General features: G+C 68.9%; 186 protein-coding genes, 3 tRNA genes and 1 riboswitch. Of the genes, 100 read left to right on the top strand and 89 right to left on the bottom strand.

Features of this window, described 5'->3' with window-relative positions:
• Positions 1 to 396: 396 nt before the first annotated feature.
• From ACIN94_RS19340 to ACIN94_RS19330, 3 genes are all read right to left on the bottom strand, one after another.
• Complete coding sequence (locus ACIN94_RS19340; protein ID WP_400707768.1) at positions 397 to 813, bottom strand: hypothetical protein; 417 nt, start codon at positions 811 to 813, stop codon at positions 397 to 399.
• 770 nt (positions 814 to 1,583) lie between these two features.
• Complete coding sequence (locus ACIN94_RS19335) at positions 1,584 to 1,829, bottom strand: tyrosine-type recombinase/integrase (RefSeq protein ID WP_400707765.1); 246 nt, start codon at positions 1,827 to 1,829, stop codon at positions 1,584 to 1,586.
• Between the two features lie 136 nt (positions 1,830 to 1,965).
• Complete coding sequence (locus ACIN94_RS19330) at positions 1,966 to 2,091, bottom strand: hypothetical protein (protein WP_400707762.1); 126 nt, start codon at positions 2,089 to 2,091, stop codon at positions 1,966 to 1,968.
• 652 nt (positions 2,092 to 2,743) lie between these two features.
• Between ACIN94_RS19330 and ACIN94_RS19325 the strand changes: the two genes are divergently transcribed.
• Both ACIN94_RS19325 and ACIN94_RS19320 read left to right on the top strand, forming a co-directional pair.
• Positions 2,744 to 3,877, top strand: a complete 1,134-nt coding sequence (locus ACIN94_RS19325) for a sensor histidine kinase (RefSeq protein ID WP_400707759.1) — start codon at positions 2,744 to 2,746, stop codon at positions 3,875 to 3,877.
• Entirely contained in the window at positions 3,874 to 4,530 is a 657-nt protein-coding gene (locus ACIN94_RS19320; RefSeq protein WP_400707756.1) for a response regulator, read from the top strand. The genes ACIN94_RS19325 and ACIN94_RS19320 overlap by 4 nt, the downstream gene beginning before the upstream one ends.
• Here ACIN94_RS19320 and ACIN94_RS19315 read toward each other — a convergent pair.
• A complete protein-coding gene (locus tag ACIN94_RS19315) occupies positions 4,527 to 5,198 on the bottom strand; it encodes a DUF2306 domain-containing protein (RefSeq protein WP_400707753.1) in 672 nt (223 codons plus the stop codon). The genes ACIN94_RS19320 and ACIN94_RS19315 overlap by 4 nt on opposite strands.
• A gap of 171 nt (positions 5,199 to 5,369) precedes the next feature.
• Here ACIN94_RS19315 and ACIN94_RS19310 point away from each other — a divergent pair, with 171 nt between their 5' ends.
• Positions 5,370 to 6,356, top strand: coding sequence for an NAD(P)-dependent alcohol dehydrogenase (locus ACIN94_RS19310; RefSeq protein WP_400707750.1), 987 nt, complete (start codon positions 5,370 to 5,372; stop codon positions 6,354 to 6,356).
• A 228-nt stretch (positions 6,357 to 6,584) separates the two neighbouring features.
• Here the strand turns inward: ACIN94_RS19310 and ACIN94_RS19305 are convergent, their stop codons facing one another.
• Both ACIN94_RS19305 and ACIN94_RS19300 read right to left on the bottom strand, forming a co-directional pair.
• Positions 6,585 to 7,577 carry a CU044_5270 family protein gene (locus tag ACIN94_RS19305; RefSeq protein ID WP_400707747.1) on the bottom strand — a complete coding sequence of 331 codons (993 nt, stop codon included), beginning with the start codon at positions 7,575 to 7,577 and terminating at the stop codon, positions 6,585 to 6,587.
• Positions 7,574 to 8,140, bottom strand: a complete 567-nt coding sequence (locus ACIN94_RS19300) for an RNA polymerase sigma factor (RefSeq protein WP_400707744.1) — start codon at positions 8,138 to 8,140, stop codon at positions 7,574 to 7,576. The genes ACIN94_RS19305 and ACIN94_RS19300 overlap by 4 nt, the downstream gene beginning before the upstream one ends.
• 732 nt (positions 8,141 to 8,872) lie before the next feature.
• Between ACIN94_RS19300 and ACIN94_RS19295 the strand changes: the two genes are divergently transcribed.
• From ACIN94_RS19295 to ACIN94_RS19280, 4 genes are all read left to right on the top strand, one after another.
• A complete protein-coding gene (locus ACIN94_RS19295) occupies positions 8,873 to 12,778 on the top strand; it encodes a metallophosphoesterase (RefSeq protein WP_400707741.1) in 3,906 nt (1,301 codons plus the stop codon).
• A gap of 67 nt (positions 12,779 to 12,845) precedes the next feature.
• Positions 12,846 to 13,985, top strand: coding sequence for a HupE/UreJ family protein (locus tag ACIN94_RS19290; protein ID WP_400707739.1), 1,140 nt, complete (start codon positions 12,846 to 12,848; stop codon positions 13,983 to 13,985).
• A gap of 677 nt (positions 13,986 to 14,662) precedes the next feature.
• Positions 14,663 to 14,756 (top strand) — tRNA-Sec (locus tag ACIN94_RS19285).
• Positions 14,757 to 14,783: 27 nt separating this feature from the next.
• Entirely contained in the window at positions 14,784 to 15,131 is a 348-nt protein-coding gene (locus ACIN94_RS19280) for a SelB C-terminal domain-containing protein (protein ID WP_400707736.1), read from the top strand.
• 87 nt (positions 15,132 to 15,218) lie between these two features.
• Here the strand turns inward: ACIN94_RS19280 and ACIN94_RS19275 are convergent, their stop codons facing one another.
• The 8 genes from ACIN94_RS19275 to ACIN94_RS19240 form a co-directional block, all read right to left on the bottom strand.
• On the bottom strand, positions 15,219 to 15,722 hold the full coding sequence (locus tag ACIN94_RS19275) for a hypothetical protein (protein ID WP_400707733.1): 504 nt from the start codon (positions 15,720 to 15,722) through the stop codon (positions 15,219 to 15,221).
• A gap of 33 nt (positions 15,723 to 15,755) precedes the next feature.
• Positions 15,756 to 16,286 carry a MauE/DoxX family redox-associated membrane protein gene (locus ACIN94_RS19270; protein WP_400707730.1) on the bottom strand — a complete coding sequence of 177 codons (531 nt, stop codon included), beginning with the start codon at positions 16,284 to 16,286 and terminating at the stop codon, positions 15,756 to 15,758.
• Positions 16,287 to 16,769, bottom strand: coding sequence for a hypothetical protein (locus ACIN94_RS19265; protein WP_400707727.1), 483 nt, complete (start codon positions 16,767 to 16,769; stop codon positions 16,287 to 16,289).
• Positions 16,770 to 16,841: 72 nt separating this feature from the next.
• The gene (locus ACIN94_RS19260; protein WP_400707724.1) at positions 16,842 to 17,000 is read right to left on the bottom strand and encodes a hypothetical protein; all 159 of its coding nucleotides are present in this window, start codon (positions 16,998 to 17,000) and stop codon (positions 16,842 to 16,844) included.
• 7 nt (positions 17,001 to 17,007) lie between these two features.
• A complete protein-coding gene (locus ACIN94_RS19255; RefSeq protein ID WP_400707721.1) occupies positions 17,008 to 17,502 on the bottom strand; it encodes a hypothetical protein in 495 nt (164 codons plus the stop codon).
• A complete protein-coding gene (locus tag ACIN94_RS19250) occupies positions 17,499 to 18,005 on the bottom strand; it encodes a hypothetical protein (RefSeq protein WP_400707718.1) in 507 nt (168 codons plus the stop codon). Before ACIN94_RS19250 ends, ACIN94_RS19255 begins: the two co-directional genes overlap by 4 nt.
• 4 nt (positions 18,006 to 18,009) lie before the next feature.
• A complete protein-coding gene (locus ACIN94_RS19245; protein ID WP_400707715.1) occupies positions 18,010 to 18,690 on the bottom strand; it encodes a hypothetical protein in 681 nt (226 codons plus the stop codon).
• A gap of 415 nt (positions 18,691 to 19,105) precedes the next feature.
• Positions 19,106 to 19,567, bottom strand: coding sequence for a hypothetical protein (locus tag ACIN94_RS19240; RefSeq protein ID WP_400707712.1), 462 nt, complete (start codon positions 19,565 to 19,567; stop codon positions 19,106 to 19,108).
• 344 nt (positions 19,568 to 19,911) lie between these two features.
• Here ACIN94_RS19240 and ACIN94_RS19235 point away from each other — a divergent pair, with 344 nt between their 5' ends.
• Both ACIN94_RS19235 and ACIN94_RS19230 read left to right on the top strand, forming a co-directional pair.
• Positions 19,912 to 22,155: a glycoside hydrolase family 6 protein gene (locus tag ACIN94_RS19235; protein ID WP_400707709.1), complete on the top strand. Its 2,244-nt coding sequence runs from the start codon at positions 19,912 to 19,914 to the stop codon at positions 22,153 to 22,155.
• Positions 22,156 to 22,513: 358 nt separating this feature from the next.
• Positions 22,514 to 22,840 carry a hypothetical protein gene (locus ACIN94_RS19230; protein WP_400707706.1) on the top strand — a complete coding sequence of 109 codons (327 nt, stop codon included), beginning with the start codon at positions 22,514 to 22,516 and terminating at the stop codon, positions 22,838 to 22,840.
• Between the two features lie 22 nt (positions 22,841 to 22,862).
• Here ACIN94_RS19230 and ACIN94_RS19225 read toward each other — a convergent pair whose 3' ends face one another.
• The gene (locus ACIN94_RS19225; RefSeq protein ID WP_400707703.1) at positions 22,863 to 23,996 is read right to left on the bottom strand and encodes a zinc ribbon domain-containing protein; all 1,134 of its coding nucleotides are present in this window, start codon (positions 23,994 to 23,996) and stop codon (positions 22,863 to 22,865) included.
• A 72-nt stretch (positions 23,997 to 24,068) separates the two neighbouring features.
• Between ACIN94_RS19225 and ACIN94_RS19220 the strand changes: the two genes are divergently transcribed.
• The 4 genes from ACIN94_RS19220 (at position 24,069) to ACIN94_RS19205 (ending at position 26,739) form a co-directional block, all read left to right on the top strand.
• Positions 24,069 to 24,527 carry a rhodanese-like domain-containing protein gene (locus ACIN94_RS19220; protein WP_400707700.1) on the top strand — a complete coding sequence of 153 codons (459 nt, stop codon included), beginning with the start codon at positions 24,069 to 24,071 and terminating at the stop codon, positions 24,525 to 24,527.
• A gap of 28 nt (positions 24,528 to 24,555) precedes the next feature.
• Positions 24,556 to 24,867 (top strand): hypothetical protein, encoded by a 312-nt coding sequence (locus ACIN94_RS19215; RefSeq protein WP_400707697.1) that lies wholly within the window; start codon positions 24,556 to 24,558, stop codon positions 24,865 to 24,867.
• Between the two features lie 87 nt (positions 24,868 to 24,954).
• A complete protein-coding gene (locus ACIN94_RS19210) occupies positions 24,955 to 25,476 on the top strand; it encodes a hypothetical protein (RefSeq protein WP_400707694.1) in 522 nt (173 codons plus the stop codon).
• Between the two features lie 405 nt (positions 25,477 to 25,881).
• On the top strand, positions 25,882 to 26,739 hold the full coding sequence (locus ACIN94_RS19205; protein ID WP_400707691.1) for an SAM-dependent methyltransferase: 858 nt from the start codon (positions 25,882 to 25,884) through the stop codon (positions 26,737 to 26,739).
• A 46-nt stretch (positions 26,740 to 26,785) separates the two neighbouring features.
• Here the strand turns inward: ACIN94_RS19205 and ACIN94_RS19200 are convergent, their stop codons facing one another.
• The gene (locus ACIN94_RS19200) at positions 26,786 to 28,063 is read right to left on the bottom strand and encodes an RNA-guided endonuclease InsQ/TnpB family protein (protein ID WP_400707688.1); all 1,278 of its coding nucleotides are present in this window, start codon (positions 28,061 to 28,063) and stop codon (positions 26,786 to 26,788) included.
• 32 nt (positions 28,064 to 28,095) lie between these two features.
• Here ACIN94_RS19200 and tnpA (ACIN94_RS19195) point away from each other — a divergent pair, with 32 nt between their 5' ends.
• From tnpA (ACIN94_RS19195) to ACIN94_RS19155, 9 genes are all read left to right on the top strand, one after another.
• Positions 28,096 to 28,530 carry an IS200/IS605 family transposase gene (gene tnpA / locus ACIN94_RS19195; protein WP_400707685.1) on the top strand — a complete coding sequence of 145 codons (435 nt, stop codon included), beginning with the start codon at positions 28,096 to 28,098 and terminating at the stop codon, positions 28,528 to 28,530.
• A gap of 134 nt (positions 28,531 to 28,664) precedes the next feature.
• Positions 28,665 to 29,405 (top strand): Mut7-C RNAse domain-containing protein, encoded by a 741-nt coding sequence (locus tag ACIN94_RS19190; protein ID WP_400707682.1) that lies wholly within the window; start codon positions 28,665 to 28,667, stop codon positions 29,403 to 29,405.
• Positions 29,406 to 29,843: 438 nt separating this feature from the next.
• Entirely contained in the window at positions 29,844 to 31,493 is a 1,650-nt protein-coding gene (locus ACIN94_RS19185) for a TIGR04028 family ABC transporter substrate-binding protein (RefSeq protein WP_400707678.1), read from the top strand.
• Positions 31,490 to 32,434, top strand: a complete 945-nt coding sequence (locus tag ACIN94_RS19180) for an ABC transporter permease (RefSeq protein ID WP_400707675.1) — start codon at positions 31,490 to 31,492, stop codon at positions 32,432 to 32,434. Before ACIN94_RS19185 ends, ACIN94_RS19180 begins: the two co-directional genes overlap by 4 nt.
• Positions 32,431 to 33,240 (top strand): ABC transporter permease, encoded by an 810-nt coding sequence (locus ACIN94_RS19175; protein WP_400707672.1) that lies wholly within the window; start codon positions 32,431 to 32,433, stop codon positions 33,238 to 33,240. The genes ACIN94_RS19180 and ACIN94_RS19175 overlap by 4 nt, the downstream gene beginning before the upstream one ends.
• The gene (locus tag ACIN94_RS19170) at positions 33,237 to 34,841 is read left to right on the top strand and encodes a dipeptide ABC transporter ATP-binding protein (protein ID WP_400707669.1); all 1,605 of its coding nucleotides are present in this window, start codon (positions 33,237 to 33,239) and stop codon (positions 34,839 to 34,841) included. Before ACIN94_RS19175 ends, ACIN94_RS19170 begins: the two co-directional genes overlap by 4 nt.
• On the top strand, positions 34,838 to 35,899 hold the full coding sequence (locus ACIN94_RS19165) for a putative FMN-dependent luciferase-like monooxygenase (protein WP_400707666.1): 1,062 nt from the start codon (positions 34,838 to 34,840) through the stop codon (positions 35,897 to 35,899). Before ACIN94_RS19170 ends, ACIN94_RS19165 begins: the two co-directional genes overlap by 4 nt.
• Complete coding sequence (locus tag ACIN94_RS19160) at positions 35,896 to 36,498, top strand: CMD domain protein (protein WP_400707663.1); 603 nt, start codon at positions 35,896 to 35,898, stop codon at positions 36,496 to 36,498. Before ACIN94_RS19165 ends, ACIN94_RS19160 begins: the two co-directional genes overlap by 4 nt.
• Positions 36,499 to 36,550: 52 nt before the next feature.
• Positions 36,551 to 37,180, top strand: a complete 630-nt coding sequence (locus tag ACIN94_RS19155) for an alkylhydroperoxidase domain protein (RefSeq protein ID WP_400707661.1) — start codon at positions 36,551 to 36,553, stop codon at positions 37,178 to 37,180.
• A gap of 130 nt (positions 37,181 to 37,310) precedes the next feature.
• Here ACIN94_RS19155 and ACIN94_RS19150 read toward each other — a convergent pair whose 3' ends face one another.
• The 4 genes from ACIN94_RS19150 to ACIN94_RS19135 form a co-directional block, all read right to left on the bottom strand.
• Positions 37,311 to 38,549 carry an AMP-binding protein gene (locus ACIN94_RS19150; RefSeq protein WP_400707658.1) on the bottom strand — a complete coding sequence of 413 codons (1,239 nt, stop codon included), beginning with the start codon at positions 38,547 to 38,549 and terminating at the stop codon, positions 37,311 to 37,313.
• Between the two features lie 136 nt (positions 38,550 to 38,685).
• Entirely contained in the window at positions 38,686 to 39,192 is a 507-nt protein-coding gene (locus ACIN94_RS19145; protein ID WP_400707771.1) for a LuxR C-terminal-related transcriptional regulator, read from the bottom strand.
• Complete coding sequence (locus ACIN94_RS19140; RefSeq protein ID WP_400707655.1) at positions 39,114 to 39,668, bottom strand: hypothetical protein; 555 nt, start codon at positions 39,666 to 39,668, stop codon at positions 39,114 to 39,116. Before ACIN94_RS19140 ends, ACIN94_RS19145 begins: the two co-directional genes overlap by 79 nt.
• Before the next feature lie 558 nt (positions 39,669 to 40,226).
• On the bottom strand, positions 40,227 to 41,150 hold the full coding sequence (locus ACIN94_RS19135; protein ID WP_400707652.1) for a UbiA family prenyltransferase: 924 nt from the start codon (positions 41,148 to 41,150) through the stop codon (positions 40,227 to 40,229).
• A gap of 234 nt (positions 41,151 to 41,384) precedes the next feature.
• Between ACIN94_RS19135 and ACIN94_RS19130 the strand changes: the two genes are divergently transcribed.
• On the top strand, positions 41,385 to 42,197 hold the full coding sequence (locus ACIN94_RS19130; RefSeq protein WP_400707649.1) for a BTAD domain-containing putative transcriptional regulator: 813 nt from the start codon (positions 41,385 to 41,387) through the stop codon (positions 42,195 to 42,197).
• A 250-nt stretch (positions 42,198 to 42,447) separates the two neighbouring features.
• Here ACIN94_RS19130 and ACIN94_RS19125 read toward each other — a convergent pair whose 3' ends face one another.
• The 11 genes from ACIN94_RS19125 to ACIN94_RS19075 form a co-directional block, all read right to left on the bottom strand.
• Positions 42,448 to 43,494 (bottom strand): FAD-dependent oxidoreductase, encoded by a 1,047-nt coding sequence (locus tag ACIN94_RS19125; RefSeq protein ID WP_400707646.1) that lies wholly within the window; start codon positions 43,492 to 43,494, stop codon positions 42,448 to 42,450.
• A 13-nt stretch (positions 43,495 to 43,507) separates the two neighbouring features.
• Complete coding sequence (locus ACIN94_RS19120; protein ID WP_400707643.1) at positions 43,508 to 44,794, bottom strand: MFS transporter; 1,287 nt, start codon at positions 44,792 to 44,794, stop codon at positions 43,508 to 43,510.
• Complete coding sequence (locus tag ACIN94_RS19115; RefSeq protein WP_400707640.1) at positions 44,791 to 46,029, bottom strand: acetyl-CoA carboxylase biotin carboxylase subunit family protein; 1,239 nt, start codon at positions 46,027 to 46,029, stop codon at positions 44,791 to 44,793. Before ACIN94_RS19115 ends, ACIN94_RS19120 begins: the two co-directional genes overlap by 4 nt.
• 2 nt (positions 46,030 to 46,031) lie before the next feature.
• Positions 46,032 to 47,387, bottom strand: a complete 1,356-nt coding sequence (locus ACIN94_RS19110; RefSeq protein ID WP_400707637.1) for a cation:proton antiporter — start codon at positions 47,385 to 47,387, stop codon at positions 46,032 to 46,034.
• A 4-nt stretch (positions 47,388 to 47,391) separates the two neighbouring features.
• Positions 47,392 to 49,992, bottom strand: coding sequence for an ABC transporter substrate-binding protein (locus tag ACIN94_RS19105; protein WP_400707634.1), 2,601 nt, complete (start codon positions 49,990 to 49,992; stop codon positions 47,392 to 47,394).
• The gene (locus ACIN94_RS19100) at positions 49,989 to 51,248 is read right to left on the bottom strand and encodes an ATP-grasp domain-containing protein (protein WP_400707631.1); all 1,260 of its coding nucleotides are present in this window, start codon (positions 51,246 to 51,248) and stop codon (positions 49,989 to 49,991) included. The genes ACIN94_RS19105 and ACIN94_RS19100 overlap by 4 nt, the downstream gene beginning before the upstream one ends.
• Positions 51,245 to 52,780: a class I tRNA ligase family protein gene (locus ACIN94_RS19095; RefSeq protein ID WP_400707628.1), complete on the bottom strand. Its 1,536-nt coding sequence runs from the start codon at positions 52,778 to 52,780 to the stop codon at positions 51,245 to 51,247. The genes ACIN94_RS19100 and ACIN94_RS19095 overlap by 4 nt, the downstream gene beginning before the upstream one ends.
• Positions 52,777 to 53,154, bottom strand: coding sequence for a cupin domain-containing protein (locus ACIN94_RS19090; protein WP_400707625.1), 378 nt, complete (start codon positions 53,152 to 53,154; stop codon positions 52,777 to 52,779). The genes ACIN94_RS19095 and ACIN94_RS19090 overlap by 4 nt, the downstream gene beginning before the upstream one ends.
• Before the next feature lie 95 nt (positions 53,155 to 53,249).
• Entirely contained in the window at positions 53,250 to 54,548 is a 1,299-nt protein-coding gene (locus ACIN94_RS19085; protein WP_400707622.1) for a lysine N(6)-hydroxylase/L-ornithine N(5)-oxygenase family protein, read from the bottom strand.
• A 61-nt stretch (positions 54,549 to 54,609) separates the two neighbouring features.
• Positions 54,610 to 54,744, bottom strand: a complete 135-nt coding sequence (locus ACIN94_RS19080; RefSeq protein WP_400707619.1) for a hypothetical protein — start codon at positions 54,742 to 54,744, stop codon at positions 54,610 to 54,612.
• 110 nt (positions 54,745 to 54,854) lie between these two features.
• Positions 54,855 to 55,232: a hypothetical protein gene (locus tag ACIN94_RS19075; protein WP_400707616.1), complete on the bottom strand. Its 378-nt coding sequence runs from the start codon at positions 55,230 to 55,232 to the stop codon at positions 54,855 to 54,857.
• A 288-nt stretch (positions 55,233 to 55,520) separates the two neighbouring features.
• On the opposite strand from ACIN94_RS19075, the gene ACIN94_RS19070 reads away from it, so the two are divergent.
• Entirely contained in the window at positions 55,521 to 56,516 is a 996-nt protein-coding gene (locus ACIN94_RS19070; protein ID WP_400707613.1) for a LuxR C-terminal-related transcriptional regulator, read from the top strand.
• 24 nt (positions 56,517 to 56,540) lie between these two features.
• Here the strand turns inward: ACIN94_RS19070 and ACIN94_RS19065 are convergent, their stop codons facing one another.
• Genes ACIN94_RS19065 through ACIN94_RS19055 form a run of 3 tightly spaced genes read right to left on the bottom strand, consistent with a single transcriptional unit; the run spans position 56,541 to position 59,081 of the window.
• Complete coding sequence (locus ACIN94_RS19065) at positions 56,541 to 57,905, bottom strand: FtsX-like permease family protein (protein WP_400707610.1); 1,365 nt, start codon at positions 57,903 to 57,905, stop codon at positions 56,541 to 56,543.
• Positions 57,902 to 58,564: an ABC transporter ATP-binding protein gene (locus tag ACIN94_RS19060; RefSeq protein ID WP_400707607.1), complete on the bottom strand. Its 663-nt coding sequence runs from the start codon at positions 58,562 to 58,564 to the stop codon at positions 57,902 to 57,904. Before ACIN94_RS19060 ends, ACIN94_RS19065 begins: the two co-directional genes overlap by 4 nt.
• Positions 58,557 to 59,081: a PadR family transcriptional regulator gene (locus ACIN94_RS19055; protein ID WP_400707604.1), complete on the bottom strand. Its 525-nt coding sequence runs from the start codon at positions 59,079 to 59,081 to the stop codon at positions 58,557 to 58,559. The genes ACIN94_RS19060 and ACIN94_RS19055 overlap by 8 nt, the downstream gene beginning before the upstream one ends.
• A gap of 231 nt (positions 59,082 to 59,312) precedes the next feature.
• On the opposite strand from ACIN94_RS19055, the gene ACIN94_RS19050 reads away from it, so the two are divergent.
• Positions 59,313 to 60,731: a S28 family serine protease gene (locus ACIN94_RS19050; RefSeq protein ID WP_400707601.1), complete on the top strand. Its 1,419-nt coding sequence runs from the start codon at positions 59,313 to 59,315 to the stop codon at positions 60,729 to 60,731.
• A 63-nt stretch (positions 60,732 to 60,794) separates the two neighbouring features.
• Here the strand turns inward: ACIN94_RS19050 and ACIN94_RS19045 are convergent, their stop codons facing one another.
• Positions 60,795 to 61,169, bottom strand: coding sequence for a cyclic nucleotide-binding/CBS domain-containing protein (locus ACIN94_RS19045; protein WP_400707598.1), 375 nt, complete (start codon positions 61,167 to 61,169; stop codon positions 60,795 to 60,797).
• Between the two features lie 341 nt (positions 61,170 to 61,510).
• Between ACIN94_RS19045 and ACIN94_RS19040 the strand changes: the two genes are divergently transcribed.
• Positions 61,511 to 62,017 (top strand): OsmC family protein, encoded by a 507-nt coding sequence (locus ACIN94_RS19040; RefSeq protein ID WP_400707595.1) that lies wholly within the window; start codon positions 61,511 to 61,513, stop codon positions 62,015 to 62,017.
• A 47-nt stretch (positions 62,018 to 62,064) separates the two neighbouring features.
• On the opposite strand, the gene ACIN94_RS19035 is transcribed toward ACIN94_RS19040, so the two are convergent.
• From ACIN94_RS19035 to ACIN94_RS19020, 4 genes are all read right to left on the bottom strand, one after another.
• Positions 62,065 to 63,837, bottom strand: a complete 1,773-nt coding sequence (locus ACIN94_RS19035; protein ID WP_400707592.1) for a pyridoxal phosphate-dependent decarboxylase family protein — start codon at positions 63,835 to 63,837, stop codon at positions 62,065 to 62,067.
• The gene (locus ACIN94_RS19030) at positions 63,837 to 64,922 is read right to left on the bottom strand and encodes a cupin domain-containing protein (protein WP_400707589.1); all 1,086 of its coding nucleotides are present in this window, start codon (positions 64,920 to 64,922) and stop codon (positions 63,837 to 63,839) included. The genes ACIN94_RS19035 and ACIN94_RS19030 overlap by 1 nt, the downstream gene beginning before the upstream one ends.
• Before the next feature lie 18 nt (positions 64,923 to 64,940).
• The gene (locus tag ACIN94_RS19025; protein WP_400707586.1) at positions 64,941 to 66,065 is read right to left on the bottom strand and encodes an aminotransferase class I/II-fold pyridoxal phosphate-dependent enzyme; all 1,125 of its coding nucleotides are present in this window, start codon (positions 66,063 to 66,065) and stop codon (positions 64,941 to 64,943) included.
• Between the two features lie 144 nt (positions 66,066 to 66,209).
• On the bottom strand, positions 66,210 to 66,740 hold the full coding sequence (locus ACIN94_RS19020; RefSeq protein WP_400707583.1) for an EF-hand domain-containing protein: 531 nt from the start codon (positions 66,738 to 66,740) through the stop codon (positions 66,210 to 66,212).
• Positions 66,741 to 67,035: 295 nt separating this feature from the next.
• On the opposite strand from ACIN94_RS19020, the gene ACIN94_RS19015 reads away from it, so the two are divergent.
• Positions 67,036 to 68,088: a LacI family DNA-binding transcriptional regulator gene (locus ACIN94_RS19015; protein ID WP_400707580.1), complete on the top strand. Its 1,053-nt coding sequence runs from the start codon at positions 67,036 to 67,038 to the stop codon at positions 68,086 to 68,088.
• 86 nt (positions 68,089 to 68,174) lie between these two features.
• Here the strand turns inward: ACIN94_RS19015 and ACIN94_RS19010 are convergent, their stop codons facing one another.
• The 6 genes from ACIN94_RS19010 to ACIN94_RS18985 form a co-directional block, all read right to left on the bottom strand.
• The gene (locus tag ACIN94_RS19010) at positions 68,175 to 69,206 is read right to left on the bottom strand and encodes an SGNH/GDSL hydrolase family protein (RefSeq protein WP_400707577.1); all 1,032 of its coding nucleotides are present in this window, start codon (positions 69,204 to 69,206) and stop codon (positions 68,175 to 68,177) included.
• Positions 69,207 to 69,359: 153 nt separating this feature from the next.
• Positions 69,360 to 70,142: an ABC transporter ATP-binding protein gene (locus ACIN94_RS19005; RefSeq protein WP_400707574.1), complete on the bottom strand. Its 783-nt coding sequence runs from the start codon at positions 70,140 to 70,142 to the stop codon at positions 69,360 to 69,362.
• Complete coding sequence (locus ACIN94_RS19000) at positions 70,139 to 70,951, bottom strand: ATP-binding cassette domain-containing protein (protein WP_400707571.1); 813 nt, start codon at positions 70,949 to 70,951, stop codon at positions 70,139 to 70,141. The genes ACIN94_RS19005 and ACIN94_RS19000 overlap by 4 nt, the downstream gene beginning before the upstream one ends.
• On the bottom strand, positions 70,948 to 71,805 hold the full coding sequence (locus tag ACIN94_RS18995; protein ID WP_400707568.1) for an ABC transporter permease: 858 nt from the start codon (positions 71,803 to 71,805) through the stop codon (positions 70,948 to 70,950). Before ACIN94_RS18995 ends, ACIN94_RS19000 begins: the two co-directional genes overlap by 4 nt.
• On the bottom strand, positions 71,802 to 72,767 hold the full coding sequence (locus ACIN94_RS18990) for an ABC transporter permease (RefSeq protein ID WP_400707565.1): 966 nt from the start codon (positions 72,765 to 72,767) through the stop codon (positions 71,802 to 71,804). The genes ACIN94_RS18995 and ACIN94_RS18990 overlap by 4 nt, the downstream gene beginning before the upstream one ends.
• 109 nt (positions 72,768 to 72,876) lie before the next feature.
• Complete coding sequence (locus ACIN94_RS18985) at positions 72,877 to 74,409, bottom strand: ABC transporter substrate-binding protein (RefSeq protein WP_400707562.1); 1,533 nt, start codon at positions 74,407 to 74,409, stop codon at positions 72,877 to 72,879.
• A gap of 351 nt (positions 74,410 to 74,760) precedes the next feature.
• Between ACIN94_RS18985 and ACIN94_RS18980 the strand changes: the two genes are divergently transcribed.
• Both ACIN94_RS18980 and nhaA read left to right on the top strand, forming a co-directional pair.
• Complete coding sequence (locus ACIN94_RS18980; protein ID WP_400707559.1) at positions 74,761 to 75,975, top strand: cytochrome P450; 1,215 nt, start codon at positions 74,761 to 74,763, stop codon at positions 75,973 to 75,975.
• Positions 75,976 to 76,008: 33 nt separating this feature from the next.
• Positions 76,009 to 77,904 carry a Na+/H+ antiporter NhaA gene (gene nhaA, locus ACIN94_RS18975; protein WP_400707556.1) on the top strand — a complete coding sequence of 632 codons (1,896 nt, stop codon included), beginning with the start codon at positions 76,009 to 76,011 and terminating at the stop codon, positions 77,902 to 77,904.
• A gap of 85 nt (positions 77,905 to 77,989) precedes the next feature.
• Here nhaA and ACIN94_RS18970 read toward each other — a convergent pair whose 3' ends face one another.
• A complete protein-coding gene (locus ACIN94_RS18970) occupies positions 77,990 to 78,826 on the bottom strand; it encodes an LLM class F420-dependent oxidoreductase (protein WP_400707553.1) in 837 nt (278 codons plus the stop codon).
• A gap of 233 nt (positions 78,827 to 79,059) precedes the next feature.
• On the opposite strand from ACIN94_RS18970, the gene ACIN94_RS18965 reads away from it, so the two are divergent.
• From ACIN94_RS18965 to ACIN94_RS18945, 5 genes are all read left to right on the top strand, one after another.
• On the top strand, positions 79,060 to 80,253 hold the full coding sequence (locus ACIN94_RS18965) for a hypothetical protein (RefSeq protein ID WP_400707550.1): 1,194 nt from the start codon (positions 79,060 to 79,062) through the stop codon (positions 80,251 to 80,253).
• Between the two features lie 35 nt (positions 80,254 to 80,288).
• Positions 80,289 to 80,993 (top strand): hypothetical protein, encoded by a 705-nt coding sequence (locus ACIN94_RS18960; RefSeq protein ID WP_400707547.1) that lies wholly within the window; start codon positions 80,289 to 80,291, stop codon positions 80,991 to 80,993.
• Positions 80,994 to 81,087: 94 nt separating this feature from the next.
• Entirely contained in the window at positions 81,088 to 81,324 is a 237-nt protein-coding gene (locus ACIN94_RS18955) for a hypothetical protein (protein WP_400707544.1), read from the top strand.
• Positions 81,325 to 81,449: 125 nt separating this feature from the next.
• Positions 81,450 to 81,722 (top strand): hypothetical protein, encoded by a 273-nt coding sequence (locus tag ACIN94_RS18950; RefSeq protein ID WP_400707541.1) that lies wholly within the window; start codon positions 81,450 to 81,452, stop codon positions 81,720 to 81,722.
• A gap of 399 nt (positions 81,723 to 82,121) precedes the next feature.
• Positions 82,122 to 82,412, top strand: a complete 291-nt coding sequence (locus tag ACIN94_RS18945) for an isoamylase early set domain-containing protein (protein ID WP_400707538.1) — start codon at positions 82,122 to 82,124, stop codon at positions 82,410 to 82,412.
• Between the two features lie 216 nt (positions 82,413 to 82,628).
• Here the strand turns inward: ACIN94_RS18945 and ACIN94_RS18940 are convergent, their stop codons facing one another.
• A complete protein-coding gene (locus tag ACIN94_RS18940; protein WP_400707535.1) occupies positions 82,629 to 83,183 on the bottom strand; it encodes a TetR/AcrR family transcriptional regulator in 555 nt (184 codons plus the stop codon).
• Between the two features lie 20 nt (positions 83,184 to 83,203).
• Positions 83,204 to 83,782: a sugar O-acetyltransferase gene (locus ACIN94_RS18935; protein WP_400707532.1), complete on the bottom strand. Its 579-nt coding sequence runs from the start codon at positions 83,780 to 83,782 to the stop codon at positions 83,204 to 83,206.
• 134 nt (positions 83,783 to 83,916) lie between these two features.
• Between ACIN94_RS18935 and ACIN94_RS18930 the strand changes: the two genes are divergently transcribed.
• The 4 genes from ACIN94_RS18930 (at position 83,917) to ACIN94_RS18915 (ending at position 85,817) form a co-directional block, all read left to right on the top strand.
• Entirely contained in the window at positions 83,917 to 84,258 is a 342-nt protein-coding gene (locus ACIN94_RS18930; protein WP_400707529.1) for an ArsR/SmtB family transcription factor, read from the top strand.
• Positions 84,259 to 84,506: 248 nt separating this feature from the next.
• Positions 84,507 to 84,857, top strand: a complete 351-nt coding sequence (locus ACIN94_RS18925; protein ID WP_400707526.1) for an STAS domain-containing protein — start codon at positions 84,507 to 84,509, stop codon at positions 84,855 to 84,857.
• Between the two features lie 153 nt (positions 84,858 to 85,010).
• The gene (locus ACIN94_RS18920; protein ID WP_400707523.1) at positions 85,011 to 85,283 is read left to right on the top strand and encodes a hypothetical protein; all 273 of its coding nucleotides are present in this window, start codon (positions 85,011 to 85,013) and stop codon (positions 85,281 to 85,283) included.
• 51 nt (positions 85,284 to 85,334) lie between these two features.
• A complete protein-coding gene (locus tag ACIN94_RS18915; RefSeq protein WP_400707520.1) occupies positions 85,335 to 85,817 on the top strand; it encodes a GNAT family N-acetyltransferase in 483 nt (160 codons plus the stop codon).
• Between the two features lie 24 nt (positions 85,818 to 85,841).
• On the opposite strand, the gene ACIN94_RS18910 is transcribed toward ACIN94_RS18915, so the two are convergent.
• From ACIN94_RS18910 to ACIN94_RS18900, 3 genes are all read right to left on the bottom strand, one after another.
• Positions 85,842 to 86,054, bottom strand: coding sequence for a hypothetical protein (locus ACIN94_RS18910; protein ID WP_400707517.1), 213 nt, complete (start codon positions 86,052 to 86,054; stop codon positions 85,842 to 85,844).
• Between the two features lie 86 nt (positions 86,055 to 86,140).
• Positions 86,141 to 86,548 carry an ATP-binding protein gene (locus ACIN94_RS18905; protein ID WP_400707514.1) on the bottom strand — a complete coding sequence of 136 codons (408 nt, stop codon included), beginning with the start codon at positions 86,546 to 86,548 and terminating at the stop codon, positions 86,141 to 86,143.
• Positions 86,545 to 86,802 (bottom strand): hypothetical protein, encoded by a 258-nt coding sequence (locus tag ACIN94_RS18900; protein ID WP_400707511.1) that lies wholly within the window; start codon positions 86,800 to 86,802, stop codon positions 86,545 to 86,547. The genes ACIN94_RS18905 and ACIN94_RS18900 overlap by 4 nt, the downstream gene beginning before the upstream one ends.
• A gap of 220 nt (positions 86,803 to 87,022) precedes the next feature.
• On the opposite strand from ACIN94_RS18900, the gene ACIN94_RS18895 reads away from it, so the two are divergent.
• Together ACIN94_RS18895 and ACIN94_RS18890 are read left to right on the top strand one after the other, a co-directional pair.
• Positions 87,023 to 87,886 (top strand): helix-turn-helix domain-containing protein, encoded by an 864-nt coding sequence (locus ACIN94_RS18895; RefSeq protein ID WP_400707508.1) that lies wholly within the window; start codon positions 87,023 to 87,025, stop codon positions 87,884 to 87,886.
• 39 nt (positions 87,887 to 87,925) lie between these two features.
• Positions 87,926 to 88,219 (top strand): DUF397 domain-containing protein, encoded by a 294-nt coding sequence (locus tag ACIN94_RS18890; protein WP_400707505.1) that lies wholly within the window; start codon positions 87,926 to 87,928, stop codon positions 88,217 to 88,219.
• Between the two features lie 258 nt (positions 88,220 to 88,477).
• Here the strand turns inward: ACIN94_RS18890 and ACIN94_RS18885 are convergent, their stop codons facing one another.
• Both ACIN94_RS18885 and ACIN94_RS18880 read right to left on the bottom strand, forming a co-directional pair.
• Positions 88,478 to 89,569 carry a sensor histidine kinase gene (locus ACIN94_RS18885; protein WP_400707502.1) on the bottom strand — a complete coding sequence of 364 codons (1,092 nt, stop codon included), beginning with the start codon at positions 89,567 to 89,569 and terminating at the stop codon, positions 88,478 to 88,480.
• 296 nt (positions 89,570 to 89,865) lie between these two features.
• Positions 89,866 to 91,143: an RNA-guided endonuclease InsQ/TnpB family protein gene (locus ACIN94_RS18880; protein ID WP_400707499.1), complete on the bottom strand. Its 1,278-nt coding sequence runs from the start codon at positions 91,141 to 91,143 to the stop codon at positions 89,866 to 89,868.
• Positions 91,144 to 91,175: 32 nt separating this feature from the next.
• Between ACIN94_RS18880 and tnpA (ACIN94_RS18875) the strand changes: the two genes are divergently transcribed.
• Positions 91,176 to 91,610 (top strand): IS200/IS605 family transposase, encoded by a 435-nt coding sequence (tnpA, locus tag ACIN94_RS18875; RefSeq protein WP_400707496.1) that lies wholly within the window; start codon positions 91,176 to 91,178, stop codon positions 91,608 to 91,610.
• Between the two features lie 305 nt (positions 91,611 to 91,915).
• Here the strand turns inward: tnpA (ACIN94_RS18875) and ACIN94_RS18870 are convergent, their stop codons facing one another.
• The 4 genes from ACIN94_RS18870 to ACIN94_RS18855 are packed head-to-tail and all read right to left on the bottom strand — an operon-like array spanning position 91,916 to position 99,715.
• The gene (locus ACIN94_RS18870; protein ID WP_400707493.1) at positions 91,916 to 95,134 is read right to left on the bottom strand and encodes a type I restriction endonuclease subunit R; all 3,219 of its coding nucleotides are present in this window, start codon (positions 95,132 to 95,134) and stop codon (positions 91,916 to 91,918) included.
• The gene (locus ACIN94_RS18865; RefSeq protein WP_400707490.1) at positions 95,131 to 96,348 is read right to left on the bottom strand and encodes a hypothetical protein; all 1,218 of its coding nucleotides are present in this window, start codon (positions 96,346 to 96,348) and stop codon (positions 95,131 to 95,133) included. The genes ACIN94_RS18870 and ACIN94_RS18865 overlap by 4 nt, the downstream gene beginning before the upstream one ends.
• Positions 96,341 to 97,975 (bottom strand): type I restriction-modification system subunit M, encoded by a 1,635-nt coding sequence (locus ACIN94_RS18860; protein WP_400707487.1) that lies wholly within the window; start codon positions 97,973 to 97,975, stop codon positions 96,341 to 96,343. Before ACIN94_RS18860 ends, ACIN94_RS18865 begins: the two co-directional genes overlap by 8 nt.
• Positions 97,976 to 98,014: 39 nt before the next feature.
• Positions 98,015 to 99,715 carry a hypothetical protein gene (locus tag ACIN94_RS18855; RefSeq protein ID WP_400707484.1) on the bottom strand — a complete coding sequence of 567 codons (1,701 nt, stop codon included), beginning with the start codon at positions 99,713 to 99,715 and terminating at the stop codon, positions 98,015 to 98,017.
• Between the two features lie 649 nt (positions 99,716 to 100,364).
• Here ACIN94_RS18855 and ACIN94_RS18850 point away from each other — a divergent pair.
• Positions 100,365 to 101,591, top strand: a complete 1,227-nt coding sequence (locus ACIN94_RS18850; protein ID WP_400707481.1) for a DNA sulfur modification protein DndB — start codon at positions 100,365 to 100,367, stop codon at positions 101,589 to 101,591.
• A 235-nt stretch (positions 101,592 to 101,826) separates the two neighbouring features.
• Entirely contained in the window at positions 101,827 to 103,518 is a 1,692-nt protein-coding gene (locus tag ACIN94_RS18845; protein ID WP_400707478.1) for a DUF6119 family protein, read from the top strand.
• A gap of 24 nt (positions 103,519 to 103,542) precedes the next feature.
• Here ACIN94_RS18845 and ACIN94_RS18840 read toward each other — a convergent pair whose 3' ends face one another.
• Together ACIN94_RS18840 and ACIN94_RS18835 are read right to left on the bottom strand one after the other, a co-directional pair.
• A complete protein-coding gene (locus ACIN94_RS18840; RefSeq protein WP_400707475.1) occupies positions 103,543 to 104,874 on the bottom strand; it encodes a hypothetical protein in 1,332 nt (443 codons plus the stop codon).
• Positions 104,855 to 105,742: a phosphotransferase enzyme family protein gene (locus ACIN94_RS18835; protein ID WP_400707472.1), complete on the bottom strand. Its 888-nt coding sequence runs from the start codon at positions 105,740 to 105,742 to the stop codon at positions 104,855 to 104,857. Before ACIN94_RS18835 ends, ACIN94_RS18840 begins: the two co-directional genes overlap by 20 nt.
• A 511-nt stretch (positions 105,743 to 106,253) precedes the next feature.
• Here ACIN94_RS18835 and ACIN94_RS18830 point away from each other — a divergent pair.
• The 5 genes from ACIN94_RS18830 (at position 106,254) to ACIN94_RS18810 (ending at position 110,590) form a co-directional block, all read left to right on the top strand.
• A complete protein-coding gene (locus ACIN94_RS18830; RefSeq protein ID WP_400707469.1) occupies positions 106,254 to 106,442 on the top strand; it encodes a hypothetical protein in 189 nt (62 codons plus the stop codon).
• Between the two features lie 124 nt (positions 106,443 to 106,566).
• The gene (locus ACIN94_RS18825) at positions 106,567 to 107,874 is read left to right on the top strand and encodes an extracellular solute-binding protein (RefSeq protein ID WP_400707466.1); all 1,308 of its coding nucleotides are present in this window, start codon (positions 106,567 to 106,569) and stop codon (positions 107,872 to 107,874) included.
• A complete protein-coding gene (locus ACIN94_RS18820; protein ID WP_400707463.1) occupies positions 107,853 to 108,821 on the top strand; it encodes a carbohydrate ABC transporter permease in 969 nt (322 codons plus the stop codon). The genes ACIN94_RS18825 and ACIN94_RS18820 overlap by 22 nt, the downstream gene beginning before the upstream one ends.
• Complete coding sequence (locus ACIN94_RS18815; protein ID WP_400707460.1) at positions 108,818 to 109,648, top strand: carbohydrate ABC transporter permease; 831 nt, start codon at positions 108,818 to 108,820, stop codon at positions 109,646 to 109,648. Before ACIN94_RS18820 ends, ACIN94_RS18815 begins: the two co-directional genes overlap by 4 nt.
• Before the next feature lie 54 nt (positions 109,649 to 109,702).
• Positions 109,703 to 110,590 (top strand): MurR/RpiR family transcriptional regulator, encoded by an 888-nt coding sequence (locus tag ACIN94_RS18810; RefSeq protein ID WP_400707457.1) that lies wholly within the window; start codon positions 109,703 to 109,705, stop codon positions 110,588 to 110,590.
• 81 nt (positions 110,591 to 110,671) lie between these two features.
• Here the strand turns inward: ACIN94_RS18810 and map are convergent, their stop codons facing one another.
• Positions 110,672 to 111,439 carry a type I methionyl aminopeptidase gene (map, locus tag ACIN94_RS18805; protein WP_400707454.1) on the bottom strand — a complete coding sequence of 256 codons (768 nt, stop codon included), beginning with the start codon at positions 111,437 to 111,439 and terminating at the stop codon, positions 110,672 to 110,674.
• 62 nt (positions 111,440 to 111,501) lie between these two features.
• Here map and ACIN94_RS18800 point away from each other — a divergent pair, with 62 nt between their 5' ends.
• On the top strand, positions 111,502 to 111,777 hold the full coding sequence (locus ACIN94_RS18800) for a helix-turn-helix domain-containing protein (protein WP_400707451.1): 276 nt from the start codon (positions 111,502 to 111,504) through the stop codon (positions 111,775 to 111,777).
• A 229-nt stretch (positions 111,778 to 112,006) separates the two neighbouring features.
• Here ACIN94_RS18800 and ACIN94_RS18795 read toward each other — a convergent pair whose 3' ends face one another.
• The gene (locus tag ACIN94_RS18795; RefSeq protein WP_400707448.1) at positions 112,007 to 112,375 is read right to left on the bottom strand and encodes a hypothetical protein; all 369 of its coding nucleotides are present in this window, start codon (positions 112,373 to 112,375) and stop codon (positions 112,007 to 112,009) included.
• 54 nt (positions 112,376 to 112,429) lie between these two features.
• Complete coding sequence (locus ACIN94_RS18790; RefSeq protein ID WP_400707445.1) at positions 112,430 to 112,759, bottom strand: type II toxin-antitoxin system Phd/YefM family antitoxin; 330 nt, start codon at positions 112,757 to 112,759, stop codon at positions 112,430 to 112,432.
• 696 nt (positions 112,760 to 113,455) lie between these two features.
• On the opposite strand from ACIN94_RS18790, the gene ACIN94_RS18785 reads away from it, so the two are divergent.
• The 6 genes from ACIN94_RS18785 (at position 113,456) to ACIN94_RS18760 (ending at position 119,726) form a co-directional block, all read left to right on the top strand.
• On the top strand, positions 113,456 to 114,523 hold the full coding sequence (locus tag ACIN94_RS18785; protein ID WP_400707442.1) for a lytic polysaccharide monooxygenase: 1,068 nt from the start codon (positions 113,456 to 113,458) through the stop codon (positions 114,521 to 114,523).
• Positions 114,524 to 114,635: 112 nt separating this feature from the next.
• The gene (locus ACIN94_RS18780) at positions 114,636 to 115,070 is read left to right on the top strand and encodes a cellulose binding domain-containing protein (protein ID WP_400707439.1); all 435 of its coding nucleotides are present in this window, start codon (positions 114,636 to 114,638) and stop codon (positions 115,068 to 115,070) included.
• Between the two features lie 309 nt (positions 115,071 to 115,379).
• Positions 115,380 to 115,901 carry a toxin-antitoxin system HicB family antitoxin gene (locus tag ACIN94_RS18775; RefSeq protein WP_400707436.1) on the top strand — a complete coding sequence of 174 codons (522 nt, stop codon included), beginning with the start codon at positions 115,380 to 115,382 and terminating at the stop codon, positions 115,899 to 115,901.
• Positions 115,902 to 115,958: 57 nt separating this feature from the next.
• Entirely contained in the window at positions 115,959 to 116,801 is an 843-nt protein-coding gene (locus ACIN94_RS18770) for a DUF4097 family beta strand repeat-containing protein (protein WP_400707433.1), read from the top strand.
• 132 nt (positions 116,802 to 116,933) lie between these two features.
• Positions 116,934 to 117,125, top strand: coding sequence for a hypothetical protein (locus ACIN94_RS18765; protein ID WP_400707430.1), 192 nt, complete (start codon positions 116,934 to 116,936; stop codon positions 117,123 to 117,125).
• A 228-nt stretch (positions 117,126 to 117,353) separates the two neighbouring features.
• Positions 117,354 to 119,726, top strand: a complete 2,373-nt coding sequence (locus tag ACIN94_RS18760; RefSeq protein ID WP_400707427.1) for a Tex family protein — start codon at positions 117,354 to 117,356, stop codon at positions 119,724 to 119,726.
• Here the strand turns inward: ACIN94_RS18760 and ACIN94_RS18755 are convergent.
• Positions 119,723 to 120,490: a DUF998 domain-containing protein gene (locus tag ACIN94_RS18755; RefSeq protein ID WP_400707424.1), complete on the bottom strand. Its 768-nt coding sequence runs from the start codon at positions 120,488 to 120,490 to the stop codon at positions 119,723 to 119,725. The genes ACIN94_RS18760 and ACIN94_RS18755 overlap by 4 nt on opposite strands.
• 319 nt (positions 120,491 to 120,809) lie before the next feature.
• Here ACIN94_RS18755 and ACIN94_RS18750 point away from each other — a divergent pair, with 319 nt between their 5' ends.
• On the top strand, positions 120,810 to 122,567 hold the full coding sequence (locus ACIN94_RS18750) for a bifunctional metallophosphatase/5'-nucleotidase (protein WP_400707421.1): 1,758 nt from the start codon (positions 120,810 to 120,812) through the stop codon (positions 122,565 to 122,567).
• A 115-nt stretch (positions 122,568 to 122,682) separates the two neighbouring features.
• On the opposite strand, the gene ACIN94_RS18745 is transcribed toward ACIN94_RS18750, so the two are convergent.
• The gene (locus ACIN94_RS18745) at positions 122,683 to 123,585 is read right to left on the bottom strand and encodes a phosphotransferase enzyme family protein (protein ID WP_400707418.1); all 903 of its coding nucleotides are present in this window, start codon (positions 123,583 to 123,585) and stop codon (positions 122,683 to 122,685) included.
• A complete protein-coding gene (locus ACIN94_RS18740; RefSeq protein ID WP_400707415.1) occupies positions 123,585 to 125,018 on the bottom strand; it encodes a helix-turn-helix domain-containing protein in 1,434 nt (477 codons plus the stop codon). Before ACIN94_RS18740 ends, ACIN94_RS18745 begins: the two co-directional genes overlap by 1 nt.
• A gap of 228 nt (positions 125,019 to 125,246) precedes the next feature.
• Between ACIN94_RS18740 and ACIN94_RS18735 the strand changes: the two genes are divergently transcribed.
• The 4 genes from ACIN94_RS18735 to ACIN94_RS18720 all read left to right on the top strand — a co-directional run bounded on the left by ACIN94_RS18735 (position 125,247) and on the right by ACIN94_RS18720 (position 127,866).
• Positions 125,247 to 125,531, top strand: a complete 285-nt coding sequence (locus tag ACIN94_RS18735) for a hypothetical protein (protein ID WP_400707412.1) — start codon at positions 125,247 to 125,249, stop codon at positions 125,529 to 125,531.
• A gap of 258 nt (positions 125,532 to 125,789) precedes the next feature.
• Positions 125,790 to 126,041: a type II toxin-antitoxin system Phd/YefM family antitoxin gene (locus tag ACIN94_RS18730; protein ID WP_400707409.1), complete on the top strand. Its 252-nt coding sequence runs from the start codon at positions 125,790 to 125,792 to the stop codon at positions 126,039 to 126,041.
• Entirely contained in the window at positions 126,041 to 126,463 is a 423-nt protein-coding gene (locus ACIN94_RS18725) for a type II toxin-antitoxin system VapC family toxin (RefSeq protein ID WP_400707406.1), read from the top strand. The genes ACIN94_RS18730 and ACIN94_RS18725 overlap by 1 nt, the downstream gene beginning before the upstream one ends.
• A 170-nt stretch (positions 126,464 to 126,633) precedes the next feature.
• Positions 126,634 to 127,866, top strand: a complete 1,233-nt coding sequence (locus ACIN94_RS18720; RefSeq protein ID WP_400707403.1) for a hypothetical protein — start codon at positions 126,634 to 126,636, stop codon at positions 127,864 to 127,866.
• A 12-nt stretch (positions 127,867 to 127,878) separates the two neighbouring features.
• Here ACIN94_RS18720 and ACIN94_RS18715 read toward each other — a convergent pair whose 3' ends face one another.
• Positions 127,879 to 129,246, bottom strand: coding sequence for an APC family permease (locus ACIN94_RS18715; protein WP_400707400.1), 1,368 nt, complete (start codon positions 129,244 to 129,246; stop codon positions 127,879 to 127,881).
• Between the two features lie 134 nt (positions 129,247 to 129,380).
• Between ACIN94_RS18715 and ACIN94_RS18710 the strand changes: the two genes are divergently transcribed.
• Complete coding sequence (locus tag ACIN94_RS18710) at positions 129,381 to 129,767, top strand: hypothetical protein (protein WP_400707397.1); 387 nt, start codon at positions 129,381 to 129,383, stop codon at positions 129,765 to 129,767.
• 177 nt (positions 129,768 to 129,944) lie between these two features.
• Here ACIN94_RS18710 and ACIN94_RS18705 read toward each other — a convergent pair whose 3' ends face one another.
• Entirely contained in the window at positions 129,945 to 131,054 is a 1,110-nt protein-coding gene (locus ACIN94_RS18705) for a glycosyltransferase family 4 protein (RefSeq protein ID WP_400707394.1), read from the bottom strand.
• A 103-nt stretch (positions 131,055 to 131,157) separates the two neighbouring features.
• On the opposite strand from ACIN94_RS18705, the gene ACIN94_RS18700 reads away from it, so the two are divergent.
• The 3 genes from ACIN94_RS18700 to ACIN94_RS18690 are packed head-to-tail and all read left to right on the top strand — an operon-like array spanning position 131,158 to position 136,470.
• Entirely contained in the window at positions 131,158 to 131,949 is a 792-nt protein-coding gene (locus ACIN94_RS18700; protein WP_400707391.1) for a PIG-L family deacetylase, read from the top strand.
• Positions 131,950 to 131,983: 34 nt separating this feature from the next.
• On the top strand, positions 131,984 to 133,045 hold the full coding sequence (locus ACIN94_RS18695; protein WP_400707388.1) for a YbhN family protein: 1,062 nt from the start codon (positions 131,984 to 131,986) through the stop codon (positions 133,043 to 133,045).
• A gap of 41 nt (positions 133,046 to 133,086) precedes the next feature.
• Positions 133,087 to 136,470 carry a BTAD domain-containing putative transcriptional regulator gene (locus tag ACIN94_RS18690; RefSeq protein ID WP_400707386.1) on the top strand — a complete coding sequence of 1,128 codons (3,384 nt, stop codon included), beginning with the start codon at positions 133,087 to 133,089 and terminating at the stop codon, positions 136,468 to 136,470.
• On the opposite strand, the gene ACIN94_RS18685 is transcribed toward ACIN94_RS18690, so the two are convergent.
• A complete protein-coding gene (locus ACIN94_RS18685; RefSeq protein WP_400707384.1) occupies positions 136,467 to 136,757 on the bottom strand; it encodes a hypothetical protein in 291 nt (96 codons plus the stop codon). The genes ACIN94_RS18690 and ACIN94_RS18685 overlap by 4 nt on opposite strands.
• A gap of 147 nt (positions 136,758 to 136,904) precedes the next feature.
• Here ACIN94_RS18685 and ACIN94_RS18680 point away from each other — a divergent pair, with 147 nt between their 5' ends.
• Complete coding sequence (locus ACIN94_RS18680; protein WP_400707382.1) at positions 136,905 to 137,432, top strand: DedA family protein; 528 nt, start codon at positions 136,905 to 136,907, stop codon at positions 137,430 to 137,432.
• 211 nt (positions 137,433 to 137,643) lie between these two features.
• Positions 137,644 to 138,546: a D-alanyl-D-alanine carboxypeptidase family protein gene (locus ACIN94_RS18675; protein ID WP_400707380.1), complete on the top strand. Its 903-nt coding sequence runs from the start codon at positions 137,644 to 137,646 to the stop codon at positions 138,544 to 138,546.
• Here the strand turns inward: ACIN94_RS18675 and ACIN94_RS18670 are convergent.
• Positions 138,525 to 139,340 (bottom strand): TrmH family RNA methyltransferase, encoded by an 816-nt coding sequence (locus ACIN94_RS18670; RefSeq protein ID WP_400707377.1) that lies wholly within the window; start codon positions 139,338 to 139,340, stop codon positions 138,525 to 138,527. The genes ACIN94_RS18675 and ACIN94_RS18670 overlap by 22 nt on opposite strands.
• Positions 139,333 to 140,106: a DUF4184 family protein gene (locus ACIN94_RS18665; protein WP_400707374.1), complete on the bottom strand. Its 774-nt coding sequence runs from the start codon at positions 140,104 to 140,106 to the stop codon at positions 139,333 to 139,335. Before ACIN94_RS18665 ends, ACIN94_RS18670 begins: the two co-directional genes overlap by 8 nt.
• 146 nt (positions 140,107 to 140,252) lie before the next feature.
• Between ACIN94_RS18665 and ACIN94_RS18660 the strand changes: the two genes are divergently transcribed.
• From ACIN94_RS18660 to ACIN94_RS18575, 18 genes are all read left to right on the top strand, one after another.
• Positions 140,253 to 140,888 (top strand): cation transporter, encoded by a 636-nt coding sequence (locus tag ACIN94_RS18660; protein WP_400707371.1) that lies wholly within the window; start codon positions 140,253 to 140,255, stop codon positions 140,886 to 140,888.
• Positions 140,889 to 141,166: 278 nt separating this feature from the next.
• Positions 141,167 to 142,834, top strand: coding sequence for a substrate-binding and VWA domain-containing protein (locus ACIN94_RS18655; RefSeq protein ID WP_400707368.1), 1,668 nt, complete (start codon positions 141,167 to 141,169; stop codon positions 142,832 to 142,834).
• A gap of 188 nt (positions 142,835 to 143,022) precedes the next feature.
• The gene (locus ACIN94_RS18650) at positions 143,023 to 144,726 is read left to right on the top strand and encodes an RNA polymerase sigma factor (RefSeq protein ID WP_400707365.1); all 1,704 of its coding nucleotides are present in this window, start codon (positions 143,023 to 143,025) and stop codon (positions 144,724 to 144,726) included.
• 530 nt (positions 144,727 to 145,256) lie between these two features.
• Positions 145,257 to 146,357, top strand: a complete 1,101-nt coding sequence (locus ACIN94_RS18645) for a GNAT family N-acetyltransferase (protein ID WP_400707362.1) — start codon at positions 145,257 to 145,259, stop codon at positions 146,355 to 146,357.
• Positions 146,358 to 146,528: 171 nt separating this feature from the next.
• On the top strand, positions 146,529 to 147,359 hold the full coding sequence (locus tag ACIN94_RS18640) for a glycosyltransferase family 2 protein (RefSeq protein WP_400707359.1): 831 nt from the start codon (positions 146,529 to 146,531) through the stop codon (positions 147,357 to 147,359).
• Positions 147,360 to 147,361: 2 nt separating this feature from the next.
• Entirely contained in the window at positions 147,362 to 148,303 is a 942-nt protein-coding gene (locus ACIN94_RS18635; protein WP_400707356.1) for a glycosyltransferase family 2 protein, read from the top strand.
• The gene (locus ACIN94_RS18630) at positions 148,300 to 149,124 is read left to right on the top strand and encodes a polysaccharide deacetylase family protein (RefSeq protein WP_400707353.1); all 825 of its coding nucleotides are present in this window, start codon (positions 148,300 to 148,302) and stop codon (positions 149,122 to 149,124) included. The genes ACIN94_RS18635 and ACIN94_RS18630 overlap by 4 nt, the downstream gene beginning before the upstream one ends.
• Complete coding sequence (locus tag ACIN94_RS18625; protein ID WP_400707350.1) at positions 149,117 to 150,535, top strand: lipopolysaccharide biosynthesis protein; 1,419 nt, start codon at positions 149,117 to 149,119, stop codon at positions 150,533 to 150,535. The genes ACIN94_RS18630 and ACIN94_RS18625 overlap by 8 nt, the downstream gene beginning before the upstream one ends.
• A 92-nt stretch (positions 150,536 to 150,627) precedes the next feature.
• Positions 150,628 to 151,539 carry a glycosyltransferase family 2 protein gene (locus ACIN94_RS18620; RefSeq protein WP_400707347.1) on the top strand — a complete coding sequence of 304 codons (912 nt, stop codon included), beginning with the start codon at positions 150,628 to 150,630 and terminating at the stop codon, positions 151,537 to 151,539.
• A gap of 325 nt (positions 151,540 to 151,864) precedes the next feature.
• Entirely contained in the window at positions 151,865 to 152,965 is a 1,101-nt protein-coding gene (locus tag ACIN94_RS18615) for a glycoside hydrolase family 26 protein (protein ID WP_400707344.1), read from the top strand.
• A 274-nt stretch (positions 152,966 to 153,239) separates the two neighbouring features.
• Positions 153,240 to 156,284, top strand: coding sequence for a glycosyltransferase (locus ACIN94_RS18610; RefSeq protein WP_400707341.1), 3,045 nt, complete (start codon positions 153,240 to 153,242; stop codon positions 156,282 to 156,284).
• Positions 156,281 to 156,685 (top strand): hypothetical protein, encoded by a 405-nt coding sequence (locus ACIN94_RS18605; protein WP_400707338.1) that lies wholly within the window; start codon positions 156,281 to 156,283, stop codon positions 156,683 to 156,685. The genes ACIN94_RS18610 and ACIN94_RS18605 overlap by 4 nt, the downstream gene beginning before the upstream one ends.
• A gap of 119 nt (positions 156,686 to 156,804) precedes the next feature.
• Positions 156,805 to 158,592, top strand: a complete 1,788-nt coding sequence (locus ACIN94_RS18600) for a protein kinase (protein ID WP_400707335.1) — start codon at positions 156,805 to 156,807, stop codon at positions 158,590 to 158,592.
• 20 nt (positions 158,593 to 158,612) lie between these two features.
• A complete protein-coding gene (locus ACIN94_RS18595; RefSeq protein ID WP_400707332.1) occupies positions 158,613 to 160,001 on the top strand; it encodes a hypothetical protein in 1,389 nt (462 codons plus the stop codon).
• Positions 160,002 to 160,059: 58 nt separating this feature from the next.
• Positions 160,060 to 161,046: a DUF2510 domain-containing protein gene (locus tag ACIN94_RS18590; RefSeq protein ID WP_400707329.1), complete on the top strand. Its 987-nt coding sequence runs from the start codon at positions 160,060 to 160,062 to the stop codon at positions 161,044 to 161,046.
• Positions 161,047 to 161,068: 22 nt separating this feature from the next.
• Positions 161,069 to 161,671, top strand: a complete 603-nt coding sequence (gene orn / locus ACIN94_RS18585; protein ID WP_400707326.1) for an oligoribonuclease — start codon at positions 161,069 to 161,071, stop codon at positions 161,669 to 161,671.
• 75 nt (positions 161,672 to 161,746) lie between these two features.
• Positions 161,747 to 161,822 (top strand) — tRNA-His (locus tag ACIN94_RS18580).
• Positions 161,823 to 161,977: 155 nt separating this feature from the next.
• On the top strand, positions 161,978 to 162,232 hold the full coding sequence (locus ACIN94_RS18575) for a LuxR C-terminal-related transcriptional regulator (protein WP_400707323.1): 255 nt from the start codon (positions 161,978 to 161,980) through the stop codon (positions 162,230 to 162,232).
• Here the strand turns inward: ACIN94_RS18575 and lat are convergent.
• Entirely contained in the window at positions 162,229 to 163,527 is a 1,299-nt protein-coding gene (lat, locus tag ACIN94_RS18570; protein ID WP_400707320.1) for an L-lysine 6-transaminase, read from the bottom strand. The genes ACIN94_RS18575 and lat overlap by 4 nt on opposite strands.
• A gap of 231 nt (positions 163,528 to 163,758) precedes the next feature.
• Between lat and ACIN94_RS18565 the strand changes: the two genes are divergently transcribed.
• On the top strand, positions 163,759 to 164,958 hold the full coding sequence (locus ACIN94_RS18565; protein WP_400707317.1) for a M20 family metallopeptidase: 1,200 nt from the start codon (positions 163,759 to 163,761) through the stop codon (positions 164,956 to 164,958).
• Between the two features lie 118 nt (positions 164,959 to 165,076).
• Here ACIN94_RS18565 and ACIN94_RS18560 read toward each other — a convergent pair whose 3' ends face one another.
• Positions 165,077 to 165,754: a hemolysin III family protein gene (locus ACIN94_RS18560; protein ID WP_400707315.1), complete on the bottom strand. Its 678-nt coding sequence runs from the start codon at positions 165,752 to 165,754 to the stop codon at positions 165,077 to 165,079.
• 145 nt (positions 165,755 to 165,899) lie between these two features.
• On the opposite strand from ACIN94_RS18560, the gene ACIN94_RS18555 reads away from it, so the two are divergent.
• Both ACIN94_RS18555 and ACIN94_RS18550 read left to right on the top strand, forming a co-directional pair.
• Complete coding sequence (locus ACIN94_RS18555; RefSeq protein WP_400707312.1) at positions 165,900 to 166,748, top strand: spermidine synthase; 849 nt, start codon at positions 165,900 to 165,902, stop codon at positions 166,746 to 166,748.
• A gap of 141 nt (positions 166,749 to 166,889) precedes the next feature.
• Complete coding sequence (locus tag ACIN94_RS18550) at positions 166,890 to 167,876, top strand: pirin family protein (protein ID WP_400707309.1); 987 nt, start codon at positions 166,890 to 166,892, stop codon at positions 167,874 to 167,876.
• Between the two features lie 76 nt (positions 167,877 to 167,952).
• Here ACIN94_RS18550 and ACIN94_RS18545 read toward each other — a convergent pair whose 3' ends face one another.
• Both ACIN94_RS18545 and ACIN94_RS18540 read right to left on the bottom strand, forming a co-directional pair.
• Positions 167,953 to 168,531: a superoxide dismutase family protein gene (locus tag ACIN94_RS18545; protein WP_400707306.1), complete on the bottom strand. Its 579-nt coding sequence runs from the start codon at positions 168,529 to 168,531 to the stop codon at positions 167,953 to 167,955.
• 126 nt (positions 168,532 to 168,657) lie between these two features.
• Positions 168,658 to 168,948 carry a 4a-hydroxytetrahydrobiopterin dehydratase gene (locus tag ACIN94_RS18540; protein ID WP_400707303.1) on the bottom strand — a complete coding sequence of 97 codons (291 nt, stop codon included), beginning with the start codon at positions 168,946 to 168,948 and terminating at the stop codon, positions 168,658 to 168,660.
• 158 nt (positions 168,949 to 169,106) lie between these two features.
• On the opposite strand from ACIN94_RS18540, the gene ACIN94_RS18535 reads away from it, so the two are divergent.
• From ACIN94_RS18535 to ACIN94_RS18515, 5 genes are all read left to right on the top strand, one after another.
• Positions 169,107 to 170,318, top strand: a complete 1,212-nt coding sequence (locus ACIN94_RS18535; protein ID WP_400707300.1) for a DUF4032 domain-containing protein — start codon at positions 169,107 to 169,109, stop codon at positions 170,316 to 170,318.
• Between the two features lie 186 nt (positions 170,319 to 170,504).
• Entirely contained in the window at positions 170,505 to 170,852 is a 348-nt protein-coding gene (locus tag ACIN94_RS18530; protein ID WP_400707298.1) for a roadblock/LC7 domain-containing protein, read from the top strand.
• A 12-nt stretch (positions 170,853 to 170,864) separates the two neighbouring features.
• Positions 170,865 to 171,701: a DUF4388 domain-containing protein gene (locus ACIN94_RS18525; protein ID WP_400707295.1), complete on the top strand. Its 837-nt coding sequence runs from the start codon at positions 170,865 to 170,867 to the stop codon at positions 171,699 to 171,701.
• 58 nt (positions 171,702 to 171,759) lie between these two features.
• On the top strand, positions 171,760 to 172,140 hold the full coding sequence (locus ACIN94_RS18520) for a roadblock/LC7 domain-containing protein (RefSeq protein ID WP_400707292.1): 381 nt from the start codon (positions 171,760 to 171,762) through the stop codon (positions 172,138 to 172,140).
• A gap of 13 nt (positions 172,141 to 172,153) precedes the next feature.
• Positions 172,154 to 172,525, top strand: coding sequence for a hypothetical protein (locus ACIN94_RS18515; protein WP_400707289.1), 372 nt, complete (start codon positions 172,154 to 172,156; stop codon positions 172,523 to 172,525).
• A gap of 67 nt (positions 172,526 to 172,592) precedes the next feature.
• Here the strand turns inward: ACIN94_RS18515 and ACIN94_RS18510 are convergent, their stop codons facing one another.
• The 10 genes from ACIN94_RS18510 to ACIN94_RS18465 all read right to left on the bottom strand — a co-directional run bounded on the left by ACIN94_RS18510 (position 172,593) and on the right by ACIN94_RS18465 (position 183,799).
• Complete coding sequence (locus ACIN94_RS18510) at positions 172,593 to 173,294, bottom strand: hypothetical protein (protein WP_400707286.1); 702 nt, start codon at positions 173,292 to 173,294, stop codon at positions 172,593 to 172,595.
• 219 nt (positions 173,295 to 173,513) lie between these two features.
• Positions 173,514 to 173,663: riboswitch (cyclic di-AMP (ydaO/yuaA leader) on the bottom strand.
• Positions 173,664 to 174,130: 467 nt separating this feature from the next.
• Positions 174,131 to 174,925 carry a DUF4253 domain-containing protein gene (locus ACIN94_RS18505; RefSeq protein WP_400707283.1) on the bottom strand — a complete coding sequence of 265 codons (795 nt, stop codon included), beginning with the start codon at positions 174,923 to 174,925 and terminating at the stop codon, positions 174,131 to 174,133.
• Positions 174,926 to 175,120: 195 nt separating this feature from the next.
• Positions 175,121 to 175,645, bottom strand: coding sequence for an SPW repeat protein (locus tag ACIN94_RS18500; protein ID WP_400707280.1), 525 nt, complete (start codon positions 175,643 to 175,645; stop codon positions 175,121 to 175,123).
• A 285-nt stretch (positions 175,646 to 175,930) separates the two neighbouring features.
• Complete coding sequence (locus ACIN94_RS18495; RefSeq protein WP_400707277.1) at positions 175,931 to 176,806, bottom strand: hypothetical protein; 876 nt, start codon at positions 176,804 to 176,806, stop codon at positions 175,931 to 175,933.
• Positions 176,807 to 176,910: 104 nt separating this feature from the next.
• A complete protein-coding gene (locus ACIN94_RS18490) occupies positions 176,911 to 178,767 on the bottom strand; it encodes an ABC transporter ATP-binding protein (protein WP_400707274.1) in 1,857 nt (618 codons plus the stop codon).
• A gap of 14 nt (positions 178,768 to 178,781) precedes the next feature.
• Positions 178,782 to 179,291: a hypothetical protein gene (locus ACIN94_RS18485; RefSeq protein WP_400707271.1), complete on the bottom strand. Its 510-nt coding sequence runs from the start codon at positions 179,289 to 179,291 to the stop codon at positions 178,782 to 178,784.
• A gap of 59 nt (positions 179,292 to 179,350) precedes the next feature.
• Positions 179,351 to 179,881, bottom strand: a complete 531-nt coding sequence (locus ACIN94_RS18480) for a MauE/DoxX family redox-associated membrane protein (protein WP_400707268.1) — start codon at positions 179,879 to 179,881, stop codon at positions 179,351 to 179,353.
• A 115-nt stretch (positions 179,882 to 179,996) separates the two neighbouring features.
• Complete coding sequence (locus ACIN94_RS18475) at positions 179,997 to 180,185, bottom strand: hypothetical protein (protein ID WP_400707265.1); 189 nt, start codon at positions 180,183 to 180,185, stop codon at positions 179,997 to 179,999.
• A gap of 78 nt (positions 180,186 to 180,263) precedes the next feature.
• Positions 180,264 to 183,302 carry a BTAD domain-containing putative transcriptional regulator gene (locus tag ACIN94_RS18470; protein WP_400707262.1) on the bottom strand — a complete coding sequence of 1,013 codons (3,039 nt, stop codon included), beginning with the start codon at positions 183,300 to 183,302 and terminating at the stop codon, positions 180,264 to 180,266.
• Positions 183,303 to 183,337: 35 nt separating this feature from the next.
• Entirely contained in the window at positions 183,338 to 183,799 is a 462-nt protein-coding gene (locus ACIN94_RS18465) for a S26 family signal peptidase (protein ID WP_400707259.1), read from the bottom strand.
• A 220-nt stretch (positions 183,800 to 184,019) separates the two neighbouring features.
• Between ACIN94_RS18465 and ACIN94_RS18460 the strand changes: the two genes are divergently transcribed.
• Positions 184,020 to 184,616 (top strand): hypothetical protein, encoded by a 597-nt coding sequence (locus ACIN94_RS18460; RefSeq protein WP_400707256.1) that lies wholly within the window; start codon positions 184,020 to 184,022, stop codon positions 184,614 to 184,616.
• Positions 184,617 to 184,646: 30 nt separating this feature from the next.
• Here the strand turns inward: ACIN94_RS18460 and ACIN94_RS18455 are convergent, their stop codons facing one another.
• Positions 184,647 to 185,282: a DUF4142 domain-containing protein gene (locus ACIN94_RS18455; RefSeq protein WP_400707253.1), complete on the bottom strand. Its 636-nt coding sequence runs from the start codon at positions 185,280 to 185,282 to the stop codon at positions 184,647 to 184,649.
• Positions 185,283 to 185,515: 233 nt separating this feature from the next.
• On the opposite strand from ACIN94_RS18455, the gene ACIN94_RS18450 reads away from it, so the two are divergent.
• The 3 genes from ACIN94_RS18450 (at position 185,516) to ACIN94_RS18440 (ending at position 188,793) form a co-directional block, all read left to right on the top strand.
• Positions 185,516 to 185,863: an MmcQ/YjbR family DNA-binding protein gene (locus ACIN94_RS18450; protein ID WP_400707250.1), complete on the top strand. Its 348-nt coding sequence runs from the start codon at positions 185,516 to 185,518 to the stop codon at positions 185,861 to 185,863.
• A 135-nt stretch (positions 185,864 to 185,998) separates the two neighbouring features.
• Positions 185,999 to 186,430, top strand: coding sequence for an Hsp20/alpha crystallin family protein (locus ACIN94_RS18445; protein WP_400707247.1), 432 nt, complete (start codon positions 185,999 to 186,001; stop codon positions 186,428 to 186,430).
• Positions 186,431 to 186,864: 434 nt separating this feature from the next.
• The gene (locus tag ACIN94_RS18440) at positions 186,865 to 188,793 is read left to right on the top strand and encodes a Xaa-Pro dipeptidyl-peptidase (RefSeq protein WP_400707244.1); all 1,929 of its coding nucleotides are present in this window, start codon (positions 186,865 to 186,867) and stop codon (positions 188,791 to 188,793) included.
• Between the two features lie 456 nt (positions 188,794 to 189,249).
• On the opposite strand, the gene ACIN94_RS18435 is transcribed toward ACIN94_RS18440, so the two are convergent.
• Both ACIN94_RS18435 and ACIN94_RS18430 read right to left on the bottom strand, forming a co-directional pair.
• A complete protein-coding gene (locus ACIN94_RS18435) occupies positions 189,250 to 189,921 on the bottom strand; it encodes a carboxymuconolactone decarboxylase family protein (RefSeq protein ID WP_400707241.1) in 672 nt (223 codons plus the stop codon).
• Entirely contained in the window at positions 189,918 to 190,817 is a 900-nt protein-coding gene (locus ACIN94_RS18430) for an SDR family NAD(P)-dependent oxidoreductase (protein ID WP_400707238.1), read from the bottom strand. Before ACIN94_RS18430 ends, ACIN94_RS18435 begins: the two co-directional genes overlap by 4 nt.
• Positions 190,818 to 190,900: 83 nt before the next feature.
• Between ACIN94_RS18430 and ACIN94_RS18425 the strand changes: the two genes are divergently transcribed.
• Entirely contained in the window at positions 190,901 to 191,563 is a 663-nt protein-coding gene (locus ACIN94_RS18425; protein ID WP_400707235.1) for a TetR family transcriptional regulator, read from the top strand.
• Between the two features lie 450 nt (positions 191,564 to 192,013).
• On the opposite strand, the gene ACIN94_RS18420 is transcribed toward ACIN94_RS18425, so the two are convergent.
• Positions 192,014 to 192,090 (bottom strand) — tRNA-Lys (locus tag ACIN94_RS18420).
• Between the two features lie 101 nt (positions 192,091 to 192,191).
• Between ACIN94_RS18420 and ACIN94_RS18415 the strand changes: the two genes are divergently transcribed.
• Complete coding sequence (locus ACIN94_RS18415; RefSeq protein ID WP_400707232.1) at positions 192,192 to 193,043, top strand: AAA family ATPase; 852 nt, start codon at positions 192,192 to 192,194, stop codon at positions 193,041 to 193,043.
• A 100-nt stretch (positions 193,044 to 193,143) separates the two neighbouring features.
• Positions 193,144 to 194,508, top strand: a complete 1,365-nt coding sequence (locus ACIN94_RS18410; protein ID WP_400707229.1) for a VWA domain-containing protein — start codon at positions 193,144 to 193,146, stop codon at positions 194,506 to 194,508.
• Positions 194,509 to 194,642: 134 nt separating this feature from the next.
• Here ACIN94_RS18410 and ACIN94_RS18405 read toward each other — a convergent pair whose 3' ends face one another.
• A complete protein-coding gene (locus ACIN94_RS18405) occupies positions 194,643 to 195,140 on the bottom strand; it encodes a MarR family transcriptional regulator (RefSeq protein WP_400707226.1) in 498 nt (165 codons plus the stop codon).
• Positions 195,141 to 195,241: 101 nt separating this feature from the next.
• On the opposite strand from ACIN94_RS18405, the gene ACIN94_RS18400 reads away from it, so the two are divergent.
• A complete protein-coding gene (locus ACIN94_RS18400) occupies positions 195,242 to 195,898 on the top strand; it encodes an SDR family oxidoreductase (RefSeq protein ID WP_400707223.1) in 657 nt (218 codons plus the stop codon).
• Positions 195,899 to 195,989: the final 91 nt, after the last annotated feature.

Genomic DNA, 195,989 nt, shown 5'->3' with positions numbered 1-195,989 from the left:
GCAGCAGAAACCCATTCCGCAGACACTTACCGCTTAACCTGCAGAAACAGGATCACGCGGAGATCAACTCATACACCACTTCGCTGGACGTGACCCCCCACATGCAACCATAGGCCGCCGAGAGCCCCTGTCTGTCGGTGGTCGCGGGATATACGCGGGATGAAAGGGGCCACGTTTCCGCACGTCGAGGCCGGGGTTTCGGGACGTCTGCGGGATGAGCCCCCAGCGCACGACGAAGGGCCCCGGAGTGATCCGAGACCCTTCGTTGTTCACCTGATCATGTCGGTTCATGCGGCGAGGGCGTCCATGATCCGCTGGCTCAGCAGATCCGTGGCCAACTCGACGGCTACCTCCACCCCAGCCCCTCTGGGAGCACCCGGCCTGGTCAGGAGAGGTTCAGCCACAATGCACGTTGTTGAGCGAGGTGCTCGTCCCGGCCACTACTGATCCGCTCACGTTAATACACTGGCCAGGAGCTGAGACGTACACCGGGCCAGCGTAGTACTGGAAATAGTCGGCATTGACCTCGTACCCCGTGCCGTTGGCTCTCGATATCGAAACGCCCTTCCAGGTCGTGGTGCCGTAGTTGGAACCGTAACCGTAGGCCAAGGCGCAGTTCTTTCCGGCGCTGGAGCTGTAGTACACCTCCAGCGTGCCTGTGCGGGTCCCGGTCTTGGGGATGGCGTAGACGCCGACCCGGGAGTAGCTGCTGCCGCAGGGTCCGGCCGCGCTGGCCGGGGCGGCGCCCACCACCAGCGTGGTGGAGGCCAGGGCCGCGCCCGCCAGGAGGGTCGCCAGCTTACGTGTGCGCACGAATATCCTTTCGATTGCCATAAGTATGATCATGCATACCACCGGCCGACGGTCACCACCCACGAGTCGTACTCGATGTGACGGTTCCCACATATTTCCGCCCCGCGGCGCTCCGGTCCGTTTCTTTGGGAGCCACCCGAGCGGACGATCGTGAACTGAGCCGTACGGACCTGAACAGCGGGGCGACCTCCGACCAGCGCAGCGAACGATCCTGAACGGTCCTGGAGATCGTTTGGGGACCTACGGATCAGAAGGTCAGGCCGTGCCCGTCGCGCGCCCGTCAGGAAGTAAAAAATGGTGAATCGCGGGGGACTTAAGGCGACCGCCATAAAGCCACTGACCTGCTGCTTAGCAGCTCAGAGCGGCGCGGCCCGAAATCTTCCAAACTGGCTACGACAGTCGGTGACGGCCAGGTAACCAGAGCCCGCTCTCTTTCAAGAGTCGTTTCGCAGCGTGCTGAGTAGCTTGGGACCCTCGCTGTCCGAGAGCGATCTCCCGGAGCAGGTCGGCGCAGAGCGCAATCTCGTCAGGAACCATCCATGTCAGGGTCCGTGAGAGCCAGTAGTCCGACCGCTGTATCAGGCCACACTGAACGACCATCCGCAGCGCCTCGGCAAGGTCCGGATCATCCGGACCAAGCAGGGGTCCGGCCTCGCTCTCCACCTCAACTCGCGGCCTCTCCAAGAGCGGCAAGAGCCACAACCTCGATCTCTCGAATGGGGTGTCCGTCCCGGCCTCGATCGTCTCGACGGTCCAAGCCCCGCTAACGATTACCAGCCAGAGGCCGTCCGGCTTGACGGCCAGTTCACGTGTGTGTAGCGCTTGGCCGTGGTGAGCTGGGAATGGCCGAGGATCACCTGAACCACCCGGATGTCCACACCTTGCTCCAGGAGCAGCGTCGCGGCCATGTGGCGAGCATCGTGAACACGGGCGTCCTTATCGATCTCGGCGAGCTTCAGGAGTCCCTTCCACTCGTCCCAGCCGTCTTTGGCATCGATGGGGCTCCCATCCGGCATGCCCCACACGAGATCCCAGTCCTGCCACTTCTCCCCCGCCTCTCCCCCGCCGCCTCCCGTCCGGCTCTCTGCGCCTCTCTATGGAGCTTCAGGAGGGCGATCAAGGGCAGCGCCGCATCGCCGTCCAGGTGACGGCCTACTGACCGCCGTTCCTCTTCCGGTCGTGCCGCAGCGCGAGCCGCACCGCGAAGTAGACGACCGCAAACAGTAGGGCTACCTCAAACACGATCAGGAACAGCTCTGCCAGCCCGAGCCCGAACATTGACCACCCCTCAAAAAAGGAACCGAGCGCAGTATGCGCCAATGGTGCGCCGCAGTCGAGCAAATGCCTCCGGCAAGGGGCCTCGGCTCCGGGATGATGGCCCGCGCGTGAGCCGAGGCCGTAGCTGGCTGAGTGGAAGCCTGCTCATCCCGCCCACCACGACCCAGGCACGGCCTCAGCCTGGCACCCCTGAAGATCGCTAAGAGCTCCTAACGCTCTGTGGGCGGACGCCCAGGCCCCGGACGAGCTTGCGGTACTTGTCGTGGTCGTAGCCGCGGTCACCGAGGACGACATCGGGGCGCGTCGGAGCATCATGATCTCGATGTTCTTGGACGCTTGACCACGGCCTAGGAGCACCAGCCAGCCGAACATCCGGATCATGAGCAGGTAGAAGAGACGGAGAGGCACAAGAACCGATCTTGCCTGAGCCACCGTCTCAGGTCGATCCGCAGGTCAAGCTCCCTGCGACGACTTTTGAAGCAGTACAGGCTGAACGGCTACCGCGGCATCCTGGGCTTCGTCACCTTCCTCCTCCAACGAACCGGTTAATCCACTTTTGAGACGTCGTCCGCGACGACTACCAATCCGGTGAGCGAAATGTCTCCTACTTTGGGCTGATTGTTGGTGGTGGGGGCTCTCGTACCATGACTTCGTGCACGGCCTTATTCGCTCCGTGTGGTACGAGCCCCGTTCCCCCAACGCACCGCGGCGGGTGTGGCGAGACTGGGTGCTCGTGGGGGTGTTGCTGCCGGTCGCGCTACTCGAAGGAGTGGTACGGCCGGACATGCCCTCACGGGTCATTTCGGTGAGCCTCGCGGTCGGGCTGGTGCCCACCTTGTTGTGGCGCCGCACCCAGCCGCTGCTGATGGTCGTGATCGCGTTCGGCGTGTCGGGTGTGGCCCAGGTGCTGGCGGGTGGCGACTCGCCCGAGTCCAACACCATGATCTATCTGCTTCTCCTGCCCTATGCGCTGTTCCGGTGGGGGTCCGGGCGAGAGGCGATCATCGGGTTGACGATCATTCTCGTCAAAGCCGCGTTCTCCGTGGTTGTGGACTATCCCGGTCCCGCCGACACCGCCGCCGCCTTCGCCGTCGTGTTCTCGGTGATCGCCGTGGGAGCGGCGTTCCGGTACCGGACGAGGGCGCGGACGCGGGAGCTTGACCAGGTCAAACTGCTCGAACGTGAGCAACTGGCCCGAGATCTGCATGACACCGTCGCCCATCACGTCTCGGCGATGGCGATCCGGGCGCAGGCAGGGTTGGCGACGGCGGCGTCGCGGCCGGACGCCGCCACCGAGGCGTTGCAGGTGATCGAGGCCGAGGCGGCCCAGGCGCTCGCCGAGATGCGCGCCATGGTTCACGTCCTCCGCCGGAACGCGCCCGCGGACCTGGCGCCTGGGCGGAGCATCGCCGATCTCTCCCAGCTCGAAAGCCCGGGACAATCCGGCCCGTCCGTCCAGGTGGAGATCGAGGGCGACACCGTCGGCCTCTCCCCTTCCGTCGAGGCCGCGATCTACCGCCTCGCCCAGGAGTCGGTCACCAACGCCCGGCGCCACGCGCGGCACGCCACCCGCGTCCTGGTTCGGGTCAGCGCCGACGACACGTCGGTCCGTCTGTACGTGAGCGATGACGGCGATCCCGTTCGCCCCGCAGGGACACCCGGTTACGGGATCACCGGCATGATCGAACGGGCTGATCTCCTCGGGGGGACCTGTGTGGCAGGCCCCAATCCCGACCGGGGATGGAGTGTCACCGCTGTGCTGCCGCGTACCGGAGTGGCCAGGTGAGCATCCGGGTGCTGGTCGCCGATGACCAGGAGATCGTCCGTACCGGACTGGTGATGATCCTCAACGCGCAGCCGGGGATCGAGGTGGTCGGCGAGGCCGCCGACGGGCGGCGAGCGGTCGAACTCGCCCGGCGGCTTCGGCCGGATGTGTGCCTTTTCGACATCCGGATGCCCGTGCTCAACGGCATCGAGGCCACCCGGATGCTCGCCGGGCCCACTGTCGACGACCCACTCGCCGTCGTGGTCATCACCACCTTCGACCTCGACGAGTACGTCTACGCGGCACTGCGCGCGGGAGCCCGGGGGTTCCTGCTGAAGAACGCCGGCGCCGAGCTGCTCTCCCAGGCCGTTCACGCCGCGGCGGCCGGTGACGCCCTCATCGCTCCGAGCGTCACCGCCCGCCTGCTCACCGCCTTCGCGCACGCCGGGCCCGCCGCGCCGCCGGTCCGTCCCATCGAGGCGCTCACCGAGCGTGAGGAGCAGATTCTCGCCACGGTGGCCCGGGGGCGTACCAACAGTGAGATCGCTGACGAACTTCACATCTCACTCAGCACCGTCAAGACCCATATCGCCAGCCTGATGGCCAAGCTTGGCGCCCGGAACCGGGTGGAAATCGCCATGTGGGCGTACGAGACCCATCGGGTCAGGAACTAGGGTCTGCGGATGATCCACTCGGCCACGGCGAGGTTGATGATCCATCCGGCGGCCACGAGCAGGGCTCTGGGGATCTCGCCGAGGGGGCCAACGAGGAGCATCCAGGGGAGTTGGGTGAACGCCTGGGTGCCTGCGGCCATGCCGATCGCGTAGGCGCGGATCATCCAGGCGCGGTGGCGGCGGAAATCTCTCCGCCGGATGGCGGTGAAGCCGAGAACGAGGGAGGCCGCCATCGCCGTGCCGAACACGAGCCGGAACACCGCGAGGAGATCGCCGTCGCCATCCGGGCGAGGATAGAACACGGTCATCCACAGGCCGGAGAGTGCGGCGACAAGTCCGCATACAACGAGAATCCGTCCTGCCATGCGGTGCCAGCCCGGCCTCCGACGACGGAACCTCTTCGCGAACTGGAAGGCGCCCACAATGCCGTAGAGCGACGCTCCGATGATGTGTAACACCACGGGTAGCGGTGTCGCGAAGAATCGCGCGTTAGCTGGGGTGACCGCCGCACCACCTGCCAATTCCCCCAAACGCAGCGCACCGGCGACCACCGGAATCACGCTGAGCATGATCAGGCCGGTGGGCCCCATCCATCCGGGGACTTTGGCGTCCCGTCCGCCGGGCTGTACTTTCTGGGGCTTGGTGCCCCTCACACTGCTTTCGGTCATGAGGGGATCGTGACTTCTTCGCCCATGTCTGCTCATCACACGAACGGCCCGATTCAGGTCAGCCGATCGTCCAGCGATCAGGCGTACTTTCGGCTGATTCGGTGGTCTGGCCGCGTTTCTTAGCCTTTTGACTACCTCCGCACCCGCATTGACTCGCATAAGGAGATGGCGATGAAGGCGTTCGTCTCACGCTCGTACGGGCCACCCGATGTCCTGACGCTTACCGAAATCCCCGTCCCCGTTCCTCGCGACGACGAGGTCCTGGTCCGGGTACGTGCCGGCTCCGTCAATCCGTACGACTGGCATAACATGCGCGGCGAGCCGTACCTGGCCCGCCTGATGCCCGGCGGCCTCGCGCTCCGCACCCCCAAGGTCACCATCCTGGGCGCCGACATCTCCGGCCAGGTCGAATCCGTCGGCAGAAACGTCACGGAATTCCGCCCCGGCGACGACGTCTTCGCCGTCATCAGCGGTGGCGGCTTCGCCGAATATGTCTGCGTCCGCGAATCCGACCTCGCCCCGAAGCCGGAGAACCTCTCGTACGAGGAGGCCGCCGCGGTTCCCATGGCCGCCAACACCGCCCTCCTCGCCCTGCGCGACGAGGGTCATATCCTGCCCGGCCAGCGTGTTCTCATCAACGGCGCGTCCGGTGGGGTCGGCACGTTCGCCGTGCAACTCGCCCGCGCCCTCGGCACCGAGGTCACCGGCGTCTGCAGCGCCCGGAACGTGGACCTGGTCCACTCCCTTGGCGCGACCAAGGTCATCGACTACACCACCCAGGACTTCACCCGCGAGACCCAGCGCTACGACCTGTTCCTGGACATCGCCGGAAGCCGACCGGTCTCCGTCTCCCGCCGCATCCTGCGCCCCAAGGGGGCCTACGTGGTGGTCGGCGGCCTGCCCGGTCGCTGGATACAACCCATGGGCCATGTGCTCTCCGCCCTGGCGGTATCCCGCTTCGTCGGCCAGCGGATATCGGTGGCAGACGCCCTCAAGTGCCCCAGCCCCAAACAGAACCTGCAGACGTTGAGCGCATTCCTGAACGACAAACGAGTGATCCCGATCATCGACCGTCACTACCCCTTCGAAGAAATCCCCAGGGCAATCGGCTACCTGGAGGAGGGCCACGCCCCCGGCAAGGTCGTCATCTCCGTCTGAGCGGCGCCCTCACCGGAGGCGTCCCACACGTGACACGCCACGGCCTACAGCCGGTACGGAGCCGACGAGGGCCCGGTCAAGGCGACACGGGGTGTCAGGTACAGCTCCCCTTCTTGGTGAGGCGTCCGCCGGTGACCTTGTTGTCGCAGGCGATGGTGTTGCCGCCCACGGTGTCGTTGATGCCGGGCGCGAGCACCACCCCTCGGTAGAACCTGCTGCGACCCTGGTTTACGGGATGTCCCCTGCGTGGTCCACGATCCCGTCGGCTAGGCGAGCGATCGAGTAGACCGCTTCCCCTTTCGAGAACGTGCGGCCGTCCGGCATCCGCTTCCCATTCAGGTAGAACCCGCGCACCCCAAGGAACGCGTACGTGTTCGGGTCGACGATGATCTCGCGACGGAATCCCTGGTCATCCATGTAGATCCCGCTCCCCTCTCGGCCCGCCAGATCGTGCACCTTCTCCTCCATCCCGACGCCGTCCAGGCGCGAGATGATGGTGTAGAGGGCGGCGCGCAGGCGGGGCGGCGGCGTGACCTCCTGGAGGAGCCCGTGGACTTGGTGGAACACCGCGATCGCCTCCAACCGCGGAGAGCCGCTCGTCGTGTTGTCCTTTTTCAGGCGTTCGAGCAAGGCGGACGGCTCCAGGGGAAGCGAGCGCAGGTAAGCGAGGCCGTGCTGTCGTGGCTTACGGTCCAGTTGACTGACGACTGCTGTGATCAGCGTGCCATCTTCAGCACGTCGTGCCGCCTTCTTGCCGTCGCCCCGAGTCCACGTTTCCATCGTGTACCGCGAGCCGCTCTTCCCTCCGCCGGTGGGCGGCACCTTCGACTCGGGCGTTACCTTCGGTGAGGAGTAGATGTCGTTCTTGGCGTAGATCCACTGGTCGGCGCGGGGATAGATGTCCTCGGTTCCAACCGCTGCCGCGGTCGCTCGCTTGGCCAGTATCTCCGCGTTCGCGACGGGCAGCCACGCCGGAGCACTGGTGGTTCCCTTCCCATGGCCGTCCGTGCCGAGGTTCTGCACGACTGTGACGCCCGCGGTGATCGCGAGGCCGAGGGTGCCAGCGGTCGCCACACGCAGCACCGTACGGGGTACCACCCTGCGGCCCTTTGGCGGGGGGGCCATCGCGGCCAGTAAGCGCCGCCGCGCACCGTGAAGATCGTGCTCTTCGCTCTGCCGCACCTGTGAGCGCAGGTCTCGGACGATGTCCAGGTCGTTCACAGTGTCTCCTCGATCAAGTCGGTCGGATTGGTGCCGCCAAGGGCATTGGCGATCTTGCGGCGGGCGCGGGACAGTCGAGAGCGGACGGTCCCGATGGGCACGTCCAGCGCTCGCGCGGTCTCCTCGTAGCTGAGGTCGCCCCAGGCGATCAGCAGCAGGACGTCGCGCTCGCCCCGGCCGAGCTTGGCCAGGGCGGCGGCGAGCCGTTCGCGGGTGGCCGAGGCGGCGACCCTGGCGACCACCCGGTCGTCGAAGGCCGCAGCCACCGGGTCCTCCCCGGTGCGGGCGAGGGCCCGGTAGCCGCGCACCTCGGCCCTGTGGTGACTACCGATGATGTTGGTGGCGATGCCGTACAGCCACGGCAGGGCGTCAGAACGGTCGAGGGCATACCTGTGCCGTTTCGCGAACGCTCTGGTGAACGCCTCGGCCACCACGTCCTCGGCGTGGTCTGGGCCAAGGCGCCGAACGACGTAGCGGTGCAGCACGGCGGCATGCCGGTCGAACAGCTCGGCGAAACGCTCGGGATCTCGTAGGGACGCATCGATGATCGTCGAGTCGTCCACAGGGATCGGCCTCCCGAACCCTGCCGTACCGCCCTCCGAGAGTGCCTCAATTGATTTCACGTCTGTATTTATCCGGATGACGAAAACAGGTTCCCTCCCCGCACCACCCACGGAGACCGCGCACACCAGTTCCGCGAGCCACACGACCACGCGGGCGACGAACGAGCCCGGGCACCAGCCTCAGACAGTCCGGCCGGTGTCGCCGCCGACCGGCCCAGCAACATCGCCAGTTCGCTGCGGACCTGGCGCATGTGCACGCGCATCGCGTCCTGAGCGGCCACGGCGTCGTCCTGCTCGATCGCGTCGAGCGCAAGGGAGTGCCAGAGCGCGCGGTGGTGCCAATCCGACGGGCGCAGGTTCGAACCCTGCAGGGCGCGCAACCAAGACCAGGTCATCTAGTCGCCGACCTGGTCTTTTTCATGTCACCGGCCCAAGCCACTCATGCAGAGGAGTGTGGCCGGCCGATGTCAATGTTCCGTACACACCTTTTGGTTGATGTGATCTAGTTGTTCCTGTCTTGTGACAGATGGGAAGAATGAGGCGATAGTTTCGTTTTCCCTTCAGTCCCTCAATGCGCACCGTTCACTCGGGAGATCCACTGTGACCGCTCGAGACCACGCCGCTTTATCGGCGCTTTATCGAACGTGATTGAAGGGACAGCACCTGATGCAGCCATTAGCAGCGAGAAAGCTGCTGGGAGGCGCGAGGAGTCGAGGACGTCTCGCCGCGGTCATGATGGTCGCGACGCTGCTCGTCAGCGGCATCGTGACGGCGGCGCACGCCGACCCGGACTCGGGGAAAGCGGATCGGGGACGTCCCAGCCCGACGCCGACCAGTTCCCCCTCCCCTCCTGCCCTCAGCCCGGCCGGCGGTTCGTACCTCGAGGGCACGGTCAAGGTCGCGGCGGTCCCGACCGCGGCCGGTGACAGTGTCACGGAGCTCGCCATCGACGGTGTCGCGCTCAAGGCCACCCGGACGGTGGGCGTCTCCAAGCTCCGTTTCGACGTCGGCTCGAACTCGACGGAGGCGCGGTACCACAACTACGTGCTCGTCAACGGTGCGTACCGGAGCGACATCGGCGACCACGTGAACGAGCAGGCGACCATCGAGATCCCGAACGAGCACCTCGTCAAGGGCGAGAACACCATCGAGATCTTCGCCGGGGCGATCCAGACCTCATGCGGACTCAACTACGACGACTTCGTCCTGTCCGACGTGAGCCTGGAACTGCTTGGTGAGGTCGCGGACGGAGAGGACAACCCCTACACCCTCTCGTTCGGCGACGGCAACTGCGGCTCGAACACCTCGCTGCTCAAGCAGGCCAAGCTCATATTTTTCGTTCAGGGCGACCCGCAGGGCACCACGGGTCTCACCTCGGACGTGGACACCACGACACTGGCCAACGGCGAGCACGCCATCACCGCCAAGACCGCGGCCGGGGCCACGGTCAAGAACGGCGTGACCGTGAACAACGCTCCGGCCGGAGCGCCCCGGCTGCTGCCCACGGACGGCACGCTGGTGGCAGGCACCAAGCCGGTCTTCGCGACCGTACCCGCCGCCGGCGGAGGCGACGTCGGATCCCTCACGATCGACGGCGCCGAACCCCCCACGAAGGCCACGCTGGGCAACGGTGCGGCGAAGTTCAGCTTCGACGTGGGCGCGGACTCGATCGACGACAAGTACGACAACTTCCTGCTCGTCAACGGAAAACGCATCGACCTGGGCGGCTCCTGGGCCAGTCAGCGCGTGACCATCGCGGTCCCGGCCCGATTCCTGGTGCCCGGCGAGAACACGATCAAGGTCGTGACCGGGGACTACAAAGCGTCCTGCGGCATCGACCGCGACGACTTCGCCATCGCGAACCTCGGCCTCGCCCTCGACGGCGCCACCGTGACCGGCCACGACATCAAGCCGTCCTACGACATGGGCGACGGCACCTGCGGCAGCAACCAGACCGCCCTCCGCGAGGTCGACCTGCGCTACACGATCGACGCCCCGCCGGTGCACGTCATCCAGACGCTCGGCTCGGGTGACGCTACCCTCAGCTTCAACGTGGGCAGCAACTCGATCGAGGCGCGCTACCAGAACTACCTGCTCGTCAACGGGCAGAAGGTCGTGCTCGACGGCGACTTCGTGAGCCAGCGCGTCGACTTCACCTTCCCGAACGAGTATCTCGTCCCCGGCTGGAACACGATCGACTTCGTGACCGGCAGCTATCCGACGTCGTGTGGTGCCAACCGCGACGACTTCGCGATCTCGAACATCACCCTCACCCCGGTACGGGGCACGGCAGCCGGCCAGATGCTCAAGGGCTCGTACAGCATGGGCGACGGCAACTGCGGCGACAACGTGAACCTGCTGACCGAGATCGACCTCGAATTCCTCATGGACGCACCCGCCGGCGGTCTGCGGGCGGACCTCGACACCACCGCCATCAAGGACGGCAAGCACACCATCGCCGCGGCCTCGACCACGGGGGAGACCGCCACCCATACTCTGATCAGTGACAACTCGGCGCCCAAGGTCGCCACGAGCGTCCCGGCCGCGGGTGAGAAGATCACCGCCTCGGTCGTGCTGGATGTCAGGCTTGAGGACGCCTCCGGCGTGGTGTCCGGGCCGGACATCAAGCTCGACGGCCAGCCGATCGCGCTGGGCGCCCAGGTGGGCCCGGGCCTGCGTCCCGGTGCGCACACCCTGTCCGTGACCGGCACCGACGGGCTCGACAACACCGCCACCCGTGAGATCGCGTTCGAGTCCGCGGGCATCCCGGACGTCCCCTCCGAGCTGACACCGGCGTTGGGGACCGTCGACGTGTCGGGATCCGTCACGCTCTCGGCGAAGGTGGCCGAGCCCGGTGGCGGCCAGGTGAAGGCGACGTTCTCCGAAGCCGAGATCCTGACGCCGAACCAGGTGTACCAGGGCGTGGCCCAGTCCGTCCCCACGGCCCTTCGGGTCCCAGGGGAGAAGAAGGTCAAGGCCGAAGGACTCGAGCCCGCCGACGGGGCGACGCTCGACGCGCCCGCCGGCCGGGACGTCACCTACCAGCGGTTCGACATTCAGGTGAAGGGCCACGTGGACGCCCCAGTCCTGCGCTGGGAGGGCGTCATCGACCCCGAGCGCCTGGTGTCGCTGCGGGCGTGGAACACCAAGACCCGAGCGTGGGATCTCCTGACGAGCTCCCGTGGCGCCGCCGAGGGCAACACCGTGCTCACCGCCGTCGTCGGCGGGGAGTACGTCGACGTCCAACAGGTCCACGTGATGGTGACGGGTGAGGATCCGTTCGCCGACGATATCGACCCCGGTGACCCGAACGGCTTCGCCGACCCCTCCACGTACGACTTCTCGATCGTCCACTTCACCGACACGCAGTACCTCTCCGAGGGTGCGGTGGAGCAGGAGACCGCCGAGGAGCGCGCGGTGTGGGAGTCCGCCTACGCCGGCATCGTCAACTGGATCAAGGACAACAAGGACCCGCGCAAGATCTCCTACGTCGCGCACACCGGCGACATCATCGAGAACAACATCCGCAAGCCCGCGGACGAGGCCATGCAGAAGCAGGTCGTCGGCGAGTTCGAGCTGTCCTCCAAGCAGCAGCGCGTGCTGGACGAGGCGAACATCCCGAATGGCGTGATCGCCGGTAACCACGACAACCAGTCGGGTACCGAGAACGGGCCGGAGGCGATCTACAACAAGTACTACGGCCCCGGCCGGTACCAGACGTCGTCGCAGGGCTGGCAGCACGCGGAGTACGGCGGGCCGTGGAAGGAAGGTGACAACCAGAACCACTACGACCTGTTCTCCGCCGGCGGGCTGGACTTCGTCGTGGTCGGCCTGTCGTACGGTGTCACGCGGGAGGAGGCCGAGTGGGCCGACTCCATCTTCAAGAGGTTCCCCAACCGCAACGGCATCCTGCTCTCGCACGACTACCTCGTGCCGAGCACCAACCCCGACGGACGCGGCGCGGGATTCTCGGCGCCCGACGGCTCGATGCTGTACAAGACGGTGGTCGAGAAGAACCCGAACGTCTTCCTCATCCTCGCCGGGCACGAGCACGGCGTGGCCACGAACGTGAAGCCGAAGGTGGGCCAAGTCGGCAAGGGCGTCGTCGAGCTGCTGGCGGACTACCAGTTCTACACGGTGTCGGCCGACCGTCTCGGGCTCACAGAGGTCGGCGGGTACAACCCGAACGACCAGCTCCAGTTCGGCGCGAGCTTCTTCCGGCTGCTGCAGTTCAACGTCCAGCGGGCGGAGCTGACCGTCGACACCTACTCCCCGTTGCTCAACGACTTCGGCGCCGGCGAGTTCGACCCGCTGCGCCGTTACGACGGGCGCGAGGACAACATGGTGCTACCGGTCGATCTCACCTCCCGTACGACGAGCTTCAAGACCGACTCGCTGACGATCTACAAGCCCACCCGGGTCATCGGCACGAGCACGGTCACGTCGGGTCAGGTCGCCTCGGTGGTCTGGGACCGCCTCAAGGGCGACACGGCCTACGCCTGGTTCGTCACGGCACACTCCGCCGGCGGCGGCGTGACCGCCTCCGAACCGAGCGTCTTCGTCACCAAGGACGAGCACGACCGTCCCGGCAAGTGGGGACCGGACTCACCTCTGTACCGCTGGTTCCAGCGCAAGTAACCGATCCGTAGCCGCCGCCCCGGACCTGGTCCGGGGCGGCGCTCACCCGCATCCTGGAGAACACGACATGTTCCGCAGGCGCTGGCTGTCCGCCGTCGTCCTCGCTCTCGTCCACGTCCTCGGCGGCGTGCTGGCCGATCTGGCGCTTCCCGCTCCGGCGGCCGCGCACGACGCGACCACGAAGGCCCACGCCGTGGTGACCGGAACGGGCGCGCACGTCAGGGCGGTGCTCGACCTGGAATACGACCTCCTCATGAAGTCGGCCTGGCTCTACGCGGAGGCGTATGAGGCGAAGGAGCGGACCGAGCAGCTCCACCAACTCAGGATCAACCATGCCGCCGTCACCGACTACGTCACGCGCCGCTTCGCCGTGGCGTACGGCGACACGCCGTGCACGCCCACGCCTGTGGGCGACGCGGACGTGCGCGACCGCGACAGGGTGGCCTTCGCGGTGCTGACCCTCGGCTACGCCTGCGAGGGCGACGGCACGGGCCGACACGTGATCTCGAGCGCCCTCTTCCCCGACGCCGAGAGCTTCGTGCACAGCACGGAGACGATCGTCGGATACACGCTCGACGGCAAGACGGGCTCCGCGGTCCTGACCGCCGGCAACCCGACGCTACGGATCGGCGAGCGCCGGGCCTCGCACCAGGTCGGGGAGTTCTTCCTGCTCGGTGCCGAGCACCTGCTGTTCGGCCTCGACCACATCTTCTTCCTGCTCGCCCTGCTCATCGGCGCCCGACGCCTCCGCGACGTCGTCGTCATGGCCTCCGCCTTCACGGCCGCCCACAGCATCACGTTCCTCCTGGCGGCGATGGGGATCGTGGACGTCCCCGCGGAGATCGTCGAGCCGGTCATCGCAGTGTCGATCATCGCCGTGGCCCTTGCCAACCTCCTCGGTCGAGAGGAGGCCAGATGGGGCAAGTGGCGGCTGCCGGTCGTCTTCGCCTTCGGGCTGATCCACGGGCTGGGCTTCGCGAGCGCGCTGGACATCGACGAGAGCGGGTCGTGGGAACTGCTCCTGTCGCTCCTGAGCTTCAACATCGGCATCGAGGCGACCCAGCTCATGATCATCGCGGTGCTCTTCCCGCTGCTGGTGCTGGTACGCCGGACGTCCGCGGCCCGCTGGGTAACGGTCGCGATGTCGGCCCCCATCGTGGCGGTCAGCCTGTATTGGTTCTTCGATCGCATCCCGCTGCCGCTCTGACGGGAGCCGATCACACGGCGGCCAGGTGATCGCGTCGAGCGCCCGCGGGGACGCCGCGCGTCCTCACGTCGCGGTCCGCGCCTTGATCAAGGGAACAGGCGGCGCAATGTGGCGTTGCTGAGCTCCTTGGAGGGAACAAAGGCCCGACTGAAGCCATGGCCTACGTCGGCCGTGTGAACAAGCATCTCGTCACCCGAACTCATTGACATTTCCTGACCCCTCGGTCACCAATCGGTGCCCGAACCCGCCTACAGACGGTGCCCCGAAACCGGATCACCCCGCCGCCATCGCCCCAGGACAATCCAGGCAGACCAAGAGCCTGGGACGACGGCGACGGGAAGACCAGGGAGGGAAGAAACGTGCGGGCTCGCACACATGAAGATCCGGAACATACGCGGAATGCGCGCCGGAACTCCAGATCACGAAAGCTTTGATCGCGCAGGTAGTGACATGTCGCCTGCCTGAGATTCGCTCAGTCCGAGCTGCCCCAGGTCGACTGCGCTCACGACGCCCGGCACATGAGCCTGAAAAGGCTCAGTACTCAAGGACGCCGTGGGCGGCCACGATGCGGCCGAAGCGTTCGGCCGTACCCTGGTGATGCGCTCGGCCAACTGCAGCGTCGTGGCAAGCCCGTCCTCCGACCTGCCATGGTGTTCACGGGGTCTATGATCCACTTTGGAGGCGTTTAGGAGTCTGGTGGCCCTCCTGGTCTTCAAAACCAGTGGCGTCGAGCATCTCGGCGCGGCGGGTTCGATTCCCGTCCGCCTCCGCTGATCAGTGCATTCAGGATGGTCGTGAGTGGATCGACGCAGTTCTGTGCCGCGGACGGATGTCATGCTGGCCGACCCTCGGCTGGCCGCCGCGCAGGAGGTACTCGACCGTAGCCTCGTCAAGGCGCTGGCGGCGGCGCTCCGCTCGGGCGCGGTGATGTCGATCGCGAAGAACGTCATCCTCCTGCCCGGCGTGCTGGACAGGGCCGCGGACGTTCTCGCCCGGTTGCCCTCGCCCTTCACCGTCAGCGACGCGCGGGTCGCCCTGGCCACCAGCCGCCGCGTCGTCCTCCCCCTCCTGGAGTGCCTCGACGCCGAGGGAATCACCCGGCGGGTCGACAACGACCTGCGCGTATGCCGCCCCCAGGGCCGGTAGCGCCCCAGATCAGATACCTGGCATCGCTGCCCCCACCCCGCATGGGGATATCGACGACTACATCGCCCGAGCCCGCCTCCAAAGCATCTAGGACGGGACGGCGTCCAGCTGGGTGCGCGCGGTCTCCGCGAACAGTTGGAGCTCCGCGTCAGAGCCGGTGCCGGCGAGCACGATGAACCTGTCCTTCGACATCGCCGCCACCTCCACCTCGCCGTCGTGGCGCGCGACGTTCTTGGGCCCGCCCACCGAGGCGACGCTGCCGACCGCTCCGCATTCCGCGTAGAAGGACTTGAACGCGTCCATGGCGTCCACCCCGCTCACCACGACCTGCGTCATCGTGGTCCCATCCGCCGCCGTGAAGGAACGCCACCAGGTCGCGGCCTCCATCGGCACGATGACCCGCTTCCCGCAGGGCACCAGGCTCGCGTCCAGATCTCGCCAGATCCCGTGCGAGGTGCCCGCGATCGTCCACGTACGGCCGTCCTTCAGCTGGCCCGGTTCCAGGAGGAGCGAGGGCGGATCGGCTTTCACCGGTGCTGCGCCGCAGGCGGCGCAGAGCAGCACGATGAGCGTCACGATCGTGCGGTTCACGTCTGATCCTCTCTCCGGCTTTCGTCACATGGATTACCGCCCGTGGGCCGCGGAGGTTCCCTGAAGATCGGCCACCTTGCCGGCGACGATCAGGAAGCCCGCCACAAAGGTGGCGAGCCCGGAGGCGAGCAGCCGGGCGCCCGTCTCAGCCGGTACGGGCGGCCATCCTGCGACGAGCGGTGCCGTAGCCAGTGCCAGCAGTACGGCACGGCCGACCTTCACAGCCGAGGCCGGGCTGGTCTCATCCAGACATCCGCACGGCACCCTGCCCCTACGCCGCAGCAGTACAGCCAGATAGGCGGCCAGTGCCAGGTACCAGAGCGCCACGGCTGCGGCGGCGAACCGCAACAGCCGGGCTTCCCCGGCCAGCCAACCGGCCAGTACGGCGGCGCCGGCCAGTCCCTCGGCGGGGCCGACCAGCGGCGCGAGCCGTACCAGGAAGACAGGGAGCAGGTCGTGTGCTTTGATCACCGCCGTCAGGCTGCCGCGGCGCACCGCGGCAACCACCAGCAGCACGGCGCCCGCCAGGGCGAAGCAGGCAGGCAGAGTGTCGAAGATCGTCATCTATGTCCATAGGAGCGCGAGCGACAGCAGGAACCCGGTGGCGCACAGGCGTCCCACCCATGCCGTCGAGGCCAGCAGCTCCGTGTCCCACTGGCGCGGGTCGCCGCTGAGCGCGCGAGAGAGCGGCATGAGCGCCCTGCCCACGCCGAAGCCCAGCCCGGCCAGCAGGCCCGGTCCGAGTCCTCCGGCCAGCACGACAACCAGGACGAGCAGCTGAGGTAGCGCGGTCGGGGTGAAGGTACGCACACCCGTGCCCATCTCGAAGCCGAACTGCAGCGGCCCGGAGAAGTCGGAGCGAGGGATGACGTCCTGCGGCACGAGCCGGCGGTTCTGCGGCAGCGACAGCGGCCGTCCGGCCAGCTCGAAGAGCATGATGACAACGGTGATCGGGGCGAGCACCCACAGCCGCACCGCTTCCGTGATGATCGAGGCCAGCCCGCCGAGCGCCCCTGTGAGGAGGCCGGCCAGCAGCGCGCCGATCATGAGTCCGATGGTGAAAACTGGTAACTTGCCTCGCCAGACCGACGAGGTCAGCAGGTCCGCTGAGTTGAGGCTTCAAACGGAGCCGGACAGCGAGAACCCGGCTGTCACCCCCATCAGCGTCCAGGCGAGCAGGGTGAACGACGGAGTCCAGAACTGGTGGGCGGCCATCACCAGGGCCGTGCTCAGCGCGATGCCGAGCGCGACCCGGGTGGCGGCGAAGCTGTTGTTCATCCAGTGCTCAGGGGTTGGACCAGGAGCAGATGTAGAAGTACGTACCGCCGCAGGTGGCGACGTTTCCGTCGGCGCAGCGGTAAGGGGTGCCGCTGTGCGTCCAACGCCAGGCGTTCCGGTCGGTCAGGCTGCCCGCTCCGCACGCCTTGATGGCGTAGCTGTTGTAGCAGGTGCCGGAAGAACGCAAGAACCAGCCGTCGGCGCCGCAGTAGCTCCTGGAGTAGGTGCCGCCCACGCAGATCTTGGTGTTGTTATTGTAACCGGCCGTGCTACCGTAACCGGCGCAGTCCTTGTACTCATCCCCTACCGCTGCCTGGGCGCTGTTGTTCCTGCCCGGCAGTGCGGACAGCACGTTCAGGGCCAGGGCGCCGCCCAGCACACCTGCGGTCTTGAAGATGGTTCTGCGGGAGGGCATCGACCACGTCAGGTGGCGCCTGCCGCTGTCCGGCTCGTCTTCCACGGAGGGCACCTCGGCCCAGTAGCGGTCGGCATCGACTGTCATGCGCTTAACCTCTCTGAGGGGCTGACGGCGAGAAAGGCGTCGAGGTCGTCATCGGAACCGACGACCCTGCGCCATTCCTCCGTCCCGTTGGCGGAGTACTTGACCAGCGTCGGGGTCGCGCCGACGGCGACCGTGCCGACAAGGGTGGCGTCGATGACGGGCAGGACCTGGCCGGCCGCCACCCATTCGGCGCAACGGTCGGCGGGGGCCAGCAGCACGGCGTGCCCGGACAGGTCTGGCCCGGCCACGGCGGCGAGGCGGTGGGCACGGTCCCGGCAGTTGGAGCAGTGCTCCGACACGACCAGAACGAAGGTCGGCAGACCATCGTCGGAGCCGAACCTGGCCACCGACCTGACGGCCGGCGCCGCCGGTGCGGCCGCCTGCGCGCGCAGCAGCTTGCCCTGCAGCTCGCGGACCATGTTCAGCAGCGCGGCGAAGGCGAAGAACAGCAGCACCGTCCCCAGGAAGGACAGCACCGCCAGCGAGTCCAGGAACGCCCTCATCGGCCTAGCTCAGCCTGCACGAGATGGACTCCACGACGCCGATGAAGCGCGCGTCGTCCGGGCGGGCGGCGACCACGGTCGTCGCGGTGGTGTCGTTGACCATTAAGGCTGAGCGGGTCTGCACGGCGCCAGTCGCGTCGTGCTCGTCGACGCGCCACATCGAGCCGCCACGCATCCGCTTGCCCGCGGAGCGCGGGATCGCCTCCGAGGCTTCCGCGACCGGCTTGACCTGGACATTGCAGACCTGGTCGATGGTGTTGACTGCCAGCAGGTTGCCGAGCGCCAGACCCGATCCCGCCCGGGGCAGCATGGTCAACCCTTCCGGTGTGTCCTGGATGTCGAACTTAGCCAGGATGTCCATGAAGGCTTCGAACGGGACGCCCGTGCCGGAGAAGAAGGTGGAGATCTCGTTGTGCGGTCCCACCCACACCATGTTGGTTCCGCCGCTCTCCGAGTCCTGGAGCGACATGATCCGGCCGCCGTTCCATTGGGCCTCACGCACGGTGTAACGGGACCAGTCGCCCATCTGCTTGGAGACGAGTTCGGCGGATCCTGCCGGTGTGACCTGGAACCGCATGCCACCGGTGGGGCCGTGTGCCCAGATGAGATAGGCCCAGCCGCCGATGAAGGGCTGAGGGGTTCCGTCGACTGTGAGATTCTGTCCGTTGGGTGCACGCACTTTCATGGGGTTACCTTCCACAATGAGGGGGAGAAGGGTACGCCGAGTAGTCCGCGTGGGCTTTGCACTGGGAAAGAGAGGTTTATGCGTGCCCGGCGCTTTCGCCGGACTTCATCAAGATCGAATGGAATATCTCACGCGATCTACAGAACGTCAAGATCTTGTCAGACCCATGGATCGAGCTGCATACTGATCAAGAACCGGCTCAAATCCATGCAGTACCAGTCGGACCTGCTGGACGGGTTCATCGCCGAGACCGGACTCGGGATCTTCGATCCGGGGTAACCCCCGGCTTTCTTGTTCAGTACCACGCTCGAACGGCACGTCGCAGCCCAGAGTCCGGCCTTGAACTGCCACAACGAGAACATCGCCTGACCACTGAACCGCCGATCAAGTTCCACGAACGTCGGGACACCCTCCTTCAATCACACGAGGGCAGACGCCATATCTTCAACAGGGCTCGCGGCACTTTGGCCAGGCACCCGCCCGTGTCGCCGCGATATGACCAGGAGCCGTGACTACGCTTGCGCCAAACGTGCGGCCCATCCTGATAGCTGATCGGGTTGCCCTTGACGCCAATGAAGCCGACCGCCCAATACACGTCCTTCCCGGCGCCGGCTCCCTTTATCTTGCCGTAGTAGACGTTCTTCGGCCCGTCCACCTTGTTGCGACTGACCGCCGGGTGATATTCCCTGTAGTACTGCTTCCAGAAGGCGTCAGCGAGACCGTGCCGGATCTTTTCGGTGAGCTTGAGGTTGACGGCCGTTCCCCCAGCTTGCGATGCAAGCGAAGACGGCACAGCGCTCGCCGCCGTCGGGAAAAAGGCGGTGACTGTAATCGCGGCCATTGCGGCGACCGAAAACCCGCCTGCCCACCTAGTCATGCGTGCTCACTCCCTGGCTGCTCCTGGCCGACTGGGAAGGCGTACCGGCCACCCCAGGGCACCGGACGAAGCGGCCTATACCTCCTCGAATGACGCCCGTGTCGACGGATGGAGCCAGCGCCTTCCTCCCCGGCAACCTCTCTTTAAACAGTAGGTGTGCCGATTCGCCAGGGGAGGAAGCTGACGGAATTTGAGTCTTCTCTGTTATTGACAGCGCCACTCGCCATAACCGCTCCTTTCAAGAAGGGAGATGGATCACGCGATGGCGGCAAGTGGGCGATCGCTCGCCTGGTAGCGCCGGGATTGCCCGGTTAGGATCACGCCATAGAGCGGATTGGGGGACCATGACGAGCAGTGCGGAGGGCCACCGCCTGCAGGCTGGGGACCCACGGCAGGTCGGGCCGTTCCACATCCTCAGCAGGCTCGGGCAGGGCGGCATGGGCACCGTGTTTCTCGGCCGGGACGCGGAGGGCCGCGAGGTCGCAGTCAAGGTGATCCATCCGCAGTGGGCGACCGATCCCGATTTCCGGCGCCGCTTTAAACGTGAGGTGGCCGCCGCACAGCGCGTCGCGCGCTTCTGCACCGCCGCGGTCCTCGATGCCGATATGGACGGCGACGTCGCCTACCTGGCCACCGAGTATGTCCTCGGCCCCACGTTGCAGGAGGTCGTGCGGACCCAGGGGCCGCTCTCCGGGTCGAGCCTGGAGGCGGTCGCGGTGAGCGTCGCCGTCGCGCTGCAGGCGATCCATAGCGCGGGGGTGATCCACCGGGACCTCAAGCCGGCGAACGTGCTGCTGTCGTCCGTCGGTCCCAAGGTCATCGACTTCGGCATCGCCCAGGTTGCCGAGAACACCGCCGATATCAGCAACATCATCATGGGGACGCCGGCCTTCATGTCACCTGAGCAGGCGACCGGTGAGCGCCTGACCTCGGCGTCGGACATCTTCGCCTGGGGCGCTCTGGTGACGTATGCCGGGTCAGGCCGGGCACCGTTCAGTGGCGAATCCATCCCCAACATCCTCTATCGCGTGCTTCATGACGCGCCTGATATTTCGGGCCTCGAACCCGGACTGCGCGCGATTGTCGCACGGGCGCTGGCGAAGGATCCCGCCCAGCGTCCAACGGCGCAGCAGCTCCTCGACGTGCTCACTGGCCGTGCCCTGATCGGCGACGTACCGGGCATGCCGCGGTCAGGTACGGCGCCGTTGGCTGTGGCACCGTCGGGTACAGCAGGACCGGACGCTGTCCCCCCTGCCGGGAGTGCGCCTGGCGGCGTCCCAGCAGGAGAGGCCCTGGCCGAAGGGGCCACGTGTGACGGAGCGGGCGGCATGGCCTCGACCCGCATGGGCTCGCCGGACGTCTCGGCCCGAAGCCGCCGGCCCCGGTTCCTCGCGGGGGTGGTCACCGCCGCCGCAGCGGTCGTCACGGCCGGGGTCGTCATCGCCGTTCAGATCGCATCAGCGGGAAGCAAGCCGCAGGCGCCCGCCGCATTAGTGAGCGGAACCCCGGACCCCACCACGGACACCCCGGGGAATGCCGGATCCGATGACAGCCCGTTACACGGTTCGGCCGTGCGGCTCCACGTGAGCCCGGATGGTGATGCGGCACGCCAGGCGTCCGTTTGGGAGGTGTCGGGGCGAACCGGTGATGCGGCGCTGATGCGGACACTGGCCGAGATTCCCCAAGCCGTGTGGCTGAGCGGGATGACCGCCTCGCAGGCTGCCCGCGCCACGAGTGCGACGCTGAACGCGGCGACGGAGCAGGGTGCGGTACCGGTCTTCGTCACGGACAACATCCCGTTGCGCGCGTGCAACGCGAACGGCGCGGCGAATTCCGAGGAGTACCTCGCCTGGATCGACGGGATCGCGCGGACGGTCGGCGACCGTAAGGCGGTGTTCGTGCTGGAACCCAACAGCCTGGCAGAGCTCCCGAGCTCGGAGGACTGCGCCCTCGGCGATGAGAAAGACCAGCGGGCCAGGATCGACGCCCTCGCTTCGGCCGTCGACCGCCTTGGCGCGCTGCCGCACACCGCCGTGTATCTCGACGGCAGTCTGGACGGCTGGCCACCTCTCGATGTCAGCGCGGCGCGGCTGATCGAGGCGGGAGTCGGCAAGGCCGACGGCTTCTTCCTCAACGCGGCGGGCTACCAGACGACCGATCGGCTCATCGCGTACGGCACTCGGCTCGCCAAATGCGTCAAGGTCATGTCCTCGAAACGCGAGCGGAGCTGCCCTGACAAGGAGATCGACGCCATCCCCGACAGCGTCGCCGGACTCCCCCACTTCGTGATCGACACGAGCAGGAACGGCAAGGGCGACTGGAATCCGCCATCGGGCAAGTACAAGGACCCGCAGATCTGGTGCAATCCTCCCGGACGCGGTGTCGGCGTCCGACCGACCACCCGGACCGGCAGCGGGCTCGCCGACGCCTACCTGTGGCTCCGACCTCCTGGCATGTCGGACGATCAGTGCACCCGCGGCACGACCGGATCTACGGATCCGGTCTACGGGATCGTCACCCCCCAGGGCGGCGCCTGGTGGCCGGAGCTCGCCCTCCAGCGCGTCAAGGATGCCGTCCCGCCTCTTTGAAGTCCGCTTCCCCATCGCCGCGACAGCCGGGCGGGCTTGCCGCCCAGCGGTTTGAAAGCATGATCGAACCAATAGCCGAGGATCCGCTTTACACCGGCGGGAACACCCCGGCCTCGCCCATGACTGATCAGGGTGGGCGCCTTTAAAAAACGCTTCACCAGCCCCAAAACGGCAATCTTTCCGCAGCTCAAGCAAGCCTCTTGCGCAGAAGCGTCGACCCAGCGGAAAGAATTACCCCTCACGAGTTACGTACCCATGTACACAACCGATACGGTTCCGCGTTACACGATCAGGGAAGCGTTTAGGGCGTGTTGGACTATATGCACGAATAACGTCGATGACGAGAAGGAGTCTTCTCGTGAGTGACCTTTCACGGTTCACCGAGAAGCAGCAGCGGCTCGTGCCCGGTAGCGCCCTCTCACGCCCTCGGCAGGCTGCCTTCGCCGCGGCCGGCGTCGTTGTGTTGAGCCTGACCGCGGCCGAGTTCCCGACACAGCCAACAGTGATCACAGCCGCCGCGGCAGCCACGGAGCTAAAAGGTGCTGGAAGCTGCGCGAACATCGACATGGTCTACCAGGACAAATCCGCGTTCCCCGACACACCTCAGGGACGCGTGGCCTACATATTGCAGTCAAGCACCATCGACCAAGCGGTCTTGTGTCTCTTGACCTGCTCCCCGCCCTGAGGGACGGGGATTCCCGTGCCGCTTACGCGGCAGCTCGCGGCGCGCCGCGAGCTATGGAACGGGGTGCTTGACGCTTCACCGACCCGGGCAACCCCGAGTCTCCACGCCCTGAGACGACCGGCCCGGCCGCCTGCCCTCTGGCCTTGATGCACTTTGCGGCGTTCACGTCAGCGTGCTCGGTATACCCGCAGGTGGTGCAACGGAAGAGGGCTTGGCTCTCGCGACTCTTCGCGTCCACCTTCCCGCAGGCTGGAGCCGAGCACGTCTGGGACGTGTAGGCGGCAGGGACCTTACCGATGACGCTGCCGGTATAGCGGGCCTTGGACCGCAACGCGACTTCCAGCCCATACCAGCCCTTATCCAAGATCGCCTTATTGAGGCCAGACTTTTGAGCGACCCGCGAACCCGGCTCCTCGATCGTGCCGGACGCCGAGGCGGTCATGCCACGCACGCCCAGATCCTCCAAGACGATGTGCCCGTAGTCGCGGGTGAGCCGGTCGTCGTCCGGGCCCGCGGTCACGGGCGTCTCGATGTACTGGGCCTGTCCACCGTCACGGTGTGGCTGGACGACCAGCCGGCGTGCGACGGCGTTGGCGACCGCCGCGCCGTGGTCCTTGCGGACGAGGTGCGTGCACACGTCAAGGCCGGCTGCGCTGCCGGCGCCGGTGATCACGTCGTGCTCGTCGATGTAGAGGGCGTTCGCGTCGACCCGGACCTGGGGGTAGCGGCGGCTCAGCAGGTCGGCGTAGCGCCAGTGGGTGGTGGCCCGGCGGCCGTCGAGCAGGCCGGCGGCCGCCAGCGCGAACGCGCCGGAGCAGATGGAGACGACGCGCGCCCCTCGCTGGTGCGCCAGCCGCAGGGCCGCCGTCACCTCCGGTGACGGATCGCCCGTCACGTCGGAGACACCGGGGACGATGACCGTGTGTGCCGCCGAGAAGACCTCCAGGCCGTGCGGGGTGTCCAGGAACGCGCCGCCGACGACGCGCACCGGACCCGGTCCCTGAGCGCACACCGTCAGCTCGTACCAGGAGACGTCGAGTTCCGGACGGGGCAGGCCAAACACCTCGGTGACGATGCCGAGTTCGAAGGCGGACATGCCGTCGTAGGCCAGCACGGAGACGGACCGGGCCGGGCGGGTGGTCTGCAGGGCGCGCATGGCGTTAACTTAGCGAACGGCGTCGTTCACGACACTGTCCCGGAGGGTTTCCGCCCCGCCAGGATCGTGGGCATGTCCTCTGTGCTCTCCATTCCGCCGGCCGCGCCGGTGCAGGCCGTCGCCCACTTCGCGGCACGGCTGTCCTTCGAGACCGATGTCAGTGATGTACACGCCGACCTGGAGACCCGCACTCCGGGTCTCGTCGTGGTCGACTCCCGCAACGCGCAGGCCTGGGAGCAGGGCCGCCTGCCCGGCGCCGTCCACCTGCCGACCGCGGAGATCGCCGCACGGGCCTCGGGGCTGATCGCGCCGGGTACGGTCGTCGTCACTTATTGCTGGGGGCCCGGCTGTAACGGCGCGACCCGGGCCGCGCTGGAGTTCGCCACGCTCGGCTACCGGGTCAAGGAGATGATCGGGGGCTACGAGTACTGGGTACGGGAGGGGTTCCCGGTGGAGACGGCTGCCGGTCGTCACGCCCGTCCGGCCGACGACCTGACCACTCCGTCGTCCGGCCTCGCGTGTGACTGCTGAGATGAGCCGCGTTGTTCAGAATCCACCCGTGACCGTGAAGCCCGCGACCCTGCGGGGGTGGAGGGATTTCCGGCTCTTGTGGGGTGGGCAGAGCGTCAGCCTGCTGGGTGACCAGATCTTCTTGATCGCCCTCCCCTTGGCCGCCCTGCAGGAACTGGATGCCGGCACCATGCAGGTGGCGATGCTCGCGGCGGTGGCCAAGGCCCCCTTCCTGCTGATCGGCCTGCCCGCCGGGGTCTGGGTGAGGCGGATGGGCCTGCGCCGCAGCAGGTCGGCGCCGACCTGCTGCGGGGCATGGCCGTGCTGTCCCTGCCACTCGCGGCGCTCGCCGATGCCCTGACGCTTCCGCATCTCCTGCTGGTCGCCCTGGTCACCGGCGGTCGTACCCGTTACCAGGGATCGTCCTCACCCTCCAGGAGAAACCGGCATGCGTCGCTCCGTGCGCAACCTCCTCGGTCTCGCCGCCGTCACCGCCACCATCGGCATCGGCATCCCGGCCGCCACGACCACCGCCAGTGCCTCCACCGCCGGTGTGAGCTCCGCCTCCGCCGACAACAACCCCGACTGGGGCCCCTACTCGTCTACCAACAGCCTGGCCAAGGCCAGCGGCTACATCGACGTCGTCTTCAACGACGAGACGTCCGACAGCGTCCGAATCACCGGCAAGTTGTGGGGCTTCGACCGCACCTACAACCCGAGCGGCAGGTGCGCGTACGTGAGGTTCCGCATCGAGTACTGGAACCACGATGAGGGCGACTGGTCCTCCAGCCTCAAGTCGTACAAGTACTGCGGGGCCGGCGGCTACAAGCAGTTCGACTTCTCACGTCAGGACGTGGGCAAGGCCCAGGTCCAGGTCTGCCAGATCGGCCAGTACAGCAGGAGGCCGACCAGGTGCGGCTCCTGGTACCCGCTCGCCGAGGAGCGTCTCGCCGGCTTCAAGCCCAGCTGATCCCGCTCACACCGACGCGTGGGACATCGTCGACCAGGATCGCTCCGCGGCCGTCGATCCACGTCCGTGACGGGGGAAAGACGGGTCAGGGCAGCAGTGAGGCCACGTGGCGGCCCGCTGCTGCCGAGGCCGGGAAGCCCGACGAGGTCCTCCGACAGACCGCGGCCCATCGCCGACCCTGCGCAAGGTTCCCAGCGTCGTATGGATCAAGCAGGCCCGACAGAGACCAGAACGACCAGACCGGGGAGGCGACAGCCTAGCGATAACTACCTCGGTGTTCCTTTTGATGTGAAACATGCCGTTCGAATTTCTCCCTAAAGGTGTCCGAAAACATTACATATTCATATAGATGCCATTAAGATCATCGCTGATTGGTCAGCACTCGACCGAGCGGGAGGAACGACTGTGTCCGAAGAGCGTGCGCCGGAGGGCATCGAGGTCGGCAAGCCGAGCATCGCGCGTGTCTACGACTTCATGCTGGGCGGTAAGGACAACTTCGCGTCCGACCGCAAGGTGGCCGAGATGGCCCTCCAGATCGCACCGGACGCTCCCGAGGCGGCACGGGCCAACCGCGAGTTCCTGCGCCGGGTCGTACACCACCTGGCCGCCGAGGCCGGGATCCGGCAGTTCGTCGACATCGGATCCGGCCTTCCCACCCAGGGCAACGTGCACGAGATCGCGCAGGAGGTGGATCCGGAAGCGCGGGTCGTCTACGTCGACAACGACCCGATCGTCCTCGTGCATGGCCGCGCGCTGCTGGCCAAGAACGACACCACCACGGTCGTCCAGGCCGACATCCGCCGGCCCCAGGAGATCGTGGACCATCCGGATCTGCGGCGGCTCGTCGACTTCTCGCAGCCCGTCGCCCTGCTGCTGTTTTCGATCCTGCACCACCTGAACGACGACGAGGACCCCGAGGGCATCGCCGCCGGGCTCAGGGACGTGCTGGCTCCGGGCAGCTATGTCGCCGTCTCACACTTCCACAACCCCGGTGCCGCCCGGCCTGAGGCCGCCGAGCAGGCCGCTTCGGCCGAGAAACTGTTCAACGAGAACCTCGGCACCGGCCGCTGGCGTACCCGCGAGGAGATCCTCGCCTACTTCGGGACCTTCGAGGTCCTCGAGCCCGGCCTGGTGCCGCTGGCCGAGTGGCGGCCGGATTCCGACGATCACGCCGAGCGGGGGATCACCTACTACACGTACGTCGGGGGGGTCGCCCGGAAACCGGAGTCGGCCGAGGCGCCCGGAGCGATGGTGGCGTTTTGACCTCCTCCCCGGCCTGAAGGCCGGGGATTCTCCCGTCGCGTCGCGGTTAAGCGGCGCGCGGGGGTTGACGCTTCACAGACCGGGTAACCCCGAGGTCTCCACGTCCTGACACCGCTGATCCGTCGGCGTTGTTGATGTTTATCGCGGCGTTGGTGTCGGCGTGGCCGACCCACCCACACGCGGGATTGGTACAGGCGAACACGGTTCCGTTGCGGCTGGCCGGGTCGCGGTGGTCGCATCGGTGGCAGGTCTGTGAGGTGCCCGCGGCGGGGACCTTGATGACCTGTCCGCCCCGGTCGGTGGTCTTGTATTCGAGCAGGGTGACGGTCCGACCCCACGCCTCGCCGCTGATCGACCGGTTCAGGCCCGCCTTTTGGGCGACGTTCTTGCCCGGGGCTTCGATCGTGCCCTTGGCGGATGTGACCATGTTGAGGATGGAGAGTTTCTCCACCTTGATCAGAGCGAACGTGTCGGCGAGTTCGGTGGTGGTCTGATGCTGCCAGTCGACGGCCCTGCGCTTGGCTCTCGCGCGCAGCCGGGCGATCTGATCGTAGGTACGCTGCTCCCGCCCCGAGGGGCGGGTCTTCTTCGGCCGGGCCGCACGCCGGCGAGCCGACGTCTTCTCCAACCGGCGCAGGTGCTCGCGCTCGCCGTGGGTCAGCCAGGAGCCGTGCTCGCGCATCGTCCCGTCCGACAGGGCCAGGGCGACGTTGACGCCCCGGTCGATCCCGACCTGCGGGCCCTGATGCGCGCAGGCGGGCGCGACCAGGGTTTCGGTGCGGAACACCAGGTGCCAGCCGTCGGCTTCCTTGATCAGGCGCCCGCCGGTCACTTTCCCCGCAGGAGAGTTCTTCCCGACGCCGGGCAGCTCCTGGGTCCACCGGAACCGGACCCGGCCCACCATCGGCAGGGTGACCGCGCCCCACCTGGCCGACAGGCGGACGATCCGCATGTTCCGGACCTGCGGCACGTCCACCGCCAAGCGGGGCCGCCTCTTCTTGGACTTGAAGGTGGGCCGCTGGGCGGGGTGATCGGGGTTGAAGAAATTCTCCCACGCCTGCCGATACGTTTTCAGGACGGCTTGGGCGGCCTGGGCGGGCAGCACCGCCAGGAACGGGAGGTCCGCGCGGGCTTGGCGGATCGCCCGGTCGGCCTGGGCCAGGGTCGGCCTTCTGCCGGGGAAATGCGTCCAATAGGCGTGCAGGCAGTTCCACACGGTGATCGCGGCGGACGCCTGCTCGTCCAGGAGCGCGGACTGGGTGCAGGTCAGCTCCAGGCGGGCTTTATGCCCGCGCTGCTGCTTGACCGCCCCCTGCCCGCTCATGACCGTAATCCTATCTGATCTAGGATTGGGTTATGGCTGAATGCAGCGATATAAGGGCCGGTAGGCACTGTGTTTTCCTGCTCCACGCCCACTTGGTTTTCGTGACCAAGTTCCGGCATCGGGTGTTCACCGACCCCCACCTGACCCGCATGGAAGAAATCATGAGGGACGTGTGCGCCGACTTCGAGACCGAGCTGGCCGAGTTCAACGGCGGAGTCAACCACGTCCACCTGCTGGTCAACTTCCCGCCCAAGGTCGCCCTGTCCAAGCTGGTCAACTCGCTGAAGGGTGTGGCGTCCCGGCGGATGCGACGAGAGTTCCCCGAGCTGGCCGCCCACTACTACCGGGGCAACAAGCTGTGGTCGGGCTCCTACTTCGCCGGGAGCGTCGGCGGCGCACCGTTGTCGATCGTGCGCCAGTACATCGAGCAGCAAAACCGCCCGGTCCAGAGCACGCTCGCGCCCTAGCGGGCACTCACGCGCGGGCCTTCACCCCCGGGCTGAAGCCCGGAGCACTAGCCCGCATTCCGGTAGCCGGCGTCCCAGGCGTTCACCGTGTAGGTGACACGGCAGGGACCGGAGCCGGATGGCATGCTGGCAGCGTGGTCGAATCCGACATCCGTCTGCGTATCGCCGCCGAGCTGCTGCTGTTCCTGCCCGCGCGCCGGCGACGCGAGTGGCGGCGGGTGGCACCCGACGGGACGTCGACGCTGGGGCACGTCGTGCAGTCGCTCGGCATTCCGCTGCCGGAGGTGGGGTCCCTGACCATCGAGGGCACGGAGGTCGCCCCGTCCTACCAGCCCGCCGCCGGCGACGTGGTCCACGTTCACGCCGTGCCCCGCCCCCAGCGAGTGCCGCTCGGACCGGGACGGCTCGCCCCCCGGTTCCTGCTCGACGTCCATCTCGGCACCCTCGCGCGACGGCTCCGGCTGCTGGGCGTGGACGCGAGTTACCACAACGACATGGACGACCCCTCGCTGGTCGCCGAGGCGAACAGGGAACACCGCGTGCTGCTGACCCGGGACCGCGGGCTGCTGTGCCGCCGGGCGCTCTGGCTCGGTGCCTACGTACGGGGCACCAGCCCGCAGGATCAGCTCCGTGACCTGCTGGAGCGATTCGCGCCGCCGCTGCGGCCGTGGACCCGCTGCACGGCCTGCAACGGGGAGTTGGTGCCCGTCGACAAGCACGAGATCGACCGGCTGCTGGAGGCCGGGACCCGGCGTTCCTACGACGTCTACGGCCGATGCCCGGAGTGCGGCCAGATCTACTGGCGTGGCGCGCACAGCGAGCATCTGGAGGAGATCGTGCGGTCAGCGGTGCGCGCGGTCGATTCCCAGCTGTAGGTTCCGGGTCCGAGGCGTCGGTCGTCATCGTCACAGGAAAGTGCTCGCGGAGGTGATCCGCCGGTGGTCAGATGCTTCACGCTGCCACGTCTCATTATGTGAACAGCCGTATTTCATGCTTTACAGGTAGGTTATTATTGTTTTTGTGACCGACAGTACCAACCACCGTGTGGCGGACCGCAGCACGTCCCCCCTCCCGGCACGACACGGCATCCGCAGGCGCCGTCATATCGCGAGCTGTCAGGGTTCGTTCTGTAGCTAGGGCTCCGCGGACCCCGGCATCCGGCAGGCCGTCGGCCGGCCACTGCCGCCCCCTCCTCCTCCATCTCCTCTCCTCGCGCTCCCCGCGTCGCCGGCTGCCGCCGTGGGGCACTGCCGCACGGCTGGTCTCACCTACCAGGCGACCCTCGCCTCCCCTACACGAAAGGCATTACCCCCATGTCACAATCCAGACTGCGGTCCACCGCACTGGTGAGCACCGCCATGCTCGCTGTCGTGGGGCTCCTCGGTGCCTGCGGCGGAGAAGGCGGAGAGAACGCGTCCAGCGACGCGAAGGCCGCCGGCGGGCCGGCCTACGGGGGCACACTGACCTACCTTGAGCACCAGGCGCCGACCTGCCTCTACCTGCCCGCCGCAGGCTTCTATCCGAACGGCGGCGTGCTCAACCAGCTCACCGACAAGCTCACCTGGCAGAACCCCAAGACGCTGGAGATAGAGCCGTGGATCGCCAGCTCCTGGGAGGTCAACGCCGACTCCACCGAGTACACCTTCCATCTCCGTGAAGGCGTGACCTTCGCCGACGGCACCCCGCTCGACGCAACGGTCGTCGCCGCGAACTTCGACGTTTACGGCCTCGGCAACGAGAAGCTGAAGCTCCCGCCGGCCGAGTTCGTGAACAACTACGAGCGCAGCGAGGTCATCGACCCGCACACCGTGAAGTTCTTCTTCAAGCAGCCGTCGCCCGGCTTCCTGCAGGGCACCTCGGTCATCGGCGCGGGCATCGTGGCCACGTCGACGATCTCGCGCCCCTACGAGGAGCAGTGCCAGCTCAAGAACATCGTCGGCTCCGGGCCGTTCACCGTGGCCGGCCAGGTCGTCGACAAGGAGATCGAGCTGGTCGCCCGCAAGGACTACGACTGGGCGCCGAAGTCCTCCGCACACCAGGGGCGCGCCTATCTCGACAAGGTCAAGATCATCGTGACGCCGGAGGACAACGTGCGCGTCGGCGCGCTGATCTCCGGGCAGGCCGACTACGTGCGCTACGTACAGGCGTACGACGAGGCGACGGTCAAGAACGCCGGTTTCACCATCTACGCCGAGCCGACCCGGGGCGTCAACAACGGCCTGTACCTGCGGCCGGCCAACAGCATCCTGAGCGACGTCAACGTCCGCAGAGCGCTGCAGGCGGGCACCAACGCCAAGGAGGTCGTGGACACCCTCTTCACCGACGGCTATCCGGTCGCGACCTCGGTGCTCAGCCATCTGGCGCAGGGCTACGTCGACCTGTCCAAGGAGCTCGCCTACGACCCGGACAGGTCCAACGCGCTGCTCGACCAGGCCGGTTGGGCGCGCGGCGCCGACGGCATCCGAGAGAAGGGCGGGCGGAAGCTGGAGTTGGGCGTCTTCGTCTCCGGCCCGCAGCCGCTGTCGAAGCAGACCCTCGAACTGGTCGCCCAGCAGTGGACCAAGATCGGTGCGAAGCTGGAGATCCGGCCCGCCGACTCCGGCACGCAGGCGGTGGACATCAAGAACGCGGAGAAGACGCCCATCACGCACTCGATGGTCGGCCGCGCCGACCAGGACGTGATCAAGAGCCACTTCCACACCAAGAACCGGGACGTCATCCTCTCCAACGACCCAAAGCTTGATCGCCTTCTGGAGGAGCAGTCCGCGCTCACCGACCGGACGGCGCGCAACGCGAAGGTCGCCGAGATCCAGCGGTACGTGGTGGGCCAGGGCTACGCGATCCCGCTGTTCGAGGAGCCGCAGGTGTACGGCGCCGCGCCGTACGTGCGGGGGGTCACCTTCGAGGCGGTCGCCCGGCCGAGTTTCTACTCGGTCTGGCTGTCGGACCGGAGAAACCGATGACCAGATACCTCGTCCTGCGGATCGGCCAGGCCGTCCTCGTGCTGTGGGCCGCCTTCAGCGCCGGTTACGTGCTGCTGCGGCTGCTGCCGGGTGACGCGGTCCTGATCAAGTTCCAGAATCCGGAGCTGGGCCTGTCACCCGAGCAGATCGCCGAGATCCGCGCCTACTACGGGAGCGACGAGCCGGCGCTCGTCGGCTACCTGCACACCATGCTCGGCTTCTTGCGGGGGAGCTTCGGCTACTCGATCGACACCGGCACCCCGGTGATCGAGCGGCTGGCCGAGGCACTGCCGGAGACGGCCCGGCTGGCCGGCGCCGGATTCACGTTGGCCGTGCTGACCGCCGTACTGATCACGTTCGCCGCGAGCCACACCCGGTCCGCCTGGATCCGCGGCGCGCTGCTGTCCGTGCCGTCGCTGTTCATCTCGGTCCCCACCTTCTGGCTCGGCATCCTCCTGATCCAGGTGTTCTCGTTCCAGCTCAAGCTGGTTCCGGTCATCGGGGGCGGCCCGGTGCAGCAGCTCATCCTGCCGGTGCTGACCCTCGCCATCCCGATCTCGGCGCCGATCGCCCAGGTGCTGGCCCGCAGCCTCGACCAGGTCCACACCCAGCCGTTCGTGTCGGTCGTCGCCGCCAAGGGGGCGTCGCGCCGGTGGATCCTGTGGCGGCACGTCGCCCGCAACGCGCTGCTGCCGACGCTGACGATCGCCGGTCTGACCCTCGGTGAGCTCATCGCCGGGTCGGTCGTCACCGAGACGGTCTTCGGCCGCAACGGCGTCGGCCGTCTCACCGAGCAGGCGGTCAGCGCGCAGGACACGTCGGTGATGCTCGCCATCGTGGTGCTCGCGACCACCGTCTTCGTGCTGGTCAACCTGGTGGTCGACCTGCTCTACCCGGTGCTGGACCCGCGGCTCAAGGCGAAGGTGGGGGCGACCGCATGAGGGCCGGATTCCGCCGCCCGGACGTGGGCCTGATCCTCGCCTGGCTCACGATCGCCGTCGTCGTGGTCTGGGCCGTCGTGCCCGGCCTCTTCACCGCGCACGACCCGCTCGTGGGCATCCCCGCGGAGAAACTGCAGGGCCCGAGCCCGGCCCACCTCTTCGGCACGGACACGGTGGGGCGCGACCTCTTCGCCCGCGTCGTGCACGGCGCGATCCACTCGCTGTCCGGGGCATCCGTCGCGGTCGCGGTGGGTCTCTCGCTGGGCACGCTGCTCGGCCTGCTCGCCGGGTCGGTGGACGGCGTGCTCGACGAGGTCATCATGCGGGTGATCGACGTACTGCTCTCGGTGCCCTGGCTGCTCCTGGCGCTTGCGATGATCATCCTGCTGGGCCCGGGCACCGTCAACGTCGCGATCGCGGTGGGCGTCGGCTCCGTCGCGACCTTCGCCCGGCTGTCCCGATCGGAGGTCGTCCGGGTCCGGCGTACCGACTATGTCGAGGCCGCGTTCGGCAGCGGGGGCGGGTTCACCACCGTCCTGCGGCGCCACGTGCTCCCCAACTCGCTCGGCCCCCTCATCGCACTCGCCGCCCTGCAGTTCGGCGCCGCGATCCTGGCCATCTCCACCCTCGGCTTTCTCGGGTACGGCGCCAAGCCGCCCACACCGGAGTGGGGTCTGCTCATCTCGGAGGGGCGCAACTACCTGGCGACCTCCTGGTGGCTGACCTCGTTGCCGGGCGTCGTCGTCGTGGCAGTGGTGCTCGCCGCCAGCCGGATCAGCCGGTCGATCGTGAAGGAGAACTCATGAGCCTGCTCACCGTACGCGATCTCGCAGTCTCCTATCGGACCGGCCCGCACACCCACCGGGCGGTCGGAGGTGTCTCGTTCACCGTCGAACCCGGCGAGGTGGTCGCGGTCGTCGGCGAGTCCGGATCCGGCAAGACGACCACCGCGCACGCGATCATCGGGCTGCTGCCGCCGAACGGGTCCATCGACAACGGCCAGATCCTGCTGGGCGACACGGACATCGCCGGCTGGTCGTCACGGCGGCTGGAGTCGGTACGCGGTGTCCAGATCGGCCTGATCCCGCAGGACCCGTCGAACTCGCTGAACCCGGTCAAGACCATCGGCGCGCAGATAGGCGAGGCCCTGCGCATTCATCGGCGCGGCGACCGGCGGGCGGTCGCGCGCCGCGTCATCGAACTGCTCGACCGGGTCGGGCTGTCCGATCCGGAGCTGCGCGCCCGGCAGTTCCCGCACGAACTCTCCGGTGGCATGCGCCAGCGGGTGCTCATCGCCGGCGCGATCGCGCTCGAACCGCGGCTCATCATCGCCGACGAGCCGACGAGCGCGCTGGACGTCACCGTGCAGCGGCGCATCCTCGACCTCATCGACGGGCTCCGCGCCGAGTTCGGTACGGCGGTGCTCTTCGTGACCCACGACCTCGGCGTCGCCGCGGACCGGTCGGACCGCCTCATCGTCATGAAAGAGGGGCGGATCGAGGAGCAGGGCACCACGCAGGCCGTACTGGCGGCCCCGAACGCCGGTTACACCAGGCAGTTGCTGGGCGACGCCCCCGCGCTGTCGGTACGGGAGTTCCGGGTCCCGGACCCGCCGGCCTCCGCACCGGACAACGCGATCGTCGTCCGCGACCTGGTCAAGGAGTTCCCCACCGGCCGGCAGCCCTTCCGCGCCGTCGACGGCGTGTCGTTCGAGGTACGGCGCGGCTCGACACACGCGCTCGTCGGCGAGTCCGGATCCGGCAAGACGACCACGGCCCGTATGGTCGTGCGGTTCACCGACCCCACCTCCGGATCGGTGACCATCGGCGGGACCGAGACGGCCGGCCTGCGCGGCGCCGCGCTGCGCCGGCTCCGCCGTCGCGTCCAGCTCGTCTACCAGAACCCGGCCGGTTCGCTCGATCCTCGGCAGCCGGTCGCCGAGATCGTGGAGGAACCGCTGCGCAACTTCCGGCTCGGCGACCGGGCGGCGCGCCGGATCCGCGTGCGCGACCTCCTCGACCAGGTCGCCCTGCCGGCGACCGTGCTGACCCGCAGGCCGCGCGAACTGTCCGGCGGCCAGCGGCAGCGCGTCGCCATCGCCCGCGCACTCGCCGTCGATCCGGAGGTGGTCGTGCTCGACGAGGCGGTCTCCGCGCTCGACGTGACCGTACAGGCGCAGATCCTCGACCTGCTCCAGGACCTGCAACGCGACCTGGGACTCACCTATCTGTTCATCTCGCACGACCTCCTGGTGGTGCGGCAGATCTCTCACACCCTCTCCGTCATGAACAAGGGACGCATAGTGGAATTCGGCACCACCCAGCAGGTCTTTACCAGCCCCCAGCACGGATACACCCGCGAGCTGCTGGCAGCCATCCCGGGCGTGGCCGCGGAGCCGGTCCGATGATCGGCCGCCGGCTCGGGTTCTTCACCCGGCTGCTCGACGACGCGCCTGCGGGCGAGCGGTACCGGCTCGCCATCGAGCAGATCAGGCACGCGGAGGCGGTCGGGTTCGACACCGCGTGGGTGGCCCAGCACCACTTCGACAGGGCCGAGGGAGGGCTGCCGTCACCGCTGGTGTTCCTCGGCCACGTGGCGGCGCTGACCAGCCGTATCCGCCTCGGCACCGGCATCATCACGCTGCCCCTGGAGCAGCCGGTGCGCGTCGCCGAGGACGCCGCGGTGCTCGACCTGCTCTCCGGCGGACGGTTGGAGGTGGGGGTGGGCAGCGGCGGCACACCGTCGTCGTTCGCCGCGTTCGGGCAGGACAGCGCGCGCCGTTCGGCCGTCTACGCCGAGCATCTCGCGGTGCTCGTGGAGGCCTGGTCGGGACGCGCGCTCAGCGGCAACCCGATCTACCCGGAGGCGCCGCGGCTGCTCGGCGCCATCTGGGAGGCGACCTTCTCGGTGAGCGGCGGAGCACGTGCCGGCCGGGCCGGTAACGGCCTCATGCTCTCGCGCACCCAGCCGCGCGACGAGGACGCTCCGCACGCCACCCTCGCGCAGATCCAGCGGCCCATTGTGGACGCGTACTACGAGAACCTGCCGCCCGGTGCGACGCCGCGTGTCGCGGCCTCGCGGACGGTCTTCGTGGCCGACAGCCGCGCGGAGGCGCTGCGGTACGCCGAGATCGGGCTGACCCGCGCGGCCGAGCACTTCCGGGTGGCCGGTTTCCCGGTGCCCGACGGAGGGCTCGACGGGCTCATCACCGCGTTCGACGTCCACGTGGGAACGCCGGAGGACGTCATCGGCAGCCTGGGCGCCGACCCGACGCTCGACCGGGTGACCGATCTGATCTTCCAGGTGCACTCGGTCGACCCGCCGCATCCGCTCATCCTGCGCTCCATCGAGCTGCTCGCGACCGAGGTCGCCCCCACGCTCGGCTGGGCGCCGCAGTCCACCGCCCTCACCTCAGCAGAGCCGCGATCCACCGCCCTCACCCCGACAGAACTGAGCAGGACATGAGCACCGACGTCATCGATCACCTGGCCGGCATCGAACCGGCCTCCCGCCTCGATCGCCTGCGCGACCAGCGGCCGGAAGCCCGCCGGAACGCCCAGCTCAGCTACCTCGCGCTCTTCGCCCCGGACTCCCCCGGCGCGGTCACCCTGGCCGAGCGCCACGCGGTCGCGGCCTTCGTGACCGGGCTGTACCAGGACGCCGGGGTCGCGCGGTTCTACGCCGACCGGCTCGCCGAGACCTCCGTACCGCTGCGGGCGGCGATCGCGGACGAGATCGAGGCGGCGAAGACCACCGGCCCCTACGGCTCCTATCCCGCCGAGGGCCCGCTGGCCGTGGAGAGCGTCGAGGGACTCCGCTACCGGGTGCGCGACCGCGGTGCGCTGGGCGGCGACCGGCTCGCCGCCGCCCTGGAGCACGCGCACCTGCTAACCTTCCGCCCGCGCGAGTCGAGCCCCGACGCCCTCCGGGCGCTTGTCGACGCCGGCTGGACCACCCCCGGCATCGTGACGCTCTCGCAGCTCGTCGCCTTCCTCAACTTCCAGGTGCGCGTGATCGCGGGCCTGCGCCTGCTCGACGCCACTCAGAACGGACTCCCGTCATGACCGACCTCAGTTTTCACCGGCTGCCCGAAACCACCCGGAAAGGACGCCTGTCATGACCGATGCCGTGCTCAACCATCCCGATCTCGACCGCCCGCTCGCCTTCACTCAGGACCAGCTCGGCTGGGTGCCGTGGCTTGAGCCGCTCGCTGAGGAGGAGCTCACCGAGCCGCACTGGGACGCGCTCGTCGACAGAGGCCGCGCCAAGTCTCCGTACTTCCTGCTGCTCGCCCACGACCCGCAGATCCTCAAGGCGCGCACCAGGACCGACAACGACATCTTCTACAACCCGGATGCCGGACTCCCCCGCGAGGAGCGCGAACTCGCGGCGGCCGCGACCTCGCGTCACAACGGATGCGTCTTCTGCGCCTCCGTGCACGCGCGGTTCGCCTCGCACTACTCCAAGCGCCGGGACGATGTGCAGCGCCTTCTGGACGACGGGGTCGACGCCCCTCAGGACGAGCGCTGGCGCGCCATCGTCGACTCCTCGGTGGCCCTCACGGCAACCCCCGGCGCGCTCGCCGCCGAACACCTCGACGCGCTCCGCGCAGCCGGCCTCGACGACCTGGCGATCAGCGACGCGCTCCACGCGGCCGCGTTCTTCAACTGGGCCAACCGGCTCATGCTCTCGCTGGGGGAACCCACCACGCCCGCGCCGCGGGCTGGCCGAAAGGCAGATCAGTAACCGATTCACATCTGGACCACCTCGTTTAAGCGGTACCCGGCCTCCTCGCCGGATACGATCTCGGCCCCGGATCACCGGGTCGCGGGGTGGCACGGCCCAGCGCCAGGAGCCGGCCCGGATCGGCCTCGGTTCAGGGCGTCCTGGCCGGGGCTGAGTCAAGGCGTTCCAGGACGCCGTCCTCGGTCAGCCGCACGCGGTGTCCCGTGGCGAACATGCGGCTGCCGTCCGCGGCGAAGGGGTCGGGGAGGAAACGGTTCACCGTCGCCGCCGGATCGTCCAGGTAGCCTCGGGCGACCCCCGGCCCTCCGACGTAGAGGGTGCCGGCGCCGCCCACGGCGAGCGGCCGGATGTCGTCGTCCAGGACATACAGCCGGCATCCGGGAAACGGTGCCCCGATCAGCGTCCGCGCCGGGCCGGTCCCGCCGGTGCGCGAGGTGGACGCCGCGTACGCGATCCCGGTCTCCAGGGACCCGTAGAAGCGCGAGGAGTGCCGCCATGGGCCGCGCCGGGTCGCGGAACCGTCCGGCGGCACGACCACCTCGGCCCCGCCGCACAGGGTGGAGAGGACGTCGGCGTTGACGAACGCGTTGGAGAGGGGGCCCGACACCGCGACGCGATCGCTCGCGTGGATCGGTGACGCGCCGTCCAGCAGGGCGTTCAGCTGGCGGTGTTCCAGCACCACGCCCCGCGATCCACGGTCCACCGGGTGGTAGAGCACGCACGCCGCGTCCGCCGCGAGCGCCCTGGGCCCGGGTGTCCAGGGATCGGCGTCCCCCCGGTCCTCGGTGGGCGTGGCGTCCGGCCAGGTCACGATGCGCGCGTCGAGGTGGGTCAGCACCTCCGCCCGGTCCGCGACGACCACCCGTGCCCCGCTGTCGGCGATCATCAGGTTCCGCCGGCCCTCGTCGTCGGCGCTGTCGATGGGCAGGTAGGCGGCACCGGTGAGAGCGATACCGAGCAGCGCCGTGAGAGCGGGGGCACCCAGCGGGAAACAGAGCGCGACGCGGTCCTCCCTCCGGACGCCGAGCGCGACCAGCCGGTCGGCGAGCCGCCGCGCGTCCTCCATCAGCCGACCGTAGGTGAGACGGCCACCGCCACCGCTCAGCGCGACGGCGTCCGGGCGCGCGGCCGCGGCGTCGATGATCCGGGCCGTCCAGCCGGGCGGCTCGTCGCCGGCGTCGCCCGGCTTCTCCAGCGGCCTCATGTCCTTCCACAGCTCGGCCACCTGGACCAGGCAATCCCCGCGCGTGCTGACGAACCCGATCGGCGACCAGCCGCCGGGCACGGCGTCGCCCAGGGGCCATATGCCGTACTGCCCGCGGACGTTGATCACGACCTGGAAGTACCGATGCGGCGGTCCCGTCGTCATTGGCCCTCCAGAGTCATCCCGTCAAGCGCCGTCAGACCGGCATCACCACTCACCCTCTCCCCGAGAGGTTATCGGGTGGTTATGCGGGGCATCCGGACCCGCGGCCTCCCCTGCCGGAGGCGGAGACGTCCGGCGGTCAGTGCGGATGCCGGCCGTTCCGGCCCGAGTCGATCACCGGGTTGATGAGCCGGGAGGCCATCGCCTTGCGGACCGAGTCCACCCGCGAGACGGCACCGAGCTTGGCGTAGATATTGGACAGGTGCCGTTTCACCGTGGCCTCGGTGATGCCGAGCCGGGTCGCGATCTGGGAGTTGGAGTAGGCGTCGGCGGTCAACCGCAGCACCTCCATCTCCCGCGCCGACAGCGGCCGGTCTCCTTCGGTCTGCTCACCGTGTCCCAGGGTCTCCCGTGACACCGACAGCAGGACGTTACGCGGGCTCTGATGTACGGCGTGCAGGGCCGCGATCAGCTGGTCCCGGGCGATGTTCTTGACCAGATAGGCCGCGGCCCCGCAGTCGAGCAGTTCCTGCACGATCCTGGCGTTCTGGTGCATGGTCAAGACGATCACTGTCGCCTCGGGGCAGGTCTGCCGTAGCCTGCTGACGACTGCCCGGGCACCCGGCCCCGGCATCTCGACGTCCACGATGACGATGTCCGGCCGCAGGACCGGTACCAGCTCAAGGATCTTGTCGCCGTCGGCCTGGAACTGCAACGTTCCAGGCCGATGGCGATCGTCTTCTCCTGGTCGGAGCCCTCGACCCGCCCGGCGAGCCGGTGGGCGAGTATCGGGAAGGCCGCCTCGAACATCAGTGCCGCCGCGAGGAGCGACTGCGTCGGGTGCATGCCCTGCTGCGCGCGGGTCACGCCGATCTCCATGCTGAAGGGCAGTGACCCGGTGTCGCCGTCGGAGGGAGTTCCGCCACAGCGGGACACGACGTCGTCGACGACCAGGCTCGCCTGATGGACAAGCTGTTCGACCACCGTCTCCTCGCTCAGCGCGATGCTTCCAGCGGAGCGGAGACACGACCGGTAGGACGCCACCACCTCCGCGAGGACGGCCTCCCTGTCATGGCCGGTCAGCCACTCGTCAATACGCTCGCCGCCACCGCGCAGTGTCATCCCACACCTCGACACCAGGAGTAATTTCGCTCGCTTGCTAAAAGCGATTTCCTCGAACGTCATACACTGCTTAAAAGGCAGATGTTACGAACTTCCCCGAGATCGGGCAAGTGATCGCCCCAGATGTTCAAAGTGATTTCCGAATCAGCAGCCGCACGGGAAGCATCCGCCTCCAGATGATCAAAAACCATCCGATTGATCCGGGGCCGCCGCCGGGCTCGCCGCCGGATCAGCGGACGTCGCGAACCCTCTGGACCGGCCCACCGCCGGCCGAAATCGGCGCGCCGGCCGAGAGATGTCTCCGGCCATTCCGATGCCCTTTTTCGCGGCCGAGGTGAAAGTGCCCGGAGAACGGGCGAGAATAGGCGCCGCGAGTTGCCATCCGGTCATTATCCCGACCCGAGTCATCAACATTGTCAGAAAGTTTCCTTCACGGGATCACTGTCCGGGTCCGCGGTGCCGGCGTCATTCGGATGGAGGAGTCCGTCACCGCCCCGCACGAGAAGACGTTCATGGCGGTGCCGGTCGCGACCGGCACCGCCATGAACGTCTCCGGGACTAGCGGAGCACGAGCTGCAACAGGATGGTCAGGTGTGCCGCGTACTGGGTGATCATGAATATCCGGTACGGCCGGCGCCGCGCCGCACGGTCGCCCTCGCTCCACCGGCCGAGCGCGACGGCGGCGAGGACGAGGCTTCCGGCGAGGACCAGGCCGGCGACGGGCAGGAGGCCGGGCGCGAGGGTCAGCGCCGCGGTGAGGAAGGCCGTGCCCACCACCGTCGCGGCGGTGGCGATGGCGAGCCTGGCCCCGCGCTCGCCCCACAGCAGCGGCAGCGTGTGGCGCCCCGCGGCCCGGTCCCCGGCGACGTCGGACAGATCCTTGGCGAGTCCGCCGATGCCCATCCAGGCCGACATGGCGACCGCGAGTACCAGCACGGTCTCGGTGAGGGAACCGCCGGCGACGTTGATTCCCGCCAGGTAGGTGAGGAGTCCCGCCCCCACGACGGTCACCTGCACCCCGGCCACGGTGTTCTTCAGGGGAGCGGGGCCTGTCGAGTAGGCCCAGCTGAGCACGGAAAGCAGGAGCGCGAGGAGGAAGAACCGCTCCGACACCACCGCGGACAGCGACAGCCCGGCGGCGCCGAGCAGGGTGGCGAGCCGCCCCCCGGTGAGCGCGTCGAGGTCGCCCCGGGCGATCGGGCGGGTGGACCCGTTCGACTGGTCCTCGACGACGTCGGCGGCCCCGTTGAGCAGGTAGGTCGACCAGGTCAGCAGGAGCCAGGCGGCCGCCCCCGCCGCCATCGCCCCCCAGGAGACGTCCGCCAGCGCGCCGGCTCCGACGAGCGCACCGGTGAGCAGCCGGAGCTGGAAGATCACCTGTACCGCGGGCCGGGCCTCGGACCAGGCCAGTCGCACCGCCTGACCGTTGATCGCGCCTGTCGGCCGGACCGTTGCGTTGAGCTTGTACATCGATTCCGTCATTGGGGTGCCTTAATGTGAGCGATCTCGACTCACTCATCGTTTACAGGCGATCGCCCCACGTATATAGCGCAAGGTGTGCACCCCACTACAACTAAAGTCGCAGTCCCCCTTGCACCTTGCGGGCAACGCCCTTGATCAGGCGGTCAGGGGGTTCGTAGCGTTCCAGGCAGACCCCGAAAACCGGGTCCGGAGTGCCTTCCCGGCCCTCCGGGTCCCCTCGAAAGGACGGTTCCGATGCTCGCGGATTCCACGCCGGCGATGACGGTCCGTTGTCTGGGCAACTTCCGTCTGGAGATCAACGGCGAGCCGGTGGCCCACTGGCGCGCGGGCAAGGCCAGAGCGCTCTTTCAGTATCTCCTGATCAACCGTGGCCGGCTGGTCCACCGCAACCGGCTCCACGAGGTGCTCTGGCCCGACGGCGGCGACCGGAGCTCCAACTCGCTCAAGGTGGCGGTCCACGCGGTCCGCCGTGTCCTGGGAGCATGCGACAAGAGCGACGGATTCCGGCTGGTCCACCAGGACCACGGATACATGCTGCAGGCGCAGAACACCTGGGTGGATCTGGAGGAGTTCGAGCGGGCCTTCGAGCAGGGCCGCGAGGCCTGGGCGGCCAAGGACCATCAGCGTGCCCTGGAATGGTTCCAGACCGCCGCCGACCTCTACACGGGCGACTTCCTGGCCGGCGAGACCGGTGACTGGATCAACGAGCAGCGCCAGTGGGCGCAGGGCGTCGCGCTCCGGGCACTGGCGGTGCTGCGTGCCGACTCCCTGGAGCGCGAGGACTGGCCGGCGGCCCTGCACTGGTGCCGTCAGACCATCTCCCTCGACCCCTGTCACGAGGACACCTACCGGACGTTGATGATGATCCACGGTGAGCTGGGCGAGCTGGCCAGGGCCAGGGACTGGTACGAGCTGTGCCGCCGACGCCTCAGCAGGGACCTCGACACCGAGCCCACGGAGCACACCGAGCGGGTTCTCGCCTCCCTGACCCGCCGTGCGAACCGGCGCCTCGCCCCCGCTCTGGCCGGGGCGCCCTCGGCCTTCTGAGTCCCCCGCGCGGTAAGGGGCCCTTTCCCGCGGGCACCACCGCCGGCGATCGGACCGTCCGATCGCCGGCCCTTTTTCCCGCTTCTGAAATTCCTGGAACCGTCCACAGTCAGGATTCCTGTCAGAATCAAATGTCTCGCACGGGAAGCCGGTGCAACAAATGCCGTCGGCCTCCCGCGGAAACGAGTTCCCGACATGCCCGCCGGAATTCACCCGGCCACCGTAAGGCGGGTCGTCACCGGGGAGCTGGTCACCGCAACGTCCTGACCAGGCTCCGCGCCGCGGTCCGGCTGGCCGCCAGCACCGTCTTTCCCGCACCGCCGCTCCCTCCGGTGAAGGTGTAGATTCCCTGCGCCAGCGGGCGGAGCGAGAGGGCGCCCGTGGCGTGGTAGCACTCGACCGCCGCGACTGCGGCGACCTCCCCGCCGGGCGGGCTGTAGCCGATCCTGGCCTTGGCGACGTCGAGGATGCGGGTGCTGAGCGCGGGGTCGGCCGATACCGCGCCCGGCGGGACGTCCCACCGGTCGGTGGGCAGGCCGAGCAGGACGCGCGCGTCGGCGTACGGCCTGCCGTACAGACCCGTGGTCTCGTCGACGAAGGCGCTCGGGCCGCCCGGCTGGGACGGCGCGAGCACGTACTGGATGGCCTTGTTCCGCAGGCCGCCGTCCGGCAGGCCGGTCCGCTTGAGCAGTGTCCGCGTCCAGGCGCCCGCCGCCACGACGACCACATCGAACCTCATCGGGGAACCACCGACCGGGTGGACCACGCCCTCACGGGTGACCGTCTCGATCCGGCCGTCGACGACGCGTACTCCCGAGCGGGCGAGCTCGACCAGGAGCCTGTCGCGGAGCCCGTTCGGTGAGACGTAGCCGGCGTGCTTCTCCACGACGGCGACGCTCCCCTCCGGCAGGTCGCGGAACACGCCCCGGGCGGTGAGCTGCCCGGCGTCGAGCAGCTCGACCGAGCCCGGAACGCGCTGCCGTACGGCGTCCACCAGGTCGGCGGTCTCGCGCCCCAGCCCCGGCATCAGGTAGACCGAGCCGGTCTCCCGGTAGGAGGCCCAGGCGCGCAGCACCGGGTCCGCCTGGAGCTCGGCCAGGCTGGCGGAGGCCTCCATGCACAGGTCGGGGTCGGGCTCGAAGGCCCGGGTCAGCCCCCCGGAGACCGCACTGGCGTCGGCCCTGCGGTACGGCTCCCCGGTGAACAGCTGGATGCCGGTCCCCCGGATGGACTCGCACAGGCGCCACGCCAGGGTGACTCCGGCGATCCCTCCTCCGATGACGGCGATCCTCGGCATCGCGCACCCCCGCTCAACCGGCCGAGGCGACCGCGGGCTGCGGCTCCTCGGCCCCGGTGGGAGGAGTGCGCATGCCGACGAGTCCGGCGACGGTCGCCACCGCGGCGACCAGGGCGGCCCACAGCCACACCGAGCGGCCGACCTGGAACCACACCAGTGTGCCGAGGACCGGGCCGAGCGCGGTGCCGAGCCCGAAGACACTCTGCATCGCGCCGATGTAGCGTCCGCGCAGTCTTTCGGGACCGGCCATGGCCGGGTAGGCGAAGACGGTCGGCCCGCCGATGATCTCCGACAGGGTCCAGACCAGCGTGCCGACCATGAACCAGACAGGGAGCGGGCCGATGGCGTAGATCCCGTACCCGACGGCGACGAGGCCGAGGCCGAGCAGCGCGGTGAGCCGGATCGGCCACCGCTGCACGACCTTCGTCATCGCCAGCTCACAGGTGATGACGATGAACCCGTTGAGCGAGACGGCGGCGCCGTACCACCACAGGCTCACACCCGCCGCCGCGATGTCCAGCGGGAGCGTGGCCGTGTACTGGCAGTACACGATGGAGGTGAGCAGCACCGCGAGCAGGTAGACGCTGTAGCGGCGGTCGGCGAGGACCGCGAGGTATCCCGACCGGCCCGGCGACGCCGTCCCGGTCTCGGCCGCCGGCTCGGCCTGGGGGCGGGCGACGCGCCGGGGCAGCGCGAGCGAGGCGATCACGGCGAAGGTGAGGGCCGCGGCGGCCTCACCCCAGAAGAGCGCGTTGTAGGAGATCGACAACAGCGCCGCGCCGATCAACGGGGCGGCGGTCATGCCGAGGTTGAGCCCGAGCCGGTACATCGCCGTGATCATCACGAGGCGGTGCTTGGGCGTCAGCTCGGTGAGGAGGACCTGCGCGGCCGGCCGGTAGAACTGGCCGACCGTGCTGACCAGGAAGATCGCGGTCAGCAGGAGCGGGTAGGTGGGCAGGTAGAGGATGGAGACGATCAGGGCGGCCGAGCCCGTCATGCTGATCAGCGTGGCCGTGCGCGGCCCGAGCCGGTCGGAGAGCGACCCGCCGAGGAGCGAGCCCGCGACCGCGCCGGCGCCGTAGATGCCGAGCGCGAGCCCCGCCTGGGTCGGGGAGAATCCGCGGTTGGTCAGGAAGAGGACGAGATAGATCTGGATGAACGCGGCGAGCTTGTTGACGAACACGCCGAGCAGCAGCGCCTTGGCGGCGCGGGGTGTCTCCCGCAGGGTGACGAAGACACCGTCGTCGCCCTTGCCGGGCGGGGGCTCCACGGTCTCTCCGTTCTCGATGACGGCGGTCATGCGGTTACCTTCACCTTCAGGTTGGCCTCGGCCGCGTCCAGGGCGGCGTGGCACTCGTCAACGGTCGGGGACACCGCGGTGGCGTAGGCGATACGCCCCCACAGGGTGCCCTTGGGCGGGGGCGAGACGGTCGCCCCCGGGGTGACGACCGGGACCGCCCGGTCGACGGCCGCGGGGAGTCCGGTCTCGTCGAACTCGATCGACTCGATCGTCGTGTCGTCCTCGTCGACGTAGAAGAAGCGCACGCCGGCGACGAGTCCGCGTGAGGGCGTCACCTCGGGCGTCCGCCCGCAGGCCACCGCCGCGGCGGCCAGACCCGGGTCGATCCCGGTGGTGAGGGATCCGAGGTAGGGGATCATGTCCCCGCCGAGGCGCCCGTTCACCTCGATGACGCGCAGGCCCCTGGAGGAGAGCTTGATCTCGGTGTGGGTGAACCCGTCGGTGAACCCGAGGGCGGTGTGCGTGTCCTGCAGGACCCGGCAGAACTCCGGGTCCCGCAGGAGCGGGTCCAGTGCGTCGACGGAGTGTCCCACCTCCTCGCAGTACGGCTCGTAGCCGAGGATCTTGCGGGCGAGGAAGAGCGGCGTCACCACGCCGCCCTGGACGACGGCGTCGACGCTCACCTCGGGACCGTCGGCGTACTCCTCCACCAGGACGGGGACGTCGAACGTCGCACCGTCGGGGACGGTCAGGTCGCGGACGGAACCGAACGCCCCGGCGAGTTCCTCCGGGTCCTCCACCTTGATCACGCCCAGGCTGCCGCCGAGGCCGCGGGGCTTGAGAATGGCCGGGTAGCCGGTCTCCCCGGCGGCCTTCAGCGCCTCCTCCACCGTGCTGACGGCCAGCGGCCTGGGCTGCGGCACGCCGAGCGCGTCGAGCGCGACCCGGGTCAGGTGCTTGTCGCGGCAGCGGCGCACCATCGCGGTGTCCCCGCCGGGCAGGCCCAGGGCCTCGGCGACGTGCGCGGCGGCCAGGATCCTGGCCTCGTCCCAGCACAGCACGCCGTGAACGGGCTCGCGCGCGGCCAGGTCGAGCGCGGCGGCGACCATCCCGGGGCCGTCCGTGGTGTTCTCCACCAGGGTCCAGCCGGTGATGTGTTCGCGCTCCCAGCCGGGGTCGGCGGTCGCGAAGAGGTGGATCCGGTACTCGGCGCCGATCGAACGCAGCAGGTACTCGCGGTAGTGCCGCATCCCTGTCGCGATCACCAGGAGCAGGGGCCGGTGGTCTGTCGTCATGGTCATGTCTCCTTGGCGGTTGTCACGAGTTCCCCGCCGGGGGTCGTCTGCAGGGCGTCGAAGAACTTCTCGCGGACGGCCTCGTCGTCGTTGGGGGCGATGCGGGAGGCCGCGAGGCGGAGCAGGGGCGGCGCCATCATCGAGGTCACGACCGCGACCAGGACGATGACCGTGTAGGACGCGGTGGTGAGCACGCCGAGCCGGAGCCCGACCATGGCGATGATCACCTCGATGACGCCCCGGGAGTTGAGGCCGGCGCCCAGGGCGAGCGCCTCCCACCGGCTGCGCCGCGCGATGCGGGCGCCGAGATAGGCTCCGGCGAACTTGCCCGCGACGGCGACGGCGAGGACCACGATCCCCGCGACGAGGACGGCCGGGTTGGCCAGTTCGGTCAGGTCCATCCGCAGGCCCGCCGTCGCGAAGAAGATCGGTGCCAGTACGGCGGCGACGAACGTCTGCAGCGGGGCGAGCTTGGCGACCTTCAGGTCGGGGGACGATCCGATGAGCGCCCCGCAGACGAAGGCGCCGAGGATGGCCTCGAACCCCAGCGCGTGGGTCGCCGCGGCCGAGAGCAGGAACATCACCGTCACCGCGGCGATCGTGGTGCGGCTCCCCTCGGCGCGGTCGGCCAGGCGCAGCACCGCGGCGACCGTCCGGCGGCCCAGCACCAGGGCCACCAGGACAAACGCGGCGAGCAGCGCGACCGCGGTCGCCGCCGCCTGGCCGGTGCGGGCTCCGGCGGTGGCGAGCACGGAGACCACCGACAGCAGGAACCAGCCCACCACGTCGTCGATCACGGCGGTGCTCAGGATGAGCTGGCCGATGTCCCGGTGGAGCAGGCGCATCTCCATGAGGATCTTGGCGATCACCGGGATGGCGCTGACGCACAGCGCGATGCCGAGGAAGAGGGCGAAGACCAGGGGGTCGACGCCGTCGGCGATCATCTCGTGGGGGGCCAGGAACCCGATCCCGACTCCGAGGGCGAGCGGGACGACCAGCCCCGCGCCGCTGATCCAGGCCGCCGTCCTGCCCTGCCGCCGGATGAAGCCGGCATCGACGTGCATGCCGGTCAGGCCGACCAGGAGCAGGACGCCGAGCTGGCCGACGGCGTCGATCAGGTGGAACCGGGCCGGGTCCTGGGGCAGCAGCCAGGCGGAGACGTCCGGCGCGACGTTCGCCAGCAGCGACGGCCCGACCAGGATGCCCGCGCACAGCTCGCCGAGGAGCGCCGGCAGCCCGAACCGGGCGGCGAGCCGCCCGAGGACGGTCGCCAGGCCGAGGAGCAGGCCGAGCTGGAGGAGGAAGGTCAGGAGGTGGGGGGCGGGGATGACGGCGACGGGTGCCGCGGCGAGCGCCATGGAGTCACTCGCTGTTCTCGACGTAGTACCAGTTCTCCGGGCTGATCATCCCGAAGGGGTTGATCGGCTCGAAGCCCCGGAGGTTGTTCGCCACCTCGAACAGCCGCAGCGAGAAGTTCGGGATGAAGATGACGGGGACCTGCTCGGCGATGTAGTCCTGGTATTCGTAGAACGCGCTCAGGTCGTCGGTGGTGACCGACCGGGCGATCAGCTCGTCGGCCTTCGGGTCGGTGTAGTGGCCGAAGTTGCCTCCGGCGTCGGTCTTGAACAGGATCTCCCCGCTCGGGAAGTGGTAGACCCAGCCGCCACCCCAGGTGCTCAGCTCCCACAGGCAGGGGCTGTCGGGCCCGGCGACGCAGGGGGCGTCCTCGGCGACCAGGACCGAGCCGTAGACCGCCTGCAGCCGCATCTCAATGCCGGCCAGGGCGGCACCGTCCCGGAACTGCTCCATCAGCTGGGTGAGCGCCGGGCGCCCCTCGGCGTACCTGAGGGAGAAGCTGAGCCTGGTGCCCGCGGGGATTCCCGCGCCCGCCTGGCCGGGGCCCTCGCCGGGATTGACGCACACCGCGGGGAAGACGCTGGTGTCCCAGCCGTTGTCGGCCAGCAGTTCGCGGGCCCGGCCGGGGTCGAAGGGCAGGACCGGCGCGCCCTGCAGGGCGGGCGAGATCAGGTCACTGGCCGGGTAGCGCGGCACCGGGCCGTCCTGCCGGTAGGCGTACCCGTGGTAGATCTCGCGGGCCGCCCGGTCCTGGTCGAGCGTGTGCTGCATCGCCTGCCGGATGTAGGTCTGGGCGAGCATCTTGCCGGCCACGGTCGGGTTGTTGTAGTTGAGCGGGATGTAGCGGATGCAGAAGGCCGCCTGCGGGACCAGCGTGTGGTGCTCGGCGAGCGGGTTGGGTCCGCCCCTGGTGGGGTCGTCGGTCGGCTCGGTGCTGAAGCTGAGCGGCAGGTAGCCGACCTGGATGTCGTCCGGGCTGGCGAGGAGCCTCTCGTACTCCTCTCCGTCCGACATGAACGGGATCTGGCGGAACTCGTCCAGGTGCGGCTTGTTCGGGCCGGAGTAGTGCTCGTTGGGCACGAAGGTGACGACGCCCTCCATGGTGTAGCTCTTCAGCCGCCACGGGCCGCTGACCACGCTCCACACCGGGCTGTCCGCCCAGCGGACGCGGTCGGAGTTCTCCTCCTCCAGCAGGGCGCCGTTCTCGGCCATCAGGAAGTCGTAGACCGCCTCGACGTCGGCGAGGTCTCCGGAGGCGTTGGCCGGCCCGTCGGCGGTGCGGTCCCAGGCCCTGGGCATCGGGGTGATGGTGCTGAGCTGGTTCATCAGCACCCACCGCTTGGAGTAGACCTTGTCGAAGGTGAAGCTGACCTTGTTCTCGGCGACCTTTCCGTAGGAGACCAGGTTGTCGGGGAAGTAGCCGGGGACGTACTCGCCGTAGCGCTCACCCTTGACGGCCATCATGTTCACCCAGAACAGGACGTTGTCCGCGCAGACGGTCTCGCCGTTGGACCACTTCCACGGCTTGATGGTGATCGTGACCGTCCGCCCGTCCTCGCTCCACTCCGGCGGCTCGCCGATGCTGAGGTCGTAGTCGACCTCCGGCGTGCCGTGGGTGCCGAAGAAGTACAGCGGCCGGTACATCAGGATCTGGAACTCGAGCAGGTTGCGGGTGCCGAAACGCTCGGGCGGGGTGAACGGGAAGATGATGGACGGGGGGAAGCCGGGCGCGCAGGCCCAGGTGACGGTCCCGCCCTTGACGGGGGTCTCACCGCGCGGGCGGGCGGCGTCGACGGTGTTCGCGGTCATGGGCGTTCCTGACGCTCGTCGCTGTTCGACGGTGTTCGCGGTCATGGGCGTTCCTGACGCTCGTCGCTGTTCGACGGTGTTCGCGGTCATCGGTGTTCCTGACGCTCGTCGGTGTTCGGGGGAAGCTCCTCCAGCAGGGAGACGCCGGCGTCGGCGTGCTCGCCGTACCGCTCCCACTCCTCGTGCAGCCGGACCCGCCCGTCGGAGAGCGTCTCCGGGGTGCTGTTGCAGCGGCCCGAGACGATGGCCCCGGTGTCGAGGACCATGCAGGAAGCGCGGGTCCACCAGCCGGAGCCCGGCGACCGGGAGACCGAAGAGCCTCTCGGCCTCCCGGTGCGAGCGGATGTCGGTGCGGAAGCCGGTGCCGGCGAGGAGATACCGGCCGGCGAGCAGGTAGTCGCCCTCCCCCTCGTTGACGTGGACCGCCTGGTGGGTCTCGTAGCCGCGGGCGCGGAACCACTCCAGGTAGGCCGGCCCCTCGGCGGCCCGTTCGGCGTGCCGGAAGCGGACCGAGAGCACCTTCCCGCCGATGACCGTGGCGCCGTTGGCGGCGAAGACCATGTCCGGGCAGCCGGGCAGCGGCTCGATGAACTCCACCTGGTGGCCGAGGTTCTGGAAGGTGTGCAGCAGCCCTTCCCACTGGAGCCGGGCGAGGGAGCCGTCCACCGGCTTGCCGGGGTCCATCCAGGGGTTGATGGAGTAGACGACGTCGAAGTTGGTGGGCGGGCACATCAGGTAGCGGCGGGTCCGCGCGACCCGCTCCACGCGGGTCCCGGGGGCCACGGTCAGCTGGGTCACGGACGGTCTCCGATCGGGGTGAGGTCGACGTGGATCCGGTCGGCGAGGTCGTTCATGACCTGCCTGGCGTCCTCCAGCGAGTCGCCGGTGGTGCCGAGGAAGCCGAGGATGCTGTTCCCCTCGGGCGGGCGGCGGACGACGTCACCGGGCTGGGCGGTGATCTTGAGGAAGAAGACCCGGTCCGACTCGCTCACCTCGGCGGGCACGTCGATCCGCTCGATCCGTCCCGCGTCGCAGAGCAGGCACATGGCGGTGACGTGGACGCCGGTCGGCGCGTAGTGCCGGACATCAGGCCGTACGCCGCGCGCCACGTCCATGACCGCGCGGATCGGGCAGTGTCCGGCGGTGATCCTGGCGATGAGGTCCAGGCCGCCGCCGCCGGGGCGGATCGCGATCTCCAGCAGGTACGGCTCGCCGCGGTGGAAGCGGACCTCTGCGTGCATCACGCTGCGGCGCAGCCCCTGGGCGTGGGCCCCGGCCGTGACGACCCGGTGGACGGCGGCGACCTGCTCCGGGCTGAGCGAGGTCGGCGCGTGGTGGACGTCGTCGTCGAAGGTGCCGCCCTCGGCCGTGATCCGGTCCACGATCGAACCGAGGTAGACCTCGCCGTCCCAGGCGACGGCCTCGATCAGGAACTCCTCTCCGTCGAGGAAGGCCTCGATCATCAGGCCGTGCGGGCCGAGGTCGATCCCGTCGGCCTCCATGGCGAACCAGGACATGCCGGCGATGCCCTCGACGGCCTGCGGGAACGTCCTCCGCAGTTCCTCCTCGTCGTCGATGCGGAACACGAAGTTGCTGGCGGCGCCGAGCGTGGGCTTGAGGATGACCGGATAGCCGAAGTCCTCGGCCGCCCGGTGCGCCTCCTCGACGTCCGTCACCAGGCGGAAGTCCGGGTGCGGAGCGCCGTGCCTGCGGTGTGCCTCGCGCATCAGCAGCTTGTTGCGGCTGGTCCGGGCCGCCTCCGGGCCGACGGTCGGCAGGCCGAGCGCCTCGGCGACGGAGGCGACCGCGGTCACGGCCGACTCGGAGAAGGTGATGACCCCGTCGAAGCGCTCCTGCTCGTGCCAGGCCTTGGCCTCGGTGATGAGGTCGTCGATCCGCTGGGAGCCGGCGACCCGGTAGCGGTCCTCCGGCCAGAAGTCCGGCGTGCCGATCCCGTTGAGGACGTAGAGCTCGGCGCCGAGGTCGGCGACCTGCCGGTAACGGGACTGGTAGTAGGTGGCGTTCTGACGTGCCTCCAGGGCGAGAAGTCTCATCGGGCACTCCCGGGCAGTCGCGGCAGGTGGAAGGCGGTGATCGTCTCGGCGCCGGTCTCCAGGGTGAGTTCCACCCCTCGCTCACCGGCCTCGGCGGCGACGTCGATCAGGATGGGAGCCGCGCAGGCCAGCAGGGTGCGGACCTCCAGCAGCAGGTCGCCCGGCTCGGCGTGCTCGGTCTCCAGCAGCCGGCCGAGCTGCGTGATGATCCCGTCCGCCGCCCTGGTCAGGCTGAACGACGGCAGGTCGTAGCAGAGCCGGAACCGCTCGACGACGACGGCCGCCCGCCTGCGGCCGTCGTCGGTGACCTTCAGCTCCTCTCCCGGGTCGGTTACCAGCTCGTCGATCCGGGTGGCCAGCGCGTTCCACGGGACGCGCAGGCGCTGGTCGACGACCTTCGCGAGCCCCTCCCTGGTGAAGTTGGCGCGCTGGTCCTCGGGGCAGGTGAGGGCGAGGTAGAAGCGGACCAGGTCACGCGGGACCTCGGCGACGAGGTCGGCGCCGCGGATGAGGTGGCCCCGGCTGGTGGAGAACTTCTCGTTCTCCAGCTCGTAGAACTCGTTGCAGATGTTGGCGTCCGGGGTGATGTAGCGGCCGCCGTGGGCGAGCAGCATCACCAGGTCGACCATCCCCCAGAAGTAGACGTTGTCGAATCCGTGGAAGTAGACGAGGTGGTTGCCGCTCCCCGCCCTCCAGAGCCCGTCGACCGGGCCCGCCGGCTCGCCCGCCGCCTTCCAGGTGCTGTAGATGGAGGCGGGCATGGCCTCGATCCACGGGTAGAGGATCTGGCCGGGGGTCTCGGCGAACGGGGCGTCGATCCCCCAGCCCGGCGACGGCACGGTGATCGGGATCTCGGGGAGCGGCCGGGCGAGGATCTCCCGGATGAGCTGCGCGCTGTGCCGCCTCCAGCCCCGCTCGCGGGCCGCGTAGTAGGCCGTGAGCTCCTGCCGGTAGTTCTCCATGGGCAGGACCAGGACGGTCACCTCCCGCGAGGTCACCGGGTCGCCGGGGTCGAGGACCGAGCGGGGGGCCGCCAGGTCGTCGAAGTGGTTGGGGTGTCCGCAGCCCTCGCAGGATCCGCCGCAGCTCTCGGTCAGGCAGGCGGGGCACTCGCCCTTGACCAGACCGTCGAACAGGTACGTTCCCGCCTTCTCGGCGTACGGCATGCGCACGGTCCGGGTCTCGAACCGTCCCTCCCGGTGGAGGGCGGTCACGAAGTCGAGCACCGTCCGGCGGTAGACGTCGTCAACGGGCGGCAGCGGCGCGAGGGAGAGGCCCATGGCCTCCACCGACCGCTGGATCCGCGCGGTCGACTCCCGGCAGAGCTCTCCGGGGGTCGTGCCGTTCTTGCGCGCGGTCGAGATCATGTAGGACTGGCTGTCGTCGGTGCAGGTCGCGTAGGTCACCGGCCGGTCGTCGGCGCGCAGGTAGCGGGCGTAAACGTCGCCGGCGAGGTACGGCCCGGCCATGTGGCCGACGTGCAGGTCCCCGTTGGGTGTCGGGGTCGCGGCGATGACGATCGTCTGCGTCATCTCTCCTCCTGGAGGGTGCCCTCGTGCCGGCTGGTGAAGGCACGGGTCATGTCGGGGTCCCACCAGATGCCGTACATCTCGAAGTCGGCGGTGCCGTCGTTGATGACCTGGTGGTCGGTGCCGGGCGGGAAGTAGGCGACGTCGCCGGCGACGAAGGCGGACCGGTCGCCCTCGCTCTCCAGGACGGCCTCTCCCGACATGGCGATGAAGATCTCGTACTCGTGGTGGGCGTGCCGGGTGGAGGAGGTGCCCGGCTGGATGACGCACCAGGCTCCCTCGAAGGGGGCGTTCAGCGTCTTCCAGGGCAGCAGCCTCTTGGCCAGCAGGCCGTTGTCGGGCCTGAGCTGGGCGGGGTCAAAGGTGTGGAGGTCCACGGGGAGTCTCCTCGGAGAGGTTTCGGCGGGGGTCCGCGGGGTCGGGGTGCTCACCCGATCCGGGAGCGGGGTTCTGCGCGGCCGGGAAGCGAGGGTCAGGAGGCGACGGGCAGGATGAACGGGGAGATCAGCTCGGCGGCGGCCTGGCGGCTCCGGATGTCTCCGACGATCTCCTCGGCCCGGATGGCGAGCACGCTGAGCAGCGAGTCGGCGATGCCGTGCGTGTCCTCGTTGACGCCCTGCAGGTAGCAGGCGGCGCTCGACCCCAGGGGCAGGTCGAGCCGGTAGACGCGGTCGACGCTGATCTCCTCGACGCCGGCCCGGGTGGCCATGTCGCGGATCAGCGCGGGCATCCGGCGGTCGAACCCGGTGCCGAGCAGCAGGATGTCGCAGGGCAGTTCGTCACGGCGCCCGCTCTTGCGGTCGGTGAGGGTGAGGACGATCTCGTCGCCGACGAGCCTGGCGCCGGTGATCTCCGCCATGGTGATCACCTGGAGCCGTTCCTCGCCCGTGAGACGTTCGAGGTAGATCTGCCGGTAGAGGGTCTCCAGCAGTCCTGGGGACAGTCCCGCGTAGTTGCTGCGGTGCATCTCGGAGAGAAGCTGGCGGCGGGCTTCGGGTCGCGCGCCGTAGAACTCGTCGATGAAGGAGGAGTAGAAGAGCTCGTTGGTGAACTTGCTGCTCTCGTAGCTGTTGAGGCCGATGGAGCGCATGACCATCGTGCAGTGGGCCTCGGGCATGCTCTGGTGGGTGGCCCAGAGCATCTCGGCCGCGCTCTGCGCGCCTCCGATCACCACGACCCGGTGCGGGGCGTCGTGGTCGAACCGGCTGATCCCCCGCGTGTACTCGGTGCTGTGGGTGATCCGCTCGCGCGGCAGCGCGCCGAACACCTCGGGGATGTGCGCGTCGCGGCCGGCGCCGACCACCAGGGTGCGGGCGGTGACGGTGGAGCCGTCACCGAGCTCGACAAGCCACTCCTCCACCTCGCCGTCGGGAGACAGGACCGGTTCGATCCGCACGCACCGCCGGCCGTACTCGATCCGCACCCGCGACAGCGACTGCGCCACCCACAGCAGGTATTCCGATATCTCCATCCGGTAGGGGGTGAAACTGCCGAGGTTGACGAATTCGTTGAGCCTTCCGGCCGAATGGAGATAATTGACGAAGGAGAATCTGCTACGCGGGTTCCGCAGGGTCACAAGGTCCTTCAGAAAGGAGACCTGACTCTGCGTCCACGGCAGCAGCATTCCCCGCTGCCACGCCACGTTCTCGTGCTGTTCGAGCAGCAGCGTCCTGTCCGCCAGCTCGGGCGAGAGTTCCTCCAGGGCCACCGCGAGGGCGAGGTTGGACGGCCCTGCTCCAATCGCCAGTACTTCGACTTCCTGATGGTTCACTGTGGTCGCCTCCCGGGCGAATCGCCGGGCGTGCCGCCCGGGGCGGATATACCGCGTTCGGTCACTGCCAGCCGGCGCCGGGCTCGGTGGCGGGCAGGTCGCCCGCCACGACGTGAGCCGTGGACGTGGTCGTGAACACGGACGTGTGGGGCATACCACCGAGCGCGCGGACGATGGGACGATTAATGGCGTTCATCGTTCTCCTCCTTTCACCGAAACCGCATCGGCTTCATTTCCAACCGTGGCCCAGACCGTTTTCCAGAGATTCTCAGCGCTTTCTCCGGCACTTCGGATTCTTACCGGGAATCAGTTCCTCGATAAGCCTCTGCGGCTGTCAGCGGCTTGCAATGGCAGGACGCTGCCAGGCACCCCGGGGAGATGGGGGACCCGGCCGGTGCCGCATCCGTCCAGGGACCAGCCCGCGAGCCGGGGGGTCGCGGCGATGCAGCGCCTGCACAACCGGTCCGCGGCGGACGCGGCCTCGTCCGGCGTGGGCTGGAGGATGAAGAAGCAGAGGTCGATGCCGGCGGGGCTCGCCTCGCTGTAGACGTGTTCGATCCCGTCAGCGGGAGCCGCCAGAGCCAGGACGAGGTCGTGAAGTTCACGGGCCCGCATCAACGGCGCGGGCGGCGGGCGGCAGTCATCGGCCCCTGGGGCCCGCAGGCGGGCGGTGATGAGATGCATGAATCGACGGTGGCCACCCGGCGCCGGATTCACCAGGGATCGCCGCTGGCAGACACCTGCATTGCAGGAGGCTGCCAGGGCAGCACGCCGCCCCGCCCCGGCCATCCGGAGGGCGGAAGGCTCAGCCGATACTCCGAGGACATTTCCGCCCGATGGTTAAAATCCGGTTATTCCGTACTCGCATAACCTTGTAATGACTCAACCCCTCTACCTTCATGGTGCGACCACCGAGAGATCGGCTCACCTCGGCCGGTCGCGTCACGCTCACGCTTGACGCCAGGAGGGGTCGTGCTCTCACTGCTTGGCCTCGGGGCCACCGAGGAAACCGTCTACCGCACCATTCTGGAGAACCCCTCACACGGGGTGTCCGAACTGAGCGAGAAGCTGGACTGGCCGATTCACCGGGTCCGCGACGCGCTCGACGAACTGGCGAGGCTGTCGCTGCTCCGGCCCTCCTGGGAGGAGCCCGGCGTACTCCGCCTGGTGCGCCCCGAGGTCGGGCTGTCCGCGCTGCTCGCCCGGGAGGAGGCGGCGCTGCTGAACCGGCAGCAGGAGGTCGAGCGGAGCCGGACGGTCGTCGCCCAGATGATCGAGACCTACGCGGACCTGAACCCCGCCCGGCCCAGCGAGGGCACCGAGACCCTGCTCGGCATCGACGCCGTCCGTACCCGGATCGAGGAGCTGGCCCTGCGCTGCCAGCACGAGCTACGGGGGCTCGAACCCCAGGGCTCCCAGACGCCGGCGAACATCGAGGCGAGTAAGCCGCTCGACCGGGCACTGCTTGAAAACGGCGTGCGGGTCCGCGTCGTCTACCTCGACAGCATCCGGAACGACCCGCCCACCATGGATTACGCGGCCTGGCTCACCGGGCTCGGCGGCCAGGTGCGCACGACCCCAACCATCCCGACCCGGATGATCATCTTTGACCGGGAGGCCGCGCTGGTCCCGATCGACCCGGACGACAGCAGCGTCGGCGCTGTCCTGCTCCGCGGCGCGGGCGTCGTCACCGCGCTGGCGGCGCTGTTCGAGCAGGTCTGGGAGGGGGCCGGCGCGTTCGGCACGGAGCCTCGGCGCGACGAGCAGGGGCTGAGCGGCCAGGAACGCGAGGTGCTGCGCCTGCTGTCGATGGGCCACACCGACGAGACCGTCGCCCGCAAGCTCGACGTCTCCGTGCGCACCCTGCGCCGCATCACCGCCGAGCTGATGGAGCGTCTCGACGCCCGCAGCCGGTTCCAGGCCGGCTGCCTCGCCGCCACCCGGGGCTGGATCCCCGCCCAGCCCTGAACCATCCGGAACCAGAGCGTCCGTTCACTCCTCCCGAAGTTCCTCCGGCCGCAGTGCCCCGCGCAGGATCGGCCGGGCGGCCCGCGCCACCAGCATCGCGGCCAGCACTCCGATCCCCGCCATGAGTGCCGCCCGGGCGGCGGCGACGGCGAGCGCCTCCGGCACCTCGCCGTAGATGTCCGCCAGCATCGAGACGACCACTCCCACCCCGGCGACGGCGGCCACGATGCACACCGGCAGCGCCGCGATGAGCGCCTGCCGGGTGAGGACCCGGCCCAGCGCGGGACCGGGTGTACCCGAGGCTGCCAGGGCCGCGAACGAGCGCCGGTGGTCCAGCAGGTCCTCCGCCTGGTGCACCACGAGGGCGGCGGCCGAGGTGACCAGCGCGACCAGCAGGGCGAGGTCCACGAGCAGATAGGTCACGGCGTGGGAGGGATCGAGGCCGGTCCGCAGAAGGATGGGCCCCTGCTGGGCGCCGACGGCGGACCCGAAGAAAACGGTCAGCCCCACCACCGACAGCGCGCGGGCCCACCCCCGGGGATCGGCCTCGATCATCCGGGCGGCCAGCAGGGTCTCCGCCACCTCGGTGCGGTCGCCGACCCGCCAGGCGGCCGCCCTGATCAGCCAGGCGGCACCGAGGACCAGGCCGAACAGCAGAAGCACCATGCCGGCTGTCATGGACAGCGCCGCGGCATACGGCCCGCCGGGGAACTTGCCCTTACCGATGGCTCCGGCGGTGAGCATCCCGGCACCCACCGCGACCAGCACCAGGTCGAGCGCCCTGGGACCGGCCGGTCGGGTCCGCCGGACCACACCCAGCGGGGAGGTCACCACGTGCCGCCCCGCCATCAGCCCGGACAGTGTCCCGCCGATCATCACCGCGGCGAGGATCGCCAGTGCCTGCGCCGGCGGGACCAGGGGCACCGCGCCCTCCAGCGACCACGACAGCGTCAGGTTGACCGCCAGGTACAGCGCGATGCCGGACAGTCCTCCCAGCAGTGTCTGCCGCCCGCTCTCGTAGGCCCCGAGCAGGCGCACCTCGCGTGGCGTGGCCCCTGCCAGCCGGAGTGCGGCCAGCCGCCGCTCCCTCGTCGCGGTGGCCAGACGGCTCACCTGGTGGGCGAAGGCCATCGCGGGCACGACCAGCAGGGCCAGTGCCAGCGCGGTGAGCAGCCGCGCGTCCCGGCCGGAGAAGAAGCCCAGATACTCGATCGGCGTCTCGACGAGGAAGCCCCCGGGGTCACGCGAGACGCCGAGCCCGAACGCCAGCAGGTTCACCGCCACGCACAGCAGGAATGTCGCGAGCGCCGCCCCCGCGGCCATGAGACGCCCCCGCACTCGCTCACGCCGCGACCCGCCCTTGGCGAGCATCCGCATCACGGTGATCACACTGCCACCCCGGCCAGCGTGCCGTCGCGCAGCACGATCTCCCGGTCGGCGTAGGCGGCCACCCGGTTGTCGTGGGTGACGATCACCAGCGTGGTGCCGGCCGCGCGCGCCGTGCCGACGAGCTCGCCCATCACCCGCTCCCCGGCCAGCGAGTCGAGCGCACCGGTCGGCTCGTCGGCGAAGACCACGCGCGGGCCGGTGACCAGCGCGCGGGCCACGGCGACCCGCTGCAGCTGGCCACCGGACAGCTCGCCGGGCCGCCGGCCGGCACAGTCGATCACGTCCAGTCTCTCCAGCCAGGATTGGGCGGCCAGCAGCGACTCCCGGCGCCCGTGCCGGTTGAACAGCAGCGGCAGCGCCACGTTCTCCTCCGCGGTCAGCTCCGGGACCAGCCGGCCGAACTGGAAGACGACGCCGAAGTTCTCCCTGCGCAGTTTCGTCCGGTCGGCGCCGTCGAGGGTGTCGACGCGCCGCCCGTCGAAGCGGACCTCCCCCGACTCCGGGCGGATGATCCCGGCCAGGCAGTGCAGCAGGGTGGATTTGCCCGAGCCGCTCGCTCCGGTGATCGCGACGATCTCCCCGTCGCCGATCTCCGCGGATGCGCCGTCCAGCGCGACGGTCCGGCCGAAGGTCTTGCGCAGCGCGCGTGCCTCAAGCATCGATTTCCTCCTTGAGATCCATGAGTCGTTCCATGGCCGTCTCGATCCAGCGCAGGTCGGCGTCGAGATGCTGGAGCGCGTAGTCGGCGGCCAGCACCTCCGCGGGTGACCCCGACGCTCTCTCCGCGGTGAGCTCGCGCATCCGCGCCAGATGGGCGGCGCGCTGCCTGAGCAGGTAGCCGTCGGCGGCGCCACCGGCCATGGTCGCCACCACCACGCGCGAGATGAGCGTGCTGGATACGTGCGGCGCGGGTGCCTCCACCTGCTCCAGCCATCGGGCCAGCTCGGCCAGCCCTTCCTCGGTGATCGCGTACACCGTGCGCTCGGGACCGCTCTCCTGCACGGTCTCCGCCACCTCGGCGAACCCGTCCCGCTGCAGACGCTGCAATGTCGCGTAGATCTGTCCATAGGCGAGTGGCCTGGCACCCGGCAGGCGTTGGTCGTGCTCGCGTTTGAGCTCGTATCCGTGCTTGGGCCGCTCCACGAGCAGCCCAAGCACAACGTGTCCGGTCGACATGGCCGGGACTATACACTCGATACATACATTGAGTGAATAGTTGGATTCAGGTGAAATCCATGATCCGGTCCCCCGAGAGAGCCTCGCCGGACACGTCGACATTCCTGGCTAATTCGGATAAATAACCATAAACACTCCCATATCACCGGCATCCTGAAACTCAGGACTACCGCGGACAAAGCATGATGGATAGCCTCCTTCGACACTTGTGTGCCAGAAGGAGACATATCAGTGCGAGTACTTCCCGCCCTCATGCTGGCGGTCCTCACCGCTGGATCGATCGGCATGGCCGGAGTCACCCCCGCCGTGGCGGAACCCGACCCCGTGCCTTCCGCCGCGGCGGTCGAGGACGAGCTCCTCAGCAAGCTCACAGCCATCCCCGGACTGACCGTGGTCTCGGAGACCCGGCCGACCGGCTTCCGGTTCTTCGTCCTGCGCCTCACCCAGCCGGTCGACCATCGCGATCCGGGTAAGGGCACGTACGAGCAGCGATTCACCCTGCTGCACCGGTCCGCCGATGCCCCGGTCGTGCTCTCCACCGGCGGGTACGGCCTGCCGGTCAACCCCAGCGCCTCCCAGACCGAGCCGACCCGGCTGCTGAGCGGCAACCAGGTCTCGGTCGAGCACCGGTTCTTCCGGAACTCCCGGCCGAACCCGGCGGACTGGAGCAAGCTCGACATCTGGCAGGAAGCCAGCGACGAGCACCGGATCGTCGAGGCGCTCAAGACGGTCTACTCGGGGAAGTGGATCCAGACCGGCGCGAGCAAGGGCGGCATGACCTCGGTCTACCACCGGCGGTTCTACCCCGGTGATCTGGACGGCGTGGTGGCCTACGTCGCGCCGAACGACCGGGTCAACCCGTCCGACCACACCTACGACGACTTCTTCGCGAACGTGGCCGACCAGGCCTGCCGTACCAAGCTTGACGACGTGCAGAAGGAGGCGCTCAAGCGGCGCGATCGGCTGGTGCCGAGGCTGGAGGAGTACGCCGCGCGGAACGGGTTCACCTTCGACCGATCACTGGGTACCGCCGACCGGTCGTTCGAGATGACGGTGCTCGACACGGTGTGGGCGTTCTGGCAGTACTCCAGGGTGTCCGACTGCGCGAAGGTGCCGGCCGCCACCGCCTCCGACGACGAGATCTACAAGTGGATCGACAACATCGCGGGCTTCTCGTTCTACACCGACCAGGGCATCGAGTACTACGTGCCGTACTACTACCAGGCGGCGAACCAGCTCGGCTGGCCCTCGCTGAAGTTCAAGCACCTCAAGGACGTGGCCCGCTACCCCAACCTGTACCAGGCCTCGTCGGTGCTCCCCCCTGAACTGCGCCCCGAGCACAACCCGAAGTGGATGCTCGACGTGGACCACTGGGTGCGTAAGGAGGCGAGCCAGATGATGTTCATCTACGGTGAGAACGACCCGTGGAGCGCGGAGCAGTTCACGCCCAGCCGGAACGACTCCTACCTGTACGTCGCCCCCGGCGCCAACCACGGCGCGAACATCTCCCAGCTGAACCCTGCCGAGCGTGACGCGGCGACGGCGACGCTCAAGCGCTGGGCCGGGGTGTCCGACCGCGCCACCGTCAGCGGCTTCGCCCTGGCGTCCATCCCCGACGACGACATGCTCCCCACGCGCGGGGAGCGCTGATCTCCCCTCCCGGTACGGCCGGCCCGCGGCCGTACCGGGAGGTCACAGGGGGGCCGGACGCGTCTAGGCCGCCCAGGTCTCCAGCGCGAGCAGATCGCGCATCGACACCATGCCCACCATGCGTCCGTCCTCGTCCACGGGCATGTGCCGGATGCCTGCATCCAGCATCCGGCGGGCGACTTCACGCGTGTCCTCTTCCAAGCCTGCGGTCTTCAGCTCGGTCGAAGCGCATGCCCCGGCGCTCACCGTGGCCGGATCGTCCGAGCCGGCCAGCGCCATCACAAGGTCACGCTCCGTGATCACTCCGGTGATCCGCTCGCCTTCGAGCACGGCCAGAGCGCCGATGTTCCTCTCCACCATCTGCCGTGCCACCCCGGGCAGCCGTTCGTCCGCCTGGCATCCAAAGATCATCGGACGGTAGACGTTACTGACACGCATCTTTCCTCCCCGTTTCGACTCGCATATCCAGCCCAGCACACCGCCACCACGCCGTGTCGATACAACGGAACTGTGCGCGGCCTGACTGGCAGGGTGAACATCTCCTACCCGGTGAGCACGGTCCGAACTGGACATGGGACCCGCGAGACCAGGGCTTAGGTCCCTAGCGGGCAAGCGTTTACGGATGCATGTTGAAAAGGACAAGAGGTTTCGTATCGGACTACCGCCGGCCATGCAGCGCGTGACGGCCCGCCAGGCCAGAGCGCCTACGCCCGCACCCAAAGGTGATCAGGTCGCCGGGAGGCCGAGGCGTCAAGAGTTCACACCTTATGGAGCCACTCGTGAATCAGAACCGGAACGGCGTGGTGAGGATCTCCTGGCACGGCGGTGAGCGCTTTGACCTACTGATCCGCCACCACGTGATCCGTATCGACCAGACCAGCGATTTCGGCGGAACCGACACCGGTCCCACCCCCGTGGAGCTGTTCGTGGGGAGTCTCGCCGCCGGCGCCGCCCACTGCGCCGAACGCTATCTCCACCGCTGCCAGCTGCCCGCCGGTGTCTCCGTAACCGCCGACTACCGCCTGGGCATCAGCCCGGCACACGTCAGCCATGTCGAACTGACCGTAGATGCTCCCGGCGTCCCCGAAGGACTGCGGGACTCCTTCACCAACGTCGTCAAGCACAGCGTCGTGCACAACTCACTGCGAGTGCCGCCGGAGATCACCTTCCAGTTCCCGGTCCCCGTCGCGGAACCCGAATCCGCCCCCAAACAGGCCCCCGGAGCAGCCAAGGGATGGCACTGGCGGGGTTCCGAGCGCCCGGATATCCACAGAGCCCGGGCATAGTCCCGAGAACCGGCAGCGGGAGTGCGGCGGGATCCGGCCCCCGGTGGTCAGCGGCCTCGGGCGGCGGCCGTCCGCAACGCCCGGCACACGGAGTCGGTGACCGCCGGGTCCAGTTCCTTCATCACGCACAGGCGCAGGACCTGCTCGACCCCGTCCGGCCCCCCTCGCCCACCGAGGGTGTTGCCCGAGACCCACAGATTCGTCATCGGCGCGGCGGCGGCATCGGCGCGGAGCCTGCCCAGCAGCCGGTTGACCGCGTCTCCCCCGGCGCGCCCTCCCGGCTGGTGGACCGAGAGATTCAGGATGTTCAGGTCGGGGTCGTAACTGCTGAGCAGCCGGGGAGCCCGGCCATCCGCGCCGGATGGCCCGGCCGTCCGGAAGCTCCGGTGCAGCCGCTGCGCGGTGGCGATGCAGCCGCGGAGCAACCGCCCGTATCCCCCGGCGTGCAGCCCGATCGTGCGATGTGCCGCCCAGACCGCCGCGGCTGCCGCCCCCGGTCTGGCCCCCTCCAGCGTGTACGGCCCGAACGCCGGCCGGTCACCCTCACCGTGAGCGAAGTACGCCGCCCGGCTGGCGACCACGGCGGCCGCCCGTCTGTCGCGGAGCACCAGCCCGCCCGCCGGGTACGGGACATGGCCGCCCTTGTGCGGGTCCACGGTCACCGAGTCGGCAAGGGGGAGGGCGCGGAGTGCCTCGTAGACCTCGGGCTTCAGCCGCCCGGGGAGGTCTGCCGCGGCCACGTCGTCATAGGGCAGCGTCGAACCGTCTCCGGCGAGGCAGATGGCACGGCAGTAGCCGCCGAACGCGGCGTCGACGTGCACGTAGAACGACGCGCCGTAGCGCTGTTCACACGAGTCGCGCAGCCGCATGATGCCGCGCAGGTCGTCGACGCTGCCCTCCCCGGTGCTGCCGAGGGTCGCGACGACGGCCACGATGGGCCGGCCGCGTTCCAGCAGGTCGCAGACGCGCCGCCGCAGGGCGGGCAGGTCGATACGGTGGTACTGGTCCAGCCCCAGAGCCTCGATGTCGCCGGGACCGAATCCGAGCAGGTCGGCGCACTTGTCCCAGGCGTAGTGGGCGCTCCGGGCGAACAGCAGCCTCCCTCCGCCCCGCACACCGCGGCAGCGGATCTCGCCCGCGAGCCGGCCGACGCGCGCCAGCGCACCCCTGGCTGCCAGGGCGTCCACGAGGTCCAGAGTCCGGCCCACCGGCAGGTTCACCAGGCTCGCCCGCGGAACACCCGCCACGAGATCGCGCGATCCCGGGTCCTCGGCGGCGGCCAGGGGAAGGCTGCGCAGGTTACGCGCGATCCAGATGGCCTCGTAGTTCGCCGCGTGGCCGCCGGACGACAGGTGGGCCCACCCGCTGCCCGGGTGGTAGCCCACCAGACGGCACAGGTCGTCGCCGACCTCGTGCTCCAGCCGGGTGGTGACCGGTGACGCCTCGGAGGTGACGTTGTTGGGGTTGTAGAGCATGGCGCAGAGGTAGGCGAGACTCGCCGCGATCGGGGTGTCCGGGGTCATGTGGGCGAGGTACAGCGGTGACGGCCACGGCGTCGACTCCCGTGCCAGGCACCCGGACAGCTCCCGTATCAGACCGCGGACCGCGCCGAGGCCCGGACCGGAGCCGTCCGTGTCCGCGGCCGGCGGACCCGTCACGCCCGCGGACGCCGGACGGCCCGTGGGCGCGGACGGCGGACCTGCCGCACCCGCGCACGACTCGTGCCAGTCGTAGTAGTCGTCGACGAGCTCGCGGAGGGTCTCCATGAACGCGGTGCGGTTCCCGGGGTCCGGGAACAGCCCGGCCCCGGTCTCCCCCACTATGGCCCGACCAGCGCCGCGATCCGGTCGAAGACGAGTTCGAGCTGGTCCCACGCCTCCTCACACGCCCTCGACAGCTGCGGGAACTGCTCCGGAGACAGGGTGCGGAGATGGTCACGTCCGATGTCCCGGTGGTCTCCGTCGATCTCCGCGTGGATGTCGAAGTACGAGGTTTCGGCGGCAGGTCCGTTCTGGAAGGCCGCCTTGGTCCTCTCGCCGAACACGTGGCAGCTGGACTCCACGACCATGTGCACGATCACGATCTTCGCGGCCTCGTCCGCGCTGTGCATCTGCATGACGAACCAGTTGCCGGCCGCCTCCAGGATCGGGTCGTAGACATCCTCCGACACGGCATGGCGGTCCCGCAGCAACTGGTCGTGGCCGAACTCGTCCCGCAGGTGACCCGCGTAGATCTCCCGCAGCCGCGGGTCCGTGCAGACCGACTGCCGGGCGTAGAGCATCTTCTGGAAGAAGACCGACCAGACGTAGAGCGCCGAGACGAACCGGTCACGCAGCAGCGGCTCGCGGCTCATCCTTCCGCTGTCGAAGAGCTCGAACAGGTGGTGCCCGGCGAAGCGGCGGAGCCTGGTGTCGTTGAGCCGCTCCAGTTCGGCCATGGAGGCGGAGGCCGCCTCGGTGAAACGTACCCGGGGGGCGTTCTCGTCCTCGTACAGCCCGGCCCCTTCGAACTGCACCGAAAGTCCCTGGAAGTCCTCGCCGGGCCCGGTCTGGAAACCGTGCCGCGCCCCCGGTGGGACACACACCACGTCACCCTCGCCGAGCGACTCCTCCAGATCGCCGGTCAACCGCACCGAGCCCTTGCAGACGAGGATCATCGACTTGGTCGGGTGCTCGTGAACGTCCAGCCGCTCGCCGTCGCGCAGCCGTACCCAGGCGAGCGAGAAGCGGCCGTGCTCCGGCAGGAACCGGGCGAGGGCGTCGTGGCGCCGGAAGTCCCGGTGCTCTCCGAGCCAGTGGGATTCGCCTCCCACCTCGATGGAGGGGATGGCGCGGATGTCGGAGCGGGCGACGGTCACGACGGGGGTGAGCGACGGAGGTTCAACCGTGGCGATCAGGTCAGTCATGTCATGTCCTTGTTGAAGTCATTGAGTGGAAATCGGGGTGGGCGGAGCGTGCCGCGGCTCCGTGCTCGGCGCCGTGGCCGGCGGCTCCCCGCTCAGTGCCGCGATCAGCTGGGCGTTCTCGTGCCGGGATCCCACGGAGATTCGGATGCGCCGCTGCCAGCCCCCGGGGTTGATCACCACGTCGATCCGCGCGCGCCGCAGGTCGGCCGCCACGCCGGCGAGGTCCCCGACCTCGACCGTGACGAATCCCGCGTCCCCGAAGATCTGGAGTACCCGCGGGCACCGGGACAGGGCGTCCACCAGCCGGCCGCGTTCCTCGACGAAGGACTCGATACGACGGCGCAGGACGGACGGGTCGGCCAGTCCGTCCACCGCCCGCTCGATCACCGGGCCGGGGACGGCGAACGGCGGCCGGACCTCTCTTATGGCCGCGATGACGCCGGGATCCGCCAGGATGGCGCCGAGCCGCAGGCCCGCCATCCCGAAACCCTTCGACAGCGAGCGCAGCACGATGAGGTTCGGGTGTTCTCCCACCCGGTGCCGGTGTGAGGCGCGCGCGTCGAACTCCACGTAGGTCTCGTCGATGACCACGAGACCTACGAAGCGTGCCAGCAGGCGGTCGAGGTCCCCCGCGTCCAGGCGGGTGCTTGACGGGTTGTTGGGATCGCAGAGCAGGACGCCCCTGACGGGCAGGGAGACCAGGCGCTCGACGTCAAGCCGGTCGAAGCGCTCACCGCCCAGCGGCACCGGGCACCGGGCGATGCCGTGTGTCGCCGCGAGCCTGTCGAAGAACACGAAGTTCGGTGGGGTGACGGCGACCGTGTCGGCCCCCGGCTCGAAGAAGGTCCGGAGGACGAGGTCAAGGGCGTCCACCGCGCCCCGGGTCATGAGAACGTTCTCACCGTTCCACTCCCCGTGCCGACCGGGCTGTGGTGGCGGCTCGACCTCGTCCAGCGCCACGACGTAATGGCGGACGAGGACATCCAGGTCATCGTCGGGATAACGACGGTACGCCCCCCCGAAAGGGTTCTCGTTGGAGCGCAGGTTGATCAGTCCCTGGCTCTCCGGGCGTGGGCTGAACGGTCCGGCCGGTCCCAGCTCCCGGACCACCTCCCGGACGCGGCCTCCCGGCTCGACCCGCATGCGGTGACTCCTCCAACGACTGTCAACGGCTCGAAGAGGCTCTGAGAGAACAGGGCTGGGCCTGCTCGCCAGAGCCTCCGAACGGATGGGCTGCTGTCACCGAGGGCTCCGACCGGACCTCGGGATCATCGTGTCTCCGGGCTTTCAGAACTTCCCGAAAGTCATGTTCCCCGGAGCGGCCGGATCCTGGCTCCGGTAGAACTCCTCAACGCCCTTGTTGAACTCGGCCCTGGTCAGGTACCCGTCATTGTCCTTGTCCAGCTGGTCGAACCCCTTCCGGCTGTCGGCCTGGGCGATTCCCAGCTTCTGGTCCAGCCTGGTCCACTCGTCCCTGCTGATACGGCCGTCGCCGTCCTTGTCAATGACGTCGAACGTCAGGACGCCGAGCTGGATGGCCTGGGTGAGGACGCTGCTGGAGTTCGCCGACTCGATGAACTCCTGCCGGCTGACCTGCTGGTCTCCATCGCTGTCCATCGACTGCTGCAGCGCCCGCCACAGCTTGTCCGCCTGCTCGATGACCTTCTGGCCCTCGTGGCTGTTCGACGCCACTCCGCCGGCGTCGCAGATCCGCTCGGCGAACGTCCTGATGTCGGCATGCTCGATGAACCCGTCCCCGTCGAAATCGAGGAGTTCAAAGTTTCTGACGAGCTTGCGCGCCTTGACTTCGGTTTTCATCTCTCTCCCTTGTGTGCGGCCGGTGCCCTGGGGCCACGCCGGTCACGTCCCACGGAGACGTGCGCGGTCCACCTCGGGCAGCCCGTTCCTGCAGGTCAAGCGAGAAATTCCCAGGCGATCGACTCTCACTCCGCGCATGATCAAAAATCATCCAAAGCCGGACCTTGTCGAGAAACCGCGCCTTAACTCTTTCCCCGACACGTACCGCACCAAGATCCGTCGTAAGCCTGCCGGTCGCCCGGACAGTGCGGGGCATCCTTCGGGAGAGCGCTCTCCGTATGCTATAAAAGCGCTTATGAGCGCAGGTCACCCGCAGGAACCGGGATCCCCCACCCTGGAGGATGTGGCCCGGGTGGCGGGCGTCTCCCGTGCCACCGTCTCCCGTGTGATCAACGGCATCCGCAACGTCAACCCCTCCATCCAGGAGACGGTCAGGGAGGCCATCACCGCCACCGGCTACGTCCCCAACCAGGCCGCGCGCTCGCTCGTCACGCGCCGGGCGGGGGTGATCGCCCTGGTGGTCTCCGGGGCGGGTGGCGACGACGCGGAGAACCCGTTCCCGAACCAGGTCTTCACCGACCCGTTCTTCGGCCGGGTGACCGGCGGCATCGTCGGCTTCCTCCGCCCGCTCGGCATCCATCCGATCCTGATGTTCGCCGAGACCGCCAAGGCCCGCGCCCAGGTCATCACCTACCTCCGGCAGGGCAACGCCGACGGCGCGATCCTGGTCTCCACGCACGCGGAAGACCCACTGCCGAAGCTCCTCGCCGACGCGTCCCTGCCCGCCGTGCTCTTCGCGCGGCCCGCGGAGCCGATCCCGATCAGCTACGTCGACATCGCGCACCGGACGGGAGCCAAGCTGGCCGCCGACCACCTGGTCGCCCGGGGCTGCCGCCAGGTGGCCACCATCTCCGGACCCCTGGACGTGCCGGCCAGCCAGGAGCGCCTCGCGGGCTTCCGGGACGCGATGGCCAGGCACGGTCATCCGTACGTCCCGCACGCGGAGGGCAACTTCACCCACGACAGCGGGGAGGCGGCGATGGAGCGGCTGCTGGCCGAGCACCCCGGCGTCGACGGTGTCTTCTGCGCCAACGACCTGATGGCCCAGGGGGCGCTGCTGGTGCTGCGCCAGCACGGCCGCCGGGTGCCCGGCGACGTCGCCGTGGTGGGCTTCGACGACAGCAGCGCGGCCGTGGCCTGCAAGCCTCCGCTGACCACGGTCCGCCATCCGGTGGAGGACATGGCGGCCGAGATGGGCCGCCTGCTGCTGGCCCACATCGAGCAGCCTGGCCGGCGGGTGACCTCGGTCATCTTCGAGCCCACCCTGGTGGTCCGCGAGTCCGCCTGACGGCGACCGGCGCGGGCACGCGGGGACAGTACGTTCCCCCCGATCGGACAACGGCTACCGACAGCGTCCGGCACGCGGGCGCTCTCTCATCGGAGAGCGCTCTTCACTCGCAGCCGCTCGAAGGCGGACCGGACCTGGACGGCCTGGTTGTCCGCACCGGAGGCATTGGGGTGCACGAAGGTGCACGCCTCACCGTTGCCCGGGATCTGGCGGCAGAGCTCGGACGGGGAATCCGTCTGGTCCCCGGTCCCCGTGAGGTCGTCCCTGACCCCGTACATCCACTTCTCCGCGGCGGGCTCGCACACTCCGTGGTTGACACTGGATCCGTAGGTGTCGACGTAGGTCGCGCCGTGTTCGGCCGCCTGCCGGCTGAGCAGATCGTTGAGCTCGCGCTCCACGCTGTCCAGCCAGGGCATGTCCCCCTTGGCGACGGTGCCGAGCTGAGTGAAGGTTCCCCAGGAACAGCCGCTGCTGTGCGGGACGATGGCCGGATAGCCGACGACGATGACCTGAGCCTGTGGCGCCCGGTCTCGGATCGCCGTCATCATCTGGCTGTACTCGCGGTCAAGCTGGTCGAACTTGCCCGCCAGCCAGGCCCGGCCGTCGCCCTCGGTGTAGTACTTCTTGCACGGCGTCCCGAAACCGAGCGTGTCGCGGCCGCGCGTAAGGCACTGGGTCACGATCTCGCCGAATCCGAGGGTGTTCCCGCCGATGCCGACGCTCACATAGTCGGTGTCGGGCGTGAGGGATTCGATCTGGGGAGGCTTCTGCGGCCATCCTCCCCCAGGCGCCACGGACGGTGGGCCGAAGAGCTTCTGGGACGGCTGCGGGCCCAGGATGCCGTCCTGCACCTCCGCCGCACCGCAGGTGACATCGGTGAAGTCCAGGTCCAGCGCTGCGGCGACCTGCTGGGGGTAGCTGCGGTCGGAGCGGCCGCAGCCGTCGCCGGCGTCCCAGGGCCGGACGAAGACATCGGCGCTGTAGGAGTCACCCAGCGCCACGTAGCTTGGCTGTGGGCTGGCGGCGGCCAGAGCAGCGGGGACCGGGCCGAACACGGACAGCGCGGTGGCCGCGGCAAGTGACGCCCGGACGGTGACAAGCGTAAGGGGTGTGGACAAGTGATCGTCCTTCGTGTCTGTGCTACGGGCAGATCCCGCCAGCTTGGTGACACAGTGTATCGATCAAGGAACTCTGTGTGAAATAACCCGCGACGCTCACCCCGGAAAAGGCATGCCGGACGGCCTGAACCCGGCAGCACCGGGTTCACTCGCCTAGGAGCCGGTGGGGAGCCGGGGCACGCTGTCGATCAGCCGGCGCGTGTAGGGGTGGCCGGGAGAGCCGAGCACCGCGGCGGTGTCCCCCTGCTCCACGATGCGGCCCCGTTCGAGCACCGCCGTGTGCCGGCAGAGCATCGAGACCACGGCGAGGTCGTGCGAGACCATCACGATCGTCAGCCCGTGGCTCTCCTGCAGTTCGGCGAGCAGGTCGACGATGCGCACCCGCGTGGAGACGTCCAGCGCGCTGACGGGCTCGTCCGCGAGCAGGACCCGGGGCTCGCACACGATGGCGCGCGCGATGGCGATGCGCTGACGCTGCCCGCCGGAGAACTCGTGCGGGTAGCGGTGTGCGACGTCCACCGGCAGCCCGACGGCCAGCAACGCGGCGGCGACCCGCTGGCCGGCGTGGGAGCCGCCCGGCCGGCCCGCCACCAGGCCGAGCGAGCGGAGCGGTTCGGCGATGATCCTGCCCACACGCTGCCGCGGATCGAGCGAGGAGTAGGGGTCCTGGAACACGGTCTGGACGCTGCGCCGGAAGGCGCGCATCCGCCCGCGGTCGCGCAGCGAGAGTTCCGTCCCGTCGAAGAGGATCCGGCCGCTGGTGGGACTGGTCAGGCCGAGCAGCAGGCGGAGCAACGTGGTCTTGCCCGCACCGGACTCGCCGACCAGCGCCACGCCGCGCCCCGGGGTGATGTCGATCGAGACGTCGGTGAGCGTGGGGGCCGCGCCGCGGTACGCGAAGCCCACCTGGCGTGCCTCCAGGATGGCCGGGGTCATCGCGCCGTCCAATCCAGTGCGCTGTCGAGCTCGCGGGCGCTGGTCACCAGAGAGCGGGTGTAGGGGTGGCGCGGCGCGTTCACGATGCCGGAGACGGTGCCTGACTCGACGGCGGCGCCGTCCTTGAGGACGAGGACCCGGTCGGTGATGCCGGAGACGACCGCGAGATCGTGGCTGATGAACAGCAGCGCCATCCCCCGGGCCGAGACCAGGCCGTCCAGCAGTGCGAGCACCTCCGCCTGCACCGTCACGTCCAGGGCCGTGGTGGGCTCGTCGGCGATGAGCAGCGCGGGCTCACAGGCGAGCGCCATGGCGATGGCGACCCGCTGGCGCTGCCCGCCGGAGATCTCGTGCGGGTATGCCCTCGCGACGCGGTCCGGCTCGGTGATCCGTACCTCCTCCAGCGCCGTGACGACGGCGGCGCGCAGGGCGGCGCCGCGTAGCCTCCGCCTGCGCCCGAGAGGCTCGGCGAGCTGGCGGCCGACCCTCGCCAGCGGGTCGAGCGCGGTAAGGGGCTCCTGGAAGACGATGGTCGCGGCCCGGCCGCGCAGCCCGTTCAGGCGCCGCTCCGCCGCGCCGACGACCTCGGTCCGGGGCAGGCCCGGGACGTCCAGCACGACGCTGCCCGACGCGGTCATCCCGGCGGGCAGCAGGCCCATGATCGCGAGCGCGGTCAGCGACTTGCCCGAACCCGACTCACCGATCAGGCCGAGCCGCGCGCCGGCGTCGATCGCGAAGGACACGTCGGAGAGGAGTCCGCGGCCGTCTCCGGACCGCACGTGGAGTCCCGTGATGTCGAGCAGGCTCATCGGGTCCTCCTGCGGGTCGGGTCGGCCATGTCGCGGAGGCCGTCGGCGACCAGGTTCACGCCGATGACGAGCACGACCAGGAGCACGCCGGGGGCGATCGCGCCGACCGGCGCCGTGAGCACGGTCGCCTGGGCCTCCTGCAGCATGCGCCCCCAGGACGCGTTCGGCGGCGGGGGTCCCAGCCCGAGGTAGGACAGGGACGCCTCGGCCAGTACGGCGAGGCCGAGCTGCAGGGCGAGGTTGACCAGCAGCGTCGGCCAGATGTTCGGCAGGACGTGCTCGGTCACGATGCGCGGCCAGGAGGTTCCCGAGGTGCGCGCCGCCGTGATGAAGTCCTGGGCCAGTACGCGCTTGACGAGCACCCGGGTCAGCCGCGCCACGATCGCGGACATCCCCAGCCCGATCGCCAGGACGGCCGAGCCGAGGGACGCCGTCCGCACCGCGACCACCAGCATGGCCAGGAGCAGGGTGGGGAAGGCGATGAGGATGTCGAGCAGCGCGGAGACGGTGTCGTCGAGCCACCGGGTGGCGAAGCCCGCCAGCAGACCGCCGGCGACTCCGAGGACGCCGCCGAGCAGGACCGACCCGATGCCGACCGTCAGCGCGATCCGCGCGCCGATCATCACCTGGGTGAGCAGGTCCCGGCCGAGCTTGTCGGTGCCGAGCAGGTGGGCCGGGCCGGGAGGCATGAGCCGGTCACCCGAGGTGTCGGCGGGCGGGTACGGAACCCACAGGAGTGAGACGACGGCGACGACGACGAGCACGCCGACGAGCACGCAGCCGGTCACGAGGGTCGCGGACCGGCGCGGGCGGGTGGGGGCGCGGCCGGTGCCGGCTCCGGTCACGGCGCTCATCGCGCGCCGCCCGACACGGTGCCGCGCAGCCGCGGGTCGATGATCCGCTGGACGAGGTCGGCGAGAAACCCGATCAGCAGGACCCCGAAGGTGCTGACGATCAGGACGCCCTGGATGACCGGGTAGTCGTGCTGCGCGATCCCCTTGATCAGCATGCTGCCGAGGCCGGGGAGGGCGAACACGCTCTCGACCACCACGGCGCCGAGAAAGGTGGTGGCGAGCTCGATCCCGAGGATCGACACGACGGGAACGGCCGCGTTGCGCAGGCCGTGACGCCACATCGCTCCGGTGAACGTGGATCCGAGCGCCCTGAACGTCCGCAGGTAGTCGCTGTCGAGCACGTCGACGGTGGCGGAGCGGACGTAGCGGATGAGCGAGGCGGACATGACGGAGGCGATGGTGACCACGGGGAGGGCCAGTGAGGTGAGGGCGTCGGCCGGATCGGCCCAGTCGTCCCGGGGGAATCCTCCGGCCGGCAGCACCCGGAAATACAGCGAGAACACGGTGATGAGGAGCATGCCGACCCAGAAGGCGGGCACCGCGATGCCCAGCTGGGACAGCCCGCTGAGCAGCGAGCCGTACCAGGTGTCCGAGCGGCGGGCCGCGAGGAAGCCGACCGGTACGGCGATGACGACCGCCAGGAGGAAGGCCAGCAGGGTGAGGGGGACGGTGACGACCAGGCGCGAGGCGATCTCCGGACCGACCGGAAGGGTGCTGACGAACGATCTGCCCAGGTCGAAGGTCGCCAGCTGCCCGAGCCAGGAGACGAACTGCTCCGGCAGTGGGAGGTCCGACCCGATCTGGTGGCGGGCGGCCTCGATCTGCTCCGGGGTGGCCCCGACCGACAGCAGGGAGTTGGCGGGGTCACCGGGCAGCAGGCGGAGCAGCAGGAACAGGAGCGTGCTCGCCAGGAACAGCGAGACGACGAGGAACGCCGCGCGCCGCAGCAGGTAGACGGTCATGCCGGGCCGGGCCGATCGGCGAGACCGGGACGCCCCGGCCCGGACCGGCCGCGCGGGGCGGCGGTCCGGGCCGGGGCGGCGGTCCGGGCCAGGGTGTACGGGGCGGGCATCAGCTCTTCTTGATGCCGTAGGCGTAGAACTGCGAGTTCAGGCCGTTGACCGGATAGCCCGACAGCGACGACGAGGCGACGACGATCTGCGGGTAGAGGTAGAGCCAGTCGCTGGCCGCGTCCTCCGCGATCTTCCGGTTGGCCTGCCTGAGCAGGTCCGTCTGCTCGGCGGTCGTGTCCGACTTCTCCGCCTGGGCGATCAGCCGGGTGACCTCGGGGTTGTCGTAGCCCCAGTAGAAGTCGGGGTTGCCGTACCAGACGACGTCACGGTCGTTGACGTGCTCCTGCAGCGTCGCGGTGAAGTCGCGGTTCTTGAACACCTTGGTGTACCACTCGTCGGCGGTGATGACGTTGATCGTGACGGTGATGCCGACCTTGGCCAGCTCTCCCTTGATGAACGTGGCCGCCGTGGGGTGCGGGTCGTAGTTGGGGGTGTCCAGCGTGAAGCTGAACCCGCCCGCGTAGCCGGCCTCGGCGAGCTGCTTCTTGGCCAGCTCCACGTCGTGGGGGTTCACCGTGGTGAGGTCCTCGTACCACGGGTCGGTCGGCGGGACCATCGAGCCGATCAGGGTTCCGTAACCACCCCAGATCGAGTCGAGCAGCTTCCTGTTGTCGATGGCGGAGGTGACGGCCTTGCGGACCAGAGGGTTGTCGAACGGCTTCACCCGGTCGTTGAAGGCCAGGAGCAGCTTGGTCGTCGAGTGGCCGTCGTTGACCTTGTAGTCCTTGTTGCCGGTGAACTGGGCCAGGGCGTCCGGGCTCTGCTCACTGGTCACGATGTCGACGGCGTTGGTCAGCAGCGCGTTGTTGAGCGCGGTCGCCTCCGTGTAGTAGTGGAACACCACTCCCTGGTTCGCCGGGCGCGTGCCCCAGTAGCCGGGGAACGGCTCCAGGCTCAGCGAGGAGCCCCGCTTCCACGTCCCGAGCTTGTAGGGGCCGGTGCCGTCCTCCGACGTAGCGAGGTCCTTGGCCTGGTCGTTGATGATCCACACGTAGCTGAGGTTGTAGACGAACGAGATCGACTTGTCCGACAGCTTCACCGTCACCGTGCCGTCGTCCGGAGTCTCGATGCTCTTGATCCCGGTGAAGCTGCTCTTACGGGCGGACTGGGAGTCCTTGGCGAGGACCTTTTCGAGGCTGTACTTCACGTCCGCGGACGTGAGGGGCTTGCCCGAATGGAACGTGACGCCACTCCGCAGCGTGAACGTGTAGGTGAGGCCGTCCGGGCTGACCTTGTAGTCCTCGGCGAGCAGGTTCTCGACCTTGCCGTCGTCGGTGAGCCGGAACAGGCCTTCGTAGACGTTTCCGTTGAACGCCTCGGTCACGCCCTGTCCGCCGCCGGCCGTGTTGTCGAGGTTCTGCGGTTCGTACAGCGAGCCGACCTCGATCGTGGCGTTCGGGTCATATGAGGCGGACGATGACGTGCTCCCCGATCCGGCCGGCGAGGTGGCCTCCGGGCCGGAACCGCAGCCGGTGAGGGTCAGCGCGACCGCGATGGCGGCGCCGATGAGCGACGTCGTCTTCCTTTTCATTGTCTCTCCTGATCGGTGGCCGTACGGTTCCGCTGTTCCACCGATCGGTGGCCGCATGGCCGGAGGTGATGGGCGACCTGAGGTCGGCCGGGGTCGCTGAGGTGTCTCGGCGCACTCCGTGGCCGTTCCGTCGCCAAGAGCGGCGTGCACCGTCGACGACTTCCCACAGAATCCTATAGAAATAGTCTGTTTTGTCCAATTTGATCAACATCGGGCTGTTTTTCCCGTTTGCCCCGCGGTCGGAGCCGTTCCGCGATGGTACGGAAGCCCCGTGGCGTCTTGCCGGACGCCCTCCCGGGTGAGAGGTTCGAAAACGACCCTGCCGACAAGCTTTGGGGGCGCTTCCCGGCCATGGACGACCACCTCACCGATCACACCGACGGCCCTGACGGCCGCGACCTGCCGGAACTCCCGTTCGTACGGGACAACCCGCTCCAGGTGCCGGAGATGTACCGCGCGCTACGGGCCACCCGGCCGGTGACCCGGGTCCGGACCCGGGTGGGCGACGTCGCCTGGCTGGTCTCGGGCTACGAGGAGGCCAGGCAGGCCTTCGCCGACCACCGTCTCGGCCGGTCGGCCCCCCTCCCCGAGCGAGCCGCCCGGATCTCCGACTCGGCCCTGATCGGCGGCCCGTCCGGCGACATCACGACGGAGAAGGCCAACCACGAGCGGATGCGCCGGATGCTCACACCGGCCTTCTCCGCCCGCCGGATGAGCGCTCTCGGACCACATGTCCAGCAGCTCGTCGACGACCTGCTGGACCGCATGGCCGAGCTGCCGCGCCCGGCGGACCTGCGGCAGGCACTCTCCCTGCCGCTGCCCGTGCTGGTGATCTGCGAGCTGCTCGGCGTGCCGTACGGCGACCGCGGGCACTTCAGGGGGCTGGCCGACGCGATCACGGATCTGAGCGATCCGGAACGCGCCAGAGCGGCGATGGACGGACTGACCGACTACGCCCGCGGCATCCTGGCCGGCAAGCGGGCGGATCCGGCCGATGACGTGTTCTCCGACCTGGCCACCATGGAGGCGCCCGACGAGGAGATCGCCAGGCTCGCCGCCGGGCTGCTGTTCGCCGGTCACGAGACGACGGCCAACCAGATCGACTACGGCGTGCTGCTGCTGCTCACCAACCCGGCGCAGCGTGACGTCCTGCTCGCCGACCCGTCGCTGGCGGGTGTCGCGGTGGAGGAGATCCTGCGGATGGCGGCGCCGGGCGACCATGGCCTGCCCCGCTACGCCCACGAGGACGTGAGCATCGGCGGCGTGACGATCAGGCGTGGCGAGGCGGTGCTCATCTCCACGGCGGCGGCCAACCGCGACGAGCGGGTGTTCCCCGAACCCGAGCGTTTCGACATCGGCCGTCCCCTCGGTGACCCGCATCTCGGGTTCGGCTACGCGGCCCGCTACTGCATCGGGGCCAGTCTGGCCCGGGTGGAGCTCCGGTCGGTGTTCGGCACCCTGTTCCGCCGTTTCCCCACGCTGGCGCTTGCCGTGCCCGCCGGGGAACTGGTGGAACGTGAAGCCTCTCTCACCGGAGGATTCACCCGCATCCCGATCACCTGGTAACGGAACAGCCCCGAGAAAGAGATACCGTCAGGAATGGCAGAAGCCAAGGAGACCGGTGGACCGTTCCACGAACGGACCACCTGGGCGTACGACGTCAAGACGCCGCTGCGCGAGTTCCTCCGTACCGAGACCGGCAGTGCCGTCGCCCTGCTCGCCGCGACGCTGACCGCTCTCGCCTGGGCGAACATCAGCTCGTCGTCATACGAGGCCGCCTGGGGGACGCCGCTGTCCATCAGCGCCGGTGGTTTCGACGTCTCCATGAACCTGCGCCACTGGGTCAACAGTGGGTTGATGACGCTCTTCTTCTTCGTCGTCGGGCTGGAGGCGCGCCGCGAGTTCGACATGGGAGAACTGCGTGACCGGCGGCGGCTGGTGCTGCCGCTGGCCGCCGGCCTCGGCGGGATGATCGTGCCCGTCGCGATCTATCTCAGCATGAACGCGGGCCACCCCTCCGCGTACGGCTGGGGTGCGGCGATGTCGACGGACACGGCGTTCGCGCTCGGCATGCTCGCGCTGTTCGGGTCCCGTTTCCCGGCACGGCTGCGGACCTACCTGCTCACGATCACCGTGGTCGACGACCTCGTCGCGCTCGCGGTCATCACCGTCTTCTACAACGAGCGGGCCGCCGCACCGGCGCTACTGGCCGGGGCCGGGATCTTCGGCGTGATCCTGATCATCCACGCGGCCGGCGTGCACCGTGGACTCCCCTACGCGCTGCTCGGAATGGCGGCGTGGGTGGCGCTCCTCAAGTCCGGCGTCGAGCCCATCGTCATCGGCCTGGCCATGGGGCTGCTGACCTACGCGTCCCCGGCGGCGCGCGGCGATCTCCAACGCGCGACCGACCTTTTCCGGCTCTTCCGTGAGCAGCCCACCCCGGAGCTGGCCCGCTCGGCCAGCGTGGGGCTCGCCTCGACGATCTCACCGAACGAGCGGCTGCAGCAGCTCTACCACCCCTGGGTGAGCTATCTGATCGTGCCGCTGTTCGCCCTCTCGAACGCGGGGGTGACGCTCAGTGGCGAGTTCCTGACGCGGGCCCTCACCTCACCGATCACCCTCGGAATCCTGCTGGCCTACGTGGTGGGCAAGCCGATCGGGATCATCGGCTCCTCCCTGCTCACCACGGGGCTGAGCCGCGGCCGCATCCGCCCGCCCGTCGGCTGGGCCACCGTCACCGCCGCCGGCACGATCGCCGGCATCGGCTTCACCGTCTCCCTGCTGATCGCCACCCTCGCCTTCAGCGGCCCCCAGCTGGAGGAGGCGAAACTCGGCATCCTCACCGCGGCGCTCTGCGCGCCCCTCATGACCTGGACCGTCTCCAGGGTGACCGCGCTGCTTCCCCGGCGGCGCCGGATCTGGGCGCTGCTGGGCACCGCCGAGAGCATCATCGACCTCGCCGCGCCCGTCGATCCGGACCGCGACCACCTGCGCGGCCCTGTGGACGCGCCGGTGACCCTGGTCGAGTACGGGGACTTCGAGTGCCCCTACTGCGGCCAGGCGGAGGCGGTCGTCCGCGAGCTGCTCGCCGACCTCGGCGACGTCCGTTACGTCTGGAGGCACCTCCCGCTGGACGACGTCCACGCCTATGCCCAGCTCGCCGCGGAGGCGGCGGAGGCCGCGGCCGAGCAGGGGGCGTTCTGGGAGATGCACGACCTCCTACTCGACCACCAGGGTGCTCTCCACGTTCCCGACCTGCTCCGCTACGCCGAGAGCCTCGAACTCGACGTCGAACGGTTCCGCGACAGCCTCCGCGACAACGCCGGCGCCGCCCGGATCGCCGAGGACGTCGACTCCGCCGACCTGAGCGGCGTGTCCGGCACGCCGACGTTCTTCATCAACGGGCGGCGCCACCACGGCGCCTACGACATCGCCACCCTCTCGTCGGCCGTGCGGGTCGCCCGTGCGCGCGTGGCCCTGAAGTCATGGTCGTGACCCCGAAGGACCGCGCGCCCTTCCCGGCGAGCACCGTGGAGGAGGCCGTACCGTGCGGTCGGAGCCGCCACGGACGCGCCCGAGGTCACTCTCCCCGCATCCGCGCGAGCGCCGTCTCGAAGACGTCCATCTCGCGTTCGAGACGGCCCGGCCCCGCCGAGGGCAGCCACGGCAGGACGACGCTCACCCCGGCCTTCTCACACTCCTCAAGCACCGCGGGGTCCGAGGGCACCGACATCATCACGACCTGGATCGCCCTGCCCACCTCGTCGGCGCGCTGGAACAGCTCCCGCACGCGTTCCAGGACGCCGGGCCCGTAGTTCGGCAGCCAGCCGTCGCCATAGGACAGCACGCGGTCGAACACGCGGGGGCCGGTGCCGCCGACCAGCACCGGCGGATAGGGCCGCCGGGCCGGCTTGGGCCACGACCAGATCGGATCGAAGGACACGTACTCGCCGTGATAGTCGGCCTCGTCGTGGGTCCAGATCCGCTGCGCCGCCTCGATGTGCTCCTTCATCACCGCGAAACGGCGTGCCGGATCCACCCCGTGGTTACGGATCTCGGGTTCGAGCCAGCCCGCGCCCACGCCGAAGACGAACCGGCCGCCGGTGAGGGCGTCGACGCTCGCCACCGACTTCGCGAGAGTGATCGGGTGGTGCTGGGGGACCAGGCAGATGCCGGTCCCCACCCGCAGCCGGGTGGTGGCCAGGCCCGCGGCGGTGCACGCCACGAACGGGTCGTAGGTGTGCCAGTACTTGCGGGGCAGCGTGCCGCCCTCGGGGCGCTGGGGCGGCGCGCCCGCGGGAATGTGGGTGTGCTCGCTGAACAGCAGCATCGCATGGCCACGCTGTTCGACCATCTGGGCGAGCCGGGCTGGATCGACCGCGTCATGGGTCGCGAAGTAGCCAAAGCCGGAGTCCATCGCCCCAACGTAACCCGGCACAGCCGCATATCCCGGACGACACTCGCACCTGTCTCGACCGGAAGACAGGGGCCCGTCAGGAGCTCGGCGATCCCCCCGGCGGACCATGGGATCCTCGCCCGAGTTTTTAGCACTCTTGTGATAACGGACGGCAACGGGCGGAGGAGAATAGGGGCAAATGCTCAAAAATGAGTGGAATGTCTTTTTTCGCCGCGCGTCGGGAGGATGCACCGATGATCACCATCGACATTCCGAACTGGGCCGCCCGCATGCGCGCCTGGAGGCGCGGCCGCCTGTGGAGCCGGCACGAGCTGGGAGAGCGGCTGGCCGACACCGCGGACGAGACGGCCCGTGACCGCATGCCCGCCCAGGAGCAGCTCACCGAGATGGTCCGCTCCTGGGAGACCGGGGAGCAGCGGCCCGACGAGCTGTACGCGGAGCTGCTGTGCCGGGCGTTCGACATGAACGAGGCGGAGCTGTTCAGCGGGGAGGCGGCCGGCACGACACTCTGGCACCACCTGACCGGTATCCCGCTGCTGTCGGGGACGTTCTCGGCCGAGGACGAGGAGCGCACCGGCCGGGCGATCGAGGACCCCCGGCGGGTCGACGACCAGACCGTGGCCTACCTCCAGACCGTCCTGCGGAGCTACTCACGGCCGGATCTCCGCCCGGCACGCACGGCCGGTGCCCTGTCCCCCGTCTTCGCCGCGATCGACGGGCTGCACCGTGACGTCGGCTCGGGTCTCCGCCAGGCACTGCTCATGCTCAGCGCGGAGGACGCCGAGCAGATCAGCCGCATGCACTACGAGGCCGGCGACCTGGATGAGGCGCTGGCCTGGTCGGACCGGGCCATACTCGCGGCAGGCCAGGCCGAGGACGGACGGCTCCTGGCGTACACGCTCGCCCGCCGGGCCGGGCTCCAGGACGCCCGGAGCAACCCCGAGCAGGTGATCGACCTCGCCGTCGCCGCCCGCGAACACGTCCTCGCCCCGCATCCGCTGGACGCCATGGCACGCTGTCACGAGGCGCAGGGCCACGCCCTGGCGGGAGCCGAGGACATGTGCCACCGCCGCCTGGAGGAGTCCGCGGAGGAGTCCGAGCAGACCTCCGAGGAGAGCCTTCAGGACGACACGCTCGGCGCGTCCGACTACCTTGCCGGGCTCCATGACACCCTGGCCGCCGGATGTCTCATCCAGCTCCACCATCCCGCCGACGCGATCGATCTCCTGGAACGGGACCTCTCCGGGGCTCCGTCCACCTACGTCACGGCCTACAACATGGCCCGTCTCGCCCACGCCTACGCCGACGCCCACGAGGCCGAGCGTTCGGCCGGAGTCGCCCGACAGGCCCTGACACTGTCACGCCGGACCGGTGCGCGCCGGGCCATGGATGAGCTCCGCCTCGTCCGCGGCGGCCTCTACCGGTAGCGGAACCTGACCGGGCCGGCCGGTGTATCTTCCGCATGAGACGAATCCTGCTGACTCTGGTGGTCCTCCTCGTTCCCGCGCTGACCCTGGCGGCGCCGGCCCGGGCGGGCGGCTGGGCGGTCACCTTCATGGACCCGGCCCCGGCGGATGTACAGCCGCACACCACCTACACGCTCGGCTTCTGGCTGCTCCAGCACGGCACGCATCCTTACGAGGGCGTCAACCTGGGTGAGGTCGGGCTGAAGTTCACCGACGGGAGCAAGGTCGTCCGGTTCTCCGGCGTGGAGCTGAGCGAGCCGGCCCACTACGCGGCGGCGATCTCGCTGCCACCCGGCACCTGGAAGGTGGAGGGCATCCAGGGATGGTTCGCCCCCTACGGAATCGGCACCCTCACCGTGCCGGGGCGACTGAAGATCGCCCCGATCCCGGAGGACCTCCGGCGGGCGATCGACAGCCAGACTCCACAGGAGAACTACTGGGGCGAGGTCCACCCTCCGGGCTTCAAGGCCGGCAGCGGCTCCGGCCGGCCCGTGGCCTCCCCTCCCCCTGCCGCCTCCCCGTCCCCCTCCCCGTCCCCCTCCCCGTCAGCCGCCCTGTCCGCGCCGGATGGATCCACCGGTTCCACGATCACCGCCACGGTCACGGAACCGGGCTCCTGGTGGCATCCGGCTTACGCGGTGGCCGCTCTTCTCGCCCTGGCGCTCATAGGGACCCTGACCTATCGCGTACGGCGGCGCTGACCGCACCTCCCGGGCGGCGAGGTCGGCGGCCTCGGCCGTGGCCGGTGGGACCCGGCCCTGGAATCGGTGCCCGGCTCGGGGGTATGGACCCCAGATGAGCATCCATGAGGAACTCCGCCAGGTCGAAGAGGATCTGAAGAGGCTGCGTACGGAGGTCGCCGAGCTGCGCGGGCAGGTCGGCGAACTCGGACCGACGGATCCCGCCGAACGGTCAGCGTTGATCAACATGGCCGATGAGCAGGAAGCCCTGGCCAACGAATTGGAGGGCAGGCGCGAAGGGCTACTCAGGCAGATCGGCGCCGGCAATCACATCGACTCCCCGGGCCCCTGACCCGGTCCGTCCGGATCCGGCACGGCGGGCCGTATTTCCGGACGACCGGTTATAGACGACCCCGGCTGGTAACGATAAGAACGGACCATCATCGGGGGGATGAAATGATCAACAAGCTTCACAAAATGGGCATAAAGTCAAGCACGATGTACGCGGCCGGAATCGCGTCGATCGGCCTGTCGGTCGTGGCATGGCTGAGCTCGGAGTCGTTTGAGCGCGCAGGGAGGGACCGGGCGGACCGGTGGGGGATCTTCATCGGCGAGTGGGCGCCGACGTTCTTCGCGATGGGGATCGCGCTCCGCCTCGAGGAGACACGTGCCGAGACCCGGGGGATAGGCGAGGAGAGGCTGGAGGAGACCTACACCGAGAGCAGGATTCCGTCCCGCGCCGGTGTCTGACCAGCCAGGCGGCCACGTGTGAGCCGGGTCGCGTCCCGGGGGAGGGACGCGACCCGCTCGCACGTCAGGCGTCGGCAGGCGGCCGCGGCCCCTTCCCGTCCGGCCCCCGCGCGGAAGCAGAGGGCCCCTGTTCAGGCGATAGGGACTGGCCAATCATCATGATCTAGTCAAATTCGGACGTTATCCCGCCCAAAAGTTGGCACAGCGTGTTGTCATACCGTGACTGACGGTAACGATCCCTGTGAATCGTACTGGCCTGGCCGCGACGGGACGTCGGCCTCCCGATCGTGGACCGTCCAGGAGGACGCACCTTCGGAAGGTTGCCGTGACCTTCGCGGCCTCCCGTCACAACGATCTCGGCAGGCCACCCATGGAGACAGGGACGTCAGGAGAACTTCGATGATCAAGCGCGGCAAGCCCACCAAGAACGGACAGGTCAAGATCACCTTCACCGTGCCGGCCGAGCAGCCCCTGAGGGGGATCTCAGTGGTCGGCGACTTCAACAACTGGGACCCCTACGCCCACCCGATGCAGCGAAAGGACAACGGCACCTACCAGGTGAGCCTGACCGTCCCGTCGCAGCAGCCCATCCGCTTCCGTTACCTGGCAGACGGCGGCGTGTGGTTCGACGACGCCGACGCCGACCACCACGACGAGCACGGCGGACACCTGAACCCGGTGGCCCGGTAGGACCACGGGCGCAGGCATCGCGGCGTCCGTCGCGCGAGGCTCGGCACCACGTCCGCCCGCGGCTCCGGCGGACCGCGCCGCGGGACGGAGTTCCGCCGTCTCCACGATCACCATTCGCCAGGACGGCCTCCCCCCTTCCTGTCCCCGTCCTGGCGACGGGGTCGCCCCCGCTCCGCCTGTCACGGCATGCGGCTTGGAGGACGTCGGAAGAGGCGATCACGTGGAGATGATCCTGGAGATCGCGGCTGTGATGTCGTCGATGCTCATGGGGTCGGGGTCGAGCGCGCTGTGGATGGCCAGGCCCTCGATGAGGGCGTCGAGGTAGCGGGCGGTGGCGGGGTCGAAGTGCCGCTGCAGGGCCTGCCTGCTCCGCGCCATCCAGGCCCTGGTCACCTCACGCAGGGCCGGGTCGCGGGCGGCCAGGGTGTAGAGCTCGTAGGTCAGCACCACGTCCCGGGGCGAGCCGAGAAGGTCTTCGGTGATGAGGGCGACGACGGCCTCCTGGGCCTGCTCGGCATCGGCGGCGGCGCGTAGCCGGGCGTCGAAACGGTCGGCGAAGCGGTCGGCGAGCCGGGTGAAGGCCAGGGTGAGCAGCTCGTCCATACCGGTGAAGTGGTAGGTCATCGATCCCAGCGGCACATTCGCGGCTTCGGCGATCTTGCGGTGGGAGGTGCCCGCGACCCCGTGGGCGGCGACGACCTCAAGGGTGACGTCGATGATCCGGTCCCGGCGGCCGGGGTCGAAGCGTCGAGCGGGCGGCGTCGGCCGCATCGCGGTCGTCTCCTCAGCCATCACAGATGGCGGATCACTCTGGCCGGAACGCCGACGGCCACCACGTTGTCCGGGATGTCGCCGGTGACGACGGCGCCGGCGCCGATGACGCTGTTGGCACCGATGGTGACGCCGGCCAGCACGATGACGCCGCCGCCCAGCCAGACGTTGTCGCCGATCACGATCGGTTCGGCCGCCTCCAGCTTGTTGCGCCGCTGCTCGGGGTCGAGAGGGTGGGTGGGGGTGAGCAACTGCACGTTCGGGCCGATCTGCACGTCGTCGCCGATGGTGATGGCGGCCACATCCAAGGCGACCAGGCCGTAGTTGGCGAAGGTGCCCGAGCCGACGGTGATGTGGGAGCCGTAGTCGACATACAGCGGCGGCTTGATGTGGGCGTCGGGGGCGATCGAGCCGAGCAGCTCCTCCAGGATGGGGCGCGCGGCCTCCTGGTCGCCGGCGTAGACCTCGCCGTAGCGGTGGGCCAGGGCGACGGCGCGCTTGGAGGCGGCCTCCAGCTCGGGATCGTCGGCGATGTAGAGGTCACCGGCCAGCATGCGCTCGCGGTTGGTGCGCGGATCTCCAACGAAGAGGTCAGTCATATGTACGATCGTACACTCTATATGTACGAACGTACGTAACGGGAGGGCGCCCTCCGGTAACACCTGACCCTCCGGCGCACAGGACACGGGACCCCGGAATTGCTTATATAAGTGCACACTCATATATTGATGCCATGCACGCGTTTGACGTTCTTGGCGATCCGGTACGGCGCCGGATCCTGGAGCTGCTCGCCGACGGCGAACACTCCGCCGGCCAGATCGGCGCCGTCGTGCAGGAGGAGTTCGGGATCTCCCAGCCCGGAGTGTCACAGCACCTGCGCGTGCTGCGCGAGAACGGCTTCGCGACCGTCCGGGCCGAGGGCACCCGGCGCCTGTACGCCGTCGACCCCGCACCGCTGCAGGAGGTCGACATCTGGCTGGAGCGCTACCGCCGGTTCTGGGACCGGAGCCTGGACGCCCTCTCCTTCCGGGGACACGGCCGGGGGCGACTGAGACCGGACAGCCACGGAGAGTGACCGATGTCGGCCGGCCGGAGAAGACCCGGCCGGCGACCTGTCTCCCACGACGGCCGCGTCCCCGGCCCGCCGCTCCTTCCGGAGCCGCGGACATCCTCGCTGCAGGCATTCGTCCGCGCCCGTTGAACTGCCCCATGTCAGGGGCGTACGGTGGTGGTAGTGGTTTCCGTCTCTGCACGGCTCCCCATAAGGGCGCTGTCTCCGACAGCCGTGGACAGCGGGGCATCATGACTCGACTTTCCGTTACGGTGAGCGACCATCCACGGTTCTCGGTGGTGTCACTCATCGGCGATCTCGACAAGGTATCGGCCCCACCGCTTGAGGAAGCGCTCGCGACACTGCTGACGCGAGGACACGTTCGGATCATCATCGATACGACCGACCTGGGGTTCTGCGACTCCACGGGCGTCTGGGTGCTCCTGGCGACCATGCGCCGCGCCTACGAGCAGAACGGCTGGCTCCGGCTGGCCGGGGTCAACGGGTTCCTCCGCCGCCTTCTGGAGATGACCCGGCTGGGCGAGGCGTTCCCCATCGACCGTGATGTGAACGAGTCGCTGCGGCAGGTCGCGGAGGAGAGAAGCGTCCCGGCCTCCCGGTGACCGCTGGCCCGGCGTCACCGGCCGTCTTCCTTCCCGGAACGGCGGGTGACGCCGGACCCGCGCCGGGGACACGGCCCCTCCGGGTGCGTGACCAGCCACTCCGTACCTCCTACTCTGATCGAACAGCTATGCCGATCCCGGGGGGAACCGAGGATGTCCCGCATCCGTATCACCATGGACAACGCCGCCCTGCGCGACGTGGCCATGCGCGCCGCCACCGGGAAGAGACCACGGTTCGACGACCGCACCACCCAGGTGGTGCAGCGTGTCATGGCCTCGCACAGCGGCGGCCCGGTCGACGAGGTGGACCGGGCACTCCGGGCGGCGCTGCTGCAGCTTCCCGGGATCCAGCAGTTCGACGGAGCGCAGATCCGCAGCTGGGCGACCCAGATCAGCCTCCGGCAGGACCCGCTGGCCGAGGCGTAGGCGGGCTCCGGCCGGGCCGGTTCATCTGCGCCGGAAGCCTAAACTCTCACCATGATTCGCCTCGCAACGCCGGACGACGTCCCGGCGATCATCCATATGATCCGTGAGCTCGCCGATTACGAGAAGGCGCTGGACAAGGTCGAGACCACCGCGGAGCAGCTGCACGAGACGCTTTTCGGCCCCTCCCCCAGCGTGTTCTGCCACATCGCCACCGACGGGGACGAGGTGGCCGGGTTCGCGCTCTGGTTCGTCTCCTACTCCACCTGGCGGGGCAGGCACGGAATCTACCTCGAAGACCTCTTCGTCCACCCCGGCCACCGGGGGCGGGGACACGGCAAGCAGCTCCTCGTCGAGCTCGCCCGCATCTGTGTGGAACGCGGTTACGGCCGGTTCGAATGGTCGGTCCTCGACTGGAACACCCCGTCCATCGAGTTCTACCAGTCGCTCGGCGCGGAGCCGCTCGACGAATGGATCATGTACCGGCTCACCGGACCGGCACTGGAGAAGCTCGCTGCGACGGAGACCCAGCGCTAGGCCGGCGGGTAACCATGTGTCCGGTTATCGGACCAGGCCGTACAGCAGGGCGATCCACATAGCCTCGGCCTCGCGGTCGTGCCAGCGGCCGGTCTCCTCGATCAGCCACAGGCCCTGCAGGCGCCGGGTACGGCGGATGAAACCGAGCCGGTCTTCCCGGCACAGCTCGTAGAAGACCGGCTCGCAGTCGCAGGTGCGCCGGATGACCTCGGCCTGGCTGTTCTCGCGCGGGGTCACCCAGGCCAGTCCCTCGCAGTGGGAGCGCGGGGCGGATACGTGCGGGCTCCGGCAACGGGGTGGGCCCTTCCACCGGGGAACCGGATTCACGGCCCCGCCAGCTGGAACCAGACCACCCGCCCGGCCGGGGTCTCGTGCCAGCCCCAGGCCGAGGCCAGCTCCTGGACCAGCCACAGCCCCCGTCCTCCGCCGCTGTCGAGGCTGACCTCGGCACAGAGCCGGGGGACGTATCCGGCCGATCCGGCGTCGATGACGTCGATATGGAGCGTTCCATTGTGGTTGGCGACGGCCACGGTGACCCGCCCACCGGGGACGCGGCCGGAGTCGGAGTGGCGCACCGCGTTGGTGACGAGCTCGCTGACGAGCAGCAGCGCGTCGTCGGCCTGGGCGTGCGCCGCGACCCGCAGCAGGTCGCGGACGTACTGCCGCGCCATGGGGACAGAGGCGACCTGTGCGGGTAAGCAGACCTGTCCCAGCAGGCCGAGCGCCTTCACCGCGCCACCCCCGCGACCCGCTCGACGACCTCCCGCACCCCGCCCCGGACACCCCGTTTGGGCCTTCTGTTCCAGGTGAACACCGCCGTACGGCCCCGCTGCGCCGTCGCCACCCTCGGCCGCCCCGGCGGCAGGAAGACCTCCATGCTCGGCCGCCGGTCGGGCGGGAGCCTGACCACCGAGTCGAACCCGAGATCGCTCAACTCCCAGGCCAGCTCCACCAACTCCCCACCCCACCCCCGAAGATCACACACCCTCATCCCTCGCCCGCCCTTCCACCTGTGATGTCTGGTCGCACAACGCCTGAGATGTATGTCGCCACGGCTGCTGGCGTTGCAACACCATCAGATAGTTCATCGCGTACGCTGAGTTAGCAAGCGATTCTGTAAAGTTACCGTTTGGTTCTTTCCGAGGTTCTCCTGCAACGGAGCGATTAGGGCGACACACTGTCCGTAGTCACCTTGGGAGGTTGGGATGGCAGGAGGGCACGGCCCTACCGTTCGACGTCGACGGCTGGCCGGCGAGCTACGCAGGTTGCGTGAGCGCGCAGCATTGACGATCGAGGAGGCCGCCGAGCGGGTCGGCTGGTCCACCGCAAAGGTCTCTCGGATCGAAACGGCTCGTGTCGGGATCACCTCTCCCGACCTCACCCGCCTGCTTGATCTGTACGAACTCGATGCGGGCAAGCGAACCGCCCTGCATGCGCTGGCGAGAACGGCACGCACCAGGGGATGGTGGGATGCCTATGCAGACTCCCTGCCCAGCGACTACGCGACCTACATCCAGCTTGAAGCAGAGGCGGCGTTCATCCGCGGCTTTGACAGCATGCTCGTGCACGGCCTACTCCAGAGCGAGGACTACGCTCGCGAAGTCATCCGCTCGGCCTTGATGGCCCTATCACCACCCGCAGAGGTCGAACGACGCATCGAGGTCCGTCTGACCCGCCAGAACCTTCTCTTGCGCGAAGAGAACCCGCTCCGATTCTGGACGGTGATCGACGAGGCTGTTCTTACTCGTCGGGTCGGCTCAGCAGAGACCATGCACAGCCAGTATGCCAAGCTCATCGAATTCGCCGACCGCGACAACGTCACGATCCAGATCCTGCCGTTCAACGCAGGGCCTCACCCTGCCACCGCTGGGACGTTCGCCATCATGGAGTTCCGCGAACCTTACGACCCTGACGTGGTGTACGTCGAAAGCATGACGAGTAGCCTGTACGTAGAAAAAGATACTGAAATGTACTGGTACACGCTCGCGTTTGACCACCTGCGAGCAGCGGCGCTCGGCCCCAACGAGTCGAAGGCACTGATTTCAGAGATGGCCGAGAAGTCATCCTGAGAAACAGCATGCACTTAAGCGGAAAGGCTGAGATTCGAAGTGGACGTATCTCGCATCGTATGGCGCAAGAGTAGCCGCAGTGGCAACGGCTCCAACTGCGTCGAAGTCGGCGTCTGGCACAAGAGCTCCCTCAGCGGGGCCGGCCAAGACTGCGTCGAGGTCACCCTCGCCGACACCTCTCACGCCGGAGCCGAGCCCAACCCGGACGCCGACCGCCTCTTCCTGGTCCGCGACTCCAAGGACCCCGACGGCCCGGTCCTGGCCTTCTCCCCCGCCGAATGGGACACCTTCCTCACCGCCATCAAGGACGGCTCCATCGCCGACCCGGCCTGACGGCCTAGCCATGCGCGACGAGATGCGCTGCGCGGGGGGCCGCTGCGGAGTAGGCCGCCGACCGGATCTCGCGCAGCCGTACCGCGCGTTAACTGACAGGACCCCGGGCTTCGCGCTGTCTCGATCAGTCGCAGCGCAGTCGATCGATGATCAGATCCTCTCCGAGAACTGACGCGACCGCGAGCCGGGACCTGCGCCAGCTCGCCAGCGTGGGCCTACTGGAAGCACGCGGAGAGAAGCGGGGACGTTACTCGGCGATCAGGAGGTGGACGGGTGCACGGACATGCCGTGCGCCTGCGCCAGGGCGCGATTCACGTCCATGAGCGGCAGACGGAGCACGAACCGTGCCCCTCGGGGGGAGTCCTCGATCGTGAGCGTCCCGTTGTTGGCCTTCGCGGTCTCGCGGCAGAAGGCGAGACCGAGACCGCTGCCCCCGGGGTCGCGGCGCCGTCCGTCCGCCAGGCGGACGAAGGGTTCGAAGACCCGTTCGCGGTCCTCGGGTGCGATGCCGTCGCCGTCGTCCTGCACGGTAACGACGGCCTGGTCACCTGCGCGTTCCACGGTGACATCGACGCGCGAGTTCGCGTGCCGTCGCGCGTTCGTCAGAAGGTTGTTCAGGACTCCCGTGACTGCCAGCCGAGTGCCGAAAACGGTCAGCTCATCGGTGGCGCGGAGCCGCACCGGCGTACCGCGGGACCGCCGACCAGCCACCTCCTCCCGCACAAGTGTGGTGAGGGCGAGCGGCTCAGGGGGCGCCGTGCCGGTGTTCTTGACCCGGGTGTACGCCAGCAACTCATCGATGATTCCCTGAAAGCGCTCTGTAGTGCGCAGGGCCGTACGCAGGGTCTCATGCGCGTCCACCTCATCGGGGTAGGTGAGCGCCTCCTCGATCTGGGTACGCAGGGCGGCGACCGGGGACCTGAGCTCGTGGGAGACCATGGAGGTGAAGCGGCGCTGACTGGTCATGACCTCCTCCAGTCGCTCGAACAACTTGTTGGAGGAGCGGGCGAGTCGTGCGATCTCGCTGTCACCGGGCGGCTGTGGCAGCCGCCGCAGGCTCAGGTCGCTGACCGTCATGTCGAGCTTCTTCTGGATCGCCTGCAGGGGACGCAGCGTGCGGCCCACCAGGCACCAGGTGCCATAGGCCACGATGACGGTGGCGAGCAGGATCCCTCCGGCGATCCAGGCCATGGCGATCTGGTGACTTCCGCCATGGATGCGCGTCTCGATCCTGTTCCGAACCGCGAAGTCGAGACCCGCGCCGACCAGCAGGAACAGTATCCCCACGCCGAGCGTGTAGCGGGCCTGGATGGAGTTCGGGCACGGCAGGTACGGCCATCTGGATCTCAAGGTGATCTCTCCTCTCGCCTCCGGTAAGCAGATGAGCAAACTTTACTTAATGTCCTGACTCGTTCAAACATCCTGTACAAAAAGGGCGCTAATTCATACTAAAAAAAGGCAAGAGCATTACCTTCTATGTGATCCGAGTTACGCTTGTTTATGAATCTTGCGGCCGGAATGTCAATATTTGTGTCCTCTGTCACGGCAGCTGTAGATCGTTAATCTGATGTGGCAGGTGACGGCGATCACATAGCTTTGACCTCCTCCCCGGCCTGAAGGCCGGGGATTCTCCCGTCGCGTCGCGGTTAAGCGGCGCGCGGGGGTTGACGCTTCACCGACCGGGTAACCCCGAGGTCTCCACGTCCTGACACCGCTGATCCGTCGGCGTTGTTGATGTTTATCGCGGCGTTGGTGTCGGCGTGGCCGACCCACCCACACGCGGGATTGACGCGGGCGAACACGGTTCCGTTGCGGCTGGCCGCATCGCGGTGGTCGCATCGGTGGCAGGTCTGTGAGGTGCCCGCGGCGGGGACCTTGATGACCTGTCCGCCCCGGTCGGTGGTCTTGTATTCGAGCAGGGTGACGGTCCGACCCCACGCCTCGCCGCTGATCGACCGGTTCAGGCCCGCCTTTTGGGCGACGTTCCTGCCCGGGGCTTCGATCGTGCCCTTGGCGGATGTGACCATGTTGAGGATGGCGAGTTTCTCCACCTTGATCACAGCGAACGTGTCGGCGAGTTCGGTGGTGGTCTGGTGCTGCCAGTCGACGGCCCTGCGCTTGGCTTTCGCGCGCAGCCGGGCGATCTGGTCGTAGGTGCGCTGCTCCCGCCCCGAGGGGCGGGTCTTCTTCGGCCGGGCCGCGCGCCGGCGGGCCGACGTCTTCTCCAACCGGCGCAGGTGCTCGCGCTCGCCGTGGGTCAGCCAGGAGCCGTGCTCGCGCATCGTCCCGTCCGACAGGGCCAGGGCGACGTTGACGCCCCGGTCGATCCCGACCTGCGGGCCCTGATGCGCGCAGGCGGGCGCGACCAGGGTTTCGGTGCGGAACACCAGGTGCCAGCCGTCGGCTTCCTTGATCAGGCGCCCGCCGGTCACTTTCCCCGCAGGAGAGTTCTTCCCGACGCCGGGCAGGTCTTGGGTCCACCGGAACCGGACCCGGCCCACCATCGGCAGGGTGACCGCGCCCCACCTGGCCGACAGGCGGACGATCCGCATGTTCCGGACCTGCGGCACGTCCACCGCCAAGCGGGGCCGCCTCTTCTTGGACTTGAAGGTGGGCCGCTGGGCGGGGTGATCGGGGTTGAAGAAGTTCTCCCACGCCTGCCGATACGTTTTCAGGACGGCTTGGGCGGCCTGGGCGGGCAGCACCGCCAGGAACGGGAGGTCCGCGCGGGCTTGGCGGATCGCCCGGTCGGCCTGGGCCAGGGTCGGCCTTCTGCCGGGGAAATGCGTCCAATAGGCGTGCAGGCAGTTCCACACGGTGATCGCGGCGGACGCCTGCTCGTCCAGGAGCGCGGACTGGGTGCAGGTCAGCTCCAGGCGGGCTTTATGCCCGCGCTGCTGCTTGACCGTCCCCTGCCCGCTCATGACCGTAATCCTATCTGATCTAGGATTGGGTTATGGCTGAATGCAGCGATATAAGGGCCGGTAGGCACTGTGTTTTCCTGCTCCACGCCCACTTGGTTTTCGTGACCAAGTTCCGGCATCGGATCTTCACCGACCCCCACCTGACCCGCATGGAAGAAATCATGAGGGACGTGTGCGCCGACTTCGAGACCGAGCTGGCCGAGTTCAACGGCGGAGTCAACCACGTCCACCTGCTGGTCGACTTCCCGCCCAAGGTCGCCCTGTCCAAGCTGGTCAACTCGCTGAAGGGCGTGGCGTCCCGGCGGATGCGACGAGAGTTCCCCGAGCTGGCCGCCCACTACTACCGGGGCAACAAGCTGTGGTCGGGCTCCTACTTCGCCGGGAGCGTCGGCGGCGCACCGTTGTCGATCGTGCGCCAGTACATCGAGCAGCAAAACCGCCCGGTCCAGAGCACGCTCGCGCCCTAGCGGGCGCTCACGCGCGGGCCTTCACCCCCGGGCTGAAGCCCGGAGCACTAGCCCGCATTCCGGTAGCCCGTCTGTCGGATGGTCACCCTCCATGTTCGTCGTCACAAACGATCATGATGTTGGTGGCCGTTCCCATACCCGCGGGCGCCCCCAGGGATCACTGCCCCCGAGATCCCGAGCTACAGCTGCCGTATCTGAGACGGCTAGCGGATTGGATCACAACGACGTTCCGACCAACCGCCTGAGTTCTGTCTCGACGAGAACAGTGTCAGTCGTGGTGTCCGCACATTGCTGAGCGGTCTGGGCTATACCTTCGGTGACCATTCGTTGGCGAAGGTCTCCATCTGCTTGATCACGAGGTCTATCGCCGCACGTTCCTGCTCCGGCGGGTAGTCGAACTTCGCCAGCAGACGGCGGACGCGGGTGCGCAGTTTGGCGCGTACCGGCTCGCGGGAGAGCCAGTCGACGCTCAGGTTCTTGCGGATGTCGGTGACCAGCGCGCGGGCGATCTCCGCGAGGGTGTCGTCGCCCATGAGGGCCTTCGCGAGACCGTGGTTCGCCACGGCGTCGTAGAAGGCGAGTTCGGCGTGGTTGAGCGGAGGGTCGAAGCGCTCGCCGCGCCGGGCGTCTTCGGAGACCTCCTTGGCCATGGCGACCAGTTCGGCGATCATCTCCGCGCTGGTGAGCTGCTGCCGCATGTAGCGGAGCATCAGGTCTTCGAGGCGCTCGGTGAAGCTCTCCCGGCGGACGATGTTGTGCCGGGTCACCTCGCGCATCTTCTGCTCGATCAATCGGCGCAGAGCCTCGGCCGTGAGGTGCGGTGTCTCGGAGTTCTGGAGTTCGCGCAGGCGCTCGTCATTGAGATGGGTGATGTCGAGTCTGCCAAGGCCGGCTTCGGCGTACAGATCGGTGATCCCGTCGGCCTCAACGACGGAAGCCGCGAGCTGGGAGAGGTAGACGTTGACCTCGGAGGCCAACGGTTTGCCGCTGGCCTCGCGATCCGCGGCGTCCAACTGCACCATCCAGGCGCGCACCTCGCTGAAGAAGGCGATGTCCTTGCGCCAGGTCTGGAGGTCGTCGAAGCGCTCCGAGATCTCCCTGCTCATCGCGCACAGCCGGTAGAAGCGCTCCAGCCGCGTGGCGCTCTCCCGGAAGCGCACGCCGAGCGTCTTGGCGCCGGGCTCCACCTGGTTGCCGGGGGTGCGCGGGTCGCGCAGATGGTTGGCTGTCAGGCGCCGGGCACGCACGTACGGCCGAGGTGTGGAGGTGTCGACGAGCAGCGCCCGCCAGTCGACACCGGCGAGCAGACCGCAGATGGTGGAGTATTCGTTGCGGACCTCGGTGATGGCCCGTTCGATGTCCCTGCCCAGCGTCTGATCCTGCCGGTCGTTCGGAGAATATTCGGCGAGGGCCTTCTTCAGGTTCTCGGTGAGCGGCGCATAGCCGACGAGCAGGCCGTCCTGCTTGCCCCGGAAGCGGCGGTTGACCCGGGCCAGGGCCTGCATCAGGTTCGCCCCCTGCATGGGACGGTCCATGTAGAGGGTGTGGATCGGCGGGGCGTCGTAGCCGGTGAGCAGCATGGAGTGGACGATGAGCAGCTCCAGCTCGTCCTCGACGTCCTTCGCCCGCGCTTGGACGATCTTGTGCCCGGAGGGACGCAGGGCATGTTTTTTCAGATGCCCCGGGTCACTGGGAACGCTGTGAAAGACGATCTTCATCTTGCCCTTGGTCGGGTCTTCGTCCGCCCAGTCGGGCCGTAGCCCGGCGAGGGCGTCGTAGACCCTGACGCAGACCTCCCGGGTGACACAGACGATCATAGCCTTGCCTGACTCCCCGATCTGCGGACGCATCAACTCCGAACGTCTGTCCCAGTGCGCCAGCAAGTCCTCGGCGAGGGTCTTTATCCGGTCGGGCGCGCCGTACACGTTGGTCATCTGCGCGGCGTACTGCATGGCCCGGCGGCGCTCGGCATCGTCCATGTCCGCGGTCAGGTCGTCTGCCTGCTGGTCGATGGTCTCCGGGTCCACATCCGGGGGCAGCGAGACCGGGATGAGCCGCGGCTCGTGATAGACCCGGACCGTCGCTCCGTCATCCACGGCCCGCTTCAGGTCATAGACGTCGATGTAGTCCTTGCCCCCGCCGAAGACCTCGCGGGTGTTGGCATCCGCCTTGGAGATGGGCGTGCCGGTGAAGGCGAGGAGCGTGGCGTACGGCAGAGCCTCCCGCAGGCGGCGGGCGTAGCCGTTGAGGTTGTCGTAGTGGCTGCGGTGTGCCTCGTCGACGATGACCAGGATGTTGCGCCGGTCGGATAGGAGGGGATGGTCCGCGCCGGAATCCTTCTCCTCCTTGGTCCGGCCGAACTTCTGCAGGGTGGTGAAGACGATGCCGCCGGTCCGGCGGTTGGTCAGCTCCGCGCGGAGCTCCTCACGGGTCTGGACCTGGATCGGGGTCTGGCCGAGGAGGACCTGACTGTCCTGGAAGGTGCCGAAGAGCTGGTCGTCGAGGTCGGTGCGGTCGGTGACGACGACGATGGTGGGGTTGTTGAGCGCGGGATGGCGGGAGGTCAGCGCGCTGGTGCAGACCATCTCCTCGGACTTTCCGGAGCCCTGCGTATGCCAGATCACCCCGGCCTGCCCGTTGCTTCGGGACGCCTCGACGATCGCCTCGACAGCTTTCTGGACGGCGTAGAACTGGTGCGGTTTCGCGATGCGCTTGCCCTGGGGCGTGAAGTTGACGAAGTCTCGGGTGAAGGAGAGGAACCGCGGCTGGGTGAACAGGCCGTTCAGGGCGACGAACAGCGCCTCCGGCCCGTCGTGGTCGAACGCGTTGGTGTCCACGGGGGCGCCCTCCTCATCCACGTTCCAGGGCGCGAAGTGCTCATATGCGGTGAACGGCGTGCCGTACTTGGCGGTGATCCCGTCGGAGATCAGGCAGAGCACGTTGTAGCGGAACGCGATGGGAAACTCGTCGACGTAGGTGCTCAGCTGGGCGTGCGCGTCCTTGAGCGTGGCGTGCTCGTCGGCGGCGCTCTTCAGCTCGATGACGGCGAGCGGCAGGCCGTTGACGTAGAGGACGACGTCGAAGCGTCGCTTACGCTCACCGTCGATGACGGTGACCTGGTTGACGGCGTGGTAGGTGTTCGCGTCCGGGTTGCGCAGATCGACGAGGCGGATGGTGGGGGTGTGCTCCGCGCCGAACTCGTCGGTGTAGGTGACGGCCCGGATGCCGGAGGTCAGATACTCGTGGGCAAGCCGGTTCTCGGGGAGCGCGTCGAGGGACTTGGGCGTGGTGATGATACTGAGAGCCTCGCCTACGGCGGTGGGGGGCAGGGCGGGATTCAGCCGCTCGATCGCCACACGCAGCTCGCCGTAGAGGATCAAGTCGTCCCACGTCGCACGGCTGCCAGAGCCGGGGGCGATGTCCTTGCCGGCCCTGGGCTCCCAGGCGAGCTCGGCGAGCTCCTCCAGGGCGAGCTGCTCCCAGATGGACTCGGTCATCTTGCCGTCGTGCTTGTCGGTCGTCATAAGGCGTCCTCGACAATCCGCTCCGCATCACGGACGCGGAGTCGACCGGACATGAGTTGGGGGAGGAGGGTGTCACGCAGGGCCGCGAGTAAGAGGGATTCCTGCTCTGCGGCGAGGGCGCGGCCCCAGAGAGGCCCGAGTTTGGCATCAAGCAGAGACAGGAGTTCGGCAGTGGGCACTTGAACTGGTTCATCGAGATGGCGGCGCTGAATGTGCCCCATCGTGGTGGCCTTATCGGCGGCGATCCCGCGGAACTCGGTTAACTTCAACCTCACTAGCTCGAATGCCAGCCACAGCGGCGTACCGGTTTTGGGGATAACCTTGAAGATATGCTGGTTGATAATGGCTTCAGGCCGATACCAGCGAGCCACTGTAAGTGATCCAGACCAGGCAAAGAGAACATCGCCAGGGCGTGCTAGGTGCCGATCGGGAACGTCAATTTCATTGTAGACGGTGGAGGGACCGGGTCCGGAGTTAATTTCCGCGATGCGAATCACCATGCGTCCGCGTCCGGTTGCATCCTTAGTAAAGGCACGGCCGTTGACAAATTCTGCCACTTGAGAGAGCGGCTTCTCGTTGAATCGTTCAGAGAACGCACTGAGCGCACCAGCGAATGATGCCATCAAGAGTTCGTCGCTTGTCGCTGCGATGCGCTCGTTGACCGTGATCTTGTCGTCCAATGCCCCGAGCACTGCCGTAACTGCCTCTTGCTGATAAATGGATGGCAGAGGGATCTCTTCAGTCTCAGCGAAACGCGTGTATTGGAATCGGGCGACGCCCGTGTGCTGGATTTGATGAACCCACATGCCGCCACTATTGTAAAGATTTTGTAGGTACCAATACACATACCCGGGATTTGCTAATTTCGGATTCACTCTTAGGAAGCGTGCAAAGCTGGCGCAAGTTACCGGACCGAAGAAGAGGTTCAGGATGTTCTGAGTAATGAGTAGCGTGCGTCCTGTAGGACGGTCACGAGATCCGCCAGCCGTCTCTATAAGGATGTCGTTCGGCTCCAAGGTGCGGCGGCCGATAGTCTTATCGGACAGATACCTGAGAGGAACACTCTCGCTTTTTCCCGCCCTTACGTCCGAGAAATCAGTTCCGCGAATAACGTGAACTGGAGTATGGCCGTCTACTGGCTCCCCCTTTCCCCAGTCTCCATCCTTTGTAGTAATCAACAGATTGCGAAGGAGAGCGGAATTCATCTCAGCCACCGATCTTCCTCAAGTGCCCCTGGACAACCGACTCCAGCCGCGTCGACTCCTCGAAGTGCTCGAACAGTTCCTTCGTCAGCCGCATGATCCGTTCCTCCACCGGTTCCGCGTCCGGGTCCTCCTCGACCTCGGCCGCGCCGACGTAGCGTCCCGGCGTCAAAATGAAGTCGTGTTCGCGGATCTCATTCAGCGTCGCGGAGTAGCAGAAGCCGGCCACGTCCTCGTACTTCAGGCCCTTCGCCTTGGCGGACTCTGTTCCGCGCCAGGCGTGGTAGATGTCGGCGATTTTGGCGAGGTCGTCGTCCGTCAGGATGCGCTCGGTGCGGTCGATCATCGCGCCGAGGTTCCGGGCGTCGACGAACAGCACCTCACCGCGCCGCTCGGTGAGCGCCCTCGCGCCCTGCGGGGTCTTGTCCTTGGTCAGGAACCAGAGACAGACCGGGATCGCCGTGGTGCGGAAGAGGTTGCCGGGCAGCGCCACCATGCACGCCACCAGGTCGGCCTCGACCAGCGCCGCGCGGATCTCGCCCTCGCCCGACTGCTTGGAGGCCATCGACCCGTTCGACAGCACCACGCCCGCGCTGCCGCGCTCACCCAGCTTGGAAACGACGTGCTGGAGCCAGGCGTAGTTGGCGCTGGACTGCGGCGGGACGCCGTACCTCCACCGCTTGTCATCTGTCTTCCGTGCCCAAACCTTCAGGTTGAACGGCGGGTTGGCCATGACGAAGTCGGCCTTGAGGTCAGGCAGCTTGTCCTCAGCGAAGGTGTCGGCCCAGCGGTCGCCGACGCCCTTGGGGTCCATGCCGTGGATGGCGAGGTTCATCTTCGCCAGCCGCCAGGTGCGCTCGTTGGCCTCCTGCCCGTACACCGCGATGTCGTTGGTGTGGTCACGGCCCGCGTGCGCGGTGACGAACTTGCCGGCCTGGACGAACATGCCGCCCGAGCCACAGCACGGGTCATACACCCGTCCCTCGTACGGCTCCAGCACCTCCACCAGCAGCCGCACCACGCACGCGGGGGTGTAGAACTCCCCGGCGAGCCTGCCCTCGGCGCGACCGAACCGCTCCAGGAAGTATTCGTAGGTCTCACCGAGCACGTCCTGCGCCGGGCGATCGCCGTGGCCGGTGAAGCGGGCGTCGCTGATCAGGTCGACGAGCTCCTTGAGACGCTTCTTGTCGACGTTGTCCCGGTTGAAGATCTTGGGGAGGACACCGGTGAGGGGCGGGTTCTCCTTCATGATTGCGTCCATGGCGTCGTCGAGGAGCGCGCCGACGCCGTCCACCGCGCTCTGCGCGTTCTCCGAGATGTGGTCCCAGCGGGCGGACTGTGGGACCCAGAAGACGTTCTTCTCGGTGTACTCATCCCGCTCCTCCAGGAACTCCGCCCGGCGGTGCTCGGGGAGCTCGGCCAGCTCCGGGTCCGCGGCGAGTTCGGCGCGGCGCTCGGCGAAGGCGTCGGAGACGTACTTGAGGAAGACCAGGCCGAGGACGAACTCCTTGTACTGGGCGGCGTCCATGGAGCCGCGGAGCTTGTCCGCCGCCTTCCACAGGATGTCCTGGATCTCCTTGGTAGTGGACATGCCGAGCAGTTCGCCCTGGCCGGGCGTCGCTCGTTTGCGCGGGGGCATCGTTTCTCTTCTCCGTAGGGGGTTGGGAGTCGTGAAGGGTCAGGGGTCGTCGATGGTGAGGGTGCCGTCGGCGAAGCCGGCGACCGCCAGGCGACGGATCTCGGTGAGCACGTCGTCCTGTGCGTGCAGCAGCTCCTGCCGCTGCTCGATGTCGGCGAGGAAGGCATCGAAACGCGCGACGTCCGCCGGGTCCAGATCCGGGACGGCGAGGTCCTCGATCCGCCGGGCGGGCCGTATCGCGCCGGGACTACGGCCGGTGTTCCTGGCCGCGCCGAGCAGGGCAGCCAGGACGCGGGGGGCGAACGGGCGTTCGGCGTCGGGGATGACGCGCAGGACGCGGGCGGGGAACACGACGACGGAGAAGCCGTCGTGGTCGACCATCAGGCCGAACCGGGGCGCGGTGGTGTAGACGATGTCGCCGGGCTCGGTGAAGGCGGCGTGCTCATACGAGGCAAAGACGGCGCGGTCAATGCGTCGTGCGCCAACCGGACCGTCGCCGCAGATCTCCTCGGGGCCGAGCACGGTGTGGTGCCCGTCGGGCACCACGTGTCGCGCGTTGATGCGGTGGCCTTTGACCTTCACGACGCGTCGCGTCGCAATGAGCGCCGTCACCGTGGTGGAGGCGGGCCGGTTGCCGGTGCGCTTGACGACATTGACCCGCAGGGGACCGTGGTCGTCGGCGTGCTGCCGGGCGTGCTCGCTACCCCGTTCCAGTCTTCCCTCGGCATCGGCGATCAGCGCGGGGCGTTCGGTCACCGTACGAGCCAGGACCTGGGAGAGAGGCGGCCCCGGAGGGGTGAGCGGGCCGTCGAACTCCGCGTCGAGCTGCGCGACGGAGACGATGCGTCCGTAGCGGGGATCGTGCCCGTCGGGGCGGCGGCCTTCGGCCCGCCAGATCAGGATGTCCTCGGCCAGCCGCGTGCGCACCTGCTCGTTCAGGGGTTCGGCGCTGATGTCGGCAAGTAGAACGTGTCCGCGTGCGGCCGGGATCGGGTCGCGGGTGAGGATCCACAGCGCACAGCGGTAGCCGGGCCGGTACGGGGTCACGCCGCCGGGGAGATTGACGACGGCCTCGACGACACCGCTGCGCAGCAGGGCGGAGCGGAGCTGGGCCTCTTCGGTGCCGGGCAGCGCGTCGACGAGCGCGTCGGCGGGGCCAAGCACGAGAGCGGTGCAGCCCGGCCCCAGCAGGTCACCGACCCTCTCGACGCCTTCCAGCGCGGCGAGTTTCGAACGGGTCTCCCCTGCCTGGTAGGGAAGCTGGGTGACGATCAGGTCCGGGTCCGCCAACCCTTCCTCCAGCTCGCTGCCGATCTGGACGTCGAGATCGAGCTCCTCGACACCGCTGAGCAGCAGCCGGCGACGGACAAGGCGGGCGAGCCGGCCGTCACGCTCCGCGGCCAGGGCACGTGTTGTCGAAGGGTCGTCCACGGCATGTACGACTGCCGCCAGGAGGTCTCCCGCCTGGGCGTGAGGGTCGGCGACGGTGATCTGTTCGCGCCGCTCCACGATGGACCGGGGGTCGACGATCTGGACGAGAAGTTCCCGGAGGTCGGCGGTGAGGGCGTCGGCGGTGAGTTCGGTGAGGCCGAGGCGTGCCCGTAAGTCCAGGAGCCGCTCATATGCGCCCCCGTTGGTATAGGCGGCCTCTATCAGGTCTTCGGCGAGGTGCGCCAGCACGACAGCTGAACTGTCGGCGGCCCGCAGCTCACGCAGGACAAAGTCGTCCTCGGGGTCCATCCGTTCGGCCCGATGTCGGATTGCGTCCCACGCCTCATGAGAATTTATATGCCTATTGTCGGCTTTGTTATAGATTAGAGGTTTTTCGTCGAGATGGCGCAGACAGAGCAGGCTGCCGACGATCTCGACCAGACGTCGCGCACCAAACCAGTCTGCATGGGCCGCAATGACATAAAGGGCTAATTCCGCCTGAAGTTGGACAGGGTCCGCCTTACCCAACCCTGTGGCGAGCAGCCACTCGACCACCTCCCGGCCATGGAACCACCGCTGCCCGGCGCTCTCGACGACAGTGACGGGGAAGTCCTTGTACCGACGAGACCAGTTGGAAACTACAGAGCGTTGGACCCGGGCCATAACCGCAATTTCGGACATCGAGATCAGTGGGACATCGGGGGTCTCCGAGAGGGGGGACGGCCTGTACGCCATGCGGGTTCTCCCTCCCGTGGCAATTGCCCGACTTTGACTTTGCACACCATACGACCAGAAAGGAGAACCAGGCTAGATTTTATTGACAAGGGGGGATATCAGTAATTCCTCTGACAGAGCGCACGAACCGTGTCACTCTCGACTCACACCACCCCAGCACTCCTACGGGCCTCGCGAAATCTCGCGGGGCCTTAGCCGTCCCCTGTCGAGAGGGAGCCGAACGATGACCCTGACCATGCCGACCACCACCGTCGAGGGAATCCAGCTGACCGTGATCCCGTTCCGCCCGGACGCGGCGATCGGCACGATGGGGCTGCCGACGCTGCTCCAGCTCGTGCCCTCCCCCAGGACGGAGGAGGACAAGCGGGCGCTGAAGTACGCTCCTGGTGCCCTCCGCCGACACGCCGAGCTCCGCGGCCTGGTGCAGCGGATGCTGAAGTCCACCCAGAAGGGCCGGAATGTCACCGCGTACGCGGCCTACATCGCCTCCGGCCTCAAGGGCGAGTACGGCTCCGGCTGGTCCACTCCCCCCATCACACTCTGGCTGGACGGACAGCCCGGCGCGGTCGGCGACGAGCTGATCTCCGGCACCGGCATCCGCACCATCACGATGGTCGCGGGCTTGCCTGTGGTGGCCATCGACGGGGAGACCCAGCTCACCGCCTGGCACGAGCTGTACGACAACCCGGAGCGCTTCGGGATCACCTACGAGCGGCTGAGCACGGTCCGGGTGCCGTTCGAGCTGTATTTCGGACTGGGTGTCGAGGACGCCCGGCAGATCTTCTACGACCGCAACGTCGAGGGGGTGCCGGTCGCCAAGAACCTGGCGATGTCCATGGACCAGCGCGACATCGGCACCCAGATCGCGCACCGCGTCGCCAACGCGGTCAAGGTCGACCACGATGGGAAGATCGTGCCGTTCACCAAGCTGGTTCAGTCCCGCAAGCGGCAGCTCACCAAGACCGACCCGGAGCTCATCACCCTCTCCGCCCTGCGGGTGCTGGTGATCACCGCGCTGCACGGGCGGACCGGCCTCGGACTGTCCTCCGCCACCGTGCACGAGAGCGACCTGCCCAAGGGAGTCACCGCCGAGCAGGTCGAACGCCGGCTCGTCCCCCTGCTGTCGGCACTCATCACCCGCCTGTACACGCACTTCGCCACGCGCAGCGCCGTCTCCGCGCCGGCCGTACTCGCCGGGATCGGCATCGCCGCGCACCAGGCCACCGGCTGGGCGACCTCAGGCCGGCAGCTGAGCGAGGAGGAACTGGCCGAACTGCTGGACTCGGTGCGCTGGGAGCGCGAGGCCCGCTACTGGGACGGCGTCGCCGCCAGCGCGAACGCCCAGGGGACCCTCAACTTCGGCGGCGGAGCCAAGGACTCCGGCGGGCGCGTCGCCGATGCCCTGCTGCACCCCGACACCGAGCACGGCCGCAAGATCCGCGGCTGGTAGTCGATGCCGTGAAGGGTTCGGGTCACGCCGTCTTCCCGGTGTAACCCGGACCGGCCATCCGTTCAACTCTCGCTGCAACATGCAGCCAGCCATCGCTCTGGCGACCGCACATAGAGCACCACGTATCAGTCCACCCTCACGAACAACACATCCAGTCCTGCAATGGCTCAACCACGGCCTGAACGAGCGGACTGGCCTCCCCCAGCACCATTCCTACCTCCATGAGGAGATCGACATGAACAACGACCACGAGATGATCGCTCCCGATTCCATCGACGAGAAAACCGCTCCTCGGACGAGGCGCAGCACGCTGTATCTGCTCCAGGACATCGCGGCCGTCCCCGATGACCTGCACGAGGCGTTGAACCTCAAGTACCAGGAAGAGCACAACTTCATGATCCAGGAAGTAGGTATCGGTCCCGTCCGTGGGCTGCTCTACACCGGGGTGATCGGCGGAGGCCGCCCTCCTGAGTGGGTCGAGGCGGTGCACCGGCTCACCGCTGCCCGTCCCTCGGTGGAGAACCGGACGGCGGCGGGGGCGCTGCTCGTCCCCGCCGAGGGCAAGGTGTTCGCCATCACCTACGGTATGGGGCATCTCCTTCTCGACCCGTCCCATGTGACGCCCGGCTTCGGTTTCGGGTTCGCTCTCAGGACGCTCAAGCCGGACGCTGTTCGCCAGGTCACCCACAGCATGATGGACGCGCGTGGACGGACCGACCGGAACTCTGCGGCTCAGGACCAGCACATCCGTGCTTTCGCCATCGAAGAGTACGGCGAAGTCGTCAGCCGCCTCGCCGGCAAGATAGGAGAGATCTCGCTCACCCTGAACAAGGGGCGCAAGCAGTCCGTGCAGATCGCCGGCACCGACGCCCTCAAGATCCATCTGGGGACCGCACCGAAGGAGCTGCTTTCGGACCTGGCCGAGATCAATCGGATCGCCACCAAGGCATCGCCCGCCCCTGCGTTCGATGTCATCGCCCGCGTTCGGCCGCTCAAGTCCGACGACAGCCGCCGGGCTGAACTCGACCGGCGTCTCGACGAACTGCTGGGCGACCCGTCGCTCGGCAGCATCGCGCTGACGGCCCCCACGGCCTGTCTGGACGAAGCGGAGAGCGCCGCGTCGCACTGGGTCAAGATCGGTCCACGGAGGGAGTCCGTTCACGACCTCGACCTGGACCACGTGCTGGCGAAGACGCAGAGCCTACGAGAGGGAAAGCGGCTGACCGCGCTGACCAAGGGACACATCCAGCTGTGCCGGGACGAGACAGGCCAGGAGATCGCCAGCGCCAAGATCCCGGCACACAAGTGGCTGGCGGCCGAGGTGGCACTCGGGACGAGCCGCTTCTTCTACCACGAGGGGCGTTGGTACGAGGTCGGCGACCGGCATCTGGAAAGCATCCGAGAGCAGGTCCGTGAACTTCTTGCCGCCTCCGCCGGAGGCTCGCTGATCAACTGGACCTCCGACCTCAAGGACGAGGAGGCCTACAACAAGGCGGCAGCAGGCGCGAGCGGATTCGTCTGCATGGACAGAAAGCTCATCACCACCGAGCAGCACCCACGGGGTTTCGAGTCCTGCGACCTGTTCGGCAGGGAGAACGAGCTCATCCACGTCAAGCGCGCCGAGTCGACCGCGCCGCTGAACCATCTCTTCGCGCAGGGCCGCGTCTCCGCTGATGCCCTGCGTCTGGACAGTTCGGCCCGCCAGAAGTTCCTCAAGAAGGTGAGGGAGCGGGACCCCGGCCACCCTGTCAAGGACGATTTCATGCCCAAGAAGGTGATCTATGCGATCTCACTCAAGAGTGGGAAGCCCCTGACCGTCGACAACCTGTTCACCTTCGCGCAGGTGTCGCTCCTGCAAGCCGCCTCGGCCCTCCGCGTCGTGGGCATCGACGTTACCGTTGTCAACATCCCCACGGTGTCTCCCTGAAGCACGCTCCCGCAGCCCGGCCGTCTATGACGGCCGGGATCCGAAGGTCGGCCCGTGGGCTCGGCCGTTCTGGCGGGTGACGCGGCGCTGTTGCAGGTAGAGCACGACCGACAGCAGCGCCCCGACAAGCACGAGAGTCAGAGCAAGCAGGTAGACGGGCAGATAGCGGCTGTCGAACATGGACCAGCGGTCGTCGACCTCGCGCGTGTTGATGCCGAGGAACGCGAGCACCAGACCGACCGGCACGGCGACCGTGGACACGAATCCGATCGCCACGGTCCAGCGGAGCCGCCGGTCCTCATCCGCCCGCCGTTCGAGACTCTCGATGGCTGTCAGCTCGGCACCGATCGCGCGCTCCAGGCGGCGGAGCATACGGGCGACGGTCTCGGCCTTGTCCAACAGGCCCATCGCGGCGTACAAAGCGTCGTGGTAACCGACCACACGGAGCGACGGCACGAGCAGGCCGAGATCCGCCGTCGCTTCGACGCTGTAGCTTAGTTCGAGCTCGATGTCGCCGAGCTGGTCGCTCAGCCGTTCCAGGGTCTTGCGCCGGACCTGAGTTCCCTGATGCGCACGGTTTCCCGCGCGGAAGGTGGCCACCGCGGAGTAGGCCACCGACCGGATCTCGCGCAGTCGTGCCGCGCTCGCCACGCCTTGAACCGCCGACAGGAAGACGGTGTTCTCCACGTAGTCCTGCTGACCACACAGGACGCTGACGTACGGCCCGACTGCGGCCACCGTGTCCGGTCGCCGGTTCAGCTCGACCGGATAGGTGATCGAGCTGAACTGCTTCCGGTAGGGCAGATCACTCCGGTAGATCACCCGCTGGACGATGTCGTCGCACTTGGCTGCGGAGATCGCCGGCCCGAAGGCGATCTGGTGCCGCTCAGGAAAGAACACCCCCTCCGTACCGAGTGCTTCAGCGGCCAGCGCCGTAACGGATCGGCCTCCGACCTTCGCATCGAGGTAGTAGCAGTCCTCAAGCAGGTCGACGGCGGCGGCCATCGCGCATCGTACGTCCAGGCTGAGCACCGCCACGATCTGCTTAGAGGGGACGGCGAGCAGCCAGAGCCGGGCGCTGGTCAGCAAGCGGGGACGGCGCCAGCGCCGGAAGGCGATCTTCTCGTGGTCGAGGACGATCCGGTGTACCACCTTCGGTAGTTGCGCGGCGGAGCCGGTGAAATACTCCTCCAGCCTGCCCAGCCGCAGATGCTCGCCGGGCAGCGCCGTGTCGGTCTCCTCGGGGAGATGCCAGGGGGTCGCGTAGATGTTGGTCAGCCGCAGGCAGTCACGCTGCGCGGGCGGGTCGAAAAGTCCTTTGCTGTTGGCGCGCCGCTTAGAACGGATGCCATACAACGTCGCGGTCTCCCTCTCGAAGGGACCCGACCCGGAGCGCGAACTCCTCGGCGATGCGCGAATCTTCGCCGACATTCTGCATGAGCCAGGTCGTCATGGTCAGTTCACGAACGTCCCGAAGAACCGTGTAACCCGTCCAACTCCGCACGTCAAACCCGTAGGCATTGCAGAACGCCCGATATCGCGCATCCGGCAAGCCGAAACGTTCTCCGGCCATCGATGTCGGAATGAGATCCCACTCCCGTGGCCCCAGTGCCACGACCTCGAAGTCCAGCAGAACGACGTCCTGACTGGCCCGGAGCAGATTTCCTAGGTGCGCGTCCCCGTGAATCGGCCCGTACGGCAGGGCGAACTCCAGCTCGGCATACCGCTTCACCAGCTCACGGCACCGTGCCCGGAGGAACTCCGTGTCCTCTTCCCTTACGGCTTTCGCCGCATCGAGCCGGGGCTCCACCTGGTAGAGCGGGTCGAACTCGGGAAGCTCGCATGGTGGATCTCCGGCGGCATGGAATCGGCGGATTAGTCCCGCCAGGTCACCAAGGGCCGGCGACGGCTCGGCGGGGATGATGGCCTCCCAGAAGGAGACGGGATAACCGTCGATGCAAACTGGCTGGGCAACTCCGGGATGTGCCTGGATCGCCGGCACACCGGACGCCTGCAACCAACCGGCGACACACAACTCCTTCTCCACGGCCGGAAGCCGCTCCTGGCCACGCGCAATCCGCACGACGACACCCTCGGCCGCGAGCCGGTAGATGGCGTTCTCGCCCAGCCGTAACAGCTCGGCTCCCGCCGGATCGAACCCCACCGCATGGCAAGCGGATCTCATAACATCGGTGAGCGTTTCCGGGGTGAAATCGGCCTCCATGAGATCAGCCTCACTCGGCCCCGCAACGCCGTCAAACCATGATGGTCATGTATCGGCTCACTGAACCGATACTGGAAAACCGGCCGCGTCCACGGAGGTGGCGTACGGCCTCTCATCCGGGCTGGGCCGTAACCGGCACACGTGACGACGCCCGGTGACGGTGCGCTGTCCGCGGCGTAGCCTTCGGCGCTGAGGGAGTCGAGTGGCTGTGAGTCCCCGTGGGTCACCCTGACCAACTCCCCGGAGATCGGTGCGCGCGAAGTTTCCTGCGAGAAAGCGTTGACGATCTAGCCGGATGTAAGTAATTTCCATGCAATGGCGTGACCTTGCATGACATTTTCCTACATGCGAGGGGCTGGAGGATAGATGCGTTCCCGGCGATCACTGACTCTGGTGGCGGCTGTGGTTCTCGGCGCGGGGACACCACCAACCCGACCGGCACCCTGCCGGACCTCGGCCACGAGGTCGACGTGATGGCCGCCGGCGACAAGTGCCCGACGCGGCCGAGCCCGTGCCGACGTACACGATCGACCCGCAGCAGGTCGTCGCGCACCACGCGGGCGGCATCGCCGCCTTCGAGCAGGCGATAGAGAACGTGGAGGACGACGAGGCGATGGGCGCCGCCGAGGCGCTCGGGAGGCCACCGGCCGCACCGCGGCGCAGTGCGCCGAAACGCTCACCGCGGCAGAGGGGGACCTGAAGGTCGCCCTGGTCTGCCTCCTCGCCGATGCCCCCGTGGGAGAGGCGCGAATCGCACTACGGGCCGCCGGCGGCAGGGTCCGCGCGGCGCTCGCCGAACTGGCTACAAGCCGAAAGGAAGTCTTATGAAGAGAAGGTGGATCGCGGGGGCGATAGGGGTACTCGCGGTGGCGCTGGCGGCGTGCGCGCCCGGTGGCGGCGCGTCCGACCTGGGCGACAAAGACCAGGGCGACAAGGCGGGCACCGACAAGGTCACGCTGAGTCTGTGGTCGTGGCGGGTGGAGGACGTCAAGTCGTACGAGAAGATCCTCGCCAAGTTCGAGGAGTCGCACCCGAAGATTCACGTCGAGTTCAAGCCGTTCCAGGCCACCGAGTACAACAACATCCTGGCCACGGGCCTGTCCGGCAGCGGCGGGCCCGACGTCGCGCAGCTGCGGGCGTACGGTGGGCTCCAGCCGCTGGTCGAGGCGGACCAGCTCGTGCCGCTGGACGACAAGGTGGAGGCGCTGTCCGGCTTCGACAGCAAACTGCTGGAAGGCGCCAAGGGCCACGAGGACGGCAAGATCTACGGCGTGCCGTTCGCGTACCAGACGCTCCAGGTGCTCTACAACAAGAAGCTGTTCAGCGACAACGGCGTCCAACCCCCCGCCACCTGGGACGACATGATCGCGGCGGCCAAGAAGCTGAAGGCGGCCGGGATCACGCCGTTCGCCGTCGCGGCCGGGCCCGACGCCACCTGGACGCTGCCGATCGTCCACGAGATCTTCGGCAACGCCCGCTACGGCAGCACCGCGTTCCGGGACGCGCTGGTCGGAGGCGAGAAGAAATTCACCGACCCCGACTTCACGGCCTCGGTCAAGCTGATCAAGGACCTGGAGCCGTACTTCCCCAAGGACGTGGTGGCCGTCAAGATCCCCGACGTCCAGACGCTGTTCGTCACCGGGAAGGCCGCGATGTACCCGACGGGCACCTTCGACCTGGCGCCCGTGCTCACGGCCGACCCGAGCCTGGAGGTCGGCGTCTTCCAGGTGCCGCCCCCGCCCGGCTCCCCGGTGACCACGCCCGTCACGCCGGGCTGGGCCGACGGCTCGTTCGGCGTCAGTGCCAAGTCGGCCCACCAGGCCGAGGCGCTCGAACTGGTCAAGTGGATGGCGACGCCGGAGTTCGGGCAGCTCTACTCGACCGAGCTGAAGCAGCTGTCCGCGGTCCCCGGGGTCACGCCGTCGGACCCGCTGCTGGCCGAGATGGCCAAGAACTACGCCGGCAACGGCGCGCCGTACACGCTGCTCGTCAACTTCCGGTACGGCCAGCCGAACGGTGACGCGGTCTTCCGGGACGAGGTGCAGAAGATGCTCACGGGCCAGACCGACCCCGAGGCGGTCGCCGAGAACGTGCAGAAGGGCGTCGAGCAGTGGTTCAAGCCAGGGAACTGAGTATTCCCCGGCGTCGCGCGGCACGTACCGGCGCCGGTCGCCGGTACGTGCCGCGGTGGCGGGTGCTGGCCGTCTTCCTGCTGCCCGCGCTCCTGCTCTACTCGGCCTTCATCGTCTATCCGCTGGCCAGCGCGCTCGAGTACAGCTTCTTCGAATGGCGCGGGATCCGGCAGATGGGGTTCGCCGGGCTCGACAACTACCGGGACCTGCTCAGTACCTACCCGTACGACCAGCAGCTGTGGCGGGCGTTCGCGCACAACGCGCTGTTCTTCGTCGGGACCATGCTGATCCAGACCACGGTCGGGCTGCTCTTCGCCCTCCTGTTGTTCAATTACGGCCGCGGCAAGCGGTTCCTGCAGGCCGCGTTCACCACCCCGTACCTGGTGGACCCGCTGGTCGTCGGCTATCTGTGGAGCCTGCTGCTCAACCCGATGTTCGGCCCGGTCAACGCGCTGCTTGAGGCGGTCGGGCTGGACTCGTGGGCGTTGCCCTGGCTGGGCGACACGCGTACGGCGCTGCCGATCGTCATTCTGGTCAACGCGTGGCAGTGGGTGGGCTTCCCCATGCTGCTGTTCTCCGCCGCGCTCGCCGGAATCCCAGCCGAGTACCACGAGGCGGCCCGGGTCGACGGGGCCTCGGCCTGGCAGGCGTTCCGGCGGGTGACGCTGCCGCTGCTCACCCCGGCGATCGGCGTGGTGAGCGTGCTGACGTTCATCGGCAACTTCAACGCCTTCGGGCTGATCTACGCGATGGCCGGGTCGAGCGGGTCTCCGGCGGGTTCGACCGACGTGCTCGGTCTGCTGTTCTACCGGGTCGCGTTCGTGGAGGGCGGCGTGGAGGCGATCGGGCGGTCGTCGGCGCTCGCCGTGCTGATGTTCGTGTTCATCTTCGGGGTGTCGCTGCTGGCCACCTCGTACTTCCGCCGCCGCGAAAGGACGCTGGTGTGACGGCCGGGCGCCGGGCTCCGGGACGGGTCGCCGTCCACCTGCTGCTGTGGGGGTACGCGGTCGTCGCGCTGCTGCCGCTGGTCATGATGGTGCTCAACTCGCTGCGGCCGACAAGCGAGATCTTCACCGCGCCGCTGCGGCTGCCGACGTCCCCCACCCTGCACAGTTACGGCCATGTGTGGACGGATGCGTCGTTCAGCACGTACTTCCTGAATTCGCTGATCGTCACCTGCGGCGCGGTGCTGCTCGGCACGGCGGTCTCCACGCTGGCGGCCTACCCGCTGGCCCGCTACGACTTCTTCGGCACCCGGGTGCTCGGGGCGTACTTCCTGGCCGGGCTGATGCTGCCGATCCGGCTGGGCCTGGTGCCGATCTTCTACCTCATGGACTCCATGGGGTTGATCGACTCGCTGCTCGGGCTCACGCTGCTGTACGCCGCGTCCGGGGTGCCGTTCTGCGTCTTCGTGCTGTCGGCGTTCTACCGTTCCCTGCCCGGCGAACTGGACGAGGCGGCTCGGCTCGACGGGGCCGGCGAGTTCCGGATCTTCGGGCAGATCATGCTGCCGCTGGTGCGGCCCGCGCTGGCGTCGGTGATGCTGTTCCAGTTCGTGCCGCTGTGGCATGAGTTCCTCTACCCGCTGGTGCTGCTGCGCTCCGACGAGAAGTTCACGATCCCGCGCGGGTTGTCGCAGTTCTTCGGCGAGTACACGACCGACTGGTCGGCGCTGTTCGCCGGGCTGGTCCTCGCCACGGCGCCGCTCTTCGTGCTGTTCGTCCTGGCGACCAAGCAGATCATCGCTGGGTTAACCGCCGGTATGAGCAAGTAGTCACCGATCTGCACGATTTACGCTGTATATGTCAGAGACTTGCAGGGAGGCGGCGTGGACTCCGGCGGCGACTATTCGAGCGGCATCCTGGTGCGGCTGCGCGGCGCGATCCCGTCTCTGCGGCCCGCCGAGCAACGGGTCGCGCACGCGGTGCTGGCCGACCCCCAGGGCGTCGCCGACCGGCCGATCGGTGCGCTCGCCCGCGAGTGCGGCACCTCGGAGACCACGGTGCTGCGGTTCTGCCGGGCCATCGGGCTGCGCGGCTACCCCGACCTGCGGTTCGCGCTCGCCCGCGAGGCGACGCTGGAGGCTTCGCGTGCCAGCGGTGCCCGCCCGCTCGACGGCGACATCAGCGTCGACGACCCGCTGGAGGAGATCGTCGCCAAGATCGGCTACAGCGACTCCCGCGCGGTGGCGGAGACCGCCGAGAACCTCGACGTCGCCGCCCTGGAGCGCGCGGTCAACGCGATCGTCGAGGCCCGCCGGGTGGATCTCTACGGCGCCGGGGCGAGCGGCTTCGTCGCGGCCGACCTGCACCAGAAGCTGCACCGGATCGGCCTGATGGCGTTCGCCTGGCAGGACTTCCACAGCGCGCTCACCTCGGCTGCGCTGCTGCGCAAGGGCGACGTCGCGATCGGCATCTCGCACACCGGCACCACAGTCGACGTCCTGGAGGCGCTGCGGCTCGCCGCCGACCACGGGGCGACCACGATCGCGATCACGAACTTCCACCCCTCGCCGATCACCGAGCTGGCCGACATCGTGCTGAAGACCGCGGCCCGCGAGACCCCGTTCCGCTCAGGCGCGATGGGCAGCCGGATCGCCCAGCTCACCGTCATCGACTGCCTCTTCGTCGGGGTGGCCGCCCAGCGCACGTACGACGAGACCCTCACCGCCCTGGAGGACACCTACCGCGCGATCAGCAGCCGCCGGCGCAAGTGAACACGGCCGTACTCATGGCCTGACGGTCCAGGGCCATATCAGCGGTGACTTGTATGACCGTGTCTACCGCCTGCCGGCAGGTCAGGGCAGGGTGAGAATGCGCGGGCCGTCCTCGGTGATGGCGATGGTGTGTTCGATATGGGCGGCTCGGCTGCCATCGACCGTGCGCAGGGTCCATCCGTCGGGGTCGGTGCGATAGTCGTTGCGTCCTCCGGCCATGAGCATGGGTTCGATGGCGAGGGCAAGGCCGTGACGCAGAGGAAAGCCGCGGCCCGGGCGTCCATAGTTGGGGACGTGGGGGTCTTCGTGCATCTGGCGGCCGATGCCGTGGCCGCCGAAGTCGACCGGCATGCCGCAGTCGGTCTTGCGGGCGACCGTGCTGATGGCATGGGAGATGTCTCCGATGCGGTGGCCGACGGTGGCTGCGGCGATGCCTGCGTCCAGGGCCTGCTGGGTGGCGGCGATGAGTTCGAGGTCGGCGGGGCGGGGGGTGCCGACGGTAAAGCTGATCGCGGCGTCGCCGGTCCAGCCGTCGAGTTCGGCTCCGCAGTCGATGCTGACCAGGTCGCCGTCGCGTAGGCGGTAGCCGTCGGGGATGCCGTGCACGACGGCGTCGTTGACGGAGGCGCAGATCACGGCGGGGAACGGGACGGGGGCGAAGGGGGGCCGGTAGCCCAGGAACGGAGAACGTGCCCCGGCCTTGGCCAGAACGGTGCGGGCGGCTTCGTCGAGCTCGCGCAGGCGGACTCCCACGGCTGCCGTTTGGCGGACGGCTGCGAGCGCGTGGGCCACGACTCGTCCGGCTTCACGCATCGTCTCCAGTGCCGTATCGGTCTTGATCTCCACCATGTGTCGTGACTCCCTGCGATGCGACGCTCTCCAATACTTATACCGGTATTAGTATCACGGGTATGGTGAGAACTCCCTTGAGTCCGCGAGAGCGGCAACGCGGAGAGCGCTTCGGGACCCTGCTCCGCCAGGCCCGCGGCGACCGCAGCATGGTGGACGTGGCGGCTGCGGCCGGACTGTCCGCGGAGACGCTTCGAAAGATCGAGACCGGCCGGGCTCCGACCCCGGCCTTCTTCACCGTGGCAGCCCTGGCCCACGCGCTGGAACTGTCGCTGGATGACCTGGCCGCTGCCTGCGCGGAGGACGCCGACCGCGACGGGCAGGCCATGTCGGCGTGAACGTCAGGCCCGTGCCGTCCGGATGGGAAGGCGGATATCCCTGACGCAGCACTGGAACGCATCTACGACCTTCACCGCGCCACACGAGACCGCTGGCCCCTTCTCGGCACGGCTCGGACCCTCGGGTCCAACCCCCGAATGACTTCGAGCGTCGGCCGGCTTAGCCATCAGCCGGAAGGAACGTTTTGGTCATGAACTGGAACGGGGCCTCCGGCGACAAGACAGGCGCTCAGCTCATGTCCTCTCGGCTGAGCAGTCCGAGACGGAGTGCCGCACGCTCGTAAACGTCCATATGAGCACGGGGTCCGACAGCGAGTATCTGAATCACCGGAAGCGTTCCTGGTCGGCATGCAGGTAGTTCGCGATAGACGATGCGCCAGCGTGCGAGCTTGGGGATTTCGTCGAAGTAGAGACGGCGGCATCCGGTGAGATCGGGTTCAGCCGTACCGATGAGCTCCCTGCCGCGCTCATCGCCATAGATGAGATTCTGGATCCGGAAGACTGCGATCTTGCGGAGGCGATGCGTCGGGAGGTTCTTGAGATCGTCGTGGACTTCGGGCCTCAGGCGAGCCTCGAAGATCCGTTCACGGGGAGACATGTGCCGAAGAGTAGCTTAATGGCTACTCTTCGGAGTCAACATCGCCACATCACGTCATGCGGCCGACTCGCGCCCGTTCGATGCGGGGGCGGAGGATTCCTCGATATCGATTCCGAGGGAGTTGGCGACCTCCTCCAAGGTCAGGTCGGGGCTCGCCGTCGCGTTGGCCAGGCGTTCCCGGATCAGTGGGGCGAGCTGGATCTCGTCGATGAGGTCGGCGAGCTTCTCGTAGAGCTCAAAGCTGATAAGGACGGCCTCGGGCCTGTATCGGCGGCCGATGACGACGGGCTCGGCCTGGAGGCCCTGCTCGCCGATGCGGGCGACGGTCTCGCTGAGCTGGGCCCGGGCGGCGGAGATGGGCTCGACACGCACGAATTTCGTCATACGGCGAAGCTATCATCGCCAGCAGCTAGTTGTACAAGTATTCGTACAACTAGCTGTACAGGTTCCGGCTCTGCCATCGTAGGTCATCCTCGGCAGACCCGAAGCCTGATGGCCGTGCCCATGGAGGTGGTGTACGGACGATCATCCGGGCCGGTTGCTCGTCGCGGTAAAGCCCGCCACCGTACAGAGAGAAAGCGCAGCGAGGATGGGGTGGTCGGGGACCGCCTCATCGGCTGCGCCGTACTCGAAGCGAGGGACAAACGGGGTGGAATGGCCATGGCCGGGATGTCCAGAGCACTGCTCGGCTGTCGGTGGTGTGCGGACAGAATGGATTTACCATATGCCAGCCCCTCTTTGATGGAAGGCCGAGCAGGAACCTGCCTCCATTCCCGAACAGCACCGAACGGCCCCGCACGATGAACGGCCCCGCACGATGAACGGCCCCCACCACCCCACCGCCGTCGATGCGCTTTTCGCGTCGGCCTGCGGCCTGGGTGCAGGAGTGGTTTCGGTCATGAATGTTTCATTCACCAAATCCCTTTGACGCCGCCCTGACCTGCACAGACGCCCTTTTGACTCCCATAGGGAAAGCGTGTCGTTTACACGTCTGTAACCGTGACCTAGCGTTCGTTTTGCGTGAGCGCCTCACCGCCATTAACCAGTAATTCCGCATCCTCCGAAAGGGAGGGTAGTTCTGTGAGTAAATGGCGAAGTATCGCTGTCGCCGCTGCGGTCGCGTTCATGTCCGCTCTGCTCGCCGTCGTTCTCGTACCTGGCCCGGCCTCGGCGCACGGCACCATGATGATGCCGGGCAGCCGCACCTACCTCTGCTGGCAGGACGGTCTGTCGTCGACGGGGCAGATCATTCCCATCAACCCCGCCTGCGGGGCGGCGGTGGCCCAGAGCGGGGCCAACTCCCTCTACAACTGGTTCAGCGTCCTGCGGTCCGACGGCGCCGGGCGGACCGCGGGGTTCATCCCCGACGGTCAGGCGTGCAGCGGCGGCAATCCCGGCTACACCGGGTTCGACCTGCCGAGCGCCAACTGGCCGGTGACCCACCTGACCTCCGGGTCGCAGATCCAGTTCAAGTACAACAAGTGGGCCGCTCACCCCGGCTGGTTCTACCTCTACGTCACCAAGAACGGCTGGAACCCCAACCGGGCACTCACCTGGGGCGACCTTGAGTCGCAGCCCTTCCACACCGCCGACCACCCGGACAGTGTCGGCTCTCCGGGCACCAACGACGCCCACTACTACTGGAACGCCACGCTGCCCTCGGGCAAGTCCGGCCGTCACATCATCTACTCGGTCTGGAAGCGGTCCGACAGCAACGAGACCTTCTACGCCTGCTCCGACGTCGTCTTCGACGGTGGCAAGGGAGAGGTGACCGGCGTCGGCCGGACAGGGCCCTCCCCCGACCCGACGGTGACGCCGACCCCGACGCCGACCCCCACGGGTGGGTCGGGGAGCGGGTGCACCGCCACCTACCAGACCGTCAACTCCTGGCAGGGCGGGTTCCAGGCCGAGGTGACCGTGGCCAACCGTGGATCCTCCAGCCTCAACGGCTGGACGGTGAAGTGGACGCTCGGCAGCGGCAGCAGCATCACCCAGATGTGGAACGGCACTTACACCACCTCCGGCTCCGCGGTCACCGCCAAGAACGCCGACTGGAACCGGACCATAGCCCCCAACAGCTCGACCACGTTCGGATTCACCGGCGATGGGACCAGCGGTTCTCCCACCCTGACCTGCACCAGTCCCTAAACCCGTCCGGTCCCGGCCGGTGCCCGCCGGGCACCGGCCGGGACCGCCGTATGTCCTCCCGGAAACATCCTCGCGAATGCGCTCACGAAATGTGCTCGCGGAAGGGAACGTCGTGGCGTCCGCAGAGAAGATCGCGCCACTGCTGGGTCTCGTCTCGCTGGGGGCCGCGGTGGTGCTGGTCGCGGTGTCCTGCGCCGGCCGGACACCGCTCGCCCGGCACACCTCCGCGCATCCGGCGGCCCCCGCCTCCGGATGCACGGCCACGGTCACCCTCGTCGACTCCTGGCCCGGTGGCTACCGGGGCGCCGCGACGATCAGCAACGCCACGGACCGGCCGATGAACAACTGGTACATCCAGTGGATCATCCCCCTGGGGACGACGCTCACCCAGGCATGGAACGGCACCCATATGCAGAGCGGCCCCGTCGCGATGATCCACGCCCCCGCGGAGAAGTCCTCTCTGGCCCCCGGGGCCACCGTCTCCGACATCGGTTTCGTGGGCGCCGCCGCCACACCCCCCACCTTCACCGAGATCACCTGTGGTTAACCGGCCGAGCAGCGTGCGCCCATCCACCCCGACGGGAACCAGGTCAGACGCCGCCGCATGATGCCACGACCGACGGTGGCGCGTGCCGCTACGGGAGGTCTTGCGTCTGGACACCGACGACATGTTCCTCATGAGCCTGCTGGAGGGCGAGCTGCTCGGCTGAGGACCGTACGCTCGCCGCACTCGATCCGGCGCACCCTGCGGTGACGCTCGCGGAAGGCGGCCCTCTCACCCGCGGAGAGGGCTGTCTTCCGCATTTTGACGTCACAAGGCTTGCAATGACGTCAAAGTGACGTCATAGTGATGCGTATGGATGTCACGCCCTTCGTCGAGAACCTCCGCCGCGCACTGGCCGCATCGGCGGCGGCCGCCGACCCCGGCACCCAGGCCGCTGTCGAGAACCTCACGACGGCGCTGGAGGCCGCCGTCCGGCTCACCCTCATCGACGTACTCTCCGCGGCGGCCGACGAGGTCACCCGCGAGCTCGCGCCGGGCTCCGTCGAGGTGCGGATCCGTAACCGCGAGCCCGAGTTCGTGGTGACACCGCCACCGGCCGACGTCCATGCGTCCACGACCCCCATGGCCCCGCCCACGCCACCGGCTCCCCCCGCACCGCCGACGCCTCCGACGCCGCCCGGCGAGGAGGGCACGGCCCGGATGACCCTGCGACTGCCCGAGTCCCTCAAGGGCCGCGTCGAGGACGCCGCGAGCCGGGAAGGCGTCTCGGTCAACGCCTGGCTCGTCCGGGCGCTGGCCACCGCCCTGGCGGACGGTTCCCGCGAGTCCCGCCCACCCGTCATCGGAAAGCGCATCAGCGGCTGGGTCCGCTGATCCGCCTCTCCCCCACAACCGCAGAAACCTCCGCAACCCCGCAAGGGAGATCTCGCCATGCCCGCATTCCCGACCTCAGGCCCCGTCGCCCTCCAGGTGAAGTTCCCCGCAGGCCACCTGAACATCAACGCCACAGCGCGCGAGGACGCCGTGGTCGAGGTACGGCCGGCCGATCCGTCCAGGTCCGCCGACGTCCAGTTCGCCGAGCGGACCCGCGTCGAATACATCAATGACACGATCTTCGTCGAGGCACCCGAGCGGCCCCTGTCGATGGGCCGTACTCCCCGGCTGGAGGTCCTCATCGGTCTGCCGGAAGGGTCGCGGATCGGCTTCAGGACCGCCTCGGCCGACGCCCGGATGACCGGCCCCCTGGGCGAGGTCGCGATCAAAACCGCCTCCGGCGACGTGCAGGTCGACCTCTGTACCGACTTTGACGCCAAGACGGCGAGCGGTGACGTCACCTGTGACGTCACCGAGGGCGGCGCCCACGTGAAGACCGCGTCCGGAAACATCAGCCTGCGGGAGGTGTACGGCGAGGCGTCGATCTTCACCGCCTCGGGCACCATCGAGCTCGGCTCGGCCAGCGGTGCCACCACCGTCAGTACGGCCTCCGGAAACGTCCGGATCCGTAGGGCCGGCGAGTCCTTTCGGGTGAAGAGCGCGTCGGCCGACGTCACCGTCGAGTCGGTCGTCCGCGGAAGCGTCACGGTCAACACCGCGTCGGGCGACGTCGAGGTCGGCGTCGCCACCGGGACCAGCGCGTGGCTCGACGTCTCCTCCCTCTCCGGCAAGGTCGGCTCCTCCCTCGAACAGACGGAGCGGCCCGACGACGGAGAGAAGGCCGAGATCCACGTCCGGACCCTGTCCGGCGACATCTCCATCACCCGCTCACACCTGTAGAGCCGGGCGATCGAAACACCCGGCCCGCAGAACGTCCTCCGTCACCCGCGAATCCACAGAGCACACGCAGAGCAGAGCACACGCGAAGCAGAGCACACGTACAGCAGCGCACTCGTAAAGGGGAGAGCCACGATGAACGACATTCAGGTCTACGCCTTCAGCCGCCAGCGGCACGCCGAGATGATCGCCGAGGCGGAGACCCGGCGCAGGCTGCCGAAGCACCACAGTGCCTCACGCCGCTGGGCGGCCCAGACCCTCCACGGTCTCGCCGACCGGATCAGCCCGTCGGCCACGACGACCTCGATGCCGGCCGCCGGATGCTGAGCGGCGAGCACCGGATGCCGGACAGCGGATGCTGAGCGGTGGGCGGCGGATGCCGGGCGGCGGCGCGCGGCCCGGCCGTCGCCCGGGGCCGGCTTGCCGGTCCTCGTCCGGTTGACCGCCGGTCTTCCCCGTTCCTCAGGTCGGCCCTCTGTCGGAGCGACACGATAACTTGGTGCCTGCTCACCACGGCTGCCCACCACAGCGGCTCACCACAGGGGAAGAGAGATCGTGACGACGTCTATTCATCAGCGGATCGCCGAAGAGCTGGGTGTGCGCGAGCGGCAGGTGCAGGCGGCCGTGGAGTTGCTCGACGGCGGGGCCACCGTGCCGTTCATCGCCCGCTACCGCAAGGAAGCCACCGAGATGCTCGACGACGCGCAGCTGCGCACGCTCGAGGAGCGGCTGCGCTACCTGCGCGAGCTGGAGGAGCGGCGCACCGCGATCCTGGAGTCGATCCGCGGCCAGGGCAAGCTCGACGACGCCCTCGCGGCGCAGATCGCGGCGGCCGACTCCAAGGCCCGGCTGGAGGACATCTACCTGCCCTACAAGCCCAAGCGGCGCACCAAGGCGCAGATCGCCAGGGAGGCCGGGCTCGAACCACTCGCCGACGGTCTGCTCTCCGACCCCTCGGTCGACCCGCAGGCCGCCGCGGCGGCCTTCGTCGGCGAGGGGGTGGCCGACGCCGCCGCCGCGCTGGAGGGTGCCCGGGCGATCCTGGTCGAGCGGTTCGGCGAGGACGCCGACCTGGTCGGGGAGCTGCGCGAGCGGATGTGGGGCAAGGGCCGCCTGGTCGCGGCGGTCCGCGAGGGCAAGGAGGAGGAGGGCGCCAAGTTCTCCGACTACTTCGACTTCGCCGAGCCGTTCACCAAGCTGCCCTCCCACCGGATCCTGGCGATGTTCCGGGGGGAGAAGGAGGAGATCCTCACCCTCAACCTGGAGCCGGAGCCGGAGCCCACCGGCACCTACGAGGGCCGCATCGCGCACCGGTTCGGCATCTCCGACCAGGGACGCCCCGCCGACAAGTGGCTGGCCGACACCGTCCGCTGGGCCTGGCGCACCCGCATTCTCGTCCACCTCGGCATCGACCTGCGGATGCGCATGTGGCAGGCCGCCGAGGACGAGGCGGTGCGGGTGTTCGCCGCCAACCTGCGTGACCTGCTGCTCGCCGCCCCCGCGGGGAGCCGCGCGACCATGGGGCTCGACCCGGGTCTGCGCACCGGCGTGAAGGTCGCCGTGGTCGACGCGACCGGCAAGGTGCTGGCCACCGACACGATCTATCCCCACGAGCCGCGCCGCCAGTGGGACCAGTCGCTGGCCACGCTGGCCACGCTCGCCAAGAAGCACGACGTGGAGCTGGTCTCGATCGGCAACGGCACCGCGTCGCGGGAGACCGACAAGCTCGCCGGCGAGCTGGTGAAGCTGGTCCCCGGGCTGACCAAGATCGTGGTGTCGGAGGCCGGGGCGTCGGTCTACTCCGCCTCCGCCTTCGCCTCCCAGGAGCTGCCCGGCATGGACGTGTCCCTGCGCGGCGCCGTGTCGATCGCGCGCCGGCTCCAGGACCCGCTGGCCGAGCTCGTCAAGATCGACCCCAAGTCGATCGGTGTCGGCCAGTACCAGCACGACCTCGCCGAGACCAAGCTGTCGCGCTCGCTCGACGCGGTGGTCGAGGACTGCGTGAACGCGGTCGGCGTGGACGTCAACACCGCCTCGGCGCCGCTGCTGACCCGGGTCTCGGGCATCGGCTCCGGCCTCGCCGACAACATCGTCCAGCACCGCGACGCCAACGGCCCGTTCCGTTCCCGCAAGGCGCTCAAGGACGTGGCCCGGCTCGGCCCCAAGGCCTTCGAGCAGTGCGCGGGCTTCCTGCGCATCCCCGGCGGTGACGACCCGCTCGACGCCTCCAGCGTCCACCCCGAGGCCTACCCCGTGGTGCGCCGGATCCTGTCGGCCGCCGGCGGCGACATCCGGAAGGTGATCGGCAACGGCACGGTGCTGCGGACCCTGAGGCCGCAGGACTTCGTGGACGACACCTTCGGCCTGCCGACCGTCACCGACATCCTGACCGAGCTGGAGAAGCCCGGCCGCGACCCCCGCCCGGCCTTCAAGACCGCGACCTTCAAGGAGGGTGTGGAGAAGCTCTCCGACCTCACGCCGGGCATGCTGCTGGAGGGCGTGGTCACCAACGTCGCCGCCTTCGGCGCGTTCGTCGACGTCGGCGTGCACCAGGACGGCCTGGTCCACGTCTCGGCCCTGTCGCACAACTTCGTCAAGGATCCCCGTGAGGTGGTCAAGCCCGGTGACATCGTCCGGGTGAAGGTTCTCGACGTCGACATCCCCCGCAAGCGCATCTCGCTCACCCTCCGGCTGGAGGACGAGCCCGCCAAGGACTCCGGGCGGCGCGACCAGCAGGGCGGCGGACGGCGGGACGGCGGTGGCGGCGGCAGACGGGACGGCCAGCAGGGACGCGGCGGCGGCCAGCAGCAGGGGCGCGGTGGTCAGCAGCGGCAGGACCGTGGCGGCCAGCAGCGCAGCGCGCCGAGTGGCGCGATGGCCGACGCGCTGCGCCGCGCCGGCCTCGACGGCTCCGGCGGCAAGCGCTAGGCACGCGTACGGCCCCCGCCGGTGAAGGCGGGGGCCGTACGCGCCCCTCGCACGGCCCCCGCCGGACCGGCCACGCGCCGCCGGTCTCCGCAAGGGCGGCGAGGGCGGCGAGCACGAGCAGCGGCGGGGATCGGGCGACGGTTACGGCCGCATCCGGTCGTCAGCACCAGTCCGAGCATGACCAGCACCGCCACCTCGAAGATCACTACCAGCCGCTGGGTGACCCCGGCGGGGATGTCGTCGTTGGTCAGGTCGATGCCCATCATCCGCACGACGTAGGGCAGGACGATCAGGACCAGCATGCCCAGGGAGGCCAGGCTCAGCAGTCGCACCGGCCGGGCGTAGGGGCTCGTGGCGTGCCGCCGGGCCAGTATCAGACCCGCCACCGGCATCGTCAGGAAGGCTACGAACGCCGCATACCGGTGGATGCCACCGGACATCGACAGCGGCACGCCGGGCTCGTCGGTGGGGAAGGTGCCGATCAGCAGCATGCACAGGCCCCAGATCACGACCAGCAGCGCGGCCCCGCGGTCATCGCCACGCCGGGCCAGCGCGGCCCCGAAGACCGTCGCCCCCACGGCGAAGAACGTGAGCGAGACGGGCAGCAGCCAGCCGTCCGGCTCGAACGCGTACTCACTGATCACGGTGTGCACCGGATCGAGGCCCGTGGCCACGTGCAGCCCGAGCATCGCCGCGGCCCCGGCGCCGGTGGCCGCGTAACCGCCCAGGATCACCCCGGATCTCGAAGAAACCTGACTCCCCATGGCTCAACCATGACGACGGGCCCTTTCCCGGAATACCGGAAATGATCCCCAGTCATCCCTGAGTGATCCCCGAGAGAACCCAGGGCAGGGTGGTGCCAGCGCCCCCGGGACGACCCCGGGGCCATGGCCGTGAGCTGCGTGAAGACCGGGAAAGGTAGGGCCTGCCCCCTCAGGGTCAGGACTCGGGGGGACCGGCTGACCCGCGTGTGCCGGCCGAAGAACCTGTTCACCCCGTCGTCACCTCATAGGCCCGCAATCGCGCCGAGCTGTAAGGATGCCGTGACCGCGGGGCAACCTCGGACGGTTACCCTTCGGTCACATGCACAGTAAGAAGCTCGCCATCGTCGGCGTTGCCACCCTGGCGGCTCTGTCCGTCCCGGCTCTGGCGTACGCCTCCCCCGATAAAACGGTGACGGTGACCGTGATGGGCACCTCGGACCTGCACGGCAACACCCTGAACTGGGACTACTTCACGAACGCCACGTTCACCGACAGCAAGGGCAACAGCGTTGGCCTGGCCAAGGTCTCGACGCTGGTGAACAAGATCCGCGCTGAGCGCGGTGCGGACCAGACCTTGCTGTTCGACTCCGGCGACACCATCCAGGGCACGCCGCTGGCCTACTACTACGCCAAGGTGGAGCCCGTCGACAAGACGGGCAAGCTTCACCCGATGGCCCGCGCGATGAACGCCATCGGATACGACGCGGTGACGTTGGGCAACCACGAGTTCAACTACGGGCTGCCGCTGCTGGCCACCTGGGTGAAGCAGATGAAGGCCCCGGTGCTCGGCGCCAACGCCGTGGACGCCAAGACGGGCCGGCCCGCCTACGAGCCGTTCTTCATCAAGACGGTGAACGTCAAGGGCGAGAAGCCGATCCGGATCGGCGTGCTCGGCCTGACCAACCCGGGCGTGGCGATCTGGGACAAGTCCAACGTCGAGGGCAAGCTCCGCTTCACCGACCTGGTCGAGAGCGCCAAGAAGTGGGTTCCGGTCATCCGCGACCAGGGCGCGGACGTGGTCGTGGTCACCGCGCACGCGGGCGACAACGGGATGTCCTCCTACGGCGGCGACCTGCCCATCGAGAACGCCTCGGCCATGGTCGCCGAGGAGGTCCCGGGCGTGGACGCGGTGCTGTTCGGGCACGCGCACAACGAGGTGGCGCAGAAGTTCGTCACCAACAAGGCCACCGGCAAGCAGGTGCTGCTGACCGAGCCCAGCAAGTGGGGCCAGCGGCTGAGCGTGATCGACTTCCAGCTCACCAAGGAGCGCGGCAAGTGGACGGTCACCGACAAGTCCTCCACCACGCTGAACACCAACACCGTGGCCGAGGACCCGAAGATCGTCGCGCTCATGAAGGAGCAGCACGACACCACGGTCAACTACGTCAACAAGGTCGTGGCCCAGTCCAAGGTGGAGCTGTCCGCGGCCGAGTCGCCGTACAAGGACACCCCGATCCTGGACTACATCCAGAAGGTCCAGACCGAGACGGTGAAGAAGGCCCTGGAAGGTACGGCCAACGCCGGGCTGCCGGTGCTGTCGATCTCCGCGCCGTTCAGCAGGACCGCGATCTTCCCGGCCGGCCCGGTGAGCATCCGTGACATGGCCGGCCTGTACGTCTACGACAACACCCTGATGGCCGTGAAGCTCAACGGGGCCCAGCTCAAGGACTACCTGGAGTACTCCGCCAGGTACTTCAACCAGCTCGCGCCGGACGCCCCGGTCAACCTTTCCGCGCTGACCAACGCCAACGGCACCCCGGACTACAACTACGACCAGCTCTCCGGCGTCACCTACGACGTGGACGTCGCCAAGCCGGCCGGTCAGCGGATCGTCGGGCTGTCCTACCTGGGGCAGCCGGTCACCGCCGGCCAGGAGTTCGCGATCGCGATCAACAACTACCGCCAGTCGGGCGGCGGCGGCTTCCCGCACGTCACGACCGCCCCGGTCATCTACAACGCCCAGGTGGAGATCCGCGAGGCGCTGATCGACTACGCCACGGCGACCGGCGTCATCGACCCCGCCGACTTCGCCGAGGCCAACTGGAAGCTGACCCGCGACGGCAAGCCGCTCTTCTGACGTTCGGGCCTGTCCAAGAGGTATGAGGGGGTGGCCGGGGACTCGGCCACCCCCTCATGTCTGTATGAGGATCACTCCACCGGGGGAGCGTGGTGGAGGAACACGGTCTCCCGGGTCAGAGGACGCCGACGGGCTCGGCCATGTACCACCGGGTGTGGTGCTCACCTCGGGTGAGGGAGTCGAGCCTCCGGGGCAGTTCGCGGCGGGAGAAGGGATCGGCCCCGGCGTTGCGGATGTGGATGCCCACGGCGTACATGTCCCGGACCTCCATGAGGGTGGAATAACCCGGCCAGGAGCGCAGGTCACTGCCGTAGGCGTCGGCGAAGGCGTCCACGTCGGCGGCGGTCAGGCCGAAACGGCGCTGGCCGTGGTAGGTGTGGACCAGATCCCACTCGCGCGGGCCGACCGCGACGCCGTCCCAGTCGCAGAGCACCACCTGGCCGTCTGCGCAGCGCAGCAGGTTGTCGATCCAGGCGTCACCGTGCAGCAGCACCGGGGAGCCGCCCACGTCGAGGTCCGACCAGCGCTCGGTCAGCTCGGCGATGCGGTCGCGCAGCCAGGCCCGCTGGCCGGAGGCGAGCACGGCGGAGCGGTCCACGGCGCGGCGTATCTCGGCCAGCGGGTCGGCGAACCGGGTCAGCGCCACCGGCGGCATCGGCAGCAGGTGCAGGCTGCGCAGAATCTCGCCCAGCTCGGTGGTGGTGGGACGGCCACTGGCCGGGACGTAGTGCCAGAAGGTCACGACCCTGCCGTCGTGCACCACGGGCTGGTCGGAGATCTCATCCGCCGGGCGCACCGCGGGAAACCCCTGCTGAGCCAGCCAGCGGGCCACCGCGAGCACTATCGGCAGGCGGGTCAGCGCGTTGGGCGCGGTGGCGATCCTCACCACGATCTCGCTGCGCAGCTTGAAGACCGCGTTACTGCGCACCCGCAGCAGCTCGGCGTCCCTGTGGTCGATCCCGAGGGACTCGCAGACGTCGCGCAGAACAGTGAAGGCCTCCTCCGCGAGCGGTCCCATCAGCTGGCCGGTGTGGCGTCGGCAAGCAACTCGGCCAGGCGGCGCACCGCCACCGCCTTGTGCCGGGCGGCCGGCACCTCCGACAGCAGCGCCCGGGCACGGTTGAGCACGATGGAGGTGCGATGCTCCGGCGGCACCTGGAGCAGTGCCTTATGGGCCAGGTGACAGGCGTCCTCGACCTTGCCGTCACGGATCAGGTGCGTGGCCTGGTCGAGCAGGATGAGCACCGGGTCGATGGCGTAGGGGCCGGACGGGCCGGGCGTCCAGTCGACCTCCTCCCCCAGCTCGATCAGGGTGCCGATCCGGTAGAACTGCAACCGCCGTTCCGAGAAGCGGAACGCCAGATGGTCGTGGCCTTCCGGCGGCATCCTGGAGAAGATCCGCTCAGCCTCGGCCAGTGCGACCCGGGCAGCCTTGTGCTCACCCATCCGCGCCAGTGCCCGCGCCTCCGCCGCCGCGCCGAGCGCCGCCGGGGAGCTGGGCGCGTTCCCGGCGAGCATCCGCGCCTCGCGGGCGAGCCGTACGGTCTCGGCCAGGTCGCCGTAGTAATAGGGGAGCATCGCCTCCTGCGCCCGGACCAGGGCGCGCAGCCGCAGGTCACCCATGTCGTCGGAGGCCATGCGCGCGGTGCCGTACCAGGCGTGTGCCTGGCGGGTGTCACCGAGCTTCATCAGCGCGTCGGCCGACAGCAGGGCGAGCATCACGGTGGCGTTCAGCAGGCGGCGCTGGGCCATCGCGGGCTGCCGGGTCGCGGAGAGCGCCCGCACGTCCGACAGCTCCAGCATCAGCCGGTAGAGCATCGGCAGGGGGGCACTGGTGATGTATTCGCGGCGGTAGCGCAGCACCTGCTCGTCGAGCTGGTCGAGCTGGTCCTCGGAGACGGTGGCGAGGGCGAGCGTGCGGTCCAGGTCCTGGCGGGTCCGCTCCACCTCGGCGAGCAGCCGTCCGCTCATCGCGGACCGCGGACCGAGCAGCGCGTGATGGAACAGTGCGCGGCGCTCGGTGTCGTCGTCGATCCGGTCCTCCATCTGGTACGGCGAGCGGCCCTCGACCCCGGAGACGACCACGATCCTGATCCCGCCGTCGTCCTCGCAGTAGTCGCCGGCGAGGCCGAGCCGTACCGCGTTGGCCCGGTAGAGCCGCGCCAGCAGATCGATGGTCTGCGGCCGTGGCCTGGCGCGGCTGTTCTCCCACGCGTTGAGCAGGTCGATACTGGCCCGGGCCTCACCCAGGTCCTGGCGTTCGCACAGCTCCTCCAGCTCCTGGACCGACTGCCTGGCCGACCACCCCCGGGCCAGCCGGTGCGCCTTGAGCAGGCTCACCCCGCAGCAGCCGTGAATGGCCTGCGTGGTCTGCCAGGGTGTCCACTGGCGGGCCTCGCCCTGCTCGCGCCAGCGCCGCGCGCACGCGGGGGAATGTTCACCTCGGGCCACGCCGCCCTCCCCATCGCTGTTCACACAAGATTAACGAGAGCGCACCACAGCGTAAGCGTGCCCGTGCATTGCATTCCCTTTATCCGCAGGTTTTCCACGGAACATCGATTACTTTCCGGTCTATTCCACTGATCCCATACCTCTCTAGAGGAAAGCGGATTGCCTGAGCTGCCGCGAAACCTGCACTCTGCAGAGAAGAAGCCACCATCGTCCGCCAGGAGTGATCGGATGACGGCAGACCACGGCGAGGCCGCCGATCATCTGCGACGGCTAGCCGCCCAACTGGAGGCGCACTCCTTCCAGGTGCGCCTGAAAGCGTCCGCGGGGCTGTTCCCGCGCCTCCATGTGATCAACCCGATGGTCCCCGCCATGACAGAGGACGTCCTCGCCGCCCACGAAGCCGACGGCGAATGGTGGTTCTGGCTTTCATGGGCCGGACGCATCGGACATGCCGAAGATGTCGCCACAGCTGCGGAACGTGTGGCTAGTGTGCTTCATGTGATACGCAGATAGGTGATTCTTGGGCTTCACATGGGTAACACCCGTGATCAAGCCTAGAAAGGAGCGGGACCGTGAAAAGGATCCTGGTCGTCCAGCGTCCGCGTCCACCGCGTGAGCCTGCGCCGCTCGACCTGCGGAGTCCGTCCGGCAGGCCACTGCCCTTCTGACAGCCGGGCGGGAGACCGCCGGCGGAATCACGGAGGTAAGCACCGTAAACGATCTTTAGACGGAGCTACTCTGAGTCTAGACAGACTAGACAGGAGGCGGCTCATGAGCGGATGGCAGGTCCAGGAGGCGAAACAACGCTTCAGCGAGGTCGTACGGCGTGCGGTGAGCGAAGGCCCTCAAGTGGTCACCCGGCACGGGGAAGAGGTTGCCGTCGTCATCGACATCACCGAGTACCGCCGCCTCAAAGGCGACCTCCCCGACTTCAGGCGGTTCCTTCTCGCCGATCCGGACTGGGACGACGACATCGAGTTCCCCCGGAACCCGGACCTTCCTCGAGAGGTGGATTTCGACTGATGGGCGCCGGCTATCTGCTCGATACGAATGTGGTCTCTGAAGTGCGTAAACGGAACGGGAGCTCTCAGGTCAAGGACTGGATCAGTGCGGCCCACGGACCCACTCTCTATCTCAGCAGCCTGACGGTCGGCGAGATCCGCTGTGGAATCGAACTCCGCAGACGGCGGGATCCCGCGCAGGCAACGGCCCTGGAACTCTGGCTCCACGCTCTTCACCGGCAGTTCGGTGACCGCATCGTCCCCATCACCGCGGAGGTCGCCGAGGAGTGGGGGCGGCTGAACGCCATACGCTCTCTCCCGACGGCGGACGGCCTGATCGCCGCGACGGCCAGGGTGAACGGCTGGACCCTGGTCAGCCGGAACGTCAAGGATTTCGTCGGCACAGGAGTCTCCGTCGTCAATCCGTTCGACGTCGTGACCTGATTCCACCACCGGACATAACCACTTCCTGCGGCGCCGTGCGAGGTTACGTCCAGTTGCGGGGTGGCCGGACACCGACACTCGGCGACGGAAGAGAACACCCCGGCCAGACCTGTGAGGTTGGGCCCCTCCCCGGGAGGGTCACGGGCGGGCACACTGAGGGGATGGCTGGGATGGGAAGCCCGCGTCTGGCGGCGGTCGCGCTCGTCGGGATGTCTCTCGTGGCCGCGTGCGGCGCGGGCCGTACGGCGACACCCACCCCCACGGCGAGTCCCGCGGCGTCGCAGAACCCGGCGCCGGGCCTTACGGGGTCGCAGAACCCGGTGCCGGACCGTATGGTGTCGCAGAGCCCGGCGCCGAGTGACGTGTCCACCGAGGCCGCTCCCGCCTCGGCCGCGTGGGCCGCCGTCGCGGGCGCCTCCGGCCTGCCGGGGAGTTCCGCGCTGCTCGACGTGGCGGCGACCGGTCCCCGCGACGCCTGGGCCGTCGGCTACAAGAACAGCGCCGAGGACCGGGAGGGTATGTCCGCCGTCCTCCGGTGGGATGGGAGCCGCTGGCGCGAGGCGCCGCCGGTGGGGGACGACGCCTACCACCTGGAGGGGGTCAGCGCGGGCGCCCCGGACGACGTGTGGGTGGTGGGCAACGGTCAGAACGCACTCGCCGCGCACTGGGACGGGCGGCGCTGGACACCGCATAGGCCCTTCGGAGTGGCAGAGGACTACCGGCTGGTGGACGTCGCGGTGGCCGGTGGCACGGTGTGGTTCGCCGGCAACGGCCCGTCGAAGGCGGTCGTCCTGGAGTGGAACGGCCGGGAGTTCCGCAACGCGTTGAGCGCCTACGGCGCCTTCACGGCGATCACCGCCAAGGACGGGCACATCTGGGCGGTCGGGTCGGGCGAGGGGAACGCGCCGCTGATCTGCCACGGCACCGCCGACGGCTCGTGGGTGATCGCCGAGATCCGGGAGATCCCCGGGGGGAGGCTCAACCGGGTCTGGCAGATCTCACCGTCCGACGTGTGGGCGGTCGGGGAGGTCACCACTGATCCCGGCCGCCGCGAGAGCCGGCCGCTGGTCCTGCACTGGGACGGGTCGGACTGGAGCCGGACAGAGGTGCCGGTCCGCCTTGGGACCCTGCACGGCGTCACCGCCTTCGGGCCGGGCGATCTGTGGGTCAGCGGGATCGACGCCGGCCACGCGGGGCAGGTGCTCTTCCTGCATTTCGACGGCGCAAGGTGGTCGCGTGAGTACGGCCCGCTGTTCCGGGCCCACCGGGAGGACCAGCTGTACGAGGACAGCGACCGCGTCAACCGCACCGGCGTCGCCCGGGTCCCCGGCACCACCACGCTGTGGGCGGTGGGGGCGGTCGGCGGAGGGGACGACGAGGACGACTTCCTCCTGCGGCGCTGACCGCGCCCCCTCTCAGGGCGCCACCCTCAGCTCCGAGACCTCCTCGGAACGCTCGCCCTGTCCCCTCAGGAACAGCCGGTTGACGGACCAGAGAATCCCGCCCACGGCGACCAGCACGCCCGCGCGGAGGTAGACGTCGCCCCCGCGACCCGTGACGGGCAGCGCCAGAACAACGCAGACCGCGGCGCCCAGCAGGGGCATCCAGCTCGGCGCCCGGTAGTGGCCGTGGTCCACGCGGTCCTTGCGGAGGACCAGCACGGCCACGTTGACCGTGGCGAACACGCACAGCAGCAGGAACACCGTCGTGTCGGCCAGGTTGCTCACGTCGCCGGTGGCGACCAGAACCGCGGCGATGCCCACGGTGAACACGATGGCGACCCACGGGGACGACCTCGTGGGATGGACCGCCGCGAAGACCTTCGGCACGATCCCCTCGCGCGCCATGCCGTACACCAGGCGCGAGGCCATGAGCATGTTGATCAGTGCGATGTTGCCCGCCGCGAACAGCGCGATCAGCGCGAACGACTTGGGCTGGAAGGCGAGACCCGCGACCCTGACGACCTCCGGCAGTGGACCGGTCGGACTCCTCAGCGTCTCGGTGTCCACCAGCATGGTCGCGGTGAACGCGACCGCCGTGTAGATCGCCACGGCCGCGACCAGCCCGCCGAAGAGCGCACGGGGGTGGTCACGCCGCCGGTCCCTGGACTCCTCGGCCGGGTTGACCGAGTCCTCGGAGCCGGGCAACGCGTAGAAGGCGAGGGCGGTGCCGCCGAGGACGCCGAGGAAAGCGCCGTTGGCCGGGTGGAACGGAAGGGCCCCGGCGGGACCGCCGCTGCCGGACAGCAGCGCGTAGATCCCGATCGCGATGACGACCAGCAGGCCGAACGCCTCGATGACCGTCAGGACGACGTTGACCTTGATGGACTCGGAGATCCCGGCGAAGTTCACCAGCGCCACGACGCCGAGGAAGACGGACGCGCCGACGACCACCGGCAGCGTGACGGACTCGCCCAGATAATCGCCGCCGAACGCCCGGGCGGCGCTCGCCGAAGTGATCCCGCTCATCAACACTGCAAAGGCCACAATAAAGGCTACAAAAGGGATGTTAAACGCTTTATTCACATAAAACGCTGCTCCGGCGGCATGCGGATATTTCCCGACAAGCTCGACGTAGGCGGACGCGGTCAGGGTGGCCAGCACGAAGGCGACGAGGAACGGCACCCACAGGGCTCCGCCGGCATATCCGGCCACCTTCCCGACCAGGGCGCAGATACCCGCACCGAGGATGTCGCCTATCACGAACAGCAGCAGGAACCTGCGCCCGATCACCCGTTTGAGCGAGTGCTGGGCAGCACCAGAACCAACGATCGCCTCAGCCATGCACCTCTCTTACCCGTCGTTGAACAGGAATCACACTGAGTGACAAAAGTCCATTTCTGTAAGCGTGGTGAAAGTGATCCGCAAGGATGGGTGCCTACAGTTCCATCTGTCACGAAATGCAAGGAAAGGCAGAAATGCTTAGCACCCCCTTCTCCCGCCGGATCGCCGTCGCCGTTGCGGGGGTGGCTCTTCTCTCGACGACCGCCGCGTGCGGCGGGTCGAGCAGCACCGCGCTCTGCGCCGAGGCGAGTCAGCTCATGAGGGGCTACGCCTCGTCCATGGTCGCCAACATCAGCGCACCGGAAAAGTTCAACGAGGAGAACCAGAAGTTCGCCAAGGACCTGAAGGCCCTGGCCGCCAAGGCCGACGGTGACCTCGCCTCCGCGCTCAACGGCCTGGCCTCCACGTTCGAAACCTTCGATCTCGACGCCAACGACCCGGCCGCGGCCGCCGCGGCCGCCACGGACCTGGGCGAAAAGATCACGGATGCCACCACCAAGTTCGGCACCGCCTGTTCCTAGCCGAGCCCGTGCCTCCTGGGGAGAGGAGGCACTTCCCGGCACGGCCGTCGCTCCGCCTGCGGGGGGGCAGTGCGGAGCAACGGCCGTGCCGACCATCTTCCGAGAGCCTCTGCCCCCGCACGGCAGGGGCTCCGCGCCCTCACACCCGCGCCGCGCGGCAGGGGCGCGACGGCCCCGTCAGATCCTGCCCGTGCGGGCCTGCTCGTAGCACTGCTCGAAACCCTCCAGCACCATCGGCCAGGAACTGCGGACGGGCTCGGTACCCCGGTTGTGCGCCGCGATCGACTCGCGCAGCTCGCGGTTGTGGACCAGCCTGGCCACCGCCGCGACCAGGTCCTCGAAACTCCGCCCGAGCAGCCCCTCCTTCCCCGGGCGGACGAAGTCGGCCACCCCGCTCTGGGCCCGCGCGACCACCGGGATGCCCGCCGCCCTTGCCTCCAGTGCCGCCAGGCCGAAGGACTCCCGGGGCGCCGGGGCGACGAACACGTCCGCGGAGGCGAGCAGCTCACGGATCTGGTCGCGGCTGTAGCGGCCGGGCAGCGAGACCCAGCCGCCCATCCCGTTGGCCCGCAGGTAGCGCTCCATCTGCGGACGCGCCGGGCCGTCCCCGACGATGGTGACCCGCATCGGCGTCTCCTGCGGCACCTGGGCGCGGGCCTCCTTCAGCAGCCGGAGCAGCCGGACGGGCTGCTTGCGGGGTGCCAGCCGTCCCACGGCGACGATGTGAACGGCCTCGTCGACGGGCACGGGCCGTATCCGGGCTGAGGAACGCCAGCCGGAGACGTCGAGGCCGTTGGAGACCACGTGCACCGGCACCCGGCGGCCGGCCACCGCGCGGATCGGCAGGGCCGCGGCCTCGCTCACCGCGGTGCCCACCAGCCCCCAGCGGTTCCACTCGAACAGCAGCCGCAGTGCCCGGTAGACCTCCCGGGTGACCGGATCCCACATGCTGTGCACGGTCACGACCACGGGCAGTCCCATCCGTACGGCGGCGCGGACGCCCATCCACGCGAACGGCGAGACCGCACCCGTGTGCACATGCACCACGTCCGGGCGCCGTGCCCTCATCAACCGCAGCAGGTGCCCCGTCCCGAACGGATGGACAGGCAGATCGAAGGGGAGATTCGCGACAATACGGTAAATACCGGGGAGAGGTTCTCCGGGGGTCGCGGTGGCCACCTCGACCTCGTGACCCGTCTCCCTCTGCATCCGGACCAGGTCGCCGACCTGCACCTCGATCCCGCCGAGACGTGGCAGGTAACAGTCACTGACGTGGAGGATCCTCACCGTGCCAGCGTAGCCCCGCATGAGATCATGCCTGCGTGCCCGCGAGGGCGCACCCCCGACGACACGGATGGAGTGAGCCGCGATCGACACCGCCAGGACAGCCGTGTTCTTCCATGCCCATCCCGATGACGAGGCCCTGCTGACCTCGGGCACCATGGCGATGCTCGCCGCCGAGGGACACCGGGTGGTCCTCGTCGTGGCGACCTCCGGAGAGCGCGGCCAGGCCGACCTCGGACCCGGCGAGGCGCTGGGTGCCGCGCGCCTCGCCGAGCTCCACCGGTCGGCGGCGGCGCTCGGCTGCGCCCGGGTGGTCAATCTCGGCTACGGCGACTCCGGGCTGGCACCCGGCGGCGGGATCCCGGATGACCGGCCGGACAACGCGTTCGTCGACGCCGACATCGAGGAGGCCGCCCGGCGGCTCGCCGCGATCCTCACCGAGGAGAGCGCCGACCTGCTGACGACCTACGACCCCGCCGGGGGCTACGGGCACCCCGACCACGTCCAGGTGCATCGGGTCGGCACCCGGGCCGCCGAGATCGCCGGCACCCCGATCGTGCTTGAGGCCACGGTCAACCGCGACCCCCTGCTCAAGGGGCTCCGGCTGGTCCGCAGGTTCTACCCCCGGCTGGACATCCGCGCCTTCGAGCAGGCCTACTCCCCCGGCGAGGTGATCACCCACCGGGTCGGCGTACGGCGTTTCGCCCGCCAGAAGCGGGCGAGCATGGCCGCCCACGCCTCCCAGGCCACCGGCGCGGACACCCGCACGCTGGGCGTGATGCTCAAGGTTCCGCACCCCCTCTACCGCCTCGTCTTCGGCACCGAGTGGTACATCCGGCGCGGCCTGCCACCCGGCACGAGGTTGAGGCACCCCTTCGAAGTTCCTCCTCGAGGATGAGCGACAGACCAGCACACTTGGCAGAGGGGGTTACATGAAGAACAAGTGGGTTCAGATCGGGCTGTCGATCTCGTCGCTGGCGCTGGCCGCCACGCTCGTGCGCTTCCTGCCGCAGGTCGTGGAGGCGATGACCGGCCAGCACGTCTCCTGGACGCAGATCGGCGCCCAGTTCTCCGGGCTGAGCTGGCAGATGGTCGCGCTGATGACCGTCGTCTGGCTGGCGAGCCTGCTGGCCTACACGTTCGTGCTGACCGCCTCCCTGCCCGGCCTCACCAACGCGCAGGCGCTGACGCTGAACGCGGGCGGCAGCGCGGTGAGCAACCTGCTGCCGTTCGGCGGCGCGGCCGGGGTGGCGATGACGATCGCGATGACCAAGGGCTGGGGCTTCCAGCTCCGGGCCGTGGTGGTCTCCACGCTCGCCAGCGGCATCTGGAATACCCTGTTCCGGTTCGTCCTGCCCGCCGTGGGCATCGTGGCCCTGCTGGTCAGCGGGGAGCGGCTCAGCCCCGCGGTGACCAACGCGGGCTGGGCCGGCTCGCTGTCGATCCTGGCCCTGGTCGCCGTGGTGGCGGCCGCGCTCTACTGGGACCGCGCCGCCGCCGCGCTCGGCCGCGCCCTCGACGCCGCCGCGCGGATGCTCCCCCGCCGTATCCGCCCCGCCGAGCACGCCCTCTCCGGATCGCTGGAGAAGCTGCGCGCCGACACCTCCGAGGTCGTACGGCACCGCTGGCTGGGACTGACCCTGGGCATGATCTTCTTTCTCGTGCTGCAGTGGCTGATCCTGGTCTGCTGCCTGGAGGCGACCGGCGCCTACCCGGGGCTGGCGCAGTCGATCGCCGTGTTCGCCCTGTCCAGGGTGTTGACCAGCGCTCTGGTGACTCCGAGCGGGGCGGGGATCATGGAGGCCGGGACCGTCGGCGCACTGGTCTTCTTCGGCGCGCCACTCGATTCCGCGACCGCCGCTGCGCTGCTTTTCGGCTTCTGGACCTACACTGTCGAAATCCCCTTCGGCGGTCTGGCGCTCGGTGCGTGGGCGTTTCTGCGCCGGCGTGAGAGCGCCGCTCCGGCCCCCGCGAAGGAGTCCGTCAGCCGCTAGATTGGGAAATATCTTGTGCGTGATTCGGAGGCCCGCATAGCGTGGCGGCTGACATGGTGGCGTTCCGGGTTCTCGGTCCGGTCGAGGCGCATTCCGGTAAGGACGAACTCGACCTAGGCGGGCTGCGGCAGCGTGCCGTCCTCGCCCGGCTGCTGGTGGCGCGCGGGCAGGTGGTGCCCGTCGATTCCCTCCTCTACGACCTGTGGGACGACGACTCCGCCAAGGGCGCGCAGTCAGGCCTGCAGGTCTACATCTCCCGCCTGCGCCGGGTTCTCGAACCCGGCCGTCCGCGCGGGGGTCCCAACCGGCTGCTGGTGACGGTCGCCTCCGGCTACGCCCTGCGGATCGCCCCCGAGCAGGTCGACGCCCTCCGCTTCGAGGTGCTGGTCCGCACGGCCGGAGAGCACCTGGAAGCCGACGACCCCTCCTCCGCGCGGATCCGCCTGGAGAAGGCCCTGGGGCTGTGGCGCGGCATCCCCTACTCCGACTTCGCCGACCAGCCGTGGGCCGAGGCCGAGGTCAACCGGCTGGCCGAGCTGCGCCTGGTGGCCCGTGAGCGGCATGCCGACAGCGGCCTGCGCCTGGGCATGCCGGCCGAGGCGGTGCCCGACCTGGAGGCGCTGACCACCGAGCACCCGCTCCGCGAGGAGGGCTGGCGGCTGCTGGCCCTTGGCCTCTACCGGTGCGGGCGACAGGGCGACGCGCTGGCCGCGCTGCGCAAGGCCCGCACGATCCTCGCCGAGGAGCTGGGCATCGACCCGGGTCCGGCGCTGCGCAAACTGGAGTCCAACATCCTGGCCCAGGACCCGGGACTGCAGCTCGCCACCCCGCCGACCGGCCGCCAGCGCCCCCCGGTCGCCACCGACACCTGGCCGCCCCGGCCCACGGCGGCGCCGGTGGAGCTGCCGCCGCTGGAGCCCGAGCCGTTCGTCGGCCGGGACGCCGAGCTGAACCGGCTGACCACGGCCGCGGCCCGGACCGGCCGCTTCACGGTCGCGGTGATCGGCGGCGACGCGGGCGCGGGCAAGACCATGCTGGTCCGCCAGCTCACCAGGCGGCTCTCCGACGACGGCTGGGGCACCGCCTCCGGCGCCTGCCCCGACAGCAGCGCCACCCCTCCCGGCTGGGCATGGGTGGAGATCCTGCGCACCCTGATGGACGCGGCCGGCCCCGGGGAGTACGCCCAGCTGCTCGCCCCGCTGCTGGACGACGCGGCCCCAGCACCCGGCGACGACCAGGCCTCCGGCGGATTCCGGCTGCACCGGGCGGTGGGCGGCTATCTGGCGGCCGTCGCCAAGGACACCCCGATCCTGCTGACTCTGGAGGATCTGCACTGGGCCGACGACCAGACCCTCGCGCTGCTGCGCGCGCTGCCGAGCCTGCTCGCCACCAGCCGGGTGCTGCTGGTGGTGACCTGCCGTGACAGCGAACTGAGCGACCAGCAGGCCGACGTACTGGCCGCGCTGGCCCGGCTCGGACCGGTCCGGGTGGGCCTGACCGGTCTCGACCCCAAGGCGGTGGCCGAGCTGGTCAGGGCGACCTGCGTGCGCGAGGTGGACGAGGAGGCGGTCAACAGCATCGTCGAGCGGACCGGCGGCAACCCCTTCTTCATCAGGGAGACCGTGCGCCTGCTCGACGCCGAGGCCGTGAGCGACCGCGCGACGGCCGCCGAGGTGATCTCCGGGGTGCCTTCCGGCGTCCGCGACGTGCTGCGGCGGCGGATCTCCCGGCTGCCCTCGGCCGCCCAGCAGATCCTGCTGCAGGCCGCGGTGATCGGCCGCGACGTCGACGTGGACGTGCTGGTGGATGTGACGGGTGACGAGGACGCCGTGGTCGACGCGGTGGAGGCGGCACTGCTCGCCGGGCTGGTCACCGAGCCGGGCCCCGGCCTGCTCCGCTTCGACCACGACCTGGTCCGCGACACCCTTTACTCCGACGCCTCCCGGCTACGCCGTTCCCGGCTGCACGCCGCGGTGGCCGCGGTGATCGAGCGCCGTAATCCCGGCGATGTGGCCGCGCTCGCCCACCACTACGACGCGGCCGGCACCGCCGAGACGGCCATCAAGGCGGTTCACTACGCCGGGCTGGCCGCCGAGCAGGCCGAGCGCCGTTTCGCCCACCGCGAGGCGGCCTCGTTATGGGAGCAGGCCATCGCCGCCTTCGACCGGTCCGGCATCACCCACACCCCCGACAGCACCAGAGAACGCCTGCTGCTGACCCTGAACCTGATCAAGGCGCTGGCTCTCTGCGGTGACATGGCTGCGGCCCGCAGGCGGCGGCGCGAGGCGATGGACGCGGCCCTGCCGCTGGGCAACCTGGAGCTCACCGCCCGGGTGGCGGCCTCGCTGGCCGTGCCGCACAAGGGCATGGCCCGCGACTTCACCCGCACCGCGTGGGAGATCGTCGACGTCGCCGAGCAGGCGCTGGTCGAACTGCCCACCGCCGAACAGTCGCTGCGCGCGAGCCTGCTGGCCACGCTCGCGCTGGAGCTGGAGGGCTCGGCCACCCCCCGCGGCGAGCAGGCCTCGCTGGAGGCCGAGGAGCTGGCCCGGCAGAGCGGTGACCCGGCACTGCTGGCGACCGCGCTGAGCGGCCGGCTGCGCCAGTCCTACGGGATCACCCCGGTCGGCGAGCGCGAGGTCATCGGCCGGGAGCTGCTGGAGGTCGGCAAGAGGACCGGCCAGGTCTCGGTCCAGGCGCTGGCCCACCTCGTGCTGATGGAGTGCGCCGCCGCCTCGGGCGCGTTCGCCGACGCCGACGCGCACGTGGCCGCCGCCGAACGGCTTGCCCGGCAGTACGGCCTGCCCGCACCGGCCGCCGTCGTGGCCTGGTACGCCGGACAGCGCCTGATGATCACCGGTGACTTCACCGGCGCGGAGGGCGCCTACCGCGACGCCGCCCGGCTGACGGCCCGGGCCGGCATGCTGGAGGGCCGCCAGGACCTGCCGCTGATCACGACGTTCTGCCTGCACCTGGTCAACGGCCGGGCCGCCGACATGGTGGAGCCCCTCGCCGAGGCCCACCAGCGCGGAGCCAAGTGGACCCTCGACGCCTACGCGGTGGCTCTGGCCTCAGCCGGGCACACGCGCGACGCGCGGGCGGTCATCGCGGTGAAGACCCCGGTCCGCCCCGACTTCCTCTACGAGCTGGCGATGATCTGGCGGGCCCTGGCGGGCATGCTGCTGGACGACCGGGAGCGGATGGTCGAGGCCTACGACACGCTGAAGCCGTTCGCCGAGCGGATCGCGGGGGCGGGCACCGGCGTGGTGGCGCTGTGGCCGGTCGCGCTCACCCTCGGTGATCTGGCGCTCCGGCTGGGCTTCACCGACGCGGTGAAGCCCCATTACGAGAAGGCCCTCTCGGTGGCCCAGCGGGTCGGCGTGGCCCGCTGGGTGGAGGCGGCGCAGCGCTCACTCGGCAGCTAACGAGGCACTGCGCAGCCGGGCATCGCCGGAGACGGACAACCCGGCACGGTACCAACCGGGGTGGCCGGCGCGTCCACCGTGGTGATCGTCGTCGACTTCGACAACAGGCTGACCGTCTGCGTCCGGGTGGTCTGCGCGGTCACCTCCGGCCGCCCCTGGACGGAGACGCTGTGGGACACCTCCGCCCCCACGTAGGCACCGGTGAAGGCAAGGGTGGCCACCAGCAGCTTCACGACGCTCGCGGCTCCACTCGCCACCACCGGCGCCACACTGCTCCGCGGACTCATGCCAGACACCTTTCCTCGTTGCCTCCAGGTATATGCCGCGGTGGTTGATCTCTGCTTGACGTCCACTTGCAGAGACTCGGTGTCACATCGGGTAAGCCCGACCTAATATCGGATACGGGCCGACCGGACGATGGAGATGGTGATCAGGTGCGACTTCCTGCAGTGACCATCCCCGATCCCACGTCCGCCTCCTTCCTGGGGATGCCGCTGTGGCTCTGGGTCCTGCTCGGCGGGATCGCCCTTTTCGGCGTGTTCCAGGTCTACTACTGGATCGGCCTCAAGCTGGGGTCCCGGCTCTACTCCTCCCGTCTGGGCCGGAGGATCGGCGAGGGAAACATCCTCAAGGTCGAGAACGCCGTCAGGAGGTGGGGCGCGCTCGCCGTCTACGGCTGTTTCTGGGTGCCCGGGCTGCGGCACACGCTGCCGTGGGTGGCGGGAGCGCTGCGGGTCTCCTACCCCTGGTACGTCGTGGCCAGCGCGCTCGGCTGCCTGACCTGGGTCCCGGTGACGTCCTTCGGCCTCTACTCGGTGATCTGGGGCTGGTTGGAGCTGGCCGCCGAGTCACCGTTCCTGGCGGCCGCGGTCGCCGTGGCGGCGGTCGTCGCGATCACCGTCGCCGTCCGCTGCCGCCGCAGGGTCTCACGGCGGCCGGAAGACGGACTCACCAGTGCGTGACCGTCGCCCGCGACGGGCCCGGAGTGGATCTCACCGCCCCTGTCCCCGGTGACCACGGACCTCTCCGGCCGGCCGCTTCCCCCGGATCCCCAGCGGGCCCCGCGGGTGGATTTCCCTCCCGATCGCGTACGTGCGGCACGGATATCAATGTTTCGACAGCCAGAGCACCAAGATCCGCTTATTGACGGCCGGCTCTGCCAGCATGTCCCTCATGCGAACTGGCGGAATTCGCCTCGTCATCTGCGTCGCTCTGGCCGCTCTGGCCACCGGGCTCGCCGCGCCTGCCCATGCCCGGCAGGGCGCTCCGCAGCTCTCCCGGCGAGCCGCCCCCCAGGACGCTCCGGCGGTGGCCGCGCGGGCCGCCTACCTGTTCGACGCCACCACCGGCACGGTTCACTTCAGCAAGCAGGCGACCCTGCGGCTGCCGGTGGCCAGCCTGACGAAGGTCATGACGGCGTATGTCGTCCTGCGGGAGGCGGGGCTGAACGACGTCGTCACGGTCAACTCCGGTGACATACGGCACGCGACGGCGAACGGTGCGACCGCCGCGGGCCTCCGCGCGGGCGAGCGCCTGACCGTCAGGGATCTGCTCTACGGCGCGATGCTCCCCTCGGGGGCGGACGCCACCCACGCGCTCGCCCGCGTCTACGGCCCCGGCGACAGCAGGTTCGTGGCCAAGATGAACGCCGCGGCCCGCACCATGGGCCTGGCCGACACCCGCTACGGCAACCCCGACGGGCTGCCCACGCCGAGCCCCGGCTACTCCACCGCCCGGGACCAGGCCAGGCTGGCCGAGGTCGCGCTCCGTGACCCGGTGCTGCTGACCATCGTCTCCAGCGCGCGCCACACCGTGGCGAGGTCGAAGGTGCACCAGCCCCACATCTGGACCAACAGCAACAAGCTGCTCGGCAAGACGGCCGGGGCCGTGGGCCTCAAGACCGGCTACACCCGGACCGCCGGCTACTGCCTGTCGTTCGCCGCCGACCGCGACGGGCATCGGATCATCGGCGTCCTCCTCGGTGAGTCCAACGCCACCCGGCGCTTCCAGACGGCCGACAGTCTCCTGAACTGGGCCGGTGGGCAGCCGGCAGGCTACCGCGGCGGCGATGTCTGACGCATCAGGCCGTGGCAGGCGATGGCGGCGGCGGCGACCACGTTGAGGGAGTCGACGCCGAGATCCATCGCGGCCGGGCTCATCGGGATGCAGACCGGATGGTCGGCCTCGTGCAGCCAGCGGGAGGAGAGGCCGTCTCCCTCGGAACCGAGTAGCAGGGCGACCCGCTCGGCCATGGCGACCCCGTCCAGGGGGACGGCGGACTGGTCCGGGGTCAGCGCCAGCGTCTGGAAGCCCGCCGTACGGAGTTCCACCAGGCCGTCGTACCAGTTGGTCATCCGCGCGTACGGGATGGCGAAGACGGCGCCCATCGACACCTTGACCGACCTTCTGTACAGGGGGTCCGCGCAGCGGGGCGACAGGATCACGGCCTCGACCCCCAGCGCGGCGGCACACCGGAAGATCGCACCGACGTTGCCGTGGTCGACGAGGTCTTCCAGGACGAGGACGCGCCGGGAGGCACCGCGCAGGATCTCGTCCACCGCGGGCAGGGGGCGCCGCTCCATGGCCGCCAGCGCGCCCCGGTGCACCGGGAAGCCCGCGATGCCCTCCATGACGTCGTCGTCAACCACGTAGACCCGGTCGCCGAGGCCGTCGAGCAGGTCGGCGAGCGGGCCGGCCCAGCGCCGGGTCAGCAGCACCGAGCGCACCGGGTAACCGGCCGCGACGGCCCGGCGGATCACCTTCTCCCCCTCGGCGATGAAGAGGCCGTGCTCGGCTTCCAGGCTCTTGCGCAGCTCGACGTCGCGCAGGTTGGCGTAGTCGGCCAGGCGGGGATCTGAGGCGTTAAACACCTTCGAATACTGCCATGACCCGCCTGAGCTGCCACATCAGGGCGTAGAGGAGCAGCAGGGCGCAGCAGCCCCCCACCACTCCGGCACCCATCCTGGTGATCGTCTGGGCCCAGCCGGTGGCCGGGAAGGCGATCGGCCAGATCGCCGCGCCCAGCGCGGTGGCGGCCACGGTCGCCAGGAGCACGCCGTACCGTACCCCGGCGGGGAGCGCCAGCCGCTCCGGCGCCGCCACCGGCTCCATCCGCGACAGCCCGTACCAGGCCCACAGGGCCACGATAGCCAGGCCGATCACCGTGGACAGGTACTGCAGCAGGCGGAACATGGGGAGCGGGCCGACCGCCGGGGCGGCCAGCCACTCCCAGCCCCATATGCCCTGGCTGTAGTGATGGGTGAAGGAGTCCCACAGTTTGTGGGTGCAGGCGCCGACAACGGCACCCGCGACCACGGCGGGCAGCCGCCGCACGCCGTACCTCCCGGGGGCCAGCGAGGCGACCCTTCCGGCGAGGGAGGGGGGGAGCAGCGCGGTCAGCGGATCCCGGAGCAGGCCGTGAAAGACGGCGAGGAGCAGGACGACGGCGAGCGGGTCGATCGTGAGGACGCCCCGGAGTGAGTGCCAGAACGTGTAGTCCGGCAGGAAGGGCAGGAAGATCGGCAGGTCGGGCACCATCGACCCCAGGACGAGGGCCCAGGGATCCAGCATCCGGCGCGCGCGTGCCGAGGAGATCAAGGGCAGTACCGCGGCGACATGACTGGGCGTGAACGGCACGGATCTCCCCCTGTGAATCTGCTGGCGCTCCCTCGGGAGACTACGCCGCTCCGGTTGCCGGTGAGAGCCCGCGCCTTCACGCCACCGTGACCTGAAGTGACGTGTACGTTGCTGAACGTTGCTACACGGGAGTGTGGGGGGACGTTATGGCTGATCAGACGGTGGTGGCGCCATCGGTGCCGGGTGACGAGTGGCTGCGCGACGCCCGCAGGGCACGCACGCTCTCCCTGGCCACCCTGGCCTGGCTCGGCGCCGAGAGCGTGCTCGGTCTCGGCGCCGGGCTGGGCGCGCACTCGGTCGCCCTGATCGGCTGGGGCGTGTCGTCACTGGTGGAGGCGCTGGCCAGCCTCATCGTGGTCTGGCGGTTCACCGGATCGCGGACCCGCTCGGCGGACGCCGAGGACAAGGCCCGCAAGGGGGTGGCGATCAGTTTCTGGCTGCTGGCGCCCTACCTTCTGGTCCATGTGGCGCACGACCTGGACGCCGGACATCGGGCAATGCCCAGCCCCCTGGGCATCGCGGTGACGGCGGCCAGCCTGATCAGCATGCCGCTCCTGGGACGGGCCAAGCGGCGGCTCGGCGCCCGGCTGCACTCGGCGGCCACCGCGGGCGAGGGCACACAGAACCTGCTGTGCGCGCTGCTCGCCGCGGGAGTGCTGGCCGGGCTCGGTCTGAACGCCGTCGGGTGGTGGTGGGCGGACCCCGCCATGGCGGTGTTGCTGGCCGCAATAGCCGTACGGGAAGGCCGGAAAGCCTGGCGTGGACACTCCTGCACTCACTGAATCCGGCGTTCTCCCATAGATCCCAAATGTTAGTTACTGTCGCGTACGGTGATACGCGCACCAAAAGGAGTGTTTTGCCACAGTAAGTCTTCCCAGTACAGTTCCCTGAATATTGCGGAGAACCTCCCTATAGGGTGACCCGCTAGCTTCAGAACTTCGAGACCGAAGAGGGCATCGTGGGCGGACGTCACCGGACAGATGAACTCGAGGACGACTACACCTCCCCCAGGGAAGCGCCCAAACGTCGTCGCAACGGGCGCGGCATGGTGCTTGTCCCATTGGCTGGATCCGTCGCCTTGGCCGTGCTGCTCGGCGTCGCAGCGTTCGTGATCATCAACCGGGACCGGGGGTGCGCCGGGAGCGAGGTCGCGCTCCGGGTCACCGCCTCCCCCGACATCCAGCCCGCCGTGTCCCGGATCGCCGAGCGCTTCAACAAGGCCGGGCACGACGTCGGCGGCGGGTGCGCGAACGTCACCGTGACCTCGGGCGTCCCGGCGACCGTGGCCTCCGGGCTGGCCGGCGGCAAGGCCGGCGCGATGGACGTGTGGATCCCCGACTCGGCGCTGTGGGTGGCCAACCTACGCGCCAGGAACCCGCAGGTGCCCGCCCCCGGCGCATCCGTGGCCCAGTCCCCCATCGTCATGGTGGCCTCCGGCTCGGTGGTTCCGGCCCTGAGGAAGAGCTTCGGCGAGGCGAGCTGGGGCGGCATGATCAACGCCGCGAACGTGGCCAACCTCGAGGGACCGGGCCGCAAGGTGCGCGTGCTCGCGCTGGACCCCTCCTTCAACGCCGCCGGACTCGGCGCTCTCCTGGCCGCCTCCGGAGTGGCCACGGCCTCGGGGATCGGCCAGGAGCAACTGGTCGGCGCGCTCAAGACACTGTCCGGATCGGCGGTCCGCGACCAGGACGCGCTGCTGTCCAGCCTCGGTGTCAAGGGCAGCCGGGCGCCGCTCGGCGTCGCCTCGGAGCAGAGCGTCTGGACGTTCAACACCGTCAAGAAGCCGGAAGTGCCGGCCGTACCGCTCTATCCGGCCGAGGGCACCCTCAACCTCGACTACCCGGTGGTGATCACCACCAAGGACGCCACGGTCCGCAAGGTCGCCGAGGCCTTTGAGAAGGAGTTCGGCACCGAGGCCTCCCAGAAGACCCTCCGCGACCAGGGATTCCGCACCCCGGACGGCAAGGGCGGCAAGGCGGTCGCCGACACCGGCGGCTTCCAGGCCAAGGCGCCCCAGGCGCTGGAGATGCCCGACGCCAAGACCGTCGCGGGGATGTCGCAGTCCTGGTCCCGGCTGAACCTGGGCACGCGGCTGCTGGCGCTGCTGGACGTGTCCGGCACGATGGCGCTGCCGGTCCCCGGGACCGGTTCGGACCGGATGCGCGTGATCTCCAAGATCGCCCTTGAGGGCATGCGACTGTTCCCTGCCAAGAGCGAGATCGGCGTGTGGGAGTTCTCGACGCATCTCGCCGGCCGGGGCGTGGACTTCCGCAAGACGGTCCCCGTCGGGCCGCTGACCGAGAACATCGGCGGCGTGCTCCGTAAGGACCTGCTGGCCCAGAAGCTCTCCACGATTCAGGCCAAGCCCACCGGCGACACCGGCCTGAACGACACGCTCAGGGCCGCGTACGGGCAGATGACCAAGGAGTACCAGGGCGACAAGATCAACACGGTGCTGGTCCTCACCGACGGAGCCGGCAACGACGACCCGGACGGCGGCATCTCCAACGAGGAGATCCTGCGGTACCTGAAGAAGACCTACAACCCGGAGAAACCGGTCAGCATCCTGCTCATCGCCTTCGGTCCCGAGGCCGCCAAGGGCAAGAAGGAGATGGACGCGCTGGCCAAGGCGACCGGCGGTGAGGCGTTCATCGCCACCGACATCCTGGAAGTCCGCAAGTTCTTCCTGGAAGGCATGAAGCGCCGCCTCTGCGCGCCCAACTGCTGATCCCCGACCTTTTTCACCCTGTACGGCTGGCGTCCCATGGACCCCAGCCGTTTCAGTTTTACCAGTTCATGCCGGGTTGGAATGGTATCGACCGGTTAGGACAACCCGTCACGGTCAGGTGGCGTCCTACGCGTGTGGGGTCTCGGGCATGGCCCGTGAACGAGCCCGTCCTGCGGGGAGGAATGTCCGTGCCCGGATGGCCGACCGTCGGCCGAACCGACGATCAACAACTCGTGGAGGCGCTCCGGCGTGCCGACTCCAGGGCGCCCGCGAGCCTCTACGATTCCTATGCCGAACGTCTCAACGACTACGCCCATTCGCTGCTGGGAGACCGCGACAGCGCGGCCCAGGCCGTACACGACGCCCTGGTGACCGCTCACGGGTGCGCGGACCGGCTGCGCGAACCGGGTCGGCTCCGTCCCTGGCTGTACGCGCTCGTCCGGTCCCGGTGCGCGGCCGGGACACGGGGTCCGCAGGGCCGGCGGAGCCCGGCGCCCGCGTCGGCGTCCGACGACTACGACACCCCGGAGGACCCCGAGCTGGCCGCGCTGGTGCACGAGGCGCTGGGCGAGCTGAGCGGACAGGAACGCGAGGTGCTGGAGCTGTCGCTGCGGCACGATCTCAGCACCGGTGAGGCTGGAGCGGTGCTCGGGCTGACCTCACGGCAGGCCTCGACGCGGCTCGGTCACGCCCGCGAGCACCTGGAGAACGCGGCCGCCGCCGTGGTGCTGGCCAAGGTCGGCCGGGCGCACTGCCCCGACCTGTCGGCGATGGTCGACTCGTGGGAGGGTCCGCTCACCACGATCCTGCGCAGGCGGCTCTCCGGCCACATCGGCCGCTGTGAGGTCTGCCTCGAACGACGGGACCGTCATGTGTCGGCCGGACGGCTGCTCGACATGGTGCCGGTGATGTTCCCGCCGCTCTCCCTGCGCCGCCGGGTCATCGAGACCTGTGTGAACCCCGGCCTTGAAGGAGTACGTGCCGCCGTCGTTGAGGCAGGCGATCATTTCGACCGGACCGGGTTCCCCGCCGCGGCCGGACGGCGCAAGAAGGCACGCCGGTCGACCGGGCCCGCGGGTGCGGAGGCGGAACGGTCTCGTGACACGGGAACCCGCCGGCGGGCGGGCGAGTCGCGGCGCGCGGCCCCCGACACGGGAAACCACCGGCGGTCGGGCGAGTCGCGGCGGCGCGGGACCTCCCGGCGGGCGGCCCCCGTGATCGCGGCCGTGGCGTGCGTGCTGGCGGCCGCCGGAGTCATGGCCGTGATCGCCGGACAGGACCCGACCAGCGGGCAGGTGAGGGGGGCCGGGGCCGCACCTGACCGGGGACCCCTGTTGATCACTCTGGAGCCCGGGCCGGAGCCCTCGCCATCGGATCCGGCCGTACCCCCGGCGCCTGTCCCGACCGGCAGCGGGGAGACCGGGACACCCCCGCCCCCGCCCACGCCCACTCCCAGCCCGACCCGATCGGCACCGGCCCCGCGGCCGGTCCCCAGCCGGCCGCGTGCCACCCGCACCCCGGCCCCACCGTCCCCGGCCGGACGGCTGGCCGTCTCGTGTCCCACCGACATCGGAGAGGGCGCGGGCACGATCCGGCTCTCCGCGCGCAACGCCGCGATCTCGTGGTCGGCGACCACCTCGGGCGGGCTGAACGTCCACCCTCAGCACGGGCAACTCAAGGCCGGGGCAGAGAGCGTGATCTGGGTCACCGCCGCCGACCCCGGCGAGAGCGGCAGAGGCCGGGTCGCGTTCAGGTCCGCCGGAGGCAACTCCAGCTGCGCGATCTCCTGGGAGGCCTCCGAGCCAGAGGTTCCGGATCCGCCGAGCGACCAGCCTCCGCTGCCGACACCACTGCCTTCCACCGCACCCAACGCGGAATCGGAGACGACCTGACCTTTGACGTGGTGATGGACGGCACCACAATTTATTTTGGCGGACGGTAAACCGTGAGCCGATGTCAAGCGTCGGCATTGACGCGCATGCGGAGCGGTTGGTCACATGGAGTGCGTCAACCGCTTGATAAGCGGCCAGGAGCCAGGAGTCGGGGGCCGGGAGATGCCAGTCAACCGCGGGGTGTTGAGATGGGCGTTCGCTCTTACGTGCACGGTGGGAGCCTCGATCGCGCTCGCCGCCGCGCATACCCCCTTACAGACGGTCTTGGCCTCACTGTTCCTTTTAACGGTTCCCGGGGTCGCCGCGATAGTACCGTTATGTGATCGTGACCCTCCTATCGAGATATCGGCAGGGGTAACGGCAAGTCTTCTCCCCAGCGTTCTCCTTGCCACCCCGATGCTCTCTTCTGGCGCATGGTCACACCGGGCCGGAGTGGCGACGATCACAGTGCCCGGCGGATCCGCCCGTGTCCTGTGCCCGTCGCGCCGGGAGAACGGAAACTCGCAGACCGAACAGGGAGCCGGTTCAGGGTGAAGATCAGCACAGTACGCCCGCGAGATCTCGGCGAGTCCGAGATAGTCCGATGGCGCGAGATCCAGAAAACCTTCCCCAGCCTCGACAACCCCTTCCTCTCCGTGGACTTCGCCCTGGCCATGGGGAGGCTGCGTAATTACGTCAGGGTCGCGGTGATCGAGGACGGTGGCGAGATCGTGGGGTTCTTCCCCCACGAGCGGCACGGCTTCGGCATCGGCAGGCCCCTGGGTGGCTCTCTCACCACCTGCCATGGGTTGATCTCGGCGCCCGAGCTGAAGATCGACCCGCGCGAGCTGCTCCGGACCTGCAAGGTGTCGGCCATCGACTTCGACCATCTGGTCGCCGGTCAGCCCACGTTCGCACCGTACGAGACGGACGTCCGTCCGGCGCCCGTCATGGACCTCAGCGGCGGTTTCGACGCCTACATCGAGCAGGTGCGCGCCACTTCGGCGAAGAACTACAAGACCGTCCGCTACAAGGAGCGCAAGCTCGGCCGTGAGCAGGGCGAGATCCGGTTCTCGTGGGACTCGCCGGACACCGGGACGCTGCGCACGCTCCTGGACTGGAAGTCCGGCCAGTACCAGCGGACCGGACGGGTCGACCGCTTCGCCCAGCCGTGGATCGTGCGGCTCGTCGAGGAGCTGCACTCCCTGCGGTCCGACGACTTCGCCGGCGTGCTCACCATGGTCTACGCCGGGGACACCCCCGTCGCCGGGCACTTCGGTCTCCGCACGGCGCACACCCTGGTGGGCTGGTTCCCCGCCTACGACCCGGCCTTCGCGCGCTACTCCCCCGGCATCATGCACCACCTGCACATGGCCGAACACGCCGCGGACGCGGGGCTGCACCAGGTGGACATGGGCAAGGGCAGCCGTGAATATAAGGAATGGCTCAAAACCGGCGTCCTGATGGTCGCCGAGGCCCGCATCTCGCGTCCGTCTCCGACGGCCGCCGCCCAGTGGCTGCGCCGGGTCCCCGTCAACAGACTCCGCACCGTCGTAGTCGACAACCCCACCCTTTTCCGAGCAGCGGACCGGCTTCTCAAGGGTTACGGCCGCGCGAGGTCCGCCCTCCGTCCGCGTTCCGCCGCACAGTAGCCGCCCAAGGCGCGGTAGCCGCACCCTCCCACAGAGGCTGCCGCGTTCCCCCAGACCGTGTTCCCGACAGCCATTCAGCCCCCGACGCAAGGCATCCTCGATCCCAGTTGCGCCGTTCTCATCCCACCTCAGGAGCGGGCGCACGGAAAGACAGAAGGAACCTCCGCCATCATGAATCCCGAGACCGTCAGGCAGAACGGTAAGCAGCTCGGCATGTTGCGCTCCATGCCGCCGATCGAGCGGTTCACCCCGCTCACCCCTCACATGGCCATCTCCCCGACCGTCAGCGTCGTCGTGCCCGCCATGAACGAGGCGGAGAACCTCCCTCACGTCTTCGCCACCCTCCCGCAGTGGATCGACGAGATCGTGCTCGTCGACGGCAACTCGGTGGACGACACCGTCGCCGTCGCCAGGCGGCTGCGGCCCAACATACGGATCGTCACCCAGCAAGGTAAGGGCAAGGGCGACGCCCTGGCCGCCGGGTTCGCCGCGTGCACCAGCGACATCATCGTGATGATCGACGCCGACGGCTCCACCGACGGCCACGAGATCATCCAGTTCGTGGGCGCCCTGGTCACCGGGGCGGACTTCGTCAAGGGATCCCGCTACGCCGCCGGCGGGGGCAGCGACGACCTGACCTTCAGCCGGCGGGCCGGCAACAAGGTCCTCACCGCCCTGGTGAACCTGATCTACGGCACCCGCTACAGCGACCTGTGCTACGGCTACAACGCCTTCTGGGCACGGCACCTGAAGGTGCTCGATCTCGACTGCGAGGGTTTCGAGGTCGAGACGCTGATGAACATCCGCGCCGCCAAGGCAGGGCTCCGCATTCACGAGGTGCCCAGCCACGAGCGGTGCCGGATCCACGGCCAGAGCAATCTCCGCGCGGTCCGCGACGGTCTGCGCGTTCTCAGGACCATCATCCGCGAGCGGCGCCAGCAGCCGGCCACGGCGGCGCCCGAGCCCAAGGCCACTCCGGCGGCGGACCAGGGCGCGGCCTGACCATGAAGAGCAGCATCGTCATCTGCGTCTACACCGAGGAGCGCTGGGAGGACATCCGGGCGGCCGTCAGATCGGTCGAGAACCAGCGGCGCCGGCCGTACGAGATCATTCTGGTCGTCGACCACAACACGGATCTGCACCTCCGGCTCAAGCAGGAGTATCCCGACCTGATCGTGGTGGAGAACACGCACGAGAAGGGACTGTCCGGCGGCAAGAACACCGGTGCGGCGACCGCCTCGGGCGACATCGTCGCCTATCTGGACGACGACGCGGTGGCCGAGCCTGGCTGGCTGGAAGCTTTGGAGGAGGGGTTCCAGAACCCGGCCATCGTGGGGGTGGGCGGGCTGACCAGGCCGCTGTGGGCCACCGGGCACCGTCCCCGGTGGTTCCCGCACGAGTTCGACTGGACCGTGGGGTGCGCCTATCGGGGCATGCCCACGGTCCGGGCGCCGATCCGCAACGTCATGGGCGGGAACGCGGCCTTCCGCAGGGAGGTCGTCGGCGCCGTCGGCGGTTTCCCCACCGGGATAGGCCGCAGCGTCCAGGGGCGAGGGAGCCGCCCGCTCGGCTGCGAGGAGACGGAGTTCTGCATCCGGCTGTCCCAGAGCCGGCCCGGCGTGGTGCTGCTGTTCGAGCCGGACGCGGTGATCGGGCACAAGGTCTCCGCGCAGCGGGCGGGGTTCGCCTACTTCAGGTCACGGTGCTACGCCGAGGGCCTGTCCAAGGCGCTGGTCGCGTCGAGCGTCGGTACCGGCGACGGACTGTCGAGCGAGCGGGCCTACGTGATGAAGGCCCTGCCCCTGGGGGTGCTGCGCGGTGTCGGTGAGGCACTGCGCGGTGACCTCCCGGGGCTCGGCCGCGCCTCGGCCATCGTGATCGGCCTGGCCTGGACCGCCTGGGGTTACGCGGTCGGTACGGCACGTCTGAAGCTGGGGCGATCATGACTCGTGTTCCGATCCTGATGTACCACTCGGTGAGCGACCACCCGAACGACGAGACACGGCCGCTCGCCGTCTCGCCGGGGCGGTTCGCCGACCAGCTGGGAGTGCTCCGCGACCGGGGCTTCACCCCGATGACGCTGTCCGACCTGGTCGCGGGGATGCACAGGACAGCGGCGATGCCCGACAGACCCGTGGCCATCACCTTCGACGACGGATACGCCGACTTCCACAGCGAGGCGCTTCCCATCCTGGAGCGCTTCGGCTACCCGGCCACGGTCTTCGTGACCAGCGGCTGGGTGCAGGACTCCGGCCCCGCGGAGGCCGGGCGACGGCCGGCCCCCATGCTGACCTGGGGCCAGGTGCGCGAGGCGGTCTCCTGCGGCGTGGAGATCGGCGGCCACAGCCACAGCCATCCGCAGCTCGACCAGCTTCCGGTCCGGGATCTCCGCAACGAGCTGCGCACGAACAAGACCATGCTCGAAGATCAGATAGGCCGTCCGGTGGCCACCATGGCCTATCCCTACGGCTACTCCAGCGCGCGGGTACGCCGGGAGGTGCGCAGGGCGGGCTACTGGACCGCGTGCGCGGTGGCCAACGACACCGTCCGCGAAGGCGACGAGATGCTCGCGCTTCCCCGCCTGACGGTCACTGAACAGACCTCGATGGTCAAGTTCGGCAAGGCGATCACCGGGCAGGCTCTCCCTGTGCTCTACATGAGGGAACGGACCCTTACCAAGGGATACGCGCTGGTGCGGCGGACCCGTTACGGGCTGCGGCAGATCTCTTCGAAGTACGCACCGGGACCGGTATCGGACGGTGACTGACACGGGTCTCCAGAGAAAGACCTCGGACCGGCGGCAGGGGATGCCGCAGGTCCTGCGGGATCGTCTTCCCAAGGATCTGAACGACCCCCTGTTGCGCAACGCCTACTCGCTGATCGTCAACGCGGGGGCCGCCGGAGCTCTCGGCCTGGCCTACTGGACGTTCGCGGTGCGGTTCTACAGCGAGGGCGACTACGGCCGCGCCGCCGCGCTGATCGCCGCGATGCGTCTGCTCGCGGCGCTGACCGCGTTCGGGTTCGTGGGTGCGCTGACCCGCTTCCTCCCCGAGGCCGGCCGGATGACGGGGCGCCTGATCGGCTACACCTACCTGGTGGGGGGCGGCGCGGCATCCGTCGCCACCGTGTTCTTCCTGTCCACCCTGAACATGTGGGGCTCCAACTTCAGCGGGCTGAACGGGTCCGGCCTGGCCGGCTGGTTCCTGCTGTCGGTCTTCCTGTGGTGCGTGTTCACGCTTCAGGATGTGGTGCTCACCGCGCTGGGCAAGGCCACCTGGGTGCCTCTCATCGGGATAGCCGTCGGACTGGCCAAGATCGTGTTGCTGGTCGTGCTGGCCCCGGTCTTCCCCGACACGGGGATCTTCCTGGCCTGGACGATCCCCGTGGCCGTCACGGTCGTCCCGATCAGCATCGCGATCTTCGGCAGGCTGGCCACTCCGGCCACCACGCGCGACGCCCACCGGGCCACGCCCCGTTTCCGCCAGATAGGCCGTTTCCTCGCCGGTGACTTTCCCGGCACGCTGTTCATCCTGGCCAGCGTCTACCTCGTGCCGGTGCTGGTGTTCGCGGGAGTGGACGCGCGGACGGCGGGCTACTACGCCGCGGCGGTCACCCTCGTCGGCGTGTTCGACATGCTCGCGCTCAACATGGCCATCTCGCTGACCATCGAGGGTTCCGGGGATCCGTCGCTGCTCGCCGGCAAGTGCATGCTGGCGCTCCGGCGGACCATGATGCTCCTGATCCCGCTGGTGCTGGTGGCCGCGCTGGCCGCGCCGCTCATCCTGCGGCTCGGCTGGGGGCCGTCGTTCGCCGAACAGGGAGCGGACGTGCTGCGGCTGCTCGCGCTGGCCTCCGTCCCGCACGCGGTCATCGAGATCTATCTGGGGGTGCTCCGCGCCCGCAGCAGGGTGCGGGCGCTGCTCGCGCTCCAGTCGCTGCTCTGTGTCCTGGTCGTGGGTCTGTCGTTCACCCTCTTCCAGTTCTACGGCATCACCGGCGTTGGCCTGGGCACCCTGGCGGCCCAGATGATCGTCGTGGCCGTCGTCGCCCCGGGCCTGGTGAAGGTGCTGCGGGGGGCACGGGCGAGGGCCGTCGAGGTCTCACCGGACGAGACTCCGACGCTGGTGATGACGGCGATCGTCGACACGCGGCCCACCCCGGACGGCGGCGGCCGATGACCGGACCCTGAGAACGGCCGCCCAGGCAACGTGATCACGGTGTCCAGCGCCTGATCTTCAACTTCTGAAGGATTCCAAAGAAAGGACCCGTCGTGGACCAGTGGCCGTCGATCACCGCGGTAATCCCGACCCGCGATCGCCCCGAACTGCTCCGGGAGACGATCGACTCGATTCTCGGCCAGGACTACCCGGGCGAGCTGACCTGTGTCGCCGTCTTCGACCAGAGCCGGCCGGATGAATCGTTCGCCCGCGACACCCCCGGACGCCGGGTCGTGGTGACCGCCAACACGCGGAGCCCGGGGATCGCCGGGGCACGCAACACCGGTGTGCTCCTGGGTGACGGTGAACTGGTCGCCTTCTGCGACGACACCGACCTGTGGCTGCCGCACAAGCTCCGCTCGCAGGTGACCGCGCTCGGCACCGGTCACTTCGTGACCTGCGGGGTCGAGCTGTTCAACGACGACACCGCCTACGCGAGATCCGTGGCGATGCCGACGGTGACCCTGCGGGACCTGCTGCGCAAACAACTTCCCTCCATGCATCCCTCCACCTACCTGATGCGCCGCGAGGCGCTGGTCAACGGGTTCGGGCTGGTCAGCGAGGAGTTGCCCGGCGGGTACGGCGAGGACTACGAGCTGCTGCTGCGGGCCGCCCGGTTCGGGCCCATCACCAACCTGTCCGAAACGGGGACGAGGCTCCGGATGCACAACTCCTCCTACTTCTCCATCGTCAAGACCAGTGCGACGATCTCCTCCGCACTGCGCTGGATGCTGGAGCGGTATCCGGAGTTCGCGGGGGCGCCGAGCGGTTACGCCCAGCTCTCCGGGAAGATCGCCTTCGCCGAGGCCACCCTGGGAAACACCCCGCAGGCGCTGCGCTGGATCGGCAGGACCGTACGGCGGCGCCCCTGGGAGCCCCGCGCCTATCTGGCGCTGGCCGTCGCCGCCGGGGTGCCGGCCGACACGATCGTCAGCCGGCTGCACCGGATAGGCCGCGGCATCTGAGTGCCGCCGTGGCGCCGTCTCCGTTCCCGTTCCCGGGTGATCACCCGGGAACGGGAACGGAGACCGGTTGATGCCGGGCTGCTCCGCGCCAATCATGTCGCCATATTTTTGACCAGACCAGACGTTCACCCGGCGGTTGAACCGCGGTCGGCAGCATAAAGTCACATCAGGCTGTCCCTCCGTTACGCGGACGCCTCCTTTTACGTTGGCCATAACTGTTCACGGCCATAATTCCGTATAAAATTAATTAAAATTCAAACAAACGGAAAGTGCGCCTCATGTTGGCCATAACCGGTCTGCCGACCCCAGACGTCTGGATCACCACATGACCCCGCCGGATAAGAGACGGCACGCCCTGCCGACAGCGAGGCTCTCGGCGTCGCGATGGGTCCTCATCGGCCTGGTCGGCGCCCTGGTGGCGGTAGCCGGTATCTACGCCTACAACTCCTCAGGGTGGCAGGTGCCGGGCGCCCAGAGACCGGTGGTGCCGGGGGGCGACGGCACGGCCACATCGTGCACGCCCACCCTCAAGCTGGTGCCACCCTGCGGAGCCTGGTGGGGCATGCACGTGCCGGCGGACAGCGGCGGCGGGCTGATGCCCGACGTGGCCGCGATGGAGAAGAAGATCGGGCGCAAGCTCGACATCACCATTAGCTATCACGACATGTCCGACAGCGACGCCGGGCGGTTCTTCCGAGACGACGAGAGCGAGATCGGCAACGACCGCATCCTGTTCCTCGGCTGGGAGTCGACGATCTGGCAGGACAACCTCAACATCGCCTGGCGCGACATCGCGGCCGGACACTACGACCAGGCGATCAGCGACCAGGCCGAACGGGTGAGGAAGTACGGCAAGCCCGTGCTGGTCGGTTTCGACGGGGAGAAGGACCGCGACGAGAGCGGCCAGAACCCGGCGGAGTACATCGCGGCCTACAAACGCATCGTCGACGGCTTCCGGAACGCGGGCGCGACCAACGCGCTCTGGGTCTGGGGTGTCACCGGCTACTACCCGTTCCGGGACAGGTGGAAGGCCTACTACCCGGGCGACTCCTACGTCGACTGGATCAGCTACGACCCCTACAATTTCGCGATCTGCCGCGGCGCCGAGTGGCAGAACTTCGAGCAGACCGTGCAGCCCACCTACGAGTGGTTCCAGCAGAACGGCTTCGCCGACAAGCCCCTGATGCTCGCCGAGTACGGTACGGAGAGCCACAAGAGCGACACCTCGGCACGCGCCAACTGGTATCTCGACATCCCCAAGGTGATGAAGACGATGCCCAACCTCAAGGCGATCGTCCAGTGGAACAACACCGACGCGGACCACTGCAACTTCTCGCTCACAGGTCCGGGTGTGCTGGACGCGTTCGCCAAGGCCGGGAAGGACCCCTACTTCCAGCAGCCCATGGTCCGGCAGTCCACCGGCTGAGATCCCGGGCAGACCTCCACCCGCCCGTTCTCGGCCCCGGATCGGGGTGAGGGAACATCGGCAGCCTGGCCTGACCGGCCAGGCTGCCGGCGTCTGGAGCGGCCTCACATCGGCGGCGGGTCCGGTGACGGCCCGGAGCGCAAAGGATCGCCGCCATACTCAACATCGTGGAATCAATCGGACACAGAGCGTCATCGCGGGGAGGCGAAACCGAATGCGCGCGGAGTAAAGTCTGGGCCAGCGTCCGCATCGACTCGATCGGGAAAGGGTGCGCGTGGAGGGCAGGAAGGCCGAAGAGGTAGTCGACGGATCGATCACCCGCCCGATGAGCCGGCCGGCCTCCGGTCCGGCGCGGCGCCCCGAAGACGCCCCCTCCACGGAGACCGAGACCCCCGAGAGCCCCGAGGACATCTCCTCCGTCACCACCTGGCGCGTCCCTGCCCGCGACGAGGAACCTCCCGCCGGAGAGACCACCACTCCGTCCCTGTCGGTCGTCATCGTCAGCGGCTCCCTCGACTCACACCCCCGCCTGTCCTCCATGGTCGAGACGTTACGGGCCCAGCAGCCGGCTCCGGAGGAGATCGTGCTGGCCGTCGTCGACTGTCCCGATCTGGTCATATGGGCCGAGGCCACGCTCGACGACGTCGTGGTCGTGCACGGCCGGGAGGTCACCGGCCCGGCCTCGGCGCGCAACCGGGGACTGGCACGCGCGCGAGGAGACGTGCTCGCGTTCCTCGACGAGGATTCCTCCCCCGAGCCCGGCTGGTCCGAGTCTCTGCTGGCCGCCTACGCCGACGACGACGTGATCGGGGTACGCGGCCGGCTCGCGGTGCGCTGGAGCGCCGGTAAGCCCGACTGGTTCCCCATCGAACTGGCGTGGGTGCTGGGGGTGCCGCACACCGGCTCACCGGCCGAGACGGACCAGATCGACGACCTGTACGGCGGAGCCATGTCGTTCCGCCGCGAGGCGCTCGCCGAGGCGGGGGGCTTCCCCGAGGAGCCCGAACGCGGAGCCGGCGACGTCGGAGCCGAGCCTGCCGGCGGGATCGCGAATGAGCTCCGGTCCCGGCTACGGGAGCTGAGACCCGGGGCGAAGCTGCTCCAGCAGCCCTCGGCGATCGTGCGGCTGAACGTGCCGGCGTCGCGGGCCCGGCTCTCCTACTTCCTGAGCCGGTGCATGGCCGAGGGCCGGTCGCAGGCCGGTGTCCCGCAGCGGGCAAGCGGCAGGGGAGGTCTCTCGGCCCGCCTGACCCCGATCAGGAGGGGGCTGCCCAGAGCCGTCTTCCGGGCCGTGACCTTCACCGGGCCCGCCGACGTGAAGGGCTGGAAGGCCCTGCTGGTCATGTTTCTCAGCCTGGCGGCGCTCAACCTCGGTTACGCGGCCGGGCGGCTGCGCACGACGCGGGCCGACGGCCCCGTCCGGCGGCCGAACATCTGGGCGTGGCTCCTCGCCCGTACGGCGCTGCCCGTCGCCGCCGTGCTCTGGGGGCTGTCGTTACGCCGGGTCGATCTCGACCGGATGACCGACCTGGGGCTGATCACCGTCCTGCCCCCCACGTTCTGGGCCGCGATCGTGGTCATGGTGGCCGGGTTCGTCACCCTGCTCGGCGACCGGCAGGCCCTGGAGCTGTGGCACGCGGGTTACGCGCTCGTGCTGATCGCCATGCTGCACGCGACACCCGCGCTGCTCTATCCGTCCCTCCGCTACTCGTGGGCCTGGAAACACGTCTCGGTCATCGACTACCTGATCCGGCACGGCGCGACCGACCCCCAGGTCGGACCGCTGTCCGCGTATCACCAGTGGCCCGGATTCTTCTCCTTCTTCGCCCTGATGACCGAGATGGCCGGGCTGGACAACGCGCTGAGCATCGCCGCCTGGGGGCCGGCCGTCTTCAACACCGCGATGCTCCTGCCGCTGCTGCTGCTCTTCCGGACGGTGACCCGCAACCGCCGGCTGGTCTGGGGCGCGGTGTGGATCTACTTCTCCTGCTCCTGGGTCGGGCAGGACTACTTCTCCCCCCAGGCCACCACGCTGGTGCTGTACCTGACGGTGCTCGCGGTCGTGGTGCGGCGCTTCCGGCGAGGGCCGATCAGGGCGGGTGACGACCCGCAGGGGCTGGCAGCGGAGCCGCCGCCCGTCTCCGGCACGGCCACCCGCCTGGTCTGGACGTGCCTGCTGATCCTCCCGATCGCCGCCATCGCCTCATCCCACCAGCTCACGCCACTGGTGCTGACGGCCGGGCTCTTCGCCCTGTTCCTGCTGCGCCGGCATCGCAACCTGGGCATCCTGCTCGTCACCGGTCTCACCGTGGTGGCGTGGGACGCCCTGGCCGCCTGGCAGCTGCTGGAGAACAGGTTCAGCGACATCGTCGACTCGCTCGGCGACGCCGGCGGGAACCTGGACGGCGGCTTCATCGCCCTCGGCTCGGCCTCCCCCGGCCAGGTGATCGTCGCCTACGCGGACCGTGCCCTGTCCGGCGGGCTGTGGCTGCTGGCCACCGCAGGCGCCTTCCTGCGCCGCGGCTGGCTCAGGCGGCCGGGCCTGCCGCTGCTCATGATCGGGCTGAGCCCGCTGCTGTTCCTCGCCGCGGGGAGCTATGGCGGGGAGATCGTCTTCCGCGTCTATCTGTTCACGCTGCCGCTCACGGCGCTCCTGGCCGCGGCCTTCCTCCTCCCCTCCCGCCGGGTCTGGGTCCGCGCGCTGGTCCTGCCCCTGGTCTTCCTGCTCATGGTGGCGGGCTTCTTCTTCGGCAACTACGGCAAGGAGCAGGCGAACTACTTCACGGCGGGCGAGGTCCGGCTCATCCGGGAGGTCTACCGCGTGGCACCGTCCGGCTCGCTGATCGTGGCTCCCACGTTCTTCCTCCCCGCGGCCTACGACCACTACGAGCGCTACGACCACATCTGGCTGGATGAGCTGCCGCCGTCGCGCACCGCCGTACGTAACCTCCCCCCGTACGTCCCGACCCTGCCGGAACTGATCAAGGTTCCGCTGCCGTCACTGGTCAGCCTCATGGAGAAGGTGCCGCCGGGAGCCGCGTCGTACCTGGTGCTCAACCGCGCGCAGAAGAACGCCGCCGAGACGGCGGGGATCTTCCCCCGGGGGACGGTCGACCGGCTGAGCCGGGAGGTCGCCGCGTCGGACCGTTTCACGGTGGTGACGCGGACCTCCGGCGGTGTCGTCTACAGACTCCTCCCGGAGAGACCGAAGGCTCCGGAGAAGCCACAGGCCCCGAAGAAACCACAGGTCCCGGAGAAACCACAAGCCTCGGAGAAACCACAGGTCCCGGAGAAGCCCCAAGCCTCGGAGAAGCCGTGAGCAGATCGCGCTGGCCGTTGCTGCTGCTCGCCACCACCGGGTGGCTCACACTGCTGGTGACGCAGGTCGCGGGTGTCGGCCCGCTGCGCGTCACCGTGTCGGTGGTGTTCCTGCTGACCTGCCCGGGCGCCGCCGTGCTGGCCCTGGCCCGCCCCCTGCTCGGCCGGCGTGACCACACGGGGGACGCCATGGAGAGCATGGCGCTCACCCTGGCGCTCAGCGTCTCCACCGGCATCATCGTGAGCGAGGCGTTCTTCATGAGCGGCACGTTCACGATGCGCGCCGCGGTGACGGCGCTGGCCGCCGTCACCTCGGCCGCGTCCCTGGGCGCGCTGCTCACCGGCTGGCTCGCCAGGCGGTGGCCGGCCAGACGCCGCGCCCGCAAGGAGCGCTCCGGATAATCGCCGATTATTGCTGCTTTATGAGATTGATTAGTTATTGACGAGCAGAAGTTGATTATCTATCGCTAAGCTACGGTCCGTCTGTTATGGGTGGGGGCCCGGACACCTGAGGAGACCGTATGTACGGCGCACCATCAGCCTGGCGAGTCCCCGGATACACCGAGATTCGCGAGTTGGGCGCGGGCGGTGCCGGGCGCGTAGTCATGGCACACCACGACGCCGACGGCGTCCTGGTAGCGATCAAATACCTGTCCGACGAGCTCAGGAGCGACGTCGGCTTCGTGGCGCGCTTCCGGCATGAGGCCCGGGTACTCAACACCCTGGACAGTCCCCATGCCGTCCGGCTGTACGACTACATCGAGACCGGCGAGGGCGCGGCCATCGTCATGGAGCTGGTGGACGGCGTCTCCCTGCGCGCGATCCTGCGTTCGGAGGGGCCGACCGGTCCCGAGGCCGCGCTGCTGGTGCTCAAGGGCGCCCTGCTCGGGCTGGCGACGGCGCACACGGCCGGCATCGTGCACCGCGACTTCAAGCCAGAGAACGTGATGATCGAGCCCGACGGGACGAGCAGGCTCGTCGACTTCGGCATCGCGATCCGCTCCGGCGACGGAGACAGCCCCGCGGGGACGCCGCCCTACATGGCTCCCGAGCAGTGGACGGGCGCCCCCGCCGGGCCGTCCACCGACGTCTACGCCGCCACCATCGTGTTCTTCGAGTGCCTGACGGGTACCCGGCCCTTCCGCGCGACGAACATCGCCGCGCTGGCCCGGCAGCACCAGGCCATGTCACCGCCCGTCGAGGAGCTGCCTCCTGCCCTGCGGGGCCTGGTGGAGCGGGGCCTCGCCAAGCATTCGGCCGACCGGCCACCGACCGCCACCGCCTTTCTCACCGAGCTGGAGGCGGTGGCCGCCGACGCCTACGGGCCTGAGTGGCAGGAACGGGGCCGCCGCCGGCTGGCCGGGTTCGTCGCGATCATGGCCTCCCTGCTCCCGTTGGAGATCCAGGAGCCCCGGATCAGCACCTCGCTGGCCCAGACGGATCTCGGCGGGCGCGGTGCCACAGCCGACATCGGGCGCGCCGCCTCCACCTCCGTCAGGAGGTCCGTACTGGGGAAGACGGGCGTCAAGGTCCTGATCGGCCTCGGGTGCGTCGCGGTGATCAGCGGGGTGGGCGCGGTGCTGGTCAACACCGGCCACAGCACCGTGATCCAGGCACGGGGCGCGATCACCACGCCGAGTACGGGCCCCTCCTCGGATCCGGTGGAGTCTGTCCTCCCCGCCGATGAGACCGACGAGCCCACGCAGGAGCCGTCGGCGGAGACCACACCCGCGCCGACGTCGATCACGAGCCCCACCACCGGCCCGCCGTCGGCCGCGCCCACCGCCGACCCGGCCTCCGCCACCCCCACCGCCGACCCGAACTCGGCCGCCCCCACCGCCGGCCCGACCTCGGCGCCCACGCCGTCACCGACACGCACCGGGAGGCCGACGAGGAAACCGACGAGCGCACCGCCCAAGCCGCCTTCGCCCACCCCCACGGCGGAGGACAGCTCCCCCCTCAACAAGGGGGACGCCCCTCCGTCCGCGGTCCCGTCGGCGCAACCGACTCCCACCACGGCGCCCAGCCCCACACCAACGACACAGCCCACGACCCGGCCGTCGGGCACCGCCTCCCCCACGGCGTCGGCCAGCTCGTCGGGCACCCCCAACCCCTCGGAGCCGACGGATGAGGAGAGTTCCGGCGGCGAGGGGAACGGGACACCGCGGCCGACCGTGCCGCCCAGGCTGTCCATCAAGATGCTTCCCTCGGCGGTCCTGCTCCTCGGATTCGTGACGAGCGGCGCCGTTCCGTTCACACTGGCGCTGAAGCGCGAGATGGCCGGACGCCACCGGAGGCGGCGGCGGTAGAGCGCGGAACGGGCAAGACGATGAACACCGATCGAGGAGGCCTCGCCGGATTCCGGCTCACCGACCGGACCTGGGCCGACGAGCTGGGCACCTGGTCGTCGGCGGTCGCGGACGACGGCCGGCCGGGGAGCGCGCTCAGCTTCGATCCCCGGCTGGTCGCCGATCCGGCGGCGCGTGACCGCCTGGTCGCGGCCGTGGTCTCCGACCGCAGGCTGACCCAGGACGGCGTGACCGGGCTCGTCCCCGTCGCCGACCTGGTCGCGGCCCAGGGCGAGGTCTGGCTGCTCACCACCGAGCCGGTCAGCCCCGCCGTGACCGATCTGCTGCCGCAGACGCCCGGCGTTCCCCGGCCCGACGCGGGCAGTGCGGCCACCATCCTGATGGAGGTCGCGCAAACGCTGCTGGCCGTACACGCCGCCGGGCTCGCCCACGGGGCGCTGCACGCCGGCACCGTGGTGATCACCCCGGGCGGATCCGCGCTGCTCGCCGAACGGGGGCTGGCCGATGCGATCCACGGACGTCCCCCCGCCCCGGAACGCGACGTCGCGGCCTGGGCCTCACTCGCCCGCGACCTGGCCGCGAACTGGGCCGCGGCCTCGCCGGGAGCGGCCGGGCTGTTCGAGCGGGCGGCGACGGCGGCCTCCGCCCGCGGGCTCGCCGCGGCCCGCGACGTCCTGCTCGCCGGAGGCGACCTGCTGCCGCCGGGGTTCACCACCCGCGACAGGCTGATAGAGACCATCCACCGGTGGTCGTCGCACGACACGCGGACCCGGGGCGGCAGGCCGGTTCCGGCGCCGTCCGTCCCGGACGAGGGCGACCTCGTCACCCTGCTGCACCCCCCGGGGAGTGGCGAGGGCCGTACCGGCGACGTGGTCATGCGGTTCGGCCCCGGCGTGCCCGTGGAGACCACGGCCGCGCGGCTCTGGCGGGCCGGCCGGGACCAGCAGCGGACCGAGCCCCCCTCCGGCAGGCTCCAGATGCCGGGTGCCCGCGCCAGGGGAAGCCGTCGCCGTACGGCTCTGTCCTCGGCGATCCTCGCCCTGATGGTCGTGGCCGCCCTGGCGGCCTGGCTGCTCCGTCTCTCCACGGTTCCGCTGGAGGTGACGGGGCTGGAGGTGACCGCGCCGAAAAAGACGCAGGGATGTGACGCGACCGTCAGGATCAGGGGTGTGCTCACCACCAACGGTTCGGCCGGCGAGATCCACTACCGGTGGAAGCGGAGCGACCGCAAGGAAGCGATCGAGCAGACCGACACCGTGGCGGCCGGAGAGACCTCACACGAGGTGGTCCTGGAGTGGTCGGTCAAGGGCGAGGGAAGTTTCCGGGGAACGGCCACGCTGCAGGTGCTCTCTCCCCTGTCCGGAGGGAAGGATCTCCAGGACAGGGCAGGTTTCACCTTCAGATGTTGATAAATGACCATCAAGGTCCACAATGCATGTCAAACCGGTTCTTACTACTCTGGCCGCCATGACCACGCAGACCCCCTCCGGGTGGTATCCCGATCCCTACGGTTCACCCCAGTTGCGATGGTGGGACGGCACCCAGTGGACCGACGCCACCCACCCGGCGGACGCGCCCGCCGGGCAGGCCGTACCCCAGACACCGCAGAGCGGGGCCACGGTACAGATGTCCGCCGGGATGTACGGCCTCCCTGCCGGCCCGCCGCCGGGCAAGAGCCGCCCGCGGCCGTGGATCCTGAGCGGCGGCGCGGCGGCGGCGGTGGTGATCGTCGGGATAGTGATCGCCGCCTTGTTCCTGGTGAGTCCTGAGAGCAGGCCGGTGGCGGGCGACCCCACTCCCGTCCCGACGCTGATGACGCAGGAGCCGGCCCTCCCGCCGACCCCCGAACCACCGACCCCCGAACCGTCGGCTCCGCCGTCCGATGAGCCGGACCTCGGCGGCACCGACCTGCCCCGGCCGCGGGACGGGCGCATCAAGGACCCGGTGACCGGTCTGTCCTACGCGTTCCCCGGCTCTCCCTGGAAGGTGCCGGAGAGGGTCGGCGGTGGCCCGCTCCGCTTCACGTGGACCAGCGCCGCCGTAGCGACCTCCCAGGAGAACTTCGACGGTCAGGGCAGCGACTGGGTCGGGAACATCTTCGTCGGGGAGCTCCCCGACCATTTCGGCTACGACGGGGTCGCCAGCATGCAGGCGACCGTCGCGACACTGTTGCACGCGACGGAGTCGACCTTCTACAGTCCCGGTCACGGGCGGAAGATCCTTCGGAACAAGGCCACCAAGGTGGGCGGCAGGGATGCCTGGGTGTTCATGTTCGAGATGGACTTCTCCAAGGAGTCGGCGGCCAAGGGCTGGAAGTGGAAGAAGGAACGGGGTGCCTTCGTGATCGTGGACCGGGGGGAAGGCGCGCGTCCGGGGTTGGTGTACGTTTCCGTGCCCGACAATCTGGGCGTCGGGGTGACCGGCCGCGTCGTCGACTCGCTCAAGCTCTCCTGAAGGGAGTACTACCCTGAAGGCTATGAGTGACCTGTTGGTCTGGATCGACTGTGAGATGACCGGGCTCGACCTCGGCCGGGACGCGCTCGTCGAGGTGGCCTGCGTGGTCACCGACGGCGAGCTGAACCAGCTCGACGGGGGCATGGAGGTGGTCATCAAGCCTCCGCCCGAGGCGCTGGAGCAGATGTCGGACGTGGTCCGGGAGATGCACACCGCCTCCGGGCTGCTGGACGTGCTTGCCGGCGGCGTCACGCTGGCCGAGGCCGAGGCCCTCGTGCTCGAATACATCAGAAGCCACATCCGGGAGCCGAAGAAGGCACCGCTGTGCGGCAACTCCATCTCCACCGACCGGTCGTTCATCGCGCGGGACATGCCCGCCGTGGACACGTTCCTGCACTACCGGATGATCGACGTGTCCTCGGTGAAGGAGCTCGCCCGCCGGTGGTACCCCCGGGTCTACTTCGCCTCCCCCGAGAAGCAGGGAGGGCACCGGGCCCTGGCCGACATCACCGAGAGCATCCGTGAGCTGCGCTACTACCGTGCGGCGGTCTTCGTGGCCCAGCCCGGTCCCGACTCCGCCACCGCCCGCGAGCTGGCTGAGGGCGTCTCCACCCCGGCGTCCTGAGAGCACATCGGAAACCGAGTACGAAACAACTCCCGAAAACCGCTACACTTTCCATGTGCTGCTGCGGCAGACATGGTGGGCGTAGCTCAGTTGGCAGAGCGCTAGGTTGTGGTCCTAGATGCCGGGGGTTCAAGTCCCCTCGCTCACCCCACGAGAACGGCCGGTCCTGCGGGACCGGCCGTTCTGTTTCCCCCCACTTCCGACTTGCCCACCAAAAAAGGACGTTGCGGGTTATGCTCGCTGCTATCGCTACGCCGTAAGACCGGGGGTTTCGGCGACCTGACTGTGTTCAGCCAAGGAGGCCGGATGAGAGTCGACGACGCCCCCCTCGACGCGGAACCCGGAGTCGAGACGGGCTTGAGTCGGCGGGAGACCGAGGTCATGGAGTTGATCGCCACAGGTCACTCCAACGGGCAGATCGCCCGGCACCTGTTCCTCAGCGAGAAGACCGTGAAGAACCACGTGAACCGGATCTACGCCAAGCTCGGGGTGGACTCACGGGTGACCGCGATCGGCCTCTGGCTGGGACGGGCCACCCAGGAGAACCCGCCGCCCCTTTAGGAACGGGGCTGGTCCCGGGACGCCTCCAGTGCCCGGCCGATGGCGGCCGTGCCCTCCTCCAGTTCCTCGGAGGTGACCGAGAGCGCCGGGCGGAGCCGTACCGACCGCTCACCACAGGGCAGGACGAGGACGCCCTCGTCGCGCCTGAGCCGGGCCACCACGTGGTCGCGCTCGGCCGGATCCACCAGGTCGAAGGCACACATGAGGCCACGTCCCCGGGCGTTCTCCACCGTTTCCGGGAACCGGGCCTGGATCTTCAGCAGCGCGGTGAGGAGTCCGTGGCCCAGATCCCGGGCCCGCGGGATCAGGCCGTCACGTTCCACGATCTCCAGAATCCGGCGGGAACGGACCATGTCCACCAGCCCGCCACCCCAGGTGGAGTTGATCCGGCCGCTGACCTGGAACACGTTGTCCGCTATCAGGTCGACCCTACGGCCCGCCATGATCCCGCCGAGCTGAACCTTCTTCGCGAAGACCACGATGTCCGGGCGGAGGCCGAGCTGCTGGTGGGCCCAGGGGGTGCCGGTGATCCCGGCACCGGTCTGTATCTCGTCCATGATGGACAGCGCGTCGTACTCGTGACAGAGCGCCTCCATGGCCTGCAGAAACTCGGCGCGCATGTGGTTGTCGCCCCCCTCACCCTGGATGGGCTCGGCGATGAAGCAGGCGATGTCGTGCGGATGGCGCTCGAAGGCCGCTCGCGCCTGGGCCAGCGCCCGCTCCTCGGCCGCCTCGACGTCGCCGAAGTGGATGGCGGGCACCTCGACCCGTGGCCACCCGAACATGGGGAAGCGATCGGTCTTGACCCGGTCGGTGTTGGTCAGGGAGAGGGTGTAACCGCTGCGGCCGTGGAAGGCGCGGGTCAGGTGGAGCACCTTGGTGCCGAGCTCCGGGGAGCGGCCGGATGCCTCGTTACGCCGGCTCTTCCAGTCGAAGGCGCACTTCAGCGCGTTCTCGACGGCCAGCGCACCCCCCTCCACAAAGAACAGGTGCGGCAGTTCGGGGTCGCCGAGGACCCGGTTGAACGTCTCGACGAAGTCGGCGAGGTGGACGGTGTAGAGGTCGGAGTTGGAGGGCTTGTTCGCGGCGACCCGGCCGAGCAGGGCAAGGAAGTCGGTGTCGTCGTCGAACGGGTTCACGCCGAGTGGCGCCGAGGCGAAGAAGGTGTAGAAGTCCAGGTAGCTCCGGCCGGTGCGGGCGTCGACGAGCCGGGAACCCCGGCTCCGTTCGAGGTCCAGCACCAGCCGGTAGCCGTCGACGAGTAGATGACGGGCGAGCCGGCCGTGCACGTCCATGTCTCCTCCACGGTGAGTCGTACAGATGATTCCCCGCCAGCAAGGCATCTATATGGAGACATTACGTACGGAGTCTGATTCTTGTGAAGATTCTTCGATGGTCCACCCGGTACACGGAACGCTCCCCGTGTGATCGATTCCTTTCCAGAAGATCGCCAATACGAGACCGCAATTCGGTCAAATCGGGGTTATCGTGCGTCCCAGATCACACACCCTCCAGGAGGAGATTCCGTGTCCCTTCGCGAATCCGCCGCCGACATGCGGGACGAGCTGGTCCGTCTCCGCCACGCCCTGCACCGTCAGCCCGAACTCGGTCTCGACCTGCCACGGACCCAGGAGAAGGTGTTGACGGCACTGGCGGGGCTTCCCCTGGAGATCCGGCTCGGCGAGCGGCTGAGCTCGGTCACGGCCGTGCTGCGGGGTGCCCGGCCCGGCCCGACCGTGCTGCTCCGGGGCGACATGGACGCCCTGCCGGTCTCCGAGCGTGGCGGCGGGGAGATCACCTCGCAGGTGGACGGCCGGATGCACGCGTGCGGCCACGACCTGCACACCGCCATGCTGGCCGGGGCGGCGCACCTGCTGGCGGCCGGACGCGACCGGCTCGCCGGGAACGTGATCTTCATGTTCCAGCCGGGCGAGGAGGGGCCGGGCGGCGCGAAGATCATGATAGACGAGGGCGTGCTGGACGCGGCGGGCGAGCGCCCCGTCGCGGCCTACGCCCTGCATGTGATCAGCTCGGCGCTCCCCCACGGGGTGTTCCTCACCAAGGGCGGCCCGATGATGGCCGCCGCCGACAGGCTCGTGGTGACCGTGCGCGGCGCGGGCGGTCACGGCTCGGCCCCGCATCACGCCAAGGACCCGATCCCCGTCGCGTGCGAGATGGTCACCGCGCTGCAGACCATGGTCACGCGGGGGTTCGACGTGTTCGACCCGGTGGTCGTCACCGTCGGCAGCTTCCACGCCGGCACCGTCGACAACGTGATCCCGGACGAGGCCCGGTTCGAGGCGACGATCCGGTCGTTCTCGGCGGCCTCCCACGCGCGGATCCAGGAACGGGCGGTGGCCCTGGTCAGGGGCATCGCGGCGGCCCACGGGCTGGAGGTGGAGGCCGACTACGAGGTGAGCTACCCGGTCACGGTCAACGACGGCGCCGAGGCCGACTTCGTCGGCGGAGTCGTCCGCGAGGCGTACGGCGAGGAGCGGTTCCTCACGGCTTCCCAGCCGTTCACCGGTTCGGAGGACTTCTCGTTCGTCTGCGACCAGGTGCCATCGGCCTTCGTGACGCTCGGCGCGTGCCCGTCGGATGCCGACCCCGCCAAGGCCGCCTACAACCACTCCCCCGAGGCGCGGTTCGACGACGCCGTGCTGCCGGACGGCGCCGCGCTTTACGCGGAGCTCGCCACGCGCCGCCTCGAACTGGCGGCGAACTGATCCGCCCGGCGGGGCGTCGCCGTCAGGCACGCCCCGCCGGGGCCGGGGCACCCCTCCCCTCGGCCCAGGCCGTTGCGCCCCGGGTGTGGCCCGCTCGGCCACGGCCGGGGACACAGCTCTAGGCGCTCGCCGCGTAGACCACCAGTGACACCGCCACGTACTGGACCACGTAGGCGGCGACGGTGAGGGCGTGGAAGACCTCGTGGAAGCCGAACCAGCGGGGTGAGGGGTCGGGACGGCGCAGGCCGTACACGACCCCGCCCGCCGTGTAGAGCAGTCCGCCCACGGCGATCAGAATCACCGCGGCCGGCCCCGCGCCCTCCACAAGCTGGGGCAGCACGAAGACGGCCGTCCAGCCGAGACCGATGTAGAGCGTGGTGGACAGCCAGCGGGGAGCCCCGATCCACAGCACCCGGAACAGTACCCCGGCGACCGCGCCGGCCCAGATCACGCCGAGAACCACCGTCCTGACCACCCCGTCCAGGGCGAGCAGCGCGAACGGGGTGTAGGTGCCCGCGATGATCAGGTAGATGTTGGCGTGGTCGAGGCGTCGCAGCACCTCTCCGAGTCGGGGGGAGAGCGTACCCCGGTGGTAGGTGGCCGAGATGCCGAAGAGCAGGCCCGAGGTGATCGCATAGATCGCGGCGGCGAGCCGCGCCTGCAGGGTGGGCCCCAGGGCGACCAGGACGAATCCGGCGACGAGCGCGACGGGCAGGGCCCCGGCGTGCAGCCAGCCACGGAGACGGGGCTTGATCAACTCTGGGAGAGTGAACCTCTCAGGAGAAGTCGTGGTCATGAACCTACGCTAGCGTAACTTACGCCAACGTAGGTTGCGATCTGCCCTACGGAGGTGAGTACGAGGACCGCTCGACTACGCATACGGTTTCTCCCAGGGGTGTCCCCGGCGTTGTTGTACATCAGAGGAAAGAGGACCAACGGTGATGGCCAGGCGAGAACCGCAGAAGCCGATGCCAGGCCGTTATCCGGTGACCTTCGGGGAGGTCGAGCTCCTGGGAGATCTCGACCGGCCCTCGGGCTGGGTGATCTCCAAGGACGGCGTGCCCCAGTCCTACGTGGACCTGGACGACCCCACCCACCTCGACTTCGAATACGTCCAGCTGATGGCCACCGTGATCGACCTTCTCGACGAGGGCCCGCTGGACGCCGTGCACATCGGGGGCTGCGGCTGCACCCTGCCCCGCTACGTGGCGGCGGCCCGCCCGGGGTCGCGGCAGATCGTCGCCGAGCCGGACGAGGGGCTCGTCCAGCTCGTCAGGGACCAGCTCCGGCTGAAGGCGGTGCCCCGGCTCAAGGTCAGGATCCTTGACGGCCGTACGGCCACCGCCGGACTCCAGGACGGCTCGGCCGACCTGCTCGTACTGGACGCCTTCAGCGGTGCCACGATGCCGCTCGACCTGGCCACCTCCGAGTACATGGGCGACGTCGCCCGCGTCCTGCGCCCGGCCGGGACGCTGCTGGTCAACGTCGCCGACGGCAAGGGCCTGGCCTTCGCCCGCCGGGTGCTGGCCACCGTCGGCGGCACCTTCCCCCACATGGCCCTGCTGGCCGACCCCGGCGTCATGCGGGGGCGCCGCTTCGGCAACCTCATCATCGCCGCCTCGCGCACCGGACTTCCCCTGTCCGGCCTGGCCCGCCGCGCCGCCGGCGGCCTCGCCCAGGCCCGGTGTGTGTACGGCGAGGACCTGACCAGGTTCATCGCCGGAGCTCTCCCTCTCAACGACGGCACCCCCGTCGTCGTCCCCGTCCCGCCGCCGGGAGTGTTCGGCTGAGCGGACGCGGAACGGGCGGCCGAGCGGACGCGGGCGGCTCCGAGACCGCGACGCCTCCGACGGCGCGACCTCGGCCCGCGATGGAATAGTTGAAGTATCAACTGAGTTTGCATCAACGAATGCCACACGAAGGAGTCCGAGATGCCCGCCGTCACCGTAGAGAACCCGCTGACCCTGCCCCGACTGCCCCAGCCGCTCGACGCGGTGCGTGAGCGCGAGGTCCTGACCGTGACGACCGCGCCCAGCGGCTTCGAGGGTGAGGGCTTCCCGGTCCGCAAGGCCCTGGCGACGATCAAGTCCCAGTATCTCGACCCGTTCATCATGATGGACCAGATGGGCGAGGTGGACTACGCGCCGGGCGAGCCCAAGGGCACCCCCTGGCACCCCCACCGGGGCTTCGAGACCGTCACCTACATGATCGACGGCGTGATGGACCACGCCGACTCCCACGGCGGCGGTGGCACGATCTCCGACGGCGACACGCAGTGGATGACCGCTGGCGGCGGCATCCTCCACAAGGAGGCCCCCCCGGAGTGGCTGGTCCAGAAGGGTGGCCTGTTCCACGGCATCCAGCTCTGGGTCAACCTGCCGGGCAAGGAGAAGATGATCGCGCCGAAGTACCAGGACATCGGCAGGTCCAACGTCGTCCTGCTCAGCAGCCACGACGGCGGAGCGCTGGTCCGGCTGATCGCGGGCGAGGTCGGCGAGTTCAGCGGCCCCGGCAGCACCCGGACGCCGATCACCCTCCTGCACGCCTCCCTCAGCCCCGGTTCCCGCCTCACGCTGCCCTGGCGCAAGGACTTCAACGCGCTGGCCTACGTCCTGTCGGGACGGGGTGCGGCCGGCGCCGACCGGCAGCCGATCGAGTCGGGCCAGCTCGCGGTCTTCGACGGCTTCGGCACCCTTCCCGGCCTCGGCACCCAGGGCGAGACCCTCACCCTGTGGGCGTCCGGGAGTCAGGAGAGCCGCAGCCCCAACATGGAGGTGATCGTGCTCGGCGGCCGTCCGATCGGCGAGCCGGTCGCGCACTACGGCCCGTTCGTGATGAACACCCAGGCGGAGCTCGTCAAGGCGTTCGAGGACTACCAGGCCGGCCGCCTCGGCACCATCCCCGCCGGTCACGCCTGACCCCGGCATGATCGGCGGAACCCAGGGTGAAGATCACATGAAACTCGTGGCGGTCACCACGACGGCGTATCGCCGTCTAGCTCTCGGTGAGGGTGACACAGGCGACACGGGGGCCGGCGTCACCCGCGTCGGCTCCGGTCCGCACCGTCGGCTGGGCGTGGATCACCAGGGAGTGGGGCTCCCTGCCGGGGGCGAAGGCCCAGTCCTGTTTGGCCATGGCGGTGGCGGCGCCCTCGGCGTCGGTGGTGAAGTCCAGCCACACCTCGGTGGTGGAGCTCGGGTGGGTGTGGGTGGCGGTGCTCTGGTAGTGCGGGCCCGCGTCCTCGGGCTTGACCCCGCACGGGTTGACGTGCAGGTGCGCGCCGTACGTCCGGTTGGGCAGCAGCCCGTCGACCGTGACCGTGGAGGTGGCGAGCACCGCCCCCGACTCGGCCACCACCTCGGCCGAGGCGCCGGTGGGCGCCAGCTTGGTGTCGTAGGTGACGGCCTGTGCCTTCGGCGCCGGCCTGGTGAGCGTGCCGCCCCCGGAGAGCCGGATCCCGGTGGGGCTCGGGTCATGTGCGACCGGATGGGTGGCGACGACCGCCTCCCGGCCGCCACAGGCCACGCTCAGCAGGCCGACGGCGACGACGGCGAGAGCAACGAGAGGGCGCATCCAACATCTCCTTGACCAGACACGGCGAGACAGGCACCCACTCTAACGAGTGACCATATGATCACGTTGGGTATTCGCCGTTGTCGGTCCGGACAAGTTCCGCGGCCCTCAGGTCCTTCGGGTCCCTCAGGTGTGGGATGCGGCGATCGCGTCGATGCGGGCGGCGAGCGTGAAGTCCATCTCGGTCAGGCCACCGGCGTCGTGGGTGGAGAGGGCCAGGTGGAGGGTGCGCCAGCGGATGTCGATATCGGGATGGTGGTTGAGCTTCTCGGCCTCCACGGCGACCTCGTCGACGATACGGATCGCGGTCGGGAAGTCGGGGGCTTTGATGGTGCGGCGGATCTCGTCGCCTTCGCGCCGCCATTCGGGCACATCGGCCAGTCTCCGGTCCACCGCGGAGTCGTCAAGCAGGTCCATCCGCCCAGGAGACCACGTCTCCGGCGGACACGCCAAACCGGGGTGGCCCGCCCGGCGCGCCACACCATGCCACCCCTGTGCGGGGGGGTTGCTGCCCGAAGGCGCGGACCCCTACTTTTAGCGGGCCTTCTCCCCTCCCCCCCGCGAGGACTGATCCCATGCCTCTGCAGCTCACCGGCGCTCCCGGCGACCCGGACCTGATCCGCCTGCCCTGGGACGTCCCTCTCGAACAGTGGCCGGCGCATCACCTGGTCTCGCTGCCGCGCGGCATCTCCCGTCACGTGGTGCGCTTCGTCCGGCTCTCCGGCAGGGTGTACGCGATCAAGGAGATCAGCGAGTACTACGCCAAACGCGAGTATCGCCTGCTGTGGGACCTGAACCGGCTCGACACCCCCTCGGTGGAGCCGGTGGCCGTGGTCACCGGGCGGACCGGCGCGGACGGGGAGCCGCTCGACTCCGCGCTGATCACCCGGCACCTGCAGTTCTCCCTGCCCTATCGGGCGGTCATGTCGGGGACCGTCCGGCCCGAGACGCTCAACCGGCTGCTCGACGCGCTGGCCGTACTGCTGGTCCGGCTGCACCTGAGCGGTTTCTACTGGGGCGACTGCTCGCTGTCGAACGTCCTGTTCCGCCGGGACGCGGGCTCCTTCGCCGCCTATCTGGTGGACGCCGAGACCGGCGAGCTCCATCCCATGATCAGTGAGGGCCAGCGGCTGTACGACATCGACCTCGCGCACACCAACATCTTCGGCGAGATGCTCGATCTGGAGGCCGGCGGCCTGCTCCACCCCTCCGTCGACCCCGAGGAGGTCGCCGGATCGGTCTGCTCGCGCTATCACACGCTCTGGAGCGAGCTCACCTCCGACGAGATCATCGATGAGGTGGACTGGCACATGATCGACCAGCGGATCCGCCGGCTGAACTCCCTCGGCTTCGACGTCGCCGAGATGATGGTCCGCCGTAAGTCGGGGACCGGGCGGCTGATCGTCCGCCCGAAGGTCGTGGACGCCGGTCACCACCAGCGCAGGCTGCTCCGGCTCACCGGCCTGGACGTGGAGGAGAACCAGGCCAGGCGGCTGCTCAACGACCTCGACTCCTTCCGGGTGTCGTACGGCCTGCGTTACGAGGAGGAGGCGATCGTGGCCCACCGCTGGCTGATGGAGATCTTCCATCCGGCGGTGGAGGCCGTCCCCCGGGAGCTGCGGCGCAAGCTCGAACCGGCCCAGCTCTTCCACGAGGTGCTCGACCACCGCTGGTACCTGTCAGAGGCGGCCGGAAACGATGTCGGCCTGCCCGCCGCCGTTGAGTCCTACGTGAAGAATATTCTTGTTTTCAAGCCGGACGAGAAAGCCCTTATCGTCGAGGACTGATGGATGGTTTCCCTCCCGGGATATACAACCTTATACGCGGTTATTGAATTCTCCGCCTATCGACATATCAGTTTCAAATAGGGCACATGGTTCCCCGGATATTTCCCTACGCTGACCGGGCGACGTCGTGAAGTCGTTGGCGAGGGAGCCCCCGTGCTTGGAATCGAAGACTGCCTGACCGAGGTCATGGCCATCCCCGGCGCGCTGGACGCGATCCTGATCGATCAGACCAGCGGGACGGCGGTGGGATTCGGTGGCGGCAGTCACCAGGCCGACGCGGAGCGGTCGGCCGCCGGGTTGAGTGAGACCCTGCGGGCAACCCTGGACGGACTCGCCATCACCTCCCCCAGCGGAACGGTCCGGATCAGCGACATGATCATAACCACGGATAGTGGACATCATTTATTAAAGTCATTGGAAACGGTTTTTGACGGTCCACTGGTGATTTATGTCCGGCTCGATTTGGAGCGCTCGAACCTGGCCCTGGCCCGCCACCGGCTCCAGGCGCTCTCCGGCCGCCTGATAACGACGTGAGCCATGCCGACCGTGGAAAGCGTACTCAGCGGGTTGGCCGACGACCGCGCCACCGGCGCGTTACGGCTGGGCAAGGCCGGGATGCTCTACCTCACCGGCGGCCGGGTGACCTACGCCGAGAGCCCGGCCGCCCCCCGGGTGGAGGATCTGCTGACCTCCGGCCGCAGAATCTCCGCCCATGCCGTACGGCAGGCCAGGCAGGCCGCCACCGAGGACCGGTGGGGCGGCGAACTGCTGGTCTCCCAGGGGGTTCTCACCCGGGGCGAGCTGGAGTTCTGCGTGCTGAGCTCGGTACTCGACGCCGTGTACTTCCTGTTCGACGCCACCGGCCACCGGCCCAGGTTCCGGCCGGGAGACCAGCACTGGCTCGGGCCCCAGTGGTATTTCGACGTGACCGGACTACTCCGGGAGTGCAAGCGAAGGAGGGCGCAATTGAACCAGGCCTGGCCATCCGCCGAGCTGGACGCACTCCCGGTCGTCCCGGTGGGACGCGTCACCAGCCAGCGGGTGGTGCTGACCCCGCTCCAGTGGGAGGTGCTGGTCGGCGCCGACTCCGCCACGACCCCGGGTGACCTGGCGCGCAAGCTCGGCCGTCCGGCCTACTCGGTACTGCTCGCCGTACGGCAGCTTGCCGCGGCGGGGCTGCTCCGCACGCCACAGGCCGGCTCCGCCGCCCTACCTGGCGTGCTACCCGGCGCGCTGCCCAAGCGAGAGAAGAACGGTATGGCAGATCTCAGGGAACTCTCGGGCACCACCGAGCTGTCCACGCCACTGCCCCTGGCGACGGCGGACCCCACCGACGTGAACCTGCTCATCCGGCTCAGAGACGCATTGGAGGCATTGACGTGAGCTTGGTCCTATGCCGATAAGGCTGCGGACGCTGAAGCTGCTCGGAAGGAGGATGCCGGTGGAACTCCGCGACGAAGTGCACCGAGAGATGGTGCTGCTGCGGGAGCGTGTGCCCGACGTGAACGGGAGCATCGCCTGCAGCGTGGATGGCCTGACGATAGCGAGTGACCTGGAAGGCGACGTCGAGCAGACCGGCGCGCTCTCATCGGCGATGCTGGCCCTCAGTCGCCGGATGACGAGCATGGCCGACAAGGGCACCTTCGAGGAGACGTTGATCTCCGGAACCAACGGTTACGCGGCCTTCTACGCCGCCGGCCCAAAGATCGTCCTCACAGTGCTCGCCCGCCCGGGCACCAACCTCGGGCTGCTGCGACTGGAGGGCCGCAAGACGGCGGCGAATCTGGCCGTCATCACGTCCCGCACATCTATACCCCAATGAATCGGAGACAGTAATGGGCAACATGGACATCTCGCTCAAGGAGATGATGGCGATCGACGGCGCCCTCGGCGCGGTGGTCGTGGACTACAACAGCGGCATGGCGCTGGGCGCCCTCGGCGGTTCCAAGGACCTCGACCTCCAGGTCGCCGCGGCCGGCAACACCGAGGTCGTCAAGGCCAAGATGCGGACGATGGAATCTCTGGGCCTCAAGGACGGCATCGAGGACATCCTCATCACGCTCAGCGGCCAGTACCACGTGATCCGCCCCGTCAGCGGCCGGAGCGGCAAGGGACTCTTCCTCTACGTGGCGTTCGACCGCTCCCGGGCCAACCTGGCGCTCGCACGGCACACCATGCGCGCCATCGAGGAGAGGCTCGAGGTCTGACCCTCCGGTACGGCTTGCGCCCCGGGAGGCGCAAGCCGTACCGGAGCCCGGCCGCGGGGAGTCCGTCCTACTTGTTGATCACCTGGGGCGGGGTGGCCGGGTTGTTGTCGATGCGCTTCCACGCGCCCGCGGAGAAGGGCACGGGGTAGTTCTTCTTACCCGGGCCGCTGCCCCACTTGGTGATCACGTAATCGACCTTGATGTGGCCCAGGCCGCCGGTGCCGTCCACGCCGAGCGTGTTGGGGTTGAACGTGCCGCCGGTCAGCTCGGCGAAGGTCTTGGCATCGAGGTCGATCATGACCCCGCTGCTGGAGGGCACGCCGGGACCGCGGTCACCGACGAAGAAGTTGGCCTTCTTGCCGTTGTAGATGACATAGCCCTCGGTCATCAGCGGCCAGCTCGGGCTGGCGATCATGCCCTTCTGCATCGGCTTGCCGCTCGCGGGCAGACCGGTGTCCCCGGCGCGGCCGGAGGAGTCGTCCCAGAAGTAGGAGGCCTTGGTCGAGCCGTTCAGCAGGACGACCTCGGAGCCGGACTCGGAGCCGGGGGTCGAGGCGCTGGTCTTGGCCGAGGCGGGGAGCGCCTGGACGGGGGGCGCCTGGACGGGGGGCGCCTGGACGGAGAGCGCCGGGGCGGGCAGCGCCGAGGAGCTGGCGACAGCCGAGCTGGGGATCAGCGAGACGACGCTCGCGGAGGTGATGGCACTCGCGCCGATAAGGGTGGCGGCGATGAAGAAACGGCTCTTAGGTATACCAAAGGAGAAACGCATTGGAGGAAGACTCTTTCGCGAGGCAACGGGAAGGCGCGTGTGCCACGCGGATGAGGCACAGGCGGATACGCGCTCTCACAGAGAGAGGGGGTGGCCGGCGAGACCGGGCACCGCGCGAGGCGCGTGGGAAGCCGCGTTCAGACGCGGCGGGAAAGTCCTAGAGGACCCGTACGAGCGAGGCGGGTACCAGCGGGAAGGGGGCACAGCGTCCCATAAGTGATTTCCTCTCCATCTCGTCTACCGGGTTAGCTGACGGGTTCGGGCGGTGGAGTTGCCCTACCGCCGCAGGTTCGCGGCGGATTCACCCCAGGAAGTGGGTCCCCGGTTCCCATGGCCCTGAGGGCTTCCGGGATTCGACGTCGACTGGCCGCTCCTTCCGCTGAAGGGCAGGTCGCCAACCGATCACAAACAGGACATTACAGCCCATTCGGGCACAAAGCAAAGCAAAACCCATGAAAACCCCAGAAGATCTACCCACGTCGGCCAAGAAAGCCTCATTGGTTACCCCTTGACCATCTCGCCGACATGGTGGACCGGCCGGAACCGCAGGGGAAGCGCCTCGGAAGATTCCGGTGATCATGCCTCTGAGCTGGGCATACTTCTCAAGTATTTCCAAAGGAGGGATGATTCGATGAATATTTACACGATCAATGTGGGGGTCGCGGCGACCGGTATGCCGCTCCTTCGGTCAACAGTTCTTTTTACCTCCATACGGGCCCGTCGATCAGCGAAATGGCCCATCAACCGGTCGGCGCATGCTCTCCGGAAGATCCGGAGGCGCCGGAAACCGCCCGCGCAAAGCCGCGGTCATGGACAGGCGAAACTCCTCTGGATGGTCAGTCCCACCAGAACGACCAGACGTTCCTGCCTCTGATCTGCTCCGCGTAGTCGGCCAGCGTCCCGGCGCTGTAGATGACGCTGTCGGGGCAGAACGTCCAGTGCTCGGCGGCGACGTGCAGGGCGTGTTCCGGCGTGACCGGGGGCGCCGCGACGCTCAGGTCCAGGGTGTTGAAGCCCATGCCGACCACCCGCGCGCCGAATCTCTCCTCCCAGCTGCGCACCACAGCCGCGAGCGGGACCATCCACTCGTTGTGATTCAGCGCGCCCTGCCATCCCATGACGGCCAGCGCGTCGGCCCCCCGCGCCGCCGCGACCAGCCCGAGCGGGGTCCTGCGCTCGGCCACCATCCCCGCGTACCAGTCGGCGACCACGCCGGGGTCGGCGGCCGGTCTACCCGAGGGCGCCGGTCCCGGGCACTGCGGGCCGAACGGATCCAGCAGCTCCACCTGGTCGGCGTGGGCCTTCTCGATCCAGTCCGCCCACACCTCGGCCATGAACGCGGCGGGGTGGTAGTTGTCGATCTCGGAAGCCGCATCCGGGGCGATCTGCCCCTCCGACCACGGCTGGACGGAGTCCTCAAGCAGCACCGGCCACAGGCCCGACCGCTCGTGCTCGCTCCGCAGCTCGGCCCAGAGCTCGCCGGAGACCGGCTCGTCACTCAGCCAGAACGCCGGACGGTGGTCTACGGCGAACCGCGCGTAGCCGGGATCGGGCCACACCACGTCTCCGGGCGGCAACTCGACCGAGAGCGTGCGCCCCTCACCGCCGTCGTGGAACAGCTGGCCCAGCACTGGCGGAAGTTGCCCACGCTCGCAATCGCTCATCCCTACCGATCCGATCCTGACCACGGACCAATTTTGGCCTGTCAACGTCCAGAGCGACAGTTAGCCTCAGGACCAGGCCAAAATCATCGGTATGCCCGGCGGATGGCAGGAGTGGGACAGCGGTGTGGCGGACACTCACCGCCACACCGCTGTCATATCGATCTAGGGCCTGCCTGGCATGTCAGGCCTGCCCGGGATGTCAGGCCTGCCTGAGATGTCAGGCCTGCCTGACATATCGCGAGTACCCGGCCTGTCGCGCCTGCTGGTCATCCCGGGCATTTTCCTGGCGCCCACCGCCACCGCTCCCAGCCCGAGCAGGAAGATGATGATGCCGGTGACGACGTTGTTCCAGATGGTCGCCGTCGTCGCCGAACCGGTGAGCCAGGGTGCCACGATGGTCCAGATACCGATGATCGGTGCGATCCAGCTCACCCCGTAGGTCCGGCCGTAGGCCGACGCGAACGCCATGGCCAGAGCGGCGAGCGCGACGCCGGTGACCAGGTTGCTCACGGAAAGCCTGGACAGCCCGTTGAAGCCGACCACCCATGGGGAGATCGCCAGGTAGAGCCCCGCGAGGAGAGTGAGGCCGTCGGTGCCCTGGGCTGTCGGGCTGGAACCCGCTTGCTCGTACCTCGCTCGCATCTCGATGAGATCGGGATGGTGTTCTAGGCCTGCGGGTCTGGTCATGACCCACGCCCCCTTCCGACTTCTGTACGGAACAGACCTAACTCCCATACCCGACATAAGCGGATAAAAAATACAAAGCAGGCCAAATATGACCATGTCAGGCTCAGCAGACAGTCCGGGCTGGAATCCCACCGGCCCGCTTGCCGGAATTTTCCCGTCCCTTGGCATCGCACCACCGGCACCCCGGAGTCCCCGAGGCCCGCTCAACGCGCTGGGCGGCACAGCGCGGGCCGCGGACTGGGCCGGTGGACCCGACAGAACGGAACGCCCCGGCCGTAGGGACGGCTACGCCGCTGAAACCACCTGGTAGGCGGTGAGCACCCGCAGTGCCCGCAGCGTTTCGATCCCCCGATACTCAAGGGTGGAGGCCGCACCCGGCGGTTCCCAGGTGATGGCCCATCCCCCGTCTGGCTGCTGGTCACGTACCAACCGGTCGAGGTGGCCTTCGATCAGGTCGTCGGTGAACAGCCGGCGCCAGCGGCTGTCGGGCGTGGGGGCCAGGTGCAGCGGGGTGACGCCGTAGCCCGGATCCGCGGGATCGGCCCGGTACCAGTTCAGCTTGGGGAGCCACTCGCCCACCCGCTCGGCGAGAGGTTCGGCCCGGTCACGATCGGGGACGTGCTCGAGGAACACGAGCGTCTCGGCCATGGCGTGCGCGTCGCCGGGAAACCCGTTCTCCAGTGCCGACCAGCACCAGTCGGTGGCACGGGTAAGCCAGGGATGGTCCATCCCCATCCGGTGCAGCAGCCCGGCCAGCCCGGCGGTGGGGTTCAGCCCCGGCGTGTAGGTCCAGTCCGACCAGTGCACGGCCCTGGGATAGGCCTCCATCACCGGGAAGGACAGGGACACCGCTCCGCCGGGTGCGGCGACCGTCGCCAGCCAGTCGCAGGCGCGCGACACCATCCGCTCGGCCGGCGGGCCGCCGGCCGCCACCAGCGTCTGGAAGGCGGTCTCCACATCGATGGGCAGACTGTCGGGGCAGCGTTTGTCAGGCTCAAGGCCGTGGCCGAAACCGCCGTCGGGATTCTGGTAGGCGCGCAGGGAGTCCACCACCCCCGCGGCGGGCGCCGCCTGGAAAAGGGTGGCGAACAGGCGCCGTTCGAGCAGGCGCCCTTCCCGGAGGATGAAAGCCCTGGCCGTGTCGAAGATGCCGTCACTCATGACGCCCATGCTGGCAGGGCGCCGGCCCGACTGTCTTGAACGGATCGGACACCGGAGCTCCGCCGTACCCGGCCCCCGCGACGGGTCCGGCGGAGCTCCGGCGGTCACTGCACCTCGGCGTCCTCGCGGTAGCCCCTGGCCTGCAGCTCGAACAGCCGGGCGTACCCCCCGCCCGTGGCCGTGAGGTCGTCATGTGTCCCCCGTTCGACGATCCGGCCGTCACCGAGCACCACGATCAGGTCCGCGTCGCGGACCGCGCCGAGCCGGTGCGACACGAGCAGGCTGGTACGGCCGGCACGGTGCTCGCGCAGCCGCCGGTGCACCTCGTACTCCGCCTGGGCGTCCAGACCCGAGCTGGGCTCGTCGAGGATGAGCAGGTCACGTCCCTCGCGCAGCATCGCGCGGGCCAGGGCCAGGCGCTGCCACTGGCCGCCGGAGAGCACCACCCCGGTCTGCGGGTCCTCCCCGTCCTCATCCCCGAAGAAGATCCGGCTCAGCAGCGTGTCGTAGCCTCGGGGCAGCGCCTCGACGATTTCGTGGACGTCCGCCATCCCGGCGGCGGCCTGGATCCTGACGCGGTCGGACAGAGCCTCGATCTCCCCCACCCCGATGTTCTCCGCCGCGGTCAGGTCGTAGCTCATGTAGTCCTGGAAGAGCACGCCCATCCTGGCGCGCAGCTCGGCAGGCGGTACGGCGCGCAGGTCCACGCCGTCCCAGAGGATCGCCCCCCGGGACGGATCATAGAACCGGCAGAGCAGCTTGATCAAAGTGCTCTTGCCGGCCCCGTTGAGCCCCACCAGCGCGACCGTCGCGCCGTGCGGAATTGTCAGGTCGACTCCCCTCAGCACCCATGGATGGCTCTCGTCGTATCGGAACCACACATCGCGCAGCTCGATGCCCCGCCGCAGCGCAGGCAGCGTGGCGGCCGGTCCCTCCGTGGAGCAACACGGCGGCGGCAGGTCGTCGGGCAGCGATGTCACCTGCTCGTGGTAACCGAACAGGGACAGCGCCTGACGGGCGTTGGCCGCGTTCTCCACCACCGCGATCAGCGCACCCTGCGTTCCGGCCACGGCGGCGGCGAACGCGGTCACGTCGCCGAGGGTCAACCGGCCGTCCACCGCGGCGTACACCGCCCAGATCAACCCCACGCCGCTGACCGCGGCGGAGAGCATCGCGAGCAGCGATTGGGTGAGCGCCTCCCGCCGGTCCAGCCGCCGCTCACTGGCCTGGACGGTGGCCAGCTCCCCGAACATCCGGTCCTTGAGGAAGCCGCCCAGCCCGAAGAGCCGGACCTCTTTCGCGGCTTGCACATCGGTGATCAGGGAAGAGTAGAAGATTTGCCGCCGGATCGACGTGGACTGCCCGGCGATCATTATCATCCGCCGCTTCTCCAGCGACATCCGGGCGACCAGGGCGGGAATCGCCGCCAGCGCCACCAGTCCCGCCATGAGCGGGCTCAGCACGGCCAGGGCGGCCAAAAGGCTGACCAGCGTGATGGCATTGCGCCCGATGTCGAACAGACCCGAGGTGATGGGCGCCAACGTGCTTCCTGAAGCCTGGGTGGCCAGGCGCAGCCCGTCCAGGAACGCCGGATTCTCGAACCTTGACAGGCCCTGGAATCCGTTCACCGCCGTGTACAGGCGGTCCTGCATCAGACGATCCAGCCTGCGCTCCGACTCAGCCCGCAGGTACGCGGTGAGCTGCGGCAGCACCCCGGAGACCAGCCCGATGGCGGTGAGGCCGCTGACCGGCAGCAGTACGCGATCGGGGCGACCGGTCGCCAGCTCGTCGATGAGAAGCTTCGTCATCCACACGGTCCCCACGGGCAGCAGGCCGCCGACGACGGTGACCGCCAGCTGGGACGCCGCCAGACCGGGTCCGGCCCGCCAGCACAGTGACGCCACCGTGCCGACATCTCGCAGCAGCCGCCGCAGCCGACCTCCACCTGGCTTCGCGGCCAAGGCCGGAGATGTCGTCACCTCGCCGGCGCCATCTCGGCGAGGGCCGAAAGCTCCGTCTGCGCCTCCACGATCGTGCCGTCCGGGCCGACGCGCAGGAATGTCGGGAAGGCTTCGACGCCTACCGCCTTCACCAGCTTGTCGGCGCGTTCGGCCGTGATGACGCTCGCCACGCCGCCAACCGCCTCGAGGAGGTCGTCGATCTTCGGACCGCCACCGGAGACGACCGCCATGGCGGCGTAGGTGCGGGCCGCGACGGCGAACTGTGGCGCGTGCTCGTGGCACGCATCGCAGTTGACGTCGAAGAACGCCACGAGCTGCGGCCGGTCGACGCCGTCCGTGTCGGTCTGGGGCAGGGTGCGTCCGACCAGGGCTCCCGGGTTGTAAGGAGCGAATCGCGGCTGTCCGGCGAGGCGTGCCAACTCGGCGGCGTGCTCGCGAAGGCGGCGCAGTACCGCGAAGGTGAGCAGCAGGTCGAAGACGCAGAGCACGCCGACCAGCACGACGGCGGCGATCAGGAAAGTCATCGGACAACCTCGCTTAAGGACATCAGGCTTAGGGACATCAGGCCGGCACGCCTCGCACGTCAGCGCGGCGAGACGGAAGTGGTGAACAGGCCCATCAGGTCATCGAGGCGCACCACGATCAGGGCACCCACGGCGGCGGTGGCCAACGCGAGGGCGACACCGGCCGGGTGCGCCGCGGACCCGGCGTCGCCGGCGGCGGCACCGGCCGCGAACCCGATACAGCCGACCGCCACCAGAACGAGATTGCGCACCACGTGTGTCCGGCCCAGCGGGGTGACGGAAGCGCCGAAGCACCGGCACGGCGTGTGCCGTCCCCGTCGCAAGGCGGCCGAGATACCGGCGGTCAGGACGATGAGCAACGCCGTCGCCGCCGCGAAGCCCAAAAGCAGGGTGTACGGCAGCACGAGTGCGAGGATCACCACGGCCTCCGCCCCCAGCACGGCGTACGCCGCCACCACGGACCTCGCGCGCGGGAACATCCCGAGGGCCACGATCGAGGCCACGAACTCGTCGAGCGCCGCCCGCCCGCGAACCTTGCCCGCCAGCGCGATCACGAAGACGCCGGCCAGCAACGCCTGGCATGCGATCATCAGATAGAGCATCTTCACCGTCTCACGAGTCGTACTGTCCGGCGTGTTTCGCGGATCCCCGTGTGGTGAGGATCCGCGAAACACGCTCGGAGTCCGGACTACGGGTTCGGCTCGGTCAGCAACTTCCGTGCTTCTCGCAGCCCTGCACGCAGCCGGTCGTACCGCCGACGATGTAGCAGAGCTTGGCGTATCTGGTCGTCCCGTAGCAGTAGCAGGTCTGCCAGAAGGAGGCGTCAGCCTTCGCAGTCGCCTTCGGTACCAGCTTCTCGAGGAGGTGGTCGCCGAGCTTTCCCAGAACGTTCATGTGGGTTCAGTCCTTCATCGAGCGATGTGGGCAGCCGAAACGCTATTTTGGGGAAATACAGCCGCTGATACAGCCCAGCTACAACCGGGCGGTGAGCAGCATCTCCAGCACCGGATCGCACCGTATGACGGGTGAGGCGAAGAGCTCCTCGGCCCGGTGGGCGTCCCGTGCCGCGGCACGCGGGTCGCCCAGCGCGGCGTGCACCCTGACGAGCTGGCGGGTGGCGGCGGCCTGGCCGTAGGCGTCACCCGTCTGGGCGGTCAGCTCCAGGACCCGGGCCAGGTCGGCCGCGGCGGCAGCCGGGTCGTCGTGCCGCAGCCAGATCTCGGACCTGCTGAGCAGCACCTCCCACTCGTCCTCCCGGTTGCCCGTCTCCCAGCAGTGCCGTAGCGCGTCATCGAGCGCGGCCAGCGCCTCGTCACGGCGGTCGAGCAGGCAGTAGGCACGGCCGAGCGCGGCCAGGGTGATGCTCTCCCCGAAGGCGTCGCCGTCCGACCTCCGGATGGCCAGGCACCGTTCGAAGCAGTCGGCCGCCTCGGTGAACCGGCCGAGCCTCAGCAGGACCTCGCCCAGATTGTGCCTGACCATGCCGACCCGGCTGGACCCGTGCGCCTCCAGCAGCCGCAGGCCCGCGGTGATGTGGCCGAGGGCCGCGTCGTGGTCGCCGGTGCGCATACTCAGCCAGCCGAGGTTGTGCAGCGCCATCCCCTCGGCCTCCCGGTCGCCCAGGCCGCGCCGGAGTTCGAGTGCACGGTGCAGACAGTCGCGGGCCGTGCCGGGCTGGTCGCTTCTCCACTCCACCAGCCCCAGCATCACGAGCGCGTCCGCCTCTCCGGAACGGTCGCCGTGCCTGCGCGCCACCTCGATGGCCAGCCGCGCGACGGTGTCGAGCTCCCGCCAGAGACCGCACTTGGTGGCCAGGGCCCTGACCAGCGGCATCAGGTCGGTGACGAAGCACGCGATCGCGGGCTCCCGCGTCGCGGCCTGGACGGCGGCGGCGATCAGGCACGGCATCTCGGTTTCGAACCACCGCACCGCCTCGGCGGGGTCGCGGAAGGTCACCCCGGTGTCCGGCCGGCCCGGCCGGTGCCCGTCCCCGGCTCGCAGATGCGGCTGGAGCAGGTCGTTCACCTGCCGGCAGACATCGAGGTACCAGTCCAGTGCCCGGCGGACGGCCCGCGCGCGCTCGTCCGGCGAGTCGTGGACGGCGGCCAGCTCCGCGGCGAACAACCTCAGCAGGTCGTGCATGCGGAAGCGTCCGTCGCTGACCGGCTCCAGCAGGCGGACCTCCGTCAGCTCGTCGAGCGCGGCCTCGGCCGTCTCCGGATCGGCGTCGAGGAGCGCGGCGGCGAGCTCGACGCTGACTTCGGGCACGCCGAGCACCCCGAACAGCCGGAAGGCGTGCGCGGCCTCGGCTCTGGCCGGATCCGCCCCGCCCGTCAGCGTCCCGTAGCTGACCTCGAAACAGGAACGGATGCCCAGGTCGGCCACCCGCAGCTCGTCCAGCCGCCGCCGCTGGTCCCGCAGCCGCTCGCCGAACCGCGCGAGTGACCAGTCGGGGCGGCCGGCGAGACGGGCGGCGGCGATGCGCAGCGCCAGCGGGTGGTAGCCGCACCAGCGCGCGATGTCGGCCGCCGCCCCGGCCTCGGCGTCCACCCGGGCCTGGCCCGCCAGCAACGTGAGCATCCGCACCGAGTCCGGCTCGTCGAACACCTTCACGGCGATCGGCACGGCGTCCAAGGTGGTCAGCGCCGTCCGGCTGGTGACCAGCGCCGCGCAGCCGCCGCCCGCCGGCAGCAGCGGCGCCACCTGGGCGGCGTCGACGGCGTTGTCCAGGACGACCAGGACCCGCCGGCCGGCCAGCAGCGACTGGTAGTGGGCGGCCGCCTCGGCCTGCGCCACGGGGACGTCGCCGTGGGGCACTCCCAGGGCCCGCAGGAACCGGCCGAGCACCTCGGCGGGCCGCAACGGAAGCAGGCCCGGACTCGCCCCCTGCAGATCGGCGTAGAGCTGGCCGTCGGCGTAGTGGTCGGCCACGGCGTACGCCGCCCGCAGCGTCAGCGTCGACTTGCCGACCCCGCCGGGGCCGTGCAGCGCCAGCACGCGCGGTCCCGCAACCGGTTCCGGGCCACCGGGACCGTACGGTGCCGGCGCGTCCGGTCCCACACCCGGTTCCGGGCCGCCGCACAGTACGGCGAGCATCCGGGCGAGCTCGTCCGACCGGCCCACGAACACCGCCGGCTCCCTCGGCAGCTGGCGGGGGCGCCCGGCCGACTGCCGCACGGTCACCGCGGTGTCCCCACCGACCGACGGCCGCACGGTCACAGCGGTGTCCCCACCGACCGGCGACCCGCCCGGTGACAGCAGGTCCGCATCCCGGCGCAGGACCGCCTGGTGCAGGCGGCGCAGCTCGGGGCCGGGGTCGAGCCCGAGTTCGTCGGCCAGGACCCGGCGGGCCGTCCCGAACGCCTCCAGCGCGCCGGTCACGTCGCCGCACCGGTACAGGGCCACCATGAGCTGGCAGTACAGCCGCTCCCGCAGGGGGTACCGGCCGATCAGCTCGCGCAGCCCGCTGACCGCCGCCGTGGGGCTGCCGAGCGTGAGCTGGAGTTCGGTGTGCTCCTCCACCGCGCTCAGATACTGGTCGGTCAGACGGGCGACCACCTCCCGCAGGGTCGGCCCCAGCGGCACGTCCTCGGCTGCCACACCCCGCCACAGCGCGAGAGCCCGGGTGTAGGCGTCCTGCGCCGCGCCGGGGTCGCATCCGGCCAGCGCCTGGCGACCACGTGCGGCCAGCGCCTCGAACCGCGACAGGTCGAACTCGTCCGGCTCTACCCGCAGCAGGTAGCCGGCGTCCGAGGTGACCAGCCGCTCCGTGGACGGGTCGGCGGCCGGGGGCAGCAGCCTGCGCAGCTGCATGAGGTAGGTGCGTAGGTTCGCCACCGCGGAACGGGGCGGCCGCTCGTCCCACACCTCCGTCACCAGCGACCGGACCGGGACGACCTGGCCGGCACGCGCGAGCAGCAGGGCGAGGACCGTGCGCTGCTTCGGTGCCGCGATCCGCACGGGTGAGCCGCCCGCCTCGATCCGCAGCGGGCCGAGGAGTCGAAATCTCAAGATCCTGCCTTCCTTCCCGGCCCCGGTGTCATCGGTTACAGGGCCGGGCCGCCCAACCGGCGCAGCGCGACGCCGAGCAGCCGTTCCGCGGGGAAGAACCCTCGCTGCCGGGAGTCGATACTGTCGGGGTTGTCCCCCAGGACCACCACCGTCCCGGACGGCACGCGGGACACACCGTCGCCGGCGGCGATCCCCTCCGGGACCGGATCGCCGGGGAGCGCGGCCACCCGTTTGATGTTCCAGTGCCGGCCGTCCGCCCCGGGCGGTCCGGGCGCGTATCGACCGGTGTCATCCAGCGGAGGTTCCAGCACGACGACATCGCCCCGGCTCACCTGCTCGATCCGCCGCCGCCGTACCAGGACGCGGTCGCCGCCAGTCAGCGTCGGCGCCATGCTCGTCCCGTCGACGGTGACCACCACGTAGCGGCGGCGGGCCCAGAGAACACCCGCGACCAGCACGAGAACACCGGCGAGCAGTCCACAGACGACCAACTTCAACACGTCCCCTCTCGCCCCCGATCCACTCCCGGGAAACGATCTCCACTGACCGGGGGCCCTGTCAACAGGGCGCGAAGTGATCATCCGGCCCGAGGCGGCGGGGCGGGGTCTGGCATCACCTGCGGACGGTTACCAGGCACGGAGAACCCCCGATCGGGGGCCGGAGTCCTGCCTTCCCTGCTTCCGCACTGATCCGGCAGAATGCGCGCCTATGCGATGGATGCTGATTCACGGTGGGCTCTGGGAGGACATGGATGCCCGGCGGTTCTGGACCGTCCCCGGCATCACCGGCGCGCTCCGCGAGCGTGGCCTGGACGTCCACCTCCCGGACCGGCTGCGCCGCCCGGAGAGCTGGCCGGCCGAGGTCGCCCATGTCGAACGGTCACTGCCGGACGGACCGCTGACCGTGCTGGCCGGGTCCAACGGCTGCTCGTTGGCCGTACGGCTGGCGCTGGCGCACCCGGACCTGGTGGCGAGGCTGATCCTGGCCTGGCCGGCCACCGCCGGAGACCCTCGCGTCGACGAGCACACCCGCGCCGGGCTCACCGCCCAGGGTGCCTCCCCCGCCGCGATCGAGGACCTGCTGGCCGGGCAGACCCTGCGCGGCGTGACGGACGCCGACCTGCGCCGCCTCGATCTCCCCGTGGCCGTGGCACCGTCGATCCCCAATCCGTTCCACCAGCGGCACACCGCCGACGCGCTGCTCGCCCTGGTGCCCGGTACGGTCGAGCTCCTCCCGGCGACGCCGGAGCCGCCCCGGCCGGAGTTCCCCGCTTACCTGAACGCGTTCATCTCCGCGGTGACCGCGAGCTGCTGAGTCGGAGGCCGGGTGGCAGGGGGCAGGTGGTTATCTGGTTGCCGCGGAGACCGTCAGGAGCGTCGGCGGCTGGAACTCTCCCAGAGCCCCAACGGACTTCTCCGCGGCGAGCAGCCGGTTCAGGTGATCCTGGATGACGGGCTCGCTGGCCTTGGCGACCGCCTTGACCTGGGACACCGATCCATTCGCCACCTCCTTCTTGGCCGCGACCATGGCAGCGCGGTGACCGTAGATCATCGTCTTGACCCAGGCCTTGTCGAAGTTCGCGCCGGACAGGCCCTCCAGCTCCTTGTACTTGGCCTGCTGGCGTGCCGTGGCCTGCGTGGGCAGGGTCACCTTGTACCGCTCCGCGACCTTCTTGAGCTTGTTGTCAAGCTTGGTGTGGTCGGCGACCATGATGGCCCCGATCGAACGGACTTCCTTGGATTTCCCCTTGGTCTTGGCTGCGTGGCCCGCGGCGATCTCGGCGAGGTTTCCCTGGTGAGCCTGGATGAGATACTGCTGGTCCTGCGCCGACACCCGGGTCCCATGGGTCCCGCTGGAGGACGTCGGTTTCGGCTTGTGCGTCGGCGTCGGCGCCAGAGCCGACGCCGGTGAGCCGCTCATCAAGGTCAGCGCGGCGACAGAGGACGCTGCGATCGCGGTGAGCGGAGTACGTAGTGTCATCACTACCTCCGGGAACGTGTCGTGGCGGTTTTCCCTCCACCCCTTACGCCTTTCCCGGCACAGAATTTTCCATGTGGACAAAAAGGTTCATAGAGTACCAAATATCTCTATTTGACTACATTGCACACCTGGCCACTCCTCCCCCAACGCCAGGAGCGAGGGCGGCCGACTACCGAGGGCTCCATCTCGCCCGAACGGGCGCAAGGAGGGACGGCCAGGTGTGATCATGGAGTGTGTCTGATTTCAACCGCGTGCGCGATATCGCCCTGGAGCTCCCCGAGGTCGAGCAGGCCGTCTCCTGGGGCACCCCCTCACTGAAGGTCCGCGGCAGGATGTTCCTGCGCCACTACGAGGATGCCGAGTTCACCGTGTTCAAGGTCTCCCGGGAGGAGCGCAAGGCGCTCACCGGGGAGCGTCCCGACGTCTTCGTCGTCACCCCGCACTACGAGAGCTACCCGTACATGCTGGTGCGGACGGCCGAGCTGCCCGCGGACGAGCTGCGCGAGCTCATCACGGACGCGTGGCGGATGAGCGCTCCCCAACGGGTTCTGAAGTCCTTCGACGAGACCACCCACCCCTGAGCCGCCCATCCGGCGGACCACCGGAGGACGACCAACGAAAGCCCCGTGCTCTGAGGACCTTCGGCCCCTGTCTCCGTGCTCCGTCCGGCGGTGGGATGTAGACGGAGGAGATTACGAGGGACCAAGGAGGAACACATGAGTACGCCGATGCGCCGTGAGCAGCGAGGCCTCGTCCCTGAGCTGTTCGACTGGCTGGAGCTTCCCTTCGCCGCCCTACGGCCGCCCATGACCCAGCCCATCAAGTTCGAGGACTACATGGAGAACGACCGCTACGTGTTGCGGGCCGAGCTGCCGGGGATCGACCCCGACAAGGATGTGGAGATCACTCTCTCCAACGGTGTTCTCACGGTCCATTCCGAACGGCGCGACGAGCACAAGGACCAGCACCGGACAGAGTTCCGCTACGGCTCCTTCACCCGCTCCGTCACGCTGCCGACCGGGGTGGACGAGAACGACGTCAGGGCGTCCTACGACAAGGGCATCCTGGAGGTCAGCGTCAAGCTCTCCGACGCCACGCAGGAGGGAAAGCGCATTCAGATCGAGTCCACGCCACAGACGGGGACCTGATCACGCTCACCGAGACGATCGATGCCGCTTCCGCCGAGGCCACCGGAAGATTTCCTGACAGGGCAGGCCAGGGACGTACGTCCGCCGTTCATCCATCGGCAGGGTCCGGGCCTGCCTGACCGCACAGCCGGTCTTCTGCGTCGCCGTACAGGAGACCGGTGTCCCGGAACCCGATCGTCTCGGAGCCTTTGGTCACACCGATCAGCGCCCTCCCGTCCGGGCTGAACGCGGTGGACCACACCTCCCGCCCCCGGGCGATGACGTGCCCGCGCGGGCCGGATCGAGATGCGAGCGTCCCAGAGCGACATGACATCGCTCTCGACGTGCCATGTCACATAACAGGGCCAAGGTGATGTCGAACCCATAAAGGGATCTTGTCGGCTATACAGACACTCCTGGAGATTGCGGATGTTCCCCCAGTCTCTGGAGACTCTGTGCCACAGTTACGAGCGGCCTTCATAGCCGTTGCCCTGGTCATGATTGGCGTCGCCCCGGCCCAGGCGACCACCGCCCCCACCATCAGCATCGAGGAAGGGCGCACCCAGCCGGTCTTCTCCTATGCCGACGCCATCCGCGAGCACGTCTACGTCGAGTCGAGCGTCGACAGCGACTCCGACGGACGGCTGGACCGGGTCCGGGTCGACATCATCAGGCCCAGGGAGTCGGGTCCCGGGCTCAAGATGCCGGCGATCATCGACGAGAGCCCGTACTACGACAACTCCGGCCGAGGCAACGAGTCCGAGCGCAAGGTCTACGACTCGGCCGGTAACCTCGCCAGGTTCCCGCTGTACTACGACAACTACTTCGTGCCCCGCGGGTACGCGGTCCTCAACGTCGACATGATCGGGACCACCAAGTCCGACGGCTGCCCCGACGTCGGCGGGAAGGCCGACGTGCTGGGCGGCAAGGCCGTCATCGACTGGCTGAACGGCCGCGCCCCCGCCTACCACGCGGACGGCACGCCGGCGGTCGCCGACTGGAGCACCGGCAAGGCCGGCATGATCGGCAAGTCCTACGACGGCACGCTGGCCAACGCGGTCGCGGCGACCGGCGTCGAGGGGCTGGAGACCATCGTCCCGATCTCCGCGATCAGCTCCTGGTACAAGTACCAGCGCTCCAACGGCGTGATCTACAACTTCAACTACATGTCGTACCTGTCGCGGGTCGTCGACACCGACCCGCTCGCCAAGTGCGCCGCGGTACGGGCACAGCTGGACGTCGACGCCGACGACACCACCGGCAACTACAACGCCTTCTGGGCCGAGCGCGACTACATCGCCGGCTCGCTGGGCGACGCCTCGAAGGTGCACGCCAGCGTCTTCGTCGTGCACACGGTCAACGACCTGAACGTCAAGCCCGACAACTTCTCCACCTGGTGGGAGGCGCTGGCGGACCGGAACGTGCCGCGCAAGATCTGGCTCGGCCAGTACCAGCACGTGGACCCGTTCGACTTCGAGGGACGCCGCGACCTGTGGGTCGACACCCTGCACCGCTGGTTCGACTACTGGCTGCACGGCGTGCAGAACGGCATCATGAAGGAGCCCCGCGCCGACGTGCAGGTCGGCCCGACCGACTGGATCACTCAGAAGGACTGGCCGGCCCCGTCCGCGTCGACCCACTTCTTCCGCCCGTCGGCCGACGGCTCGCTGAACCTCAACCCCGGCAAGAACGGCGAGACCGCGACCTTCACCGACATCCGCCAGTCCGAGGACGCGATGGTGGCCGACGTCGGCACGGCCAAGCCCGGACGGGTGGCCTTCACCACCGGCGAGTTCCCGCGCGACCTGCGCATGTCCGGCACGCCCGAGGTGGACCTGCGCGTCTCGCTCGACAAGCCCACCTCGAACCTGACCGCGCTCCTCGTCGACTTCGGTGAGGACACCAGGGTCGACTGGCGGCGCGGGCAGGGCATCACCACCCTCACCGAGCGGAGCTGCCACGGCGAGAGCACCGCCTCCGACAGCGCCTGCTACAAGAAGGTCGTCACCAACGTGGCCACCCGGCCGCTGGAGGTCGTGGCCCGCGGCTGGATCGACGTGCAGAACCGCGACTCGCTCAGCATGTCCTCGCCGCTGACCCCGGGGACGTACGCCCAGGTCAAGTGGAAGACCCTGCCGCAGGAGTACATCTTCAAGAAGGGGCACCGGCTGGGTCTGGTGATCGCTGGAACCGACTCGAACTACAGCGGCGAGAAGGCCACCGGTACGAACGTCACCATCGACCTGCACAAGAGCAGGGTGGAGATCCCGCTTGTGCTCGGCGTCGGTCACTCGCTGAACAACGGTGACGTCCCGAAGGACAACGGCACGTGGCACGGCCCCCAGCAGATCAACCTGCCGGTGCCGAAGACCCGCCTCTACTGATCCACTGAACCGCGCCGGGACGATGTCGCCGGCGACACCCCAGGGCCCGGCGGCACCCCCGCCGGGCCCGCCCGCGTCTCAGGCGGGTGTGTCGACCAGTTCGATCTGATCCGGAGATCGCCACAGGAGTCGCGCTCGTGTCCCCATCTTCTGGGCGCCTACCGTGATCCGTTCACCGGCCGGTTCACCGCCCCCAGCGAACGGACCTTCCGCCGGGTCCTGGCTGAGTTGGACGCCGACATGCTGGATACGGCGATCAGCGGATATGTGACCGATGTCGTGCGTCAGAAGGCGCCCGTGCCGCCGCCCAGGCACTGCTGTCGGGTCTGGACGCCCATTGGACCGCGACCTCCTCGACCGCGATGCCGCCTTCGCCGTCTACAACATCTGACCAACATGCCGGAACTGGACATAGCGAATCAACGCCGGGGCCCTGGGACTACTGGCGCAGGGTACTTATTCCTGGGGTGCGCTATTCCTGCTGTGCCGTAGGTGGTTCTCCAGTTCGGGGAACGCCTGCCATACCTTGCTCATCCCGAGTTCGCCCATAACCCGCAGCAGCGCTCGCAGGGTCTCGGCGTTGGCGCCGGCGGCCAGTGCCATACGGACGTGCGCGCTGAGGGGCGCGCCGAGGGTCTGCTGGAGGACGTCGACGGCGACGCAGAGCAGTGCGCGCTCGCGGTGAGTCAGCAGCGGCCGGCACCAGCGGTCGGTGTGCTGCATGGTGGCCCACCTGGCGAAGTCGGCGTCGACCCCGATAGGAAGGGCGGGCTCGGTCGCGTCCATCGTGTCCAGCGCGCTGATGCCGGGATCTCCCTGCGGGCCTTGGATCTGTGTGAGCCGCGCGAACGCCTCGACCACGGCGGGGTAGCCGGCATACGGTGCCAGGTGCCGCAACACCTCGCGTAGTTCGGCCCAGCCGGCCCCGGTCTGCCGTGCCACGGTGAGGTGGAGTTCGAACGGCAGCCCGAGATGGCCGTGGCACACATCGCTGGCGATCCAGGTGAACGCCTTTTCTCGCAGGGTCAGGCCGGGAAGTCCCACCGCGTGTTCGCCGGCCTCGACCGCCATCCGGCCGAAGTCCGGGTCGAGGACGACGACCCGCTCCACCGGCAACGCGCTCGTCATGCCCGCACCCCTTCCGTGTCAACCGCGCGGGCGCCGAATTCCCGTGGCAGGCCCAGCGTGCGCAGGAACAGCATGTCCAGCGTGCGGTCGGGCGCCAGGCGCGCGAGGCAAGTGAGCAGCTTGGCGTGCCCGCCGGCCGGGTAGCGGGTCCTCGGCCGTCGGTCGGTCAGCGCGCGCACCACGGCCCGCGCGATCACCTCCGGCGGACTGCCCTGCCGGTCGTGACCAGCCGCGATGCGGTCGATCGCCTGCCCGAAAGTCTCCGCGTAGTCGGCCCGCCCGGCGGGCGGAAACAACTCGGCGACCGCTCGCCGGCCGCTGGCTACGAGCTTGCCGGGCGCGTCGCTCTTGGTCGCCCCCGGCTCGACCAGCGCCACGTGGATACCCCAGGGCCGAAGCTCCATGCGCAGCGCGTCGTTGACCGAGACCAGGGCGTGCTTGGCCGCGGTCACCGGTCCCAGGAACGGCAGCGTGATGCGCCCGCCTTCGGAGCCGATGTTGATGACCCGCCCGCGCGCCCGTTTGATCATCGGTAGGAACGCCTGGGTGACGGCGAGCTGACCGGTCACGTTGACCTCCAGATGGCGGCGGAACTCCTCCAGCGGGACGAGTTCCATCGGCCACGGCGCCCCAATGCCGGCGTTATTGACCAGCCCGGCCAACCCGGCACCGTCCGTCGCCTCCTCCACCCGCCGCACCGCCCGCGCGATGAGTTCGGGATCGGTCACGTCGATGGCCACCGGGGTGATCCGCCCGCCCGACCTCGCTCGCAGCGCCTCGCCGTCGGCCTCCCTGCGCACCCCGGCGAAGACATCGAACCCCCTGCCCGCCAAGGCAAGGGCGGCCGCGCGGCCGATCCCCGACGAGGTTCCCGTGATCATCACTGCCGTTGACATGTCGTGCCTCCCACAGACAATTCATCGCTGTTGAACTCAACACAGTTGAGTTTAACTCTGGGCCGGTGAGGAATTCAACGCCGATGAACTACGCTGAGCGGGTGGATGGAACCAACACCGGACAGAGCCGCTCTCAACGGCCCGGCGGCCGTAGGCCAGGCACGACACAGACCCGCGAGGCGATCCTCGCCGCAGCTCAACGCGCCTTCGCAGAGCAGGGATACGACGCCACCACGATCCGCCGCGTCGCCGACTCCGCGCGCGTCGACCCCGCCCTCGTGCTGCACTTCTTCGGCAGCAAGGACGGGCTGTTCGCCGCCGCCCTCCGGACCGACCCCCCGACCGGCGACCTCGTCGCGCTGGCCCATAGCGGCGACCCGACCGACCTCGGTCAACGCCTCACCCGGCGATACCTCGAACTCTGGGAGGAACCGCAGACCGGCAACCGACTACTGGCCATCGTCCGAGGTGCTTCCGCCACCCCCAGCGCGTCGGCCATGATCGCGGCGTTCATGACCGACGAGGTCATGTTGCCCATCGCCAACAGTATCGGCAGCGAGCAACCCGAACTGCGCGCCAACCTCACCGGAGCCCAACTCCTGGGCATCGCCACGGCCCGATACGTACTGCGTGTCGAGCCGCTCGCCTCACTGGACCGGAACGCCCTCGTCGCCTGCCTGGCGCCCGTCGTCCAGCATTACCTCACCGGCGACCTGCGCACTACGTCCCTTACCTGTTGCGGCTAATACAACAGTGCGGGACCGAACGAGCGTGAGGCCCGGAACATTACAGTGACCTACGGTGCGGAGAAACTCCGGGTGTTGGCGCGGCCTCTTGCGCGTCGACGTCGGCCAGACCGGATCCGGCCACTGTGCTCGACCCCCTGCGCCCAACCCCTGATGAACGGGACACGTCCGCCCTGGCGTAGTTGGTCGACGGCCAGGAACCGGGAGCCATCGGGCATGCACACCACGGGTAGAACTAGAGGGATAGCCGTATACCACGTTCAGGCGGCCCCGGACGTCTCAGGATGATGAAGAGATCCGGGCGGCACCAATGATCATGTTACGACCAGGATTTCGGCTGGCGAGCAAACGACGGGCAACCATCGTGATCAACGCCGGGCGCGGGGCACCACTGAGGCGATCGCCAAATGAAAAACCCCAGGTCAGTGATACTGACCTGGGGCCTCTCGCTGGTGCGCCGCCAGGGACTCGAACCCCGGACCCGCTGATTAAGAGTCAGCTGCTCTAACCAACTGAGCTAGCGGCGCGTGAAGCCCTTGAAGAATAGCGCACTCCGCCGGGCACTTCGAAATCGGCGGAGATCAACCGTTAAGGTAGAACAACATTCGGTACCTGCCCTGGAGCACACATGTGGTTCGCCTCGCCCGCCGCTGTCCGGGAGCGGCTCGACGCCGTGGACTACCTCACGGACGACTCCATCGCCACCTCGGTCTTCCTGGCCGGCGCGCTCAGCAAGCCACTGCTCGCCGAGGGACCGGCCGGGGTGGGCAAGACCCAGCTCGCCAAGGCCGTGGCGGCGGCGACCGGGGCCGACCTCGTCCGGCTGCAGTGCTACGAGGGACTCGACGAGGCCCGCGCGCTGTACGAGTGGAACTACAAGAAGCAGCTCCTGCGCATCCAGGCCGGGACCGACCAGGACTGGGACGCCACCCACGACGACATCTTCACCGAGGAGTTCCTGCTGGAGAGGCCGCTGCTGCGGGCGATCCGGTCCGAGACGCCGACGGTCCTGCTGATCGACGAGACCGACAAGGCCGACGTCGAGGTGGAGGGCCTGCTGCTGGAGGTCCTCTCCGACTACCAGGTCACGATCCCCGAACTCGGCACGATCACCGCCGCGCGCCGGCCGTACGTGGTGCTGACCTCCAACGCGACCCGCGAGCTGTCCGAGGCGCTCAAGCGGCGCTGCCTCTACCTGCACCTGGAGTATCCGACGCCGGAGCGCGAGCGCGACATCGTGCTGGCCCAGGTGCCCGCGATCGAGGCGGGCCTGGCCGAGCAGCTCGCCCGTACGGTCGCCACCCTGCGCACCCTTGAGCTGAAGAAGGCGCCCTCGATCGCCGAGACCGTCGACTGGGCCAACACGCTGCTCGCGCTGGGCCGTACCGACCTGGACGCGGCAACGGTCGGCGCCACCCTCGGGGTGGTGCTCAAGCACGCCTCCGACCAGACCCGCGCCCGCAAGGAACTCGCCCTGTGAGCGGCCGGACCGGCACGGCATGCGACCCGACGGGCCCGGGACGCGGCCGGACCGGCGCGGCGGGGGACGCCACGGGCGACCGCCGGGCGGGAGGCGGGACATGAGCCTGCTCGACCGGCATGTCGGCTTCGTGCACGCGCTGCGGGAGGCCGGGCTGCCGGTGTCGCTCGCCGAGGGGCTGGACGCGGCCCGCGCGCTCCGGATGATCGACCTGGCCGAGCGGGAGTCGCTACGCGCCGCCTACGCCACGACCCTGGTCAAGCGGCCCTCGCACCGGCCCGCGTTCGACACGCTCTTCGGCCTGTGGTTTCCCGCCGCGACCACCGGCCTGTACGGCGAGCGCCATGACGGCGGCCCCGACGCGCCGGACCTGGAGACCGCCGAGGTCCCCGAGCTGCGGGACCGGTTGGCGGAGCTGCTGCTGGGCTCCGACGGGATGAACGCGTTCGCCCGGGCGATGGTGGAGCGCTTCGGCCGCCAGCCCGCCGGCCCCGGGCGGCAGAACTGGTTCTCCTACTCGGTGCTGCGGGCGCTGTCCCCCGAGACGCTCATGGCCCGGCTGCTCGCCGAGGTGCTGGCCGGGCAGGAGCGCGGCGGCCTGGCCGAGAAGGTCGCCCGGCAGCGGATCGGGGAGAACATCCGGCGCTTCGAGGACGCCGTCTCCACCGACGTGCGCCGCCGGATCGCCGAGGACTCCGGCATCGAGCGGATCGCGCGCACCGCCGTACGGCCGCCGCTGGAGCAGCTCGACTTCCTCCGGGTGACCAAGGCCGACCTGTCCAGGCTCCGCCGGGAGGTCCAGCCGCTCGCCCGCCGCCTGGCCGCCCGGCTGACCGTCAAGCACCGGCTCGGCCACCGGGGACGCCTGGACTTCCGCCGGACCGTACGGGCCTCACTGTCCAGCGGCGGGGTGCCGCTGACCGTCGTCAACAGGCCGCGCCGCCCGCACCGGCCCGAGCTGGTCATCCTCTGCGACACCAGCGACTCGGTCGCCTCCTTCGCCCACTTCACACTGCTGCTGACCTACGCGCTGCGCGAGCAGTTCACCCGGGTCCGCGCGTTCGGCTTCGTGGACACCGTGGACGAGATCACCCGGTTTTTCGTCCCCGGCGCCGACGTCGTGGAGGCGATGACCCGGCTGGCCGCCGAGGCCGACATGGTGCGCTTCGGCCGGACCAACTACGGCCACGCGTTCGAACGGTTCACCGAACGGTATGGCGACGCCATCGGGCCGAAGACATCCCTGCTGATCCTGGGCGACGCCCGCTCCAACTACCAGGCACCCGCGCTGGAGACGCTGCGACGGCTGAGCCGCCAGGCCCGGCACGCCTACTGGCTCAACCCGGAACCGGTGAGCCAGTGGGACACCGGCGACTCGCTGGCAGGCGCCTACGGCGGGGTCGTCCCGATGCGCGAATGCCGCAACATCGTCCAGCTCTCGGCCTTCATCGAGGAACTCACCTGACGATTCCGGCGATGAGAACCGGCCATGCCGGGTGGAAGTCACCGTCTGGCCGTTTACCGGCAGCGGCAGAAGCGGCCACCTACGCTGGAGCCCCATATCGCCCAGTTCGCCGTCCTACGCGCCGAGGCGTTGCCTCAGCCGGCGGCCAGTTGATCGGTCGCCCCCTGCCCGGCGTGGGTGGTCCGGTGCAGGAAGTCGGCGAGCAGTTCGAGTTCGGCGTCGGTATACCCGGCGCAGATCTGGTCCATCGAGGCGTTCATCCCGCTGTAGAGCCGGTGCAGCTCGCCGTTGCGGTCGCGTAGGGCCCGGACGGTGACGGCGCGGCGGTCGGCTGCGTCCGGGTCCCGTTCGCGGATGACCCAGCCGCCGCGTTGGAGCCTGTCGAGGATGCCGGTCATGGTCGCGGGGTGCAGTCCGGCGCGCCGTGCGAGGGCGCTGGGGCTGAGCGGGCCGTAACGGTTGATGAGGTCGAGGCAGTAGAAGTCGACGTCCTTGAGATCAACGTGCGCGCCGACCTGATGGTTGAGCAAGGACAGCTGGATGCTCAGCTCGCGCAGTGACTCCTTGATCGCAACGGTCACCCGCCGCCGACGCCTCACGTCGTCTGCGTCTTCGGGCGCTGTAGCAGTCACGCGACACACTCCTTGATTCCATATAATATGATTCTCATATCGTATGTATACGAAAAGGCTACTCGGAGAACCGGAGCCTTCACAGAGGATAAGGAGTCGTCATGCTCTTGGTCACCGGAGCGACCGGCACTGTCGGACGCCCCCTCATCGATCTGCTCATCAGCGAGGGCGCCGAGGTCCGCGCGGTCACCCGCAACCCGCGGACCGCCTCCCTGCCCGTCGGCGTCGAGGTCGTCGAGGGCGATCCGTCACGGCCCGACACGATCACCTCCTCTCTGCGCGGTGTCACCACCCTCTTCCTCAACCCGGCCGCCGTCGGGGACGCCGCCGGTGACCTCCTGACGCTCGCCCGGGAGCAGGGGGTGAAGCGAGTGGTGCAGCTGTCGGCGCTGGCCGTCGTCGACGACCTGCACCGGGAGCACACGATCGCGACGCACCACAAGGTCCTTGAGGAGGCTGTCACCAGCTGTGACGTTGAGTGGGTGATCCTGCGTCCGGGCATGTTCGCCGCCAACACCATCACCCAGTGGGCCGGCCAGATCCGCGCCGGTAACGTCGTCCGCAGCCCGTACGCGGCGTCCACGGACGCGCCGATCCACGAACGGGATCTGGCCGAGGTCGCCGTCCGCGCGCTGCTCACCGACGGACTGGTGGGGCAGTCGCTCTCGCTGACCGGCCCGCAGTCGCTCACCCGGCAGGAAATGGTCGCCATCATCGGCCAGGTGCTCAACAGACCGCTGAGCTACCAGGAGATCTGAGGGGCTGAGATCATTCCGGACAGCGGAATCTGCGGTTGTTGACTACGCAGCCGATTGAAGTGCCGCGTACTCGTCGAGAACTTCGAATGGC

Origin of the sequence: Streptosporangium sp. NPDC087985 (genome assembly GCF_044741965.1) — a bacterium.
GTDB lineage: Bacteria > Actinomycetota > Actinomycetes > Streptosporangiales > Streptosporangiaceae > Streptosporangium.
This window is presented reverse-complemented; position numbering and strand designations above follow the sequence as displayed.

Excerpts from the sequence above, each read along its gene's own strand:
- ACIN94_RS19100 (WP_400707631.1), bottom strand. The coding sequence starts at position 51,248 with ATGAGACTTCTCGCCCTGGAGGCACGTCAGAACGCCACCTACTACCAG.
- ACIN94_RS18995 (WP_400707568.1), bottom strand. The coding sequence starts at position 71,805 with ATGAGCGCCGTGACCGGAGCCGGCACCGGCCGCGCCCCCACCCGCCCG.
- ACIN94_RS18775 (WP_400707436.1), top strand. The coding sequence starts at position 115,380 with ATGGATGTCACGCCCTTCGTCGAGAACCTCCGCCGCGCACTGGCCGCA.
- ACIN94_RS18475 (WP_400707265.1), bottom strand. The coding sequence starts at position 180,185 with ATGAACGTTCTGGGAAAGCTCGGCGACCACCTCCTCGAGAAGCTGGTA.
- ACIN94_RS18745 (WP_400707418.1), bottom strand. The coding sequence starts at position 123,585 with ATGGGACCGCTCGCGGAGGAGGCCTTCACTGTTCTGCGCGACGTCTGC.
- ACIN94_RS18730 (WP_400707409.1), top strand. The coding sequence starts at position 125,790 with ATGAGCGGATGGCAGGTCCAGGAGGCGAAACAACGCTTCAGCGAGGTC.
- ACIN94_RS18915 (WP_400707520.1), top strand. The coding sequence starts at position 85,335 with ATGATTCGCCTCGCAACGCCGGACGACGTCCCGGCGATCATCCATATG.
- ACIN94_RS19055 (WP_400707604.1), bottom strand. The coding sequence starts at position 59,081 with ATGTCGACCGGACACGTTGTGCTTGGGCTGCTCGTGGAGCGGCCCAAG.
- ACIN94_RS19015 (WP_400707580.1), top strand. The coding sequence starts at position 67,036 with ATGAGCGCAGGTCACCCGCAGGAACCGGGATCCCCCACCCTGGAGGAT.
- ACIN94_RS19080 (WP_400707619.1), bottom strand. The coding sequence starts at position 54,744 with ATGAACGCCATTAATCGTCCCATCGTCCGCGCGCTCGGTGGTATGCCC.
- ACIN94_RS18970 (WP_400707553.1), bottom strand. The coding sequence starts at position 78,826 with ATGGACTCCGGCTTTGGCTACTTCGCGACCCATGACGCGGTCGATCCA.
- ACIN94_RS18880 (WP_400707499.1), bottom strand. The coding sequence starts at position 91,143 with ATGAGCGGGCAGGGGACGGTCAAGCAGCAGCGCGGGCATAAAGCCCGC.
- ACIN94_RS18800 (WP_400707451.1), top strand. The coding sequence starts at position 111,502 with ATGGTGAGAACTCCCTTGAGTCCGCGAGAGCGGCAACGCGGAGAGCGC.
- ACIN94_RS18765 (WP_400707430.1), top strand. The coding sequence starts at position 116,934 with ATGAACGACATTCAGGTCTACGCCTTCAGCCGCCAGCGGCACGCCGAG.
- ACIN94_RS19175 (WP_400707672.1), top strand. The coding sequence starts at position 32,431 with ATGAGGGCCGGATTCCGCCGCCCGGACGTGGGCCTGATCCTCGCCTGG.
- ACIN94_RS18535 (WP_400707300.1), top strand. The coding sequence starts at position 169,107 with ATGCCTCTGCAGCTCACCGGCGCTCCCGGCGACCCGGACCTGATCCGC.
- ACIN94_RS19335 (WP_400707765.1), bottom strand. The coding sequence starts at position 1,829 with ATGCCGGATGGGAGCCCCATCGATGCCAAAGACGGCTGGGACGAGTGG.
- ACIN94_RS18850 (WP_400707481.1), top strand. The coding sequence starts at position 100,365 with ATGACCCTGACCATGCCGACCACCACCGTCGAGGGAATCCAGCTGACC.
- ACIN94_RS18630 (WP_400707353.1), top strand. The coding sequence starts at position 148,300 with ATGACTCGTGTTCCGATCCTGATGTACCACTCGGTGAGCGACCACCCG.
- ACIN94_RS19115 (WP_400707640.1), bottom strand. The coding sequence starts at position 46,029 with ATGACGACAGACCACCGGCCCCTGCTCCTGGTGATCGCGACAGGGATG.
- ACIN94_RS18755 (WP_400707424.1), bottom strand. The coding sequence starts at position 120,490 with ATGGGGAGTCAGGTTTCTTCGAGATCCGGGGTGATCCTGGGCGGTTAC.
- ACIN94_RS18790 (WP_400707445.1), bottom strand. The coding sequence starts at position 112,759 with ATGACGAAATTCGTGCGTGTCGAGCCCATCTCCGCCGCCCGGGCCCAG.
- ACIN94_RS19310 (WP_400707750.1), top strand. The coding sequence starts at position 5,370 with ATGAAGGCGTTCGTCTCACGCTCGTACGGGCCACCCGATGTCCTGACG.
- ACIN94_RS19000 (WP_400707571.1), bottom strand. The coding sequence starts at position 70,951 with ATGAGCCTGCTCGACATCACGGGACTCCACGTGCGGTCCGGAGACGGC.
- ACIN94_RS18545 (WP_400707306.1), bottom strand. The coding sequence starts at position 168,531 with ATGCGCCCTCTCGTTGCTCTCGCCGTCGTCGCCGTCGGCCTGCTGAGC.
- ACIN94_RS19020 (WP_400707583.1), bottom strand. The coding sequence starts at position 66,740 with ATGAAAACCGAAGTCAAGGCGCGCAAGCTCGTCAGAAACTTTGAACTC.
- ACIN94_RS18615 (WP_400707344.1), top strand. The coding sequence starts at position 151,865 with ATGACCCCGCCGGATAAGAGACGGCACGCCCTGCCGACAGCGAGGCTC.
- map (WP_400707454.1), bottom strand. The coding sequence starts at position 111,439 with ATGGTGGAGATCAAGACCGATACGGCACTGGAGACGATGCGTGAAGCC.
- ACIN94_RS19270 (WP_400707730.1), bottom strand. The coding sequence starts at position 16,286 with ATGACGATCTTCGACACTCTGCCTGCCTGCTTCGCCCTGGCGGGCGCC.
- ACIN94_RS18750 (WP_400707421.1), top strand. The coding sequence starts at position 120,810 with ATGCACAGTAAGAAGCTCGCCATCGTCGGCGTTGCCACCCTGGCGGCT.
- ACIN94_RS19180 (WP_400707675.1), top strand. The coding sequence starts at position 31,490 with ATGACCAGATACCTCGTCCTGCGGATCGGCCAGGCCGTCCTCGTGCTG.
- ACIN94_RS19315 (WP_400707753.1), bottom strand. The coding sequence starts at position 5,198 with ATGACCGAAAGCAGTGTGAGGGGCACCAAGCCCCAGAAAGTACAGCCC.
- ACIN94_RS19120 (WP_400707643.1), bottom strand. The coding sequence starts at position 44,794 with ATGACCGCCGTCATCGAGAACGGAGAGACCGTGGAGCCCCCGCCCGGC.
- ACIN94_RS18480 (WP_400707268.1), bottom strand. The coding sequence starts at position 179,881 with ATGATCGCATGCCAGGCGTTGCTGGCCGGCGTCTTCGTGATCGCGCTG.
- ACIN94_RS18695 (WP_400707388.1), top strand. The coding sequence starts at position 131,984 with ATGAAGAACAAGTGGGTTCAGATCGGGCTGTCGATCTCGTCGCTGGCG.
- ACIN94_RS19025 (WP_400707586.1), bottom strand. The coding sequence starts at position 66,065 with ATGCGGGTCGAGCCGGGAGGCCGCGTCCGGGAGGTGGTCCGGGAGCTG.
- ACIN94_RS18985 (WP_400707562.1), bottom strand. The coding sequence starts at position 74,409 with ATGAAAAGGAAGACGACGTCGCTCATCGGCGCCGCCATCGCGGTCGCG.
- ACIN94_RS18855 (WP_400707484.1), bottom strand. The coding sequence starts at position 99,715 with ATGGACCCCGAGGACGACTTTGTCCTGCGTGAGCTGCGGGCCGCCGAC.
- ACIN94_RS19200 (WP_400707688.1), bottom strand. The coding sequence starts at position 28,063 with ATGAGCGGGCAGGGGGCGGTCAAGCAGCAGCGCGGGCATAAAGCCCGC.
- ACIN94_RS19245 (WP_400707715.1), bottom strand. The coding sequence starts at position 18,690 with ATGAAAGTGCGTGCACCCAACGGACAGAATCTCACAGTCGACGGAACC.
- ACIN94_RS18930 (WP_400707529.1), top strand. The coding sequence starts at position 83,917 with ATGCACGCGTTTGACGTTCTTGGCGATCCGGTACGGCGCCGGATCCTG.
- ACIN94_RS19160 (WP_400707663.1), top strand. The coding sequence starts at position 35,896 with ATGAGCACCGACGTCATCGATCACCTGGCCGGCATCGAACCGGCCTCC.
- ACIN94_RS18560 (WP_400707315.1), bottom strand. The coding sequence starts at position 165,754 with ATGACCACGACTTCTCCTGAGAGGTTCACTCTCCCAGAGTTGATCAAG.
- ACIN94_RS19210 (WP_400707694.1), top strand. The coding sequence starts at position 24,955 with ATGCGTCGCTCCGTGCGCAACCTCCTCGGTCTCGCCGCCGTCACCGCC.
- ACIN94_RS18660 (WP_400707371.1), top strand. The coding sequence starts at position 140,253 with ATGGCTGATCAGACGGTGGTGGCGCCATCGGTGCCGGGTGACGAGTGG.
- ACIN94_RS18635 (WP_400707356.1), top strand. The coding sequence starts at position 147,362 with ATGAAGAGCAGCATCGTCATCTGCGTCTACACCGAGGAGCGCTGGGAG.
- ACIN94_RS19165 (WP_400707666.1), top strand. The coding sequence starts at position 34,838 with ATGATCGGCCGCCGGCTCGGGTTCTTCACCCGGCTGCTCGACGACGCG.
- ACIN94_RS18990 (WP_400707565.1), bottom strand. The coding sequence starts at position 72,767 with ATGACCGTCTACCTGCTGCGGCGCGCGGCGTTCCTCGTCGTCTCGCTG.
- ACIN94_RS18980 (WP_400707559.1), top strand. The coding sequence starts at position 74,761 with ATGGACGACCACCTCACCGATCACACCGACGGCCCTGACGGCCGCGAC.
- ACIN94_RS19030 (WP_400707589.1), bottom strand. The coding sequence starts at position 64,922 with ATGACTGACCTGATCGCCACGGTTGAACCTCCGTCGCTCACCCCCGTC.
- ACIN94_RS18595 (WP_400707332.1), top strand. The coding sequence starts at position 158,613 with ATGAACACCGATCGAGGAGGCCTCGCCGGATTCCGGCTCACCGACCGG.
- ACIN94_RS19265 (WP_400707727.1), bottom strand. The coding sequence starts at position 16,769 with ATGATCGGCGCGCTGCTGGCCGGCCTCCTCACAGGGGCGCTCGGCGGG.
- ACIN94_RS18860 (WP_400707487.1), bottom strand. The coding sequence starts at position 97,975 with ATGCCCCCGCGCAAACGAGCGACGCCCGGCCAGGGCGAACTGCTCGGC.
- ACIN94_RS18920 (WP_400707523.1), top strand. The coding sequence starts at position 85,011 with ATGTCCCGCATCCGTATCACCATGGACAACGCCGCCCTGCGCGACGTG.
- ACIN94_RS19295 (WP_400707741.1), top strand. The coding sequence starts at position 8,873 with ATGATGGTCGCGACGCTGCTCGTCAGCGGCATCGTGACGGCGGCGCAC.
- ACIN94_RS18500 (WP_400707280.1), bottom strand. The coding sequence starts at position 175,645 with ATGACCAGACCCGCAGGCCTAGAACACCATCCCGATCTCATCGAGATG.
- ACIN94_RS18540 (WP_400707303.1), bottom strand. The coding sequence starts at position 168,948 with ATGGACCTGCTTGACGACTCCGCGGTGGACCGGAGACTGGCCGATGTG.
- ACIN94_RS19150 (WP_400707658.1), bottom strand. The coding sequence starts at position 38,549 with ATGACGACGGGACCGCCGCATCGGTACTTCCAGGTCGTGATCAACGTC.
- ACIN94_RS18555 (WP_400707312.1), top strand. The coding sequence starts at position 165,900 with ATGGCCAGGCGAGAACCGCAGAAGCCGATGCCAGGCCGTTATCCGGTG.
- ACIN94_RS18550 (WP_400707309.1), top strand. The coding sequence starts at position 166,890 with ATGCCCGCCGTCACCGTAGAGAACCCGCTGACCCTGCCCCGACTGCCC.
- ACIN94_RS18835 (WP_400707472.1), bottom strand. The coding sequence starts at position 105,742 with ATGGAGGCCGATTTCACCCCGGAAACGCTCACCGATGTTATGAGATCC.
- tnpA (WP_400707496.1), top strand. The coding sequence starts at position 91,176 with ATGGCTGAATGCAGCGATATAAGGGCCGGTAGGCACTGTGTTTTCCTG.
- ACIN94_RS19250 (WP_400707718.1), bottom strand. The coding sequence starts at position 18,005 with ATGAGGGCGTTCCTGGACTCGCTGGCGGTGCTGTCCTTCCTGGGGACG.
- ACIN94_RS18600 (WP_400707335.1), top strand. The coding sequence starts at position 156,805 with ATGTACGGCGCACCATCAGCCTGGCGAGTCCCCGGATACACCGAGATT.
- ACIN94_RS18710 (WP_400707397.1), top strand. The coding sequence starts at position 129,381 with ATGCTTAGCACCCCCTTCTCCCGCCGGATCGCCGTCGCCGTTGCGGGG.
- ACIN94_RS18715 (WP_400707400.1), bottom strand. The coding sequence starts at position 129,246 with ATGGCTGAGGCGATCGTTGGTTCTGGTGCTGCCCAGCACTCGCTCAAA.
- ACIN94_RS19260 (WP_400707724.1), bottom strand. The coding sequence starts at position 17,000 with ATGAACAACAGCTTCGCCGCCACCCGGGTCGCGCTCGGCATCGCGCTG.
- ACIN94_RS19185 (WP_400707678.1), top strand. The coding sequence starts at position 29,844 with ATGTCACAATCCAGACTGCGGTCCACCGCACTGGTGAGCACCGCCATG.
- ACIN94_RS19290 (WP_400707739.1), top strand. The coding sequence starts at position 12,846 with ATGTTCCGCAGGCGCTGGCTGTCCGCCGTCGTCCTCGCTCTCGTCCAC.
- ACIN94_RS19155 (WP_400707661.1), top strand. The coding sequence starts at position 36,551 with ATGACCGATGCCGTGCTCAACCATCCCGATCTCGACCGCCCGCTCGCC.
- nhaA (WP_400707556.1), top strand. The coding sequence starts at position 76,009 with ATGGCAGAAGCCAAGGAGACCGGTGGACCGTTCCACGAACGGACCACC.
- ACIN94_RS19135 (WP_400707652.1), bottom strand. The coding sequence starts at position 41,150 with ATGACGGAATCGATGTACAAGCTCAACGCAACGGTCCGGCCGACAGGC.
- tnpA (WP_400707685.1), top strand. The coding sequence starts at position 28,096 with ATGGCTGAATGCAGCGATATAAGGGCCGGTAGGCACTGTGTTTTCCTG.
- ACIN94_RS18485 (WP_400707271.1), bottom strand. The coding sequence starts at position 179,291 with ATGACTTTCCTGATCGCCGCCGTCGTGCTGGTCGGCGTGCTCTGCGTC.
- ACIN94_RS19225 (WP_400707703.1), bottom strand. The coding sequence starts at position 23,996 with ATGCGCGCCCTGCAGACCACCCGCCCGGCCCGGTCCGTCTCCGTGCTG.
- ACIN94_RS18400 (WP_400707223.1), top strand. The coding sequence starts at position 195,242 with ATGCTCTTGGTCACCGGAGCGACCGGCACTGTCGGACGCCCCCTCATC.
- ACIN94_RS19110 (WP_400707637.1), bottom strand. The coding sequence starts at position 47,387 with ATGGCGCTCGCCGCGGCACCCGTCGCCGTCATCCCCGCCCCCCACCTC.
- ACIN94_RS18940 (WP_400707535.1), bottom strand. The coding sequence starts at position 83,183 with ATGCGGCCGACGCCGCCCGCTCGACGCTTCGACCCCGGCCGCCGGGAC.
- ACIN94_RS18720 (WP_400707403.1), top strand. The coding sequence starts at position 126,634 with ATGGGAAGCCCGCGTCTGGCGGCGGTCGCGCTCGTCGGGATGTCTCTC.
- ACIN94_RS19125 (WP_400707646.1), bottom strand. The coding sequence starts at position 43,494 with ATGCCGAGGATCGCCGTCATCGGAGGAGGGATCGCCGGAGTCACCCTG.
- ACIN94_RS18410 (WP_400707229.1), top strand. The coding sequence starts at position 193,144 with ATGAGCCTGCTCGACCGGCATGTCGGCTTCGTGCACGCGCTGCGGGAG.
- ACIN94_RS19005 (WP_400707574.1), bottom strand. The coding sequence starts at position 70,142 with ATGACCCCGGCCATCCTGGAGGCACGCCAGGTGGGCTTCGCGTACCGC.
- lat (WP_400707320.1), bottom strand. The coding sequence starts at position 163,527 with ATGGACGTGCACGGCCGGCTCGCCCGTCATCTACTCGTCGACGGCTAC.
- ACIN94_RS19130 (WP_400707649.1), top strand. The coding sequence starts at position 41,385 with ATGCTCGCGGATTCCACGCCGGCGATGACGGTCCGTTGTCTGGGCAAC.
- ACIN94_RS18675 (WP_400707380.1), top strand. The coding sequence starts at position 137,644 with ATGCGAACTGGCGGAATTCGCCTCGTCATCTGCGTCGCTCTGGCCGCT.
- ACIN94_RS18460 (WP_400707256.1), top strand. The coding sequence starts at position 184,020 with ATGCTGATTCACGGTGGGCTCTGGGAGGACATGGATGCCCGGCGGTTC.
- ACIN94_RS18955 (WP_400707544.1), top strand. The coding sequence starts at position 81,088 with ATGAGCATCCATGAGGAACTCCGCCAGGTCGAAGAGGATCTGAAGAGG.
- ACIN94_RS18510 (WP_400707286.1), bottom strand. The coding sequence starts at position 173,294 with ATGCGTTTCTCCTTTGGTATACCTAAGAGCCGTTTCTTCATCGCCGCC.
- ACIN94_RS18825 (WP_400707466.1), top strand. The coding sequence starts at position 106,567 with ATGAAGAGAAGGTGGATCGCGGGGGCGATAGGGGTACTCGCGGTGGCG.
- ACIN94_RS18415 (WP_400707232.1), top strand. The coding sequence starts at position 192,192 with ATGTGGTTCGCCTCGCCCGCCGCTGTCCGGGAGCGGCTCGACGCCGTG.
- ACIN94_RS19075 (WP_400707616.1), bottom strand. The coding sequence starts at position 55,232 with ATGCATCTCATCACCGCCCGCCTGCGGGCCCCAGGGGCCGATGACTGC.
- ACIN94_RS18735 (WP_400707412.1), top strand. The coding sequence starts at position 125,247 with ATGACGGCAGACCACGGCGAGGCCGCCGATCATCTGCGACGGCTAGCC.
- ACIN94_RS18770 (WP_400707433.1), top strand. The coding sequence starts at position 115,959 with ATGCCCGCATTCCCGACCTCAGGCCCCGTCGCCCTCCAGGTGAAGTTC.
- ACIN94_RS18575 (WP_400707323.1), top strand. The coding sequence starts at position 161,978 with ATGAGAGTCGACGACGCCCCCCTCGACGCGGAACCCGGAGTCGAGACG.
- ACIN94_RS18895 (WP_400707508.1), top strand. The coding sequence starts at position 87,023 with ATGGCAGGAGGGCACGGCCCTACCGTTCGACGTCGACGGCTGGCCGGC.
- ACIN94_RS18845 (WP_400707478.1), top strand. The coding sequence starts at position 101,827 with ATGAACAACGACCACGAGATGATCGCTCCCGATTCCATCGACGAGAAA.
- ACIN94_RS19330 (WP_400707762.1), bottom strand. The coding sequence starts at position 2,091 with ATGTTCGGGCTCGGGCTGGCAGAGCTGTTCCTGATCGTGTTTGAGGTA.
- ACIN94_RS19255 (WP_400707721.1), bottom strand. The coding sequence starts at position 17,502 with ATGACAGTCGATGCCGACCGCTACTGGGCCGAGGTGCCCTCCGTGGAA.
- ACIN94_RS19235 (WP_400707709.1), top strand. The coding sequence starts at position 19,912 with ATGACGAGCAGTGCGGAGGGCCACCGCCTGCAGGCTGGGGACCCACGG.
- ACIN94_RS18950 (WP_400707541.1), top strand. The coding sequence starts at position 81,450 with ATGGGCATAAAGTCAAGCACGATGTACGCGGCCGGAATCGCGTCGATC.
- ACIN94_RS18685 (WP_400707384.1), bottom strand. The coding sequence starts at position 136,757 with ATGAGTCCGCGGAGCAGTGTGGCGCCGGTGGTGGCGAGTGGAGCCGCG.
- ACIN94_RS18590 (WP_400707329.1), top strand. The coding sequence starts at position 160,060 with ATGACCACGCAGACCCCCTCCGGGTGGTATCCCGATCCCTACGGTTCA.
- ACIN94_RS18725 (WP_400707406.1), top strand. The coding sequence starts at position 126,041 with ATGGGCGCCGGCTATCTGCTCGATACGAATGTGGTCTCTGAAGTGCGT.
- ACIN94_RS18795 (WP_400707448.1), bottom strand. The coding sequence starts at position 112,375 with ATGTCTCCCCGTGAACGGATCTTCGAGGCTCGCCTGAGGCCCGAAGTC.
- ACIN94_RS19045 (WP_400707598.1), bottom strand. The coding sequence starts at position 61,169 with ATGCGTGTCAGTAACGTCTACCGTCCGATGATCTTTGGATGCCAGGCG.
- ACIN94_RS19220 (WP_400707700.1), top strand. The coding sequence starts at position 24,069 with ATGTCCTCTGTGCTCTCCATTCCGCCGGCCGCGCCGGTGCAGGCCGTC.
- ACIN94_RS18425 (WP_400707235.1), top strand. The coding sequence starts at position 190,901 with ATGAACTACGCTGAGCGGGTGGATGGAACCAACACCGGACAGAGCCGC.
- ACIN94_RS18640 (WP_400707359.1), top strand. The coding sequence starts at position 146,529 with ATGAATCCCGAGACCGTCAGGCAGAACGGTAAGCAGCTCGGCATGTTG.
- ACIN94_RS18945 (WP_400707538.1), top strand. The coding sequence starts at position 82,122 with ATGATCAAGCGCGGCAAGCCCACCAAGAACGGACAGGTCAAGATCACC.
- ACIN94_RS18870 (WP_400707493.1), bottom strand. The coding sequence starts at position 95,134 with ATGACGACCGACAAGCACGACGGCAAGATGACCGAGTCCATCTGGGAG.
- ACIN94_RS19170 (WP_400707669.1), top strand. The coding sequence starts at position 33,237 with ATGAGCCTGCTCACCGTACGCGATCTCGCAGTCTCCTATCGGACCGGC.
- ACIN94_RS18935 (WP_400707532.1), bottom strand. The coding sequence starts at position 83,782 with ATGACTGACCTCTTCGTTGGAGATCCGCGCACCAACCGCGAGCGCATG.
- ACIN94_RS18530 (WP_400707298.1), top strand. The coding sequence starts at position 170,505 with ATGGCCATCCCCGGCGCGCTGGACGCGATCCTGATCGATCAGACCAGC.
- ACIN94_RS18435 (WP_400707241.1), bottom strand. The coding sequence starts at position 189,921 with ATGACGAGCGCGTTGCCGGTGGAGCGGGTCGTCGTCCTCGACCCGGAC.
- ACIN94_RS19240 (WP_400707712.1), bottom strand. The coding sequence starts at position 19,567 with ATGACTAGGTGGGCAGGCGGGTTTTCGGTCGCCGCAATGGCCGCGATT.
- ACIN94_RS18455 (WP_400707253.1), bottom strand. The coding sequence starts at position 185,282 with ATGACACTACGTACTCCGCTCACCGCGATCGCAGCGTCCTCTGTCGCC.
- ACIN94_RS19140 (WP_400707655.1), bottom strand. The coding sequence starts at position 39,668 with ATGACACTGCGCGGTGGCGGCGAGCGTATTGACGAGTGGCTGACCGGC.
- ACIN94_RS18445 (WP_400707247.1), top strand. The coding sequence starts at position 185,999 with ATGAGTACGCCGATGCGCCGTGAGCAGCGAGGCCTCGTCCCTGAGCTG.
- ACIN94_RS18960 (WP_400707547.1), top strand. The coding sequence starts at position 80,289 with ATGAGACGAATCCTGCTGACTCTGGTGGTCCTCCTCGTTCCCGCGCTG.
- orn (WP_400707326.1), top strand. The coding sequence starts at position 161,069 with ATGAGTGACCTGTTGGTCTGGATCGACTGTGAGATGACCGGGCTCGAC.
- ACIN94_RS19060 (WP_400707607.1), bottom strand. The coding sequence starts at position 58,564 with ATGCTTGAGGCACGCGCGCTGCGCAAGACCTTCGGCCGGACCGTCGCG.
- ACIN94_RS18495 (WP_400707277.1), bottom strand. The coding sequence starts at position 176,806 with ATGAGTGACGGCATCTTCGACACGGCCAGGGCTTTCATCCTCCGGGAA.
- ACIN94_RS19095 (WP_400707628.1), bottom strand. The coding sequence starts at position 52,780 with ATGACGCAGACGATCGTCATCGCCGCGACCCCGACACCCAACGGGGAC.
- ACIN94_RS18430 (WP_400707238.1), bottom strand. The coding sequence starts at position 190,817 with ATGTCAACGGCAGTGATGATCACGGGAACCTCGTCGGGGATCGGCCGC.
- ACIN94_RS18515 (WP_400707289.1), top strand. The coding sequence starts at position 172,154 with ATGGGCAACATGGACATCTCGCTCAAGGAGATGATGGCGATCGACGGC.
- ACIN94_RS18965 (WP_400707550.1), top strand. The coding sequence starts at position 79,060 with ATGATCACCATCGACATTCCGAACTGGGCCGCCCGCATGCGCGCCTGG.